We start from the raw sequence: 230686 nt of genomic DNA on the forward strand, positions 1-230686 counted from the left end.
TTCTAACCATATGCATTATTGCATTAAGCACACAACAATACTTTCTCTCATTAATGTCACTTGGCGTAATGATTCTGAGTTTTGCTGTAGGTAATTTTTTTGTAAAACATATTCCACACACTCATCTCGGTGAATTTAAACATGCAGTTAATCATAACGAGTTATTAATGATGGTAGATGTACCAGATGAGAACGTCGGATTTATAGAAAACACAATTCACCGCCACCATCCTGCAGCTATAGAAGGCGGAAGCTCCTGGACCTTAAAAGGAATAGACATTTAAAAAAGGGGACGGCGGGATTAAATATACATCGTCATCATCCTGCAGCAATTGAGGGCGGTAGCTTCTGTACTTTAAAAAATTGATATCTAGAGAAAAATCGTTTTTTAAAACCCCCAAACCAGGCCAGTCAGTAATTCTATTCCACGATTGTCTGTACCTTCGATCAACGAATTACTTGTACTGGGCGTCTGATATTCTTCATTAAGCAGATTTTTTGCCTGTAAAAAAACATATAAATCATGTGTGATATTGTAGTTAATTTTAGCATCTAAAAGCCAATAATCATTAATTGCTAAAGGCGTGTTATTACTATCACCTCCGGTAAGCGTTGTACGATTATCCAGATAACTACTTATTAAATTGATATTATATTTTCCTTTCTGATAATTTAACATTAATGCCCCCATCTGGTTTGCTTCACGGAATGACAAATCTGGAATATCATTTAAATAAGTATAGTTAGCCCGTAATAACCAGTTGCGATTAAACTCATGAGATATTTCAAACTCAACCCCCCTGGAAGGATCCTGATCGGTATTTTCAAATTGAAAAACACCACCAAGATCAACTTGAACTATTGAATCTTTAAAATTATTTTGAAAATACCCTAATGAAAAACTTGTATAATCCCACTGTCCCATCCAGATAAGATCAAAACTTTTAACCGATTCAGACTTAAGATCAGGGTTACCTATTAAAACAGGATTATTTAATAAATTTAATTCATTTTCACTAGGCGCACGAAATGCCTCACCGTAAAGTGCTTTTAGACTATGGTGACGATTAATCGTATGAACAAAAGCAATACGAGGACTAAACTCACTATCAAGATGTGAAAACTCATCATAGCGCAAGCCCAACGTAAGCCGCGTATTATCAAAAATGCGTTGCTGATATTGCACATACATACCTAAAATATCACGACTGGATTTTGCCTGTACCGGAGTTGTCGCAAGAAGCTCACCATAATAACGAATAGGCAGGTTTCCATTACTAAAATCAGCCAAATCATAATTATTACTGACTATTGTTTCGGGTATATCAAAATGGCGTAAATCAATCCCATACTGTAAACTACTATCTGTATTGATCTGCCAGTCACTATGCCAAAGCAAACTGCTTTCGCTTACATCATCAAACTCCCCAATTGCAAGCAAAGCATCACTACTCGCACCGCCACTTAAAAATAAAGGGACACTCCCCTCTGGAGTTAACTGTCCAGCTGTCAACCATCTGGAAGCGCTATAACTAAGCCTCACATAAGATTCAACTGATCGATAATTAAACTCATGTTTTAAAGCAATAGAGCTAACTTCAGCTTCGTGACCGTTAAAACCATTAGAAATATTATTCTGCTCATAAAAATCTTTAGATTTACTCTGATTATGTAGAATCTGTAACTGCGTAGACTGCCAGTTAAGTTTAATATCAAGATCAGCAAGTTCTCGCTGATCCTGAGTTTCAACCAGGTTAGCACTAAATGTATCCTGAAGGAGATAATCATCTCCTTTATCTTCATCAAAATGAACAAATACATCTACACTAAAATCTTGCGTTTTTTGTGTAGCCAGTAAATACACTTTCTTACGATTAAAACTACCATAAGCAACACTCACTTCATTTACATTACTACGGGTAATTATATTAATGACACCCACCATAGCATTTGAACCATAAATAGCCGAACCAGGGCCACGAATAAACTCTATCCGTTCTATATTTACTAGTGAAATCTTAGGAATCGAATCTGATGCACCACCCGATCGTGGCTCATTAACTCTTTGCCCATCGACCAACACCAATATTTCATTTATTACAGACCCCATACTACTGCCTCTTACAGGAGTAGGATAATTCAAAGGGTGAGCTGTCATTCTAAATGACTGGTAACCTGGAACTAGAGCAACTAACTCATCCAGACTATCAAGCCCCATACGACTTATCTGCCGATGAGTAAAAACTGTAACCGCGGAAGGAACGTCAACTAGTTTCTCTGCTGTAAGTGTTGAGCCTGTAATATCTACCTGTAAAAGCTCTGTTAACGACATAGAAAGAAGATCTTCTAACTGATAGTCAGCTAAAAGCGTAGAACTAGTGAATACAGAAATCCCGATCAGGATAGACCTCATAAAGAAATCACATATTATTTTGAATTAAAAAGAAACTATAGCAGTTAATCTGCGTTTTTTACTAATTTCAGATACAAGGTCATTTTTGAGCTATTTTATAATTAAAATAATTATGCACAGACTTAATAATAAACAAGGACAAACTATGTTAATAAAATAACTAATAGCGTTAATGCTAAAATCATTATTATTCATACTTAACAATTACACTTATAAATTAATCTGACTGATTCTGTAGAAAAAGCTCAGCCAGCTTAAGATCAAAAGCACGGGTAATTTTAATATTATCTTCGTGCGCCTCTACAAGTTGTGGGTGATATCCAGCGAGCTCCATTGCAGATGCATCATCTGTTACTGATAACTTTTTCTGCTGCGCACCTGTAAGTGCATTCATCAACAACTTAAGGTCAAACATTTGAGGCGTAAGAGCATGCCACAAACCTTCACGCTCTACTGTTACTTCAACCTGAGAACACTCATTATTTGAAGAACGTTTCATCGTATCTCGAACCGGCAAAGCAAGTAAGCCACCATCATCTTTTGAGCTGGCCGTTTCAATTAAATGCTGAATATCTTCAGGTCGAACACAGGGCCGAGCGGCATCGTGCACAAGCACCCAGATATTTTTAGTTAGATCTGTATTTGCGTTTAATAATGAAAGTGCATTTAAAACAGAGTCACAACGCTCTTTACCACCTCTGGCAATTAACAAAGGTTTGTCGGTTGTATACTCAAGCTCAGGCCAGTATTCATCACCTTCACTTATAGATAAAACAACACCCGTTATTTCATCAAGCGAAAGCAATCGATCAAGCGTATGCTCTATAACGGTTTTATTGTGTAAAGGTAAATACTGTTTTGGCCGATCGGCCTGCATGCGTTTGCCCACACCTGCTGCGGGAATAACTGCCCAGAACTGTTTATTTAACATTAGAGAATATTCTCATTCCGATGAATGAATAATTTGATAAAACGTTTCGTCTTTTCTTATCATACCCATTTCACTTCGGGCACGCTCTTCAATGGCATCCAGCCCTTTCTTTAAATCTTCAACTTCAGCAGCTAGCGAAGCATTGCGCTCTTCCAGCTTTTTTTTCTGTATCTGCTGTATCTCTACTTCTTTTTCAAGCCTTAATATTCCTGGAATGCCACCATCACCTACCCAGAGTTTATACTGCAGCAGCAGAAACAAAACTATAAGTAGTGAAAGCAACCATTTCAATAGAAATATCTCTTAAGCTATCATTCCCGTCACAAGCTTTCCGGGATGAAATAATAACTTAACTTAACTTAAGTGCTTAAATGCAGCCTTTCCAGCATACACCGCTTTATCACCCAGCATTTCTTCAATACGTAATAACTGGTTATATTTTGCTACGCGATCTGAACGAGAAAGTGAACCGGTTTTTATCTGGCCCGTACTGGTCGCTACACATAGATCAGCAATTGTTACATCTTCTGTTTCACCTGAACGATGTGAAATTACAGCAGTATATCCAGCATCATGCGCCATATTAATCGCATCAAGCGTTTCGCTTAAGGTACCAATCTGATTGAATTTGATCAAAATTGAGTTAGCAATGCCTTTATCAATACCTTCTTTAAAGATTTTAGTATTGGTAACGTACAGATCATCACCCACCAACTGAACTTTATCACCTAGACGTTCAGTTAATTTTGCCCAGCCTTCCCAGTCAGCTTCATCCAGACCATCTTCAATTGAGATAATGGGATATTTTTCTACCCAGTCAGCCAGGTAATCAACCATATCTTCAGCGCTTAATATGCGATTTTCAGAAGCCAGATTGTACTTACCGTCTTCATAGAATTCAGAGCTTGCTACATCAAGACCAAGATAAATATCTTTACCCGGTTCAAAACCAGCATTTTTAATCGCCTCTAAAATAACTTCAATCGCTTCTTCGTTAGAAGAGAGATTTGGCGCAAAACCACCTTCATCACCAACGGTTGTTGCCAGACCACGATCAGATAATACCTTTTTCAAAGAATGAAAGACTTCTGTACCGTAACGTAATGCCTCTTTAAAAGATGGCGCTCCAACAGGCAGAATCATAAACTCCTGTAAATCAACACTGTTATCAGCATGTGATCCACCATTGATGATATTCATCATTGGAACAGGTAGCTTATAAGTGCCGTTACCCAGGTACTCATATAGATCTTTATTTTCAAAGCTTGCAGCTGCTTGTGCCGCCGCTAAAGAAGCCGCTAAAAGTGCATTCGCACCTAAACGTTCTTTATTGTCTGTACCGTCTAATTTCAACATGATGTCATCGATAGTACGCTGTTCTCGACAATCTATACCAATCAGTGCTTTTTGAATCTCGCCATTTACATTAGCAACCGCTTTTAATACACCCTTACCCATGTAACGGCTCTTATCATCATCTCGTAGTTCGATTGCTTCACGAGCACCTGTAGATGCGCCTGATGGCACTGCAGCTCGACCGCGTACACCACTTTCTAGAATCACATCTGCTTCCAGTGTTGGGTTGCCTCGTGAATCGAGTATTTCGCGTGCGATTATTTGCTTAATTTTTGACATGTTTTCCTCAATACTTTCATGTATTTACGTTTACTTTCTAACTTAATTTCTTACAATTGTGTTTCTTCAAAAGGAGACGATTTAACTAACTCATCTATACCTTTCAAACGAGCCAGTAATGACTCCATTTCACCTAATGGCCACGCATTAGGACCATCACTCAATGCCTTTGAAGGATCGGGATGGGTTTCCATAAATAGTCCTGATACACCTGCAGCAACGGCAGCTCGTGCCAGAACTGGAACATGCTCACGCTGCCCACCTGATGTTGCACCCTGCCCGCCGGGTAATTGAACCGAATGAGTCGCATCAAAAACAACCGGGCATTCAGTTTCACGCATTACCGCAAGAGCACGCATATCAGACACAAGGTTGTTATAACCAAAGGATACACCTCGATCACAAACCATTATCTGTTCATTACCTGTTGTTCTGGCTTTATCTACCACGTTTTTCATATCCCAGGGCGCCATGAACTGTCCCTTTTTAATATTAATCGGGATACCAGCTGCTGCTGCTTTTAAAATGAAATTTGTCTGACGACACAAAAAAGCGGGTGTTTGAATCACATCAACCACATCAGCAACTTCATCCATAGGTGTATCTTCGTGTACATCGGTAATAACCGGAACACCTACTTCATCTTTAACTTTTTGCAGAATACGCAGACCTTCAGCCATACCTAAACCACGAAAACTATCAATTGACGAGCGATTCGCTTTATCAAATGATGATTTGTAAATAAACGGGATACCCAGTTTATCTGTAATTTGTTTCAATTCTGTTGCAGTACTCAATGCCATTGCTTCTGATTCAATAACACAGGGACCAGCCAGCAAAAAGAAAGGCTGATCAAGACCGACATTAAAGCCACATAAATCCATTATGAATTACCTCTGTCATCGCGATGTTTACACGCTGCTTTTATATAATCAGTAAATAGAGGGTGACCTTTACGCGGTGTAGAAGTGAACTCCGGATGGAACTGACAGGCAACAAACCAGGGGTGCTCTGGAATTTCTATTACTTCAACCAGATTACCATCGACAGAACGACCTGAGAATCTCAGGCCCTTCTCTTCAAGCGAGTCGATATATGTATTATTAAATTCGTAACGGTGGCGATGACGTTCTGAAATTTTGTCCGAACCATAAATGTCAGCAATTTTACTATTTTCCTGCAACATACATGGCTGCGCACCAAGACGCATTGTGCCCCCCAGATCAGAGTGCTCATCACGTTTTTCTGTTTCGCCTGATTCAGACATCCATTCAGTGATTAAGCCTATAACAGGGTGCTCTGTTGAACGATTAAACTCTGTGCTATGAGCATCATCCATATCTGCTTTATGGCGTGCGTATTCGATTACAGCAACCTGCATACCCAGACAGATACCAAGATAAGGCACGCCTTTTTCACGTGCATACTTAACCGCGGCAATTTTACCTTCTACACCGCGCTTACCAAAACCACCAGGAACAAGAATCGCATCAAGCCCATCAAGCTGGCTCATATCGCCACCTTCAAAGTCTTCAGAATCGATGTAAAGAATATTTACCTTAACCCTGTTTTGAATACCTGCGTGACTTAATGATTCATTTAGTGATTTATACGATTCGGTCAGATTGACATATTTACCAACCATACCAATCGTTACTTCGGAATCCGGGTTTTCCAGCGCATCTACAACTGCTTCCCAGTCAGACATATCCGCTTCTGGCAGATCAAGACGTAACTTGTCTGCAACAATATTATCCAGCCCCTGATCCTGCAGCCATTTAGGTATTTTATAGATATGATCAAGATCTTTAGCTGAAATAACGGCCTTTTCTTCAACATTGGTAAACAGTGAAATTTTACGACGTTCTTCAGCGTGCAAATATTCTTCAGAACGACAAAGCAATATATCGGGCTGTATACCAATGGAGCGTAATTCTTTTACAGAATGCTGCGTTGGTTTAGTTTTAACTTCACCTGCAGAGCGAATGTAAGGCACAAGCGTCAGATGCATAAACAGCGCTCTATCATGCCCAAGCTCTACACCCATCTGACGTATCGCTTCAAGGAATGGCAGGGATTCGATATCACCTACCGTTCCACCAATTTCAACCATCGCAACGTCTGCTCCAGCTGCACCCTTAATTACACTGCGTTTAATTTCATCAGTGATATGAGGTATAACCTGAACGGTTCCACCCAGGTATTCACCACGACGCTCTTTACGAATTACCGTTTCGTAGATACGACCCGATGTAAAGTTACTGGCCTGGGATGTACGAGAGTTTACGAATCTTTCATAATGCCCAAGATCCAGGTCAGTTTCTGCACCGTCGTCGGTTACAAATACCTCTCCATGCTGAAACGGACTCATTGTTCCGGGATCAACATTAATATAAGGGTCTAGCTTGAGCATTTTTACGGTAAGGCCACGAGCCTCGAGAATAGCACCGAGAGAAGCGGCAGCTATCCCTTTTCCAAGAGAAGAAACTACACCACCGGTGATAAATATATAGCGTGTCATCAGGTTAATTTTGGCCTTATGGATTGAATTTAGGAGCCACAGAAATCGGTGTGAATATTAGCAAAAAATTATTGAATTCTCAATGACTTGTAAGAGTAATTACGTAAACAGTCGATGAAAACTTCTAGCAACAGTTAGACACTGTCTATTTATACTACCATTTAATCTACTTCATTACGCTAACAGTCAATATTAAGAAGCGATCGCCTAAAAACATAAATATTATTAATGTTGTGAATTTATCCCCGCTATACGCCATAATCTAATCAATAATAATTTAAATTATAAACAGTTAGCACTTGTGAAACTAATAACACTTAACATTAACTTCATTACATAACTTATTGTATTATAACAGAAAGAACCCATAAAATAATTTTATGCCCATAATTGATGAATACAATAAACAGCTGCAACAGAAAAGCTATCAGCATGATCCTGAGCAATTAAAAGCGGTTGAACACCTTTCACAATTACAGCTTACGTTAATTAATCATCTACAGCGCAAACAAACCTTTACCCATAAAATTAAATCATTTTTAAAAATACCTACCGAGTCACTTCAGGGCTGTTATATCTGGGGCGATGTAGGGCGCGGTAAAACCTGGCTAATGGATATGTTCTTTGATAGTTTTGATATTCATAGTCCAATAGGCAAACGCAAAATCAGACTACACTTTCATCACTTTATGCAGGCTATTCATGACCAGTTAAGCCTTATTGGTGAGCAGAAACAACCCCTAAGATTTATTGCCAGATCATTCGCAAAACGGTACCAGTTACTTTGCCTTGATGAATTTCACGTATCCGACATTACTGACGCTATGCTGCTATATGGCTTACTTGAAAACCTTCTAGAAGAAGACGTGGTACTCGTCATTACATCCAATCAGATACCTGACAATTTATACAAAAACGGCCTGCAGAGAGAGCGTTTTTTACCCGCTATTGAGCTTATAAAAAACCATTGTCAGATTGTTGAACTGAATGGTGATACAGACCACCGCTTACGCCTACTGGAAAAAGCGGATACCTGGCAAATTTTAACCGAAAGTAGCGACCAGATTCTTGAATCACGCTTTCTGGAGCTCATTACCTGCCCTGCTCAACGAAATTATAAAATCCACATTAATTATCGAATCATAGAAAGCATCCTTTATACTGATAAAATAATATGGTTCGATTTTCATGTGTTATGCGGTAATAAACGAGGATCTGCTGATTACATAGAAATCGCCAGACAGTTTCATACCGTATTTGTTAGCAATATCCCCAGAATGAATGATAATCAAAATGATAAAGCAAAAAGGTTTATTAACATGATTGATGAATTCTACGATAGAAATGTCAATTTGCTAAGCAGCGCTGATGGCCGACCAGAGGACCTCTATAGCGGTAAGCAGCTTGCATTTGAATTCAAGCGTACAACCAGTCGTTTACAGGAAATGCGAAGTCATGAATACATGCAAAGACCTCACAAAATAAGCTAGAATGGTAGATAAACAGAGATATATTTTTAGTGTTGCTAAAATCCCTCTTAATGCGGACAAACTTAAAATCGACCTGACTTTTTACGGATATTAAAATCTTTGAATATTATGCGTGTATTTTTTATTTTATCATTGCTCCTGCTTATCAATAACACTGCTCTAGCCAACTCACAGGATACTGATGATGCACTGGTTTTTGATGATTTTCCACTTAAGGAAGACCTACACTTACCTGAATGGTTTAGCCTAAGCTTTCTCGATTTACAGGAAAGCCTCGATGACGCCCTGAAAGAAGGCAAAAAAGGCATCATTTTATATTTTGGTCGTAAAGACTGCGCTTATTGCGAATCCTTACTGGAGATAAACTGGGGCGACCCGGCCATTATCAAATTCACCCAACAGCATTATAATGTTATCGCAATTGATGTACGTGGCGATCGCACCGTTACAGACTTTAACGGAAAGACCTGGACAGAAAAAAACTTTGCAGCACATCGACGCACCAACTTCACCCCTTCTTTACTCTTTTATAACGCTAAAGCTCAGTTAGCTCTTAAACTACCGGGTTATAGACCTAAGTATCAATTCAGAGCGGCGTTAGAATATGTCGCTGACTCACATTACTTACGCGAATCCTTTCGTCAGTATTTAACTCGTGCAGAAGCTGCTTTAAGTTTTGGCTCTGAAGAACTAAATGAAAACGACACCTTCCAGACACCGCCATATAATTTAGACCGAAGAAAAAACACAAAACAAAGCTCTCAGGTAAATCCGCTTGTTGTTTTATTTGAACACGGGCGATGCCATGCCTGTGATGTCTTACACGGAGACACTTTAAGTAAGCCTGAAGTAACCAGTCAATTAGAGGAACTAGACGTCGTTCAATTAAATTCAATGGATGATACACCTGTCATTACACCTCAGGGCAAACATACCACCGCCAGAAAATGGGCTGATGATTTAAATTTAACCTTTGCACCCAGTCTGATATTTTTTGATGAAACTGGAAATGAAATATTAAGAGTGGAATCGGTTATTCGCTTTTATCGCTTAAATAATGTTTTACGTTATGTGATTGGTAAAGAATATAATAATTATCCGACTTTTCAGGCCTGGTTACATGAAATACGCAAAAATATAAAGAGCAGTAAACAATGAATCAGAAAAAGGTAATGCAGGCCATTGAAAGTATTTGTAGCACTGGCTGCTCATCCGTTAATGCAATTATAAAAACACTGGAGTCAGGTAAAACCGTTGTCGGCACAGAGGACTTTACTGAAGCTGAAATTAATGAATTAACAATTGAGCTTAAATCAATAATGGCCGTTTACGAAAATAAAAATTAAATAAGTTTTTTAGGGTATTCAAATGCAAGCAGGTCTCCACTTGCTACTTTTACATCCTTCCAGTTTGAGACATCAAACTGAACGATTGCCACACTGCAGGTAGGCATATCATCAACACTACCATCAACATAATAATCTACAATTTCAGACATTCCCGGGTTATGCCCCACTATCATCACTGTTGAGTTCTTTGCCGATATATTCTTTACCACATCAGCAATATCAAGATGTGAAGCAAGATAAAGTGAATGCTCGGTTAAAATATCGATTTGAGGAGTAAGATGATTTTTGTATTCAGTTGCTGTCGCCATGGCGCGCGCGGCATCACTGCTTAATATCTGATGAATAACATAACCACATTGCTCCAGATAAGAAGCCATGGCAGGTGCATCCACTTCACCCTGGCTATTTAACGGCCGTTCAAAATCGCTTATACCTTCCTGACCCCAGTTAGACTTGGCATGTCTGGCAAATAATACGGTTTTCATATTTCACCTATCTTTAGCCCCATTGTGAAGATATTTGACGCAGAGGCACAGAGTATTTAAATTAACAAAACAAACCCACTAATATATAAAGCTGATATTTCATAACATGCCGTATATATAACATATTACATTCTCTGCGCCTCAGCACCTCTGTGTCAATGCTTAAGGAAATTAAGATTTTTCATTTAACAAAGCCGTTAACTCAGGAATACATGATCCACAGTTGGTTCCTGCCTGTAGCGCTTTACCTATTGCATCAATTGAGTCTAACTTATCTTCTTTAATGGCTTTTAAAATAGTATTACGACCGACACCAAAACAGGCACAAACACTCGCTCCCGCATCATCGCCGGCCTCACCAGGACGTCCGGATAATAAAAATGCCTTTTCTTTATCGTTTAAGCTTTGTTTATCAAAAAGTGCCATTAACCAGTCACGATTTGGCAGGTGCTGATCAGGACTAATAAATATACAACTTTCTAATGACTCACCAACAATTCGTGCGGCACGATATCGTTTTGCTGATGGGTCAAAATACTCCATCCATGAAACATTTTCTTCATGCGCGCATAATAAATTACGTGCATTTTCTGCCCAGTTATCCGGCGTATCATTACCCGCTATTTCATAACGCCACAAATGATGTCCTTTATTTAAGTTCCAGTAATCCTGTGTTGAAAGATCAAGCTGACGACGACTTAATAAAAACCCATACCAGGATTTTTTAGCGGCTTTAATTGAAACAGGTGTATGTTTAAATTCAGGCTGACCGGAATACGGGTCACGATCCGGGTTAACTAATTTTCCTGTTACCGCATTTGATGCATACTGATCATTCCAGTGCATCGGCATAAACACCATGCCCTCAGGCACTTCATCACTGATGCAGGCCCTAACAGTAACTTCACCCCAGCGACTAGAAACATTTACCAAGTTCTCCGCAACTATATTATATTTACCCGCATCTTCAGGGTGTATTTGTATATATGCTTCAGAAATATGCGTAGACAGTTTTGGCGATTTTCCAGTCCGTGTCATGGTATGCCATTGATCACGAATTCTCCCGCTGTTTAATATTAACGGGTACTGCTCTGTCACCGGGTTAGCCGGACCTTGAGGAATCACCGGAATCATTCGTGCTTTACCTGAGTCCGTAAAAAAACGCCCATTCTCAAATAAACGTTTTGTACCATTTAACTGATTAAAAGTAACCGGCCATTGTGTTGGAATAAATTGCTCATAACCTTTTTCATCAAGATCTGAATATAAAGAGATATCGAAATCACGTGTCCCGTTATTTTCCTTACCACTTAATGCTGCAAATTCTTTAAAAATTTCGAGAGGTGATTCGTAGTTGAACTCAGATTCAAACCCCATTTTACCGGCTACCAGAGAAATCACTTTCCAGTCTGGTAATGCTTCACCGGGTGCATCCCTGAATGAACGTTGACGAGACAGTCGTCTTTCAGAATTGGTCACCATACCATCTCGCTCACCCCAGGTACTTGCGGGTAACAACACATGCCCTAAATCAGTCGTGTCTGTACTTTGCATACAATCCTGCACAACTAAAAATTCACAATGAGATAACGCCTCCCGCACCCGATTATTATCCGGCATGCTAACCGCTGGATTGGTACCTATTACCCATAGCGCTTTAATTTTGTCATCTAAAATTGCATCAAATAAATCGACGGCTTTATAACCTGCTTTATCTGCAATAAAGGGTGACTGCCAGTGTTGTTGAACTAACTCACGGTGAGAAGCATTTTCTAAATCCATGTGCGCAGTTAACTGATTACACAGCCCCCCTACTTCACGTCCACCCATTGCATTTGGTTGCCCTGTGAGAGAAAAGGCACCCATGCCCGGTCGTCCTATTCGTCCGGATAAAAGATGACAGTTTATAATGGCATTTATCTTATCGGTTCCGGAACTGCTCTGATTAATCCCCTGAGAAAATAATGTGACTACTTTTTCTTTACGAGCAAACAGCGCATAAAAATCTTCAATCTGCTCTTTACTTAAACCACAAATTTTTGCGACTTCATCTATATCGCCGGAAGACTCATACGCAGATTCAAGTGTTGACTCCAGACCATCGACGCAATTATCTGTAAATAATTTATTAATTTCACCCTGATCATTTAAATAACTTAATAAACCATTAAATAAAACCGGGTCTTTACCCGAATTAATAGCCAGATGAATATCAGCAATATCACAACTTGCCGTTTTACGCGGATCAATAATAACAACCTGTAAACCAGGGTTATCTTTTTTAGCCTGACGTATACGTTGAAAAATTACCGGGTGACACCAGGCTGTATTTGAACCCACAATAACAATTAGATTAGTTCGCTCAAGATCTTCATAACTACAGGGAACACTATCAGAACCATAAGCTCGTTTTTGAGCCGCAACAACTGACGACATACATAAACGTGAATTCGTATCAATATTCGCATTACCAATGAAGCCCTTCATTAACTTATTAGCAACGTAATAATCTTCAGTTAATAATTGCCCGGATACATACATTGCCACAGAGTCACGACCAAATTTGTCTATGCTATATTGAAAACGTTGAGCAATCAGTTCCAGCGCATCATCCCATGGCACTTCCATACCATTTATCTGAGGTTGCAGCATGCGCCCTTCATCATCAAGCGTATCGGCTAAAGCGGCACCTTTTGAACATATTCGGCCCAGGTTTGATGGATGATCAGGATTACCTCTGACTTTGTACTCATTCTGATCCTTACTCACCACAATGCCACAACCAACACCACAATACGGACAGGTTGTTTTTGTCAGCTCGACTTCATTCTCAACTTTAATGGACATTGGATTCTCAGATACCGTTCGTCTAAATTACGAAACACTAATATAGCAGTTAAACATAATATTATCTATTAACTATTTAGTGAGCATTTAATAATAGCATTCTAAAATAATGTGTGTATTCATAGGGTTAACTCATATAAGTAAACTACATTTCATCTCTTCCAGTTTTAAAAATTAGTTAATATTCGAGCAATTAAAAAATGTAATAAGCCGTATAAATAATTTGAATTATCAAACAAGCTGGGCTGGCCTTATATATTGATTATGAATTTTATAAAAGGAGCTAAATAACAAGTTTATACCTGCCCGCCTTACCAGTTAATAGAGTTTAATCTATAGCGGTATTCCGGCCATAGTCAACACTAACGGAGTTAATCTATGCCTAAAACCTGGGTTGTGGTTGCAGAAAGCAGCCGTGCAAAAATTTACGAAGTTGAAAAAAATGAATCAAATAAATCCCTTAAAGAAATCACTGGCTTTACTCATTCAATCAACAGAAGTCACTTCCAACACCTGAGCGGTAATCAGCAAAAAGAAAGCAGGCATTCGCAGTTATGCGGCTCACTCGATACCCATAAAGATCATGAACGCACAGAGTTTGCGCGCACCATCGGTGATCACTTAAATTCGGCTAGAAACAAAGGCCAGTTTAATAAACTTATATTAATGTCACCACCAAAATTTCTTGGTGACCTGAGAAAAAATCTGGGTAATGAAACAAATAAATTCGTAGTATCAGAAGTGGATAAAAACCTTGTTCGACACACCTTAAAAGATATTCAGGCACATATGCCTATAAGGTACTAGGGGTAGTCTTAAGTCAAAAACAAAAAAGCGATATCCCAAAGGGATATCGCTTTTGACTAAAGATGTATACCTTCCGACTTAAGGTTTTCTCATCAAGCCAGTTTATCATCAGCAACATGGTAGCTAGGATCTTCAAGCCTGTTTACCTCTACCAGATCACCTGCTTTATCCAGTAACTGCTTACACTCTTCTGATAAATGGCGTAAATGAAGTTTCTTGCCTGCTTTAATATAACGTTCTGCTAAGTTATCAATCGCTTCAATGGCTGAATGGTCAGACACACGTGAATTTTTAAATTCAATAATGACATCTTCAGGGTCATTTTCCGGCGCAAATAATTCACGGAAGTTTTTAACTGAACCAAAAAATAAAGGCCCGTTCAACTCATATACTTTCGAACCTTTATCATCAATATAATCTGTAACATTAATATGTTTTGCATGTTCCCATGCAAATACTAATGCCGATACAATGACACCAACAACAACCGCTATTGCGAGATCACTTGCAACGGTTACGCCTGAAACAAGCACAATAACAAATGCATCATGACGTGGAATTTTTCCGAAGATACGGAAACTTGACCATTCAAATGTACCTATTACTACAATAAACATAACACCCACTAATGCAGCCATGGGAATTTGCTCAATTAAACTGGATGCAAACAAAATAAATGCCAGTAAAAATAGCGCAGCGGAAACACCTGATAAACGTTGATGACCACCAGAATTAACATTAATCATACTCTGGCCAATCATGGCACAGCCACCCATACCACCAAAAAACCCGGTTGCAGTATTTGCTATACCCTGACCGATACATTCACGGTTTCCACGCCCCCGGGTATTGGTTATTTCATCTATTAATGTCAATGTTAATAAAGACTCAATTAAACCAATTGCCGCTAAAATAATGGCGTAGGGAAAAATAATTTTAAGTGTCTCTAAATCAAATGGAACAAGTGGAATATGGAACTGTGGCAATTCACCTTTAATGGATGCCAGATCACCAACGGTATTCGTATCTATATTCAAACCAATGACTAATAATGAAACAACCACAATAGCAGCAAGTGACGAGGGTACAGCGGTGGTAAGCTTTGGTAAGAAATGAATAATAGCCATGGTTAATACGATTAAACCGCCAAAGATCAATAATGGCGCACCTGTCATCCATTCTGATACTCCATTCACATCAACCTGAAAACTCTTCATTTGCGCAAGGAAAATAACAATTGCCAGACCATTTACAAAACCCAGCATTACCGGGTGTGGCACGATACGAATAAACTTACCTAACTTAAATACACCCGCAAGTATCTGTAATATCCCCGTTAACACAACAGCTGCAAACAGGTACTCAACCCCGTGATCCGCCACCAGAGCCACCATAACAACCGCCATAGCGCCCGTTGCACCCGATATCATTCCCGGGCGACCGCCAAAGATAGCCGCTAACAAACCCACCATAAATGCCGCATATAAACCAACCAGTGGTTCAACACCCGCAATAAAAGCAAAAGCTATCGCTTCTGGCACCAGCGCTAACGCAACTGTTAATCCTGAAAGGACTTCGTTTTGGACACATACACGATTTTCACATCCCAGACGGAACATAGGCTTAACTCTTTTAAGTTGATTTACGGGTTTTGAAGGGCGCGAATTATAGCAGGTTTGATTTTTTCTTGATATGGCTCAAATAGAGCAAGTGAATTCAGGACCGACCCCTGTCGTCATATAACCCCGAATTTAATCGCCTGATACTAAAAAGGCCAGCTCTCACTGAGTGAGGGCTGGCCTTTAAGTATGAATTCCCTTTATTAAAGGAAATTTATATACAGATCTTACTTATTAGCGTCTAAACGAGCAGTGATTGCATCGATTACAGATTGGCTAGTAGTCGCATCAACAGATACCAGATTACCTTCTTTTTCATAGAAGCCAACTAGTGGAGCTGTTTGCTCATTGAATACGTCAAGACGGTTACCGATAGCTTCTTCAGTTTCGTCATCACGCTGTACAACTGGACCACCACACTTGTCACACTTGCCTTCTTCTTTTGGTGGGTTAGATTTAACATTGTAAATTTCACCACAATCAGTACATGTACGACGAGTCGTTAAACGATCAAGGATAACATCACGTGCAACCTGAATATCTACAACCATATCCAGCTCTTCACCGATGTCTTTCATTAATACTTTAAGTGCTTCAGCTTGAGGAATAGTACGTGGGAAACCGTCTAACAGGTAACCAGCTTTGCAATCGTCTTCTTTTAAACGTTCGCCCATGATACCCATGATCAGATCGTCAGATACTAAATCACCCGCTTTCATTGCAGCTTCAGCTTGCTTACCAAGCTCTGTGCCAGCAGCAACTGCAGCACGCAGAATGTCACCAGTTGAAATTTGAACAGAGCCGTCCATTTTAGTCAGTAATTTAGCGACTGTGCCTTTACCAGCACCAGGTGCGCCTAACAGGATTAATTTCATGTTTCTTCCTCAGTATTATGTGTGTTTTTCTGACCTGATGAGTGTGTTTCAGCAGGTATCTTAATTTCTGCTGCGCATAATACACCAATTTGAGATAAATCTCGGTGTAGTTTCATTTATTGCGCCATAAAATGAATTTTGTATGATTTATCGCACTAAATCATCATCAGCCAAAGTTAACGCCTACAAACCATCTAATTCATTTCGCATAGAGTGAGCCAGATCAACCTTCTTTTTACGACTCAACTTACGTATCTCGTATTCCCTGCTTGCCGCATCAGAACGAGAGTCACACAAATCAAAATACACCATTTTTAATGGCCGTCTGGCTCTGGTGTACTTTGCCGCTTTATTATTATCTTCATTATGTTCATGTAGACGTCGTTTTGGATCAGTCGTAATCCCCGTGTAATAACTATCATCGGCACAGTGGAGTAAGTAAACGTACCAACTCATGCTCTGGACAGGTATTCCTGAGTTTCAGTATTAATTTTAATCGGCTGCCCGTTTGACAGGTATTCAGGTACCTGAACAACAAGCCCTGTTGAAAGTGTCGCCGGTTTTGTTCTTGCTGAAGACGATGCACCTTTAATACCGGGCGCGGTATCTTCTATCGTAAGCACAACGGAGGCTGGTAATTCTATACCCATAATCTGATCTTCAACAATCAGTGCATTAACCCCTTCCAGACCTTCCATCAGAAATGCCAGTTCATCCTGTATATCCTCATCTGCAAGGGTATATTGCTCATAAGACTCATTATCCATAAATACCCATGCATCCCCCTCCCTGTATAGAGGCTGCACCGCAGAGCGATTGACATCTATTACGTCAACATTTTCATCCCCAAGAAAACCATGTTCAAATTTTTTCTTGGTAACCAGAACCTGCCCTTTCATCTTATAAATGGTATTACCACTACGTGATGAGGCGGTTTGACAGAAAACACTCTTAATTACAATATTCTGACCATCATGATGTATAAAGGAGCCGCGTTTAATTTCATTCGCTTTCATAATTTATTTCTAATAATTGATTTTAATTGTCACGTATAATAACGCTTTTTTAACAGGAAATCCGGGTCTTAAATAACCATGTCAGAATTTGTAATAGACCAACGCTGGATAAATGATGCCGAATTAATGATGGGACTGGGCACGGTTCTATCTGTTGAGCACCGTACGGTTAGCATATTATTTCATGCAACTGGAGAGACGCGTACATATGCAAAGGAATCAGCTCCACTAACACGTATACGCTTTAATACCGGTGATGAAATTACTGATATTCATAAGCGGAAATTACAGGTTGAAGATGTTTTCGAAGAAGACTCTCTGCTCATCTATCAGGTTAAAACAGAAAACGGTGAATTAGAATTACTTGAAGAACGCGATCTGGACACGTCAATTCAGTTAAACAAGCCTCTCGAAAGACTAATTAGTGGCCAGGTAGATAAAAACAAATGGTTCGACCTGCGTTACCAGACATGGCTAAACCTGCAAAAAAACTATAGCAGCGGCATTAGTGGACTCACAGGCGCACGAACCAGCCTGATACCACATCAATTATATATAGCCAATGAAATTGCCAGCCGTTATGCACCACGCGTTTTACTTGCGGATGAAGTTGGTCTGGGCAAAACGATTGAGGCCTGTTTGATTTTGCATCAACAGATGAATAGAGGCCGGGCCAATCGAGTGCTAATTATTGTACCGGATGCATTAATTCACCAATGGTTAGTAGAACTATTAAGACGTTTTAATTTATATTTTAGTATTTTTGATGAAGAACGTTGTCTCGCTATCACCGAGAGCACAGATTTTGAAAATCCATTTCATGCAGAACAACAGATACTTTGCAGCCTCGATTTATTTACTAATAACCCAGACCGATTCGAACAGGTTCTTAATTCTGACTGGGATTTATTAATTATTGATGAAGCCCATCACCTTGCATGGAGTAATGAGCATGTTAGTGAAGAATATAAATTAGTAGAAAAACTGGCTGCTATTACCAAAGGTTTATTATTACTGACTGCAACACCTGAACAGTTTGGCAAGGAGAGTCACTTTGCCAGATTACGCCTGCTAGACCCGGATCGGTTTAATGATTATGAAAGTTTTGTTCAACAGGAAAATCAGTATCAGATAATTGCTGATTTAATAGAAGGCATTAGTAATAATGACCAACTGTCCGATTCATTATTAAATCATCTGATGTCACTGGAAAGTAATGTTGATATTGAATTAGTTAAAAACGGACAATTAACAGAACAGAATAAATCAGATGTAATTCACCATTTATTAGACTGTCACGGAACAGGTCGAGTGTTATTTAGAAATACGCGTGCGGCTATTCAGGGTTTCCCTGAAAGGCAGGTTATTTCATACCCGTTAACATTGCCTGAACAGTACAAAACAGCCATTGCTTCAGGCTCGACAGATCTGCTTCATCCTGAACGAACAAAAAACGATTCAAGTGAATGGACACTTTTTGATCCCAGAGTTAACTGGTTAGTTGAGTTACTGAACAAACATAAAACTGAAAAAATACTTTTAATTACACATTACGCTGATACAGCAATTGAGTTATCTAATGCACTTAAAACACAATTTGCAATAGCTTCGTCTGTTTTTCACGAAAACTTAAGTATTGTTGATCGTGATAAACGCGCTGCAGACTTTGCTGATAATGAAACCGGTGTGCAAATTTTAATGTGTTCAGAAATTGGTAGTGAAGGTCGAAATTTTCAGTTTTCACACCATCTTGTGCTTTTCGATTTACCACTTAACCCTGACCTGCTAGAACAACGAATAGGTCGTCTTGACCGTATTGGGCAAACACAAACAATAAATATTCATGTACCTTATTTTGAACACTCAGCTCAGCAGCGTCTTTATAACTGGTACGACAATGCATTAAATGCTTTTAATAGTACCTGCCCTGCCGGTGCTGAAATATTCAGTAAATATAAAGAACAACTGATTGAGTCATTATCATCTTCACAGACATCTGATGACGAATATGATGACTTTGTTAATTTATGCAAACAGGATTACATCGACCTTAACCAGGTAATGCATGAAGGTCGTGATCGCTTGCTTGAATACAGTTCATGCCGTAAAGACATAGCAAATAAAATACAGTCAAAAATTGAAAACTTTGAACAGAACTCACAATTAAAACTATACATGAATGATCTGTTTGACTGTTACGGTGTAAATATAGAAGAACATAAATCCGGCAGTTATATCATTAGCCCCGCGGAGCATATGGTTGGTCAGTTTCCAGGACTACATGATGATGGCATGACAGTTACTTTTGACCGCAATGTTGCATTAAGCCACGATGATATGCATTTTCTGAGCTGGGACCATCCAATGGTTCTTAATGGCATTGATATGTTATTAGGTAATGAGATGGGTAACACGTCTGTGTGTAGCATTAAGTCAAATGACTTTCAACCAGGTCAGTTATTAATACAAACTGTACATGTTTTAAATATTGAAATTCCGCATGAGCATCAGCAGGAGATTACAAGCGAACAATTACAGGCTTTACCTGTTTTAAGCACATACACTGAAAGCTGTGAAGATATTAGCCCTGAGTTTAAAACTTATAAATTTAAATCCGTTGCAAAAGCGATTGCGAAACAGATAGTTCAACTTAAAGAAAGTGACATTAAAAACATTTTGTCCCGCATTTCTGATGATATTTCAACTCATGCATCTGAATATCTTCAGTCACATTATTCAACAAATTTATTAATCCTGGAAAATGAAATTGACAGATTAACAGCCTTAAAAGCAGTTAACCCTCAAGTTAGAGATGAGGAAATCGAGTTTTTTAAATCACAACTAAATGGCTTTAGAGCTGCACTGGACAATCCCGTTAATCGACTGGATTCTATCAGGCTAATTATTACAACATGATCAGATATTTCTACTACTTAATCTTAAAGGCAAGCGGCACTTTCTGCATTTGTATATAGCCTTCTTCTTTTGAACTTTATTATGCCGTGTCGTAGATAACTGATGCATCATACAACCACAGCTATAGTCATGTTGTGTTTGCCGATGCAATGGCAAACCACTAACATCATATTGACTGGTAACGTCAGGTTTAACATCAAACATAAGCATAACCTGCTGCCACTCTTTGCCATGAGGTTTAACTTTTTTAACTCCCCATATTGTGTGCACAACATAATGCGCAACCTCATGTGCAACTGTATTTATCAGTGAATCCTCAAAATAATGAGAGAAAATTATTTCATTATAACGAATACTGGTTAAACCATTACGCACCATAAACATGCCGGATGTGCGTCCCTTAAGATCAAATTTAACCTTAATTTCCGTAAGATTTAAGTTATGTTGCTGGTTAGCGAGCTCAATATAATGCCTGGTTTGATGAATAACCTGATTTTTTTGAGCTTTAGTGAGTAAAAACTGATTCATTAAGTGCGTTTTGTCGTGTCAGATTAAATAAAAATAGGCTATATTTAAATTTAGGATATTAACAGGATATTTATGGATCACCTATTTATTGCACGTCAACCCATCTACAACCGTGATCAGGGTGTTATGGCTTATGAGCTTCTGTATCGCAACAACGATATCAATATGGCAAACTTTAGCGATGGAGATCAAGCTTCCTGTGAAACTATCCTCAATACTTTTATGCATATAGGTATAGACAATATAGCTGGTAGTGCACTTGCTTTTATTAATCTTCCTCGTGAATTCATTATCAATGAAGAGCTCACTCCTATGTTTAATGAGCAGGCCGTGCTTGAAGTTCTGGAAGATATTAAACCTGATAAAGATGTAATTGAAGGCATTAAACGACTTAAAGCTGAGGGATACAGAATTGCTCTTGATGACTTTATTTTTCAGGAAGAACTTATACCCTTTATTGAGCTAGCAGATTTTATCAAAATTGATATACATGCCCTTAATAAAGATCAGATCAAACAACAACTCTTATTACTTAAACCCTATCCGGTTCAGTTTATTGCCGAAAAAATTGAAACACATGAAATGTATCGTTTCTGCTACGAACTCGATTTTGATTTTTTTCAGGGTTATTTTTTTAGCTATCCAGAAATGCTTAAGAAAAGATCTCTACCCAGCAACAAGCTTGTAATATTAAATTTAATACAAAAACTACAGAACCCCGACATCGACTCCGATGAACTTGAAAAAATTCTGATTCAGGATATAACCCTCTCGTACAAGCTACTAAGATATATAAATAGCGCATCATTTGGCTTAAGAACAGAAGTAAATTCCATCAAGGATGCGATAGTTTTATTAGGTATAAGCAAACTGAAAAACTGGATTTCTTTGATTATGATGTCAAAGATCATTGATTCAAAACCGACGGAAGTTATCGTAACAGGAATGATACGAGGAAAAATGTGTGAATTACTGGCTGAAAAATATCATCCTGATATAAAACACCAGATGTTTGTAATTGGTTTATTTTCTGTACTTGATGCACTGATGGATCAACCAATGATTGATCTTTTAGACACGGTGATTCTGAGCACTGAAATAAAACTTGCCCTGCTAGACCATAAAGGCCCACAGGGTGAAATATATAACTACGTATTACAGTACGAAAAAAGCAACTGGAATGAGCTAAATAACTCAGATATCAACTCTGAACAATTTATACAGTCATATCTAACCGCAGTACATTGGGCAGATGAGAACATGTTGTCATTACTTAAAAATTAAACTAAAAATCGCCCACCTGCTGCAATCACAATAACGGCAAGCCCAAGTAATATATTCACACCAACAAAAAAACGTATTTTGGCTAATGCCTGAGCACCTACAGGCCATTGCTGATTGATCACGGCCATTCTCAAATTTTTATAAGGTAAAAAGAAGATATAAAGATAGATAATAATCATAATCATGCCAATACCATTCATAGCATGCACATATAGGGGAGTAACAGACATACTTCCCCAGACACTAAATATCATAAAGTAACCCGTGACAGGCAATAGTATTACGCAAAGCCACACCACTAAAAAAAAACGTTTAAATACACTAACCCAGAGTGTTAGACGTGCCGGGGGTTCTAAGGTTTCAACTATAGCCGGGCGTAGAAATGTATGAGCAAAGACCATACCCCCTACCCAGATAACAGCAGCAATAACATGTAACAAACTAAGTATGCTTAACATAATAATATAGTTCTCTTAAAGTAATTTAAATTATAATAACTAGGGGTTAATATCAATATCGTTAAATTGATAAACATCCATATGTGAATGCAGTAACTGTTGACCAACTAGTGTCAGCTCACCATTATAACGATGATATTCACTATTGGTGAATTCAAACTTGTATTTACGTAAAAGCTTTATCTGGCCATAGCTATTTTTACCAAATTTCATTGACGATAGATGGACAGTATCATCTAAAAACTGTACATTATTTTTTTTACATAACTTTGCCCCAAATAATCGGGCTTTTTCATTAATTTTCATAGATTCAAGCCAGAACCATATAACTAATGTCAATCCTATTATTAATATTAAATCAGTTACATTCATTTACACAAAACCTACATGAAACAATTAGATAAGACAGCAAATACCTATACTCCTCTATTCTGTGAGGAGAATATCTGGAAATTAATTAACACATTATATACGAATCAGATCGCTAAACCCATAGACGTATTATTCATTCTAAACCAGACCAGTTCTGTCGCCCTTTTTGGACAAAATAAGGCTGATACATACAAACCCGTTATATGGGATTATCATGTTATTCTAACTGCTGAGCTTAGTGGAAATATCGTTGTTTTTGATTTCGATAGCCGATGTGGATTTCCTGTCAGACTTATCGATTATTTTAATGAAACATTCCCTCAAACGATTAAACTTAATGAATCCTTTCAACCTTTAATAAAGTCTATAAAGCCAAACTATTACCTTAAACACTTCTACTCAGATCGTTCACATATGAAAAATGTTATTGATGATACTGAGTTTCCTGGTTACAAAATCATCGAACCAGATGACGACGAGGAAAAGCTAACACTCAACAAGTGTAGAAATTTAGAAGATAACATCCCAAACTGTAAAATTGAGTTACCCGAAAAATACTTAGAAAGATTAATTAAAACTAAGACACAAACTCCTGAATAATTTCTTCAACTGATAATACTGAATCAATCGTATCAACACTTTTTCCAGCCTGCCAGTAATCAACATCACCCGATTCATCCAGTAATGATTTTTTCAGTGAATGCAGCGATTTAAGAGCCAGTACCGTACGCATCAAATATTTAAACTTGGGACTATTTAACATCCAACGCTCTAGAACATTTGGCTTGAGTCCTTTTTTCTGTATATAGGGAGTATTGATTACTGAAACAGGCACACCTGTAATACGCTCACTTAAAACGATATCTTTTTCTTTTGAGTTTATAATCGCCTGTTTATACGCTTCATTCGCACTGCATTCTTTTGAGGCTATGAAGCGAGTACCCATTTGCACAGCCTGATATCCTTTAGCTAAAGCCTGATGGTAAGATTCAGCATTTCCAATACCACCTGCACAAACTATGGGTAAATCATAAGACTTTAATTGCGATAATAACTCATCATAATATTTTGTACCTGCATGGCCTCCTGCCCTGTTATTTACTGCGATTAAGCCATCTACACCTACATCAACTGCTTTCTCAGCCCACTTAGCTTCTGTCACATCATGGTAGACAATAGCACCCGCTTTATGAGCAGCCTCTACCACCCAGTCTGGCTTACCTAAAGACGTTATAAAAAAATTAACACCCTCATCAAGAGCACTATCTAACCAATATTGCATGCGTTGATGATATTTTTTAGATCCTTTTTCTATCAGAAGATTCATCCCCAGAGGTTTATCTGTTAATGATTTTATATACTTTAGTCCTTCAATAAACTCATAACCATGAACATACGTTAGAGAAATAGGCTGTATAATGCCAATTCCACCAGCATTCGAAGCTGCTGCAACTAATTCAGGGTTACTACAAGGATACATTGGTCCACATATAATCGGGTGCTGTATGCCGGTGTGTTTAAGAAATAAATTATTTTCAGTCATATTAATCCTGTTTGAGCCCTAATTTCCACACTACCTGGACTTGGGCGACCTCATCTTTTTCCTCATCTTTTATAATTGCAATAACCGTATGCTCAACTGAATCCGAGAAATCAGGCAGCTCTGTTGAACATTCCGCAGTTAATGTCCCTCTAGCTTTTTTTATAAAATTGATTTTAATCTCCACAGGAATTCCACGTGTATTATCTTTAAATAATGAAATAAGAGCCAGTCCACTGGTAAATTCGCCAAGATTAGTCAGGGCAATAGCATGTATTGAGTTTAAATGGTTACGAACGCCTCTGCGATCATTTAACTCCATCTTTGCATAGCCTTTTTGTAAATCAATCACATTTGCCTTTAATGCACCGGTGTATGGATTAATTAATGGTATTAAGTGATTAAACAACCATCTACCTGCAGCATTATTTCCAAGTTTTTGCCAGTATCGATAAATATCTGTAATTTGCATATTTTGTCACTTATGGATTGGATGAAGTCGAGGAATTCAAAAATAATATAGATGCCAATTTATGAATCTATATTGATATAATAGCAGTTCATTCCAACAACCGTACTTATATGACAACTGAAAATATACCTGCTTTTGATGCAGGGCTTGCACATGAAGATATTATTAAACTCGCTTCATATCGCATGCCATTTGGTAAGCATGCAGGACAATTACTAATAGATCTTCCTGAACCTTATGTTGTCTGGTTTCATGGCAAGGGTTTCCCTGAGGGTGAATTAGGACGTATGTTAGGTATAACATATGAAATTAAAGTAAATGGCCTTGAACCTCTATTTAAACCCCTTTTAAATAAATAAGCTGTTTATATATCATGTTACGACCTGTAATTTATAACCCACCAACTCACCTTAAACTTGATATTCTTTATCAGGATAATGACCTGATTGCACTAAACAAACCCAGTGGGCTTCTATCTGTACCCGGTCGAGGAGATGATAAACAGGACTGCATGCATTCACGACTACAATTAGAGCACCCCCGGGCACTCGTTATTCATCGTCTAGACATGCCAACATCTGGCCTGATTTTATTTGCACTAAATAAAGAAATGCAAAAGAGGATGAGCATGCTTTTTGAAAAAAAGCAGATTAATAAACAATATATAGCCAAAGTACATGGCGTACTTAAAGATAAAAAAGGCACTATCGACCAGCCCCTTATAACAGACTGGATAAATCGTCCAAGACAAAAGATTGACTATAAAAATGGCAAACAATCTAAAACAAAATATACATTAATAAGTTCTGATAATAACAATACCAGTATAGTTATGCTTGAGCCTGTTACCGGGCGCAGCCATCAACTTCGGGTACATATGTCTTCACTTGGTCATGCAATATTAGGCGATGATATCTACGGAACATATCAGAGTCGTAATGCAAGTTCTAGATTGTTATTACATGCAGAAAAAATAAACTTCATTCATCCGTTAACAAACAAAGAAATAAATATTAGCTGTAATGTTGACTTTTATGAACTCTAACATCACTTTAATTTATGTACACGATCCTATGTGTAGCTGGTGTTATGGATTTAAACCTGCATTAAGTTTATTAATTGAAAAACTAAAGCATAAAGTAACAATACAATATTTACTTGGAGGGTTAGCGACTGACACAGACGAACCAATGCCAGAAGCTATGCAGAAACAAATTAAGTTAAACTGGAAAAGAATTGAAGAAACAATTCCTGGTTGTATTTTTAACTATGAATTCTGGACATCCAACATACCAAAACGCTCTACCTACCCTGCCTGCAGAGCAGTGCTTGCTGCAAAAAACCAATCTGTAAGAGCTGAAGGTAAAATGAATTCTGCTATACAGAAAGCTTATTATTTAACAGCACAAAACCCATCGGACTATTCAGTACTTTACAATATAGCAAAAGAAATTAATCTGGATGTAGATCAATTTAAATTTGATATCCACTCTGATAAAATAAATATAGACTTACAACGACAAATTACTCTAAGCAGAAAAATTGGAGCAGATAGCTTTCCTTCATTATTTATTAAAGTTGATGAAATTTATCACCCAATAGTACTCGATTACAATAATGTCGATATAATTATCGAACATATAAATGATTATTTATAATTATGACTATTAAAGACCAATGGAACACATCAATCTTTCACAGCTCACCTATTATTCGACAGCTTCAATCACTGACGAATAATTTCGGTCAATTTAATGACTGGCCGACCATCAATGAATATTCTGAATTATTTAATAAAAAAGATGTAGGCATTAAACCTGTTCCACAATCGACAAGTATAAATAGCTTTGAAGATCAATATGAACCACGAGTTTATTTAAAAAACGAATTACAGACCAGAACATATAACTGGCATGATTTTTTTAATGCTCTCATCTGGCTTAAGTTTCCAAAAACAAAAAAAACATTGAATAAAATTCATTACAAACAGGCCATTAAAAGACCAGTAGGAAGCAATCGTTCAACTCTCGAAAATAGAATTACACAGTTTGATGAATGCGGTGCCATCATAATCACAAATAACAGAAAGATGCTTGATCTTATAAAAAACCATCAATGGCATGAACTGTTTATTAGCAATCAGAATGAATTTGAAAATAATCTACGCTGCGTTATATTTGGACATGCTATGTTTGAAAAAGCTATAAACCCTTATATCGGTATGACCTGTCATTGCATCCTGCTTGAAGATCAGTTGTTATTAGATGATATAAACAACGATAATTACAAAGATCTGGATGAAAAACTGGCAAATATCTGGGAAAATCAGATATCCAGTAACCCTCAGAAATTTAATGCCTTACCTCTACTTGGAATCCCCGGTTACTGGCCAGTACAGAATGAAGACTTTTACACAAATACAAATTATTTTAGATAATTCGTTAAATATCAATAAGTTAGCTACCGCGCCTCAACTCTAATAATTAACTCTTTAATCTAAAAAGTCGATAGATAACCGCTAATAAACCAGATAAAGATTGTTTTATTCAAGAAACCCCCTATAGTTAAGTTTACCGTAATACCTAACTTCGTGAAGTTGATCACAATATTAACCCTTTTAGGGGATTAGTATTACAAGCGTGGTGTTGCGGCAAGGCCTAAATGCAATCCATCAAATGTTAAAAGCACCAGCAAAACGTATGTTTTGCATAAAAGAATGTGCACTAACAACATCTATACCTCATATTCGGGTGTGGTGGATTCGACAATCCTCATATGCAATGTTATGTGTACTTTTGTACTTTTACAGAATTGCTACGCTAACAGGAAGTGTACATGAGCCCTTTTGATAACACGGTAAAGATTTCGGCTATTAATCTTGATGATAAAGAGTATCTCTCTAAAATCATCAATGGTTATGTAAAAGACTCGGCAGGCGATAACACTGCCCTGCGTAATTCTGCATCTGGTAAAAACTTCTTTAACCGCGATGATGTTTTAAAAGCATTAACAAATATACAGCTGACATATAAATCAAAATATATTGCGGGTCAGCAGGTCAACATTAATACCGATAAATTTCAAACTGCCTTACTCAACAGCATGGCAAAAATGAGTAATGTGACCGTTCCAAAAACAATGAACCAGATAGATGGGCGCACGATTGATTTTGTTGAGATGATTTTTGGCGCATTTTTACGTGATCAGAACATTTCAGGTGCCATTAAAACCCTGTTATTAAGATTGCAAATACCCGTTATTAAAACTTCACTTATTGATCATAATTTTTTCTACGACAACAAACATCCTGCAAGAACTTTACTTGATACTGTAGCGCATCTGGGAATCGGCATTGACGATGAAGACAACACCGTTTATCAGACTATAAATTTAATACTTGATCAGCTTTTACGTAGCTTTGATAAAAACACTGTTAGCTTTAGAACTGCACTGACTTCTTTACAACGCTTAAAGACAATTGAGCAAAAGAATTTAAAACAAAATGAAGATGTAACTCGTGCTCAAATCGTAAAGGAACATGCTAGACAAATTGTGTTGTCTGAATTGCAGTACCACACAATGAATATCAAACTACCAAAACCTATACAACCATTACTTCTTAATAACTGGTCAACGTATATGTTTGGTAGCTATTTAAAATTTGGAAAGAGTAGTTATGAGTGGCAGGAATCTATAGATATACTTAAAATCGTCACTAAATCATTATCTACAATAAACAATCGTAAAGAATGGCTTTCTTTAAACAATAACTATGAAGAAATAGTAACCACTATAAGAGCTAAACTTGCAACAACAAAACAGAATAAAGAAAAGTCGCACATAGCGACTGAAAATCTGAAACGACATTACGAAAAAACAATACACAATTCTGAATACTTTGAAGAGAAAGCATTAACTGAAGAAAATGATATTTCATTAAAAGACTCAGTATACGCTGACAATAGTCAGGATGAGCCAAGTCCAAGTGAAAAAACACAACAGACATCTATAGATATTATTTCAGAATTACCTGAGTACGTTAGACCTGGCGTCTGGTTTAAAATCTATACTGGTGAAGACACACCACCACGCAGACTTAAGCTTTCTATCATTACCGAGGAAGATGCACGTATGATTTTCGTTGACCGAAAAGGCACTATGGTTATAGAAAAAAATGCATCAAAATTTAATATAGAACTACTGAATGATCAATCTCATTTACTTGAAGATCACTCTGTATTTGATCATGCCTTGAGTCAGGTTATTGCAAATATCTCTAATAATGGAAAATAAATTAATATCTAAAATATAATAATAATCTAGCATCAGCATATTAAGCACCCAAATGGGTGCTTTGTTTTTTATAAATGTCCTGAATTAAGCTTTCCAGTGATCAGTAGCAATCCCCTGCCCAAGGTCAGCTTCAATCAATCGACTTCTCACATCCAGTAATTTTTCAATTAATGCAGGCTCCTGTTTTTCATAAGCATCCGCATCAGGAACACGCTTAACAACAACACCTAACAATTCAGTAATCGCATTACCAATAGAGTTTTGACTAATCGTAACAATTAAATCACCCTGATCATTACGATAAATAAGCTGTTTAAATGCTGGTTGCCAACGAATCGAATTAGAATACTTAGGATCCTGAATACATTGTTCACGAACTTTTTTAGCGGCTCCAAGAAAATCATTATTAAATAAGAGCGTAGATTTCACATGTTCCGGGTAATAAGCATCTTTCGGCACAGGGGAGTTTCGTGAAGAAACCTGTGAAAAGAAAGCGCGATAAAAATCAATAAATCCTTTTAGAATCTCATCATATTCCTGCCAGAATCGAATATCTTTTAGAGCTTCAACACCACCCTGTATTTTCCAGCTTGGTAAACCCTGAGGATAACCCGTTAATTGAAACATTGATTCATTACTATGAACCGGGGTTAAGATTTCAAGATCCAGTACGGATAAAAAATCTCTATATACATCCCTCATATAAGACTGAAACAAGCTATGTTGCCCGCCATCAGTCAGGTTTGCATTGCCTGGGTCCGCCAATTCTGCATTTGTAAGTTCTTTTTTGTCAAAAACAATAAAATGATTATGTAACATGCGGATACTTGGCACACCTGGTGAAGTAAGTGGCCATGTTGCATCTAAACTGGCCTCACCTGCTAATACCAGATGATCATCTGGATCAGGAAACTTCTCGAGCATATACTCGATTACTATCTGATTCATTCTATTCCAGTCATTTTTAACCCGGTCAGGCACCTGAGTTCTTCGTACAGGCCTGCCTAAAGGGTTTAAAACTGATTTAGACGTGTTATAGATGATGGATGTATCAAATACATTTGAGTGGCCTAATGCCTTTCTATAAAGCAATAAACCCTCAGGGTTTTCTAATAAGCCATTATTATTAGTTAAGTCATTAAGATTTTCAGTACTATTAAAAAATTCGTTCGCCGCCATACCTTCAGGCACATCGAGTGGTATAGGACGAAATGGAGTAACAATTTGACGAGGGCCGACTTGCATAGCGTTATCCTGAATAATTAGCAGAATTTAATATAGCATGCTGGAATTAGATACCAATTCAGTATTTTTGATATCCATATAATATATATTTTCTAAATACTCACTGTTTAATTCAAGTAAATATCATTTAAAACTCACTATATAAATATTAAAAAAGCATTTATTAGAATTCCAGTTTTATCTGGAAAGCCTGCTCTCACAACGCTCATATGACTTAAATACTCTTTTCTTTACTATACCAGAAAAGGGTTATTCACACGTTCCTCACCTATAGTAGACTCGGGGCCGTGCCCGGGTATAAACCGAAAATGATCGTCTAAAGAAAGCAGCTTTGTTTTGATCGAGGTCAATAATTGCTGATGATCGCCTCGTGGAAAATCGGTTCGACCAATTGAGTGTTTAAAAATTACATCACCCACCCAAAGCAACTGTTGTTTATCATGTTTTAAAACAACGTGCCCTGGCGTATGCCCTGGTAAATACATTACTGAAAATTTTTCCTCGCCCAGAGTAAGTTTTTCACCCTCTATAAGCCATTTATCAGGCATAAAATTTTCAACCAGTGCGAAACCAAACATTTCACATTGTTTAGGTAGAGCATTAATTAAGAACTCATCCTCTTTATGGGGGCCTATCACAGGAATAGCTAATCGTTTCTTTAACTCTGCTGTAGCACCTACATGATCAAGATGCCCATGAGTCAACCAGATAGCCGTTAGATTCACTTCATTTTCAGCAATTGCCTTTTGAAGTTTATCAACCTCACCTCCCGGATCTATTAATACTGCATCTCGTGTTTTATCACACCACACTAAAGAACAATTTTGCTGAAAACTGGTAACAGGAATAATTTGATACTGAAGCATAAACTACATTCCATTTCCAAATTTATCTGTATCTGTTGCTCCACTATCTCTCACCTGCTTTAATGCAATAACATATTCTTTAAGTATATTTAATGACCACTCTATTCTTTCCCTAAAATATGAATCAGCAGATTCATCATTATCCTCTGCTTTGTCATTAAGTACTTTTTCAACATTACGAATAATCATTTGTTCCGGGATGTAACATAAACGACTATTTTTATAACTACTCATACGTAACTCAGCAATCGGATACGCTCCACCATCTGCAGAGGAAATAGAAACTATTTTAGCCGGTTTATTACCCAGCTCATTTCGTCCAAATATCAGAAAAAAATTCTTCAATCCTGCAGGAACCTGACCGTGCCATTCAGGTGTAATGACAACAAAACCATCACTACTTGATAACTGTTCACGGTATGGCGCAAGTAATGAAGTCCATTTTTCTTCACCATCCCAGATACCTTCATCCCAGAGAGGTAGTGGGTTACTGGCCAGGTCAATAATTGGCGCTTCATCACATATGTTGTTAAGCATTACTTTCTGATAATGTTTAGCAACTTTAGTGCTTTGTGAATTTTCTCTATGGCTACCACTTATGATTGTTATTTTCATACTTTACTCATATTAGTTTCAAATTAATAATTTCATCAGACAAAACGATACGAATCTCATTTAGTTCAGGTTTTCTACTCATCAAATACGCTGACAAAACCTCTAGTATATTTGAATCATTATTTTCAATAGCATCGAACAACTTCAAAGAAACAAACTGCAATTTTTGAAAATCCGTTGGTGCTGCAACTTTTTGTTCACCAAGCTGTATACCTCGAGCCATGTCTTCTTCAATTTCATCCAGAAAACGCCTGACTCGTGCAGGTACAGGTTTAACCGAATAGTTGTAAATTATCTGCTTATTCCGGGTGACATTAAAGCTGTTTTTCATAGGGTTATTATTAGAACATTAATAGTTAATCAATACAAAAAGAGCCGATGATAACATCGGCTCTTTTTAATGTTTTTACTGATACTGAAGCTTAATCAACCGAGTTTGTTTCATGCACCCAGTCTCTTATACCGCCTTCAAGACTAACCACATCGTACTGATTTTGCGCAAGCACTAATGTAGCAACGGAACTACGACTTCCAGCATGACAATAAACAACATAACGCTTTGTTTTATCAAGCTCATCAATTCTATTCCTTAATTCAAAAAGAGGCATGAGTATGGCCCCTGGAATATGTGAATCATCAAATTCTTCTGCATACCTGACATCAATTGGCACATAATCAGTATCTAACATTGATTTGGCAATTGTTTGATTAACCGTTTTGATAAGCGGGTTTTTAATAATTTCTTCGAAGTCAGACTTATCGAGAACCGATAATGTACTGTCCTCTTTCATTATAACTGTTTCGGATCGTACCCCGCCGGAAATCAGCGCCTCACATCCAAACGCATCACCTTCCGTTAGTTCAGCAATTTTCTGCGGCTCATCATCATATAATGTAACGGAATATACTTCAGCTGAACCTTCGGTGATTATATAATACGAATCACCTTCCCCTCCCTGTTCTACAGCTGCTTCTCCTTTGGCAACTTTTATAGTACGCATTTTAGTAAATGCTAATTCAACCATTTCTGACGGCAGACGACGAAACACTAATGAATTTCTTATTTTATCGAGTTGCCCCGCCAGTTCCTCATTCGTATCCTCCATCATATGAACAATCTCATCCCAGGAGATCAATTCATCCAGCATTTCTCTATCAGCATGGCAAATAATGCAATTAGAACGTGCAACAACTGTACTGGTTGATGGTTTAGAATTTAAAATAATTGGTGATTTACGGGTTTCTTCAGGTCCATCAATACAACGAACTTCGCCATCAGTAATAACATTAAGTGCCCCTTCAATTACAAACAGGTAATCTTTACCGGCACCACCCGTTATTTGAAAAATTTCGCCTTCCCGCATCTCTATAAAACGAACTATATTAACAACTTCTGACATACGCTCCTGTGAGAGTAAGGTAAACGGCATGTAGTTTTTTGTAAGAGTATCTAATACCCGCTCCATCTTAACGCTTATCATATTTAACACCTGTTCAAAAATTAAAAAGCACTACATCTTCTTTTAGTTCATGAATGAGCAAACAGCAAGCGCTGCATAAGTATGTTCCGGGCGTTTATTCACATATTAATAACGTTATTTTTTCAACTATCATTTTATTGAGTTATTTTATAAATACACTCTATTAGACTGGTTAACCCTCTCTCTTTAAATTTCTGATGTCCATCAAGCACATCACTCTCATGCAACAGTTCCACTTTAAATTCAGGCTGAAATAAACGATTAATTTCATCACGTTTAACTGAAAATGGAGGACCAGACATTTGAGACTGATTGTATTCAAGTGTTATAAGAAATATTTGCGTTTCATCAGGTAAAGTATTTTTTAATAATTCGACATACTCACGTCGCATAACCTCAGGTAAGGCGATTAATGATGCACGATCATAAACTATTGATACATCCTCAAGAATTTCTTTATCAAGCTTAAAAAAATCACCCTGCAACAAATTAATATTTGAATTATGATATACGTTAAATTGCTTAAACTGATTTTTCTGTATTTTCAGTTTCTGCTCCTGAAAGAAATCATTAATTGCTTTTTCACTGCATTCGACCCCAAGAACAGAAAATTCCTTAGAAGCAAACCAGGCGATATCCAGGGTTTTACCACAAAGGGGTATGAATATTAGCGAGTGCGGCTTAGCATCAAAACTGTGCCAAAATTTATCAATATATGGATTCACTTCTGGCAGATGAAATGCAATCTGATTTTGTTCCCAGCGTTGTTTCCAAAAATCAAGCTCCATAATCTTACCCTTATAGAAAAATCTATGAACAGTTTACACCTGTCAATAATGATTAAAATAGTTTTAGACATACACAAAAATACCCCGGAATATAATTCACGGGGTATTTTTTACTGAAAAATATAATGAAATTATAAGCTTATATTTTCTTTATTTTTCTCAATCGTTTTTGAACTGATACCTTTTACATTTTGCAGATCATCGACAGACGCAAAAGGACCATTTTGTTTGCGATAATCAACTATTGCCTGTGCTTTCTTATCACCTATACCCGTTAACTCTGTTGATAAGGTTGATACATCTGCACTATTTATATTTACCTGCCCCGCCCATACTGCACCTGAATAGAGAGGTGCTACAAAAAACATCATCACGCTTAAAACAACTGCTTTCATTATTTTCATTACGCTGACTCCTTGTTTAAATCCATTATTGGATTGGAGCGAACACACTAAACGATGATAGAGATAAAAGGCAACTAAGAAATTTCTGAATTGATTGTACGTAAAACACCCAGTGGGTCGTCAGACTGAGTAATAGGTCGACCAATAACCAGATAATTAGATCCCGCTTTTAATGCATCTACCGGTGTCATTATGCGACGTTGATCATCAGCTTTACTACCTGCGGGTCGAATACCCGGGGATACCAGCAAGAAGTCATCTTTAAAATGTTGACGCATTACAGGAGCCTCCTGAGCTGAGCAGACTATTCCATCTAAACCCGAAGATTGTGCTAAGCCAGCAAGTTTAAGCGCCTGCTCAGCTGGTGTTACATTTATACCCAGCTCAGACAGGTCCTGTTGTGACATACTGGTTAAAATGGTCACTGCTATTAGATAAGGTTTATTCTGATGATTAGCAACTGCATTTGCAGCGGCCTCCATCATTCTGCTACCACCACTAGCATGAACATTTAACATCCACACACCCAGACTTGCAGCTGCCTCACAAGCCTTAGCGACAGTATTGGGTATATCGTGGTATTTTAAATCCAGAAATACATCAAAGCCTCTGGTCTGTATTTTTTCGACAAAATCAGGACCTAGATGAGTAAACATCTCTTTACCTACTTTCAATCTACATAAATCAGCATCTAATTTATCTATTAATTGAAACGCTTCTGATTCTGATGGGTAATCAAGAGCTACTATAATTTTAGAATCAGACATTATTTACCTGTTTATTCTTATAAATGTTAATCAATTTTCGGAGCCATACTACTCCAGCCATGACACGAAGGGCATAACCAGACATGAGTATTTGCAGTATAACCACAACGCTTACATTGATAATCATGATGTTTATCTGTTATTGCATCAACAACTGCAGGAACCAGATTTTTCTGACAATCAACATCAGGACCATGCAGTTGCAATAAAGAACTTAATGTACTTAAAGAGGGTTTTCTGAGAACCGCTTCAGATAAATATTGTAATGCATCTTCTTCACCAAATATTTCTTCAATCAGTCTGGTAAGATCAGGCACAAGTGAGATTTCCGGGTGCTTCTGATCAAGCATACGTAAATAACTTAATGCTTTATTTAAGTTTGATGTATTTCGATAACATAATATGAGTTTTTCAACTACAAGTGGAAATAGCTGGATATTCTGCATTTCTACCTGACGTAAAAATCGAATCGCCTTTTGATAACGCCCTCTTGTAATTGCAAGATCTGCTAACAACACTGATGCCCGAACACAATTTTTATCTATAGTTAGTGCCTGTGTAGCTAACGCTTCAGCCTCTTTTAAATCATTTTGTTTTAAAACCTTCTGACTTAATTCACAATAATATTGTGCTGTTGTTGCAGCTATTTTATTATCACCCCTGCTCTGAAAACGCCGGGCAATATTAATTGCATTTTCCCACTCGTGCTCCTGCTCATAAATACTCATTAAGCAACGTTGAGCTTCCTGAGTAAACTCCGCATCACCAACAACCTCATTAAAAAGGCCTTCAGCCCTGTCTAACCAGCCTGCCTGCAAATAATCTTTAGCAAGTGATAATAAAACCGTACCTTTGTATTGCTGTGGCAGTGAGGGGCGTGCTAATAAATTCTGATGCAATTTTATGGCTTTATCTATTTCTCCATTACGACGAAATATTGCACCCAGGGCAAGACTGGTATCAATAGTTTCCCAGTCTGTTTCAACCAGTTGAACAAATATGTCGAGCGCTTTATCCTGCTCATCATTTAATAAATAATTAAGGCCCACAAAGTAATCATTAGAAAAACGTAATTGTTTTCTCTGTTTTCTTATGCGACGACGTGCTAGAAGTATACCCAGTATAAAACCCAGAAAAGGTAACAGGTAAATAGTCCATTGTTGTGAAATAATATATTGCAGATGTTCAATCATTTATCATTTGTCTGATTGTTTTAAAACCTCTGATAATCCATTCAGGGTTTCTTTTTTATGCTTTAGACGTAAATATTTTTTCTTCTGATTAAGAAGTGTCATCAAATTAAATATAAATCCGATAATTACGCCCACTAGTAAAGTCATTAGCAAGACCATCGCCATAGGTAAATCGACTTGCATTATAAATAGGTCAATAGAAACCAATTGTGCATTTTTATAGGTAAATGCTGCAACTAGAATAATAAGGGGTATAGATATAAGCAGACTTATAAATCTTATCATCTTTTAAATCGGCTATTGTTTAATTCGATATTTGAATTCTGTTCAATTAATAATTAGTGGTTTAAAACCAGCTATTCTATTAACTGTTTTTTAATGTTTCGTTAACACGCTCACGAAGCTCTTTACCAGGCTTAAAGTGAGGTACATACTTTCCGGGTAATGAAACTGCATCACCGGTTTTAGGATTACGTCCAGCCCTTGGTGGCCTGAAGTGTAAGCTAAAGCTGCCGAAACCACGAATTTCTATTCGATCACCGGTAGCCAGTGCTTCTGACATTTGTTCTAATAAACTTTTTACTGCTAATTCTACATCTTTATAAGCTAGGTGATTTTGCTTACGCGCCATCAGCTCAATTAGCTCGGATTTCATCATTGATCTTGATACAACTTCGCCCGACATAGGATTTTCCCCGTGTAAAACAATAGTGGTCATCCCTGACCCTACTGCTATTTATTGTATTAACTTAGTAAATTTTATTGAAGTATAGTGCATCCAACTGATTTTACTAGGTTTTATACAATTATTTACTATTTATTAGCATCCATTTGCTCTTTTAGTAAATCACCAAGGGTTGTAGATGTTGTTGCAGAGCCAGAATCAGAGTCTGAAGAGTACTCCTTAATTGCTGCTGCTTCCTCATCTGCATCCATCGCTTTGATAGATAAAGTGATAGTGCGAGTCTTACGATCAACACCCAGGAACTTAGCTTCAATATCTTCACCAGCCTTAAGAACCGTACGTGCATCTTCAACACGATCACGAGATAACTCAGAAGCACGTAAAGTACCTTCAATGCCGTCACCCAGGTCAACGATAGCTGCTTTAGCATCAACTTCAGTGATAGTACCCTTCACTAATGCGCCTTTGCTGTTTGCTGCAACGAAGTTAGAGAACGGGTCCTGTTCCATCTGCTTAACACCAAGAGAGATACGCTCACGCTCAGGATCAATAGATAATACAACCGCTTCAAGCTCATCGCCTTTGCTGTAGTTCTGAACAAGGTCTTCACCAGTAGAATCCCAGGAAAGGTCAGATAGGTGAACCAGGCCATCAATGCCGCCGTCAAGGCCAACGAAGATACCGAAATCAGTGATAGATTTGATCTTACCTGAAACTTTATCACCCTTGTTACGAGTTGCACCGAACTCATCCCATGGATTAGCAATACATTGCTTCATACCAAGAGAAATACGACGACGTTCTTCGTCGATATCAAGGATCATAACTTCACATTCATCACCTAAAGACACAACTTTAGCTGGGTTAACGTTCTTGTTAGTCCAGTCCATTTCAGATACGTGTACAAGACCTTCAACACCATCTTCAACTTCAACGAAACAACCGTAATCAGTGATGTTGCTTACTTTACCCATCATGCGTGAACCTTCAGGGTAACGGTTTGCAATAGCTGCCCATGGATCTTCGCCTAGCTGCTTAAGACCAAGAGAAACACGGTTACGTTCTTTATCAAACTTAAGAACCACAACTTCGATTTCACTACCCACTTCAACAACTTCAGATGGGTGCTTAACACGTTTCCAGGCCATATCAGTAATATGAAGAAGACCATCAATGCCGCCAAGATCAAGGAATGCGCCGTAATCAGTAAGGTTCTTAACGATACCTTTAACAGTTTTACCTTCTTCCAGACTGTTTAGAAGCTCTTCACGCTCTGCAGAGTACTCAGACTCAACAACTGCACGACGAGATACAACAACGTTATTACGCTTCTGGTCTAACTTGATAACTTTAAATTCTAACTCTTTACCTTCCAGGTAAGATGTATCACGTACTGGACGTACATCTACTAATGAACCCGGCAGGAATGCACGGATATCACCAAGCTCAACAGTGAAACCACCCTTAACCTTACCAGTGATAATACCTGTGATGATTTCTTCTGCATCATGTGCAGCTTCAAGAACAATCCATGCTTTAGCACGTTTCGCTTTATCGCGAGATAAACGTGTTTCGCCCCAGCCGTCTTCTACAGCTTCAAGGACAACTTCAACTTCGTCGCCGATTTTAACTTCAACTTCGCCGTTGCTTAAAAATTGTGATTCAGGGATAACGCCTTCAGATTTAAGGCCCGCTGCTACGGTTACATAACCGTTAGAAATATCAACAATAGTACCCATTACGATGGTACCTGCATTCATTTCGGTTTCTTGCAAGCTTTGTTCAAATAGTTCTGCAAATGATTCAGACATAATACTTTCCAATATATAACTGTAAACTGGTGGATTGCCCTTTCAACATTACTGACGTTAAGCACGTAGTAGCGTGGGCGCAGATTACAGGGTTAGAGTTAAATTAAGCTTAAGAACCTAAGTGGTCTTAAACACGTTTTTATAGGTGCGAATAAATTCACACCTCATAGAGCTTTACGCTAATCGCTGTTTCGCTAAATCTAAAACCTTTTGCGTCACTTCCTCAATACTCATTTCTGTCGTATCCAGTAAGATCGCATCTTCAGCCGGCTTAAGTGGCGATACAGCGCGATTTGCATCTTGCTCGTCCCGTGACTTCAAGTCTTTCACGAGGGCGGCGATATTAGCATTAATCCCCTTTTCTTTCAACTGCTTATAGCGCCGTTCGGCGCGTTCTTCAGCCGAAGCGGTCATAAATATTTTAACCGGAGCATCAGAAAACACTGTTGTCCCCATATCACGGCCATCAGCAACCAGGCCAGGCTCCTCTGAAAAGCTGCGCTGACGCTCTAAAAGAGATTTACGCACCTTTGGTAATGCGGCAATTTTTGAAGCTCGCATACCGATTTCTTCTTTACGAATCGCTTCGGTAACATCCTCGTCTCTTAATAGAATTTGCAGACCCGTGTCAGTTGGAATGAATTCAACGGGTAAATTGAGAGCTAATTCTGCTATTGCGGACTCATCTGACAAATCAATTTCATCATCTTGGGAAGCAAGCGCTGTTAAACGATAAAGTGATCCACTGTCAAGAATATGAAAGCTCAGCGCAGTTGCTACGTTCTGGGCTATTGTGCCTTTACCTGCACCGCTTGGGCCATCTATTGTAATAACTGGGATAGTTTTAGAAGTCATATAAGTTATCCATTAGCTAAACTTAACTCGGTGTCAGATCCGATTCTTTTCCGGCTCTGACACCTGTTGTGATGCCATCAAGAGTTGTACGAAGTTTATTTCCTACAATATCAGCTCTTGGTGGTATGGATTAAGGGGACAGAGCGCCAAAAAGCGGCGTTCTATCCCCGATGGAGATGAGCCATAACAGGCAAATCCTACCGTTTTATTTATTCAATACCATCAAGAACAAACAGAGACAGCAATACCCGCTTTATTAGCAATACCAATAAAATCAGGAAAAGAAGTATTCACATTCTCACAATCTTCAATAATTATATCTGATTCTGACCTTAAACCTGCCATCGTAAATGCCATGGCAATTCGATGATCGTCTCGACTATGCACTTTACCACCCTTAACAGGCCCACCATTTATAATCATGCCATCTGGCGTAGCTTCAGCATCAACACCAATTGCCTGCAGGCCATCAGCCATTACCTGAATTCGGTCAGACTCTTTAACTCTAAGCTCTTCAGCACCCGTTATAACTGTTTGGCCTTCAGCACAGGCTGCGGCAACAAATAATACGGGGAATTCATCAATTGCCAGTGGCACCAGGCTTTCAGGTACATTAATACCTTTTAGTTTAGCGCTTTGAATTCGAATATCAGCAACAGGCTCTCCTCCTACAATACGTTCATTTAGCAGCTCTATATTGGCACCCATTAATTTCAAAATATCAATTACACCCGTACGGGTCGGGTTAACTCCAACGTGCTGAAGTGTAATATCTGAGTTTTCTGCAATACTGCCTCCAACCATATAAAACGCAGCCGAAGATATATCTGAAGGCACATCAATATCACAGGCAGTCAAACGTGCTCCACCTTCTATGCACATTTTATTACCCGTGGTTTCAACCGGGTAACCAAAAGCATTTAACATACGTTCCGTATGATCACGTGTTGTGGCAGGTTCCGTTACACAGGTTTTACCTTCCGCATACATACCCGCAAGCAATACACAGCTCTTAACCTGTGCACTTGCCATAGGCATAACGTAATCGATGCCTTTTATTGTAGAGCCGCCATTAATTCTTAATGGCGGACGCCCGCCTTCATCTGTATCAACTATTGCTCCCATTAATGCAAGTGGATCGGTAACCCGCTTCATAGGGCGTTTAGATAATGAACGATCGCCACTTAGTACGACATCAAATGTCTGACCTGATAACAAACCTGACATTAAGCGAATAGATGTACCTGAATTACCAAGATCAATATCTTTAGAAGGTTTTTTCAAGCCATCAATACCGACACCATGAATAGTCACTTCACCTTTATCATTCGGCCCTTCAATCTCAACACCCATAGCACGAAAGGCTCTAAGTGTATTTAAGCTATCCTCACCCTGCAAAAAGCCGGTAACGTGTGTCGTTCCGTCGGCAATTGCACCGAACATGATAGAACGATGAGATATTGATTTATCACCTGGAACACGAAATTCGCCAGTTAACTGGCCTCCAGGCTTTACTAAGTAGTCAATTTGAGACATAAAGATCTGCTATTAGAAATAATTAGCGCGTGATTATATAAGAATTTAAGATTAGCGGATATTAGTTATTGCGAAGTATCTATAAACTTAAACGCTACACTAATCCGTTTATTTTTAATCAAACAAAAAAGGGCGGCTATTTGCCGCCCTCTTATCAACAATAAATTAAGACTTATAATTGATTCAGGTACTTGTCAACAACCTTAGCAGGTAGAGGAATATAACCATCTTTAATAACCACTTCCTGACCCTGCTTAGATAAAATTAACTTCATAAACTCTTTCTGTAAAGGAGCTAATTCTTTATTTGGGTGCTTGTTTACGTAAACATACAGAAAACGTGATAAAGGATATGCTCCTGATACTGCATTTGCAGATGAAGCATCAACAAATTTACCAGATGCCTTCTTGCGTAATGGAACAGCTCTTACACCAGAAGTTTTATAACCAATACCTGAGTAACCAATGCCGTTTACAGAACTACTTACTGACTGTACAACTGAAGCTGAACCTGGCTGCTCATTTACATTGTTTTTGTAATCGCCCTTACAAAGTGCTTTTTTCTTGAAATAACCATATGTACCAGATACTGAGTTACGACCATACATTTGAATATCACGGTTCTTCCAGTTACCTGTCATACCCAGATCGCCCCATTTAGTGATATCGTCATCAGAACCACATTTTCTTGTAGATGAGAACACAGCATCAACATCAGCAATCGTCATGCCTTTAACAGGGTTATCTTTGTTCACATATACCGCTAGAGCATCAATCGCAACCGGGATTGCTGCTGGCTTATAACCATAACGGTCTTCAAATGCTGCAATCTCTTTTGATTTCATCTTACGACTCATTGGGCCGAAATTTGAAGTCGCCTCTGTTAGAGCCGGTGGAGCAGTTGATGAACCAGCAGCCTGAATTTGAATATTTACATTAGGGTAAGAACGTTTAAAAGATTCAGCCCATAATGTCATTAAATTAGCCAGCGTATCAGAACCCACACTTGATAAATTTCCCGAAATACCACTAACAGATTTATATTCAGGAACACCTTCATCAACAGAGACAGCTGATGCAACACCTGTAGACATTAAACCAACACAAATTGCTGCTGTAGCAAATGCTGTTGTGATTTTGTTTTGTTTCATTATTTAAAACTCCGAATTAAGTAAGTATGGCTATTTTGTTTGAATAATGTGAATGCAAAATGACAGAGATATTACAGTTTTGTTAAATTAGGACTATTTATCAAAATGACTAGGTAAAGGGAAAATAACAGCTAAATACCGTTCCTTTATTAATTTCGCTTTCTATCTGTAAAACAGCACCATGACGATCCAGTATCTGCTTAACAATAGCAAGCCCCAGACCTGTCCCTCCTTTCTCTCTTGAACGACCTTCATCTACCCGGTAAAAACGCTCTGTTAATCTAGAGATATGCTCATAGCCTATGCCATCTCCATTATCTTCTACATGTATATAACTACCTGTAGAGTCTGTAGAAGTCGTAAGTTTTATAAATCCATTATCAGGTGTATAACGAACTGCATTTGTTAATAAATTTGATATAGCAGTTCGAATTTCTTCATAACTTCCATTTATTTTTATCGGCTCAATTTCAATAGTAATATCATGCGAACCCTGATCAAGTGAAACAGCTTCATTATAGACTTCATTTAATAATGCTATTGTATCAATCTGGACATTAGTACCGATAAAAGAAGATGTTTCAAGTTTAGCTAGTTCAATTAATTCAGCTATTATTTTTTCCATTCGAATCGTTTGTTGATATATTTTATCTACTGGATATTTATTTATTTCATCACAATTATTCTGTAATGTTTCTATGTATCCAGACATAACAGTTATAGGTGTACGTAACTCATGAGAAGCATTAGATATAAAATCCCTTCGCATTTCGTCTAATTTTATACGTTGAGTTATATCTCTGGCACTTAACAGGTACTGCCCCTGACCATAACTTGTTACATTAAGTAATAATTTCTGGTTCTGATTATCAAACTCAAGTGGCTTTTTAAAATTATTTCCATTTAGGTATTTTATAAATTCAGGTTGTCTAATTAGATTATCAATACGCTGACCGACATCAAGGCCTGAGCGTAAACCGAATAAAATTTTAGAAGCTGGATTAAACCATTCAATTTCATTATTTGAATTTAAAACAATTGTAGCGTATGGCAAAGCTTTAGTTGATTTCTGAAACTGCTTGAGAATTTTTGTTAATCTTTTACGAGATCCTCTTTGACGTTTATACTGATTATGTAATTGAAAAAAAGCATCATCCCAGATACCAGTAGCTTCAGGCGTGTTATTAGAAGGCTTATTTAACCAGTTAACAAGTCTATTAAGATTATATAAATGCCAGACAACATAACCCAGTAAACCCACAAATACTGCCGTCATGGCAATGCCGAAAAACGAACCAATGACCAGCATGAATATCAACCATAAAGTTAATAAAGATAATTCATGCTGTAAACTGCTAGAGAATGTCATTATCAGGACTGTTTTGAAAACCTGTAGCCACTTCCATGCACTGTTTGTAATAGCTTATCCATTTTAAATGACTGCAACTGTTTTCTTAATCGTCTAATGTGCACATCAACAGTACGCTCTTCAACATACACCTGTTCTCCCCATACCTGATCTAATAATTGAGACCTTGAAAACACTCTATCAGTATGCCCCATAAAATAATGCAATAAACGAAATTCAGTTGGTGATAAATCAAGTTGTGTTTCACCTATTTTCACACGATGACTAACAGGATCCAGATATAACTCACCTATCTGAATAGGCTGCTCATCAGGCATCGCTCTGCGTAAAATAGCCTGGATTCTAGAGTTTAACTCTCTCACTGAAAAAGGTTTTGTCACATAATCATCAGCCCCAACATCTAAACCCAGAATTCGATCTTCCTCTTCTGTTTTTGCTGTAACCATAATAACTGGAAGTTTAGAGTGATATTTACGAATACGATGCAATAGATCAATTCCACTATTATCAGGTAACATCCAGTCCAGTAAAACCAGATCTATCGCTTTGTTTTCTATAAGCTCCCAACCTTCTTTTACCGTATAAGCAGAATGAATTGAATAACCTTCCTGAGATAAAGAAAAATTAAGCATTTCCTGAATACCAATATCGTCTTCTACTATAAGTAATGATGCATGTTTCATAATATTATTTAATTAGATAAGTGAAAGTGAGTTATTAATGAGTATCAAGAAAGTATATCTTTTTCTACTTCATCAAGATCAAGATGGCGTATATCTTTACCTTTAACCAGATAAATTACATATTCACCAATATTTTTTGCATGATCACCTATTCTCTCAAGTGCTCTTGCTGCCCAGACAACATCCAGAACTTCAGAAATTCTTCTGGGATCTTCCATCATAAATGTAATAAGTAAACGCATAAGATTCTGATACTCTTCATCAGCTTTATCATCAGATCGTACAACTTTAATTGCAGCATCAACGTCCTGTCGTGCATACGCATCTAATACATCATGTACCATTTGTCGTACATGATCACCAAGATGGGTTATCCCTGAGTAACGACTACTAAATCCAGCATCATCTTCTGCAAGATTTAATGCCATTTTAGCAATTTTTTCAGCTTCATCGCCAATTCTTTCTAAATCTGTTATGGTTTTAATGACAGCAACCACCATCCTTAAATCAGATGCCGCTGGTTGACGCCTTGCCAATATCTGAGTGCAGGATTCATCTATTGTGACTTCTAACGCATTAACCTTATGGTCACGTAAAATTATTTCTTCAGCACCTGCCGCATTAACACTCTGTAATGATTCAATAGCACCCGCAATCTGTTGTTCAACCAGCCCACCCATTTTTAAAACCTGATTTCGAAGACTTTCCATCTCCTGATCAAACTTATGTGAGATATGTTGACTATTATTACTATTTTCCATGATTTAACCTCTAACCGTAACGGCCAGTTATATAGTCTTCTGTTTGTTTTTTAGCCGGGTTTGTAAAAATAGTATTTGTATTACCAAATTCGACCATTTCACCCATATACATAAAAGCTGTTTCATCAGAAACCCTGGCAGCCTGCTGCATATTATGAGTAACTATCAGAATAGTATATTGTGATTTTAATTCGTAAATTAGCTCTTCTATTTTTAATGTTGAAATAGGATCAAGTGCTGATGCCGGTTCATCAAGCAGGATTATTTCAGGTTCGATTGCAATAGCACGAGCAATAACGAGACGTTGTTGCTGTCCACCAGACATACCCAATGCACTTTCATCAAGTCTGTCTTTAACTTCTTCCCATAAGGCTGCACCTTTAAGCGCCCATTCAACTTTTTCTTCAAGTACTCTTCGTTTTTTTAACCCCTGAAGTCTTAATCCATAAGCAACATTCTCAAAGATACTCATAGGAAATGGATTTGGTTTTTGAAATACCATGCCGACACGTTGACGTAATGAGGTAACATCAACATCAGGCGCATAGATATTCTGATTATCAAGAATAATTTCACCCTCCACTCGCACACTATCAACAAGATCGTTCATTCGATTAAAACAGCGTAGCAATGTAGATTTTCCACATCCACTCGGACCAATGAATGCTGTAACCTTATTTTTCTTCAATTTAAAACTAATATCTTTTAATGCCTGTGATTCACCATAAAAAAGATTAAGATTTTTTACGTCCATACAAACTTCATTATTATCTGATTTATCACCAGACAATAATGCACTATCAATTTTGGTTGTTATAACTTCACTCATATCTTTATTTCCAACTGATTCACTGTCTTTGACAGAAAGTCATATGATTAAGGTATCCTAGTTATCTAAAGCGCGATATTTTTCACGCAATTTATTTCTTAAATTAATTGCGGTTAAATTCAAACCCACAATAACCACTACTAATAAAAATGAAGTGGCATAAACTAATGGTCTCGCTGCTTCAACATTTGGGCTTTGAAAACCCACATCATAAATATGAAACCCTAAATGCATAAACTTACGATCAAGATGTAAAAATGGAAAATTACCATCAAGAGGTAAACTCGGCGCTAGTTTAACAACACCGACCAACATCAATGGAGCCACCTCACCAGCAGCTCGTGCAACTGCTAAAATTAATCCGGTCATAATTGCCGGGCTGGCCATAGGCAAAACAACACGCCATAAAGTTTCTGCTTTAGTCGCCCCAAGACCAAGACTTCCTTCACGTAAACTTATAGGAATTCGTGATAAGCCTTCTTCCGTAGCAACAATAACAACAGGTAGCGTTAATAGAGCCAAAGTTAAAGATGACCATAATAAACCGGGGGTACCAAAAGTAGGAGATGGTTGAGCTTCAGGATAAAACAGACTATCTATACTTCCACCCAGAAAATACACAAAAAAACCTAATCCAAAAACACCATAAACAATAGAAGGTACACCAGCAAGATTATTAACAGCAATTCTTATAACTCTAATAAGTGCACCCTGCCTGGCATATTCACGTAAATATACAGCCGCAATTACACCAAATGGAGTTACCAGTATAGCCATCAGGATAACCATTAATACTGTACCGAATATTGCCGGAAAGATACCACCTTCTGTATTTGCCTCTCTGGGATCTTCAGAAACAAAATTCCATAAAGAGCCGACATAAAACCCTAACTTTTCTAACGTAGAAAAACTATTTGGCTGCCAGGCTTTAACAATTTTTTCTAACGGGATTTTAACTATTTTCCCATCCATTACAGTAGCACTAATTGAATCTCTGTTTATATCCGCATACAGAGATTGCGTCTGCTTTAATAAAGCAGCATACTCTGAATTCAATGAATCACGTTTATTGGTTAGCTTCTCTAACGCCTCTTCTGTTAATTCATTATCTATTATTAATCGTTTCTCTTTAAGACGTAAACGCTCGAGTTGATAGTTTATAGCACCAATTTCACCTTGCTCTAGATCTAATATCTGCTCTCGAATAGTGACGGTACGTTCAAGTCTTTGCTCAAACTCTGACCATATATTGTTTTCATCAGATACTTTTACACCGTTCTCATAAACTGAATTTAAATAACCGTAAAAATTACCCCATTCAATTCGTTCTAAAACCATAATATGGTCAGGTTGTTCTCGCTTTATAAGATCTATATCATAAAGCCATCTAAAGTCACTACCCAGAAGATCACGATTACCTGTTTTAACCAGATAACGGGTGATATTACCTTCTTTTACATCAATTCCATGTACCGTATCAGCAGGGACTGTTTCTGACTCAATAACCTCGGCAATAACTGTCAACGAATTATTAGCATTCTGATAATAAAATGCTTCTACATTAGCAGGCCAGAAATGACTCATACCACGTACTAATATCAGGAACAACAAACCAAAGACGGCCACAAGTGCAACAGAAATTGCACCTGCGTTTAACCAGATCCACGGTGTTCCGCTTTTAAACCAATTTCTCATTATAGTCCGCTATACTTTTTGCGCAGACGATGACGTATCATTTCTGCGAATGTGTTAAATACAAAGGTAAACATAAATAAAATAAATGCTGCCAGGAATAATATTCGATAGTGAGTACTTGCTACTTCGGCTTCCGGCACTTCGACGGCAATATTTGCAGCCAGTGTACGCATACCCTGAAATATACTCATATCCATTAGCGGAGTATTACCCGTCGCCATAAGTACAATCATAGTCTCACCAACTGCTCTACCAAACCCCATCATTACAGCAGAAAATATTGCAGGACTTGCTGCTGGCATTACAACACTTGTCATGGTTTGCCAACGACTAGCACCTAATGCCAGGGAACCTCTAATCAAATGTTGAGGCACACTAAAAATCGCGTCTTCTGCAATTGAAAATATTGTGGGTATTATGGCAAAACCCATAATCAGTCCAACAACTAATGCATTTCTCTGGTCATAATTAAAGCCCCATACATCGCTCATATAGGTACGCATATCACCATCAAAGAAAACATTTTCAACGGGTCCACTCAGGCTCATAGATAGCCAGATCATAAACAGAACAACCGGTATTAATAATGCCGCTTCCCAACCATCAAAAATAGATTTATTTGAAACAAAGCCGAAAAGCCATGCACTTAAGATAAAACCAAAAGGTAAGATTAAAAGTAGAGTAAAAATACCTGCTAGATGTGTTTCAACATAAGGGGCCAACCATAAACCTGCGAGGAAACCTAAAATAACTGTAGGTAAGGCTTCCATTATTTCAATTGAAGGTTTAACAACCTGACGCATACGTGGCGCCATAAACTGAGCAGTAAACATAGCGCCTAAAATAGCAATGGGTACAGCAAATAACATAGCGTAGAATGCAGCTTTGATGGTACCAAATGTTAATGGCATCAAGCTGAATTTAGGCTCAAACTCATTAGTAGAAGCAGATGACTGCCAGATATAATCTGACTCATCATATCCTTCATACCAGATTTTTCCCCATAAGACATCCCATGATACTTCCGGGTACTCGTTATCAACATCATAAAGATATAATTTACCTTCATTATCAACAGCAAGTAAATTTTGTGCTCTCGAAGACCAGGCTAAATTTGTAATTGTCTGGTTAGCTGTATTTAAACTAACAAGAGTACGTTGTGATGTTGAATAATAAAGTGTAATAGCACCTTTAACATCAGCAACAGCAAAGCTTTTTCTCTGCTGCTCTATTGATATTTCAGAAATGGCCAGACTGGTTTCATGAAAGTTACGAATGAACGTTAGAACCCTTCCGTATTCATTACGTACGGACATCCACTGTTGTACCTCACCATTATCAAGACCAATTAATAATGAGTTACCGCCCAACAGTAACTGTAACTGAGTTATTCTATGTTTAATTTTATAATCATTATGATTACCATCAAAACCTTCTTCATCTAGTGAATAATCACGAAGCACTCCACCCTCAAGTGCAACATACAAATGATCTAACGCAGGGGTTAGTACAATTGCGTGGATATCAGTATCAAATGTTTGTTCAGATCTAGATTCAAGCTCAGTTGTAATTTCTTCAGTAATAAAAGACTCTTCCTGGATATAACGTGCATAAACCAGTCTTTTATCCTGTGTTTTAGCAACAATGCCGAAAGCTTCTTCATTTATCTGAAAGTCTATAGAATTTAATGGATTTTCTGAATCATCGAGCAAAATAACATCATCACCAAAAGGAAATTCAAGCGCTGGTGTTAGTGTACGAACATCATTCGGATAACTTAAATCAAAAATATAACGAACAATTTTTACATGTCCATTTTCTAAACCCAGTATGACTCGATCAATATTAAACGCTAAGCTTGTAATTTTTGCAGGCAGGTTAAGATTTTCTTTTCTAATTGTTTCACCTGTATCAGACTTAAAAAAGACAACATCACCGTTATCCATAAACCTGACACCCATGGTGCCCTGCTCTTCGAGTCCTAGATGTAATATTTTAGATTCATCAGAAATACTATATGAATGACTCTCTGACATCTCCGCTGATTCAAACATCGGAATCACTACCTGCAATAGATAGAAGAAAATCAGTAAAATTGCGATAATGACACTAATTCCACCAACGGCTACGCCATAGCGTGTTATACGGTCTTTAAAAGCTCGTTGGTTGTATTTTTGCTGTAACATTTGATCTTTCATGACAGGTAGGATACTCGCTGCTTATTACAGGAATGTTACAAGATGTGACAATTTTATTGCATTTTACTAAATCCCCGGTAGCAATGGCTTTACAGCCAGTATCATAGATGTCTTTATTTAAAAAATATGATTAACCGAGATGATTTAGATCATGTTCAATACTACCCGACAATAACATGTTCAGGTATATTGAGTTTATCTGGTATTGTAATTATTAGTTTTATAGCAAATCAAATTATTATACATATATGTAATTTACAGGATCTTGATTCAATGACCGATACGTCTGCACAGTTTATGCGAAAAGCAAGCAATTATGGTTTACAGGAATACCTGGAAATCATGGGTGAACTATCTCAGATTAGCACTAAAAAAGGCCTGTTATCCCGCTTACAAAAAGAATTAATTACTTATGGTTTAGCTTTATATAAAAACTGTCAACGGTGCATTTCTATACACGAGAGAGAAGCTGACAATTTAAAAGCGACTGATTTTGAGTTTAACCAGGTCAAAAAGATAATCCTTTTTATGAATGCATCTCCTCATGGAGACAGTGTGCTCTGGGATAACTGGGAATATAACTGGCGAGATTACAGCCATTCTAAAATTAAAGAAAGGCAACAATTACGCGAAATGGTCGCATTGGCTGTTGCAATTGTAATGCAGCATGAAAGGCAAATTTATCTCCACTTAACCACTGCTCTTGATTCAGGTATCACAATAGAAGAAATTTTTGAGATTGTCCCTCTCGCAATGTTAATGGATGGAGCCCCTACTCTTTCTCAAATCCCAACATTATTGACATACTATGATGAATACCAAAAGAACAATGCCAATGTATAAAATATTATCTTAAAAAACATTTGGAATAAAATAATTAACAGATACGAGGCAAAGGATCATCTTCAAGTTCTTCCAGTATACGTTCACCACCAAACTCGGTCATTAATACTACTCTTGTAATATTCTCATCTAATTCGCCAAAAATAATTGCATCCTGACCATCGGGTAAAGCCTTCCATCTGGATAAAGCTTCTTCAGCACAAACCTCATTAACTACAGCGACAACCCTGCCTTCACAAGCGAGAAACAAAGGGTCATAACCGAGCATTTCACAGACAGATTGAACTGGGTCTTTAACAGGAATTTTATCCTGTTGTAATCTGATACCCATTTTAGTAAATCGACTAATTTCATGACAAACGGTCGCAAGGCCGCCTCGAGTTGGATCGCGCATAAAATGTACACCTTCCAAGCCCGATAACGCCTGAGTATATGCAAGCACACTCGCAGAGTCTGAAACAACCTTACCACTTAAACCAAACTGTTCTCTGGCAAGCATGACAGAAATACCGTGATCGCCAACCGAACCACTCAGCAGCATTACATCCTTATTTTTAATATTAGCAAGGCTCAGATTTAAATCATTATCACGTATACCAATACCTGTTGTTGCAAGGTATAACCCTCCTCCCTGACCTCTTGGTAAAACTTTTGTATCACCGGCAACAATTTTGACACCAACTTCATTTGCTGATCTTGCAAGACTTTTAACAATACGTTCCAACTGTTTAACTTCCATACCTTCTTCTATAAAGGCATTTAGGCTTAGATATTTTGGAATTGCACCACTAACTGCAAGATCATTCGTTGTACCATGGACAGCGAGAGAGCCTATATTTCCACCAGGAAACTCAAGCGGCTGCACTGTAAATCCATCCGTAGTAAACATTATGTCTGTCTTTTCTATTTTTAATGACGCTGCATCAGCTTGAACATCAAGATCATCATTACTTAAATATTTTGAAAATATTTCATCAATTAGTTCACGCATAAAACGCCCGCCATTTCCATGGGCAAGTGAAATATGTGTATCAAGTTTTACATCGTTATTCATAATTTAATTATGCCTGAAGCCATATTCTATTATTTGACCACAACTGATACCAGCATCATTTACCGGTATGCTATGAGGAAGAATTACCTGAAACTTATTATCAATAAGTAATTTATATACAAGATTAATCAGAATTTCATTTTGAAATACACCACCAGATAAACCGATAACATTCACACCCGATTCTTTTCTAATATTTAAGGCCTGATTCAATAAACTAGTTGCCATCGAGCTATGAAAACAGGCTGCACGTTGTGATTTTGTTTTTGTTGTATCTTTTAACATTGGAACAACATTACTCCAGTTAACCACATGCATTCCATTTACTTTCTTTATTTCCATATCAACAGGATTTTCAAATTCAGTAACTAGTGATTCAAGCATCATAGGCCCCTGCCCCTCATAACTCACTTCATTACAAATACCGATTAGAGAAGCGGCAGCATCGAAAAGCCTACCAACAGATGTTGTTGATGGAGAGTTTTTTCCCTGTTGCCAGAAATTAAACACCAGAGATGTCTGGTCATCAGTCAATGGCGAATTAAACTCTTCATTTGTTTCCCAGCATAATGCTGCAGCACTACGCCAGGGTTGACGAGAAGCAAGTTCTCCACCGGGCAGTTTAAATTCTCTAAAATGTGAAACCCGTTGCCAGTTACCGGGGCACCCCAGTAATGCTTCTCCCCCCCACAATGTGCCATCTGGTCCTAAACCAACCCCATCCCATGTAAAAACCAGCATAGTTTTTAAATCATCTACTTCTTTACAGGCATCATACCAGCATGAAGATGCGTGGGCATAATGATGAAAAACCAAACTCAAACTCAGAACCTGTTTTTTCGCCCAGCGGCTTGATGTATACCCGGTATGAGCATCACACACAATATGTTCAGCTTTTACCTGATAAATAGACTGTAAATCATTAATACATTTTTCAAAAGTCTGAATACTGCGAGGATTATCCATTTCTCCTATATGGGGAGAAATAACTAACCGGTTCTTCCATCCTAGCGTTACTGTATTTTTCATATGGCAACCAACCGCCAGTACAGGTTTATCTAACTCAAATGGTAAATCAATTTCAAGTGGTGATACTCCCCGCCCTATTCGAACAGGGCGTGCTTTATTCTGTATTAGCTGATAAACCGAATCATCAACAGGCCGCACAATACCGCGATTATGATGAAGATACGCATCTGCAACATGCTGAAGTCTTTGTTCAACTTCTTTGTTATCAGTTAAAACGGGTTCACCGCTGATATTTGCTGAGGTAAAAACAAGCGGTAAAGATAAACCATTTAGAATTAAATGATGTAATGGGCTATAAGCTAACATCACTCCTATTTTAGAAATCCCGGGTGCAATGTATTTAGATAAATTATTTATGCGTTTTTTTATTAGCACAATAGGTCGTGAAGATGATTTCAATAACTTTAATTCTTCAATTGATAAATTAACATACTGACTTAAATCATTGTCAGTTAGCATAATTGCTAGTGGTTTATCAAGTCTTGGTTTAGTTTTACGTAACTTTAAAACAGCTGCATCATTCGTAGCGTCACAAACAAGGTGGTATCCACCTATACCCTTAATTGCAACTATCTTTCCATTTTTCAAATCAGTTATACAGGCCTGTAATGATCGATTATTACCTTCTACAATCCTTTCATTATTAACATATTTAAGTGTTGGACCACAGTTTTCACAGGCGACAGGTTCCGCATGAAAACGACGACTCTTAACATCCAGATATTCTCTTTTACACTCTGGACAAAATTCAAACACAGACATGCTGGTTTTATTTCGGTCATAAGGAAGTGATTTTATAATCGAATAACGAGGGCCACATTGCGTACAATTGATAAATGGATAATGATAACGCCGATTATCTGGATCATTTAATTCATCAATGCATTTAACACAGGTGTTTAAATCTTCTGGTAAGTGAATATCAATATCACTATCAGCTAAACTATTTAAAATAAGGAATTCACTAGTATCAAATAGCGGTATTACTTCAACTCCCTCTATACAGGGGCTTGATATTAATGGAGATTCATTAATTAAATTATCGACAAAAGATTGAATATTTTTTAACTCTCCCTGCACAAGAATTTCAACACGACCAGATGTATTACGAACCCAACCGGTTAAGTGATATTTAGTTGCATGTTGAAATATAAAGGGTCTGAAACCGACACCCTGGACCTTACCGCTTAATATGATTCTTTTTGCACAGTTATTAATTAATGATTGCTTTTCAACTTTCTGGATAGTCGAAAAAGCCATTAACTCACATCCCTTAAACCACCTGACCACCAGATTCGACATGCACCCTCATCTGAAACCATACAAGGACCAATTGGACTCCTCGGCAAACATGTTTTACCAAATAATTTACATTCACTGGGATAAATCTTTCCTAAAACGACCTGGGCACAATCACATCCAGCCGGCATTTTACCTGCCCTTTTACGAGCGTCATCTGCATAGTCAGGAAACTGTTTTCTTGTATCATATTTTTCATATTGAAGATTTAACTTAAAACCAGAATCTGGAATTACGCCTACGCCACGCCAGTTTGCATCATAAATACTCAAAGCTGTATTTAAATGTTTTTGAGCTGATGCATTACCACCTGGTTTAACAAGACTTGAATAACAGTTATCAAGAAAATATCGTTTTTCATTTAACTGACGCAACACTGAATACATTGCCGCTAATAAGCTCACCGGTTCAAAACCGGAAACCGCAGCAGGAATATGATGTTTAGCTACAACAAAACCCCATTCTTCAGGACCCATTATTGTTGCAACATGTCCTGGAGCGATAAGCGCATCAAAACCCGGAGCGCCTGATTCTAATAACATAGATACAGCAGGCCAGGTTAATCTTCCCGATAATAAAACAGACAAATTATCAGGTATACCCTGCACCAACATTGCAGCTACCGGTGCTGTCGTTGTTTCAAAACCAGCTGCAAAAAAGACAACCGGTTTCTGAGGATTTTCTTTAGCAATAATTACAGCTTCAATAGGTGATGCTATAGGGCGAATATCAGCGCCCTGCGCTTTTGCCTGCTCTAGTGTTCTGATCTGTATTTTTTTTACATTAACCGGTACACGTAACATATCTCCAAATGCAACAAGAATAATATCTTCGTGTAGTGCAAGTTGAATAGCTTCAAAAACATCTTCTTCCGGACAGATGCAAACTGGACAGCCAGGCCCCGGAACAAGCTCGATATATTCAGGCAAAGCCTGACGTAAACCAGCCATTGTAATTGAACGCTCATGACCACCACAAACGTTCATAATTTTAACTCGCCCTTGATGGGGTAAATTATGAATTTTTTCCAGCCATTGTTTCGCTGTTATTTCCATTTTATAGACGACTATAAATTCATCTTATAAACTAACATGACTATGTTCATGTTGATGAGTACTCAACGGGTGTTCTTTTAAATACAATTGACGATTTTCAATTTGTTTTTCTATCCAGTCAAACCACTCTGTCATCCCTGTTCCATCTTTAGATGAAATTTCAAGCACAGGTGCCTGACTGGCAATATCATGCATATAACGTTTTGCATTTTCAGGTTTGAAGTCATCAAGCACAGGCAACAAATCGACCTTACTAATAAGTACCAGATCTGATGTGCGGAACATCACAGGATATTTAGCTGGTTTATCATCACCCTCAGGAACAGATAACAAAGTAACATTTTTATGTTGCCCCAGATCGAAACTGGCAGGACAAACCAGATTACCCACATTTTCGATAAAAATAATATCAAACTCAGAAAGATCTAGATTATGTAACGCCTGATGAATCATATGAGCATCAAGATGGCATGCACTTCCTGTAGTAATTTGAATGGCTTTAACACCATGCTGTCTAATGCGTTCAGCATCGTTTTCTGTTTCCAGATCACCTTCTATTACAGCAATACGTAAATTACTATTTAGTTGTTTTATTGTGGTTTCTAATAAAGCCGTTTTACCCGCGCCTGGAGATGACATTAAATTGATGGCTAATACATTGTGTTGATCAAAGTGCTGACGATTATGATGCGCTGTGTGATCATTTTCATGTAACAGACTGTGTAAAACTGTTATTGCCTCTTTGCCATTCTGTGTTTTATGAAGTTTACCTCCTGGTTTTATTAGATTCTTATTACCGTGAGTTATATTACATCCGCAGCTATCACACATATAAAATCTCCTTCATCATTTAAAATAATAACTTAATATCAATATAAACTTTATTAATTTACTGTTCTATTCTTTTGTTCTGAGTGTCTATCTAACTCAACACTCATAAGCATTAATTCATCACCACTGATAACAGTTGTTTTCCAGTCACCACATTGTTTACATAGCAGTTTATTAGCTAATACCTCAGACTCAGTATTACAGGCATTACATTTAACAATAAGTGGTAATAAATTAATAATAAGCTCTGCATTTTCAGCAATGCTGCCTACACTGGCAACAGGATAAGCATTTTTTAACAATTGTTCTTCAACTCCAGATAATGGCCCCATGCCAAGTGTAATAGAAAACACGCTCTGTGCATTATTTTCATGGGCTATTTTTTCAACCTGCTCCATTAAAGACTGACAAATTGCGAGCTCATGCATTTTAAACTTCGTCTTCTAGCATTTGATCGTATAACTCCCAGGCGGTTTGCGCTTCCTGAGCCGTTATTTTCTGAATGGCATAACCCACGTGAACAACTATAAAATCATCTACTTCAAGTTTATCTTCCTGCATCATAAATAAACTCACATCACGCTCTACCCCCTTCGCTTCACAACGGGCGGTAAAGCCATCTATGGATTTTATTTTCATGGGTATTCCAAGACACATATCATTGACTCTATTGTCATTTATAATTTTATATTACATGATTAATCTATACTTAGATTACAAGTATGTGCAACATATATATAATAGACCAACAAATTGATATAGAACAACAAGTAACCTAAGATACCTGTTAAAAATGGTGTACATTATTCTGGTAATTTAAATGATTCAAAATGAAACGTTAATACTTGGAATTGGTAATACACTACTTTCAGATGAAGGTGCGGGTATTCATGCTCTTAATATTCTTCAATCACGATATTCTAATATTCCTGAATTAAATTTTCTTGATGGTGGTACACTTAGTTTTACACTGGCCGTATGGATCGAAGACTGCACTAATCTTATTGTGCTTGATTCTACAGAACTAAAGTCCCCTGCTGGTACGGTTAAAACATTTATTAATCAGGATATGGATCACTTTTTAGGTAATGCAAAACGTAGCGCACATGAAGTTGGTTTACTCGATTTAATGGATATTGCTCGTATTACAGATAACCTGCCAGAAAAACGCGCTTTAATTGGTATTCAACCTGATAAAATAGGCTGGGGAATGCAACCAACAAATGTCGTTCAACATGCCCTGGAAAATGCCGTTAATGAGGCGGCTAAACTCATAACGTTATGGAATAATATTAATATAAATCAACCGCAATCTCTTATAACAGAGTAACTTAAGTAATATAAGAAAAAGAAGTATCTTGTAAGCCCGTTGTATTGAATAACAATAAATTAGGCACTGATATAAATGACAAATTCAACCTCTAACGCGACTGTTTTTAATATACAGAATGCAGATCAACTAACATGGAATGTAATGCCTCTATTACATGAAGTGAAGCACGCATTACACAATCTTATTAAGAACAATCAAACTGCTATTATAGATTTACGAAGCATTCCTCTCGCTCCCGGCGAAGAAGAAAAAATTATTAAAATTTTAGGCCGCGGTGAGATAGAAGCACAACTTCATGCTCTGGGTTCTAGTGAAATAATTGAAAGCCAATATTCTGGTGTCTGGATCATAACCCATTACAATCAGGATAAAGACATAATCAGTCGTTTCATTGAGATCACCTTATTACCAGATATTCTCTCTTCACAAAAAGAAGATATGCAGGAAGCATACAATAACCTTTCTGCAACACTAAATGAAAACAAGCCTGTAAACCCATCACCGGTGGAGATATAAGTATGTCAGACTTTTCAAATGGTAAAGATAAAACACTCGGTGAGGTTTTAAGAAGTCAGGGAATATCACGCAGGAGTTTTCTAAAATTCTGTGCTGCAACCGCATCAATGATGGCAATATCTCCCGCATTAATTCCTAAAATTGCACAAGCATTAGAAAAAGCACGTCGTCCTTCTGTCATCTGGTTATCATTTCAGGAGTGCACAGGCTGCACAGAGTCTCTTACCCGTGCTCACACCACAACGGTAGAAAGCCTCATTTTTGATAGTATTTCACTGGATTACCATCACACATTACAAGCTGCTTCAGGTGAAGCCGCAGAAGCTGCACGTGAAGCCGCTATGCAAGAAAACTATGGAAAATACTTACTTATTGTTGATGGATCCATTCCGTTAGGTAATCCCGGATACTCTACAATAGCGGGTATTAGTAACTACGACATGTTAATTGAAACAGCAAAAGGTGCAGCTGCAATCGTTGCTGTCGGCACCTGTGCTACTTATGGTGGTTTACCACATGCAAGCCCTAACCCGACAGGTGCTGTTTCTTTAAGTGAAATAATCAAAGACAAACCCATTATAAATGTACCTGGCTGCCCACCTATTCCTGTAGTTATAACTGGAGTACTAGCTCATTATCTAACATTTGGCACTATTCCAGAACTGGATCATCTGGCTCGACCTAAAGCATTTTATGGCAATAGCATTCATGACCGTTGTTATCGTCGACCTTATTACGATAAAGGTCTATTTGCCGAAACGTTTGATGATGAAGGTGCCAAGAAAGGATGGTGTTTATACAAGCTTGGCTGCAAAGGACCAACTACATACAATGCCTGTGCTACAACTAAATGGAATGATGGCACCAGCTTTCCCATTGAAGCAGGTCACCCCTGCCTGGGGTGCTCTGAACCTGATTTCTGGGATGGCGGTGGATTTTATAAAGCTTTATCTATGCCAACTGAAAACATATCTAAAACAGCAATATACACAGCTACAGGTGCACTCGCAGTTGGTGTTGCGATAGGTACGATGAATCGGAATAAAAAAAATATAACGGATGCATCACATAGTGAAACAACCATTAATGATCTGGAAAAATAGTTTAAGCGGTAAATTAATAATATAGCTTTTTATTTTGTTAATATCAGGATGGAATAAATGACCGAAATAGAATTTTTAAACTGGGTTCGTGGAACAGGCTTCCAGATAGCCATTATTATATTTGTTGCTGGCGTTATTATTCGTATTATAGAAATTATGATGCTTGGTCGTAAACCCAATCTGGCCGAAGCTAAAGGCTCCGAAATGCGCAGTGGTTTACACACCATTGTGTCTAGAAGCATACCAGATAAAAGCACATTTCAACGCTCCACTTTTACTATTGTGTCAGGTTATGTTTTTCATATTGGCCTTTTCATGTGTATCTTTTTTTTCGCACCACACATTCTTGTGTTTAAAGATGTAACGGGGTTAAGCTGGCCGTCTCTACCCACACCTGTTATTGATGCAATTACTGTTGTGACAATTATATCACTGGCTGCAATACTACTTCATCGTTATCGTAACTGTGTTTTAAAGTATCTTACTAATGCAGAAGATATATTAGTCTGGATAGTTACAATTTTACCGTTAATAACGGGATACATTGCTTTCCATCGAATTGGAACTACGGCACCATTTTTAATTGCCTTACATATACTCAGTGTTGAATTACTTCTGATTGTATTCCCATTCACAAAACTAATGCACGCTTTTACACTGTTTCTTGCTCGATGGTACAACGGAGCAATATCCGGATTCAGAGGAGTTGAATCATGAGTGCCACACTTGAAAAAGGTATTAATGCTTTAAAAAAAGAAGTCGACTCAACTGTAGCAGCATTTTTTAGTAGTTGTGTACACTGCGGTATGTGCGCAGATGCCTGTCTTTTTTATACGGAAACAGGATGCCCGACCAGAGCACCTATTCATAAAACCGAGCCACTACGTCGTATCTGGAAATCCGAATTCACTTTGATGGGACGTATTGGGAAAATATTTGGTCTAACCAAAACCGTTGATGATAAATTATTAAAAGACTGGGAAAAACTGGTTTACGACAGTTGTACATTGTGTGGACGCTGCTCAATGGTCTGCCCTGTAGGTAATGATATTGCTTTAATGATTCGTAAAACCAGAGAGGGCCTTGCTGCAGCAGGACATGCACCGGAAGGATTAATTGGCGCAACTAAACGTTCTGTTGAAACAGGTGGACCAATGGGATTAAAACTACAGGCCCTGCTTGCACAGATAAGTCACATTGAAAAAGACACAGGATTAAAAATCCCTCTGGATACTGTTGGTGCAGATTACATGTTATTGCTTTCATCAATGGAGATTATAAATTTTCCAGAATTTATTGAAGCCATTGCTAAAATATTTAATAAAGCCAGTGTTAGCTGGACCATATCAACAGAATGTTATGAAGCAACCAATAGTGGAATACAAATCGGTGTATCTGATATAGCAGCGGAACTGGTTCAACGCATAGTTGATGCCGCTGAAAAATTAAAAGTTAAAACTGTCATAAGCCCCGAATGTGGGCACGCTTACATGGCAATTCGATGGGATGGCCCAAACCTTATTGGCAAAGCATTTAATTTTAAGGTGCGACATATTCTTGAAGTCCTGGACGAATTACGTATTAGTGGTCGCTTAAAAATAACAGGTAAAGAAACGCAGAAATTAACTTACCACGATCCCTGCCAGATATCGCGTCGCGGTGGTGTAATTAAGCAGCCTCGAAATCTAATAAATTTATTTGCAGAAAATTTTGTAGAAATGCCTGATGCAGGAAAAATGAACTGGTGTTGCGGTGCAGGTGGTGGTGTAAGTGCAAATGAAAGAGCAGATGATATTCGGTTAAAAGTTTTTAAACGTAAGAAAGATCAGCTGGATAAAGTAAAACCTGATGCAATTATCAGCGCCTGTTCAAACTGTCGCATCAACCTTGAAGATGGCCTTGAAGAATACAATATGGATATTCCTTTAATGAGTCTGACTGAAACATTAGCAGAACATCTAGACGATCAACATAATAGTTAAGGAAAAATAATGAGTGAGCGCATTGTAGTAGATCCAATTACCCGCATTGAAGGCCACCTTCGTATTGAAGTACAAATGGATGGCAATAAAATTGATAGCGCTTATTCATCAGGCACAATGGTACGGGGAATTGAAAACATACTTAAAGGTCGTGACCCACGAGATGCCTGGGCTTTTGCTCAACGTATATGCGGTGTGTGTACATTGGTACACGGTCTGGCATCAATACGTTCAGTAGAAAATGCACTTAATTACACAGTACCTAAAAATGCAGATCTAATCCGTAACTTAATGAGTGGAGCTCAGTACATTCATGACCATGTTATGCATTTTTACCATTTGCATGCACTTGACTGGGTTGATGTGGTTTCAGCATTAAGTGCAGACCCTAAAGCAACTTCAGAACTGGCACAATCATTGAGTAGTTATCCAAAATCATCTCCGGGTTATTTTTCTGATATGCAGAAAAAACTCAAAGGTTTTGTAGAAGCTGGTCAACTTGGTATTTTTGCTAAAGCATACTGGGGACATCCTGCCTATAAGTTACCACCTGAAGCCAACCTGATGGCTGTATCACATTATCTTGAAGCACTTTCATGGCAACGGGATGTCGCAAGATTACATACAATTTTTGGTGGCAAAAGCCCACACCCTAATTTCGTTGTCGGTGGTGTTCCCTGCCCCATTGATTTAAATTCAGATTCTGCACTAAATATGAAAAAGCTATCTCAGGTACAGGACATTATTAACCAGATGAGAAGTTTTGTTGAGCAGGTTTATGTGCCCGATACCCTGGCAATTGCCAGTTATTATAAAGACTGGGGTAGTCGTGGAGAAGGTCTTGGAAACTTTTTAACCTATGGCGACTTCCCCTCTAATGGTATGAATGATGTATCCGGTTTCATGATTCCACCCGGTGCAATACTAAATAGAGATCTAAGCACTATTCATGATGTTGATATGAATGCAGCCGATGAAATAAAAGAATACGTATCACATTCATGGTATGACTATGAAAATGGAAAAGATGCAGGGCTTCATCCTTACGACGGTGAAACGAACCTGAATTATACTGGCCCTACACCTCCGTATAAACATCTGGATGTTGAACAGTCTTACTCCTGGTTAAAGTCTCCTCGCTGGAAAGGCAATGCAATGGAAGTTGGACCATTAGCTCGTGTATTAATGTTATATGCAACCGGTCATGATCAAACGAAAGAACTTGTAAATATGACATTAAATAAGCTGGATGTCCCGGTAGAAGCTTTATTTTCTACACTAGGGCGTACAGCAGCACGGACATTAGAAACACAGATCTTTGCGGATGCTATGCAGGGATGGTTTGATGATTTAATTATTAATATTAAAGCTGGTGAAACTAAAACCTTTAATGAAAAATTATGGGAACCTTCAACATGGCCAAAACAGGCTCAGGGTGTTGGTTTTATGGAAGCACCTCGTGGTGGTTTAGCTCACTGGATTGTAATAGAAGACGAAATTATAAAGAATTATCAGGCTGTTGTACCCAGCACCTGGAATGCAGGACCGCGTGATGCTGAAGGACAACCTGGCGCATATGAAGCTGCACTCGCAGATAATCATACACTACACGACCCTAAACAACCCGTTGAAATACTACGCACAATTCACAGCTTTGACCCCTGTCTGGCATGCGCAGTGCACTTAACTGATCCTGACGGAAACGAACTGATAAACGTAAAGGTAAAATGATGAAATATATACTTATGCTGGCATTACCATTAATTTCTAATGTAACATTTGCACATTCAGGTCATCAGACAGATGAATCGATACACAACCTGTTTCATATCGAACATATAATTATGCTCACTGTAATTGCTGGCATTGCTTATATAATTAAAAAGAAAACAAATTCATAATTATAAGTTTCCAAAACTAAAAAACGTTTTGTAAATATACAAAACGTAAAGGCAGATGACCATTTCTGCAGGAGTCTATTTTTATAGTTATTCCAGATTAGTCGCTTCAAAACAGAAGCGACTAACAGGTGTAGGTTAGATTAGAACTTCGCAATTACACCTAACGCTATAGCAGAACCATCACCAGCAAGTTTAGTAGCATCATTCAGACCACCATCAGCACCATCAGTCCATAGTGCATAAACAGATACTTTCTTACCCATTTTATGATCGTATGCTAAAGCAGTCATCGTTGCATCATCGGTGTTACCCTGATCTTTTGTGCCATATACAAATTTAATCGCATTTTTCTTGTCGATATTATGCTTAATACTAAACAGCATATTTGTATCATCTAATGCACTATCGTCTTCAACAGTTTCACCGATAAGACCTAATTTAGTATTACCTAACTTATATCCTATAACCAGTTTAGTACCCGTCTCGTCATTAGTAGGTGATTTTTCAATAGTCTGATATGCAACTGCAAAACCAATTGCACCCATTTTCATATCATATGCAAAGTTATAAGACTGACCTGCATTTTCTGCAGCTGGATCATCATCACCTGCAGCGTATTGTAAGCCTAATTTACCAGGACCAACCTTTACCAGATAACCTAAAGAATTATCATTACGAGTATCCTGACCTTTATCAATAATATTATTGTAATCAGCATATGTATCACTTAAATGCTCAACATTTTTCTTACCCGCTTTCTTATATGGTGAATCATCACGACCTAAACGAATCTGACCCCAATCACCTTTAAGTCCTACATACTGTTCACGAGATTTAATATGGTCAGCTGATGATTTCGCATCATCAGTCATATCTATTTGCCATACAAAGCGATAGATAACTGAAGTATCAGAGTCTGTATCAACAGAACCTTTAACACCAACTCTTGATGCGTGACTCGATACAGCTGTAGATGAAGTTTCAGTAACACCATCATCTTCAGATACTGTACCGAATGACAAATGTGCTTTACCAAACAATTGAGCTTCAGCTGAAGCTATACCTGGCATTGAAATAGCCGTTATAATAGCAAGTGTTGCAGTTTTTTTCGTAAAAGATTTCATAGATCTATTTCCTAAAGTTAACAAATAATTTCGTGTGAATTTATTGTTAAGATATTAAGGAAGACTTATTACAGACTTATGAGTGCTTTATTACATTTGTGTTACAAGATCGAAAATCAGGGAACTTTTCTGAGAATGAATACATTGTTAAAAAGAATAGCCTTACTGTACAATTATAAAACATACTTCATATGCAATACTCTCTAGCAAAGGAATAGGCATGTATTCATGTACTTTTATTAAATATCTCTGGAAAGATTCAGATACAAAAAGACTATATAGAACCCTTGAAAAGCAGATAAGCTTGCCTTTCACTCCTGTTATCGGGCAAGAAATTGGTGAAGGCGACTGGTTTTCCGGGAAAATTGAACGTGTTGTCTGGGATAATATTGATAATATTTTTACTGTTAAAGTATCAGATATCACACCTAAAGAAGGAATTTCAGCTGAACTATTATTAGATATAGCAATAAAACAGGGCTGGAATGCTCAGGATAAATAAAAATCTATTATTTTTTATACAGAGGCACAAATGAAAAAATTAAAAAATGAAAAAGAACTTTTAAAAAAAGCCATTATTGAAGGTGTCAAATACGGTGAGGCCAGAGGTGTTGTAGAATTTGAGCCCACTGATTCAGCTAATGAAAAAACCGAATATATTTATCGACTACTGGTACATGACAAGGTAATACAACCAATACCTGAAGATCAGATATCTATTAAATCTATGAAACATAAAATTGCTATCTGGGCTTCAAAACTTAAATAAAGCATATTAAATAAATTAAAAAAGCACGAAGCTTACATACAAAAGGTATCTCGTGCTTTTTTAGCATTACTAAATATCTTTAATAACTCATCTGAATCAGAATTTTGAATTGCTTTTTTAAGATTATCAATATCCTGCTGATAATTTTGCATCATAGCCAGAATAGCTTCTGAATTGTTGACACAGATATCTCGCCACATAACCGGATCACTTGATGCTATACGCGTAAAGTCGCGAAATCCACCTGCAGCATATTTAAAAATTTCATCCACATCATCTACATTATTCAGGCAATCAACTAATGCAAATGCAAGCACATGGGGAAGATGGCTTGTACCAGCAAGAACCAGATCGTGATGGCGTGCTCCCATCTCATCAACTTCAGCTCCTGCTTTTTCCCACATTTTTCGAACTTTTTTAACATCTTCTAATGAATTTTCTTCAAGTGGAGTCAATATTACTCTACGATCAGAATATAATGAATCAAACGCCGCTTCGGCTCCAGATTTTTCAGTGCCTGCAATAGGATGCCCTGGAATAAACTGATTTACCTTTACCCCTAATTCTTCAGATGCAGCATCGATAATCGTATGTTTTGCACTACCGCCATCAGTAACGATTGTGTGTTTTCGCAAATGGGGTTCAATTTTTTTAAAAACAGCTGGCATAGCACCAATTGGTACCGCAACAAAAACCATATCAGCCTGCGATATGGCTTTCGCATAATCCGTTTCGTACTGATCAATAACACCCAGTTCTTCTGCTTTTTGCAAATTTTCAAGACTACGCCCCATACCGGTAACCTGCTTAACATAGCCAGACTTTTTAAGGGCAAGTGCTAATGAACCACCGATTAAACCAACACCTATTACACATAGATGATTAATCATATACGTGAACTCCTACAAAACTTTTTTTAACGCGGTTAACACACGATCATTCTGTTGCTGGTTACCAACAGTAATTCTTAAAAAACGTGGCATTTTATAACTGGCAACAGGACGTACAATAACCCCTTCTCTTAATAAAGCATCGTAAACTGGCATGGCATCTTTATTAACATTCACAGCAATAAAATTAGCAATACTGGGGATATACTTTAGACCCATACTTTTAAATGCTGCATTATATTGCTTTAAACCCAGCATATTTAATGAGGCACTATTTTCAACATGATTTTGATCTTCAATAGCCGCTAATGCAGCTGCCTGTGCAGGCATATTCGTATTAAATGGCTGACGAACCCTGTTTAATATATCTGCCACATCAGGATGAGATATAGAATAACCAATACGCAAACCGGCTAACCCATAGATTTTAGAAAATGTACGGGTAATGATTAAGTTTTTATACTGATTTAATAATACATTCGTATCTGGTTTTAAGTGATCTGGCATATATTCAAAATAAGCCTCATCCAGAACAATTAAAACATCTTCATCAACTTTTGATAAAAACAAATCAAGTTCTTCTAATTCAAACCAGGTGCCAGTTGGATTATTCGGATTGGCTAAAAAAACTACTCGAGTTGTATTAGTAATTGAGTCATATATAGCGTTTAAATCATGACCATAAGGCATAACATCGTGATCAGAAGGGAAAGCTTTTGCAACACGCGCTTCAGCACCAACAGCCTGCACTACTAGAGGATAGACGGCAAATGAATACTCTGAGTAAACAGCTGAGTTACAGGGCGCCAGGAATGCACGGCCAATTAATTCAAGAATATCATTAGAACCATTACCTAACGTTATACATGCTCTATCAACACCGTGTTTATCAGCAAGTGCAACACTTAACTTATGACCAGCACCATCCGGATAATAGTTTACGTCGCCTATTACGGCCCGTGCAGCTTCTACAGCTTTAACACTGGGGCCTAGTGGATTTTCATTAGACGCAAGTTTAATTGCATTGGTAATACCAAGCTCACGCTCTAGCTCTTCAACGGGCTTGCCTGGCTCATACGGGCTTATCTGTTGTACACCGGGCACTGCATTTTTTAAAAAATTGTTCATAAATTCAGGTTTAATCTAACTGTAACTTTGATAAATCATAACGAAAAAAATTCGTAATGAATTCGTTGATAGTAAAAATGTATCGACTACTTTAAAACCGCTTTAGGGTATGAGCCTAAAATACGAACCATCGCTGATTCATGCTCAATCTCAGATAACGCTTCAGCTAATGGCTCATCATCCTTATGACCTTCTATATCAATAAAGAAAACATATTCCCATACACCCTGACGAGAAGGACGAGATTCAATTTTACTCATACCAATACCTCTATTTGCAAGAGGCTTTAACAGGTGATGTAATGCACCTGCTTTATTATTAGTAGTGACTAACAATGATGTTCTATCATTACCACTGGATGGAACCTCGTTCTTACCAACAACAATAAAGCGCGTTGTATTATTAGGTTCATCTTCAATTTCTGTACATAAAATGGGAACTTCATATAACTCAGATGCCATAACACCCGCTATGGCTGCTGCGCCTTTTTCATTCTTCGCAATACGCACTGCTTCAGCATTACTACGAACAGCATAATGTTCTGCATTAGGTAAATTTGCATCCAGCCAACGCCTGCATTGAGCAAGTGACTGCTGATGAGAATATACTTTGGTAATATTATTTATATCGACTTCTGTACTAATTAAATTATGCTGTATACGTAAATCAACCTCTCCACATATTTTTAATGAAGAATTGATCAGCAAATCCAGCGTATGCGCAATTACACCTTCTGTAGAATTTTCGATTGGAGCAACACCAAAATGCGACTCGCCTGTTTCTACAGCACGAAAAATCTCTTCGATATTATCAACTGGATATTGATCTATTGATGCACCAAAATGCTTGCTGGATGCCGCATGATTATAAGTACCCGCTGGTCCCAGAAAGGCAACTTTAATAGGCTTCTCTAATGCAAGACAAGATGACATGATTTCACGAAATAAATGCGCCATTGCATTAGAGCCCAATGGTCCTTTATTTCGTTTTTTAATTTCTGTCAGCACCTGTGCTTCACGCTCAGGGCGATAAAAATGCTCCGTTTCACCGGCATTAATTTTTATTTCAGCAACTTCCTGAGCACATTCTGCCCGCTGATTAATTAACGTTTGTATTTGCTTATCAATCGCATCGATTCTATCTCTTATGCCTGATAATTTTTCTTGTTCATTCATTCGGTATGCCAGTTAATGTGACAGAGGCTCAGAATCTACAGAGGCTATCCTCCATGATCTCTGGTCTCTATTACAAATATTTTAAATCAATCTAACAGACAAAACACCATCAATAGCTGCGATCTTATCGATAGTTGTGTCATCCGGTTTACTCTCTACATCAATCAATGTGTACGCAAGTTCATTACGTGACTCATTTGCCATGTGTAATATATTCACACCAGATTCACCTAATTGGTGTGAAATCTTACCTAACATATCAGGGCTATTAGAATTAGATATTGCAAGCCTGTTTTCACCCTGTCTTCCCAGTTTAATATTTGGGAAATTTACGGAATTTTTAATATTACCGTTATTTAAAAAATCTTTTAACTGATCTGCAATCATTACAGCGCAGTTATCTTCTGCTTCACCTGTTGATGCACCTAAATGCGGTAAAGTAAATACACCTTCATGACCTTTAACTTCGTTAGAAGGAAAATCATTTACATAAGCATGTATTTTTCCAGCCTTAATAGCTGCTAGTACTGCGCTATCATCAACAATACCTTCTCGAGCAAAGTTAAGTATTACAGAACCATCTTTCATTGTAGCCAGGCTTTCCGTATTTAGGAGATTACGAGTTGCATCAATTAGTGGCACATGAAAACTTACAAAGTCAGCTTCACGAAATAATTCATCTGCACTATCCATCTGTTTAACATTGGACGATAACTGCCAGGCTGACTGAACTGTAATGCCGGGGTCAAACCCAATTACATTCATACCTAATGAATCAGCCGCATTTGCAACCTGTGCACCAATTGCACCCAGCCCAATAACGCCTAAAGTTTTTCCTGGAAGCTCAAAACCTGCAAATTTTTTCTTCCCTGCTTCTACCGCTTTTGTAACGTCTTCATCTGAACCACTCAGCTCAGTTGTGTAACTCCAGGCCGGAATCAGGTTACGACAAGCCATTAACATACCCGCAATAACTAATTCTTTTACTGCATTTGCATTTGCTCCGGGTGCATTAAAAACTACAACACCGCGCTCAGACATCGCATCAACAGGAATATTATTTACACCAGCACCAGCACGACCAATTGCCTTAACTGAACTCGCAACAGGAACATCATGCATTTTAAATGAACGCAACATGATTGCATCGGGTTCATTTACTTCTTCACCCACCTGATATCCTTCAGCTGTTAGTTTATCCAAACCAAGGGGGGAGATTGCATTGTAGGTTTTGACATTAAACATTTTAGATCCTATATGTAAATTACGGTTTATCTTCATTTCTAGTAGTTGTTCAGATTGCCCTTGCATGATTTCATATCAAGGTGATAAATGTGGGTTTACAAATGTAAATGTCCATTTATCAACGAAGATATGGAACCATGCAAGAATAAGCGGGTTAGCTACGTTTAAGCGTTATTTTTTTCAAAGTCCTTCATGAACTCTACCAGAGCATCAACACCTGCTTCTGGCATAGCGTTATAAATACTTGCACGCATACCGCCAACTGATCGATGTCCTTTTAATGTGGTTAATCCGACTTTTTCTGCACCTTCAAGGAAAGCACCATCGAGAGCCGAGTCACCTAGAATAAAAGGTACATTCATCAATGAACGACAGTCCACATCAACTGGATTTGAATAAAAACTAGACTCATCAATTGCAGAATATAATTTACCTGCTTTACGACGATTGGTTTCTTCAAGAACTTTAATTCCACCGTTTTCTTTAATGCGATTAAAGACTAAACCGGCAATATACCAACTGTAAGTCGCAGGGGTGTTATACATAGAATCATTATCCGCCATGATTTTATAATCTAACATTGCAGGCATGCCATCTATGCAATTACCAATTAAATCATCACGCACGATAACAATGGTTAAACCTGCACAACCGATATTCTTCTGAGCGCCCGCATAGATAATACCGAACTTACTTACATCAATTTCCTTAGACATAATAGTTGATGACATATCGGCAACTAATGGCACATCAGTTTCTGGAAGAAATGGAAACTCAACACCAACAATTGTCTCGTTTGGAGTGTAATGCAGATAAGCTGCATCTTTACTTAAGTTCCATTCTGATTGCTCCGGTACTGTTGTAAATTTTGAATCTTCTGAAGATGCTGCAACATTAATGTCACCATAACGCTTAGCTTCAGCAATGGCTTTCTTAGACCACTGCCCCGTTAAAATATAATCTGCTTTACGGTTTGAACCCATTAAATTAATAGGTACTGCTGCAAACTGTGTGCTTGCTCCACCCTGCATAAACAACACTTTATAGTTTGCTGGAATGTTCATTATTTCACGCAAATCCGCTTCCGCTTTTTCTGCGATCGACATATAAGCTTTACCTCGGTGAGACATTTCCATAACCGACATGCCTGTACCCTGCCAGTCCAGCATTTCTTCCTGTGCCTGTTTTAATACTTCATCTGCAATACATGCAGGACCTGCGCTAAAATTATAAACTCGGCTCATTGCCTTTCTCACCTTAACTATTTTAAATTTGTTGAATTACGCATTTCTAAACTAACTTTTCAGGAAGTCATTTATACATAATGAGTATGCCTGCACCCCAATCGCGACCTAAAGATCACTCCTATTGAAAATTATTCATAACAACAGGAACAAAATCTTTAACTCGACACTGAGTTATTCGGCTGTTTCTTCATCTACTACAAGGGGAGTTTCTTCATCTGGTAAAACTTCAATACGCTCTAACTCTACTAATTTTTCATTTTCAGAAAGTCGTATTAAACGCACACCCTGAGTATTTCTACCCATAATCCTGACTTCATTAACACTGGTTCTTATTAATGTTCCCCCATCAGAGATCATCATAAACTCATCAGTTTCACTTACCTGAACAGCACCAACAACATGACCATTTCGATCTGAAGTTTGAATTGAGATAACACCCTGACCACCACGCCCCTTACAGGAATACTCAGTAGTCACTGTGCGTTTACCATAACCTTTTTCTGTCGCTGTCAATATAGACGCTTCTTCATCAACAACAATTAAACTAATTAACTTCTCACCGTCTTTCATTCGTATACCACGAACACCGGCAGCTGTTCTGCCCATAGCACGAACATTTGTTTCATTGAAACGAATAGCTTTACCCGAACTTGCCATTAACATGATGTCTTTTGTGCCATCGGTTAACGCTACATCTACGAGTAAATTATCTTCACGCAAATCAAGTGCAATAATGCCACCAGCACGCTGATTCGAAAATGCAGTTAATGGTGTTTTCTTAACAGTACCTGAGCTGGTTGCCATGAAGATAAAGTGATCTTCATCATATTCACGAATAGGTAATACAGCATTAATACGCTCACCTTCTTCAAGTGGCAACAAATTCACTAACGGTTTACCACGTGAACCTCGACTTGCCTGCGGGAGTTCATAAACCTTAATCCAGTAAACTTTACCGCGACTAGAGAAACATAATAATGTGTCATGGGTATTTGCGATAAACAGTTTATCAATGAAGTCTTCTGTCTTCATTTTAGTGGCTGATTTACCTTTTCCACCGCGTTTTTGAGCCGTATATTCAGAAAGTATCTGCGCCTTGGCATAACCTTCATGGGAGAAGGTAACCAGCACATCTTCTTCCGTTATAAGATCTTCAAGACTCAGATCTAACTGGCTTTCCAGTATTTCAGATCTACGTTCATCACCAAAATCTTCTTTAACCTGTTCAAGCTCTTCACGAATAACTTCAAGTAAACGATCAGGGTTCGCCAGTATCTCAATTAAAGCTTTAATAATATCAAGTATCTCACTGAATTCATTGATTATTTTATCTTGCTCTAAACCGGTTAAACGATGTAACCTTAATTCAAGAATTGCCTGTGCCTGGGTTTCAGAAAGGTAATAACTCCCGTCACGCATGCCAAACTCATCCCGTAAAAATTCAGGACGTGAAGCTTCAGCACCAGATCGACTTAACATATCTGATACCATACCTAATTTCCACGCACGGGAAATTAAACCGGCTTTCGCTTCAGCTGAATTTTTAGATGCCTTAATTAGCTCGATGACTTCATCTATATTAGCCAGTGCAACAGCAAGGCCTTCTAATACATGTGCCCTGTCTCGTGCTTTTCGTAACTCATAAATCGTTCTACGGGTAACTACTTCACGGCGATGACGAACAAACGCCTCAATAATTTCTTTAAGATTCAGGAGTTTTGGCTGACCATCGACAAGGGCAACCATATTGATACCAAATACGGTTTGCATGGATGTCTGTTTATATAAATTATTAAGCAGCACTTCCGCAACATCGCCACGACGCACTTCAATTACAATGCGAATGATATTGGTGGATTCATCACGTATTTCAGTAATGCCTTCAATCTTTTTGTCTTTAACCAGTTCAGCAATACGTTCAATTAAACGCGCTTTATTAACCTGATATGGCAGCTCATGCACGATAATACTTTGCTTACCGTTATCAGCCGTTTCGATGGAAGTACGCGATCGCATAAACATACGTCCACGACCTGTTCGATACGCTTCTCGAATACCCTTGGTGCCATTGATAAAAGCCGAAGTAGGCAAATCAGGCGCAGGGATATAATCCATCAAACCTTCGATATCGATTGACGGGTTATTTATTAGCGCAATACAGGCATCAATAACTTCATTCAGGTTATGCGGAGGGATATTTGTTGCCATACCCACAGCGATACCAGCAGAACCATTTACCAGTAATGCAGGAATACGCGTTGGCATAACCGTCGGTTCACTTTCTGAACCGTCATAGTTTTCTGCGAAATCAACAGTTTCTTTGTCCAGATCTGCAAGTATCTGATGAGATATCTTATCCATGCGCACTTCGGTATAACGCATAGCAGCAGGTGAATCACCATCAACCGAGCCAAAGTTACCCTGACCATCAACCAGCATATAACGCATGGAAAATGGCTGAGCCATCCGTACGATCGTGTCATATACCGCTGTATCACCATGTGGATGATATTTACCTATAACATCACCGACTACACGGGCTGACTTTTTATAAGGCTTGTTCCAGTCATTACCCAGAACGTTCATCGCGTATAGCACACGGCGGTGAACGGGTTTCAGACCATCTCGAACATCAGGTAAGGCCCTTCCTACAATTACACTCATCGCGTAATCAAGATAGGACTGGCGCATTTCATCTTCTAAATTAACGGGTACTACTTCTTTGGCAAATTCAGCCATAAGGTGCTTCTTTTCCGTAGTTTATCGGGCTATTTTTAATGCCCTAGTAAATGACATGGTTAATGGCTTGGCAAGCATAGCCATAAAGCCAGAAATATTACCATAAATCAGTGACTAACGGTAATTTGAAGTGAACAGATTTATACCGGTATAAATACTTGAAATGAGGCTCTTAATGGTTAAAAAATGAGCAGTTGAAAGTTGAATATTATGCGATAGAAATATCAGCAACTGTATCTGTTATTTGCAAAAAAACATGCTTCTGCCGAAGACAGTATTTTAGCCACTTGCTTAAAAAGCGATTAAGCTGCCACTTTTCACGCAAAGCATCAGCTGGCAGGTGATCTAACACAAGCCGACCATGATGCAACTTACCCGACATAACTTCTGCCAGACCTGCATCTTGATAAATACGAATTTTTAAATTTGGCTCTAAACGTGTTTCACCATTATCTGCAAAACAATAACTCAGCCTTAACGTTGTAGTAAATTTACTACGCTCTACAATGTTTAAATGTAAATTAAGATGTCCTTGCGATTCAGAAATAGCTGACTCTTTAATTTGCTGCAAACCGGGTATAAGCTTACGAATTTTAATGTAATTATCCTCATACATATCCATTAAACTTACAAAATCAACTGGCTGTACATCTTCACAACCATATTGACTGGTTTTTTGTTTACAGTTTTCGATTACCTGATTTTTTAAAATTTTACTCATCCGCCAAGTGTATCACGTTCTTTTTTAGTTTGAAGACCTTCAACTTTTATTCTCACACGAAACTGCCTGAATTTTTCAACATCAACACTGTCCTTAAATAAAATAACGATAAATTTTTTATTATTTTCCAGCTTAAACTTAAGCAATGAAAAAACTGGAGTAACTACACTACCCGTTTGCAATTCTGCTTTTGCAACTTCCTTATTCACCCTTATCAACCAGTCTCCATCAGGCTGCCATTGCAACTCACACATTACATTTCTTTTAACTGAATCGACAACAAGAAACATAAGAAAAACAAATAATAAAACACTTAATATAATATTATTTTGAGAAACCAGAAAAACTGAGAGCAGAGATATCAAAACACAAATAAATATAATGTTCTGATATATTTTTGAAACTTGAACTTCAAACAGAAGCTGACTGGCGTATTGTCTGGACAAGATCTGAGACACTATTATCAGAAGATTCCATATGACCGAGAAAAAGATCAAATAAAAGCTGATCCGGATAATCTAAAATCTGGTCAAAGATATTTTTTTGTTCACTATTTAAATGAGTATATTGTTTGTCAATAAAACCATTCAATAAAATATCAAGCTCGAGCATTCCCCGTCGGCAACGCCAACGTAATTCTGAGGTAACCTGATCAGGCATTTTGTTAAGCACATTCATAAAAGACAACCTTTAATTTCTAAGTCCAGTTTTAAACATACTAATTATTTTATATAAGCACATATCAATGTGCTCCTGGGTACGACCAAAAATCACATGGATTTTTTAACCATCATCTTTTTAATATCACCTATTGCTTTCGTTGGATTTAAACCTTTAGGACAAACCTGCACACAATTCATAATTGTATGGCATCTGAATAATTTAAACGGATCATCCAGAGACTGCAACCTTTCCTCTGTTGCCTGATCTCGTGAATCGCCAATAAAACGCGCGGCCTGAAGCAATGCCGCAGGGCCTAAAAACTTATCTGGATTCCACCAGAAAGAAGGACATGACGTTGTGCAACAACCACAAAGTATACATTCATATAAGCCGTCAAGTTTATCTCTCTCTTCAGGAGTCTGTTTAAGCTCAACTTCAGGCAAGGGATCTTTTACATCAAGAAATGGTTTTACATCACGATACTGTTTATAAAACTGATCCATATCGACAATTAAATCTCGAATAACCGGTAATCGTGGCATAGGGCGAAGCTCAATAGGCTCCTTTAAACACGTAATAGGTGTGATACAGGCAAGACCATTTGTTCCATTAATATTCATCCCGTCAGAACCACAGACACCTTCTCTGCATGACCGTCTGAAACCTAAAGTAGGATCCTGTTCTTTCAATAACAAAAGCACATCTAACAGCATCATATCCGATGAAACATTATCTATTTGATAATCTTGCATATAAGGTTTTTTATTTTTTTCCGGGTTGTATCTGTAAATGCGAAAACGCATATATATACCTTTTTATTTAATATTTTTCCACAGAGAACAATGTACTATCAGCTACAGCACCTATGGCGCATAAACTGTTATTTTTCACTTTGTGCTCTATGTATCTCTGCGAAAAACATCTTTTTAATAAACTCTCGGCTTAGGAGGAAAACTCGCCACCGACATAGGTTTAGTTCTTACCGGTTTATAATCCAGTTTACGATCTTCACTACTATAAAGCGTATGTCTCATCCAGCTTTTATCATCTCGTTCAGCATAATCAACTCGAGAATGTGCACCTCGACTTTCTGTACGCGCAGATGCAGAATAAACTGTAGCTAAAGCCACATCCATTAAGTTTTCCAGTTCGAGCGCTTCTACTCTTGCGGTATTAAATAACTCTGACTGATCCGTAATGCTTGCACTCTTTAAACGTTCTGCCAGTTTAGAAACTTCTTCTACGCCTTTATCCAGAACATCCTGAGTTCTGAAAACACCACAGTTATCTTCCATTGCTTTTTGCAGGTCACGTCGAATATCATCAACTGACTCACCACCTGTATTATTATCCCATCTATGCAAACGGTCATAAGCCTGTTTAATTACACTTTCATCAAGTGCTTTATGGAATCTGTTTTCTTTAAGATACTGAATAATATGGTTCGCAGCAGAACGGCCAAACACCAGAATATCCAGTAATGAATTACCACCTAAACGGTTAGCACCATGCACAGAAACACAGGCACACTCACCAGCAGCATATAAACCGGTAACCGGCTCTTCGGGTGTATCTTTTACTGGAACAACAACCTGCCCCTGACGATTTGTTGGTATCCCACCCATCGTATAATGCGCAGTAGGATAAACAGGTATGGGATGATCTGCGGGATCAATACCCAGAAATGTTATACAGGTTTGCCTGATTCCCGGTAACCTTGATTGCAAAACATCTTCCGGTAAATGATCGAGCTTTAACATCACATGATCTTTATTCGGACCACAGCCTCTACCTTCTTTCACTTCTGTGAAAATAGACCGACTCACCACATCGCGCGAAGCTAAATCTTTTGCAGTAGGCGCATAACGCTCCATGAAACGTTCACCTTCCGCATTAACCAGATAACCACCCTCACCTCTGGCACCCTCAGTTATTAACATACCTCGACCTGCAATGCCGGTTGGGTGAAACTGAAAAAATTCCATATCCTGTAACGGAACACCTGCACGTAATGCCATTCCCATACCATCACCGGTATTAATTAATGCATTTGTCGTGGTTCTAAATAGCTGACCTGCACCACCCGTCGCAAGCAATGTGGTTTTAGCTTCAATGATAAGCTCTTCACCGCTATGTATATCAAAAACATAAGCACCCAACACATTACCCTGTTCATCTTTTAATAAATCAACGGCAAAGTATTCATCAAAAAAATGTGTTTTAGCGCGGATATTTTGCTGATATAAACTGTGTAAAATTGCATGCCCGGTTCTGTCTGCAGCCGCACAGGTTCTGGCCGCCTGTTCTCCACCAAAATTCTGTGACTGTCCACCGAAAGGTCGTTGATATATTTTTCCATTATCTAACCGAGAAAATGGCACACCAAAATGCTCCATTTCATAAACAGCTTTAGGTGCAGCCCGACACATATATTCTATGGCATCCTGATCACCTAAATAATCACTACCTTTAACCGTATCAAACATATGCCAGTGCCAGTTATCAGGCAATACATTAGCCAGTGCCGCATTCATACCACCCTGTGCAGCTACGGTATGAGAACGTGTTGGAAAAACTTTGGATACAACCGCAACTGAGGCATCAGCTTCAGCTAACTGTAATGCTGCTCTTAAGCCACCGCCACCTGCACCAATGATTAATGCATCAAATCGTCTTCTTGGTATGTCTTCAATATTCATTTAATAAAAACCATAAACAGTGCTTTAAACCCCCATAATCCACTGCCGATTAATGTACTCCCAACCAGAGTTAACACCAGCAGTCGACCAACCACATTTGGAACATAATCCAGAACAATATCTCTGACACCGATCCAGGCATGCCAGAGAACAGCAATGAGAAACAGACCTATAAAGATATTGTTATGAGGAATAGCCACCCAAACTGCCCAGTCATTAGTATTTAGTGGATTATTTATCATTACTATAAAAAAAACATAAAGAATAAATACAGCAATAAAAACTGCACTGATTCTTTGTATTATCCACGGCCTTAAACCCTGTAAACCCGGTGAACTCATAAAAAGATCCCCAAGATTAGTAAAGCCAGAACAACTGCTTCGATCACGAACACTAACCATGCCAGCTGTGTCGCCCGTTGTTTCTCCAGACCAATGTCAAAATCTGTTAATAAAAATCGAATACCCGCTATAAAATGATGAATAATTGACCAGAGCAGCACCAGAGAAACCAGCTGAAAAAATGGCATATTGAGAATATCAACTGCTTTATTGAAACCGTCGATACCCTGCAGGGAAATATCCAGTAGATATACAGAAAATGGTATTGCGAGAAACAACAATAAACCACTAATACGGTGAAAAATTGAAACAAATCCCGTGACTGGTAATCGAATTATTACCAGATTGAGAAAGAAGGGTCGGTTATCGGATACCGCCATTTTTCATTTTCCCTTTTAACTTAATTGTCTATTATTATTCTTATGTATGATTGTAGTGGAATTTTTTTAATAATCCATACTAACTGTATGCTGACACTACACTATAAAATGATTACTATCTAAACTTAAAGTCCAATAAAAAAGGTACGGTGTTCACATGAAACCAGCATGGTTAGACTTTCTCAAGGATGCAGGCGCTGAAATTGAGAATAATAAAGTAGTAAGTTTTGGAAATTTAGAACGTGAACACCGTATGGTTCACACTGGTCTGGTGATATGCGACTTAAGCCATCATGGTCTTATTTCTATTGATGGTGAAGATACTGCTGACTTTTTACAGGGCCAGTTAACCAACGATGTGCGAGATGTTAGCCTTCAACACAGCCAGTTAAGCGCTTACTGCACACATAAAGGTCGCATGCTGGCAAACTTCAGGGTATTTAAACGTGACGACAGTTATTTTCTGAGTCTGCCACAATCACTCCTTGAATCAATATTAAAACGTATTAGCATGTTTATTCTAATGGCAAAAGTCACTATTAAAGACAATAACGATGCGTTGATTAAAATCGGCCTTTCAGGCCCAAAAGCTGACGAACAACTTTCTAACATCATATCAGACCTGCCAACAGAAACGGATGATGTAACCCAGTCTAATGGTTATACCATTATAAAATGTGCCGGCACTCTTCCCAGATATGAAATTATGGGCGAACTTGAAGCTATAAAGAAAATATGGGGACAACTTGATGTTAATGCTGCTCCGGCTGGAGCAGATGCGTGGGAAACACTGGACATTATGGCCGGCATTCCAACCATTACACCTGAAACATCTGAAGCTTTTGTACCACAAATGACCAATATGCACGTAATAAATGGTGTTAATTTCCAGAAAGGCTGTTACACAGGTCAGGAAGTAGTGGCTCGAATGCAATATCTGGGAAAATTAAAACGACGCATGTTCAGAATAAATATTGAAAGTGACAATGCAGTAATTGCCGGAGATAAACTGTTTGCTAAAGATTCAACATCTGGTCAGGGCACAGGCCAGATTGTCAACTCACAGGTAGATCCTGACGGCGGTCATATTGCATTAGCCGTAATTGATATCGCAGATGCTGAAGCTGGTTCATTACAGTTGCATGATGAAAATGGCCCCGCTATAACGGTGCACTCATTACCTTATTCAGTTGAATAAAAGGTTTCACTCAACCTGCATCCTGCATCCTGCAGGGTAATGTGATAGTAAAATTACTTCATTAAAAATGAAACATTTTTAAGTACTTTATCTACTGAAGCAGTTACTATCATATTACTCAGGATGTCGGTTTTGACTTACCGCTCATAACAGTCTTATCAAATTTCTTGGATTTTTAATAAATCCCAAACTACAATTTAACCATATGAATGAACAAAGCCAACATGTGCTTCAACAACTGTTCAAAGCCGTTGAAACTGATCAAATCAAACTACCTACACTACCGGAAGTCGCTTTAAAAATTCGAGAAGCTGTAGAAAAAGATAGTCAGTCAGCAGCAGATATTGCCATGTTGTTAGCGCAGGACACATCTTTATCTGCGCGCCTGTTACAACTTGCAAACAGCCCTATATATAGAGCTCGAACAGAAATTGATAGCTTACAAATGGCCGTTACCCGGCTAGGTGTACGTATTGTTAAAGACCTGGTTGTTATGTTAGCTATAAAACAGGCTTTTAAGGCTCGTGATCATGCCATTGAAAAGCAGTTCAAGGAAATCTGGCAAACCAGCGTTGATGTGGCAGCAGTCTGTAGGGTGCTGGCTAAAACTCAGAATAATCTGGATATAGAACATGCCATGCTTGCAGGCCTCATACATAATATTGGCTCATTACCCATAATAGAACTAGCAGACAGACAACCCTCTTTATTTGGCAATAACCGGAACATTAAAGAAATTACAGCTGAAATTCAGGGTGAACTTGGTCAGAAAATACTCAGTTTCTGGAACTTTCCACAATCATTAATTGATGTCGCGGGAAACTGGAATGATTTTAGCCGAACTCATGACTCAAAAGCAGATTATGTAGATTTAGTACAGGCAGGGATTTTACATACTCAACATACACCGGCAAACGCACCCGATAACTGGTCAGATATACCTGCCATTAAAGCATTAGGTCTGGATCCTTCAATTAGAAGCCTTGATGAATCCGTTCAGGTAGAACTCGAGCAAACGCGTAATAGCTTGATGCAGGTATAAGGGATCAATATGGTATCAATGCAGCATAAAACTGAAAATTTTCTGGAAGAAGTAAAAGATGCGGTCACCACTGAAAGATTACTTCTACCCTCCTTGCCTGATGTCGCACTTAAAATTAAAGCTGAGTGTGAGAAAGAAGAATCATCTGCTCAAAAAATTGCTGAAGTTATTAGCCGGGACCCAGCCTTAACCGTACGCTTACTTCAAATAGCGAATAGCTCACTTTATCGCACCAGAATTAGCACCGATAATATTCAAATGGCAATAACCAAACTGGGACTGAAACTGGTTAGAGATCTGATTATTAGCCTTTCAATGAAACAGTTATACAATGCTGAAAATGATGTTATTGCAGAACGCTTCAATGAACTCTGGCTCGCCAGCACAAAAACAGCCGCAATTGCACATTTACTTGCATCTCAACACGAACACCTTGACGCAGAAAAAGCGATGTTAGCCGGCCTGACACATAACATTGGTGCGCTACCGATTATACTAATGGCTGAAGATGATGATGAACTATTCGATCAACCCGGCACACTTTATAAAATACTACACAAATTACAGGGAGAAGTCGGTGCCTTTATATTTCAAAAATGGCACTTCCCATCTTATATGGTAGATGTGGCAAATGAGTGTTATCACTTTCGACGCAACCATGACGGACCAGCAGATTACGTTGATGTTGTTCAGGTAGCTCTAATTCAAGGTAGCATCTACACGGGCTTAGACTGCCCTGAAGACTGGTCAACTGTTTCAGCTTTTGCTCGAATGAACATAAATACAGATTCCCATGTTCTGGATATTGAAGAAAATAAGCTTGTCTTTGATGAGACCACCACTTTGTTTAAATAGCCTATACTCCATTCATAATTATAATTTTTTACGGGAAAAACATGTCAGAAAAAGCGGACCAATTCTATAATGAACTTAAAACAGCAGTTGAATCAGATCAGTTAGTTTTACCAACATTACCTGAAGTTGCATTAAAAATTCGCGATGCAGTTGAAAGTGAAAATACATCGGCTCAGCAAATTGCTGAAACTCTGACTCAGGACGCCTCTTTATCAGCCCGTTTAATTCAGGTATCAAACAGCCCGCTATACAGAAGCCGTACACCTATTGAAGACCTACAGATGGCTGTAACGAGACTAGGCATTCGCATGGTAAGAGACCTGGTTATCAGCCTCGCCATGAAACAGATTTATCAGGCAACGTCTGATGTTCTAGATGAGCATTTCCGTAAGAGCTGGAACACAGCTGTCGAAGTTGCTGCAATTTGCCGCATGCTCGCTACAACAGTACCTGGCATTAACCCTGAACAGGCTTTACTTGCCGGCTTAATTCATAATATTGGCTCACTGCCTATACTGGTTATGGCAGAAGATGATGATGACCTGTTCAATGACAGTGAAGCACTTGGTAACGTTATAGACGAACTGACCTCTCCAGTGGGTGAACTGATTTTGAAAACCTGGAACTTTGGTGATTCAATGACAAATGTTGTTAAACACGCTCATAACTTTAGTTACGACCATGAAGGCGGTGCTGATATGGTTGATCTAGTTCAGATTGCTTTATTGCAGGGCGGCCATGAACCACAGGAGATTGACTGGTCATCCGTTCCCGCATTTGCCAAACTGGGTATGGATACCGATGTTAATGTAGTAGAAATCGAAGAAAATCAGGAAATAATAGAAAGCACCAAACAATCACTTATGGTCTAAATACAGTCTAACTAACCGGTAAAGAAAGGCCCCCGCCAGACTTTACCGGTTTAATATCGGTATGCCATTAAGCCGTTCAAAGATAAAAACCAACCTGTTTCCCCTTTCACAATCATATCCACTTATGTTATTTTTATTAAAAATAACAAGGAATATGGACATGAAAAAACTTAGCCTGCTCAGCGCACTCCTGATATCAGTATTTATTAACAATACAATACAGGCAGCCGTTGCAATTCAAACACGTGATTCTCAACATCAGGTCTCCACTATATACATTGATGGTAATAAAGCACGAATAGAAATGCCTCAAAATGAAGGTTACGTAGTAATGGATCTGGCCAGTAAAACAATGAATGTAGTCATTCACCGGCATCGAACTGTAATGGACATGAGTGAATTTTTACTCGATAACGGTAGAAATTCAGCGCCAACAAAATACGTAGACACCTACACAAAAACCATGGGTCTTGGCCCCACTATTGCTGGTTATGAAACTGAAGAATATGCTTTATACGCAAATGACAACTATTGCGGAAGCCTGTATGTCTCAGTTGAAGCAATGCGTGATATGGGTGTTAAAAAATTCGCATATGCTTTTGCAAACATGGAAAAAAACATGGATGCAAAACTGGCAGGTATGACAGGTATGGGTATAGATGCTTTCACTGAACCCTGCGATGAAGCCGATCGTAAAATGAGCTTGAGATTAAGAGAAATAGGCTTTCCACTAAAGAGTATCGATCAAAATAAAAGACTGGAATCCGTTGTAACAAGAATCAATAAAAAGGCTCGTCTTCCTGTAAACGCTTTTAAAATCCCTGCTGATTATAAATTAACAAACACCTCAGAAATGATAAATGATGCCATGAAGCAGATGCAGAAAATGCAGCCTCAGATGCAGGAAATGATGAAAAACATGACACCGGAACAGCGTCAGATGATGCAGCAGTATACGAGATAATGTCGTAAGTCGTAAGTCGTAAGTCGTAAGTCTACAAAATTTATCATGCCATTTTTTAAGGCAAGTAAAGATTTTGACTTACGGCTTATAACAACTCTTAAAACTATTTTTTTGTTTCTGTTACACGAAGCTCTTTGGCAAGCTTATCCAGAATACTATTTACAAACGCATGACTCTTATCTGAACCAAACATTTTTGCCAGCGTTATCGCTTCACTGATAACAACTTTATAAGGTACATCTATCGAATTTTTTAACTCGTAACTCGATAACCTCAAAATAGACTGTTCAATAAGATCCAGCTCACTTTCTTTGCGATCGCTGTATTTTTCAATTAACTTATCCAGTGCTGATACGTCTGTTGGCACTTCATGTAACAGTTTATGAAAATAATCAGTATCGACTTTTTCCATATTCTGCTCTTCATGAAACTGTGCCTCTATATCAACCAGATCATTACCAGACATTTGCCATTGATATAAAGCCTGAGTCGCTTTTTTACGAGCATTACTTCGACCTTTTGCAAGGGATACTGACATTAAGCAATCTTCTTTAAAAGGTTAACCATTTCAAGCGCACTTATTGCCGCTTCAGCACCTTTATTACCTGCTTTAGTGCCGGCACGTTCGATAGCCTGTTCAATAGTATTTGTCGTTAATACACCGTTAATAACCGGAATATTGTTATCCAGAGAAACATTTGCCATGCCTTTAGACGCTTCACCTGCAACAAAATCAAAATGAGGAGTTGAGCCACGAATAACCGCACCCAGACCTATAATTGCATCGTATTTACCTGTTTGTGCTAAAGCCTGAATAGCCAATGGCATTTCATATGCACCTGGTACTTTAACAACAGTGATATTTGATTCCGAAACACCATGACGCTTTAGTGCATCAATCGCTCCGCCTTCCAGACTATCTACGATAAAACTGTTAAAACGTGCACTTACGATTACAAAGCTACCTTCTGAGTATTGCAGCTCGCCTTCTACTGTTTTTATATCTGACATTGTTTTCTCTTTTTATTCTTTAATTTAATAAAATTTTGTGGATTATAACTTATTCATCACCCGTTATATAATCAACCACTTCAAGACCAAATCCGGCAAGACCATGAATTCGCTTTGGTGCTGATAACAGACGCATTTTATGAACATTTAGATCCATTAAAATCTGTGCACCAATACCGTGAGTCCTTAACTCTTCAGGTGAACCACCGGTATCTTTATTTTCTTCTTTATGATCTAACATCCACTGTACTATCTGACGCGCAGATTCAGGCTCGCGCAATATAACGATAACACCGGGTTCATCTGCACCAGATATCGACTTCATTGCTTCACGCAGTGGCCAGCCACATTTTTTAGTCGAAGCGAGCACATCACACATGGTATTTTCCATATGCACTCGTACACGCACTGGTTTATCAGGATCAATTTCACCCTTAACCAGTGCAAGATGCAGATCATTACCAATCGCATCCTGATACGCATATAAACGGAAATGCCCGAATTCATTAGGGAAGTCACTCTCGGCAACTCGCTCAACAGTCTTTTCATTTTGTATACGGTAACGAATTAAATCTTCGATAGTACCGATTTTAAGATCATGTTCTTTTGCAAATGTTTCAAGATCCGGGCGTCGCGCCATGGTGCCATCATCATTCAAAATTTCAACAATAACAGCAGCTGGTTCAAAACCTGCGAGACGTGCCAGATCACAACCCGCTTCGGTGTGACCGGCTCTATTTAAAACACCACCTGGCTGAGCTTTAAGTGGAAAGACATGCCCTGGTTGAACAATATCCTGTGATGTAGCACCTTCAGCAACTGCAGCCTGAACTGTGATCGCTCTATCAGCAGCTGAAATACCTGTAGTAACACCTTCCGCTGCTTCAATACTGACAGTAAAGTTAGTACCGTGCATATCATCTGTATTATCAACCATCTGAGGCAAACGCAACTGACGACAACGCTCTTCATTTAAAGTCAGGCAGATAAGACCACGACCATAACGGGCCATGAAATTAATATCGTCAGCAGTACAGGCTGAAGCCGCCATTAACAGGTCGCCCTCATTTTCACGATCTTCGTCATCCATAATAACGACCATCTTTCCCTGCTTTATATCTTCAATGATTTCTTCTATATTATTCAATTGCATACGTAATATTCTTAATGTAGTTTCACTTTAAAAAACCATTCTCTGCGAGAAAGGTTGTGGTAATTTCTGATTCAGAATCTGTTTTAGCCGCCCCATCACCCAACACCAGGCGTTCGAGGTAACGCGCAACCAGATCAACTTCCAGATTCACTTCTGAACCTGACTGATAACTGCCCATTATAGTTTCCTGCAGCGTATGAGGCACTATATTTAATTCAAACTGACAACCATCTACTTTATTAACGGTCAGACTGACACCGTCCACTGTAATTGAGCCTTTCATAGCAACATATTTTGCCAGTGATTTTGGAGTCTCTATTATAAAACGTACAGAACGACCATCATCATATCGATCGATAACCGTACCCAGCCCATCAACATGACCGCTAACCATATGACCACCTAAACGAGTTTGCAATGTTAAGGCTTTTTCAAGATTAACAGTGCTGCCCTCTTTTAACTGCTTTAGAGAGGTCAGTGTCAATGTTTCTCCGGAAACATCTGCACAATACGCATTATCACGTAATTCAATTGCTGTTAGACACACACCGTTCATAGCAATGCTATCACCTAGCTGAACGTCAGACATATCCATTTTACCGGTCTGTATCCAGAAGCGAGCGTCACCGCCCTTATCTTCAATACTTTCGATTATTCCTAACGATTCTATAATGCCAGTAAACATTACTCTTCCAGCTCCATCGTCTGAATACTTATGGGTAAATCTGATGAGGTATTAAACTCACAACCGGCTTCAACAGCAGCTCGGGCAATATCCTCTGCTGAATCTAACCTCTCGTAAAGAGCATGCATTGCACCTAACGCAAACTCTGATCCAGAGCCAATCGCCCAGAACTTATGATATTCACTCACTTCACGTAGTGAATAAACACCAAAAATACCTTTTTTATTACAAATTAACGCATCAATATGCGTTGCCTCATAAGGATCATCTTCTTCATCTTTTGAATTTAAAAAGTAGTTTTCTTTTAATACCGGATGTAATGCGCGAAAAGTTTCAAATATACCCAGTCGTGAATTGAAATCAATTTCAATTTTATCATCCGCCAGTACAGATTCCATCACTAATGCATGGGCTGCACTTCCTACAATGCCAAAATAACCGTCTTTATATGCCTGGATCTTGTTATAGTCGCGATCATATGACGCGCCCATTCTAAGGTCACCGAAGGTGGTTAAACTGTCAGCAGCAATGCAAACTTTACCATTTTTTCTGACCACGGCTATTGTGGACATATACTTCTCTCTTTATTCATAATCTATACAGTAACTATTGAGGTACAGCTGTAATACGCCAGTCTTTACCTATTGGGCGTATTTCTTTAATTTCAAGGTCTATACGTTCGGACATTTTCTGCAGACCCGGCATATGAAACAGACCTTTAGCTGAATCACCCATAATATGCGGCGCTATATATACCACAATTTCATCTACCAGGTGTTGTTCTAACAGAGCACCGCACAACTCATTACCCGCTTCTACATGCACTTCGTTCGCCTGATGCTCGTCTGCCAGATATTTTAAAGCCGCCTGTAAGTCAACTTTTCCACCTCTGGACGGCATAGTAATGGCATGATCAGCGACCTGCGTACTAAATACCAGTGTCTGGCCACTTTGTTTAAATATCTTACTTTCTAACGGCACACTTAACTGACTATCTATTATGGCGCGCAAAGGCTGATGTAAATCAACGTGGGCATTTAACTCGGCAGATGTTACCCGTACATTCATTGATGGATCATCTGCCAGCACAGTACCACTTCCGGTTAAAACTACTGAACTTCTGGCACGTAATTTTTGTACATCTGCCCGGGCATATTCACCGGTTATCCATTTGCTTTCACCAGATGCCATTGCTGTTCGACCATCCAGACTCATGGCTAATTTAACACGCACAAAAGGCAAGCCTGTTTTCATTCGCTTAATAAAACCCGGGTTTATCGCTTCTGCCTCAGACTGCATTAAACCACTACGTGTACTAATACCTGCTTTTTCTAATTTTTCCAGCCCTTTGCCAGCCACTAACGGATTCGGATCCTGCATCGCACACACAACCCGGCTCACACCCGCAGCAATTAAGGCATCAGCACAGGGAGGTGTTTTTCCCTGATGACTGCAGGGTTCAAGGCTAACGTAAGCCGTTGCACCTTTCGCTTTATCACCCGCCTGATTTAATGCATGAATCTCCGCATGCGGTTCGCCTGCCTGCTGGTGATACCCCTCTCCGATAATGTCATTATTTAACACAATAACACAGCCGACACGAGGATTAGGCTGCGTGGTATACAGCCCCTTTTTAGCTAGTTGAATAGCTTTTGAAATATATAAATTATCGAGTGAGGACTGACTCATGAGTATTATATTGATTGCAATGTTTAATAAACCTGTCGCGCATCTGAGTCGTGCTTACTAGTTCATAACTTGTAGCGGCAACCAGCCTAAGCCAACGATAGTTTATGAAAATTGAACTAACCTATTGTTGTTCCAGTTTTTCTATTGTCTTTCTAAATGCATCTACATCTTCAAAACTTAAATACACAGACGCAAAGCGGATATAAGCCACATGATCAAGTAACTGTAACTCTTCCATCACCCAGTCACCCAATGTTCGCGCATTTACCTCACGCTCACCCTGTGAAAGTAACTTGTGTTTTATATGACTAATGCTTTCTTCGATTTTTTCATCACTGACCGGACGTTTCTCTAATGCCTTGGTAAAACCGGAACGTAATTTTGCCTCATCATAAGTCTGGCGCGTGCCATCCTGCTTTACAATTCGAGGTAAATTCAGCTCAGCTGTTTCGTAAGTTGTGAAACGTTCATTACACTCAACGCATTCACGGCGACGACGCACCTGATCACCATCACCTCCCAGTCGGGAGTCAACAACGCGAGTATCCGGTGTTTTACAAAACGGGCAGTGCATAAGTCTGTCGTAAGTCGTTAATCATTAATCTTAAGTCCAAAGAAGACAGGGCTTCGCCCTGTCACTTCTTTATTTATATACGGGTAGTCTGGCACATATTTCTGAAACTTTATCCTGTATGCCCTGAATAAGTGCGTCATCATCCATATTGGAGATAACATCACACATCCAGCCTGCAAGCTCAGCAGACTGCTCTTCGTTAAACCCACGGGTTGTTAATGCTGGTGTACCAACACGTATACCTGATGTAACAAAAGGCGACTGAGGGTCATTTGGAACCGAGTTTTTATTCACTGTTATATGAGCTTTTCCTAACGCATTCTCAACATCTTTACCTGTTAAACCTGCCTTAATAAAACTCACAAGAAACAGGTGATTTTCAGTGCCGTTAGATACCACATCATATCCACGATCCATAAATACTTTAGCCATCGCCTGTGCATTCACAACAACCTGCTTCTGATATTCTACATACTCAGGTTCCATTGCTTCTTTAAATGCAACCGCTTTAGCAGCGATGACATGCATAAGCGGGCCACCCTGCGAACCCGGGAAAATAGCCGAGTTGAATTTCTTGGTGATTTCTTCATTCTCTTTCGCAAGAATCAAACCACCACGTGGACCACGTAATGTTTTATGTGTTGTTGAAGTAACCACATCCGCAATCGGTACAGGATTCGGGTAAATACCCGCTGCAACCAGACCTGCAACGTGCGCCATATCAACAAAAAGATAAGCACCTACTTCATCAGCAATATCACGAAACTTCTGCCAGTCCATAATTTTTGAATAAGCCGAAAAGCCAGCAATAATCATTTTAGGTTTATGTTCACGGGCAAGTTCTGCTACCTGCTCGTAGTCAACTTCACCGGTTTCTTCTTTTAAACCGTATTGAACTGCGTTGTACATTTTTCCAGAAAAACTCACTTTAGAACCATGAGTTAAGTGACCACCATGAGCCAGACTCATACCTAAAACCGTATCACCTGGCTGGCATAATGCCATATAAACCGCTGCATTAGCCTGTGACCCTGAGTGAGGCTGAACATTTGCATAATCAGCACCAAATAATTTTTTTGCGCGGTCTATCGCCAGTTGCTCGGCTTTATCAACATATTCACAACCACCGTAATAACGTTTTGCCGGGTAACCTTCAGCATATTTATTAGTAAGCGCTGAACCCTGAGCCTGCATTACACGGGGGCTGGTATAATTTTCAGAAGCAATTAATTCAATGTGGTCTTCCTGACGCTGGGTCTCCTCATTGATAGAGTCCATCAATTCATCGTCATATCCCTGAATAGTCATATCTGCAGAAAACATAGTTTAAAATCTCCGATTGTGCCGAAAACAGGCTAAATTAGGCCAAGTGCCCTGAAAGCCACATAGCATAGCCTATATGGTAGTTTGAGGCTAGTAGAGATACTACATATAGCCACTATATCGGAATGGGTATTAATAATTTATCGATTAAGATAGAAAAAACGAAATCTTGATCTGTAAAGACAATCGAGCCCTCGATATATCTCCACTAGACACTTTCATTTATTTATAAAGCTAAAATCGCTTAATAATAAAGAAGCATCAAACCTGATGCTATTCCGTTGTCTCAGATGCGGGCATAGAAATCACGCCCTGACTTGGCACGGAGATATAACCCGCGTTTATCTTTTTATTTTTAGATGGATCACCTACTACGACAGGAATGGAAAATGAACGTGCCTGAGACACGCCATTTGTGATAAGAGCAGCACTGATATCAATATAGTATTGCCCATCATGCAATGTAGTTACGGGGATTGTTATTTTATTTTTTTTGTTTTTAAATGCTGCAAACTGATAATCAAATTGTGACACCCCCAACTGCAACCCGTCATCATGTTTAATATTAATCTGTAATGTATCAGCTGATACCCGGGTTTTAAAATTGAGCACTAAATCATAAGAATCCCCAACCTGTAATTTTTTAGGGCGATTATAATTTAACTCAATACCTGCATGAGGTTTTGTCGTTACCTGCTCATGTTTTGTTGAATGCAAATTCGTTTTTTTCTGTAACTGATTATCAACCGGCGATGACATGCCATAACTAATTAAAACGGTTGTAACAATGGCTGTTAATGTTAGTAATTTATTCATAATTAAATATTCTATTTTATTCACTAGGTTCGCGTGATTGAAAAACAGGTTGTATCAGAAGCACTACCGGTTGGTGTGTAAATAGACAGAGGATTACCATAAGTATCAAACTCACTTAACTCAAGAACATACTCAACACCAGACAACAGAACTGCTGAAAAAGTTTCTCTATTATCAGCTTCACTTTCACCAAGACCAATTATTTGCCCTTTAAAACGTATAATCATATCCGGGTCTGTAACAGCAAGACCACCCGTTAGCTTTACTGCTGTAAATGTATAACTTCTAGAGTCAGGTACTGTGAATTTTACAAAACGAGTTACACCTAAACCATTATATCCACCGTTTTCACCTGTAACACATAATGATGTAACTGGAAAAGTTGTCGCATATATGGGCAACTGATTCGTATCACCCGGATTTAATAACTGCCCCGTTCCTTCATCATCAGTAATAATGTTAATTGAATGATTATTTAATAATAACGAATCAATATTAGCAGCACTACCTGCATTTAATACTTTATACTGCGTTATAAAACTAAACAAACTGGTTACCGCATCCGTATCAGGTATATTCGCTGTCATTACGGCATGAATACCCGAAAACCCAAGACTTAGAACATCTACACCCTCATTAGTATCGTCATAAAAATCATATAAAGCAGACTGAACAGAACACTCACTAAACCAGCCACTTTCATCTACGCCATTATCTATGCCGTTGCTATCACGTATAATAAAGTTACAGACATTTGATTCTATGTTAATCGTAAAACCATTATTTAAACCCGATGAATCCTTATAAATAACATCATCAGTTACCATGGCTGAAAAAGCATTACCGAAGCCTTCACTAAAAGCGACGCGAATATCCAGGATATCACCTGTTGAATGACTTCCACCTATAGAGTCATCTCTTGAAAATGCATCCTGATAATAATGTCCCCATTCATGGGCAATTACATGCTCATCAAATTCGTCTGTATCGGTTACTCTGCCCAGTACGCTTATGGTATTACTGGTATAGAAAGTACCAGTTGTGCTATTTGAACTCCACTTAACATCAAGTGCTGGAAATTGCGCCGTTGTATTTTCAACAAGTACTAACTGCATTGCATCATAAATTGTATCTAAAATAGCAAAAGGTGCGGCAACACGTACCGAACTGTAATTCGAGCCATCCCAACCGGAATCCGCGTGTAGATTTCTAGTTAAATCTAAAGCACCAGCATCAAACACACTACCATCCATTGCAAAAATCAGTTTAACAACGGGCTGAGCTTCATCACTTACCGAAACATTCCAGGAAGGCGATCCTGTTTTAAGCATTTGAGCTTTAACACGAATAAATACACCACTGGTATTGCCTGGAATTAACAAACTGTAATGACCACTTTCATCTGTATTTGTAGTGACCAACGTACCATTACAGATCGCTTCTACTACAGCACCTCTTACTGGCTCCTGTTTCAGTATATTATCAAAATCAAGCTGCCCAGTTGAAAGTAGTGGCACTCGGTCAAACGTAACATTACCACTCACCGCCACATTAGCTCCATTACCAAGCGTACAACCGGTTGAAGTACTAGTATCACTGCTACCTCCACCACTACAGGCTTGAAGCCCCAGAAGACATAACGATGCAGCTAAATTCGACAAATAGTTAATTTTCAAAATTCCCAACTTAAAACCCATAATATTTTAATTATAGCCCACAACTAACAACCGTTTATACAGTATAATTTATCTACATTAATTAATCTGACCGTTTAAATACAAAAAATCCTATGGCACAGTATATATACACAATGAATGGTGTGGGCAAAATTGTCCCTCCCAAAAAAGAACTTCTAAAAGACATTTACCTTAACTTTTTCCCCGGCGCCAAAATTGGTGTTCTCGGTTATAACGGAGCAGGTAAGTCTACCCTGCTTCGCATTATGGCCGGACTTGATACAGATATTATTGGTGAAGCACGTCCTCAACCGGGCATTAATATCGGTTTCTTACAACAGGAGCCGGAACTTGATGAAACTAAGGATGTTCGAGGTAATGTTGAAGAAGGACTAAAAGTTGTTAAAGAAGCGCAGATTAAACTTGAAGAAGTGTATGCTGCATATGCTGAACCAGATGCAGATTTCGATGCACTGGCAACCGAGCAGGCTAAACTGGAGAATATTATCCAGGCAGCCGATGCACATAACCTCGAGCATAAACTGGAAATCGCTGCAGATGCACTACGTCTTCCTCCCTGGGATGCCGATGTAAGTAAACTCTCCGGTGGTGAGCGCCGACGTGTCGCATTATGCCGATTATTATTATCGGCCCCTGACATGCTCATCCTTGACGAACCAACCAACCATCTTGATGCTGAATCAGTTGCCTGGTTAGAGCGTTTTCTTGCTGAGTTTACAGGCACTGTCGTGGCGGTAACCCATGACCGTTACTTCCTTGATAATGTAGCTGGCTGGATACTGGAACTGGATCGTGGTCACGGCATCCCATATGAAGGCAATTACTCCTCATGGCTTGAACAAAAAGAAGCCCGACTTGAAAGTGAAGAGAAAAAAGAAGCCGGTCGTCAAAAAGCAATAAAATCCGAACTTGAGTGGGTTCGCTCAAACGCAAAAGGCCGACACGCAAAAAGCAAATCACGCCTTTCCCGCTTTGAAGAATTACAAAGTGACGACTTTCAAAAACGCAGTGAAACCCAGTCACTCTATATCCCGCCCGGCCCCAGACTTGGGGATCTGGTTGTAGAAGCGGTAAATATCAGCAAAAGTTTTGGCGATCGACTGTTATATGAAAATGTAAATTTCAATTTACCAAAAGGTGGAATTGTCGGAATCATAGGTCCAAATGGCGCAGGTAAGTCTACCCTGTTTAATATGATTGCCGGCTCAGAGAAACCAGATTCAGGTGAATTCCGCATAGGTGATTCAGTTGAAATTGCTTATGTAGATCAGAGCCGTGATTCACTCAATGATAAAAACACGGTCTGGCAGGAAATTTCAGATAGTCTTGATAATATAGAAGTGGGTCGATACACCACCTCTTCTCGCGCTTATGTGAGTCATTTTAATTTCAAAGGTGATTCTCAACAGAAAAACATTGGTGACTTATCGGGTGGTGAACGCAACCGTGTACATCTGGCCAAGTTAATGAAAAAAGGCGGTAATCTATTATTGCTGGATGAACCGACTAACGACCTTGATGTTGAGACTTTGCGGGCATTGGAAGAAGCCATACTTAACTTCCCTGGCTGTGCCGTGGTTATATCGCACGACCGCTGGTTTCTGGATCGTATTGCTACTCATATTCTGGCATTTGAAGGCGATTCACAGGTAACCTGGTTTGAAGGCAATTACTCAGACTACGAAGAAGACCGTAAACGTCGCCTTGGTGATGACGCTATAAACCCTCATCGAATTAAATACAAAGCATTAAAATAGCTTATTCTTGTAGGCACGCTCTTAGTTTCGCTTTTGTCATCGGGTATTTTGTCACTCAACACTCAAGTGAAGGCGTGTCTACTTATATTTCAATCTAACCCTCAGTAACTTGCGTTTTACGCATGCCCGTCTATTCTTTTAAAAACACCTTAAAAAAGAATGGCATGGCACAACTCAATTCAGTACTTCCCGATTACATCGGTCGTTTTAAAATAATCAAGGAACTGGGCAAAGGCTCTCAGGGAATTGTCTATCTCGCTTCCGACAGCCAGCTTGAGCGCAATGTCGCAATTAAAACGATACAGCTTGAAAGAATCACACCTAAAATAAAGCAACAGTTATTAAAAGAAGCTCGCACCATTGCAAAATTACAGCATCCAAATATCATTACCTTATATGAAATGGATGAACACCTGGGCACCCCTTACCTTGTATTTGAATATGTGGATGGACAGTCTTTAAAAGACTTTCTAATCAAAAAGGGAAAACTCAGCACAAAAGAAACAATTAACATAATAAACCCTCTGTTAAATGCGATTGCTTATGCACATAAACGCGGTGTAATTCACCGCGATTTAAATCCAACAAACATATTAATTACACCGCAGGACAAACCTCGTCTGATGGATTTTGGTATAGCAACTTTATTAGGCCAGAGAACTAAGGATGAAGCTAGTCATGAAATCTGGGGGACATTTAAATACATGTCACCTGAACAATGTGAAAATGAAAACATAACAGCTGCATCTGATTTGTTTTCACTCGGATTAATTTTATATGAAATGGTTTGCGGAAAACAGGCTATAAATGCTGATAACAAATTCGCCATAATTAACAAAATTGTCAATGAAAAAATAGATTACCCTGACAGTATTGAACCCGCTATAAAAGAGATCATAGAAAAAGCTTTATTAAAAAACCCGGAAGGAAGATATGCTGACGGTCTGGATATGCGTCAGGATTTAATTACGCATATGGAACGTATTTCTCCAGATGCTTCAGGCGCTTCTTCTGATATTAAAAACCCGGGTGAGACAAATAGTACATTACAGTTTTTACTGCGTCGCATGGAGCATAAAAAAGACTTTCCAACCATGTCTCATCAGGTTGTTGAAATCAGTCAGAAAGCAAAAGCAGCCGGCGACACCTCTGCAAATATTTTATCGAATGCAATCTTAAAAGATTATTCACTTTCCAGTAAATTATTACGTCTGGTAAATTCACCATTATATGGTCAATACGGTGGACGTATAAGCACGGTCTCAAGAGCCGTTGTTATTCTTGGTTTTGAAGAAGTTAGAAATGCAGCATTAGGCTTAATGTTGCTGGATCACCTCAAAGACAAAAATCAGGCAAGCTGTTTAAAAGAGGCCTGCATTAGCTCGATGATTAGTGGCAGCCTGGCTAATGGCGTCGCCGATAAAATGAACATCAAGGATAAAGAGGAGGCTTATGTTTGTTCTATGTTTCACCGATTAGGAAAATTACTCTCCATCTATTATTTTCCTGAAGAAGCAGAAATTATATTTGATATGGTAAAACAGAAGAATATGAAGGAACAAGCCGCTGCAGAATCTGTATTAGGCGTTAGTTTCGAAGAAATAGGAATAGCCGTTGGTGAATCATGGCAACTCCCGGCTGAACTGATTGACAGCATGCACTCCCTACCACCGGGTGAATTAAAAAAACCATTAAGTCAAAGTGATTTATTAAAACATGTTTCCGGTTTTTCAAATGAATACTGTGAATTAATAGGTAACTCAAGCGTACAGGAACGACAGCAAAATTTTGAAAACCTGGCTTCACGATACAGTAACAGCATGAGTATTTCCAGATCTCAGATGGAAGAAATTTTATCAAGTGCACTTGATGAAATGGAAAAATATGCCAAGTTAGTCAATCTGGATTTGGGTAAAAGCGAAATATTCAATAAAGCAAATAAATGGACCCCATCAGAATCAGGAGACAAGGATAACAGCGAAGAAGATATAACATCATCTGGATCTCAACTACCTGACCAAAGCAATAATATTATTGATGCCATACAGGAGATCACAGATGCCATTCTGGAAGGTGCACCACTGAATGATATTCTGGTTATGGTTATGGAAACGATATTTACCAGCTTTAACTTTCATCGAATCATGTTTTGTTTTATAAACAAAGGCCGCACATCAATAAATGCACGTTTTGGTTTCGGACCGAATGTTGAAGAAATTATAAACCGTTTCAGCATCCCTAATGGCGGAAACGATATTTTCAATATGTCTTTAAAGCAGTCAAAAGATCTTATCATAGAAGATACATCTTCTTCGGAAGCAGTTAATTTATTACCTGAATGGTATCGTAAAAAATTTGCAAAAAAATCTCTGCTTGTTTACCCAATAGTAGTTAAAAACATTCCAGTAGGTTTGTTATATATTGATTCAATGGCTCCTGTTTCAGTAGCAGATGAAAGCAGACTAGGGCCCGTAAAAACATTACGTAACCAGATAGTCCTGGCTATTCGCCAGTCTTAGGAGCACCTAATTAAAATCAACACCTGTACCACCTAGACCACAATATCCATCAGGATTTTTAGCCAGGTATTGTTGATGGTAATCTTCAGCATAATAGAACTGAGGCATATCAATAACTTCAGTCGTAATATCACCTAAATTTTCTACAGACAACAAAGCCTGATACTCTGATTTAACACGATTAGCTATTTGTTTCTGTTGAGGTGAGTATGTGTAAATACCTGAGCGATATTGAGTCCCTTTATCATTGCCCTGACGCATTCCCTGAGTAGGATTATGACTTTTAAAAAATAGTTTAACCAATTCTTCAAAACTACAGATAGCTTCATCAAATACAACAAGTACAACTTCGTTATGCCCCGTCATACCTGAACACACTTCCTGATAAGTCGGGTTTTTAGTGCTCCCTGCTGCATAACCTACAGCTGTTGAATATACCCCCTGTAATTGCCAGAACTTACGCTCTGCACCCCAGAAACACCCTAAACCAAAAACCGCTTTAGACAGATGATCAGGAAACGGCTCAGTTAATGAATTTCCGTTTACATAATGAATATCAGGAACATGCATTGATTCTTCTCGACCGGGTAAAGTATGTTCTGCATCAGGAATGATTAATGGTTTATCTATATAAGACATAGAATTTATCTCTTTATAATTTTTAGCTATTTGGAAATTAATGGATCCACTATATATGGCGTTTTACCCTGGCTAATACGATTTTTGTCTAACGAGCTTCTAAATAAACGAATCATATTGCTAACCGGGCATACTCGCTCAAATGCCAGTAATATCATCTGCGAGCGATTAGTAACTTCAAATTTCTTGAATATGCGCCCCAGATGTAATTTCACAGATTGTTCGGAGAGATGTAATTCATGTGCAATTTCTCTAGTCGCAAGGCCATTTAACACTAATTGAAGCACCTGAGTCTCACGCGCCGTCAATGTCTCACCTAAATGTTCAATTTTAGACTTAATTATATCTTCAATTAATGACTCTAATTCAATAGCATTATGAGCAAATGATTCAAGTATATGCCTTTCTGCCCAGACCCTTCCCTGCATTACATGCTTGATGGCATCAATCAGGTGACTCCCCTTCATATGCTCATTAATGTAACCGTGGACACCGTAACGCAACATATTATAAAGAAAATCATCTGGCATATTCTGACCAAAAATGAGTATTTTTGCTTCTCTGGAAGCAGCCTGAAGTGATTTAATATAAGCACTAGCCTGCCCACTGATTGCAGACTGATGCATCAGTATCAGGTTAACATTATGCTTTTTGAGTAATTCACAACAACGCGAACCTGAAGACTCATCAGGAGAGGCAATTTTGATAACTTCAAAGTTTTCCCCCGAATTACCGATAATACTGACCATGCCATCAACCGCATAATCGGGTTCCGCAATAATGTAAATTCTTACAGTCGATTTTTGAGACATTTGCAAATCAGACTGATCATTTAAATCAACTGGTGTGAAATCATCATTCATTCTTATCCACCATACTGTTATTTTAAGTTAGGCACACGAGAATAGTTACATTCTTTTAACATTTCCCCTACAGATAACATGTTTTTATAAACCAAATTATCTAAATTCAAATATACTCCCTATAAATACAAAAATAAACCTATAACAAAATTAGAAAATAAGTGTACTCTTAATTTATTAAAAACATCACCTGTTTGAAGTATTTATCAATAATTAAGATACGTTTATACTCTAATAACATAATTAAATAATTGAAATAGTTGAAATAATCTAATTATTTATAGGCATTAAATGTGTAGTTATCACAAATTTATGTTTTAATAGATAACGATAAATAAGGGCAATTTTTATAACATTCGTTAAGAACTAAATAATAATTGCGAATAAAATGATTTAAAACCAATAACCCATGCAAGAGGTTTCGCATGAATGATTCTGTAGACATACAACCAGCTGCTGATCGCCGAGCGCGAACACGCAAAGAAATTAAACAGCTAATAACAGAGCGCAATGAAGTTCTCACACTATATTGCAGCCTCGCTGGATGCGATGGCACTAAAATCACTACAGCAGAAGATATTGATATTGAGACACTGCAGGAGTTTTGCCAGTTACTCATTGATTACATTGCCACAGGCCACTTTGAACTCTACAGCAGAATCACCGAAGGCAAAGAAAGACGTAATGAAATTATAAAACTGACTAAAACAATATATCCACGAATAGAAAAAACGACTACTTTAGCCGTTGAATTTAATGACACGTATGACAGTTTAAATAAGTTCACAGACGATCTAAAAAACAAGTTACCACAACAATTATCATTATTGGGCGAAGAACTTGCTACTCGCATCGAGCTTGAAGACCAACTCATCAACACATTATTAACACCGGCTTCAGAAGCTGCTGCCATGTTGCAATAATTACAGGCATTTACTGTAAGGAATTATTTTAAAACAATCCTTGCAGTAAATTCTCTTATGGTTTAATTATAAAACAGTGATGTATTTTAGGATTACGCTTAAAATCTTCAGGAATAGTTGAAGCCGTTATATTTTCAACACAATATTTTTCCTGTAACTTTTTATCCAGCTTGAACTTCTTAAAATTATTTGAAAAAATAATTTCACCACCGACATCTAGCAGCCCCATTGCCAATTCAATCAATGACTCATGATCTTTCTGCACATCAAACAAATCTTCCATTGATTTAGAATTTGAAAAAGTCGGCGGATCAATAAATATCCATTTAAATTTTTCATTATTTCGATTAGCGATGACTAACCATTGCATACAATCAGCTTTTATAAAATGATGTTTATCACTTAGTAAATCATTACTTGAAAAATTTCGTTCAGACCATTTTATATATGTATTCGACATATCCACACTGGTTGTATCGGCACCAGCCGCGGCTGCATAAACAGAAAATGCAGAGGTATAAGAAAAAAGATTTAAAAACTTTCCTGCAGATGGAGATTTAACTATTTTGTCATACACATACTTTCTGGTATCACGATGATCGAGAAACAGACCTGTATCGAGATAATCATTTAAATTCACATGAAACTTGAAGCCATTTTCTTCAACAATAAATTCGTGATGAGCATTGGCCTGCTTTTCATACTGAGACAGTCCTTTTTGCTGGCGACGTGTTTTTACAACAATCCTGCTTTTATCTATATTTAACACTTCAGGAATGACATCAACTAAAATTTCGAAACGCTGTCTGGCTTTGTTTATATCTATACTGGAAGGAGCCTGATACTCCTGAACATGAACCCAGTCACCATAAATATCAATTGCTGCAGAATATTCGGGTAAGTCTGCCGAATAAAGACGATACGCCTGAACTTTGTTCTTTCTTGCCCAGCGCCCGATATGTTTAAAATTTTTCTTTAGACGATTAAGTATAGATGAACGCTGTTCTGTATATTTTTCTACTTTTTCACGCTTTTTTTCTTCAGATAAAGCGGGACGTATCTGATATTGTAATAATTTACATTTAATAGCACCGTTAAAAAAACTGTTTGTTCTGTGTGCACGCAGACCTACGTGTTTTATAAGCTCATCATTCGCAGTAAACAGTGCTATTTTCCAGTCTGGAAAATTATCACGCCAACACGCGCCCATCTCTGCATATAAGTGTGCAAGCTCCTGCTTTTCGCCTAAACGCTCACCATAAGGCGGGTTAACAACAACCATACCCGGTCTTATAGAACCCGCATGTTCCGCCATATGAGCACAACTTTCAGAAAGATCTTTATGCTCAAGCGTAATAAGATCCTGTAACCCTGCAGAGTGTATATTCTGTCTGGCTGGCGCTATAGAGTATTTATTAGCATCATAACCGGTAAATGTATTATTTATTTCTGAAATAGATTTAACTGATTTTTTAGCTTCATCTAATAATTTTTTCCAGCTGTCTGCATCATGCCCTTTCCAGTTTAAGAAACCAAAAAATTTGCGTTTTAATCCAGGCGCTATGTTTAAACTCATCATAGCCGCCTCTATTAAAAACGTAGCCGAACCACACATTGGGTCTAGCAGATCTAACGTTTGATCATCTTTACCTGAAGACCAGCCACTTCGAATTAATATCGCTGCAGCCAGATTTTCTTTTAATGGCGCCTGAACACTGGCTAACCTGTAACCTCGTTTATGTAATGGTTCACCTGACAGATCAATACTTACGTCAACCTGATCATGATCGATATGTACATTAATACGAACATCAGGTTGCTCCCTGTCAACTGAAGGACGGGTTTCATATAATTCATTAAACTGATCAACAACGGCATCTTTAGTTCTCAAAGATGCATAATGTGAATTGGTTATTTCAGATCGATTAATCGTACAGTTCACTGCCAGTGTTCCGTCCATATCAATATGTTGTGGCCAGTTTATTGTTTGTACACCGTTATATAACTGCTCATCATCTAACGCTTCAAATGTAGTTAATTTTAAAAAAACACGACTCGCTAAACGAGACCACAAACAGGATTTGTATGCCTGCTCAAGTGAACCAGTAAAACTAACACCTGAGTACTCCTGTTTAGCAGTATCAATACCCAGATCATTAAGTTCAGTTACAAGTAAATCTTCAAAACCTTTAGAACAGGTTGCAAAAAAAGTAAGGTTATTTTTCATTAGTTTAATGATGCCAGTAAAGTGTGGATTTTATCTAAATCTTCAGGTGTATCTATTCCAGGACCTGGCAACTTCACAGCCTCCTGTATATGAATTTTATACCCATGATACATTGCACGTAATTGCTCCAGTTTCTCTATCGATTCCAGCTCACATTGTGGCATCTGACTATAGTCATTCAAAAAACCTGCCCGATATGCATAAATACCTAAATGGCGCTGATAATGACTGGTATTCATATTCTCACCAGCATCTCTCTGGAACGGTATTGAAGCCCGACTAAAATAAAGTGCATAACCATTAATATCTGCGACGACTTTAACTATATTCGGATCGTTTATTTCTTCAACCGCTGTTAAAGGTGTACTTAAAGTAGCAATGGATGCCTGTTTATTTAGGTGTATATTTTCAGCCACCTGATGAAGTAACTCAGGCGGTGTCAATGGTTCATCACCCTGAAGGTTAACAACTATTTCATCTTCCGCCCAGCCATTCATCTGGCAAACCTCAGCCAGCCTGTCAGTACCGGACTGATGTTGATCAGAAGTCATTAAAACCTGATCGCAAAATTTTTCTGCCGCTTCAACAATACGTGCATCATCAGTAGCAATAACAATACTACTGGCAGATGATTTCTTTGCTACACGATAAACATGCTCAAGCATCGTTTTGCCATTAATTTGCTTCAGTGGTTTACCCGGAAATCGACTAGACGCATATCTAGCTGGAATTACAATATGGTATGCAGTCATGACTTCAGTTAATCTTTATCTAATTGTCGAGCTTCATCAATTAACATAACTGGAATACCATCTTTTACGGGAAAAGCGACTTTACAGTTATCACATATCAGTTCTTTTTTATTTTTATCATAATCAAGTTTGCCATTACATTCAGGACAAACCATCATCTGTATTTGTTTTTTATCCATTTTCTACTCGTTTTATTTTGCAAGTGAATCAAAAATTTGATTCATCTGTAACTGTGCAGTTTCAGATAGTTTTATCTCAATTGGCACAGACCAGTGATTTGATAATTCAAAGTTAATACATTTTATCGCATCTTTTTCAGTCATTAACACGGGGCAGTCATCATTAAAATTTAGATCTGTCTGTTTATACATATAATGATCTTCAAATGAATGGGGAATAACATTAATGTTATATGCCTTTAACATCTGAAAAAAACGATCCGGATTTCCGATACCCGCTATTGCATGTACAGTTTTATCCGATAAATTACTAAGACTCAGTTGATCAGCTTCCCTTTTACCCACTGAGACACATTCATTCGGTAGCATAACAAATGATACTTCCTTATCACTACCACCATTTAGTAACACCATATCGAGCTGTTTAAGACGCGAAACATTTTCTCTCAACGGTCCTGAGGGCAGACAAAATCCATTTCCAAACTGTCTCTGCGCATCAACAACTGAAATTTCAATGTCACGTTGTAGTGCGTAATGCTGTAATCCGTCATCTGATAAAACAACATCACAATCAAATTGTTTAATCAAAAGCTCTATATCTTCTTTTCTATTCGGCCCCACGACAACCGGGCATCCGGTATTCTGAAAGATCAATTGCGGCTCATCACCGACTGTTTCTGCAAAAGATTTATCATTAACTATTTGCGGCCAGATCGAAGCATTACCTCCGTAACCTCGACTAATAACACAGGGTTTTCTGCCCCGTGACTGTAATTGTTTTACAAGTTCAATTATTAAAGGCGTTTTACCCGTACCACCAACAGTAATATTACCGACAATAATAACGGGAAGTGGCGCTTTATAAGATTTTAAAACACCTGATTTATATAATTTTTTTCTGAGTGTACTTACAAAACAATAAAAACCGGCCAAAGGTAGTAACATCATTGATACAAAATTAATGCTACTCCAGTAATAATCAAGACGTTTCATTTATATTCTAAGAATCAGACTTATCAGTCGATTCAGAAAACTGTATGCTATGAAGCGCGCTATAAGCAGCACCCTTTTGCAACAGTTCTGCATGAGTACCTACTTCTACAATATTACCTTTTTCCATCACCACAATTTTATCTGCATTTTCAATAGTAGATAATCGATGCGCAATAACCAGTGTTGTACGATTTTTTGTCAGCGCTTCCAGTGCACTTTGAATAATTCTTTCCGATTCAGTATCCAGAGCTGATGTTGCTTCATCCATAATTAACACCGGAGCATTTTTAAACAGAGCACGTGCAATAACCAGACGTTGTCGTTGCCCACCAGATAATAAAACACCCTTTTCACCGGTAAGTGAATACATGCCCTGTTCCTGTCGCTCAATAAACTCCATTGCATGTGCAGCAATAGCTGCTTCATTCAACTTATTTTCATCTATATCATCAAAGCCATAAGTAATATTATGTGCAATTGTGTCATTAAATAAAACAACTTCCTGCCCAACATACGCGATATGATCGCGTAAATTCTCTATTTTATAATCTTCAAGATTGACACCATCAAGCAGAATTTTTCCATTGTAACCAGAATATAAGCGAGGTATTAAATTAACCAGTGTAGATTTTCCACTTCCTGACTGTCCAACAAAAGCAATAGTTTCACCTGGTTTGATATGTAAATTTATATTATTTAAAACCGCTTTATCCGGATGACCTTCATACGCAAAATTCAAATCTTCAAATACTATTTCACCCTTAACTCTGTCAACATTATAGGTGCCTTTATCTGATTCTTGTTCAATATCTAAAAACTCAAATACACTTTCCGCAGCAGCTACCCCTTTTTGTATAACCGCATTTATATTAGTTAAACGTTTTAGCGGTGCAAATAACATCGTTGCAGCCGTTATATAGGCTGTAAATGTACCAGCAGTTAAATTATCTTTAAGGCCTTCCTGAATTGCTACATAAATAATACCCGCCAGAGCAAACGCAACAATAATTTGCAAAATAGCTGTACTTAACGAAGTACTTACCATTAACTTCATATTTTGCTGGCGATTATGATTATTATTTTTATAAAAACGATCTAACTCATATTTTTGACCACCGAATATTTTAACAACTCGCTGCCCCTGTACCGACTCTTCTAGTACATGAGATATCGTACCCATAGATGACTGTATTCGTTTCGAAATGTCCCTGAATCGGCGTGAAACAATCGTTACAATTAGAGCCATCACCGGTGCCAAAACCAGGAAAACACCAGCTAACATCGGGCTTAAATAAAACATCCAACCAATCAGGCTTACCAGCATTAATGAATCTTTTATTAAAATGGTTACTGCAGTAGTTGATGCTGTTGCCAGTTGCTCTACATCATAAATAAAACGTGAGATCGTTTCGCCAGTAGAAGTATTATCATAATAATTATTTGGCAACATTATCAGACGTTCAAACATTTGTGCTCGAAGTGTCTGTATAACTTTTCGACCAATCCAGGTCATGCTGTAGTCTGAGGCAAACCCTGCTATAGCACGTACAATAAAGACGGATATAAACGCATAAGGTAACCATTGAATAATCTCGGGATCTTTATTGATGAACCCACCATCCAGCATGGGTTCCATTAAAGCTGCGAATGCAGGTTGAGACAGTGCAACCAGAACCATACTGGCTACAGCAAATGCAAATACACCTTTATTTTGAAAAGTATAAGAGAGTAAACGACCGTATGTGACTTTAACATTAACTGGTTTAGCATTCTCAGAATCAGAATTCACAGACATAAATTATTTAGATCCACTAGTTTCAAGTGTTGAAATAGATAAACGAGTTAAACCCACCTGCGAAGCTGCATCCATAGCTCTCACTACTGACTGGTGTGGTGTTTTTGCATCCGCACGTAAAACGATAGGTATTTCCTTGTTATCACCGGCTATTTTTAGCAATGCCAGTTTTAAAGTTTTTAATTGTGTATTAACTAACTGACGTTCATTAATGTAATAACGCCCCTTCATATCAATACCAATCACAATTTTTTTATCAACCTGCTGAGTAGCTTGAACAGATGCTTCAGGCAAGTCTATTTTTAGCTTTGAAGTTTTTTCAAATGTGGTAGAGACCATAAAAAATATTAACAATAAAAACACCACATCTATTAGTGGTGTTAAATTTAAATCAATATCTTCTCTACGTTCAGGCTTGAGATTCAAGCTGCTTTCCCCGTTGGCTTTTTATCTTCGCTAACAGAGGAAATGCTTCGATTATTATGTAATACATCGACCATTTTTATCGCTTCTTCTTCCATTTTCACAACCAGCTCATCAATCCTGCCACGAAAATATCGGTAAAAAATAAGTGCGATAATAGCGACAGTTAAACCTGCTGCTGTCGTTACAAGTGCCTGCGAGATACCACCAGCAAGTGGAGCAGCATTACCTACACCACCAGAACTGGTTATTGCGGTAAAGACCTTAATCATACCCACAACGGTACCCAGTAGACCTAATAATGGAGAAATTGAAGCGATAGTTCCTAAAGTATTTAAGAATCGTTCCATTTCATGAACTACCTGTCGACCCGCTTCTTCTATAGACTCTTTTATGCGGTCACGTTCAAGATGACGATTATTTAAACCTGTTGCGAGGATTTTGCCAAGAGCTGACTGTTTGCTGATTTCTTCAATTTTTGAACGTTCCAGCTGCCCTTCTTTTATCCAGTGCCAGATACTTGCGACTAGATGATCAGGTATGACTTTTTTCTTCTGCAGGGCCCAGAATCGCTCAAGAATAATAGCAAAGGCTATAATTGAGCCTGCTATGATGGGAAACATTAACCAGCCTCCGGCTTTGACCATTTCAAACACGTATGTCGCCTCGTATAGATATAATTATAATGGGCACATAATACGTTATCAGAAGCGATGATTCCAATAATGAGTACTAACTTTTCTCTGTTGACTGACTAGCTCAAGCACATCACCTGAAGTATCCGGTAACTTCAACTGAATCATCCCGCTATTAGCCGTATTTAACACATGACTACCCTGTTTTTGATAACGTTTCAGCACTTTTTGTGTAGGATGACCAAATCGATTATTAAAACCGGCAGATGAAATTGCCAGACGGGGATTAATTTCATCAAGCCAGCGCTGGGTTGATGAGGTATTACTGCCATGATGCGGCATTATCAATATATCTGCTTTTAATTTTTTAATATTATGACTGAGCATTTTAAGCTCGATTTTACGCTCTATATCGCCAGGTATCAGCAAACTGTAGTGCTGGTTCCAGACTTTTAACACGCAACTACGATTATTTGGTTTCTTATAAGCCTGGTCAGGGTGTAAAACTTCAAAGCTCACCTCATTCCACACCCAGCTTTGGCCTGACACACAGACTTTATCTGAATAACTTATACGCGATTTCTGGTTAATTACATTTTCTGCGGCTAAAAGCCGCTTAACATTCATCATTCTTAATACCGAATCAGCCCCACCTGCATGATCATTATCACCGTGACTTACCATCAGTAAATCTAACGTCTGAATATCGACATAATTTAAATAAGGCACAATAACACGCTCACCAAGATCGAATCTTTCTCCAAGTTTTGCCCCGGTATCATATAACAGTGTTTTATCTCTGGTTTGAACGACAACAGACAGGCCCTGCCCGACATCAAGTACTGAAACCCAGAACGCACCCTGATCTGGTCGGGGATATTGATATAACAGCATTGGCAATATCATAATTAAACCGGAATAACGTAATGGAAATCCGCCTGGTAGTAGTAATAAAACAACACCTGACAATGCCAGAGCACTATGAAACAGAGGAATTGAAGAAAGCGGCACACTGGAAACACGCATATCAGCAAACCATTCGGTCAAATGCCAGATTACAGAAAATAACTCACTCGTCTGGGTAAATAACCATAAACTCAGATCTGCTGACAGTAGACTAATTAAACTGGCCAATAGTGACAGTGGCACAATCACCATGCCTACCAACGGTATAATGAACATATTAACCAGTGGAGAAATTAATGAACCCTGCTGAAATAACAGTAAACTCAGGGGTAACATCGCTAAAGCTATTAACCATTGAATTTTAACACCCTGTAACCAGACTTTAATTCTGCAATGCTGATCAACTACACGTGAGCTTGAAACCAGAGTAATTACCAGAACAGCCAGAAATGATAACCAGAACCCCACCGACAATACAGATGAAGGATCAATCAACAAAACACTAATAAGCGCAAGAGATAACGTATTTAAACTAAAAGCGGGACGTTTTATTACAAGCGCCAGCATTATTACCAGCAACATAATAAATGCACGTTGTGTCGGTACGGAAAAACCTGCAAGCAACGCATAATAACCCGCAAAAATTAAACTAATCAATGCCGCCACCTGTGGCGCACTACTATATTTACATATAATAGCTGGTACAAAACGTCGAACAGTGAAAAAGACCAACCCCGCAACCAGACCAATATGCAGGCCAGAAATTGCCATCAAATGACTTGTCCCTGTTTTTCTTAGAACATCCCACTGCTGATGGCTAATTTCAGACTTATGACCAATCGTTAACGCCTGTAATAACCCCTGATATTCTGTGTCTGGTAGTCTGGATAATATAGATGATAAATTCTCTCTAACACTATCAATACTTACTCTACTCTTCTTTAAGCGTTTATTTAAACTGCTTTTTCTAATATAACCTGTCGCCTGTATACCCTGTTGATACAGCCATTTTTCATAATCAAAACCACCCAGATTCTGCATACCATGAGGTGCTTTCAATCGAACCTGTATTTGCCAGTATTCTCCTGTTTTAATTTGACCTTTATGGTAATACCAGCTTAATCGCAGCCGGGACGGCAATGCAGATAATAAGTCAGGTTTTTTATTGCCCCCATTGGTCGCATTTAATAATGTGAATTTAGTAACATTAAAGTTAAATCGTACAGAACGACCTGTATGATCGGGCAACCCAACAACAACACCTTCAATTAACACATCCTGACCTGATAAATCATCAGGTAATAGCTGATATAAATAAATATGAGCGAATAGCAAGGCCCATAAATATCCTGTTTGAAATGCCAGAACGTGACGCGATTCAGGCAGGCGATAAAATAGCCACAAAGAGAGAGGTAAAAAGATGAGCATTACACTATCAGTCCAGAAAGGACCGTAAAGATCAGGCTGTATTTGCAGAAAACAAACACCCGCCAAAAGAGAAATAGCCACCAGGGGTAGCGATGGCATCTTTTGAGTCATCCTTGAATCAGACACAACTAAAATCCTTATCATTTGTTCTGTCTGTTATAATTTATACCTAATTAATAAACTTGCCAACCAGACTATAAATATTAAATAACCATGCCAAAAAAGTTTTTACGTAAATGTCTGCCAGATCCGCATAAAATCACCCAGTCCAAGTCTCTGCGAATTTTTGGTAATTTCATACATGAGCCTAACCTCTGGCACATGAATCGCAAATCAGTCTCTATGGCATTTATGGTCGGCATGTTTTTTATGTGGGTCCCCCTGCCATCACAGATGATACTTGCAGCAGGTGCTGCCATACTACTGCGTTGCAATCTTCCCTTATCGGTAGCGCTGGTATGGATCACCAACCCGATCACCATGGCGCCCATGTTTTATTCCGCGTATATACTGGGGAACTGGATGCTTGGTTCACCTCCAAGCAATATTGAATTTGAAGCTTCTTTTGAATGGATTTCCCAGCAAATGGATGTCATCTGGAAGCCCTTTTTACTTGGCTGTTTTACACTGGGCGTAAGCAGTTCAATTATTGGTTTTGTTGGAATACGCATGTTATGGCGTTTACATATTGTTAATTACCTGAAAAACAAAAAACAACGTTTCGTTGATAAACACAAAAAACAAAAATAGACATGACTGATATCTGGAAACCCCATGCTACTGTTGCAGCAATTATTGAGAGAGACAATCAATTTTTAATGGTTGAAGAAATAGCCGGTGGACAAACTGTTTACAATCAACCTGCAGGCCATCTTGATCCAAATGAAAGTCTGGTTGAGGCTGCTGTAAGAGAAACCCGCGAAGAAACAGCCTGGCACTTTATTCCTGAATATATCAGCGGCATATATCGCTGGGATCAAAGCAGCACAAATCGGTGTTTTTTACGTGTTGCTTTTGTAGGCAGTTGCGATGATTACAAAAAAGAACAGCCACTGGATGATGGTATCATTAGAGCCCTGTGGTTAACGCGAGAAGAACTCGCAGCTCAAACGGAAAAATTACGCAGCCCAATGGTATTACGCTGCATCGATGATTACCTGAGTGGTATAAAATACCCTCTGGATCTACTGACAGATATTCAATAATGTTATTACAATTACAAACTCTGATATTTACTTTTATACTACTGCTATTTATTAGCACTAAAAGCCTGGCTGCCCCGCAGGTTAAACTCTGCCTGGATGAGAGTTGTAAAAGCCCACTTAAAATTGAAATAACCGAAGCTTGCTGGTCTGACGTGAAAGAAATATTTTCTCCACCCTTTCCAACCGACAAAGACGAACAGGATAATATTGTTAATTCTATAGCATTAATTCAAACAGATATTTTTAATTCAGTATTTAAACACAACCCTGATGGCAATAGCGCCAGTGATTTATACACCGGTAATAGCCGAAAAAACAATTATAAAAACATAAAAAGCATCCTTGGAATATTACTCGACAATTACCTGATCAATCGACATTTTTTACGTAAATCAATTACAAAACGCAGCTGGAATGGCTTTGAAAGTGAAATTCTATTATTACAATCATTAACTGACTCAAAACTTTACACACTTGAAACAAATAATAATGAACTGGGTGCTTCAGCGATAATACAGACATATAACAAGAAATCTTCTGGTATTGAAATCAAAAACACGACCATTAAAGAAGACAGCAACCAGATAGATAACGATTTTGAATAACACAACCAACAAAACACAACGAGTCATTGTAGGTATGTCAGGTGGTGTAGATTCATCTGTCGCAGCCCAACGCCTGATCGAAGATGGCTATCAGGTTGAAGGTCTGTTCATGAAAAACTGGGAACAGGATGACGACAAAGACTATTGTGCAGCAGCTGACGACTTAAAAGATGCGCAGCAGGTTTGTGATAAATTAGGTATAAAATTACACAGTGTTAACTTTGCAGATCAGTACTGGGATCGTGTATTCAAAAACTTTCTTGATGAATACGGCGCGGGAAGAACTCCAAACCCGGATATTTTATGTAATAAGGAAATTAAATTTAAGGCATTTCTAGATTACGCTCTTCAATTAGGGGCAGACTTTATTGCTACAGGTCATTACGTACAACGTGGTGAAAGTAAAAACAGTTACCAGTTATTAAAAGGTCTGGACGACAATAAAGACCAGAGTTATTTTTTATACACGCTTACTCAACAGCAATTAAAACATAGCCTTTTTCCAGTAGGTGATATAGAAAAACCTGAAGTACGCAAACTTGCTGAAAAATCTGATTTTATTACTCATAATAAAAAAGACAGTACGGGCATCTGTTTTATAGGCGAAAGAAAATTCAAAGATTTTCTGCAACGTTTTATACCGGCTCAACCCGGTGAAATTAAAACATTAGAAGGTCAAACCGTCGGCAAACATCATGGTCTGATGTACTATACACTTGGTCAACGAAAAGGGCTTGGTATTGGTGGTGTCAAAAATGCGACTGAAGAACCCTGGTTTAGTGTAAAAAAAGATCTGGAAAAAAATATTTTATATGTGGCACAGGGTGACGATTCAGCTTTGTATCACACCCATTTAGATGCTTCACAACTGTGCTGGGTTAGTGGTATAACACCTGAGTTACCTTATTCCTGCAAAGCAAAAGTACGTTACAGGCAGGATGACCAACCGTGTATTATTCAAAGTTTTGAAAATAATTCAATTACAGTCAGCTTTGAAAAAGCACAACGTGCAATCACCCCTGGACAATCTGTCGTTTTTTATCAGGGTAATATTTGTTTAGGTGGCGGTGTCATTGATAACATGTACAACAACATCAAAGATTAATTAGAAAGCTATATATGGAATATAATCAACAAGATCGCACTCTTGCACTCGCAGGCATATATCAGTCTGTTATTCTGGTAAAAGAAGTTGCCAATACAGGCAATGTTGCAGATGCTCAATTAACATCAATACTGGAAACATTATTTCGTTTTGATGCAAACAATGTAATGGATGTATATGGAGATACCTCTACAATAAAAAAAGGCTTAACAGCTTTACATGATCAGCTATCCGGTAATCAGAATAAAGATGATATAGATATCACCCGCTACGTCATACAACTACTACATCTTGAAAAAACACTAAAAAAATCACCTTCAATGATGGATAAACTGGCTAGTGAACTTGAAAACACCCGCAGCAAAATGGATTACTTTCATGTTAGCCATGAAAACATAATCGCGAGTCTGGCTGATATTTATCAGCAGCATATCAGTCCTATCGGACCAAAAATCATGGTTCAGGGTGAACACACCTATTTATCACAATCAAGAAATGCGAATAAAATACGTGCACTATTATTTGCAGGTATTCGCTCTGCTGTTCTCTGGAGACAGTGTGGTGGGAGTCGCTGGCAGTTATTACTTTCAAGAAAAAAATACATTGATAGTGCGAAAGCACTACTAAAATAATACCTATAAAATATTAAGAGTAACTCTCATTTTTTGAATATAGATAATACCCTGTCTTTATAAAACCGTTTTATTCTCTTACTAAAAACTTCAATACCGGTTTTACGATAATACTCTTTATCTTCATCACTCAATAAAGCCATATTCTTATGATATTTATGACGTGCCCAGGCATTGAAATCAAACTGCTGAGCTAATTTATACAAATATTGATTAAGCCAGTGCAAACCTTCCTTTCTGGCTATAGAAACACCAAAATCGATAAGTTTAGGTTCATCATCTAATGTAATCAGTAAGTTCTCTGAGCGTTTTAAATCAAAATGCGCAACTTTACGATTGTGCATTTCTTTAACGGCTGCCAGGAGTTTTACAAAATATTGCGAGTCTGTATCAGGGCGTCTTTCACGAATAGTCTGACCTTCAATAAATTCAATAACCATAAATTCATTATTAGCCATTCCATAACAAACAGGAACTGCACTCATTCCCTGTAGTTTCTGGTAAATTCGATATTCATGTCTTAATAGAGCAAGATTTATGGGGCGAGTTAGAAAATTGCCCAGGGGTGCTTTGATAACGAGTTTGTGACCAGATTCATTAAACAGCAGAGTCTTTCCCTGATATCCTGCCGCTAATGAATTTACATCTGAATTAAGGTGCTCTTTAATCCAGTTGACCAAATCACTTTCTGAAATAAAATCCAGATTCTGTAACATTTAGTTAACTGGTATAAAGCAGATATAGACAACCAATAAGATACACTACAATGACAGGTTCTGCATTTTGCATCAGGCTCTTTTTGAAAGACCAGGAGCTTTTCACGCTGCCTGCTTTAGAGCCAAAGGTAGGTATCAGGGCATTAATATTTTTAGACCATTCAATCCATTCATCTCCAAAAATATCACGAAGTTTGTTGTCCTCGTATGAGATTGTTGGTGGATAATAAAAGGCCAGCAAAGCGATCATAAGTACAAATGACCACCATTGGGTAGATGCGATTGAAAAACCGATCAATAACAGAATATTACCGACATAAAGAGGATGCCGAACATAGGCATATGGGCCGGTAGTTGCCAGCTCTTTATTCTTCATAACGTAACCTGAAGCCCACATACGAATCAGTTCACCAAAGACTGCGATTGCTCCACCCACAATAAATAACATAGGCTCATACGAGCCAAGTAAACTCACTAGCAATACAAATATGACCGCGAACCACTGACGTGATTGTTCATGGTAACGAAGTGTTAATATCAGTTTTTCCAGACCTGTAGCGTCTGAGACCTTATCGGCACGTGACATGGCTTACCTTTATCCAGTATTAATTTCGAGCGTATTTTATAGCAAACTAATATTGATTGATATGCCCTGAGCTTAACAGGCATGAAATGATTATCGATTGGCGGATCTGGAGCACATATATTCAGCTCATTTATACTAACAAGTCTGTCATACTGGCGTGTTAGTAACATTTTAATAATTTAACTCACATATCCTAATTATCGACATTGCAGTGTTTCTTTTTCATTTTCATTTGTTTTTTCCAGAAAATCGACTTCTGACCCCTCTGAAATATCATCAAGAATGGTTAAAAAAGTATCCTGTACTGTGCTTACTTCTGCAATCAACGTATTCACATCTGAGATAGAAGTCGTTTGCACAGAAGAAGCTGTTGAATCCAGCTGGATGACACTATCACCCGCAACCGTTTGTTTAAACGCGATCTCAGAGGGTAAATTAGTTGTAGTAAATGAGCCGGTTATATTACTAACCTGAGACTGAATAACATCAAACTGATCACCCGTGCTTGCGGTAAAACCGCCAGTATAAATAACATCTAGAACACCATCAAGTGTTACATTACCCGAAGCATTTAAACTATCGTAACTTACACCCTGCACCAATCCACCCAGTTTTATTTCCAATGCGCCACTGGCACCCTGTGTGTAATCGCCAATTACATTAATTGACCCTGTAGCACTACCTACACCAATTAAACCCGCATTATTCGTTAAATTAGCACTGATCGTACCAGCCCCTGTCAACAACCCTCCTGATAAAACGATATCTTCAACATTCTGAATCGCAGTAACAGCAAGATCCAGCGTGCCTGTTTGCAGCTCAACTGTATCAACCCCTGCATTCGCATTTATCGTACCTGCAATGCTACCGCCTGTTATGGTATAGGTATCTACACCTGCATTACCCGTCAGATTGTTAATATTAGAATAAAGGCCACCATTCAAATCACCACTATTTAATCCAGTAATAGACCATGCATTAGCCTGATTATCTCCAAGTAAAGTATTATTACCGGCGGCTCCATCAATTGTTCCACTGATCGTGCCACCTGCCAGTGTAAATGTATCGGTATTGGCATTACCTGTTAAATCAGAAATACCTATAAATACAATACTGTTCAAAATACCACTATCGGCACCATTTATAAGCCAAGTATTTGCAATGTTATCTGCAGCCAGTGAGTTAGTACCCCCTGCGCCATTAATGAAACCAGTCAAACTACCGCCACCACCCGTCAGATTAAATATATCTGAAGCTGCGTTACCCGTTAGATTTGCCATATTTGAAAAAGCACTGCCGTTTAGAGTGCCGGCATTGATACTGGTGATTAACCAGGTGTTCGCTATGTTATCTGCGATTAATGTATTGTTACCACCCGCACCATCAATCGTTCCCGTTAAACTTCCACCTGAAAGTGTAAATACATCATCTGCAGCATTACCTGTTAAATTAGAAAAGTTAGTGAATATTGATGAGTTTAATGCTCCACTGTTAACAGACGTAACCGCCCATGAATTAACCTGATTATTGGCTAACAAACTATCATTATTATCTGTGCCGCCATCAAGAGTAAATATATTTGCCGTAATATTCGACAAATCCAGACTTTCTATCGAGTCATTATTCCCATCAACACGAATATTTAAATTTAAGTTAACAGCTGAGCCTAAATTAGTTGCAACAGCAAAACTTCCACCGGTTATAAACGACATATTCAGCTGATTAGAAGCAACATAAGCATCAACCTGAATATCACCTGATACCGTATTACCAATTGATAAAGTACCGTCTGTTGTTCCGCTTAAATTTAAAGTCTCAAGTTCATTAGCCGTTAAATTTAAAACACCTGCTCCGCCACCAAGGCCTATTGTTGTTGCGGTAGTAAATGGTTCAATAAAAATATCACCTCCATCACCAAGTAAGGCACTATTCATATGAGTAAAACCAGTTCCCTGAAGATCAAGAGTATCGAGAATAAGTCTGATAAAATTATTATTATTTAATAAAACACCGGGCCCTGTTCCAGAAGCCATAACCAGACCCTGACCTGCATTACGATTTTCAACGGTAATAGAACCTGCTCCTGCATTAACACCCGCACCGTCTGCACCAATGGTAATATCACCCGCAATATTATTTGTTAGTCCAAGCCCATCATCTATTCGTAAAACAACATTTCCGCCCGCAGTAGTCACCGTACTATTATCGGCAAACTGAATAACAGCTGCACCCGCATCTCGATCAGCATCAATCACACCGTCAGCGGCTCTTGAATTCGCAACTGCAGTGAAAGCACCACCATCCGTATTAATATCAGCATTAAGAATAATGCTACGACCTGCCTGTAATGTTATATCACCACCCAGGCCACTTGCGACAGTATTAATATCTGCACCAGCATTTTGAGTAATGTCATTACTGGCCTGAAGAATAACCGCTGTTCCGGAATCGGTTATAGCGGTTATGGTATCAACTGTCAGAGTTAAATCTGTTCCAGGGTTAGTCGCAAAAACGCCATCACCAACTGAACCAGAAGTATTAGTAAATATCTGGAAGAAATTAACAGAACCTGTATTAGAAGCTGAATTCAAAATACCATCATCAGCAAAAGAACCCACAGCCAACTGATCACCTACACCATTAATGGCAACACCAATACCAAACTGATCTGAGTCATCAAGGGTTAACGAAATATCCAGATCATTAACACCGACATAGCCTTCTCCAATCGTACCTCTGAGACTGACGCCATTTAAATCTGCATCGATAAAGTCAAAAAGGTGAGCAGCACCTGTTGCATTACCGGTATTCGCAAAACCATCATCACTAATTGCACCAACTACTAAACGATTACCTGCAGTATTTAATGCAACACTGAAACCAAAGTTATCATTTGCATCGAGTGTTGTAGAAAGGTCAAGATCGTTGACTCCGACATAACCCGCACCAATTGTTCCAACCAGGGCGCCACCCGCAAAATTCACATCAGTAAATGTAAATAAACGAACCGCTCCACTATTTGCGCTTACATTAGCAAAACCACCATCCTGATATGCACCTACAACCAGGCGATCACCCAACCCGTTAAGCGCAACACTCTGACCAAAGAAATCATTATTCTCCAGCTCGGCAGAAAGGTCTATATTATTACCCCCGGTATACCCTTCTCCGATGATACCCGCTAGTGATGGAGCGGTAAAATTTGCATCCGCAAAAGTAAACATAAAGACAGCACCATTGCCGTTACCGGTACGTCCAACACCAGGATCACCAGAACCTGCAACCAGACGATCACCCGCGCTATTTAAACCAACACTGGTTCCAAAGAAGTCATTGTCACCGAGATTAGCGGAAATATCTAAATCATTAGTCGTTAGATAACCTTCACCAATTGTTCCAGACAATATCGCACCCGTAAAATTAGTATCTTCAAACATAAACAGGTGAACAGCACCTAAAGAAACACCGGAATTTCCAAAACCATCGTCTTCATCCGCACCTACCGCCAATCGATCACCTGCCGCATTAAAAGCGACACTTTGACCAAAACCATCTGCATCTAAAACAGCAGATATATCCAGATTATTACCACCGGTATAACCCTCACCAATTATTCCTGATAGTGCGCCACCAGAGAAGATCCCATCTGTAAACGTAAATAAATGTACTGCTCCATTTGCATTATCTATATTATTTAATCCATCATCACCATCTGCACCTACAGCCAGCCGATCACCCGCATCATTTAAAGCAACACTGGTACCAAAGAAATCATTTGTTTCTAGAGCTGAAACAGTTCTTTGCATTGAAAAACCACTCTCATAACCAAGACCAATTGTTCCGGCAAACTCACCCCCACTATAGTTAGCATCAGTAAAAGTGAACATATGAACTGCACCCACTCGATCGCCACTATTATCTATACCACGATCCTGTGATGCTCCAGAAACAAGACGATCTCCGACTCCGTTAAACGCAACACTGGTACCAAAAAGGTCACTGTTATCTAAAGCAGCTGAAATATCTATGTCATTGACACCAACATAACCTTCGCCAATTGTTCCGAATAATGATGCACCATTAAAATTACTATCCAAAAATGTAAATAACTTTATTGCACCAAGACTGGCACCCAGCCCATCAAAACCATTATCACCACTATCACCAACTGCTAAACGATCACCTACTGAATTTAAAGCTAAAGAGCTAACTGAGATTCCTGTGGCACCTAAATCCACACTAGTACCACCGACATAACCTGAGCCAAGTGTTCCACTTATTGCTGCTCCGTTAAAATCACCATCAGCAAAAGTTATCAGATGTATTGCGCCTGCCTGAGAGGTTAAATTATTAAAACCATCGTCACCACCTGCATAAACTATAAGTCGGTCACCTGCTTCATTTAAGGCTAAACTGGAACCGAAGCCATCCGTATCATCAAGAGTGGAAGAAATGTCAAAACTGGAACCACCGGTATAACCTTCACCAATAGATCCTGCATGCACACCACCGGTAAAATTAGTATCTGCAAAAGTAAATAAATGAACCGCTCCTGTAGCGTTACCTATATTTAATGCTCCATCATCAGACGTAGAACCAACAAAAAGACGATCACCCAATCCGTTTAACGCAAGACTTATTCCAAAGCTATCACCGCCATCAATGGTTGATGCGACATCTATATCATTCACACCTACATAATTACGACCTATTCTGCCAGCGAGTGCCGGACTTGAGAAACTGGTATCGGTAAAAGTAATCAGATAAACACCACCTGTAAAAGAACCCTGATCATTTATTGCTCCAACAGCAAGACGATCACCAGCACTATTTAAAGAAACACTGGTAGCAAAGAAATCGGTATCATCTAAATTTGCTGCAAGATTAAGATTATTACCACCGGTATAACCCTCCCCAATCGTACCCACATATGCACCACCAGAGAAATCACCATCAGTAAACGTAAATAACTGCACTGCTCCAATATTATTACCCGCCTCAACAAAACCATTATCATCTGCCGCACCCACAGCAAGACGATCACCTGCCGTATTTAAAGCAACACTGCGACCAAAGAAATCAACATTATTTAAAATACTTTCTGAAAAAAATAAAGGAATATCACCAGCACCTGTATAACCATCACCAATAGTTCCGGAAATTGCACCTCCATTAAAATCGCCATCAGCAAAAGTAAAAAGGCTTACCGCACCTGCAAAAAAGCCAGCATCACCGGCAAAACCTGTATCACCACTTGCGCCTATAGCCAGGCGGTCACCTGCTGAATTAAAAGAAAGACCTGAACCTAAAAAATCACCAACATTATACGTACCTGAGGTATCAAAATTATTCCCCCCTGTATAACCGTTACCAATGATTCCTGTAAGTGCAGGTGTATTAAAATCAACATCTGCAAAACTAATCATATATACGGCACCATGAGCGTTAGACCCATTTGCGACACCATCATCTCTAAATGACCCAATCACAAGGCGATCACCAGTACCATTTAATGACACAGCTGAGCCAAAATTATCATTAGCATCTAATGAGCCAGTTAAATCGAAATCATTCCCTACCACATAACCCGTACCAATTGTTCCCGCTAAAGCTGCACCTGCAAAATTATTATCCGTAAACGTAATAAAATATGCAGCACCTTCATTAGCCAGACTACTTATACCAAAACCATCATCATTTAAGGCACCAACAACCAGTCGATTACCAGCATCATTAAGCCCAACGCTTGATCCAAAATTATCATCTGGATCTAACGAGTTAGTTAAATCCAGATTATTAACCGCACTAAATCCTTGTCCAATAGATCCAACTAATGCTGCTCCGGTAAAATTGGCATCCGCAAATGTAAACAGATGAACCGCACCTTCATTCGTTGTGCCAAATACACCCGAACCATCATCATTAATGGCTCCAACGGCCAATCGATCACCCGCGCTATTTAAGGCTACAGACGATCCAAAATTATCATCCTGGTCGAGTAAATTTGTCAGATCAAGATCATTAGCTCCGACATATGCTTCACCCATCGTTCCGGTTAATACACCACCGGAGAATTCATCATCCGTAAATGTAATTAAGTAAACAGCACCATTTGCACTATCAAGATCACCAAAGCCTGAATCGCCTTTACCACCTACCGCTAACCTGTCACCGACACCATTAAAAGCAACGCTACTTCCAAAGTTATCGTTCAAACTAAGTGTCGAACCTAAATCCAGGTTTTTACCACCGGTAAAACCGTTACCAATTGTTGCTGATAACGCACCACCTGAAAAATTAGTGTCAGTAAAACTAAATAAATATACCGCACCAGAATTTAAATTTGCAAAAATAGCAGGGTTTGTACTGTCATCCCCTGGTGATCCAATGGCAAGTCGATTACCTGCATCATTTAACGCAACACTTTGACCAAAATTATCACTCCCACCAAGAGAGTCCCTGATAAATAAAGGCGAAAAACTTGTAGTACCGGTATAACTCTGCCCGATTATTCCAGCAAGCTGGCCACCATTAAAACTGGTATCTGTGAATGTAAATAGATTTGTTGCACCAATATTACTACCGACATTAAGTAAACCCGCATCTCTAAATGAACCAACTGCAAGTCTGTCTCCGGCATCATTTAAAGCGAGACCTGCTCCAAAACCATCAAAATCATCCAGAGTAAAAGACAGGTCAATATCACCGACAGCAACATAACTTTCACCGATGGTGCCAGTTAATGAAGCAGCAGAAAAATTTGCATCCGTAAAAGTAATTAAATAAGCAGCACCATTATTAGTTCCACTATTACCAAAACCATCATCAAACATCGCGCCTACAATTAAACCATCTCCTGTTGTATTAAATGCCAGGCTTGACCCAAAAGAATCAGCATCATCAAGGTTGAGAGATAAATTCAGATCATTAACCCCTACGTATCCCTCACCTATTATTCCTGTAAGTGAACCGCTAGTGAAATTAACATCTGCAAAAGAAATTAAATAAGCTGCACCAATACTCGAACCACTATTACCAAAACCCGAATCACGTTGTGCGCCTATAACTAAACGATTACCTGTTCCATTTAGTGCAACGCTCTGACCAAACTGATCACTGTTATCCAGATTTGCAACCAGGTTTACATCATTTACCCCTGCATATCCGGAACCGATTGTCCCTGTAAGCAAACCTGTAGAAAAATTACCGTCTGCAAAACTAATTAAGTGAACGGCTCCACTATTAAAGTTACTACCTCCAAAACCATCATCTATAACAGCACCAACCGCAAGTCGATCACCTGCTGCGTTTAATGAGACACTTGTACCAAACTGATCAAAATCATCAAGCGTCAAAGCAAGATCTAAATCTGTCGCACCTGCATAACCTTCACCGATGGTGCCGGTTAAACTACCACCAGAAAAGTTGCCATCAATAAATGAAAACATATACACAGCGCCATTGCCTGAACCAACATTTGCCAGCCCCGAGTCTTCAGGTGCTCCAACGACAAGACGATCACCCAGCGCATTAAGCGCTACACTAGCCCCAAAACTATCAAAATCTTCAAGACTGGCAGATATATCAAGATTATTACCACCTGTATAACCGGATCCAATCGAGCCAACTAACGCACCACCGGAAAAATTAGTATCCGTAAAGCTGAAGAGATGTACGGCACCTACACTTGAACCGGTATTATCAAATCCGGCATCACCCGTTGCGCCAACAGCTAATCGAGTTCCAGCATCATTAAGAGCAACACTCGCCCCGAACTGGTCGCTATCGTCCAGAACATTACCGCTGACATCCAGAATATTATTGTAATTAAAACCCAGAATAAGCGCGTATTGCGTACTGCTACTATTGGTCGTATCTATATTTATATTTTTTGGATCTAGCAATACAGTCGCTCCGGAACCTTTAGGACCAGCAGCTGCCTGACCCGCAAAAGCTAAAGTATCGCCAGAGGATATTTCTATGAAACCACCGGCTCCGCCTTCACCGGGTACTGCACTGATATCAGCATAAACAGCCGTTTTCTGATCAGACCAGAGAATAATATTACCGCCACTGGAACCATCATCAATTCCATCTGCCCGAATTACCGAGCCATCATTAATAGCGAGTATTTGCGCATTGGCTAATTCATCTTCTTGAAGGTTTTTACCCCCCTGGAATTCACCACCTACCCGTATACGACCACCCGAACTTGTACCTGAAACATCTAACGTTGCTGAAAGTAATTTTGTCGCAGGTGCACTTATATCGATTGAACCGCCTGAGCCTGCAGACCCTGTTGCTATATAATGCCCGGAACTACTGATCTGCTCTCCAGCAGTATGCGTAATGTCACCACCCTGCGCACCGGAAACATCGATTACCGATCCATTAATTTCCTGATTCTGACCTGCACCATAAATATTAACGCTTCCTCCTTTACCTGTTGTTCCACGTGCACTAATCTTTTCAGCCAGTGAAACGACTCCCGCATTAATGTTAATTCCACCGCCACTAGCACCATCAGCATGAATATTTCCACCTAAAGCAACGAAACCATCAGACTGAATAGAAATATTTCCACCTTCATTAATGCCATCAGCATCAATTTCTCCAATTAAAGTTAACTGTTTGGCTTCTATATTTATATCTCCACCTTTTACACCGTTTGCACTGATCAATGAACTTTCATCAAGCTCAATTTTATCACTTGCAAAAAGTACAACACGGCCCTGACTATCAAGTGAGAGACCATCTACATTTATATTTCCAGAATTTTTTATACTTCCAGCAAAAATACTTGCACTACCACCATTAGTTAATAGTTCACCTATATTTATTACCTGGTTTTCTGGAGCCTGAATTTCAAAACTGATATTAGGATCACTAAGTGCTGACAATGTAATACTTTGACCTGCTGCGAGAGTAATATCCCCGCCTTCAGTCTGTAAAATATTTTCATTTTTCACATTAGGTGCAATTAGTACAATTTCACCTGTACCCGTAGTATGAATAAAACCCTGATTAATTATTTCAGATAAATTTCCAGCATCTTCAAAGTGAAAATTACCTTTTAAAAAATCCTGATCTGTAATATTTAAAGTTGATGCGATGAAACCAGCCGTATCAATAGTAGCACCAGCGCCTACTAGTATTCCATTAGGGTTAATAACAAAAACCTGGCCGTTAGAGCTTAATGTGCCATATATATCACTTGGGTCTGCACCTCTAACTCTATTTAAAACTGAACTGGCACTGTTAACCTGAGAAAAGTGGGTAGTTTGACCAGCATCAATATTAAACTGATTCCAGTTAATAACTGTATTGGGAGAATTTGTGATATTGAGATTACTGGTTCCAAGACCATTAAAACTAGCAGCACCTTCTACAACAACCGGTAATTGTGGATTAGCGATTAGAGCTGGAATTTGAAATGTAACTGCCACTATAAAAGCAAGTTTTAATTTATTATATTGACTAGTATTTTTAATTTGATGTTTATCCATAATATATCACTTCATCATTTATTTTCACCGTTAGAACTGAATAAAACTTAACTAACGCCTACATTTAAAAATTATCTAACTTCACATTTTTCAAACTCTTTAAATCCATCATCCTGATTTATAAAGTCAAGAAAATTAACAAATTTATCATCAAACTTATCTGGTGCGGGTATAACATCATTGGTATGGAAAGAAGGTTGATTTGAAAGACGCTTAATGCCATCTTTTGTTGTTACTTTAATTGCTTCACCAGCACCGATAACTTTTATATTCCCCTTATTATCAGCCACCTCTAAAAAACCATCATATAAACTGACGTATAAACCCGGAACATGTGTTTCGACTTCATAAACATCTGATCCAAATAATTCATCATGATCAATTTTTATTTCATCAGGTCTTGGTGCTTTTATTTTATCTGCTTTGGAAGGCAATAATTTAGCAGCTGATTGTTTACTGGCTATATAGAACTGTTGGCCTTCTTTAATAAGTTTCTCTCCTCTGTCCAGATCAAGTGCAACTTTTCCTTTCCAGACATTAACTTTCATACCACCTTTACCATTTACTGCATTACGACATAAACCATCACACATCATGTCAAATCCAGTACCACGAATACCGATGGTCACTGTCATGGCAGAATATTTAACTTTGCTGCGGTTAGATTTAGCAATTAAACCGGTTAAAGCTCTTAATCCACCACGTACAAGCTCTATAACTGACTTATTAACAACTGGTTTTTCCGCCTGATAATTAAATTCACGTATATAAAATTCACTATTTCGTGTAAGTGTAATTCGAGATTTATCGGAAAACGCCAGAACAGCATAACCATTTACACTTGATACTATACGATCACTTTCATAAAGAGGTGAACCGGAACTGAGTGATCTGCTTTTATCCTTCTTATACTGAGCAGTTAAACTACCCCTGATAAATGCGACTCGACCAACAAGTTTTTTATCTGTTAAAGAGGCTGATGCCTGTTGAGCATTGGAAGAATCAACACACCGCCCTTCACATAAACGCGCATCAAATTCAGTACCTCTTATCCCAATAGTCGCAACAGTTGTTCTAATCTTATAACTTTTATTCGTTAATTTTCCAATAGCACCGGTTACTGACCTTAAACCACCTTTTAATAAATGTAGCAGTACATTTGCAGAACCACTATTCTGACTAACATTTGTTGTTTTCTGATTTATCTGTTTCTTCGGGGTATACTCATATTTATCAAGTTTTAAACGAGTATTAGGACGTAACGTCATCTTAGTGCCATCAATCATTTCAATCATGGCAAAACTTTTTTTATTAATATTAATAACATCACTCTGATATAAATTTGCATTACGAGCAAGGATACGTACCTTATCTGTTTGATCCTGTAATGTTGCCTGCGCGGCTGTAGCAACACCTCGCACATACACAACTTTTCCCACACTATCACCAGCCGCCTTTAGTTCAGATGACAAAAGAAGCAAAGGTGCAAACACTACAAGTAGTATTATCAGATTAAATAAATTGATTTTAAAATATTCCATAATTAAATATTAATCCTGATCAATTACAACCATCACAAAAACTCTCAGGCAGCTTTTCGACACATTGCTATTTTATTGAGAAAATCCATTGCACTGTCAGATTCTTCCAGATGCGTTATCTCTGTTACTACTTGCATATGATCATCATACTCATGAACGAGTTTATTCATATTATTTCTAACTTTAGACTCGACTTCTTTCGCCTGTTTAGAATCAGTTTTAACCGTCGCCATAATATAGTTATTATTTCCCCAGTGACCTGCCATATCACTACGTCGGATATTACTTTTAACAATTTCAGATATATCATGTTTTAGTTTTTCAATATCAGATTCAGGCTGATTCTGTAAAAACGCACTAAAACCTTCTATTTCTAAGAAGACGACTGATAATTCAGTTTTAAAGCGCTGAAACTGATTAACTTCATGCTCAAGAAATTTAATTGCTGCTGCCTGAGTATATAAACCTGTTTCTTCATCTATTACAGTTGAAGTTTTAAGCGCATACTCTGCATCTTCACGTTGAACTTTTTCAATTTTCAAAAGATCTTCTATATACTCAGATTTATACTGGTACAAACCAATAAGATAGGCTGATATTGTTGTTATAAAAACAATTGCCAAACGATAATAAAGATCACTCATATGCGGCATAAAAAGACTGGTAATATAATCATTATAAAAAAGCAAATAATCATATACAGATGCAATCACCCAGAAAGTCAGACCGACCACCAGACCAATTAATGTAATTTTTATATTGAATAATTTTCTTTTTTCATTTTTCATAACTAAAACCTGTATAAAAAGCTGACATGAGCTTTAATATCTCCTTTCTCAATTTCAGACGTTGTACCTAAGAGGGCATCTTCCAGTGCATAACCCGCATCCAGTTTTAATGACATCATTCTTTCATTGTTCCAGCGTAAACCAAAACCCACACTCGAAATATCAGTTGAATCTTCGCCACCAGCTTGAACATCATTTAGTTCTACTTTTGCATAATCTGTAAACGCCAGTAACTTAATATGATAATCAGTTAGTGGTTGAGATATAAATTCCAGACTAATTTCATTTCCCGTATCACCAAGAACGCTTCGCTCTTCATAAGCACGTACCGAATTTGACCCGCCTACTCCAAACTGTTCTCCAGATATAAGAACATCAGATGTTTGCTGCCCTTTAAACTTTGTAATAAATAAACTGCTATTAGAAAAACGACGTGAATAATTCATTGCATAATGAAGTGCTGACCAGTCTGAGGTAGCTCCCGTACGAACTGCAGCATAATCAGAATCTTCATTGTTACTACCGACAGAAACATTCGATTCATAATCAATGTGAAATCCAAAGCCATCGACTGGATACGTGAAAGCCGCATCATAAGCCAGCTTAACGGGTGACGAAGTAACATCAGTTCCGATAGGTGAACCAGCCTGAGTAATTTCATTATCATATAGTTTATGATTTAAACTAAAATCAATACTGTGACGATAATTTTCACTCCTGGGTAATGGGCGTGAATAAGATAACGCTATAACATTACCGCTACCCTTTACCTCTATATTATTTGCAACTGATCCAGATTCAACTGATGACGCCGATAAGAAAAGGCCCAGAGATGCACCATGGCCATACACTGGTAACTGGTAATTAAGACCAAACTGGTTAATATCACTTGGTTCTTCTGGTGAAGTTGTGTAAGTCACAGTCATGCTGTGATCCTTATCAAATAGATTATTATTCTGATAACCTAGTGACAGTCGCGACAATGCAGTTTCCTGTGTTCCCGCGTTACTTAGCAAAACAAAATAACTCTGAGGATTCACATCTCTTACATTTAATACAGCTGTCAGGGTTTCAGGTTTTTCACCAGCTTTAAACGAGAGTGTAGTTTCTTTAGCCGGGTTAGAATTAGCAAGCACCAGACTGGAAGAGAGAGCATTTAACTCTGGTACACTACCAGGTAAAAGCGATGGTAAGCTAGTTCGAATATTTTCATCTGAAAAAAACTTATTTCCTTCTACAATAGCTTCAGTCACTTTAAATGCACTGAATTTAAGTTTGATTATTCCATTTTCTAAAGTCTGCGCAGGTAAAGTAACTCTATAAAAAGTATAGCCCTGTTGTATTAGTTTATCTTCCAGTGTTTTCCTGGCTTCATATAATCCTTCCAGGCCACTATGCTTACCTATAAAAGGCTCTAATACCTTAATAGCCTCATCACCTAGAGGGTTATCACCTTCAATAGAAAAACCACTAACAGAAAATGTCAGCACATCCTCAGCGAGCGCTGAAGTTAGAAAGGCATAAAACAATGTAACAGCAAAAAACGCTGATATTAGAAAATTATTATATAAAAAATCAGGGCGTACAAATCTTTTACAGCTTATATTATGCAGTACCACATAAAATCCTTTTATTACTTTTTTATCATTTATCCTACATTAGTAACCCTATTCCTTATATAGGTCAATAATTTTATAAAAAACTTGATAAATGGTGAAAATCTGAGACTTACATTTTCTAGTTAATTAAAATATTAGTTATATAAAATCAACAAGATAGAAAGCTATTTAAAATTTAATTTTAACTAGTTATTATTCTTAGGCTGTTTAAAAAAATAAATGTAATAACTGATAAATAATACTATTCCAGCCAGTTTACTTTAGGATATTTTTTAATATTGAATGAATCTTAAGCATTCCTTTATCTACAATCTCCAACATTTCTTTATGGTCAATTTTTTTTGTACCCGCGCATCCTGCAGCCCAGTTAACTGATAATGCACAACAGGCATATTCCAGCTCTATCTCCCTCGCAAGAGAAGCCTCTGGCATACCTGTCATACCAACTATATCTGAACCATCAATCCTGAGTTTATTTATCTCTGCAGCTGTTTCAAGCCTTGGCCCCTGAGTTGCTGCATATGTACCGCCATCTATCGCATTATCAGATGCCAATAACAAACGACTACGAAGATCTTCTGTATAGGGCTCAGTAAAATCAATATGGGTTACCTGATCAAGCTCATCTTCAAAATAAGTATGTTTACGACTATAGGTATAATCAATAATCTGATCTGGAATCACGATAGTTTCAGGAGACATTTTTTCTGTAATCCCACCTACAGCAGCGACACCAATAACTTGTTTAACCCCACATTCTTTTAGTGCCCATAAATTTGCTCTGTAATTAACTTTATGTGGCGGTATATTATGCTGTAAACCATGGCGGGCTAAAAATATAAGCGTTTTATTTTTATATCGGCTTAGTATTAACTCAGATGATGGATCACCCCATCTGGTAACAAGTTTTCTACGTTCAAGCTCTTCAAAATCATCCAACTGATACAAACCTGTACCACCTATAATTGCTATGTCTGCTTCAAAGTTATTTTTCATCATTACTCACTGCATAGATGGCATTTAAATTTCGATGATAACCTTTATAATCCATACCAAAGCCAAAGACATATCGATCCTCTACTCTCATCCCGATAAAATCACTTTTAATCAAAGATTTTGGACGCGGATGATTTTTTTCAACAAGAACAGCAGAATATACATGATCTGCATTTTCAGACTTACAAAACTCAACAACAGCCTGAAGAGTATGACCTTCATCAAAAATATCATCGATAACTAACAGGGTTCTATTTTTTAATTCAAGCTGAGGCTTTACTTTCCACTGTAAATCACTACCTGTTGTTTTATCCCGATAACGGGTTGCATGTAAATAATCTAATTCAACAGGAAAATTTAATCGTGTTATTAACTGACCGCTTAAGATAAGACCGCCATTCATAATAGGTAACACGATAACCGGTTGGGGTGTATTTATAAGACTGGTATTAATTTTCTGCGCGAGTTCATCAATCGATTGCTGTATTTGATCAGCAGTATATATTAATTCTGCACTTTCTAAAATCTGTTTAGCTTTGCCATAATTTTTCATATCAATACGTAAATGTAACGACACTGTCATCCATTGATTCATTAATAATATAAGCACCACCTACCGTTTCATCAATTTCAGGAATAATATCATCACCCCAGAATTTCAATGCCGGTGTACAGACTTTAAATACAACGCCTGCCGATTTTGCCTGTTTAATATGATCATAAACACTTTTGCTATCTTCTTCTTTTAACACCAGCCTTTCTGCTTCACCAATCATTGCCAGTTGGCCTGCCTGTCCAGTAAACAAAACTTCAACATCATATTCCATTGCTGCAGCAACTGTCGCCTGCAGTAAAGGTGGCAAAATTTCTGCCGGTCGTGTTGTATCGACATTAGCAATAACGACAAGTAATTTATCGGCCATTTTCAGGCGCTCCTATTGGTTGCATGGTTTGTAAATGCAAGGTAGATGTTGGGAATGCAAACTCGGCACCATTTTTTTCTATAATCTCAACAATTTTTAATAATACGTCCTGTTTAATTTCATGAAACTGAATCCAGTCAGTTGTTTTAGTAAAAGTATATATAAAGAAATCTAGCGATGAAGCTGCAAAACTATTGAAATTTACAATCAAAGTCTGCTCATTATCAATATCAGGATGATTTTTTAACATGGTTTTTACCTGTTCAATTATAACAGCCATCTTACTAACATCATCATAACGAATACCCATTGTCTCTTTTATTCGTCGATTGGTCATTCGTGACGGGTTTTCTACTGAAATATTATTAAAAATAGAGTTCGGCACATAAAGTGGGCGTTTATCAAATGTACGAATACGCGTTAAACGCCAACCGATATTTTCAACGGTACCTTCTATTGATTTATCATCTGACCTAATCCAGTCACCAACCTTAAACGGGCGATCCAGATAGATCATTAAACCGCCAAAGAAATTTGCCAGTAAATCTTTCGCGGCAAAACCGATGGCTATACCACCGACACCACCAAAAGCTAGAATACCGGAAATACTATAACCGAGTGTTTGCAGCATAATCAGGCCACCGGTTATAAAAACTGATATTCGAACCAGTTTACCTATAGCCTGAACCGTATGTGTATCAAAATCATGCTCACCACTTTTCTGCTGATTCTGAATTAATATAGCTTCTGTGCCTTTTATAATTTGCAGTATAAAAAACACCAGAATAGACACAACACCAACGTCTCTAATGGGATCTATTGCACTAAAAATTAATGCATCATTCTGATTTTTGACAATTTCTGCTGCAAATAAAATACCTAACAACCAGATAAGATAACTTAGTGGGCGCCCTGCCGCACCGATCAACAAATCATCCCATGGATTTTTAGTTGAAGTTAATTTATTATGCAGCTGATTAAAAATACGTTTTTGAAAAAAGCTAATAATTAGTGTGACAAATACGATAATGAAAACCTGACTTATCCAGATCGAGTCTTTATCTATATTTAACTGACTTAATAATTGTTGTATATATTCCATAACTACCGATTTAATATTTCACTTTCTAAATTTGTGTATTAAAGCAACTAAACATCTAACTCAAGATTAGGTCCGTCGCCAAGTTGTTTTATTTTTTCAACCACTGTTTTCCATTGTGTTGAAGCCATTAATTCCTTTCTGCTTATATCTCCCCTGCCGTGCATTCTAATTAAACGCATTTGAGAAGCAGGATTAGAGTAATTTTCAAGCGACTCTAACACCTGTTGCGCTGCTTCGGAATGATTACAGACCAGAACCATATCGCAGCCAGCGTTTAATGCTCTGTCTGCACGTGCGGCGAAATCACCGACTACACCCGCGGCTTCCATGCTCAGGTCATCACTAAAAATAACACCTTGAAAATTTAATCTCTGACGTAGAATTTCCTGTAACCAGATATGTGAATAACCAGCCGGTTTATCATCAATAGCCGGGTAAACAACATGAGCCGGCATAACGGCTGCCAGCCCATAATTAATCATTCTTTCAAAAGGAATGACGTCTTCCATCATAATATCATTCAAAGATCGCTTATCAACAGGATGCGCCGTGTGTGAATCTTCTTTAACTGAACCATGCCCGGGAAAATGTTTACCTGTCGCTTCCATACCGGCCTTATGCATACCCTGCATATATTCATGTGCTAATTCAGCAATAATTTCAGGCCTGGAATGATACGCCCGATCACCAATAACACCACTTAAACCAATACCAATATCCAGTACCGGTGCGAAACTCATATCTATACCCACTGCACGACATTCTGCAGCCATTAACCAGCCGCAGTCACGAGCCAGTTGTTTTGCCTGTTTTTTATCATCCGCATACTGCTTACCATAAACAGCTGCTGGCGGGATATGCGTAAAGCCTTCACGAAAGCGTTGCACACGACCACCTTCATGATCTACGGCAACCAGTAAATGAGGCGTGCGTAATGCATGAATTTCCTGCACCAGGGCAGCAATCTGTTCAGGTGTTTCATAATTACGGGTAAACAGAATAACACCACCGGTTTGCGGGTGGAGCATCATCTCACGTTCTTCCGGGGTAATGAATGTTCCGACAAGGTCAAGCATGACCGGGCCAAGTGACATTTAGATTTCCTTAAACATTATTTTTATGGGTTAAATTATACAGCAATGATAGAAGACCGGCTTCAGGAATAGGCTTTTAAACAGTTAATACCACAAAAAGCCAGAACGGTTTCAAGGTGGCGATCAAATTCAATAAACTCATGCCCTCCGCCCTCTTCAACAATTGAGGGTACTGCAGCATATTTCTCCAGCGCCTGATTGTAATCCAGCACTTCATCGCCTGTTTGAACCATCAGTAAGTAACGGTCAGGCTTGGTTATTTCCTTAACTCTATATTTTTTAAGCTGTTCAACGTGCTCCATCGTCAGCATATATTCTTCACCAGTATAGATATTACGATTAAAACCCAGGTAATCCTCAAATAATTCGTAAGGTTTCACGGCAGGGTTAATCAGTACAACTCTGCTATCAAATTTTTCAGCCAGCCAGGTTGCATAATACCCACCCAGAGAACTGCCGATAAAACATAGTGGACGCATAGCATTATGTTGCTGATATTTTTGAACAATCTTAAGTAACTGATCAGTGGCAACAGCCGGATCAAATGACAACGCCGGAATTTCCAGTATATCGGGCATATTTATTTTATCCGCGCAGGATTTAAGCAGACTTGCTTTATAAGACTCTGGAGAACTATTAAATCCGTGAATATAGATCAGCATAACTACTTCTGTATTAATAAGTCATTTACTACGGCCCTTTTCCCTATGAATTTAAAACCATAGGTTAACTTCGAGTATATAAGATAATTTTTAATTGTCTGTAGTAACGCACTGATTTTTTACTATTAAATGTGAATAAAGTGAAAATTAAGCGTTTTTTTCGATTAAACAAACTGAATGCACTGCAATACCTTCTTCTTTGCCAATAAAACCCAGTTTTTCCGTTGTCGTTGCTTTTACATTAACCTGAGATATATCAGCTTCAAGGTCCGTCGCCAAATTTGCTCTCATTGTTTCAATGAAGGGTGAAATTTTAGGTGCCTGAGCAATAATAGTTACATCAATATTAGATAAATTAAAGCCATCTTTAATTACAAGTTCATACACCTTCTTTAGTAAATCACGACTATTAACACCTTTATAGGCACTATCTGTATCTGGGAAATGATGCCCTATATCTCCCTGAGCTATCGCCCCAAGTAATGCATCACAAACAGCGTGAATAAGCACATCACCATCAGAGTGAGCTTTAAACTGTTTCTGGTAAGGTATTTTTACCCCCGCGAGAATAACAAACTCTCCGGGCTCAAATGCATGCACATCATATCCGTGACCGATTCTTATCATAATGACCTCATCTACTCGGTGTGAGCTCCATAAAGCTGCTTATACACACCATCACGCTGTACCATTTCTTCATGAATACCCTCATCAATAACCTGGCCATCTTCAAAAACATAAACTCTGTCTGCCTGTTTAACTGCACTTAAACGATGTGCAATAATCAGTGTAGTACGATTTTTTAAAAATTCGTGCATTGCCGTATGCAATTTAGATTCGGTTTCTGTATCCAGAGCTGAAGTCGCTTCATCTAAAATCACAATCTTAGGCTGAGATAAAACCAGACGTGCAACTGCAATACGTTGACGCTGCCCACCGGATAACCTCACACCATTTCGACCCACAATCGTATCTAGTTTATCAGGCAAATCCTCAATGGTTTTTCTTAACTGAGCCACATCAAGCGCATCCCATAAATCTTCATCTTTATATTCCCTACCCAGACTTATGTTATTACGAACTGTTTCATTAAATAATGCAGGATGCTGTAATACAGTTGCTACATTTTCACGTACTACATCTAATCCTATTTCAGTAACATCAACACCACCAAAATATAACTGGCCTTCAGAGGGTGTATACATTCCCAGCAGTATCTGTACAAGCGTCGACTTGCCTCCACCACTGGCGCCGACTATAGCCACCTTTTCACCTGCTTTAATATCTAAGGACAAACCATTTAATATCGGTTCACCCTGCGTATAACTAAAATGAAGATTTTCAACATGTAAACCAGTGCTTTCATTATTTTCAAATGGATTACTTACATGTTTGTACTGAGGTTCAGTATTAAGATCTAATAAATTATTTAACCGTCCTATCGCTGCATTAGCTGAATAGTAGCTATATTGCATACTTAGAATTTCCTGAACGGGTGCCATCATAAACCACAGATATGCATATACAGCAAACATCTGACCAATAGAGAGATCAGAAAAAATAACCATCAACATGCTAACTGCACGAAACACTTCAAAGCCCATCAGAAAAATAAAAAATGAAACTCTATTTGCCGCATCACTTTTCCAGCTAAAAGAAGATGAATGGGTTTTAATGCCACGGGCTTTATCAACTACCCGCTGAATGTAATGTCGCTCTCTATTAGCCGCCCTGATCTGATGGATACCATCTAGTGTTTCACTCAATGACTGCTGAAACAGTTCAAAAGCTGAATTTTCACGGCGCTTTAAATGTTTTACCTTGCGGCCTAAGACAGTTGTAAAATAAATAACGACCGGATTCATAATCAAAATAAACAATGCCAGCTGCCAGTGAATCCATAAAAGGATTACCGCGACACCGACAATTGACAATGCCGCCACTACAAACTTGCTCAACGCACTACCAATAAAATTATCAATAGCCTCAACATCAGTTACCAGATGGGAGGCAACCGTGCCACTGCCCAGGGCTTCATACTCAGACATAGAAACAAACTGAAGTTTTGTTAATAATTTAAGTCTGATTTGATAGGTAATTTCTTTAGCAATCTGGGTAAACTTGAAAGTCTGCCACACCGCTAGCATCATTGCTGATAAACGTAGCGTAATAGTCAGAAACATAATCATGACGATATAAAAAGCCGGACCCCACCAGTTTTCAGGAAATAACGCATTCATACCCGCTATCAGGAAACCCGGCTTTTCTAATAAGACTTCATCAACAAGAAGTGGCATTAACATGGGTACAGGCGCACTTAAAACCGCTGCAAAGATGGCGATTAGATTTGCCTGCCACAAGCTGCGTTTATTTGATTTTGCTACTTTTAATATTTGAGACCAGCTAATACGGTCTGTTAGACTTTGTTCACTCATAAATGAATATTACAGCATCGTTCTATAGTAAGTATGATTTTTATCAATTCACAGAATTGAGCAGCGAAACAGCCAAATTAGCAAACGAAGACATGAATATATTTAAGTCAAACATAACTAACGACAGTGAAACACACATATTTGTTATAAAAAACACTCATATCTGACCTGAAGACTTCAGATCCAGATAAGTATTAGTTAACGACAGGGCCAGGTCCTGTGGCAAGACATCAAGCGTATTGATACCACTGTTTCTTAACTGCTTTACCAGTAAGTTACGCTTAGACTGATATGCATGAGTTGACGCTACAGTCAGTGCATCCTGCAAATTAACAACCGGTTGCTCCAGTCGATCTACTACTGCCTGCTCCTGTAAACTGGCCACAACGACTTTATGATATTTTTTAAGTAAATGCACAGCTGCTTTTAAATCATCACAGTCGTCATCACGCAAATTCGTAAGAATTAATACCAGAGAGCGCTTGCGTTGTCGCATAATTAAATCACGCGCACCTGATGAATAATCCGGCGCGGCAGAACCGGGCTGTAAGTCAAAAACACCATTTAGTAGCGAATTAATGTTTGCCACACCTTTAACTGGTTTAACCCAGCGATGCTCATCATGACTAAAAGTAGATACACCTATTGAATCTCCCTGCCTTAATGCAACATAAGACAACAATAAGAGAGCATTCAAACTATAATCAAAATGCGATAGATCCCCATCCTGAGCCAGCATACGATGTCCACAGTCCATCATAACGATTATTTGCTGATCCCTTTCATCCTGATACTCCCGGGCAATCATTTTTCTCATGCGGGAAGATGCCTTCCAGTCTACTTGTTTTATGCTATCACCATCTCTAAATTCACGAAGCTGATGAAAATCCATACCCTGCCCACGTCGCCGATGTTTTAAGATACCCATCATGCTCAAATGGTTTTCAGTTGCCAGCAACGCATATTCAATTACCGGTGCATAGTTTGGATATACACGTACGTCGTTACTCACTGGTAATGGGTGTTTATATTGCCAAAGCGAAAATGGTGACAGAATAAGACACTCTATCTGAGTAAATTTAAACAAACCCCGTTTTAACGGTTTTAAATAATAGGTTAACTGCGCAACTTCATTTACATCCAGAAGCAGACGTCGAGGCAGGCCTTTGACCTCAGATTGCTCGGGAAAATGATCATAAACATCAATAATTATATTTCTGTTAGCAGAATTTTTTACATTCAGCCTTACCTCTTTCATTACCCCTACTGGCAGTGAATTTGATATCGTTCTTTCTATTATTGGTGCAGGTATTTTATAAACCTGAAACAAATCAAATATAGAAAACAAAAGTAAACCCATAACAGAAATAAACCAGAACATTTCAATTTCTGGCCAGATACTTGAAATTAACCCAAGTAACGCTAAAGCAACAGCTAATTGCATAAGACGAAGGGCTGGTTTGAATTTAATTTTTTTCATGTATGACAAATAAAGTGTATTAGCATTACTTACGTGGTGCAGAAACTTTTTCTAACAATGCAGTAATCACTCTATCGGAATCCATTCCTTCAAGTTCCATCTCAGGAGACAAAATCACACGATGTCTTAGTACCGGTAAAGCAACATGTTTTACATCATCCGGAGTAACAAAATCACGACCCTGCATTAATGCATAAGCGCGTGCACAACGCACAATAGCAATTCCTCCTCTGGGCCCGGCTCCATTTGATATACCTGGCCAGTCACGGGTTTTTCTTGTAATTTCTACAGCATAATTTGAAACTGCTTCATCAACTGATACATCCGATGCCTGCCTCTGTAAACGAACAATATCTTCAGGGTTAAACTGTTGTGCAACATCATTAATTGAAAACTGATCTCCTACCTGATTGGTTGTTACTGCTTTTACCATTCGATGCTCTTCATCCGAATCAGAGTAATCGATTTTTATTTTTATAATAAAACGGTCAAGCTGTGCTTCCGGTAATGGATAAGTTCCTTCCTGTTCAATTGGGTTCTGAGTTGCCATTACCATATAAGGCTCCGGCACCGGCATCGCTTTACCTTCAAGCGTTACCTGATGTTCCTGCATCACTTCTAATAAGGCAGACTGGGTCTTAGCCGGTGCGCGATTTATTTCATCCGCAAGTAACAGATTAGTAAAAACAGGACCTCGACGCACTCGAAACTTGTTTGCTTCATTATCAAACATAATATGCCCTGTAATGTCACTGGGCATTAGGTCAGGTGTAAACTGTATTCGAGAGAATTGACCATTAATCGATTTTGCTAACAACCTGACCAGTAGTGTTTTCCCTAAGCCGGGAACGCCTTCAACTAATACGTGACCTGCAGCAATCAATGCTATCATCACCTGATCAACAACATCCTCCTGACCTATAAACACATTGTTAATCTGCTGCTTTAATTGTTGAATAAGCTGCGAATCAGCTGAAGAAGCATTATTTAATGGCTCTAATTCATTCTGTTTATTTTCAGGGTTATCGTCCAGACTCATAAACTTTTCCTCAATTTTTCAAGTATCTTAATCTTATTTATAAAATCATTAACTGTTTCAATTTCAGTATCAAACAACGCTTTTTCAATTGACGCTGATTCTAGTTTGCTAATTTCAGTAAAATGTAAAACCTGACTCTGTTTACTTAAATCAGACCATTCAGGATATTTAAGCTTTACCTGAAGACTCAACTGTTTGCGAACCTCTGATATAAGCTGATAATAGTGCCCTTCACGCCAGTGATAATTACCAGAAGCGGTAAGATGATTTAAAAACTGCCTTCTAACAGGCTGATGTATATTTATTAATGGCCCAAAACGTGGAATCAACATCCATAAAACAATAACACCAAGTGCAAAAAGAGATAATACTAATGGTTTCGCATTTTCCCACAACCATTGCATAAGTGACATCTGGTCCTCATAAAGCGAATAATAAAAAATTCCCGCCTCACCTGAGAACAACTGATCATTGGTTAATGAAAATAAAAATGCTGCATGATCATATTCGACAATATACTCATTTCTAAATATTCTCATATCAGACAGTAATGTAAGCCTGCCATTACCTACTTTGACCTGTATAGCATGTACCCTGTCCTCATCTTCAATAGACCAGATAATTTCAGAATCAAATTCCGATGTACTGGATACAACCAGATAATCGTCAAAATCTATATGCCAGAAATCATCTTCATCACTTATTGCTATATCAACCGGCTCATCGTCCTGTGTGGAATCTTCATTGAGAGATTGACGTTCTAAATATAAGCCCAGTTTTTCCAGGATATGATCACGTCGACTCGATTCATTTTCCGTATCCGGTTGTCCTGTAATAATTAAATGCCCGCCTCTTTCAACCCATTCGAGCATTTCTTCGGATCGACGGGTATCAAATGCAAGACGCACACTGGGTATAAGCAATGTATCATTGATATTTAACCGGGTTTGTTTGCTGCTGAATAATTTAATTTTTTCAGCTTTCTGCCCCATACGTAAAAGAAAAAACTCTGCCGCCAGGTAAGCGTTTGTTTTTGCTTCTCCCTGATAACCCTTATCTTCTTCTACAATACGATACTCAAGTTTTGTATAGAGCCATCCCGCAATACCTATAACCAATAATGTTAAAACCACATATAACAACGTATCTGAAGTATTTTTATTTGATGTTAAGGCCATTAACTGACCTCCTTATTAACGGAAAAATACTGATTCCAGTCATTGCATATTTCTGAAAAAACATGGTCATGCGGAAAACGATGAGCATAAGCGATACTGACCCACTCGTTAGTTAGCCTTGTGAATCTTTCTATACGTTCTTCAACAAAAGCAGAATCAGTCGCATGAATTTCAACTTCAGCACCTGACCGACTATTTAGCTGTAACTGACGAATACAATCCTGTTCAGTTGCTCCGGGTGGTAATTCAAATCGGTATTGTTTAAATAACACAGATAATGAACCGCGATACAATAAACTGACTGCTTCACGATACTTATTTTGCTGCCACAACTGCTGCGCTACTTTTTCAATGTCATCAGGTAAGCTTTCTTTTCTTATATCCAGACCAAATAACGTTTCAGGTAACACCTGCTCATCTTTCTGCAAACCATTACCCTGTATCAAGTTCAACCAGTACTCTCGATATCGATAAAGATAAAAAATAATTAATACAGGCACCAACCAGAGAGCGGCCTCAATAATCATACTGATAAAACGCACAGCATCACTTAACCAGCCAAGATCAGGGTCAACATCAATATCCTCTTGCTTTTCAGTCTCTTCAAAACTCCATATTTTTTCTTCTTTAATATCAGTAAAAGGCTCATTGGAAATTATATCGTTTATAATTGATTTAGATTCTTCAATTTCTTTTCGCTCACTGAAAACGGCAGGTCGCTTGTCGACTTTATCAGTTGAATCAACTTCATCTGCTAACGCGTGATTCAGCATGAACACACACATTAGAACAAATAAGTTCAGCCCCTTAGTCACGCGCATTACCCGTATCAATTACTTGCTGATCAATTTCATTTCTATCCCTGCCTTTATAAGACTGAAAATGAGGATCATTGAGACGTTGAGCAAGTTTTTTAAAGTCCAGCTCTATATCCCACCCTTCTAGTTGCGTTCTTCGATTAAGATAAAGCATAAAACCTGAAGCCACATAAAAGGGCTCCAGTATAAAAAGCGTAATCGCATATAAAATTGAACCAATCACAAACCAGAGAGTTTGATCATTTGAATCTTCAACTATTGAATTGAAATATTCTACGGTTGTATCGGGTGCAATAAAAAACAAAAGAACATAAAGTGTCATTAAAACAACATATTCAAAATGCACACCAATAATCGTCAACCCCATTGAATGAGACCCTGCAACTCGATGTAAAGACTCAAGTCGTTTTTTTCGTTTACTACCTGTCAAACCTTCAAGTAAATTAACCGGCATATTAAAGGATCTGGATGGGGATAAACGCCAGAAAAAAAATGTCGTCCGTAAACCGGTTTTTAACCACTCCCCCATTGATGAATACACATCAGATGCGCTCAGGTATTCACCAAAAATACCACGACTTATAATATGTAAAATCATACTTTCATAAACCGGTTTAATTAACCAGAGAAAGATACTGCCAAAATACCAGTAACCCTGATATTCAGCAAAAATGACGAAGCATAAAACACCGGACATTAATATTAGCCATGGAAACAAAATAACCGGCCACAATTTACGCATGACCATAACACCCAGATCCATGGCTTCCCACGGTGAACGCTGCCTTAATGTTATAATTATTTTATCTAATTGCACGCTGACGTCCCACAAAGATAAAATACACAAAAAGTAACAACCAGTTTATAACACCTACCACATACTTGAGCATTGACGGAAGATCAGACATAGATGACCAGTACGCTTCTATAAAGGCTGCGATAATAAACATACTCGCTACACCGTACATCATAAACACCGCTTCACGTGCATTATCAATTAATGATCGTATACGACTTTTTCTACCTGGACTTATTATTGAAAATCCCAGCTTAAACCCGGCTGCACCGGATAAAACAATAGCCGACAATTCCATTGCACTATGACCTGAAACAAATGGCCAGAAAGTCGAACCATATCCAATAAAGGTCAGGTAACCCGCAACGCCGCCAATTGTCAGCCCATTAAAGACAAGTGTAATAATTGAACCTATGCCAAACAGTAACCCACTTGCAAAGGTTCTCAGTCCGATTCCTGTATTATTAAAAATATAAAAACCAAACATTTCAAAATCCGTTCCCGAATCTCTATTACGTCCAATCTTATCCTGTGATGGATCATACATCGATTCCATCTGCGCCAGCTGTTCTCCTGAAATAACGGTATAAACCATATCAGGATAATACTGCAAGGTAATCAGCATACCGAAGAAAGTACCAAAGAATAAAATAGATGATATCAAAACCCAGTGCCACTCTTTTCTAACTGACTGTGCAAAACCTGAGGTAAAATAAATTAATATAGATGTTAATAAATGAGTTTTGCGTTTGTAGTAAATTTGATGCGCATTAATGACCAGCTTTTCTAAACGGTCAACTAATAACGGACTGTAATGACGTGAACGAGATAAAGACAGGTGGTGACATAATAAACGATAGTTTTCAGGAAAGTCCTCACCTAAATCAGACTCTGCTTTAAGTCTGTTTTTAAACTTCTGGATTTTTTGTTTAGTTTCACTGTTAACAGGTGTTGATTCAGTATTTATTAGAAGTTTTTCTTCTAAACCAAGCCAGAAAGACTCATATTTTTTTTCAAATTCAGTCTGTTTCATTTTCTGCCTATTAAGCCATTCGCTATAGCCAGTAACTTATCTTTTGTCATTCTATTATCAGGAATATCCAGCGGGTTTAAAATTTCAGCCAGTTCATGCATACGCTCTTCTGATAACTGTCCAGATCGCTCTGCATAATGAATAATAGCCTGCTGCTCCTTAAGATTTAAATTAAAAGCCGGTTTGGCAGCTGACTGCTCGGGGATGTTCTGCAAACTAGTAGAGTTATTGTAATAAACGACAATTGTATCCGCTGCCAGATCGCCAAGGCGTTGAAATCGATCATTCATTAACATTGAAGTAAAACCAAGACCATAAAAGAACGGTAAAAAATCTACTGTACGTAAAATGTTGCGCAACATAGAAGGAGACCAGCCAACAGGTGTACCGTCACTATTAAGCACCTGAATATTTAGATACTTCTTACCCGGCGTCATGCCTTTAAACAGAACTTCAAATAGAACTGGATAAAACCATTCAATAAAAAAGAATGATATCAACATCAGCCCAGAACCAAAATCCCCCAGTAAACCAGTAAGAACACCTAAAAAGCCATACAATAAACCGCGAATGAATAAATCAATGATCCAGGCAACACTGCGTGGCCATACACCTGCAATTCTTAGATGGATATCAACCCCTTCAGGCGTTTGAATGGTATTTACTGAATCAAGTAATTTAGATTCCATTTAAAATTATTGCCCCCTTAAACTGCTGCCCCATTAATATGTCATTTCTCTCAGACATGAAACATGGGATCGATTTTTTAATTTATTATCAAGGTAAATCGGCTGAATTCCTGTGGTCGGCACAGATACTAGCATCATAGTAAGTATTATTACGATATATAACCCGGGCGTAATTACCTTTAAAATTGAATCAGATTTTTAATCTATGCTTATGTTTAAAATCGTAATGGTTTTTTTCTTAATGCCGCCCTTCTTAGAATATCCTTTTTTTCACTAATTGAGGAAGCCTGCCACTGCATAATTTCTTCAAGTGTACGACCACAACCTATACATATATCCTTTTTATCCAGACAACAATTACGCACACAAGGTGATTTTATTATTTGGGACATAAGATATTCTAACACCCTCAAAACTACAATTTCGAAATAATATTAGTATTTTCAGTCAATTAGCTACTAATCAGCCGATAATTAAGCCTAAAGCTCTTAATATATGTCAATTACATATATTAGTATTTAATAATATACTTCTTAACATGCTAAATTATAGATAGGAATGATTATGTGTATCAAGATGAAAGATATGAATGAGCTGGGAACCGTTAAAGCACTAATGTCTATGAGCCTGTATTCTATTATAGAGGATATATTTGATATTGATCAGAGTGATATTAAACTGAGTTTTGATTTACGTTCTGACCTGAATATGAGTAATTCTCAGGAAGCGTTACTGGCAGATGCAATAGCTGATTATTTTGACGGCATACAGCCTGATCTTAAAGAAATTCAAACACTGGACAACCTGTTTGATATGGTCGTTGAAAAAGAATTTAGTCATATACCTGATGAAGCATTTTTAATGTAATAAATTGAAGCAGAGTTACAGATCCCGATTATAACCTGGCCTGTAACTCGCCCTTGTATTTTTAGGTGATACTAATGCACTGGCATCGAAGAATGTAATACCTTAAGAAACACTTCTGGACTAAGAAATGCCTCTCCCCATGCTTTATCCAGGTCTGCATTTGGTTTTAAAGCAACAATCTGTTCCAGAGTTTTTCCTTCATCCATCAGTTTCTGCATCCTGTCTCGTACTGTAATCAACATATCACGAAATACTTTTAAAGATTTTTTATCTGCCAGAGGCCCATGACCAGGTATTATTTTAGTTTTATCATCTGCAATTCCCAACACAAGATCAGCTGCTTTAATCATACCATGCACACTTCCTTCACTTGATGCATCTATAAATGGATATAAGCCATTAAAGAAGGTATCACCCATATGTATCACATTGGCATTTTTAAAAAATACCATACTGTCTCCATCAGTATGTGCATGACTATGATGTCTTACATCAATTTCAAGCCCGTTCAAATGAAACGTGACCGCGTCATTAAATGTAATAACCGGTAGTGCGACTTTTGGTGCAGCAGGTACCTTTTTATTAAATGCCTTAATAAAGCCATCTTTACTCATACGCTCACGAACATTGTCATGAGCAACTATAACAACGCCATCATTACCCAGGTTTTCATTTCCACCGGTATGATCATAATGCCAGTGTGTGTTGATCATAAAACGTACAGGTTTATCTGATATTTCAGCAATGGCCGCTTTAATCTTTGCTGTTAATGGCGCGAACTGGTCATCAATTAGAAAAATCCCATCGTCTCCAACTGAAACACCAATATTTCCCCCCATTCCCATCAGCATATAAATACCATGGCCCAGACCTATCGTTTTAATTTCCACCTTACTGAATTCATCACCCGCTTCTTCCGCAGACACTGTAAATAAGGGGGAAAAAAGCACCAGAAAGAACGTGATTGTTAAAATATTAAATTTTCTCATTTTAATTATCCTTTAGATAAAGCTTATATAAATATAAGCATGGAGGGGTTATTAAGCTTACACCACCAGTAAGAAGAATTACTATCTGAATATATTAAAAATATTGACTAAGCTATAGAGTATAAAATATTCTGTAACCTGACTAAATCTAAAGAGAGAAAACCATGGTATTAGGCTTACTACTCATCACCAACGGTTATAAAGAAGATGTAATCGGGCTTATTAAAGCCGGACTTAATAAGGGCCACACCGTAAATGTATTCATGATGGATGAAGGTGTGTTTTATTGCCAGGATAAAGATATTGTCGCGCTCAATGACTCAGACAAAATAAGCATGAGCCTATGTGACCGTAGCTGCCACTTAAGAGGCATAACCGCTGAAATGATTCCACAAAGCATCACTGAAGGCAGTCAGTTACAAAACGCCATGATGCACAATGCTGCTGACCGCATTATTAATATCTAACAGGGTAAACCCGGGATAACCTATGAGTAAAATTGCTGTTTTAATAAATGAACGACAGAGTGAAGCTATTCGCATGAGTTCTGGCATTACCCTGATGGACGATGAAGTTGATCTATTTTTCATCGATTCAAAACTTGATGATTCTGAAGAAGTGGAAATGATGATGGAGATAGCAGGTGAAATGGAGTTACCCATGTACAGTAATGTAACGACAAACGAACAGATGACTCAGCTATCAACTAGCGATATTCACACCAAACTTCTAGATTATGATCATATCATTGCCTATTAATTAACGGATAAAATAATGAAATTACTCTACATTCTTAAAAAAGAACCTTCATCGAGCTTTAAAGACATAATAGAAAGCCACAAAGAAAAAGCTGATGTCACGATTATTGATATGCGTGAAAATAAAAACTACGATGAAATAATAGATCTGGTTTTCTCAAACGACAAAATCATTACCTGTTAATTTTTAATCTCTGCTAATAAAACTAAACTGTTATCCTGTTTAAAACCGGGCTATTATTTTGTACATGGAAATGCCTGCATTAAAGCTGGTACAACCGTTTTTTTAGCCGCTTCACTCAATTGATTCTGGTGCGCCTGTGAATAAGCAAGAAATGATCGTTTAAGCACCCGGGTTATAACCCCTTTACTCATATTTTCTGGTAGACATACGGTATAACCATTTAAATTATCAGCCACTCCTTTTAAATAACCGAGACACAAGCCATAACGTACACTGTTAACAGGATCACCCATCATCGCTTTATGTTCACTTAAACAGGTATCAAGTATTTCAACACCTGTCTCTTCACCAGCAAGCACTGTTGAACTGAAGCATAATACAATATAGCATTTTTTATAAAATTGTATTTTCATATGAATCATTCAATCTGGTTAAGGCATTTTAATACCATTTGTCATGTAAATTATGCAAGACCTTGAAATTAGAATAATATATTAACTTACATATAGATTTTATTATATTAATATCCGAACGGCTTCAGTCTGAAATGATAATAAAGCTTCATTTACTCTTTCTAATCATACTGTTATTGAATAGCTTAACTCAAACTATTCATGCTACATCCAGTGACCCTGAAATACTTCCGGGCGCAATCAGTTTCAAAGCCTCGCTTGTAGAAAAAATAAAGAATTTAAAAATACAAAGGGGCGACAATTACAAACCAAGAACAAAACACTTAACACTTACAGGTAAAGCCAAATACACAAATCGACTCTTTCTCGAATCCAGCCCCTATCTTTTACAACACGCTCACAATCCGGTGAACTGGTATCCCTGGGGTGATGAAGCCTTTGCTGTTGCTGCGAAGCTAAAACGTCCCGTATTACTCAGCGTGGGTTACTCTACCTGTCACTGGTGCCACGTTATGGAAGAAGAATCTTTTGAAGACATAGAAATTGCAACCTATATAAATGAAAACTTTATTGCCATAAAAGTAGATAGAGAAGAACGCCCTGACATAGATGCTATTTATATGGCCGCACTTTACGCTCTGGGACAAAATGGTGGCTGGCCCATGAATGTGTGGTTAACACCGGATAGAAAACCATTTTATGGTGGCACCTACTTCCCTGCCAGAGATGGTGACCGGGGTAATTCAACAGGGTTATTAACTGTACTTAAAATACTTAAACACACTTACCAGACAAGAGCAGAAGAAATCATCGATAGAAGTGAGTATCTTGCTAATACAATTAAAAGAAATTTACAACCAGATTCAGAATCTACAATTCCTAAAATTGATGTTTTAAAATTAGCAGCAGAATACTATAAAAATAACTTTGATGCTTTTTATGGAGGCACAGGTAATGCACCAAAGTTCCCTAGCTCAACAGCTATTCAGTTTCTTCTGCGATACCATAATCGAACTGGAGATAAAAAATCGCTAGAAATTGTAGAGCTCACTTTAACAAAAATGGCAGCGGGTGGAATATACGATCAGATTGGTGGCGGTTTTCATCGTTACTCTATTGATAATGAATGGCTGGTTCCTCATTTCGAAAAAATGCTTTACGACAATGCATTACTTACCGTTGACTATCTTGAAGCATATCAGGTTACAAAAAATAAAAATTTTCAACGCATTGCAAATGAAATACTGCATTATATAAAAAGAGACATGACATCTGCCGAAGGTGCATTTTATTCCGCAACAGATGCTGATAGCCCCACCCCGAAAGGTGACAATGAAGAGGGATATTTTTTCACATGGAGTACTGAAGAACTAGTTAAAACATTAGGTAAAAAAAATTCAGATATAGTTATAAGGTATTATTCTGCATCAAAAGATGGAAACTTTGAAGGTAGAAACATACTTAACACACCTGTTAGCCTGGATTCATTTTCCAGAGAAAATTCTATAAATAAAGATAATCTGGTAGAAATTATTCGAGAATCAAATCAGATCTTATACCAGCAACGTAAAACAAGATTACCCCCTATTAGAGATGAAAAAATATTAGTAGCCTGGAATGGCCTGATGATATCTGCATTTGCAAAAGCGGGGCTTATTTTAAATAATCAGGGTTATATACAACAGGCAATTAATTCTGCACAGTTCATTCTAGACAACCTGTACATTAATGGACGTTTATTCAGAAGTTATAAGGACGGGGCTGCTAAACATAATGCATATCTTAGTGATTATGCTTTTTTAATTGCCAGTTTTCTTGACCTGTATGAAGCAACCTATGATATTAACTGGTTATATCAGGCCATAGATCTTGATAAAACACTTGAAAATCACTATGGAGATTCTAAAAATGGCGGTTTCTATATGACTAGTAATGACCATGAAAAACTGATTGCAAGAGAAAAACCCGGCTATGACGGTGCTGAGCCTACCGGAAATTCGATACATGCTTTAAATTTATTTCGATTAGGTGAATTTACTGCGAATACTAAATACACTAATCGCGCAGTAAAAACTATAAAGTCATTTTCATCCACACTAGAAAAAAGCCCAATGGCACTTTCAAAAATGCTATTAGCTGTAGATTTCTATTACGATAAAGCAAAAGAAATAATCATTGTTACACCTGATAAAAAAATACATGAAAGTGAAAAATTTATAAACGAGTTTAGAAAACAGTTTATTCCCAATCGAATATTATCTGTATTAAGTGAAGGGGAAAGCATTAAAACTGCGACAAAATTAATTTCTATAGCTGATGGTAAGGTGGCGATTAACAATAAAACAACCGCTTATGTCTGTACATTAGGTAGCTGTGAACTACCAACGAATAATATTAATATATTTTCTCAACAGATAAGTAAAACAGAATATCCTGATAAGTAACACCTAATGGTAAGCTTTCAATACAGCAGACTCACTGAAACTTATGAAAAACTATTTACGGCCAGTTTTTCACTCTTTCATCGACTATAATCGTATTTATCTAAACGTAGCTGGTACACGTACAAATGAAAATGCTTAATACAAATACTAAAAACACACCTGATAAGCAGGATAACCGTACCTGTGAACGTCTCAATTTAGAAAAAGACCTGAAGTTGTACCTGCTGAATGACAAAATACTTGAATGTAAAAGCACTGACATCAGTTTGGGTGGTATAAATCTAGCTGTCAAAAACCACCTTAATTCCGACTACCTTGGCTCTGATGCAACCATCACTTTTGATACAACCGATAGAGAATTCAACTGTAAAATTGTGCGCATCGATGAAGATCAACTAGCTGTTGAAATAAATAAAAAACAGGCAGCCAGTTTTGGTATGACGCTAACACAGAATATGTTTAGACGATAACCCCCCATTACATCAGGAGTTTAATAAGTGTGTATAAAGTATGGTGATAATGAACTTGATACAGTTAAAGCATTAATGACTATGAGCCTTAATTCAATTATTGCAGATATATTTAATCTTGAACTTGACGAAATAAGACCTGAGCTCAAATTTTACGATGATTTATCAATGAGTCCTGTACAGGAAAGAGACTTAATTAATACCATTGCTGAATATTTTGATGAATTAAAAGTTGATATTCGTAGAACGGATAATCTAAACAATTTATTTGAAGTTGTTGTTCTATCAGAATTTAGAAATCTGAATTAAATAAAAAGGGGGGCAACACTGCCCCCCCTTTTGTATTTATAAAGCATCTTAACTGAATTAAACAGGGTTAACCGCCGGAACGCCATCAATTAGTATATTCACGTAGCATTTTTCTGGTATTTTATCTTTAATAGTTTCATGTAATGCTGGCAGCTTAGACCAGTGAGCACCCGGCTTATGGTGATGAGCTGTGTGGTAACCAAGATTACCTGTGAAAACATTAAACCACTTACCCTCATTATTATAAGAGCCTTCAAATTCATTTGATGTATCCAGTCCCGCATGATGCCCATACGTTACCCAACATGTAAAAAACAAACTTAAAATCATGGGAATTATAAAGATGAATAACCCCTGCATAGGCTTATACCAGGTTAACAGGCCTACAATTAAAAATGTTAAGAACGTAAATATCAGATAATTCTTCTGTATTTTTGGAAAACGCTTGCCTACTTTAAATGCACGATAATGGGCCGTTGAAAAAATATTAAATGAATACTCAAGGTGCCCCATTGTTGAACCATCTTTTCTTTTCCAGCCGCTCTCATCTTTACTCTGATCGAGGAAATTAACATGATGACCTATATTATGATGAAGACACCACATATTCGTCGTTACACCGGTGTGTAAGGCATAAAAGAACTCTAGCACACGATTTAAAGCATTAGACCTGAATGTAGGGGTATGCTGGTGATGATGGTTCCATGCAGATATGTTTATTTTAACAATGAATAAAACTAACGGGTAAAAAGCCAGTAACCATATATTTTGAAGAAGAAAAAAAGCGGCAAAATCGAGTATTGAGAAAGCCAGTATAATTGCTACAGGCCATTTATCTTCTTTATATCTGAACATAGTTATCACTTATATATGAAATCGCACAGAAAGATAATCTTTTTTACGAGTGAGATCAACATATTCAGCTTGTTTTATGTCAACAGAAATACAATAGAAATAGAATAGAAACACACCATTTAACATCAATTACCTATGAAACCTTATTGTGTGGAACTATCAGCCTATTTACACACTATTAGTAATGTTAATCACACACACAATTACGTCCATTCTGCTTAGCTTTATATAAAGCTTTATCTGCTTTCTTTAACAGATCCCATGCTGAAACACCGTGTGCGGACGTATTTTCGGATGAATCCGCAACACCGATAGATACCGTTACCCTGACAGATTTATTTTTAGCCGTTTTAGCCCTTCTATCATTTTTTCTTCTGCTTGCACGATTAATCACAAAAGGTGTAGTGGCAATTTTTTCACGTAGCGCTTCCAGATGCTTAATAGATGATTCACTATCTTTGCCATTGAATACTATCGTAAATTCCTCACCACCATAGCGATACGACGTCCCCCCTCCACTCACTTTATTCATTTTCGTTGCAATCATACGTAACACTGCATCCCCCGTATCATGCCCATAGGTATCGTTGAACTTCTTAAAGTGATCTACATCTAGCATAGCTACCGTATATAACCCGCCCAGAGTCTGAAATTTCTCACGCAGCGCCCTTCTGGTAGGCAATTCAGTTAATTCATCCAGGTAAGCCATACGCCATGATTCGTGAATCACAGAATAAATACACATAATTAAAGCGATGACACTAAATACATTTAAGCTATCTTCCTTACTACCAAAGTGTAACTGTGCAATCAACATAACCAACACACCCAGTCCGGTAGCCATTTGCGATGTGGGTTTAAGAAAATAAAGAATTAGCATGTAAATAAAGACAAAAACCGAGATCATCACAACGCTTTGAGACTGTTGTGTCCAGTCAAAATAATGGACGGGTAACCAGTCTGTTAGAACAATCTGCAAGCCCCAGGTCGGTGTAGTTGTCGTTACAAACAAGGAAAAGAGAAGAGCCAGTAACAATAAGATATACGCTGGAATAGCCCTTACACTGATAATGCCGCGTTCGGGTAAAAGCGTTATGCCCAACAATAGTAACGGAAGAAAACCGGACAACAAACCATAACTCAGATTAGTTAGCGCAAGATGCAGACCATGAAAAATATTTGCAACAATAATTAGAAGCACATAAAAAAACACCTGGCTTCTATTAAAGTGGAAAGTAAAACCAAGCGCCAATATAGCCAGCATTATAGGAAGAAAAACCGTACCGGTTAAAATGGCTTCAGGTATTTTATAAAAATTATTATATCCATAGAATGCAGAAACAATTAGCAGAATTATAGGGATAATATTTTTAACAGGATTCATTTTTTATCAACATCATTTATCATTTAGTTTTTTCTTTTTAGCAGCATTGGTATTTTTATCTTTATCACTAAAAATAAATCGTCCTGCTAGTACACACCCTTTCATTCCCGGGTTACATGTTCTGTTTTCTACTCGCTGACACTTACCATCTGCTTCGTGCGGACAACCCCAACCACTCATACTCTTACTTCTCCCGATTATGTAATTATTTAAACCTGCTTCATGACGGGCTTAAAAGCTGACTGCCTGCCACTGAATAGATAAGTAGCTGCAGTTAATAAGCTTATTAAAATAAACACACTGATAATATTAATAATCCATGTAATTTCTTCGGCTGTATATAATAAAAATATATTGGTCGATATAACGACAAGTAAAAACATAAAAATATAATTATATCTTGAAGCAAGACTAAAACTGACCCTTGCAGACCACATATAACTACGTAAAATCATTTTTATTTCAAGTAACCACGAAATCACAAGCAGTAAACCACCAAAGACAAAAAACAGTTCATTTAATACCAGGCCCAGCTCCATAAGTGATACTGAAATAAACATAAGATAAGAAGCTGCGCCATACTGATCATAATCAATTTTAGTTGAATGATACCAGTCAGGTAAAAAATTTATTAACAGGCTTAATATAAATGGAGCGATAATCGCGACACTCATAATAAAAACGACCATCTCATCACGTACTGTTAAAACAACGGAATGATATAGCACCGCCATAACCACAACATGAAATAAAGACAGAGAAAGTGACAGCTTATATGGCACTGAAGCAACTTGCCACCACAACCGTCCTAACTTACTACGTTGATGGTTATTAATAACACCGACAGCCATACACATTATTTCTGCACTCAATTAATTAAAGATGCGTTTAACACACATGAGTGATTATACGCTTAATCAAGCTACATTAATAACGACTAATATCATTCGGATTATATTCCCTTTATATTTTAGTCTCATATCAAGAAAAAACAGGTTTTAGCTTGTTTTTCATCAAAAATATGCTTTGTATATAGTAGGGATAATAAAAACTGGAAATAAAAAATGATTAAAACAAACAATGAGCCCAGCTTTCGTAAAAGTGTAGACCTGATGGTCGATAAAGCAATAACAGCAATGAACCTTGATATGGGAACGGCTCAGGCAATTAAAACCTGCAATGCTGTCTTACAGGTAAAATTTCCAGTAAAAATCAGGGGCAAGATCGAAGTTTTCACCGGCTGGCGAGCCACTCATAGCACGCATCGTCTACCGTCTAAAGGTGGCATTCGATTTGCACCTTACGCTGATCAGGATGAGGTAGAAGCACTTGCCGCATTAATGACCTATAAATGCGCCATTGTTGATGTACCCTTTGGTGGCTCCAAAGGCGCGTTATTAATTGACCCTTCATTGTATGACAGGGATGAACTGGAAATGATAACCCGTCGCTTTACGCTTGAGCTAGTGCGCAAAGGTTTTCTTAGCCCTGCAACCAACGTACCGGCACCCGATATGGGCACAGGTCAGCGTGAAATGGCCTGGATTGCAGACACCTATAAACACCTGCACCCGGAAGATATTAACTACGTTGCCTGCGTAACTGGAAAACCGGTTCATCACGGCGGCATTCAGGGTCGCGTGGAAGCAACCGGACGTGGCGTCCAATATGCTATACGTGAATTTTTCCGCCATTCTGAAGATATCAAAAGTGCAAATTTTACGGGTACCCTTGAGGGTAAAACCTGTGTTATTCAGGGACTGGGGAATGTGGGTTACCATGCAGCCAAATTCTTAACTGAAGAAGATGGTGTAATAATTACAGCCGTAATAGAACGAGATGGCGCATTAATTTCTGATCAGGGCATTAATATAGAAGATCTGTTTCAGCATATCAGTGAACATGGAACGATTAAAAATTTCCCAAGCGCATCTTTCGAAGAAGACGGACTCAAGGTATTAGAAAAAGAATGTGATATTTTAATTCCTGCAGCACTGGAGAGTCAGATTACGCTCGAAAATGCAGATCGAATCAATGCTAAATTGATTGTTGAAGCAGCAAACGGTCCAATTACCTACGGTGCAGATGAAACTCTAAATAAAAAAGGTACCATTATAATTCCCGATGCCTATGCAAATGCTGGTGGTGTGACGGTTTCATATTTTGAATGGATACGAAATATTTCCCATATGAGGTTTGGCCGCATGCAGAAAAGGCATGATGAATTACGCGGCCATCAATTTGCATCCATGCTAGAGGAAGCAACGGGTAAAAGCGTTTCTAATAATTTACGCAGTTCTATCACCAAAGGCGCTGATGAGCTTGATCTGGTACGCTCCGGTTTAGACGATACAATGCGTTTAGCTTATCAACAGATACGTGACACACTTGATAACAATGAAAATGTACATGACTTACGTACAGCATGTTATGTCGCATCAATAACTAAAATTGCTCGTTCTTATATTGATATTGGTGTTTTCTAATGCATTTATTAAATTAAAGAACATGAAACAACATTAAAAATCATAAATTAACATTTAAAAGTTTTTTATCTTTTATAAGGGCTTTTACTTTCTCCGGCACTTTAGTTTCCCAGTTATTGTGTCCGTTTTTAATTTCTTCAAGTACTTCATGTGAGTGTATGCAAAGAAAATCTCTATTAACCGTATTAAGAGGTGAAATAAATTTATTATCCACGAGATAATGGTATAAATGTTTTAAATTTTCTTCCGGCTCAAAATTATCAGTGGTTGTTAAATCGTTAATATCGTTATTTTTACAGCAGGGAGATACATAAAGGCGCAACTCATACTTAAACAGACGACCAAATGCCTCGAGGATTCCACCGGGTAAATTTTCATAATAGTGCTCATTAAAAATATCTTTCAAGGTTGGAATACCAAGTGCAATAGCCATCGGCCTGGTGGTACATCTAAACAGGTAATCGGCCAGCTTATAATACTCACCCATATTTGATATAAGAACGTTTTTTCCTAATGCACAAAGTATATCAGCCCTTTGTAAAAAATCTTCTACATCTATATCACTACCATCTTTTAAATTGTGTACAGTCATTTCTGATATCACCATTAACTCATCATCTGATAAATCATGATCATCTAGAAAAATTTCCTGCGCACAATCCAGCATATCCATATTTAGCAATGTAGGCGGATTGAAACGGCTACGTTCAATTAAAACCGCTTTTTTATACAATACATCAGCTGGCAGAACAATTTCACCCTCGGAGTTAAACATAGCACCCGGAGTCATCCCAAGCTCAACCAGTCTCAATGCCATTAACCGATTATCAACTGATTCAAAAGCCGGGCCGGAGAAATCTATCATATCAATTTCAAGCAACTCAAAAGACAGATCATCCATTAATGACTTTAGTAAGTACTGCGGATCCTGGTGAAAATATAATGCTGCATAAATCAGGTTCACACCCAGAATACCAAGCGTTTCCTGATCCTGAATACTTTTTTTGCCCTGGAGATGAACATGCAAATCTATCTGTGATGGTTCACTACAGGGTGAACTTTGAAATTTAACTCCGATCCAGCCCTGACCGTCAACATCTCTTGAAAAACTACGTGAGGCAACCGTATTTGCAAAAGAGAAAAATGTACTTTCATCCCCTCGCTTATTACCCAATCGCTCAATAATAAGCTGGTACTCCAGATCAAGCATAGAGCTTAACCGATCGCGACTAACATAACGGGGTGACTCTCCATAAATAGAATCACTAAACTGCATATCATAAGCTGAGATTGCTTTGGCAATTGTGCCAGCTGCTCCGCCAACCCGAAAAAACCATCGAGCGGTTTCCTGCCCTGCTCCTATCTCGGCAATCGTGCCATACTGCCCTTTATCCAGATTAATTGAGAGTGCTTTTTGATGAATATCTGTAGTGGGGTCCACGAATGCTGTTCCTGATTAATTAGATGTTATTCAGGAGTATAGTCAGTTTTAAATTAAAGAATGTTTTTAAAGTGCATATATAAACAGAAGATTTAAGTTTTCTAAACAGACTGCTTTTTAAACTTTAAATTATTATTTGTATCACGATTTTCTAAAATAAGCTGATGATTATCAAAACACTGATCTGATTTTGTTAGCCTGTCATAAAGCAAAACATTAACAGTCGCTGCAAGATTCATACAACCCACCGTGGGCACATATACAACCGCATCTGCGCGATCTATGATTTTCTGACTGATATTCCCATCTTCAGGTCCGAATATATACAGAGCTCTCTCAGGGTGCTGATAGCTGGGTAAAGGCGTGGCACCTTCAGCAAACTCAACACAAACCACCTGCATACCCTCAGACACCTGATCAATCAGGTCTTCAACACCCTTAACAGGAATATTGAGGCTAACAGATCGATTTATATTAGGCGTATCAGGATTTTTTCTTAACGCACGTAAATAACGTGACCCAGTATGGAAAATAGCATCAACCCGATAATTGCCTGCTGCCCGCCTTACTGAATTTACATTATCAGGACTTTTAGGATTACATAAACCAATGCAAACCTGTAATTTTTCTTTTAACATTAGTTGAGAACTCTAATTGAAATATCATTATACCAGTCTGGCCATCTTGGAATATCCACTTCAAAAATAACCGACCATTTTATATCGTTATCAGATGCTTCAAATGATGCGGGTGCATTTTCAGGTATCATAAACTGGCACTTACGGTTTACAGGAAAATTTTTAGACAACTCACCCTTTTGAAGTAATTCCATTGTTTCTTCAAAGAACCTATGTCTATGGGTTGTTTTATTCGTTCCCGAGCCACTGACTGAAATTTCTTCACCTGATAATTTTGCAGTAATTGTATGAATATTTATTTTATCTCTGGGAGTAAATTTAATCGTGGCATTAAAGTAATCACCCGGAAAATAATCTTCCTTATCCACGGTACAGGTCACCTCTCCTAGTTTTCTTTCAGCAAGAGAGCTTTGTATCATTTTATAAAATATAATTGAGCCTACTATAGAAAAAATAGTACCTATAAAAAAACTCTCTCCCGTATAAACAAATGTAATACCGATTATAACAAATATTAATGGAAATAACTTCCACCACCCCTTGTCATTAATTGAGACCTGTTTTTTATCTAAGCTATTTCTATATAAATAATCTCGCTCATCTGAATCAACTTCATCGTTTTTTTCCAGTATAAAGTCAACTTCCCCGCTTGGGTCTAAACTCCACGGTATATCGGCCTTTGCCTTTAAATACCAGTCGATATTAAGTATGTGACCATGATAACTTAAGGGGCCTTCTTCCAGTTTAAATGAAAATGGATATGCGTAAGCACCCGGTTGCCATACACCGGAAAACAGAGTTTCAGTATCATGGCAACCACGACTACGATTACCTTTACCATGTGTCTGCCAGTATTTTTCTATTGTAAGACCATCGCACTTACACTCTTTATCAATCTGTACTTTTACTTCACCAGTTACCGTATCACCTATTTTATAATGAGTTTTTTCAGCTGTTACAGTGATATCACACTTTGACATTTTCTATCCTTTCCATTTGCTGAAACAGCTCATATAAATGACCTTCCATTGAGCGTATATCATCACCATAAAGGGTTTTAAGTTTTTTAATTGCAAACTGATCAACAACGGGTATTGCGCCATCATTTCTTTGCGCAAATTTAATACGCTGTGTGAAAATATCCCTTAATGTCAGCTCATTTTCCATACATACTTTTATAGTGGTGACACTAAAGCCCGCTTTATGAAGTTCTTTAGAAAGATCAGCGTGGCTAGTAAAAGCAATTGAACTGGTTTTTTTATATAACTCTAGTCTTGATTTTTTAGTTAGATTTTCAACACTATCGACAAACCGAATAAACTGTTCTGTAAAGTCAGGTTTATCACCCTGATAAATTTTTATATATTCTGTTTTAGAATAATAATCATGCAGTGATAAAAGATGGGTGGTTTTACCTCGACCATGATCTGCTAAAAACTGTATAGCAGTAGCTTCTTTATTAAGACTCTTCGTTAAGGATTCAATATCAACAAATGCGACTTGTTTACGTTGATCTGAAGTCAACTCGCCAAAAGGGTTAAAACGTAAATTAAGATGATCAAATGGTAAATTCATAACTGACAAAAGCAATCATTGTAATTTAAACAACAGGCACTTCATCATTCATTCGTAACAGACGAGCCTGCTCTTCTTCCCAGGCAGCTTTTATTTCATTTAGAACAGTATCCACGTCAGCTTCTTCTTCCGTTTCTTCAAATAAACCGGTTAATTCTGAATCGGGGTGTAACTGCCCATTTTCATATAGGTCCCAAATTTCCCGGGCATATTGTGTGCCTTGTAATTCAGGTGCAAATAGCGCGTAATAACTGGTTATTTTATTCACATCGCGAGCTAACATACGCTCAGCATGATTATTAGCAGACGCGTCAACAGCCTGAGGCAAGTCAATTACCACAGGGCCATCACCATCCACAAGTACATTAAACTCTGATAAATCACCATGAACCAGCCCGGCACATAACATACGAGTAACATATGCCATCATCACTGCATGATCTTCCAGCGCTATTTCAGCTGACATTTCTACATCACCCAGACGAGGCGCTACTTCTCCCTCTTCATTGGTAATTAATTCCATCAGAAGAACGCCATCCACACAACCATAAGGTTCAGGCACGCGAACCCCTGCGTTGTTCAAACGATATAATGCATCAACTTCTGCCGTTTGCCAGGTTTGTTCCTGCTCATTACGGCCAAACCTGGAGCCCTTACTCATTGCGCGAGCACGGCGGCTATTCCTAACCTTACGTCCTTCCTGGTATTGAGAAGCCTTTTTAAAGCTACGTTGGTTCGCTTCTTTATATACTTTGGCACAACGAATCTCACCGCAACTACGAACGACATAAACGGTGGCTTCTTTGCCACTCATCAGCTGATAAAGAACTTCATCTATAAGGCCGTCTTCAAGAAGGGGCTGGAGTCGTTTTGGTGTTTTCATGGCGCTTTTATACCCTACTTACAGGCAGGATGAAATAACATGAGGCTAAGAATGTGATAAATAAGGTGATTTTTAATGAAATTAAGGTGTTTTTGCGATTTAAGTTAGAAAATACTGGCTCGTTTAGAGTGATTTTAAATATTTTAAATAACAGATTATTAGTTAGAAAAAACAATTTAAAAGACTATTTCACACACCAGCCCTGACGTTTACCACCGTTATAAGGTCGTCCGTGTTTAGCCATAATCAGTGCTTTTGCCAGATTCTGGTCATCTACGAACACATCTGCCAGTATTCTGAAGTATTTACCGCGTTTAATATTCCGAAGCTCAATATAACTACCTGAGCGTAAAAATTGCACTGTAAACTGTTTTGCCAGACGAGCGGCTGTTTTTTCTGACGTACATTTACCCCTGATCTCAGGTGCATCTACACCAAGAACCCGTACAGATATACGTTTACCAATAACATCCGGCCAGCCTTTGATATTAACCTTGAACGTATCCGCATCATAGATACTGGTGACTTCTGAAACAACCACATCACCAAAATGCTTATCCGCTGCTAATGCAGCCGAAGAAACCAGCATAAACAAAACAACTAAAAACTTCATTACAACACAACTTGAAAAAATCTACTGCTACATTAGATATCACCCTGCCTGAGAAAGTAGACATCACAGTAAATTACACACCAGACAGTGTGTTCATTATTACATAAATTTCAAATCAGTCGATATTTCCTACTATTTATTCGTCAGGCACATAAAACTCTGTTTGAGTCCCTATACCTGCTTTTGCATCAAATATTTTAAATTCATGAGTACCTATACGAATCTGGTCATTATGCTTAAGTCTTATATTTGATATTTTATCACTGTTTACATAAGTCCCGTTCGTGCTGCCCAGGTCATCCAGTGTTATATCAAATATAGAGTCCATATAGGGACTACGCTCAATATTAAATCGTGCGTGCTGACTACTGACAGCTCCATCATCCAGTTGTAAACTATTACCCTTTGCTCGGCCAATCGTATACTCACCTATTTGCATATCAATTTCGGATACCACAACGCCATTAACTATATGTTTTAATTTAATCACTCTATTAACCTTTTAAGGTATATACCTAAATATACGACTACTCACTTTTGAAATTATAACGCCTGATGTCATCAGTTTAAATGATTTGAACTGAACTCTGGGACATATTTCAAATTAACCTGAAACACCCGCGTTACAGGACAAGGACTTTACTTTTGACCTTTACCGTTGCCCTTGTTCTTATTCTTGCTATTACCCTTACCACTTTTATTTTTCTTATTTTTAGCGCTCTTTCCATGCATGTCATCACCCTTTTTCAATGCATGAAACTCTTGTGAACCAGGCTTGATACCCAGATTTTTAGCCATATTACCCCAGCCTTTATGTTTACTTCTCTGGTATTCGTTAAGAACCTGATCAGTTGAACGGCCAGACAACTCACCCAGACGTAACACCATATATGCATCAGAGTAGTTGTCGACAGAGCGAATTACCGTGTTAACTTCGGTACTGCCAATATGGAAACGCGTACCCAGCTGGATTCGATAACCTGAAGAATCTGCTTCCGCTTTAATATCAAAATTTTCGAGCCATTCAAAGTCACCTGCATAAGATGTAGAAACAAAAATAATTTGAATAATCAATGCAAATACAGGTTTTAATAGTTTGTTCACTGTTTTTCTCCCCGGAATAATAATTATATGGTATGAGAATAGTATAAATATAATGATTTATAAATTCTGTTAAATGGTTCTTTAATTGAAAAGTTTTCAGAGCATTCTGAAAAATGCCTTATAGCAAGATATACATGCAAAATTATCAGCAAAAAGATATTGTGTCGTGGTTATTATTAAGACCATCATTAAATTAATATAATAGATATCAACAACTGTAACTATGAATAAGCCAGATCGCGTTTTTTCATAGAACAAAACAAACTCTCAGCTAAAGAAATATACAGCATGGATTACAGGAGAATTGGATAGAAGCTTAAATTAATGCATTGATCGTCGCTAATTGACCTGATAGAAGACACGATCGTTTGTTGACGGGAATGTTCAGAGAGTTTCTTTCGGTAAATGATTCTTGCACTTTCTATGCTTAACTATTTAAAAAAATTGTGCTGATAAACCGACCATGATGAGTAAAGCTATGTCAGTAAACGCTGAAGGCAGACTTACCGCCGGCCTCCAGCTATACAGTATAGAGATCTAATCTCTCACGTTATATATGACTTCGTCAGATCTTATCTAAAGAACAATAAAATCATAAATCATTGCAGTCAACGGTGCCAAGATGGTCTTTAAACACCGCTGCCTCTTCGCTTTCCCAGAATTTCTTGTAGGTTTCCAGCGCAAGTGGCATCACTGCCTGGTTATCAGCTTTTTCGCGTATTTTTGGGTCATCACTTAAACCGCACTCAACATTTAACACCAGTTCTTTGTGAGCATCCTCAAACACCATAAACCCTTCATAAGTTGCAAAATCAAGTGCCCGTTCCTGCTGAACATGGCAGGCACGACATCCGGGCGCTACAGACTTAAGATATAATTCATCAACACCTACAGGTGCAGCAGGTGGTAACCATCCAGGGGGGACGAAATCACCATTGAAGATGTTACCAGGCATTCCAGGGCCACCATACCAGCCTTCTATTAATTCATGACCTCCTGGAAGCCGTGAACCGCCAGCAACCTCATCCTCATCTTTTGTGCCACGATGCGTAATCAGAGCGACCTGATTCATTTTTTTGTATGCAGTTTGTTGATCTGCTTTAGTGAGTCCACGCGCCAGGTTTGGGTCAAATGCAAAATTATTTAAGTCCATAGGGAGGAAAAGTGCGCCGGTGTTTCCACTGTTAGCATAACTACCATCTTTTTTGAGCTTTTCTGGTGTTCCGCCATGGCATGTATTACACAGCCCGGGGATCGGTTTTTCTCCACGACCATCAAGATCAGGCTGGAAAGGAATACTCTCACCCGCTGAATTAAGCTGATTGCGTGAATCTGCCCCGGTATAAGCATAAAATGTAATAATTTTATTTGACGGTGAACTGCCATCTGCTGCAGATACCCTTTCCATTGTAACGGATGCTAATCTGTTTGTTCTGTTTGCAGCATCATCAAAAGTTGGGTAGTTTTCAATAACTGAATAGATATTAGGGTTGGGGTCAGTGCAACTCGGTTCACAGCGAGCCGTTACCCGCCGAATAAAGCCAAGGTCTGCTATATTTTGGTGAACCACTGTTGTTGAATCAGGATTAACATCAAAAGGACCTGTGGTGCTGTAATCACCTCGGTTGTTAATGAATCCCGTTTCAACTAACCAGTCGGCATAAGTTGTCTTTTTACCATCAGGGTCCACAGCTGCGTAATATGCAGTAGCCGAGACCGCATCTTCCGGTACATGTCTTTCAAGAAAGGTTAAAAAAGTGTCTGGATCAGGTGGGATAACACCTGTCGCCTGTGCATTAAATGCAACGGACACCAGCATGGATGCTGAACAAATTGCTACTGAAGATAATTTCTGTGTTAACTTAATACTCATGATTTTCTCTCCTGTCATTTAATTTATCATTTAACTTACAAAAAACTGTATACATAGTTTTGATAATCCTCACGGCGTTAAAACGTGTGAATTGTTTTTGCGACAATATACCTCCCGGATTTTTATGGTTTTGAATAAAACGTTATTGTGGTTGATGACGCAATAGAAATACATCATCACGAATGAATAGCTACGATTACTGTGAGAATTTACTTAAACTGAAATGATTGATGCGTTTACAGATACATTCCATTAGTAATCAAGTCCTGTGAGCAATGCGCATAAAGAAGACGTAAGGGTACTATCAAAATTACCCGTTAGTATATAATGTAAACACTGTATTTTTTACCTACAGTAAATCCAGAGAAGATAGATATGTTTTAAAAAATATAAACCCTACTTTTTATGAGTTATATTTATTTAAATAGCTGTTTTTAATATATTAAATTGAGTTTTACGTTGAGGATATAACAAACCTGGACTTATATATCTAATCTTAGTCTTCTACCCTGCTCTTTCAATTCAGAAAAAGCACAAACAAATACTACCGACCATCTAATTTAGCTTCGACCGGTGCATGGTCTGTAAATTTAAAGGTTTCATGATAGATAGAAAATAAACTCAGGTATATTTGTAATCCAGGTAGATTAATTTTTAATAATTAATTCTAACCTATAACATGGGCATACTTTTTTTATCCATCAGATTCAGGACGCCTCGGATAATACGGTAGATAACCCATAATCCTGTTAGCACAATCATAAGAAATGCAATCGGGATTCCAAAGAAGGTAAGTGCAATTAATATGGATACAATTAACCAGAGCAATGCATACCAGAATGTTTGAATAAGCCATTCAAAATGTGATTGCAAATAAGTATCAACAGCTTCACCTCTTTTAGCATAACTAATTATCACCGCAATAATAGACGGCCATCCCGTTAAAAAAGCGGTTAAGATAAACGCAGAAGATAATACGCCATTTAGTGCACTAAAAAAATGCAAGCCATATATAATATAAACAAGTGTGATCAGTCCGGCAACAGGTTCTTTATTAAACTTAAGATCAAATTCATTTAATTCACCGAACTGTTTGTATTCTTTATTACTGATACATTCACCTTTAAATATCTTATTAAAATTATGCAGATTTTTTATTTTTAAATAACATATTCATTACCATTGATGCCTGCTGATCAACTTCCTGTTTAAGTGCTGGCATATCCTCAATAGATAAACCGGTTAACTGCCAGCAAACCGGATTAACCGCCAATGTTTCCGGGCTTATAGTTTTTTCAGCCAGTGCGTTTTCTGTTATTACTGATGCAATATGAATAATTGCCGTTTCCAGTCTGTAGTCCGGTGCTTTCACAGGTTCTATATGGAACTGCGTAATATCCTGCAAACTTTTAGGTAATTGCCACTCGCGCATTAATTCAGCACCAACCTGTGCATAATCAAAACCCAGCACTTCGCGTTCAGCCAGATAAAGATCTATATTTTTCTGTGTGGATAGTTCGATTGCCTTTTTAGATTCTTCCGGCATTTTCTGAAACGTCACCAGATGACCGATACCATGTAATAGTCCGGCAATAAAAGGCCTTTCTGTATCAATATCGCCACAATGATAAGCCAGTAATCGTGCCGTCACCGCACAGTAAACACCGTTAAACCAGAAATCATAAATATTAAAAGAATCGTTTGTGAAACCGGAAAAACTATCTACAACTACAGTCGCTAGAACCAGATCATGCACCTGCTGAGTTCCAAGCAGGTTGATAGCATGCGTCATGGTATCGACTTTTGTTCTCAGTCCAAAAAATGAACTGTTCACTAATTTTAAGAGGCGCGCAGTGATTGCTGGATCATGTACAATAATTTGTGCAACATCCGACATTGATGAATTGGGTGAATTAATAACACTTCTTAAGCGAATATATACATCAGGCAAAGAGATTAATTCGATAGATTCTTTAACCAGAGATTCAGCAGTTTGCATAATTTTTTTCTTTATCTTTTATTAATGTTCATTATAGAAACAGAACTTTTTTTACAACTCACCTTCCCATCCTGATTCCACGGTAAAACCTGACGCTTTAACATGTCCACCACCACCATACTGTCTTGCAATTTCACTCACATCAATACCCTTTTCACTAGAGCGTAAACTAAATGATCGGCCACCAGCATGATCCCAGTAACAGGCTGCGAATGGCTCATCCAGTGCCATAATATTACCCGCATCAGATATATAAGTGGTAGAAACATTTAAAACAGGCACATTATAACCACCTATCATCATTCGTCTGACCCCGGAAGCAATTAAATCCTGTATATCTTTTTGCAATTTACGCTCTATTGCAGCACCATCACTTCGAAGAGCATCAAGTTCACCTGATTCGTTCGCCATCATTTTATCCCACAGATCAAAATCATAAGGATAAGATGAAAGCCCGGTCGTGACTTCTCGCGTACCATCAATTTTAAACTGCCACAGATCACGATCCTGAATATGCTCTATTAACTTCGGTGCAGGTGTTTGTGGATGAAACCATTCCCATGCCAGCATAGCGCCAGACTTATTCATATCAAACTGACCTTTTACCTCTCCACTGCTTAATAAACCAGCCAGCTCTTTTTCAGCGGATATATGATGATCCAGAATAGTAATACTTGCGGCTGTTGTTAACATATCAACCAGCACATCCTTTTTATATGAAAAATCGACTATAAATACATCTCGCCCATTCACATCTGGTGGTGTCTGCTGATGAACTCCTTTATAAAAATCAACACTATCACCTAATGCATGACGTACAGCCCATGCTGCTCCAAATCCATCCGGGCAATTGCCATGAAAAATGCATAATTTATTATTGTTATTATTTTTTCTCATTTTTATAAATCACTTATCGTTATAATTATTATTTGTGGATAAATATCCCTACTTAATAAAACATAGTCAAATGTATAATAAATCTATGTTTTTATTGGCTTTATTTAACCTATAGATTGTTTACGTGTCAATCAATTCCCTCGATAGATCTAAATATTAAAATAGTTTAAAAAAGAAGATAAATTAAATCATGATGTACGCCAGACACACTCAGAATCGTATAAACAGATATTTAGCCTTACTTATAAACCTCGCTCATCGATTTGAACTGTTTGATAAGGCTATCGCACTTCGGTTTTGATGCTTCACAGAGTGTCGTAATTTCTGTTTCAATGCCCTTACTTTTCACTCGAATTGTCTTTTTTATTAATGCCGGATACGCGGTATGATCAAGCGGAGCAAAAAACCAGATAACATGATTACCATTTTCAATCAGAGAAACGATTTCCCATCCACCTTGCTTACTTACATTAACAGATGGCTGTTTTTTTAAACTTTCAAGAATAGTTGATACGGAACTAAAATCGACAGGATTTTTATTCTCAGCAAATATAGTTGATGAAAAACTGATCATTAGAGCCGTAACGAGAACACATGTTTTCATTCGTTTATCCATTTAAAGCTGCCGGTAGTATGTGCGTTAAGTTTTACATAAACCATTAGAAGAACACAAATTTATACAGATAATTTAATACACTAGATAACTACATCCGTTCAGCTTCCGTTCAGCTTCCGTTCAGCTTCCGTTCAGCCAGCTTAAGTTACCTTGTAGTCATCGGGTATGACCTGATTTATTTATTCACTCGGGAGAATCAAGATGAACATTATTACAACTATCAAAACACTGCCTCTACTTGGTGCATTTGCTATTGGGCTGGCCATAACACCCACACTGTCAGTCGCAGACGGTAATGACCGTGGACGGCACAGTGCCCATCATTCTGAACAAAATGGGCACAATAGCCACTTACAGCACCGAGGAAATAGTCGTAATCATTCTAATCATGGATATCAGAGTCGCCATGGACACCATCAAAGAGCCAAACACCGTCACGGACACAAACATCATAAGGTAGTGCATAATTACAGCAGACATGATCGTAACAGACATGAACACACCTATCCCCGGCATAATTACCGATTTTACCAACCGCGTCATTTTTTAAACCTGTCTAACCTGGGTCTTACTTTCGGTGTGCATACTGATAATGTTGATATTATTTATCGTGACTAAAACATAACCATGCACCCTGATCAGGTCGCATTATGTGGTAGCCGAAAGCACTGCAGTGTAAACTGCAACCTGATCAACCATTGCGACCGGGCTTATGAGAACACTTACTACCTATATTCTATTATTGACGCTTTTACTGGTAACGCCTGTATTTGCAAAAGCCGATGGTAATTTAAGCAAACAACAGGCAATGAGCATCGCTCAACAGAATAACCCGGGACGGGTACTCGCAGTGAAACAGAGCGGTGGCGTTTACCGGGTAAAAATACTCAATACTAATGGTGAGGTTCGTGTTATTTCAGTTGATGTAAACAGTGGGAAAGTGATTAACCGGTAATCTCTATGCGCATTTTAATTATTGAAGATGAGCTGGAATTACTAACCGATATTGAAACCAGACTACAGTCTGAAGGTTATATTGTTGACACCAGCAGTGATGGAAATGATGGTTATTTCATTGCTACGGAATACCCGCTGGATGCGGCTATTATTGACATCGGCCTACCGGGCATATCGGGTATTGAAGTAATAAAAAAACTACGTCAACAGGGACATACTCTTCCCGTACTCATATTAACGGCACGCAGTCGCTGGCAGGAAAAAGTAGAAGGTCTGGAGGCCGGTGCCGATGATTATCTGGTAAAGCCTTTTCAGATGGAGGAATTACTCGCAAGGGTTAAAGCATTATTACGTCGAGCCAGCGGATCAGCTTCAAACGATCTCAGCTGTGGCTGCATTACATTAAAAGTCGATACACAACAGGTTTTACGTGATAATAACATTATCGAAGTAACCGCATTTGAATACCGACTGCTTGAATATCTTATGCGTCATTCAAGTGAAGCCATATCAAAATCCCGCCTGGCAGATTACCTCTACCCGCACGATGATGATCGTGACAGCAATGTTATTGAAGTACTAATAGGTCGCCTGCGCAAAAAACTCGATCCTGATGGCTCAATCAACCTTATCGAAACACTGCGTAATCGGGGTTATCGCTTCACCTTATGTGATGGTGAATAATTAATGTCTCTTAATCTACGCATCATATTAAGCGCAACCACTGTACTGATAATATTCATAACCCTCACAGCCGCTGCATTGAACCGCGCATTTGTAGAGAGCACTGAAAGTGCACTGCGTGATAACTTAACGAGTCAGTTATATGCCCTGCTTGCTGCCGCAGAAATAGTTGATAATGAAATTTTAATGCCGTCCAATGAACTTGATGCCCTTTTAGGTTTACCCAGCTCAGGTGTATACGCCACTATAACAAAGCAGACAGGTCAGGTTTTATGGCAATCCTCATCAGCACTCGGAACAATACTTCCTCCAGTAGAAGTATTACAAAGTGGTAATAAACGTTTTAATAAACGTAGTGTAGATACACAAAATTACTATAGTTTTTCCTATGGCATAAACTGGATAACTGACTCAAGCACCCTTGCGCTTACATTTACTATTACAACCGATCTGGTGTCGTTTAATAAACAAATCACAGAATACAGAACCACCTTATGGGGCGGGCTATTAGCGATGGCCTTTTTATTAGTTATTAGTCAGGCCGCTATACTACGCTGGGGCTTAACACCACTGCGCCAGGTTGGCATTGAATTAAGCAATATAGAACATGGCAGACAGCAACAAATAGACCAACACTACCCACAGGAAATTGAACAGTTCACCAATAATATCAACAAGTTGTTACAACAGGAACGCGACCAGAAAACACGCTATCGTAATGCCCTGGGAGATCTGGCTCATAGCCTTAAAACACCTCTGGCAGTTATACAGAGCGGTCTGAACTCAAACAGTGAAACAGATGCATCAGCACAGGAACAGATCACGCGGATGAATTCAATTGTTGAATATCAGTTACAGCGTGCCGCAACGGCAGGTACATCCAGTAGCGCTGCATCACTAAATGTGAAAGCCATAATAGACAGAATGCTTGAATCACTAAAGAAGGTTTATCGTGACAAGATAATTACCCTGAATATAGAGGCGGATGAAAACCTTAGCTTTAAAGGTGATGAAGGTGATCTTATGGAGTTATTAGGCAACCTGTTTGATAACGCATATAAATGGGCAAATACCCAGATTACTGTTATAGCCGAAAAGAAAGGTAAAAAGTTATCACTACGTGTAATAGATGATGGTCCGGGTATGAAACCTGAACAGGTAGAAACATTATTACAACGAGGTAAACGAGCCGATCAGAATATTGCTGGACACGGCATCGGGTTATCGATTGTTGGCAATATAGTAGACGCTTATCAGGGAGAGTTATTTATCAGGGAAAGTGCTTCAGGTGGAGCTGAAATTGAAATCATTCTATAGCTAACTGATATCAGATGCCTGTAGTCAAATATTGTTAAAACCACTAAACACCTCCTCCACAGTAAAGACCATATGCCTTCTGTACTTAACATGTCCACACATTAAGCATCAACAACATTAACAACCCGTTCAGCTACCATTCAGCTGATTCGTGATGAAATGAAACCGTAAATTAAATAAAGCGGGAGAATTTTCATGTTAAAGCAGATAAAAACGATAAGCCTTAAAACATCAGCAATACTGATTGGGTTAATAAGCCTGCCCACATTAGCAATAGCAACTGATGATACGACCAGCACACGATCTATCAGTTACAGTACTAATACAGAAACAGGCGAATCAGAAAAGGATGCTTTACTTAAACAATCTAAAATTAAACTTATCACTCCTATGCTTAAACAGGGGTATCGCACAGAATCTGGAAAAACGACTGACACTATAAAAAGCTCTGTTTCAAATTATGCAGGTGACTTTTCAATTTATAACGTATCAACTAATCTGATAAGCGACTTTGATTACGATAACTTTTATCACCGTTTTAGCATTACTATCGATGCAGATACGGTTTATGAGAGTGCAGCAGTTTATGCAAAACTTTATCTTAGTTACGAAGGTGGCCCATGGAACTATTATACAAGCAGTGATACTTACCATATATATGCAGAGAGCGGACTGGATGCATTTGTAATCGAGACTGAACTAGCCGATGGTTTTTCAGCCGGTTATTATGATGTTCGCATTGAATTATATGATGCAGATTATAATCAGTGGTTATTAAGTTATGGTCCATACGATGATAGTTCTATCAACTCACTACCACTAGAAGACAGTTTTAAAGATAGTCATTTTATAGATACAACGTACCCTGTAGAAACTGAAGTTGTTTTTGCAGGCAGCGGTTCAATGAGTTTCTGGTTATTAGCTATAGCAACTCTACTATTAATAACAGTACGATTTAAAGCAACGTCAGAAAAATCATAAAACAATGAAAATCACAACGCAGGAGTTAACTTTAGTTAACTCCTGCAAAAATGGCATGCAATAGTTAAACAGAGTAAAATATTCTTCTCCTCTTCTTTACATATATGCATTATGGCAACACACAAATATCTGGCCAACTACCCGCCTGAACTTATATCTCAGGTAGAATCATTAATAGAAAACCATCGTCTGGCTTCATATCTTCTAGATCGTTATCCTCAGCCACATAATATCGCTAACGACAATGACTTACGTGAATATGTAATTTCACTTAAGAATCAGCATATGAAAAAATCACAGCCTTTAAGCAAAATAAAATACGACAATAAAATTCACGTGGTTAATAATGCGTTAGGCTTACACAGTTATGTTGCTCGTATACAGGGAGGGAAATTAAAAACTAAAAATGAACTACGAGTCAGCTCGGTCTTTAAAAAAACACCGGAAGACTTTTTAAATATGATAGTCGTACATGAACTGGCTCATTTAAAAGAAAAGGAGCACAATAAGGCATTTTATCGATTATGTAATCACATGCTGGGTAATTATCATCAACTGGAGTTTGATATGCGTTTATATCTTATTCAACTGGAAACACACGGCTCACTCTATGACAAATAACGCGTCTTCAAAACTTATTAATATCAACATAGTCAAACCAGTGTTGTTTAAGTTCTTCCAGACTTGTTATGTTTTTCTTAAGCCTGATTTCACCTGTAGCGCCACCACTAATAATGTAACACTCCCCTTCAGACATTACATTCATAATAATGTCATTTTCTATATCTCTATACAAAAACATAGAACAGATATTATACTTCTGTTTTGAGTTAAACATTAAGTCCCTCCCTGATCATATCCAATAAATATTGTGTATTAATTTTGAAATCTAAAGATACAATATCAAGGAAGGTCATACCTGTCTAAGCATGACAATAACTATTCTTTTGACGCCATAAAAAGAAATTTCATGACCGCTAACAACTTTAATTAATAACAGGCACTGTGCATATTTTATAACGTTACTCAAACATAGTTTAAAATTTCTTCAACAATTCGATAACTTCTACTATTGACTGAAAGCGATCTTGAGGTTTTTTCTCCAGCATTTTATGAACCATCTCATTAAGACCTGCCGGTATTTTTTTACATTTCACACTCAGATCAGGAGGTATTTTTGTAAGATGCTGAGCAATAATCGACTGAGCATCACCCTGAAAAGGACGTTCGCCACAAATCATCTGATAAAAAACAATGCCAAGAGAATATATATCGGTACGCTCATCCGTATCATCACCATTTGCCTGTTCCGGGCTCATATAGGCTGGAGATCCCATTACAGTATTAACCTGAGTCAGTACACTTGATTGAACAAGTTTAGAAATACCAAAATCAGTAATTTTTGCATCGCCCTTATTAGAGAGCAATATATTCGCAGGTTTTAAATCTCGATGAATAACACCATGTTCATGTGCATAAGCCAGTGCTTCTGACATTTGCAACATTAATTTAATTACCTTATCTAACGCAAGAGGTAGAGTTGCACTTAACTTCTCTTCAAGATCACCTCCATCTACAAGCTCAATTGCAATTAAAAAAAGATTATTCCACTCGATAAAGTCATAAACCTGAACAATATTCGGATGACTAAAACGTGCCAGCGCAAGAGCCTCCTGGCGAAAACGAGCCAGTTGTTGTTTGTCTGCAGATAACAATGGTGAAAGTTGTTTAAGTGCCACCTGTCGATTAAGGCGAGTATCGTCTGCAAGATAAACAGTTCCCATTGCACCGGCACCTAACTCTTTAATTACCTGATAACGATCAGCTATAAGGGCTTTTTCAGTTTCTGCAATATTTTCCGTTAATACAATTGTTGCCGCTGCATCAGGTGAAAGTTCAGAACTGGCTTCATCAGAACTAAACTGTCTCATTTTCATATTGAGACTATCAATCTTGGTTGTCAGAGCCGATTCAGCCCGTATATCAACAACCCATTCCTGGGCCGCATCATAAAGTAAAACGCTTTGAGAAGGATTCGTACTTATAAGGTTATCAGCCTGCCGCTCTTTATCACTGGCGATTTCATGTGCCTGTTCAAGAGCAACTGGAATATAACGAAGATACAGATAAATAGCCGCTGAAACAGCAACAACCCAGATGACCCAGTGACTAAATATTAATGCACCTGACAGGTAAGGACTTTCTTCTTCGCTGCTAAATAAACCAAATAATACGTCTTGTGTAACTGGTGAAAAAACTTGTGATAAAAGTAAGTCCATTAACGGTAAAATCGCAAAAGGAATTAAAATGAATAGAGCAACAATAAAAATTTGAGGTTTATGTGAAGCTAGTAACCAGTGACGAAAAACTTTAGGCTTGCGCGTAACGACAGGCACAAGTCTGATACTTTCCTGAGTCCGGGTAATAATCTGCTGTTTAATCTGAATAATGCTATCAAGAAACATATAAAAAAAGGAACTACAAAGTTATTATTTTATTGAACAACCAAAATCACATACTACCGAACGCCTCACCAATAGTATTAGCAATATTTTTAATAAAATCAATAAAGTAATCAACGCCTGCCTGATTTTTATCACGTCGACATTCATTCATTGCAGAAATAGCAAGATTAATGGCTGCATGATAATTACCCTTATCAACAAAACTTTGAATTCGTACTGTTTCTGATTCTATATTCATATTTATGACCAGATACCAATATATCAGTAAAAATCGAGATGCAAGGTAGTATTATCGCGCCTCTATACCATTTATTTTACTTCACCTTAGCAAACGATACACGTTAAATTGAATAACAGGCATTATCAGTATCCGACAGTTGTCGATATGACATTATTAAAAAGACTTTAAGAAGTGCAATAAATAGAAAAATAATAAAGATTTAGTCACTCCAGCACAGTCATATATAGGTACAGACTGTAATGACTAAATTTAATTAGAAGCTGAAAAGTTGTACGTCTAATTTCTTCGGGTATAAGTATTCATTAAATACAACGTTTCAGACCGAATAACACTCAGTGGTATTGGTGTTTCAAGCTGTAACCCGGCATAACCATGGTCAACTCGGATAACCTGCCCACTTAAATCAAATTCCCTGCCATCAGGAAAGGCGATAATAGCGATAACACTGTCATCGACCAGAAAAGCGGGATCATCATCTATTTTAACTTTCATCCCGTATTCTGAGACATCTGCTATTTCATAATTATCGATATCAATTACTAATGAGGGACGGTGAACCTGTGGATATGCTAGCCGAAAGTATTCTCGTTGCTTATTATCTTTCATTTGCAGCCTTGACGCGTGTATTTTCATTTATTGTTTTAATATCATATATTCGCAAGCCAATATTAAGCAGCCGAATATGTATTGTATTATCAATAGATTATGTGCTATTTACTATCGCCCAAACGGGTGATTTTTAAGGTAATTTTAATAACCTAGGATTAGTAGCGGCAAAAACAGAACAAGCTTTAATTAAAAAAAGCACTAGAAAAAACAGCATTAAACATCAATACTTTATAACATAATAAAATATTGATGCTTTATGCTTGTAGATTAAAGCTATCTAATTTCAATATTGACTGTAGTTTTTCCTTCTCTGATTCCTCGCCTCAATTGAAAACTGAGTTCGATAGAAAGCCAGGGCGCTCTGACCATTAGAAGACACGTCAAAAACCTTCCAGCCCTGATTGCTTTTATACATTCTGAAACTGAGGCGCTGTGGATACGGGCTGCCCTTCTGATAAGCCAGTAATCGTAAGGTAAGTTCACCAGTACGAGCATTACCTGTTGGCCTTAAATACTTCACACGACTGAGTCGATACTCTGATAATTTATCAACCATTGCAGCCAGAAAAAGGCGACGAAGTTTTTGCTGCATGGCCGTTGCCTGCTGCGGGCTCATGTATTGTGCCTGACGACCAGCTGTCCACTTTGTCATATAAGCAAAGTCAAAAAATGGAGCAATGGTTTTCTCTACAAAAACCTCAAGTGGCACCGCATTTTTTCCACCTCTATTTGCAAGGTACTTCGTAAATTGCACTATACCCTGCTTTAATACATCAGCAGGTGATTGTTGTACAGCTTGAGGTGGAGGTGATGCGGAGTAACGTTGATAAGGGTTTGCAAAAGACGGCGATAAGAGTAAACACAGAGTTAAAGCGGTAAGAACACGACACAATTTCATTCATTTCTCCTGTCATTTATATCAGTACACATTCAGAACAGTTACCTGAGTATGATAAAAACACAGTTTTCATATAATTAACAGGCAAATCTACACAAAGACAAAAAGCAATCATATTGATCATATTATCGAAAAAATTACCTGCCTAATTTTTAAGCCCAAACAAGCTTGATTGTGTTGAAATACAAAAATACCAGACGCCATGTACGAATGGATGCTGCTTGAATCATATTAGCGCAGAGTATAAACTTCATCCGGATGAAAACGTTATACAACAATAAAGTTGCTCAATATGTGCTGATTATCTGCCTGTCAGCTGCAATATTGTTTGTGCAATCTTTCAAGTTACACATGCACATACAGCATGATGACGCCCCCTTATCTTATGTAGCTGAAGGCCATCTCGTCGGTCTGCATGTAGCATTTCCACCGCACAAAACAACTTATATTAATCATCATCAGGTAACTACTCAGGATCATCATCACCCTGTAGAAATTGACGTCAGCTCCAGTACTTTTGTAAAAAAGATGGGGTTATTAAATCCGTTCATATTACTATTTTTTATTATAAGCATTCTTATATGCGTGACACACACATGTCGCATTCTTAGAAAGCACGATTCTAATGCTGAACGTCCTGCAAACTATTATTTAATCCAGCCTCCTCTACGCGCACCTCCCTGCTAAATACCACTACCTGTAATTCACACGGGTACATCTACTGTAATTAATAATTTTTTCTACAATGAATCTATCGTAGATATCTGCGGATAATAGTTTTTAATTACAAAACTTATCTTGAAAATATTTAATTAAATACCGTCAACCATGCACTATGACTGCACAAAAAACTGACGTTTTAAGAATTAACCGACAAAGGAAATAACATCAACATGTTATCCAGATCAGCTAATATTTTATTCAGCTGTACGCTGTTGTTTTTTAACACCGCGTTACAAGCTGACTCAGGCCTGAAATCACATGAGCATAAGAATGCAAATACTCATAGCATTAATTTACACGATGCAATAAATAAAACATTTGAACATAATCCGACACTACATGCTTTTAACTATGCACTTAAAGCACAAACCGGCAGACAGTTAGAGGCTAGTCTGGCACCTGGCACTAATGTAAGTTTCGACATAGAAGATGCGCTTGGGTCAGGAGACTTTAAAGGCACTGATAATGCACAGGCGACACTGAGTATTGCCTGGGTATTAGAAGGTAAAATACGACAGGGCTATATTGATGTAGCTCGCGCAGGAACATCTTCACTTTCCACTCAGACGAAGATCAAACGCCTTGATGCAGCCGCTGAAACAGCTCGTTTATATATTATCAGTCTGGCTAATCAGGCTCGATTGAACAATGCAGTTAAAACCTTAAACCTGGCAAAAGAGACTGTGGCTGCGGTAAAAAAACGCGTAACTGCAGGAAAAACACCAGAAGCTGAACTGGCAAGAGCCCGCGCAGAGTTTGCTCGCCGTCAACTTGGGTATGAGGATATTGAACATGAACTGAGTTCTGCCATACGCTTATTAGCTGCGCAATGGGGTGAGACATACCCTGTCTTTACGCAGGTTGAAGGAAATATTTTCACCCTGCCTGCAATCATGCCTTTTGAAACACTTAAAACACAGATTAAACAGAGTCCGGATTTAACTCGCCTGATGTCAGATAAACGATTAAAACAAGCACAGTTAAAACTGGCTGAGTCACAAAGTAATTCTGAATGGCGTGTGAATCTGGGCATACGTCATTATGAAACAACAAATGATCAGGCTCTGGTTGCCGGCATTAGCATTCCTTTTGGTGAACGCAGTAGAAATAAGGGGCGCATAATTGAGGCACGAGAAAATTTGTCTCAGACACTGGCTGAAGCAGACGCATTAAAAGTTCATATTGAAACTACTCTTTACGTGTTATCTGAGGAACTGCAACACAGCTTGCATCAAGTTGATACCTATAGCAAAGATATTATTCCGCAACTTGAAAAAGCGCTAAAAGAAACACAAAGAGCATATAACTTAGGTCGCTATAGTTACCTTGAATGGAGCAGTGTACAGGCTGAATTACTGGATGCACGTAGCGCATTAGTTGAAGCAAGTATCGATGCTCACTTGAAAGTCATTGAAATTGAACGTTTAACCGGCATGCCAATGGCACAACTAAAAATGCAACCGGTTAACAAATCATGAGAATAATTATGAATACTTTTTTAAAACGACCAGTAATAAAAAATTCTGGAATCCAGTTATTAACAATCCTTTTGATGAGCATCCTTCTGGCCGCATGTGACAACACAAATTCCGAGCAACACAGTTCAAAACATAATACGCACGGTACAACATCAGAAGTTGAAGTTGTGAAGGGTCCTCATGGTGGCCGTCTGTTAACCAGTGGAGACTTTACCCTTGAGTTATCTATTTTTGAAACCGGTGTGCCACCAGAATTTCGTGCATGGGCAAGCCTGAAAGATAAACTTCTAACACCAGACGAAATTGATCTTAATATTACTTTAACTCGCCTGAGTAACAACGAAGAAGGCAAGATTGATGAAATAAAATTCATAACTCATGGCGATGCTCTGCGCGGTGACAGTGTTATTTATGAGCCCCATTCATTTATTGTCACCATCAATGCTACACATAACGGAATCAGACATAACTGGCAATATGATAATTTTGAAGGCCGCACAAAAATTGAAACTGCGGTTGCCAAAGCACTCGAGATAAAAACAGATATTGCCGGACCCGTATTATTGCAGGAAACAATTAATGTATTCGGACAAATTAACGCAAATACTGAACGTGTTAGTCAACTGGGAGCACGTTTTGCAGGTATTATTAAGTCGGTTTCAGCGTCAATGGGCGACACGGTTCGTAAAGGACAAACACTAGCGACTATTGAGAGTAACGAAAGCCTTAATTTATATACGATTAAAGCGCCTATCAGTGGTGTCATTACATCACGTAACGCCAACCCTGGTGAACGAACTAACGATCAGGTGTTATTTACCATTACAGACACTTCATCGGTATGGGTTGATTTGGCCATTTTTCCAGGTGATGTAAGTCGCGTAAAAATGGGTGCAACTGTTAGCTTTAAACTTGCAAACAATACCCAGACAGCTCAAGGAAAAATTACATTTATCAATGTAATTACGCAAACTAATCAATCCGTAACTGCTCGTATGGTTATCGATAATAAAGATGGAAAGTTTTTACCTGGCAGTTATGTTAAAGCAAAAATTAAAGTGGGCGAACACGCAGTGCCATTAGCAGTCAAACGTTCCGGATTACAGGCCTTTAGAGATTTTACCGTTGTTTATGCCAAAGTTGGTGAAGAGTATGAAGTGCGTATGTTAGAACTTGGTCGACAGGACGATGAATGGATAGAAGTGCTGGGCGGATTACATGCCGGCACTCATTACGTCAGTGAAAACAGTTATGTCATCAAGGCCGATATTGAAAAATCCGGCGCATCACACGACCACTAAGGACCAATCATGCTTGAATTTATTATAAAATTTTCGCTGGCCCGACGTTGGCTGGTAATTGCACTTGTATTTATGACTATGCTCCTGGGCACATGGAAATTCACCCAGTTACCCATTGATGCCGTACCTGATATTACCAATGTACAGGTTGTCATTAATACAGCCGCTGCGGGTTATACGCCACTGGAAGTAGAACAGCGTGTCAGTTACCCGATTGAAACCGCTATGGCTGGCCTGCCAAAATTATCCTACACACGCTCTTTATCACGTTATGGGCTATCTCAGGTAACCATCGTTTTTGAAGAAGGCACAGATATTTATTTTGCCAGACAACTCGTCGGCGAACGACTCAGTAGCGCGAAATCAAACTTACCTGCCAGTCTTGAGCCAGAACTTGGCCCTATCTCTACTGGTCTGGGTGAAATTTTCATGTTCACTGTTGATGCTGAAAATGGAGCAACTAACGCCGATGGTAGCCCGGTTACTTCTACTGATTTACGCTCAGTGCACGACTGGATTATTCGTCCACAATTAATGCGTGTATCAGGTGTGGTTGAAATCAACCCCATCGGCGGATACAAAAAACAAATTCTGGTTGCACCAGAACCAGAAAAACTTCTGGCTTATAGAATTAGTTACGCCGATGTTGTTAACGCACTGGAACAAAACAATACTAATCGAGGTGTCGGTTTTATTGAACGCAATGGCGCACAATTGTTAATGCGAGTTCCTGGGCAGGCCAGCAACCTGGCCGAATTAGAAAATATTCTTATTCTTCAACAACAGGGTATTCCTGTTCGCATAAAAGATGTCGCAAAGGTTAGCCTTGGAAAAGAATTACGTTCAGGTGCGGCCACTCAAAATGGCCATGAAGTTGTTTTAAGCACGGTATTTATGTTGACCGGTGAAAACAGCCGCGCTGTTGCAAACGATGTAGCCATAAAACTGGAAGAAATTAAAAGTAGTTTACCTACAGGAATAACGGCAACAGCCGTTTATGATCGTACCAGTCTGGTTGATAAAACATTAGCGACTGTGCAGAAAAATTTACTCGAAGGCGCACTACTCGTTATTTTTGTGCTTTTTTTATTACTGGGTAATATGCGAGCCGCATTTTTAACTGCAGCGATCATTCCAATTGCTATGTTGATGACAATTACAGGAATGGTGCAAAGCAAAGTCAGTGCTAACTTAATGAGTCTTGGTGCACTTGATTTTGGTCTCATCATTGATGGTGCAGTTATCATAGTTGAAAACTGTTTACGCCGACTGAGTGAATCCGGGCGCAATAAAACACTGGAATTAAAAGAACGCCTGGCACTGGTTTTTGATGCGACGCAGGAAGTCATTCGCCCTGCACTGTTTGGCGTTTTTATTATTACTGCCGTTTATATTCCAATTTTTGCTTTAACCGGTGTTGAAGGAAAAATGTTTCACCCTATGGCGCTCACCGTTATTATTGCACTGGTTAGCGCAATGATTCTTTCCATCACGTTTGTTCCTGCAGCTATTGCTTTGATATTTCGTAAACCAATAAAAGAGAAAGAAGGAAAAGTCATTAAAACTGCATGCTCAGTGTATAAACCTGTATTAATGTTATCACTGAAATTTCGCTGGAGTGTGCTTGCAGCAGCGATGATTTTAATTATTGTTTCCGCAGCCCTTACCCCGAAACTGGGTTCTGAATTTATGCCCAATTTAGATGAAGGCGATATCGCAATGCACGCACTGCGCATACCTGGAACCTCACTAGATCAGGCAATACATTTACAGAAAAACTTAGAAGCTGAAATTAAAAAACTCGCCGAAGTTGAAACGGTATTTACAAAAATCGGTACAGCTGAAGTGGCGACTGACCCCATGCCACCCAGTGTGGCGGATAATTTTATTATTCTTAAATCCCGTGAAAACTGGCCTGACCCGGAAAAACCAAAATCTCAGGTAGTAGCTGAGCTTGAAGCACTGGTCACACCTGTTCCGGGAAATCGTTATGAATTTTTACAACCCATTCAAATGCGTTTTAACGAATTACTTGCTGGCGTTCGCGCAGAACTCGCTGTAAAAGTTTTTGGTGATGATTTCGATCAACTCATAAAGCTAGGTGAAGAAATTGAATCGGCTGTTAAAACTGTTTCAGGTGCAGCGGATGTCTCAGCTGAACAGGCCACGGGTTTACCAGTAATGACAATACAACCTGATCGTGAAGCCATGTCTCGTTATGGTCTGAGCATAATAGAACTACAGGATGTACTGGCGACAGCATTAGGGGGTAGTGTTGCCAGTCAGTTTTATGAAGGTGATCGTCACTCAGATATAGTTGTTCGTTTAGATGAAAAATTACGGTCGGACACGGATAGCCTGATCAGGCTGCCGGTAATGCTGGCTAACGGTGATTACATCCCATTAGGTGAAGTCGCCAAACTTAATATACTTAACGGTTATAACCAGATTTACAGGGAAAACAGTAAACGTCGTATTGTTGTCACCGCAAATGTTCGTGGTCGTGACCTTGGATCATTTGTGAAAGATGTACAAAAAGCGATTGAAGACCGTGTTGAGATACCGGCTGGGTACTGGGTAGAATATGGTGGCACCTACGAGAAACTACAATCAGCTACTCAACGTCTATCTATTGTAGTGCCATTAACATTAGCGTTAGTTATTGGTTTGCTTATTATGGCACTGGGCTCAATTAAAGATGCAGCCATCATTTTTTCAGGTGTGCCATTGGCTCTAACCGGTGGAATACTAGCTCTATTGTTACGCGACATTCCATTTTCAATTTCAGCTGCAGTCGGGTTTATTGCCCTGTCAGGTATTGCTGTTCTCAATGGCCTCGTCATGGTTGCATTTATTCGTGATTTACGCATGCATGGACAACGCTTAAATGATGCTATAGTTGACGGCGCACTTACCCGGTTACGTCCCGTATTAATGACAGCTCTGGTAGCCGCACTTGGCTTTATTCCAATGGCTCTTAATACAGGTATTGGCTCGGAAGTTCAGAGACCACTTGCAACTGTTGTTATTGGTGGAATTATTTCATCAACCCTGTTAACGCTTGTGGTATTACCTGCATTGTATAAATTAGTACATGCACGAGAAGATAAATAGTGAATATTATTAGATTAAAAAATAAACTATTAACCCAATAATTTAATACAACATCGGATATTCACGCCTGATTTTTTCAATTCCAGTGTAAACCTCGTCAGGTAATTTGAGTGATATAGAGTCAATGTTACTTTTTAACTGCTGCATTGTTGTCGCACCAATCAGCGTTGAATTAACAAATCTTTGATCATTAACAAAAGCTAATGACATCTGACAGACATCTAAATCATATTGTTTAGCCAGCTTTATGTATTGTTTAATTGCTGCATCAGTATGATTAGAACTTCGAAAATCAGGCCGTGAATCCAGCGACAGACGCGAACCTTCAGGGCGCGCTCCGTTCAGATATTTGCCACTTAACATACCTCTTGATAAAGGTGACCAGGCAAGTAACCCACAGTCCTCATGAGTTGCTATTTCACTCAGGTCCGGCTCAAAATGGCGACATAATAAAGAGTATTCGTTTTGAATAGATGCCATACGGGGCATATTGTTTGATTCGGCTAATTGCAGCCATTTAGTCATACCCCATGCCGTTTCATTTGATAAACCAATATGCCGAATTTTTCCTGCCTGAATCAGTTCATTCATTACCTGTAATACTTCGAGAAAGTTTTCTTCTTCAGCCTGCATATCAAAATCTGGCTTAAAGCCCCACACCTGACCAAAATGATATGAGCCCCGATTAGGCCAGTGCAATTGGTAGAGATCTATATAATCAGTTTGTAATCGGCTCAGGCTACCTTCTACAGCCTGCATTATATTTTTTCTATCTATATAACTCTTCCCCTCCCTTATCCATGATAAACCCGGACCGGTTATTTTTGATGCAAGAATAACCCTGTCACGATTTTTTCTTTCAGCAAACCAGTTACCTATAATCGTTTCAGTCGTTCCAAAACTTTCTTTTGTGGGAGGTATTGCATACATTTCGGCAGTGTCAAAAAAATTAATACCTTTCTCAAGGGCATAATCCATTTGCTCAAAACCCTGATCCTGCGTATTTTGGCATCCCCAGGTCATGGTACCCAGCCCAATAACACTTATATCTAGTTCGGTTCGTCCCAGCTTTCTGTATTCCATTTTTTACCTTTTGTATTTAACACTTTTTGATTATGTATATTTATTTAACTATAGGGTTTCAACAATGATTCAATTATACCAACCTCAACTCGATAAATATAAATAACCACCATTATTTAGACATAATATTGCAAAAGAAACTAATACACTGATTTCTTCTTTAATAAATGATAATTTATTAAAAATTGACATGTATCCTTACCTTATAAGCTTTCCTGTTGATAATAACACCTGTGAATCCAGATTTTTAATCTAAAAATGCGCTATCAAATCAGGATTAATTGCATTTTAACAACTATAAATTATTCTACTCCTAAAACATTACATATTATGAGAGTATTAACCAGTATCGGGTTATAAATACCAATAATCTAAAACACTAACATAGAGTCTATATATGAAAACAATGAAAGCATTAGTAAAAAAGGAAGCTAAAGAAGGCATCTGGATGGAGGATGTAGCCATTCCAGAGGTAGGAAACAATGATGTTTTAATTAAAATCCATAAAACGGCTATCTGCGGAACCGATATACATATATACAACTGGGATGATTGGGCACAGAAAACCATTCCAGTACCAATGACGATTGGTCATGAGTTTGCCGGAGAAATTACCGAAATGGGCTCAAATGTTGGTGGGCTTAAAATAGGTGATATCGTTTCTGGCGAAGGACACATAGTTTGTGAACGTTGCCGCAACTGTCTGGCTGGACGACGCCACCTCTGCCCTAATACAATTGGTGTGGGTGTTAATCGTACCGGTGCATTTGCAGAATACATATCCATACCTGCTAAGAACGTTTATAAACCTGGCAAGGCAATTTCGACAGAACTTCTAGCCTGTTTTGATCCATTTGGAAATGCAGTACATACCGCTTTATCATTTAATATGGTTGGTGAGGATGTATTAATAACCGGTGCCGGCCCAATCGGAATTATGGCAGCTATGGTAGCCGCACATTGTGGTGCACGTAATATTGTAATTACTGATTTAAATCAGTATCGACTGGATTTATGTAAAAAAATTGTACCTAGAGCCATCCCATTAAATGTAAATGATGGCCCTATCAGTAAAGACATGATGCATGAGTTGGGTATATTTGAAGGTTTTGATGTTGGACTGGAAATGTCCGGTTCACCAGATGCATTTAAAACAATGCTCAGTTTAATGATTAATGGCGGTAGTATTGCCATGTTAGCAATTATGCCAGACGGTACCGGTATCGACTGGAATCAGGTAGTTTTTAAAGGTCTGTTTATTAAAGGCATATATGGCCGAGAAATTTTTGAAACCTGGTACAAAGGTACAATGATGGTTCAAAGTGGTATTCCACTCGATAAAATCATTACCCATCGTTTTCACTATACTGATTTTCAAAAAGGTTTTGATGTGATGCGTTCAGGTGAGTCTGGTAAGGTTATTCTTAACTGGCAGGACGATTAAAAATATTAATATTCTGAATAATTTATTATTATGCGACTCAAATTCATGACTAATACTAATCGCATGAATTCGTAACCATTTACAGAAAAAAGAGATAACCATGAGTTTTAAAAGCACCAAAGTAAGTTTAACGAAAGATCTAGCCGAAATTAAAGAAGCTGGTTTATGGAAAACTGAACGCATTATCGCTTCACAACAAAAAAATGATATAACCCTTGCCGATGGCAGTGAAGTTATTAATATGTGCGCAAATAATTATCTGGGTCTGGCAAACAGTCCACAGGTTATACAAGCTGCTAAAGACAGTTATGATAAATGGGGGTTTGGTTTATCATCGGTACGTTTTATCTGTGGTACACAAACCATTCATAAAACGCTTGAAGACAAAGTATCAGAATTTTTAGGTATGGAAAATACCATTCTTTACGCTGCCTGCTTTGATGCCAACACAGGACTTTTTGAAACGATACTAAATAATGAAGATGCTATTATTTCTGATGAGCTGAATCATGCCTCAATTATTGATGGTGTACGATTATGTAAAGCAGCACGATATCGTTATAAAAATAACGACATGTTAGATCTCGAAGAAAAACTAAAAGAAGCCAAACAAACTGGTGCACGTCGCATTTTAATCACTACGGATGGTGTGTTCTCTATGGATGGCACTATTGCTCAACTAGATAAAATTTGTGACCTGGCAGATAAGTATGATGCAATGGTTCACCACGATGATTGTCATGCGGTTGGCTTTATGGGAAAAAATGGCCGTGGTATACATGAATACTGCGGTGTAATGGATCGTGTTGATATTATTACCGGCACCTTTGGTAAAGCATTAGGTGGCGCATCCGGTGGTTACACATCTGGACGTAAGGAAATTATCGACATGTTACGCCAACGCTCTCGCCCTTATTTATTTTCAAACACAGTAGCACCGGCAATATGTGCAGCAACACTTAAAGTTCTGGAGATGTTATCAACATCTACGGCTTTGCGTGATCAACTACAGAAGAATACACACTACTTTAGAAAAGGTATGCGAGATGCGGGGTTCGATGTTGATGAAGGTGACCACCCTATTGTTCCTGTTATGTTAGGTGATGCAGTGTTAGCACAAAAAATGTCACAAAGATTACTTGAGCAAGGTGTATATGCAGTCGGTTTCTTTTTCCCGGTAGTTGCTAAAGGAAAGGCACGTATACGCACTCAAATTTCAGCTGCTCATACAAAAGAGGACCTGGATACGGCTATTAGTGCTTTCAGAAAGACGTACAATGAATTAACTAATGCGCATTAAAATCCTGGAACACTCAGGCCAATATAGCCTGATACAGTAAATACAGCCTTCTATAGCAACTTTTGAAAGTAGTTACAGCTGTAAATCTGAACTATATCTCACATTTACCTGCTGAACACCGTATAATATGCTGAAAAAAGAATCAGATAATAATAGATTCTCTAATAAATGTTAAAACTAAACGATTAAATTTGATACGGATATGACTATAAAAACACCTACCCCTGCTCGTGCAGCACATGAGATGCTTGAAGTTAAGAAATTATTAACATCTAAAGAAGTCAACTCACATATAAAACTTGGCTGGAAACTAATAGGTACTTTCAATTCATCCTGCGAAAAAGATGAAAAAACTCTCAATTACTGCATTGGATGGCCTAAATCAGCAGGAAAAATACAAAGCCCTGTAAAATCTTTCAATCAGAAAAACAAAGCAAGTAAAAACAAAAATAAATTTATTTACAGCATAAATTAATTTATTCATATTCTACAAATATTTTTAACACTACATCTTATAATATTGTGTAGAAATCATGCGTTTGCCTATAATATTTTAAACTTTTCTTTTTTATTCACTAATTTTAAAAAAAAAGAGCTGGAAAACCAGCTCTAAATTCGATCAATATAAATATCAGGTATTAGCTAGCTGATTTTTTATCTTCTGCGTTAACCACTGTTTTTTCTTCTTCTGTTGTTTTACCGGCTTCTTTTGTTACTTCTTTAGTCTCAGCAGCAATATTTTTATTAAAAATTACATTTACCGAACCAGTTGCATTATTAACAGGTTTTACAATTACGTCTGTTGATTCCTGATTTGACTCAACATCAGTAGGAGTTGCTACTTCATTATTAATTGTTTCACCTGTTTCTGTCGTTTCAACTTCGGTAGCAGGCGTTTCAACAATTGCCTCTTCAGTTTGAGAGTCTACACTTGCTGATTTTTCATTACACGCTGAGATCACAAACAAACCACTCATAACTAATACTGCTAATAAGATACTATTTTTCATATATAATCCTCTGTTAAATTTAATTTAAAACATTTTTTAAAGCTTGAGACGTGACGATATCATCAAGCAACAGAGTTTAAATATTTAATTACTATTATTATAAAACACTTCACAAAAGTAATTCATAAATACAGTATTTAATAAATTATTTAATTAATATGAATTACTTCAAGTTTTTAAATTGCATACTATGAGTTAGATTAAAAATAGAACTACTTTAAACTATTTTCAAGTTCAACCAGTTCACGGTCTCGAATACCCAACAAATATAAAATTGCATCAAGACCTAAATTAGTTATAGAGTGTTTAGCCTGTTCTTTTACTAAAGGCTTTGCATGAAAAGCAATTCCTAAACCAGCTATAGCTAACATAGGTAAATCATTCGCTCCATCACCTACCGCAATGACCTGTTCTGTGCTTATCCCTTCCTGCTGAGCTATTTGAGTTAATAATTTAGCTTTCATCTGCCCATCAACAATCTCACCTTTCACTTTGCCAGTTAATTTACCATTTTCAAAATCAAGCTGATTGGCATAAACATAATCGACACCCAGCTTTTCTTTTAAATATTCTGCAAAATAGGTAAAACCACCTGAGAGAATAGCCACTTTATAACCAAAATGACGAAGATGTCTAATCAAACGAGCAGCACCTTCAGTAATAGGTAGACTTTCAGCTATTTCTTTCAATACCGATTCATCCATTCCTTTCAACAAAGCCATGCGTTGACGGAAGCTTTCAGAAAAATCGATTTCACCGCGCATTGCAGATTCAGTAATTTTCGCTACCTGATCACCTACTCCAGCAGCTTTAGCCAGTTCATCAATAACTTCAACCTGTATTAAAGTTGAATCCATATCAAAACAAACCAGTCTGCGGCTGCGCCGATAAAGATTATCTTCCTGAACAGCGATATCGAGATCTAACTCCTGTGATATATGCAAAAAGGATGCATGCATAGCTGCTATATCCTGCACATCACCCGTTAAAGACAACTGAACCGATGCCCCTCTAGAAGATGAATTGCCCTGCTGACTTAACGACAAACGACCAGACAAACGACTAATCTGATCAATATTGAACCCCTGGTCTTTAACTACTTCGGTAACCCTGCTCAGATGTTTAGCCGTAATTTGCCTGCCTAGTAAGGTTACGATATGTTTTGCCTGACCCTGCGCGTTTACCCAATGCTCATATTCTGCTTTTGTAATGGGCGTAAAACGGGCATTCAAATTTAATTCATGCGCTTTAAACAAAATATCCTTAAATACAGAACAGCTTTTAGCATCTTCAGGCGATTCAATTAAAAAGCCCAGAGATAGACTTTCATGAATAACTGACTGACCGATATCGAGTATATTGATATCATAACTTGATAAAATTGACATTAATGCAGAAGTTAAACCTGCTCGATCCTGACCTGAGATAGTAATTAATACAACCTCTGACATTTATCACCCACCTGACTCATCTAATTAAACAAACACCATTTTATCAGAATCAGGGAGGTTATGTACTTCGCTCTCATAAATACACATATACATTAAAGCATTTTTATAATGTCTATCTAAGAGCCAGGCCAGACATTACTAACAGCTAGCACTCTATATAATTAATACACATATTTATTAGTGTAATTATAATTCGTTGACGAATGCCTTTGGGCTCTCCTTTCCTGCTCTACCTGTTTAAAAATTAACTGCATTGCCCGTAAATAGGGTACAACACCATTTTTAATCATTATCTTTCGCCCCTCTTTACTATGTGCAAAAGCTATAAATGCTTTTATCTCTTTAAGCCGCGGGCTATCTTTTCTGTAAGTTAAATACAGGGGTCTATACAATAGATATCCGCCCTTCTTTATTGACTCTGTATCAGGTGAAACACCATTAAGGTTAAGTATTTTTAAATCACGTAATCGTGCACTACTAATACCTGATATACCTAAAGCATATATATTTTGCTGTATGGATTTTTCCAATGGGCCACTGGATTTAAACTCCTGTGATGAATCGAACTCGACATACGGACTGTAAAAAAGTAACTTTCTGATCATAAATCCAACACCCGATATTTTACCCTGACGAGTAAAGAGTTCAATTTTATGATCCGGGCCACCTAGCTCCTTCCAGCTTGTTAGTTCACCCATGTATATAGATTTCAACTGCTCAAGTGTTATATTTTTCACCGGATTATTCTTGTGTACAATTACGGCTAGAGCATCCCATGCAAGTGGCTCAAAAGATACCGAACTCTCTAAATCATTTCCTGGTAAATATAAACGACAGGAACCACCTAAATCAGCACTTTTATCAGATACTTTTCTAATACCTTTGGTTGCTCCTCCTCCCTGTATATTTATATCTATTCCAGTTTTCTTCTTAAATGATTTAGACATCTCATTCATATAAGCTTTTTTGCTTATTCCGCAACCGACCCAGTTGATAGTATCGGAATAAGCGATTGAACTAAAAAAATACAAAACAAATAATTTTGCTAATAACACTAAATTAATACTTTTCATAACGGACTACTCATTTCAATCATAAATAATAAAATCAGAATAACAAATACTAATAGTTATACTTTGTCATATTTTCTAAAGTTATCTGTTAATAGATTCATATCGACCAATGAACACAGTAAGGCATCGATTAAAGTTGAGTCTTCATACATAATCCTGTAACTAGTCACTTTTATAGTAAGAGCTGAACCGGTAATAATCGAACCTAATACCAGTAACGAACCTAATGACAAAGTAGAAACACCCGTTATACCCTGACCAATCGTGCAACCCATCCCTAGCACTCCACCTGTACCCATTAAAACAGCACCCGATATATGTTTAATTGCATCTTCTATATTATAAAACCAGATAAATCTAAACTGTTTTGAAAAGATAGAAGCTATAAAAGAACCGGATATCACACCAAAGATAGCAACAACACCAAATGTAATTAAAGAAAAATCAAATGGACTAGCTGCATAATTTAACATTTCACCCATTGGGTTTATAAATGTATAAGATTGCACACCGACACCCACAGGAACCACATCCATCCACTCTGCAGCTTCAATGGCTTGTTGACCTAGAGAACCTCCAGATATAAACCAACCAGCTACAACCATTAGACCGATGATAATACCGCCCAATATATTATGTTTTGTATTAAGTAAGTCTTTTGACTTCAAAGCTATAAATAAAAATATGAAAGCTACTGATAGACCAGTAATTAATCGAATTATATCCACATCATTAAAATTAAAAAATGATAAAATAATTGAATCTAATGATTGATTTTTAATCTGATATAAAGACAGGTCAATTGCGGTCGAGTTAATCCAGCTATGAAAAATAATTTCATACAACTCTGTTTTAGTTAGAAGATATGCTGTTGCCCCAGTTATTAATAAAACCATTAATGACTTTAAGTTCCCTCCACCAATATTAACCATCGTTTTATTACCACAACCACTAGCTAATGTCATACCAACACCGAATAGTAGCCCACCTAATACATAACGTAACCATGCAAAATTTGCCGTTTTATATGGCGGCAGGGTTGAATCAAAAGAGATACCGTAAAAATATTGCATTAACACCACTCCAGCTATAGCAACTGAAATTGCCAGCATCCAGGCGCCAATACGACCGGTATCTCCCATATTAATCCAGTCTGAAACTGCACCCATAGTGCAGAAATTTGTTTTATTCGCAGCAAACCCCATAATAAGAGCAGCAGAAAATGATAAAAGAAGAACGATAATTGTAGCATCGATTTCCATTAGATTAACCTCAAAAATTAGTTAAATGAAAACCCTTTATTAGATAAAATATTTAATTCAGGGGGGGGGGGATATATAAAATATCATTGAGAATATGAATCAAAAATAATACACAGGTGTATAAAGTAGAAAACAGTAGGCACTTCATCAATCTCAGTCATGCAAAATTTAAATGTATAATTAATACAATTATGAGAAACACCAGATTTTGATAACAGGTTAACCCAATATTCAGTCCATTTATTACGGTCTGACTTAAGGCCCCACTTATCATTAAACTCTTCATACATATTATCTACAATTTCGTTTACTTTATTCATATAAGTAGAATCATGATAAAGATCGAATTCAATCACTGTGCACATTCACATTTCCTGATTATTTATAAAGTATATTGTCAAAATCCATTACAAACTGATTTATTAATATTGAGAAGAACGATATGACGTAAATTACGTATTGTTAATTCAATAAAAGAAAAATATGCATCCCTGCAAAATTTACTTAACTTAAGCTTCACTTCCATTTAAATACTTAGGTAAGAAGATAAGAGCAATCTATATGCCAACAACAGATAAAAACTAAATTTTGACTAACAACCAATGAAATTCTTCATATACAGCAACACATTGAGGATAATTAGAAGATAGTAATATAGACATTATTGAAAGCATAAATTTCAAAAATGAAACATAGCTGTTTCAATTTAAAACAGCTATGTTTCATATTGAAACACTTCATGTAAGTAATAATTAATATTAATTTAGATATGATTAAAACATTAAAGACACTGTATTATTAGATTAAGATTGTTTATATGAAACAAGCGACTATCATATATAGATATGATAATAAACAGTTTAGATATACCATATCTATAAAGTGACAACTTTCTATATTTTTTATAACCGATACTATATAAGCACCACACAAGACAAGCGGATATTAAAATAACATAAAATACATTTTTGTATAAGCACTATGATAATAACATCACTTAAGTCTCATTATATAATCGCTGTTGTCGTTTTATTTAGCGCAATAATTATTACACTCGTTTATACATCTATAAATGTAAATCAGAGCAGCGAAAAAAGCCTTAATATAGTTGATGATCGTAGAATAATTCAACAAGCAAGCGCTCAATTAAGAGATAGCATTTGGGAAACAGACTTCGCATTAAACTCTTACATCCATACCTCTTCAGAAATAAACAAAAGCAATTTATTGCTCAATCTTGATATTTTATTAAACAGCATAAACAATCTGATTCTTAACAGCGAAAGAAACATTGGTGACCATCAACCGTTATTAAATCAGATAATGTCCATGAAAAAGCTCATTAACACCGTTATCAGCTTTAGAGAAGATCGAAGCAAACGCTTCCCTACTCTTTCAATACTTGAAGAAACACTGTATCCGATTAATCTTGAATTTGTGACTATTAACTCATTGGCCATTGGTGATATTCCATTAGTATCGATGTCAACAGATAATGCTGAATTGTTTGATCTCTTCTCTGATACCCTTAGACTATGGCATCGTATGATTTCCTCATTCAGGTTATTCGTTGCTTATCGAACTGAAACCATCAATAACCCTGAAGCAGGTATGAAAAATGAATTAAATGATATAGATACTTTATTTTCAGGAGTGAGAGCAACTTTACAAAAAATTAAAAAATCAGAAACAAGAAACAAAGCATCACTTGAAAACTCAGCTATCACTACTAATCTGATTGATCTATCGGAAGAATGGTATAAAAGCTTTAAAGTAGTAAGTAAAATACATACTTCAGCAGAATGGCGGCAGGATGATATTATCATTAGCCAACAAATTCGTCCCTTATCAAAAAAAATCAAACAGTTACTCTATGATATTGATGAAGAAACAAACAACTCTATCCAGAATGAAATCACATCTTTAACTGGACTATCATCAAATACCATTTTAAACATCTGGATTCTAGGAACGTTAATTCTCGTTTTTCTCAGTACGGGCTATTATTACATACAGAAATACGTACTTGACCCTATTTCTAATGTCGCAAATGGACTCATATTACAGAAAGAAGAAAATATTAATATGAAATTGCCTGATACCAGTACATTAGAAGTTAACGCTCTTGTTAATGCATTTAACGATTTATCTAACTCCTTAAGCAGTGCACAGGAAGTAGTTAGACTGACTGACAAAATGGCTACTGTCGGTGAACTTGCATCCTGCGTTGCTCACGAAATAAATAATCCGTTAAATAATATGTCTTTAATTATTCAATTTGCTCGTGAAGAAGTAAACTCTAAGCTGCCAGATGGAGACTTGAGCAAAGATATTATTGTACTTCAACATGAAATACAACGTTGCGCATCCATTGTTAAAAATTTACTGGATTTTGGTAGATTAAAAGAACCATCTGTAGAGCAATCGTCTTTATCAGATATTTTAGATGAAAGCATACAACTCTTAAACCACAAAGCTTCTTTAAAAAAAATAACCATTTCAAAAGAAATTCCTGCCAACCTGCCTTATATAAAGATTGATCCATCACAGATACATCAGGTATTTGTAAACCTTATTATAAATGCTATTGATTTCAGCCCAGAGAATAAAACCATAAATATACTAATTGAAAAACAGAAAAATACGGACAATGGACTCGAGGCTATCATCTGTAAAATCACTGATCATGGTTGTGGCGTTGATGAACAAACACTAGAGAAACTATTTAATCCATTTTACACCACACGTAAAGGACATGAAGGCATGGGATTGGGTTTATCTGTCTGTTATGGAATCATCCAACAACATAAGGGTAATATAGGTGCTTATAATGAAAAAGGCAATGGATTAACAATATGGTTTACACTACCCTTAAACATTACTGAAGATAATAATATATGAAAAAGTTAGTCTATTTTGTTGATGATGACCACATTGCAAATAAATTGTTCTTAAGAGTTAGTGAGAAAATATCAATCAACTGCGAGGTTTTTACTTCTGCTATTGACTGTATTGAGCGTTTAAAAAATAAGCTACCTGATATAGTACTTACTGATCTGAACATGCCTCAAACAGACGGATTTGAATTAATCAATATTATCCATGACAAATGGCCCAACCTGCCCGTTATTGCAGTAACCGGTCAGAGTTCAGTTGATCGAGCAGTTAAGGCCATGCGAACTGGTGCCTGTGATTTCATTAAAAAACCATATGAAATAGACGAATTAAGAAGCACTATAGAACGCAATATAATCTACTCAGAAATAGCCAAAAACAAATCCGACTCAGTTAACACAAATTATAATATGATTGGTGACTCACCAGAGATACACCGCGTATTTAAAATGATAGATAAATTAAGCAATATAGACTGCTCTGTTGTTATTTCTGGTGAATCAGGTACAGGCAAGGAACTTGCTGCTAAAGCCATACACACTTGTGGCATAAGAAGTGATGCACCGTTTATAGCAATAGATTGTGGTGCACTTCCCGATAATTTATTAGAAAGTGAGTTATTTGGGCATAAAAAAGGCTCATTTACTGGCGCGACAAGTGATCGAACCGGTCTGTTTGAAGCCGCTGATCAAGGCACTATTTTCCTGGATGAAATTGGCAATATTTCTGACTCAATGCAAATAAAACTACTTCGTGTTTGTCAGGAAAACGTAGTAACTCCCGTAGGTTCTAATAAGAGCATACCTATTAATGCCAGAATACTCTGCGCATCAAATAGAAATCTTTCAAAAATGGTTTCCGATGGTGAATTTCGCCATGATTTATATCATCGTATCAGCATTATTACCTTACCTATGCCCAGCCTTATTGAACGAAAATCTGATATCCCGCTATTAATTGACTTCTTTGTAAATAAATTTACTAAAAAATACGATTTACCTACTAGAACTTTCACAAAATCCTGGATTAAAAAACTACAAAATAGCCCGTGGATTGGAAATATAAGAGAACTAAATAATTATATCGAACGTTGTATTATTCTAGCTGAAGGAGACACTCTAGACGGTACTCCCCCACCAGACTCTGATCAGCTAAACAGCTTAAGACAGGACAATTTTGTTAGCCTCAAAAAAATTGAACAGGAGCACATCCAGCATGTTCTTAAAGGTGTTAATGGAAATCAGATTAAAGCTGCAAAAATACTAGGTATAAGTCGTTCAACTCTATGGAGAAAATTAAATGACAAGACATAAACATGATACTTAAATTAATTTCTCAACAATACGCTCAACTTCATCAGGTCTGCCTTAAAATCTCCTTCAGCAATCATTAATAACTCTTTCATTCTAACTTTAGCCTGTTCCTTCATATTTAAATTTTGTACCAATAACTCAAGTTCCACTAAAGCTGTTGACTCCAGATCTATATACTCACCATAGCGCTCATAAAGATTTCGAACCAAAAGATAAGCGACTTTATATTGTCTATTTTCACGAGCTGTATTTGCTAAAAACAACACATTATCTGGGTCAGCCAGTACAAATTCATACGTTACCTCCTGACACATCTCAACATACAACAAAGCCCTGGCATACTTTCTTTTCTCTATTAGCAGATTTATAAGTAAACGCCCCAGACAAAGCAAGGTTCTTGAATCACCCCAGCTTTTAATTCTTTCAAATAACTCTTCAAATATTTCAACACTGGCTGATTGAACTTCATAATCTTTAATAATTAAATTAATGGCCTTACTGTCCTGTCTCCCTCGTACGTAACGATGTATTTCAGATATATGTTGTTCATAATTTTTTTCCAGTTGCATTTGTTGCTGTCTATTTTTTAACTCATTTTGACTCATTTTATCAAGCGTACCAAATGAACCCGATTGATGACTTCTATTTACATCTTTAATTTCATCCCCAAGATCGTCTATTATTTCACGTTGTTCCTTAAAAAATATATAACCTAAAATGTAACCTCCAAAACCTCCACTGACATGTGCGATAAGGTTTATTCCACCATAATCATCACTAAAGAGCATATCAAGCGTATCCATACCTATATACCAGAGAGCTAAAATCCAGGCGGGAATAAAAAATATTTTTATAATTGTAAAAAACCAGAAAAATACTCGGATACGTGCATGGGGCATGAGATAAGCAAACACCCCTATCATCCCCATAACAACACCTGACAAACCAAGTGAAGGTACAGGCTCATTACCATTAATTAATACTGCCAATGAGTAACTGATGCTTGTAACAAAAGAAAGAGCAACTAATAAACCTAAATATTTCAGTCTGTTACTAATAAGCACTTCAATTGCTGGAGCAAATGCAATAAAGAAAATTAGATTAAATATTACATGACTCCAGCTTGCATGAGCAACCGCTGATGTCAGCATTGGAAGAGGATTAATTTCATCCGGAAAATGCATTAATGAACCATCAAGACTAGAAGGAGTTAGTTTCTCAAAAGCATATAAATGCTTTTCTAAATTTTCATCTATTTTATGAGTAATATCTATTGTGAAATACTCACTTGTATCTCTACTTACTAACTTAATGAGGGAACGATCATCAATATGATCACTTCTCTCATGTAATAAACCAAGCATCTGGACGCAACCTGATTTATTCTGTGTTAATAAATCATAAGATGTTTCATCATAATTATCTACGTATATGGATTTACAGTAGGTGTGCAGAGAATTATTAATCTCAATATTATTATTATATTGAGCATAGAAAACAAGCAGACATAATATCGAGATAATGTAAGTAACATATGGCGGTTTACATAGTGATAGCGCAGTACTGTATGGAAGAAATAGCAAAAACGAGCACCCTGTTGTTTAGTTTTTATATTTATTAAGCCAAAATCATCACATAGAGTCAAATTTAACTATAAAACCTCATCAATAGCAGAATAAATATTTATTTTACTATCTGCCTGAACTTATCCCTATTTGTCATTTTTTTCATATAAGTATATGTATTTATAAAAGGTCTTACTTTTTTTGGTAACCAGCTTAACAGAGTTGTTAACATTATATCTGCCGTTGTAAACCTGTTACCGATTAAAAAATCTTTACCCTCTAGTTCCCTTTCAATAATTTCGAGTGTTTTAATATAATTTTTTTCTGCCGTTATTACAACTTCTGGTAATCTTTCTTCCACGGGTAAGATAAATTTATTTAATACAATACTCCACGCAAATGGCTCCATTGTAGCAATAACAAAATAATACCATTGTTTGTATTTTATACGCTCTATTGAGTCTATTGCTGGTGCAAGCTGTTTATCTGCATGTAAATCTGTCAGCCAGTCGCAGATAGCCCCACTTTCAAACATCAACTCACCATCTACATCCAGCACTGGCACACACCCAAGAGGATGTATCATTTTGTACTTATCAGTTTGCCCTTCACCATCGAACAGATTGATATTAATCAGTTCATAATCAAGCTCTAATTCATCCAGTAACCATCGAACACGTTCAGCACGTGTTCGTGGCGTAAAATAGAGTTTTATACGCATTATCTAATCACCTTATTTGATTTTTACATAAGCATCATTCGCATGATTATTACGTAATTGTAAAAATATAATGATATGCGTCAGGCTAAGTATCTGAACAAGAAAACCGGGAATAATCACCATTGGAAATGCCATCATTAATTCACCGTTTAATCCATTTGACTCTGCCAGTAATGCATCCGTTCTGGTTAACAGGCCAAGTGATACCGCTATAATAAAATCCAACAGACCAAACGTATTCCAACGTAATATTGCACTTTTACGCACACCCTTTTCTTGTTTCATTAAATTAAATGCAAGAAAAACAGCCGCTACTGCCGTTAAAGCATCACCTATACCGGCTACATAAGAAAATGATGTAGGTAGATGACCAAACATATTCAGCATAATGAAACCAATACCGATCATCCTCCAGCTACTCAGCATAATTAAAAAACGCATATCTATACCCAGAAGATACTCTCGAACAGCTGGAATACTTATGTAACTTACTGAAAATACTATAAAAGTTATTATAAATGATGTAATTAATGTTACCGGTACCTCGTTAACCGCTACAGAATATGAACCATTCAACCCTAATAACACGATTAACGTTAACCAGCTAACAACAATACTACCTGCTATAAAGTGCCTTTTATCTGTAGTGCCCACACTCTCTGTTACAACTGTATTCATACGTATCTCCTGTAAAAAACATACATTATATAGTAACTTGCATTATGCAAGTTACTATATAATGACTTAGTTACTTTTAAATTGCAAGTAACAGTGTGTTAAACTACAGATATGAACAAAAGCACTACAAAAACAGACAAAACAGACTTCCTAAAACGATCTGAATGCCCAATAACAAATTCACTGGATATTATTGGTGATAAATGGACATTGTTGATAATTAGAGACCTGTTTATAGGTAAGAAAACCTATAGTGAATTTCAGCAATCTCCAGAAGGCATACCAACTAATATTCTTTCAGACAGGCTTAAACGCTTACAGGTTTACGGTATTATTGATAAAAGCCCTTATCAGGAAAGGCCTGTACGATATGAATACCTACTTACAAAACAGGGTAAAGCGTTAGGCGAGATACTAACCTCTATTAAAGACTGGGGACTTGAGTTTATACCGGGAACTAACACTAGACTGGTTGACGAATACCTAAAAAAACAGCAGCAAGATAATGAGATATAAATGAATAAAGTAACAAATCAGGACCCATTACACGGTGTAACGTTAAAGATGATTGTAACGCGTCTGCAAGAAAAATATGGCTGGAATGAACTGGGGGGACGTATCAACATTAAATGCTTTACTAAAGATCCCAGTGTTTCATCAAGTTTGAAATTCTTACGAAAAACACCCTGGGCACGTGAGAAAGTTGAGGCGTTATATCTTCGCAGTGAATGGAAGGATGATTAATATCAGGAAATCACACATAATAAATTAACTGGATTGTAATTTTTTTAATCTTCGAATATTCTCACTATCACTCTGTAATTCATATATCTCAAGCAACTTATTAATGATAATATTTTCTTCAAACTTAACTGATGCACTTTTTGCAACTTTATATGCTGTCTCATAACGCTTTGCCGCCGCATTTAATTGATTCATGCCTCTTAATGTTTCACCCCACTCCTTCAAAGTTGACAGTACAGATTTTGAGTTTGCCTGTTCACGATAAATTTCCATTGCACCTGAGAATAGTTGATTGACAACATTCAGATCATTTTTAATTCCAGCCATCTGAGCATTAAATCTTAATAATCTTGCATTATTTTTGTCAGTTTTACTGGCATATATTTTTACCCAATATTCACTATCATAATTAGATTTAACGGCAAGACGTACACGATTGGTTAATAATGCAATGTATAAATTTTTCTGAATACTCTGAATATTCCCTCCCAGACTATCGATATATTTATTCAAAATATTTTCTGCTTTATTTAATTCAATTTTATTTATAGATATAGAGGATCGTATAATATCTACATGTATAGATATTATATTAAAATCATACTCTTCAATTAAAACATCAAGTTCTTTAAGGTGTATTTCTGCTTCAGTTACATTATGTCGTGCAATCTCAGCTTTGCTTAGATTTAATAGTGAATTAGAAATCCCTTTTACATAATCAAAACGTTGATACGCGTTATATGCACGAGAAAATGAAACCACCGACTCTTTATACAATTGCTGCTCATACAACAAAACACCATTAGCAGCATAATCGTTTGCTTTTTCCATCCAGAATGGTTGAATTTTATCAGGCTTAGACGCACATGCAGAAAGCATGTTAAATAATATAAAAATGATAACTAATTTTAACTTCATTTCAATCATTAGCCGGCTGCGGATTTACAAGAACATTGTTTTTACTGTTTTTATCTGGCATTGCTGTTGAAATTGGCCAAACCCTCTGCGTCGCTTCTATCGTTTTTTCTGTTTCTTTGATAATTGAATTTATATTACTTAACACTTCAGGCACCTGATCTGCATCAGCAGATAACATTGTAACCAGCTTTTTAAGAGATTCTGTCGTTTCTTTTAAATTCGTTACACTTTCTGATATATCATTTTTTATATCATTATCATAAATAAGTGTACCTACTGCACCCTGCCCCGAATTTATATGCTGAGACAATAAATTAAGATTTGTTGTTAACTGATTAAACGATTCTATTGCTGATGATATTTTATCAACATCAACCGTATTCACGACTTTAGATACATCCTGTATTAATACATTAACATCATCCAGCATAGCCGTAGCTTCACCGATGATATCTTCTACCGAATTTGACTCTCGAATATTAAAAATGGTCCCTTCAGGAATCAGGTCTTTATCAGCAGAACCTGCAGTAATAACAATCATGGACTTTCCGAGCATGGCCACATTCAGACTACTCACTTTAACTTCTGAGTCACTACGTAATAACTTGTGAAAACGTGTAAAAATACGCATTGTTAACTGTATATGATTGTCATCAGTTATATCAATAGCTGAAACTTTCCCTACTTCTATACCTGAAATTTCTACAATTGTTTCGGCATTCAAACCTTCAGCTGACTTAATCCTGCCATAAATAGTGAACTGATCTTCAAAAATATTCTGACTTTTTATTGTCGTAAACAATAAAAACACCAATAGCACTATCGCAGATAGTACAAACACACCCACAATTCTTTCCTGAGCTGTGTAACTAATCCTATGAATATAATGAGTTTCATGATGTTTTTTCTGGTTATCCATATTAATTAATGAAACCCCGCACGTGATACATATTCCTTAACACAGGGAACATCAGATTCTATTAACTCCTGTTTATTTCTATATACACAAGTTACTTTATCCGATAAAAAGACAAAACAACTGGAATCATTAATTATATATTCCAGATGCGATGTTGTTAAAATTATTGATGTCTCTGTTTTTTTTATATACTTATTTAAAAAAAGCCTGGTGTTATGCATTCTTCCCGGACTTAATTCAGCATATACATCCGCTATAAATAATAATTTTGGTTTAACAATTAATGCACGGGCTAATTTTGTATACATTATTAATAATGGTGTAACAAATGCTGGCAACTCATTAAGCTCGCCCCTGTCATCAAAACCAAGTTCATTAAATAGATTATAAACCTGTGCTGTAAGCTCTTCCCTGCCTCCTATCTTATGATATAAAGCAGGCAAAAGAATATTTTCCATTAATGTGTAAGCCGACAACAACGCAGAATCTTTTCCTACATAGGAAATATCTTTCTGCAAATCCAGCCAGTCAGTACGACTAAGCTGCCTGACATCATGATCCAGTAATGTTAGATCCCCCTGCGCCATTGCATTAAAACCCATGAGTGTATTTAACCATGTCGTTTTTGATGATGACTGAGGCCCTACCAAACTAATTATTGACGATTCACTTACCTGAAGATTTAACGCAGCACAGGCAAAAGTGTGCTCAGCCTGTGGAATAATATTTTTAGCCGTAAGGAGTTCGTTCATCATCTTTGTTCTCAGATCATTAACAGGGCAAAAACACCGTCAATAATAAACAACATCAGTAAGCTATTTACTATTGATTTCTGTGTTTGTTGTGGAACTTCTGTAGCTGACTGAGTAACTTTTAATCCATGATAACAGGCAATTGAACCTATAAATAAGCCAAACAACAGGTTCTTAATTATAAAGACGATTAGTACTACAGGGCTTAAACCTGTTATGACATCGGCAAAATATTTAAAAAATGTAGGTGATATTAATAATGCACTTAACAATATACCTACACTTAATGTTACAACAGTAAACACAATAGAAATACTTAACTGCGAAAGCGTTACACCTAATATTCTAGGGGCTACAAGAAAATTATTAATATCTATACCCATTAACTCAAGCGCATCTATCTCTTTATGCAGTTTCATATTGGCCAGATCAACAGTAATAGCAGACCCGGTTCTACTTATTAGTATAATTCCTGCAATCATGGGTCCCATTTCCATGACAACAAAATAATTTAAAATACTAACGGTATCCGCTATTGAGTCAAAAATAGAGATCATTCTGAAGGTGAATACAAAACCGGTCACCATTGCCAGAAATATGATAGTAGGTAACGCATCAATGCCGGTGAATATAATTTGTGATACGAGGGAACGATAACTGTATCGATTGAACAGGCTCATTGCTTTAAACCAGTCCCTTAAAGCAAATGAACTAAATGTCGTTAGATTAACCAGATAGGATAGTCTGCGTAATATAAACGCACCTGACCAGCCGGATATCTGATTAGCAGCATTGAGCATTTTAATGCTTTCCTTATTACATTACATGTCTGGTATCGCTGTGATGGACAATAAGAAAGGTGTAAATGTCACACAAGAACCACTGTCATTGGAATTTTCTCTGATAACTATAGTAATAGCCTATTTAAAGTAATATTTCTAGGTCATTTCTGAGCATATCAGGATTACATCTATCTCTATATTACCTGCCAGGATATATGACTAGGAAACATGACAAAGCTCCATGTCATCACTATCTAAAACACTTGCCTTGTTAGCACTGTTAATAATACTTTGATTTTTAACATTAATTTCAATCCAGTTAAATATTGATTGCCAGTGCTTTCTATCTATTGCTGTTGCCTGATGATTCAATTCATGAACCCCAAGGCCTAATTGAGTAAAACGATTGTAATTTTGCGTATCTCTTAGCTGTGCTAGAACAGGTATATTTAATTTACACAGGAAGTTTTCAAGATCTTTAAATGCTGTGGTATTTCTACGCGCCTTATTTGTAATAATCGCCAGTCTGGCTTTTCCGTTTTGCACTTTTAAATTAATAATAAGCTCACGAAGAAAATCACCAGTAGCACAAATATCGAGCCATGCTGGTAATACTGGAATCAGAATATAATCGGCACCTTTTAATTGTTCCACCAATTCAGGACCTTTTAATCCGGGTGGTGTATCGACAACCATACGAGAAGTTTCAGGAGGAATTCGCATATGCCAGCTGCGCGTTACACCTCTGGCCGCTGTTTTACACGCATTAACGCCATGTATGCTGGCAACGGTATCGGGGCGAGCATCAAGCCAGCGCATGCTGGAGCCCTGCTCATCATAATCATACAACGACGTCTGGAAACCCTTACTAGCATAGAAACTGGCAAGGTTAGTAGAAATTGTGCTTTTGCCACAACCGCCTTTAGCGTTTATAACAACGATGCGAATCATTTATAACCGACTTGCAAAAATGGATATATAAAACTCATACTTTACATCCTATACACAGAATTTTTATCATTTAAGCTATTATATACTCCCTGAGTATTAGCTAATCACACATCCTGTGTCAATATACAGTATTGATAGTATCACAGTTACTATGAAATACTACCGCAGCTTAATTGATTAACTGTTTATATAAATATATGCCACTTCAATCTTATGACCATACCCTGTTTTTAGACAATAGAAACTGTTTAATCGCCTGCCAGTAACTTTCACTATCGTTATACTTTTCCCACAAAGCTCTTGAGCCATGTCGACCTTCAGTAGCCGGAATAAAACTATTTTTATCCTTTGACGGTATAACGTCAAAAATGCTTTGCCAGCTTTCTTTTTCTTTTTTAGATGAAGTTATGAATACAGGGATGTTAATAGCTTTTGCTGAATCTCGAATCCATGTTTTGCTTTTACCCTGATGTGAAAAATATTCACCTGGAGAAAAAGCCAGTACGCCATCAATCAGTTCAGCGTGATCACCCGCCACTTTTAATACCAGTGCCGCAGAATATGAACTTCCCCAGGCGAGTATTTTACTGTCAGGATAATTTTTCTGTGTATATTCTAATGCACTGATTATATCTGGAAGAGCATCAGAATATGAAGTCGATAAACCAGCATTACTCGCACGCATGGCAGTCTGATTATCTTTACCTCTTGAGAATTCGCCTGATCGAAGATCAACTGCCAGACAGTTAAAACCAAGCTTATTTAAACGTGGAGCTATTTCATTATACTCACCTCTGCTTGATCCAGCCTGGTGATACAGAACAATCATAGGAGCTGATGATTTATGTGGACTATAAACATCTGCACTTATTAATATATTATCTGAAGAATTGAAAGTAACTATTTTACTGTCTGCCGCTATACTAGAGGTCGAGGCCAGCAAAAAAATACAATAACTTATCGTCGTAAATAAGCGCATAAAATTATTCCTGAGAATTTAAGTATTGTGCTTACTTTACCTCATTGTGAAGCAGGTTTTTATCTAATTAGATATTGTTAGTCTGGTAGCCCAGATCATTATTTATTATCAGTTCTTCCAGATGGTAGATATATCTTCCATGATATAAACTGATGATAATGTTTCATGAACAACAACATACTTTCCAGTACTCTGTTCAACCAGTTTTCTCAGGTTTGTAATGCCCCCTACATGTTTAATAATTGCACTGTAGAGCTTAGAGTCATGCCCCGGAATAAACTCTCCTCCACGCGTCATTTTGTTACATCCACAGGCACATAATCTGGGTATTATTTTTCTTGGCATTGAAATGTTCCATTGATTTTTTTCACCTGCACTAAAGTACACCCAGGGAATGCCCGTGGCTCGGCATTAAATGCCTCACACCAATCAATACGCGCCAGAATGAAGCTTCATTGATAAATCTAGGTGCAGATTATATCAAACATGAATACACCAGATATATTTGCACAAACTATCTTTATATATAAATCGCCTATATGAAGGCTTCTTAGGAGAATTTAAGGCGTTTTCTTTAGATCCTGATTGATGCAGAAACAGTTATTAAGCATTTCCAACTTGATTTGTTAATTATTATATTCTAATATGCTGCGCATTAATTAAGGCTCTCCCCCAGGATAGTCATTAATTCATTGATATCTGGAACAGACATATTTAGCTCTGATACCTGTCAAAAATGATAAACGTCTACAGCTGCAAGCTGTCAAAGCGCTTTTCATATCTAATTAAAAGCCAGTAAATAATAAAAGCAAAAACTTAAAATCTCATAATTAGAGGACATAGCATGACTTTTTTACGTATTTCACTCATTATTAGCGCTTTATTAGCAAGTTTCAGCATTAATGCTGAAAATAGAAACATCGGTTTAACAGACGTTCAACAACAAAAGATTGCCGATGAATTTAAAAACCACTTTAAAAGCACAGATAGTGGTTCAATGCAGACGCTAAATAAAAATCCATGGGCAGGAAAACGCGCTAGACAAAGCCAGCGTACCAATAAAATACTACAGGTCAGTGCTTCTTTAGATAGTTGTAAGCAATATTCGCTAAAACAGCGTAGACAGTGCTTAGTAAAAAGTAATAACCAGTCATCATGTGAACTATTCTATAAAGCTCGAATAGATCATTGCAGTAAATACTTCTAAATAATTAGTCAATATGCTCAGCTTCAATCCACATTATCAATAGATTGATAATGTGGATTGCAGATTAAACCCTAAAGCCATAATTTAGAGTTTTACACGAAAGCAGATTAGACAAAACCATAACAAGTATCGTCAATCCGCCATATTGTTGATCAAATTTCAGTGACTTTTTATAAATAAGTTGCTGAGTCCCAGTTTGAAACATGCTGGGATAACAAAGCTTGAACTATTGATTATAAATTTCTTTCATGAAAACCGCGTAACTTATTTATTCATATTCTTTTTGGTTTTGTTAGTCGCCTGCGCAGTAAACGGGTCATCTGGCCAGTAATGTCTTTTATACTTGCCCCTTAACTCTTTTTTTACATCGTGATACGTTGTCTGCCAGAAGCTTTTCAAATCCTGCGTTACCTGCATGGGTCTACGAGCAGGTGACAATAAATGCATCATTAACTTGCAGCGACCTTGTAATAACAAAGGTGTTTCATATAAACCAAACACCTCCTGTAATCGAACGGCAAGTACAGGCTGATTCAAATCACTATAATCAATTGCAACATTAGACCCACTAGGTACTTTGATTTTTTCCGGTGCCAGTTTATTAACAAGCTGTTGTTGATCCCAGTTTAGCTGGCTTTGTAGAATTTCATATAAATTAAGTTTCTTAATCTGTTTAAAACTATTTTCATTTGTTAAATGCGGTAACAGCCATATATTCAATTCATTAATTAATTTTTCGTCCGAAAAGTCAGGCAACATATTAATATCGTGTTGCTCTCTTAAATCAGTATCATTTTTAACAAACTGTTTAATAAACTGAATACGTTGCTTCAGATTACTAGCCTGTGACGACCAGTTTAAGGAATCAAGCCCGGCAACCTTAACCGCATTTAACAGACACAATAATATAGACTGTTTATCTTCAGATACTATCTGTTTTTCCTGAATAATTAACTTACCCAGAAACTGAGATTGTTTTGTTTCTACACGTTGATTTGTATCACTCCATTGAACCGTATCTTTATATTCAATAAGATCTGTAAAATACTCATCTAACTGTTGCTCTGATATTTCAGCAGCCAGATATATATTAGCTTCACCCTGTTTCTCTCTTCCCGACATTGCATCCAGATTTGGAATAACCAGAAACTGATAGAGATGATGCTGCAAATATTCAGGAATTACTGCACCCTTTCCATTACTAAGTAAATAATGTGCTTCATCAGGTCTGCGTTGTTTCGCTATTCTATCGGGATAAGCATAAGCCAGAAGAACCCCGCTTAGATTAATATCAACTTCACCCCTACCCTGTATATTCGTAATACGTTTAAGGCGACTAAAAAAATCATCTGCCGTTTGTATAATTCGTTTACATTGTTGTTTATCAACATCATGATGGAATTCGCTTGAGGACTTAATCTGTTTAAGAACATTAATCCTGTCATGAATATCAATACTTTTATCCGTACCGGTTTTAAATAAGTCTTTTTCCGTCAGTAAACCTGCAATCAAACAGGCATGATAAACCTGTAATAAATCAACAGAAGATAACATCATATGCGCTAATCGCGGATGCGTTCCCAGTTTTAACATATCACTTCCGTGAGCAGTTATCTGTCCCTGACTGTCAATTGCCTTAAGTAGATGCAATAATTCTTTAGCCGGCTCAATTGCACTTACAGGTGGAACATCCAGCCATTCTAGTTCACCCACCTCTTTAACACCCCAGTTTGCCAGCTCTAATACAAGTGAGGACAAATCACTGTGAAGCACTTCAGCCTGTGAGTGTTTAAGTAATCTTTTCTGTTGTTGCAGTGTCCAGATTCGGTAACAGACTCCTTCAGACAAACGACCAGCTCGACCGCATCTTTGGGTAGCCGAATCTTCTGAAATAAAATGTGTTTTCAAACCATTCATAGCCGATGAAGGAATGTATTCGAGTATACGTTGCAAACCTGAATCTACTACGCAGTTAATACCCTCTATAGTTAAGCTGGTCTCTGCAATATTCGTTGCTAACACGATTTTTCTAAAGCCGTTTTTCGGAACTGAAATAGCCTGATCCTGCTGTTGTTTGCTTAAACTCCCGTGCAAAGGTGCAACAATAATATTATCGATTTTTTCTTCCTGAATAAACTGTTTAATTTGCCTTGTTAGCTGATTAATTTCTTTTACACCTGGCAGAAAAACCAGACAACTTCCGCGTTGCTCAAAAATAACCTGTTTAATGGTTTTAATTAGTTGTAAAATTAATTTCTGATTTCTTGTGTATGCATTACCTGCTGTACTTAAAGGTTTGTCGAGGTATTTTATATCAACCGGATAACTACGGCCTTCGCTCTGTATGATCGGCGCATTATCAAGCAAGATTGATATAGCCGTCGTATTAAGGGTTGCGGACATAATCAGAATTTTTAAATCTTCATTCAATATCTGCTGACTCTGCAAACTTAGCGCTAAAGACAAATCAGCATGCAAACTTCGTTCATGAAATTCATCAAAAATAATCAGGGCTGTATTTTCCTGTTCAGGATCAGCCTGTAACTTACGCGTTAATATACCCTCTGTTACTACCAGTATTTTTGTTCTTTCACTAAAGCAATTATCCTGACGTATCTGATAACCCACTGTCTGCCCCACACTTTCATTTAATAAAAATGCCATACGCGCAGCAGCATTACGTGCAGCGAGTCGTCTGGGTTCTAATACTATGATTTGTTTATTTTCTAACCAGGCCTGATCAAGTAATGCGACAGGAACAACGGTAGTTTTACCTGCTCCGGGTGGCGCTTGCAATACAACACGATTATGCGTATTCAGGGTATTTTTTATATCATCTAAAACGTCATTGATAGGTAAAGATTGCATCAGTTTTTTCTAAGCACCTCAGATCGTAATCTAAAGGTAATTTTTATAAAAAGTTAAACTTCTTTATTCGCTTTTACGCAAAACATAATAAACAATGAATTCCAGTTATCATAACCTTTAACATCATCAATATGTTTTAAATCAGATTGATTCTTTAAATAATCGACTGATTTAGCTATCTGATCATCATTAAGTCCGTTTAATTTAACCAGATCAATAGCCGCTTTTGAAGGAGACCATTCACTTAATAATTTGCACATTTTATTGTCTTACCTGTCGTTCACTATCATTTTTATCAAAAACAATGAAAAGAAATTTTTACTTTTTATTTTTACCGCGTTTAATTTTAGTCTGTGTCGCTTTATTTGTACGCCCCGGACGTACATTTTTTGATATATTCTTCAACAACGAATCACGGCTGCCAACATCAAAACCTGGCATTGTTAATCGTTTTATACGATAACCAATTAACCGTTCAATATTATTTAATGCCCGCTCTTCCTCACGGCTAACGAATGAAATTGCGTGACCTGCTTCTCCCGCACGTCCCGTTCGACCAATTCGATGCACATAATCTTCAGCCAGATAAGGCAGGTTATAATTAACAACGTACTCAAGTCCCTGTATATCTAATCCACGGGCAGCAACTTCAGTTGCAATTAACACCTGAACTTTATCAGATTTAAAGTCTGCGATTGCACGGCGACGTGCTCCCTGACTTTTATCACCGTGGCATAAAGCCGAAGTGATTTTTGCATGCTTCAGCTGCCTTTTAAGTTCATCTGCCTGTGCTTTTGTACTGGTAAAAACAAGAACTTTGAACCAGTTTTCCTGCTCAATTAACTCAAGAAACAGATCGGCTTTACGGTGCTCTTCAATCGCATAAACCACATGCTCTACTGTAACGGCTGTTTCGTTCTTTTTAGCCGCACTCACGACTTTATGTTTTGTCAGTAAGGAGCTCGCCATCATATCAACCTGTTTAGACATGGTGGCAGAAAATAGCAGTGTCTGACGTTTATCTGGTGTCTGTTTTAATAATGTCTGAACATCAGAGATAAAGCCCATATCGAGCATACGGTCTGCCTCATCAAGCACAACAAACTCAACCTGTGACAGATGCACATTACATTGCACCAGATGCTCTAATAAACGCCCCGGTGTAGATACCAGTATATCAATACCCGCATGCAGCTTTTTCTGTTGTCCGGATAGTTTAACGCCACCATACATAGCCATTACTGAGAGGGACGTAAACTGCGCATAGCTCTTAATCGTTTCAGCCAGTTGCTCTGCTAGCTCACGGGTTGGGGTTAATATAAGCGTGCGAGGATATTCTGAAACCGTTTCTTTAGGGCGATCCAGCATCTGCTGAAGAATCGGTATCGCAAAAGCCGCGGTTTTACCCGTACCAGTCTGGGCATTGGCAAGCAAATCCATTCCACGGCGAGCTGGTACTATTGCCTGCTTTTGTATATCTGTCATCTGTCGATAACCACAGGCATCCACGGCTTTCTGAATCTCAGGCGCAAGATCTAGGGATGAAAAGTTCATAGTGAATCCTCTGGTACTACGATAAAAGCCAAAAATGGAGGGTGATTATAGAGGATTTATGACTTTATAGTGCGATTATTACACTAACGTTAAACATATCTATTGCACCAGTGAATTAGGCGTTATGTTTAACATGGTAAAAGAGGGATTAGGTATTACTCAACTCCCCTGAGCACTATATGATTCTGACCCAGACCTTTTTCGCATACCTGAAAAACATATTGAACCCGACTGGGGTTTATGAGTGATGTGCTCTAACCAGCTGAGCTATGTAGCCTTGATCTTTTTTTGCGCTGAGTGTTCGGGTCAAATTAGTCCATTTTTTTGACTTAATGAAAAGAGATTCTCAATCTTTCTTCTCTCTTCATTTTGACTACGACCCATTCCTTATGAGTGTTATCTCATGTTGATATACGCACCACTGCACGAGTACGAATTTTTAAAGATTTTCTGGTAAATGAACTTGAAAAAAATATAGATACTATCGAGGGTAAACTTAAAACAAATAATCAGGCATAACCACAAATTAACTTAGTGCCTTTTACCCAGTCTTGCTGAAATTCCATTATAGAATCAATAAAATCATCATCCGTTATCTCAGTGTTAGTTGTGCAAACGATAGAGATCTTATCTTGAGTTCTTGTTACGCAGAGAGCCAGTTCATTTGGACACGTAGGAAAATAAAAACGAACACCATTTTTTATCTCTTCCCTGTTAATTCTATGCTGACCCCATACACAATAAATCACACCTTTGTCTTTTTCATCAGAAATAACTGTATCTATAGAGTTACATAACCTGGGTAAATGATTAATGGTTAAAACATTAACCAGATCATTGTGACTTATATTAATATTGAATATTTCATCTAATAACTCCATGACTTACTTCTCTTCCCTGAATTTCGCTTAATTTATTCTAGTTAAGATTTTTTATTAATCAAATTAACTATTAAACCTGAATGTATATTTAGGACATTAACTGGACAAATACTTATAATATTAATTATATAAATGATCAAATTTTAAAATACTCAGATTTACGGACACCCTATGTCCGTAAAAATAAATAAAAAATATTTAAATACCACATCAACTTCGTGACCTATACTGAGACATAGTATGTTTTTATTACTATAAATTGTGTTAATAATGAAAAATGAAATCATTCTTAAATCAACAATAACCTGCCCTGCATGTGGTCATAAAGAAATTGAAACAATGCCAGTAGATGCCTGCCAGTGGTTTTATAAATGCAAGAATTGCCAGTCTTTGCTTAAGCCTGAAAAAGGCGATTGCTGTGTTTTCTGCTCTTATGGTAATGTTCCCTGCCCACCCATTCAAAAAGCGTCAGGGTCGTGTTGTTCACCTTAGAGACTCAAACCTGAAATAATAAGGCGATCTGGAGTTACATGTTTTTTTAGTCCTGTGCTGAATCCACTAACAACGCCATTACTTTTCGCCAACCTGCTTCTGCATCAGGGCCAGCCTGTTCAAACACTTTTTCAAAGCGTTCACGTTGATCACCAGATAACTCAGTTTCTAATAACGCCCCCTTTTGGCTTAAACTGACCCGTTTTACACGCTTGTCTTCCGTATCTACATTAACAATAACGTAATCATCTTCTGTTAATTTCCTTAAAGGGCGGTTTAAATACTGCTTACTCACGCCCATAACATTCAATAGTTCATTGATACTGCATTGCGGATATCGTGCAATAAAATACAGAATACGATGATGTACACGTGAATAGGCTATTTCTGCCAGCCTCTCATCAGGTTTGGCTATTAACGCCCTGAATCCAAAATGTAGCGCTTCCAGTGCAAGATTAAGCTCTTTAGTACGTTCATTATTATTTTGGTCAATCATATTGACATAATAACATGCCGCATGCAGAATAATAGGTCAATATAATTGACTAATAATTTAAGGAGTTAACATATCAACTGAAGGTATTTGCTGGATCAATAACGAAATAGTTGCACTTGAAGATGCAAAAATATCAGTTATGGATCATGGCCTTCTTTACGGAGATGGTATTTTTGAAGGTATTCGTTTTTACAACAAGAAAGCGTATTTACTCGAGCCTCACCTAAAGAGACTAACCGCTTCAGCTAAAGCGCTTGCACTTGATTTACCAAAAAGCATCTGTGATTTAACTTCAACCCTACAAAATGTAATCGATGCTTATAAAGAACATCAGGGTTACATACGTTTAATTGTTATCCGGGGAAAAGGTCCGCTCGGTATCAACCCTGCCCTGTGCAAAAAGCCGGAGTTAATTATTATTGCCAGCCCTTTGAATATGTCAGATGAAAAAGCACAACAAAATGGCATACGCACTATTATTTCAGCTACTCGACGCATACCTGCAGATTGTCTGGACCCCCGCATTAAAAGCCTTAATTATCTGAATGCCATACTCGCCAGGATTGAGGCCAATAACGCAGGGGTTGAGGAAGCGCTTATGTTAAATCAGCAGGGCTTTATAACCGAAGGAACGGTTGATAATATTTTTATAATAATGGATGGTGAGCTTTGCACGACTCCTTCCATAGATGGATCATTAGCCGGTATTACCCGTGACCTGATTTTAAAACTTGCAACTGAAAGTGGAATAAAAACAAATATAAAATCACTCGCAGCTTATGATATTTATGCAGCTGATGAATGTTTCTTAACTGGAACCGGTGCAGAGTTAATACCGGTAAGTGAAGTTGATGGGCGTGAATACGATGCATCTCCAGGCCCTGTGTTTAAGCAGTTAAAAGAACTCTACCAGATGAGTTTAATGCAATAACATTATCAGTACCATTACAAAGGTGTATTCACCATTGAAAAAGTATTAATCAACCCCATCTACTAAATAATACAAAGGTTAAGCGATGTTATAAATTCTATAACATCTTTTATTGAACTTAATTATTAATTAAACACTTTATATACAGTGTTTCGCGTATAAACTTGAACAATATGGGGATGATATGCAATTTAAAGATTATTACGAAATCATCGGTGTTCAACGCGATGCGAATCAACAGGAAATAAAACGTGCTTATAAAAAACTGGCGCGTAAATATCACCCGGATGTAAGCAAAGAAACCGATGCTGAATTAAAGTTCAAGGAGCTGGGTGAAGCATATGAAGTTTTAAAAGATCCTGAAAAACGCATTGCATATGATCAGTTCGGCGCCAACTATAAATCCGGACAGGACTTCAATCCTCCGCCAAACTGGGATGAGGGTTTTGAATTTAATGGCGCAAGCCATTCAGCATCGTTTAGTGATTTTTTTGAATCACTTTTTGGTCAACAATTTAATAGTGCTTATGAAGGCGCTAACAGACAGCAGGCGCATGGTGAAGATCATCATGCAAAAATTTTTATTGATATTGATGATGCATTTAACGGTGCGACACGCTCTATCAGCTTACAGGCCCCCACCGTCAATAGTCAGGGACAGGTGGTTACGAGTACACGAACACTGAATGTCAACATTCCCAAAGGTGTTAAACAGGGACAGCTCATCAGATTAGCCGGACAAGGCACAGCAGGTTTAAGCAATGGAAAACCGGGGGACTTATATCTTGAAGTCAATTTCAAAACACATGACTTCTATCGTGTTGAAGGTAAGGACATTTATCTGGATTTGCCAGTCGCTCCCTGGGAAGCCGTACTGGGAACGACTGTTAAAACCCCAACCCCTGATGGTAAGGTAAACTTAAAAATTCCAGCAGGCGCGGTTTCAGGGCATAAGATGCGTCTCAAGGGCCGTGGTATTCCAGCAAAAATCCCCGGTGATTTATACGTTATTATAAATCTGGTTTTACCTCCTGCTGATAATCAGAAAGCTGAAGATTTTTATCGCAAGATGGAAAAAGAACTAAACTTTGAGCCACGAGCAGCACTGAAAGTCTAATTAGTTTTAAGTGTTAATTTATAAGAGGAAGTATTTATGAGTGAAGCATGTCATATAGTGTGCCCAGCATGCTCAGCGATTAATCGCATACCAACATCACGCCTTCGTGAAACCCCTAAATGTGGAAAATGCCACAAACCACTATTCAGTGCTCATCCGGTAGAGTTAACTACAGCAAGTTTTAACAGGCATGTTAGTCGAAATGATATTCCTGTACTGGTTGATTTCTGGGCTCCCTGGTGTGGTCCATGTAAAATGATGGCCCCGGCTTTTCAACAGGCGGCTGCTGAATTAGAACCGCTAGTACGTCTGGCTAAACTAAATACTGAGAACGAGCAACAAATTGGGGCACAATTTAACATTCGCAGCATTCCCACTCTGGCATTATTTAAAAATGGAAAAGAAATAGCCCGTCAACCCGGTGCAATGAGCAAGGAAGATATTGTACGCTGGGTACAGACGCATATATAACATCATCACATACAGGGTGCTTAGATATTACCTGAGCACCTTTACCTCATGTACTCTCTCCACTCTCTTAAGCCCCACAAGCTGACACTTTATATTCTATAATCATAGATAGGCCGTTAAACAATATTTAATACCCCCCGTTCCAGACTTTAACGTGCTGAATCAGGTAATAACTATGAATGACAACACTAGCTGTCAACTGACAGATAGACAGCTTGAAAATATAATCAGCGAACTTGAAATAGCAGACATAAACCATCTTGAGTGGCTTAAATGCGTACACAGCAGCATTATTTGCAATCATGAATTTGAAAAGGATGCTATATCAGATGATTCCCATAAACTCTGTCGTTTTGGTCACTGGTATTACAACGATGCACCTGAATTGTTACAAAGTCGGCCTGATTTTTTAGCGATTGATGAGTTACACAAAGTGATGCACGATGCAGCTCGCCAGCTTGCAGAACTGCATAATAATAAGGCATCAATAAGTAAAACAGAATATGAAGAGTTCATACTCAAGCAACGTGCCTTTTCTAAAAAATTACTTAGATTACGTGACAGCTTAAGAGATAACCTACTTTCATTTGATCCCCTTACCGGCCTGATGACACGTGGACCATTTACTCATATTATTAGCACCGAATTAGCACGTGTAGAAAGAGCTAATTCTTCCAGCTGCCTGGCAATGATTGATATCGACTATTTTAAAAAGATAAACGATACTTATGGTCACCTGACTGGTGATCGAGTGCTCAGTAGTATTTCACAGTTTCTATTACATCATATACGTAGTTATGACTCAATTTGCCGCTATGGAGGAGAAGAGTTTCTTGTTTGCCTGCCAATGACAAATTCAATTCAGGCATTAGAAGTAATGCAGCGCATTTGTTTTGAACTGGAAGAACATCAGATTGAGCATGATGACGATATCTCACTTAAGACCACCATTTCAATCGGAATAGCCGAATTCAAAGCCGGTGAAAATTATGAGAGCTGCCTGAAACGTGCTGACGATATGCTTTATAAAGCAAAACACGAAGGCCGTAATCGCGTATGTGTTTAGTACAACAGTTTTTCCTGCTAAAGCAGGAATATAACTAATTCACATATACGTGTATAACCTGATTATTTAGGCGGATAACTTTCAAACATTTTATAAACAAGCTGGCCTATTCGTTTTGTAGATTCATCAGGTGTAGCTTCTCTCCCGTGTATTTTTTTAACTGTAGTAGATCGCCAGATAAGCTCCTTCTTACCTGTTGATACCATATCAATAACCAGAGTACCCTGAAGACTGGTTCTTAACTGGTTTCCGCTGCTTAAATTAATATGACCACGGCCGGATTTACCAACACTCATACCAATTCCTGCAGACAAGGCGCTAGAGCTTAATTTTTTCTCAACACTAATATGATAACTGAGAGTTACATCAGCAGAATCAGATTTAGTAAACCCCTTTCTACTCATATTGTCATCCATTGCCTGAATAACCCGTTTACTTAATAAAGGATCCTGTTTGGCAAACGCAGAAGATGGCTGCATATCCCACTGATATGTTTTAATCTGACTGAAATCAACACTACTATCAAAATCAAATGATGTTTTAGTACCACTACATGAATAAAGAAAAAAAATGCTAGACAGACCAAGTAACAACTTCATTAATTTTTTAACCATTTAAAATCCCTTCACAACACCATTTATTTGAGACCGATAGCTTAACATAAACGCATATAACATGAACATCAGGCAATCCATGTATTCCATCGTCTAAAGATGCGACCATTCCTGCTCATTAACACACCTCCACAGTTTCCGGGTATACACCAGTCAAAAAACTGATCATCGGATTTACATAAAAAACGCAATACATTCCATTCACTATCATCTGCCAATTCTTTATCGAGCCGGTCTTTTAATATACTTTCATCGATATCGATACACGAGCTTACCTCTTCTCCTTCATCTGTACCTTCAAACCGGTCCAGTTCATATATAAGTTCACGTAAATGTGTCGTATCAGCTTCTAATGAACTACGTAGAGACAAAGAAAATGCATCTAAAGCTTTATCAATATAATTTAAATACACTTTATTATTAAAATCACCTCCTGATATTAAAATATCCGTATTATTTAAAGTAGCAACAAGTTCCAACTTATCTTCATGAGATGGAAGTAATACATCAGGAATATCGGTATAACTCAATACCGTGTTTAGTTTTTTTTGATATTCAAAATCCTTATAATAGAACATGGTATAAACGGTTTCATTAAAAGTAACATAATCAATAGCCCTTCCATATTTACAATTGCTACCTGCTTTAGACACTCTGATATATTCTTTAAAGAATAATGCGCGACCATAGGAAAACTGATCTTCTGTCATTTCCAGTTCATCCAGATATACCGCTCCATCCAAGCTTCTTACACAGCCTTTCTCTGGATAATATTCCTGAAAAATATAAGTATAATTATCATCATTTACCTTAAAGTCTGACATAAAATAATCTAAATTATCATTAATGTTAGACCTTAGATCACTAACTTTATATACCAATGAATTAGACGTATCTTCATCTTGCATATATTCAATTACTTTATACTTTTCATCAATTATCGAACCAACTGGTAACCTAACCCGATTGTCAGACATGTATTTTACCTTATGCTTTATTACAATAATCGTTATTCTTATTTATAAACTTTTTCAATTATTAATATGTTATTTATTAAAACGTAAATACTTTAAGGCAATCTATAGAAAACATTCCCCATGATAAATACAGATTACAACTATCCCGATATTGGAACACCTCATGAGTATCTTCTTTGTTTTGATAAATTCCCGCTGTTCGATAATTGAAAAACTCAACACACTGATTCGAGCTAGAATAAAAATTATCTAATTGATAAGAACACTCTTCTCGTACTATAGACAGCGTATCTTCAATATCAGGTGAATATGATGTACCAACATAATCCATATAATCGAGGCATGACTCATTAAAACCATAAGAATTAATTGAATTTTCGCAAGTTGACTTTGCTTGCTCGACAATATCTATTGCTTTAATACTATATGTTGTTGTATTAAGTAAACGCGCCACTAACGTAACATCATTAAATTCAATCACATATGACCTGGTACTGGTTGTGTCCGGTAGAATATCAAAAACCACTTCCGTTGACGCATCTGTGGAAATTAGTCTAAGTGATGTTGTTAACTGAGCAGGTATACGAATAATACCTTCACTGGCACTAAGTAGAGTCGAACACAAATTGCAGTTTTCATTATACAAAGGTTCATCGGTAATAATATTAGATAAATTGAAATGTAGCCCTGTATTGTTAATCAACCGAAGATAAACTGTTTCTTCAATTGCCACTGGTTCACCTACTGTAACGCGAGTGATGCTATTCTTTGATACGCCCACCTGCTCCATATCAATTAGCGTTCCTGAATCCACATCATAAAAATATAAATCCAGTAATCCATTCGCACTAATATACATCTGTGCATTGAGCTGTTTTCTATCGATATAACCAATAATTCTATTAAAATCACCACCTTCAGTAACATACAATACGAAGTCTGTATTATTATTCACAAGCACCATACCCTGATCAAGTTGAGCCAATTCATTATCAGTATATGGGTTCCAGCTGCCTCCTGATTGCGTTGTGTATGCCAGTGAACCCTTCACAAACTCAGATATATCATTATTAATATTATTATTTAAGTCCGACTCTTTAATAGCAAAAAAGTGTACTACCCCCTCACTATTACTTAATGACCTCATATCCACCTGAACATGTAAGTCTGTAATTTTAAAATATTTAGCATCTGGTTGACTAAAAGCTCTGTCAGTAGAAACAATGTAAGTTTCTCCTGAAGTATTAATAAAGGTAAAGTTACCAAACTGATTACTAAAGGTAGGTTGTAAATCGTCTATCAGATACTTAAAGTGTTGTTCCTGATCAGATACAACTGAAGTTGATTTGTCTGATTCACATGCTGAAATCAGCAATAGAATAGTTAAAAATAGAAAACCCAGTTTATTATTCATCTTTATCACCCTGATAAGTCAATATTAACGTTCTTATTTATAAAGACAGGTAATATTGAATTTCATCAGGGTAAATAGAGAATTTTTATAATTTTATTATTGTTGAGCCAGGCTATAGACTTAATTCAATATTGGCCGGTTTCAACATGCTTAACATCTGCTGGAATGTACGTGTAATGGTGAGTGCTAATGAATGACCTTTCCCCTCTGTATCAACACTTTCTATTTCACCATTCTGATCATAAACAACAATTAAGGCGCCCTTGCCTTCAACTTCAATTCGTACAGGTTTATGGAAGTCGTTATAGGTAAAAAATATTGTAGTTTCACTGGTTCTCATATTAACGATATGATGTCTATCATCATACTGAAGTAATAAATGCAATCCATCACTGTTTTCAGCTTCAACTAAGTCTTCATTTTCATTATAAGAAAAATGTATCCATTTTTTACTTTCCTGCCCATGTTTAGAGGTACTCTGAAAATATGCTAATTTATTTATATCATTATAAATATACTCTAGAATCGAGTTTTCAGACTCTTTGTATACAATACGATCATATTCATCATATGCGAATTTAGTAGTTCTTCCATATCGCATTATTGATATGGGTGAACAGCGACTCATATGTCTATATTCTGATATTAATTCACCCTGTTTATATTTTTTTAAATGCCTTGTATATGCATATTCATCATCAATATAAATATCCTCATACTCAACTCTATAATGCAGCGTATCTTCACCTTCGGACAAGGTGTAATCTACAGAAAAAGATTTAACACCTTCACTTTCAGAAATCATCTCATATTTATACGATTCTTTACTGTCACCCTGTATATACTTTTCTACCCGTAACAAACCATCAAATTCCTGATAGCTTATTTCCATTGTTTCATCATCGGAGTATTCAATACGACTAAGAAAACCATCATCAACATATCTATAATGCACACCACTAAAACCATTAGTAACAGATTTTAATAATCCGTTGTTATAGGTGTAATCAATATCATCAGCATCAGACGCATCACGGTTAACAAAGCGTTGAACACGCCCAGAATCATCTGTTATTACCTGATAGTCATCTTCTTCATTACTTACAAATCGTGTAAGAAATCCATTTTTATCATACTCAAGTAAATATCGGTTATCATCACTAATATACTCAGCTACCAACCCCTGATTATTAAATACGAATATCTTGTTTTCATAAGACCAGATATAACGATTATCAGTCTCAACTATCTCACCTGTTTTACCCTCCCACTCTCCATCTTCGTTACGCATGAAATTATGAAATGTTCGACTAGTAGCACTGAATACATTTAAGTATTCATCTGAGATATCAATACGACTGTCATAAACTGATACCCAACCAAAACCAAATAGACCACTATCTGCATTATCACTACTGTATACGCGCTCCATGCCATAAAAATCAGAATTTTCAAGAGTAAAAACACCGGTTCTACGGTCAACATCTGCTGAAACAGTAAAACTGGCGGTTATTAGAGTCAGCAGTGATATACCGATCAATATAAGTGAACGAATTGAATTTTGAGTCATGTGTGCCTCTTTAAACTGTAATTTATGGAAAGTTACAGTTAGAGACATCACTTTAAGAAAAGTATCAGGCTAAATAGAACACTTATTTAAAAGAATAATATATGAAACAGGATTACTACCTGTAAAGAAGCTAAACAGAAGATATATGTCGTACTACAAATAAGCCTGAAATTATGACAATAAAATTCGCAATTAGTAGCGTTATTGTACATATGTACAACATCAAAGTCTGGATAGTTGCATCGACTGTTGCATTCCATGCAATAGCGGACGTTCGACAAACATAAAAAAGGCGACTAAAAAGTCGCCTTTAAGCTACAGCAAATATTGTTAGGTTTTATGCTTTCTTACGTCGAGCAAAACCTACTAAACCAATCAAACCAGAACCAAATAACCAAACGGCTGCCGGTACAGGAACAGCTGAAGGTCTCACTAGCGCACTACCCATATCAAATGCAGGTGTATAATCATCATATGAGCTGATACCAAATGATATCAAATCACTGTTACATGTTCCGCTATCATCACAACCTATAATAATTCCACGATCATGCGAGTAAGGGTCATATGTGGATGACCCCATTTGAAAGATGGTATAAGCACCTATACCTGAGGTATCCCCCCATAAATTAACAAGATTTGTCGAGTCATTACTATAATTTAGTAGTGCATAGTAATCAGGTGCAGCAGGATCATATGATCCTGTTAGCCCTGAATTATTAAAAAAAGTGGAGACCATACTATCGGTTGCATATGACCAGCCTTCAAATTGCCCACCAATACCGAATTGTGATGATACATAACTATAAGATAGACCCGTAGACTCAGTTAAATCTAACCAATCAAGCCCACTGACATCATCTGTTGTATATGTACCGTTATCTATTAAAGCAGCATTCACACTAGTTGATAAAACTAAAGCTATAGCTGTTGAAGCTAATTTCCAAAATTTCATTCGTCATTTTCCTTTACATTTTTATTAATTTTTATTAATCCAGATAATAAATATGCAATATTTATACCTTACCTATAAGCCGCTGTTTTAAATGGACTTATTAAAAAGTGAAATGATTTGTGATTGATGACTGTAAAGAGCAATGACATTTAAGCTTGTATTTTTGAGTGGCTGCTTTGGAAGATTCTGAATAGTGGTTATGAATAATCGAAGTACTGTTTATGGTTATGAGCAGAACATCAGCACCAGGTCAGCCATATGCTGCTTACACCCTAAAGCAGAACTACAAGATTATTTAATTTAGTTCTGAGTACGTCCAGAAGCAGACGTTCGAGACAAATAAAAAGACGACTAAAAAGCTGCCTTTCTATAATCAAAACTGATTTAGTTTTATGTTTTCCTACGTCTAGAAAAAACCACTAAACTAATTAAATCCGAGCCAAATAACCATACTGCTGCTGGCACTGGTACTGCACTAACATCACCCGAGTGTGCAGCTCAGGCATATGTTTCTTCTAATCTTGAATAAATGATGACCGGGGTAATTAAAGTCAATTATCCCGATCATCAATAGTACTTGTAATGTTATCGCCTAGATACTTTAAGCATTATTTCTTATATTTTCCAGTGGGTGGATGAATTTGAACATTACCACCATCAAGAGTTGCGCTGGCCTCAAACACGATTTCCAGTGTTCCTGGGTCTCGAACTGTAATAGAGAAAAAATCCTGATCGTTACCTTTTTTACCATGTGGTTCTCCGGCATCCTGAACGTAACCAGTAAAGATATAACCATCTTTATGATTTAAGCGACCGACGCCTTCAAATGAAGCCTGATTGATTTTAAAACCTTTTTTACCGCCAGGTTGGCCTGGACCAGTAAGGTTGATTACATCACAGCTTACAATATGAACCTCATTAGAATGGAAGTTGTCTCCAGTGTTGTGGTCCACGACTTCCCATGAGCCACGAGGTGGTGGACCCACATTGCCTCCAAATGTATAGTCTTTTGTTCCAGAAGATTTCCCTGCATTTTGAAAGCCACCTGTTGTGATCCAGCAACTATCAGGCGAGGGTGTCTCCACTGAAAACCCAGACGCCATCCACACCAAGGAGGCAGGAAGATTTCCAGGTGCGAAAATGCCATCATCACGTGAAAATATCTGGGCACTGAGACTGGTTGCGCCTGCAGGTATAGTGACTACTAGATTGACTGTATCCCAGAATTTACCATCATTGCTGTTCAATTGATCAGAAAATACAGCCGTGGTACCACCCGTAGTAATTTCAAAAGAACTTGGACGAAAATACGAGGAATACACGCTGCCTACAAACAGTTCTACGCTGCCAATGCGATCAGCATTAGATGCAGTAAAGTTAAATGTTTGTAGCTCGGTAGCATCAAGAGGTATTGGCCAGTCGATCATTGCAAAATCATTACCATCTCTTATATCCACTTGAGATTCGGCCGAGCCATCGTCGTATATTACTAAGACACCTGCACCGTAGGTCTCATCAGGGAAGTAGACACCATTGACAGTAAAAGAACTAGTCCCGCTAGTGACAAGTCCCAGAGAGGTAATGTCGGCTCGATAAGATACGGTGATTTTGCCATTAGCATACCATGTATCTCCACCAATAAAGTTTCCCGTGACATCAGCGCCTTCAACATTAATGGTATCGGTTAGAGTGAGCTGTGAATGATCATGGTTATTACCTCCCCAGTAGAGAATCACTTGTTCAACCGTTACAGCATCTGGAATGGTAATAGTGATTGTGCCCGACAGATGGTTTTCAAGACCAATGCCTGCTGCCCTGATGCCCGTGCCAGCAGCAATAGGGATACTTGGGGAACCAAGTGATTCAGTGCCATCTGCATGGGCAGACTTAGAAAGACATAAAATAGAGCTCGTCGCCAGAATGAAAAATGTGCCTATTAATAATGATGCTATGGGTAGCTTTGCTTTTATCATTTGTTTTACTCCATTCAAAATGTATTGTTTTTAAAATACTCATGAGAGGAAATCATTAATGCTTTGAATTATAAGTTTAAGAAAAAGCCAACGGACAGTATTGAGATACATCAAACAGGACTCACATACTTTATTATGGTGATTCTCAATGTCCGCTTTGGGTGGCGGTCTCAACCGGTCGACGCAACACTTTATACCAAAGTGACCGTATATGATTGTTTTATAATAATTGTTGAATAGTTTTCATCAGTTTTTTAATCAATATGGGCTTTTCCACTACGGCGTTCATTCCAGCTTTAAGATAAAGGTCTTTTTCATCTTTCATTACACTAGCTGTTAGCCCTATAATCGGGACATGTTTTGATTTTGCACTGCCTTCTCGAATGACTCGAGTTGCCGAAACGCCATCCATTACGGGCATGTGTACATCCATTAATATTACATCAAAAAGTTGTGATTTTATTTTTTCAATAGCAACTTGTCCATTTTCTGCTTCTACTATCTTCTGGCCCGCCTGTTCTAGTAATGTGCGCGCAGCAAAACGGTTAATTGAGTCATCATCAACCAGTAATATGGAAAGACTTCGATTAATTTTAAGCTTTTCCTCAGTCTCTTCTAAAAGGAAGCTTTCTCTGGGTATTGATAGTCTTACAGAAAAAGTAAAACAACTGCCTTTACCTGGCTTAGAAGTAACCCGAAGGCTTCCGTCCATAATATCGGTTAGACGTTTACAAATGGCGAGCCCCAGGCCGACACCATTATTTATAGTGCGATCTGATTCTAGCTGATGAAAAGCTTCAAAAATAAGCTTCAATTTATCATCTGCTATACCGATCCCTGTATCTTTAATAGTGATATGTAAGTTAAATTGATTATCTGTAATTAATTGGCCACCAATAGCTAATTTAACCTCACCATCTTGTGTGCATTTAACTGCGTTACTAAGCAGGTTAACAATTATCTGAAGAAGCCGTGCTGCATCACCTTCTAGATATGCAGGCAGGTTGTCACTCACCTTAGTAATAAATATAGTTTTTTTATTTTCAACAAGTGGTTCAATTAAATTTTGTATATCTGTTATCCAGGCAAAAGTTTCAAAAGGCTCAATATCCAGAACCAGTTTTCCTGATTCGATTTTAGATAAATCAAGTAAATCATCAATAAGTAACAACAGGATATTACTAGAGCTGCCGAGAGTTTCTACATAGAGTTGTTGTTCTGCGTTGAGAGCCGTGCCACGCAAAACCTGGATCATCCCCAGCACACCATTCATTGGAGTACGGATTTCATGGCTCACATTTGCCAGGAATAGACTCTTGGCATTGTTGGCATGTTGCGTTTGTTCTAGTGCGATATCCAGTTCATATACCTTTTGTTTAAGTTTGTTAGCGATTTGTAATCGCTTTACTTCATTTTTGTGATAAAGCTGTGCATAAAATATCAACACAGAAAACAAAACTATTCCCACCAGTAAGGTGAAGGTTAATTGATACCAGCTCAGCGAATTCCATCCCAACTGATATTCGTTAATCAGTACAAAAGGCTGGTTTTTGCTTTCCAGTATTTTACGGTTTGAGTAATGCGGAAATATCAGCTTTTCTAGCCAGCTACGGACACTCCCTTGGTCTAAATGCAGATGTCCTTTATTATCTGTAGCGGCAAAATCTTGATGATGCAGAAGCTCAGTCATGCCAGGCACTTTCTTGTGTTCATGATTTAATAATGTATCGGCTCTGATTACCAGCATAGCTGCTCGTTTAATCACGCCATGAGTGTTACTTATTTTTTTTAGTGATACAGGTTTGTATATCAAATAAGCCAAATCACCTTCAACTAATTTAAACGGCTCAGTAATGACAGAACGTTTATTCTGTGAATATTTTTTCAATGATCTTCTGAAAAAAGTATGTGAAAACAGGTCCACACCAAGCACTTCACGTGACTCTGGAGGAAAAGGTTCCATAAACACAATCGGAAAGTATATATCCTGTTTTTTTATAGGCTCCATTTTACGATCAGTTTCATAACCAAAAGATTTTATTCTAAAATCAGAATTAACAATTGTTTGATAATGTTTTGTGAAAGCATCTAATTTCTCGTAAGGTACAGCCTCAATGATTTCAAACATAAATATATGTGGATACTGTTTAAGCATTTCCTGTGCATAATTTCTTACATGCGGCTGATCCAATTCTTGCATGCTATTGACTAGAGCTGCAAAACCTTCAAAGACAGCTTCATTAGTGCGAACGCGATCATTAGCCTGTTGATAATGCGAATTAATGCTTTCAACAAATAGTTGCTTTGCAGAATTTATATCTGACAGAACAATACCTGCCATAACAGTAATAAGAAGAGATAGCCATAATAATACAGCTAAATATAAGAAACGCGATCGTCTAAAGCTTTGTTCTATCAATAGTGCCCCCCTATCAGCTTCGTACAATAAATATTACTTAGATGTATCATACATTACATTTCTCTTTAATGACTGCTTCTGGCTGATTAGAGAATATGGTCTGCAAATACAGCTTTAGAAATTGCAAACAACTGCTTACACCCTGAAACATAAGTTAACATGCAATAAAAAGGCGACTAAAAAGCCGCCTTTCCACAATGCAATATTGATTTAACTTTTATGCTTTCTTACGTCTAGCAAAACCAGCCAAACCAATTAAGCCAGAACCAAAAAGCCAAACTGCTGCCGGTACAGGCACTGCAGATGGAGCTGTGGCTGTTTGATAAAACCAACCAGCTCCTGTAATGCTAGATGAAGTCAAAACACCAGTAGTACTAATAGTATCAGTATGATTGTATGGTCCGTATTCGTCCGTTAATCCAGCAGTTCCAAAGTCAGAAGTAAACCCACCAATCCACTGACCAAAACTATTTACACCTGTGCGGTTGAATCCTACCGTAGAAAACATACCAGGCGCCCAAGCGGAATTGGCTTCAGTATAAGTTGAGATGCCACCCGTGTGAGGTGATATCGCTGAAAATAGGAAATCTCCTACTTGATTAGCAGATGCCCAGGAATAGCCATCAAGGTCCCAACCATTAAGGCTACTACCAACACCACATACGCCAGCTGGGCATTGTGTATTCATTTGATCCCATGATAAATTAGTAAATAAAGATGTCTGAGCCCAAGTAATTCCATCAACTGACACAGTGTCAGTAATAGGGGCGGCATGTGACGATATTGTAGTGAAACTTAAAACTGCAGCGCATGATGCGCCAATAAGGAGTGCTTTCTTCATTTGTATTCCTTGTATTTTTGTTGTTGATTCGTGATTGGAATCAGATTTGTTACGCAATATGAGACTTAGAAATAAATACTTAAAGGAATAATGGCGAGATGGTAAATGACTCATCTGTGCTAAAAAATCAATATATACCGCTTTTATCATTTAATTATTTTTTTTATAAGAACCCATTTATATTCAAGCAATGATTATACCGCTATTGATATATATCAATACTTACAGAGCGCTTATAGATATATAAGTATTTTATTGTTTTGTAACGTGTAAAGAAAAGCAAAATTTAGACTGTTATTTACATTCAAAAAAAGAATCACTTTACAGTTTTTTAGAGTCTGCTTTAGGTCGCATGCAGAAGTCAGGCTAATAATTTTGCAGTTCTGCGTCTGACTACTTCCTGCTATCCAAAAGAATATTTTTAAATTCTGCTATCGATTCATAAACATAAAATTTGTTGAATTATTCTTAGCGGACACCAATCGCCCCCGACTTAATAAAAAACCGCAAAAATGTCCGGGCCATGCCCGTCAACTTATTAACTGACAAAGAATAATATTTCTTTCTTAAAACTGAACGAGTGCTTTCATTCTAATTCAGAACTTCAAACAAACAGGTTTGAAAGTAGACATTTTAGTTATACCATGACCACAAACACCAACATTAGCTATCTAATAACTTGAAACTAGATTCAAACGTTGTTGCAACTTCATGAGCAACTTTATCCCCTTCCAGAATATCCATTTGTAAATGATATTGTTTATTATTATCAAACAACCAAACCTGTCGAATATATAAAGGATTATTTTTTATCTTTCTGGTCACTGAAAACCCCTTTAAACCATTGAGTTCAAAGTCAGGTACAGATGAAACGGGCTCCATTAACACTTTCGCCGACGTGCTATCCATTACTTCTTCATACGTACTACCGTGAGCGGGCCTTTGTCCAACAGTCAACGCTAACCCTAATATACCAGGGGCTTTTGCCCTGAACAGAGACCAGTTATCATCATCATTTAATGGTTCCCAGTTTCTTGCTGCCTGAATAAAACCGCCTTTAAATGGATCTTCAACTTTACAGACTTCTGCATCCAAATTGTCCGGCACCTGAAAACGAATACCCAGCTGATTGTTTTCAATAATTTTATTAGTGCCACTATAAACCCATTTTTCTTCTTCAGTCTTCCTTATATGTTTTTCTTTATTTCTAGCAAGCTGATTTTCAACATCATCAACAAAGACATCTTCAATACCTAGAAAATTTTCTATTTCCTGTTCCATAAATAATATTTGTGTAGCAGATGACTGAACAGTTAATAACTTCTGAATTGCATCATTATTCATTTTTACATTAAGATAGAACTTAACTTTTCTCCCGGCAGAATCGGACATTGAAGAAGACTCTTCTCGTGTACAGAATATTTGAGAGATATTTTCTGAAAGGATATTCATACTTCCCGGAAAGGGTATAGGAAAATGCTTTATGGATAACTCATAAGGTGTAATACGAATACTCGTTTTATTTAACAGACTAACTAGCAATGCATAATGAAGACCGCCTATGGCAATGACAGGAATCAACATATACCATTGGAATTGATGTTGGAAATTAGAAATAAGTAAAGGCACATCAGCTTTTTGATAAATCATCACATCAAAATAACCAGTAATAGCAGCCAAAATAATTACTGAGCTTATAGTAAACCAGGTTCTGGTTATAATTAACTCCTCTGCTTTACGATTTAACTTAATCCCTTTGGGTTGCTCTAACTGCGATTCATTCTCTTTCATATTGTTTTTATACCAACAAAGATATCGGAAGTTTACACATCAAAACCTGATAACTATATATGGTTATCAGGTTTTTAATCAATGTATTATTTTTATATCAACACTTAAAATATAATATTCCACCAGAAACTAATAATTTATATTTTGTAACTCACTACTGTTTTGAAATAGTATAACCACCACTGATATTTATGCTTTGATTATCCATATTTTCTTCCGGGTTAGCGCCAATACCAAACATTAACGATGAATTAAACCCAATAAAATAAGTTTTATTTTCTGGTGGTGCCAGTAAAGTCATCTGCTTATTAAGTTGTAGTAATGAACCAGTAGAGTCATTACATCCACGAGGGGCTACAAACTCTGACATATCAGCGATTGATGCTATATCCAGAAGATCAGTAACAGGCACATCATTATCATTCTCATCTCGGATAAAAATAATTTGTCTCCAGTTAGCAAGTGCACCTCCTGATAAATTATAGTTCCAGTCTACAAGGTTACAACTAAGATCAATAGATAAATTATAAGTCGTTTCCTGAGTATGATTAAAATAATGTGTCGCACTTAAAAGTAATAATGACTCACCTGTTTTACATTCTGGGGGACGATCAATGATTCCCGTTTCTGCACAACTACCTTCTACATACCCCGTTGCATTGATTAAAATTTCACCGCTGTTAGCAGAATGTCCAACACTCCCATTCAACGAAGCGCTTTGATAATTGTTATATGTATTACAGCCGTCACCGTGTGAGGTTACTGTTTCTGCAAGTGCATGAGAAAAATTCAGCGTAACACCATTAGTTACATCTAATGGGTGAATCAAACTAACTCCTGGGTCAATCATTTCACCATAAACTGATGTATCCTCTGTCACATATTCAGGAGGCTGGTTAGGACAAGTACCAAGTGTTTCCGGGCCTTCAAATTTACTTGCGGTTTCCAGGTAAGTAAACACACGCGCATCACATTTTTGTACCCGCAGGCTGTATTCAGTAACCACATCCGGATCTTCATTACTTCTTGCGCTAATAACAATATTACCTTCTTGAGCCGGTGTTATTCGAGCAAGGTTATTACCTCCATCAACTAATGTTGCACCGGAAAGCGGTAACCAGGTAACCGTTTCATCATTTGCCCCGGTTACCGTTGCTAATAATGAAACTTCATCTCCAATTTCCACACAGCTGAGTGCATCCTGACGATCAAGTTTCACGTCTACGTTCAAATAAGCCTCAGCACTTCCTTCTGTAGGTGAATAGACCTCAAGCTCCATAGACAAACTAGTCAGCTTAACCGTAACAGGAAAGAGATCTTTGTTATCTGGTGTTTTAATTGTGAATCTAACCTGATTGCCTATTACCGCTTCACTAACTAACGTTGCTGGTGATACCTCAAGCATATATGATTCTGGCACTTTAGAATTTTCAATAACAGCAGTAAACTCTACCTCGGCACCTGGGCTATCGGCTTTAACTCGAGATTGAGTGTAGGTAACACGCTTAGGGTTATTACCAATAGTAATATCCTTTTCCGTATCTCCCAATGTGCCAGAAACCACTGGAAACAATTCTTTATTTAACTTAACAGTTAAAATACTATCACCTTCCGTAACCGGTTTAAGTTTACGGTGATTCTCCAGTATAAAACTACTGCCATCTATTTCAGCCGTAATCCATGCGTCACCAGAAACATCTAAATTCGGCCATGAATAAGAAGGCACACTAAGGCAATCCACACCATTTCTGTCATCGAAATTACGATTCGCCGCCTCAGAAAAAGGCAATAAAGTACTCGAACTGATTGATGATATTGGCGCAACATTACTTGCTGTCAGTGCAGAATCCAGCATTGTTTTGGTCAGGTTCATGCCCTCACTTGTAGCCGTAGCAGATGCACGCCAAATTGGCGCAGCATTGCCTGACCATTCCATATAATCCTCTTCAATATATGCAGAAGGTGTTACCTCCAGTTTTATATTAATTTTAGTCGGCAGTAGCCTTGCCAGTTTTTTATTTGAAAAATCCATTATGAGCAGGCTAGCGCCACCAATAACAGCGACTGTTGTACCGGCAGGTCCCGCAAAACCAGCCATATTAAGCATGGTGCCTACATTGGTGGCATTAAATTCCGGATTATCAATGCGGTCCTGAGCTTTTTTGGCTTCAAGCATCGCATTACTCAAACCCTCTGCCGTTGTAATAACTTCCTTACTTACCTGAGCATCTATAAAATCAGGTGCACAGGTGTCTGTAGCGAGCAAAGGTCTTACAGATAAATCTGTAACCTTTTGTAAAATTAATTGTGACTTTGGAAAATTAACATCAATGTTATTATCAGTCTGGGTAGTTGTTTTTAAGACTACAGGCGCTACCACAGCATGTGCATCAGCTATCTTGATCATCTCAAGATCGAGATTAAGTTTACCGATGAGACTATCAAGCAACAAACGATCTTCATCACTCAAGCTGGCAAAGCTTTGACGCATAGCGTCTAGCGAAGCCTCTCCATTTCCATATAAAACATCATTTAATATACCTAACTGAAAATGAACTGGATTTGTAGTCGTTGCGGGGTTATGGGTAGTGGCATCAAACCCATAGGATAAAAACAGGTTTTGCATTGTCGTATCTAAAGCATCAATTGTTTTAGATGTTGTGTTTTCTCGAACTGTAACGGGTAAAGCATCAATAGTGAACATCCCTAGATCACAGCTTTTTTCTCCCTGACTAACATAAAGTTTCGCTTCTCCTCCTTCCATGCCAAATTCAGGCAATACTGGAATCGTAAAGAAATATCCCTCACCAGAAACCACACCGGGGAAAAATTCATAACTCGCTATTGTATCAATACCTACTACATCAAAACGAATTTTTTCGATTTGCTCACTGGTAATAATATTAACGACATCACCTGACTCACCCTGTAAAACTGATGGCGTCATCAAAGCACAATAATCTGCAGTTAGGGATTCACTATTTGATGCACCATCACTGCTACCTCCACCACAGGCTGTTAGCAATGAGAGTAATAAAACTAAAAAAGGAAATTTAAAGTTAAGACTAGAAATTGAATTATTCATTTACCGCTCCTTGAACATTCCATATGCTCATACTCAAGGGCGTGATCTTACGTGTTATAACAACTTCATAAAGTAACTTTTGTCACATAGAAACTATTAATCACACACCCTTTGATATATCTCATTATCAGGTATGTAATACACTTCTATAACCATTAGTTTGATATTCGCTTAATCAGTTGAGGTCACCCATGAAAGCAGACCTTTAAATGATTTTGTTTGAATAGCTGTTAACACCCTACAGCAGCACTACAAGACTATTTAGTTTAGCTCTGAGTACGACCAAAAGTTGATGGCATTGATCAACCGCATAAAAAGCATTGATTTAGAATTGATAAATCAATGATATTTTAAAATCGTCATTTGAGGTTTTGCTTCTTGGTTCATTAATTAGAAGTTGACCAAACTGTGAATCAACTTGAACCGTTTCACTTTTATTAGAAGACCATTGTTGGTGTTGGTACTGCATGGAAAACTGCCATTTTTTATTAATGCCATATATATAGCTGATATATCCTTGCCAGCCAGTTGCATTTTTTAAGGGTATTGCTGTTGGATTAATACCATTAAAATCAATTTTCATTTCACTATTAGCGTGCTGCAGATATTTTATACCCGAAATAAATAGATGGGAATTTGTGCGAAAATGATTCTCATACCCCAGTTTTATTGTTGACCAGCGATAAGTTTCATATAGTGCCTGCACCCCATTATTAGGTAATATGTCGCGAAGCCATAAATTGGCACTGTAACCGGCTGTTATAAAATGCTGTTTAGGGATAAGTTGAAGCTGCATTGATAGCCCCACATTACTTATTACCGTATCTGTTTTTGTTGTGTGTGGAGTGCCTGTTTGAGTTTGACCTTTATAGTCAACTAATCCCGCGAATACATCTGCATTAATTGCAAATTTAATAGAGGGTAGAGAGTGATTAATTTTTATTCCTAGCCCGGGTAATTTGCCAGACTCACGAACGATGACACTATTATCATCGGCGTATTCGGTATAGTTTAATTTTTTTACCTGAGTAGTAATATCAATAGAATTTTCCGCTGCGAACAGCTGCTGGAACGATGCTAACATTAATAGATTAGGTATTATAATTGTGAAATTAATTTTCAATAATGAACTCAATATACGCTCTTTATGGACTATATTAGACAGCAAAATCTTAAAAAAGATTAAATTTTACATGCAATAAACAAATGTCACGACAAAGCCGTGACATTTATTGTAATGAGATGAGTTAGATGTCTAGCATTGGTTTAGGTATGGGCTTTAAAGGAAGCGCAATCGGGCATGATTCTAGATAGATGGTTTCATCCGAGCCTTCTATTTGTATTCCATTCGCATCCAATAAGTATGTATATTTCTTAAATAAATCTTCATCAGGGTAATTAAAATAATTACGAAAGTATATACATTCAAAGACAACTTTTATGTTTCCATTTATTGTTGTTTCTCTTACCGTTTCATGGGTGCTTCCAAGGTCATACCAAATAATTTGATGAGAGTCACCGGCAGCCAATCCAAATGTATTCATTTGATAATTATTATCGAACAAGTCCCACTTTTCTACATTATATTTAGTCCAGCCTGATGCAATTGCCCAACTTGAATCTCGACTAATAGAGCTAATTAACTGAGATTCTTTGGCTTCATTAAATGATATTGGGGTATTGTCGCATCCCTCAAGACAGGTAATGACTTTATACCTATCGGTTGGTCCATATATGGATTCGCTATCATAAAAGTAGTGTAAATTATTTGAACAGATCCCACCATAATCTTGGCCATTATCGCCAGAAGCGAGAGGTGATAGCATGCACCCCCATGGCGATAGTGGTTGATATACCGCAGAGAATATCGTTTCATTCCCATTTTCATCTGACAACTTTAATTTAAAATTTGCACCAATATCTTCGAAACCATCGAATATTGCCAGCCCAGAATATGAACTCGCAAGAATATCCAGTGTATCTGCACCATTTAATACCGCTTCCGTATTTGTAATTTGGGCAAATATATCATCAGTTGTTAGTGTTGAGACGGTATACCCTGTCAAATCTGTAACAGCCATCACCTTCGTTTCATCTGATACCAGCACATCATTTGCAGATGATAGTGTATTGATTGTTGTGGTGATGGATGAGGATAAAAATTCAAGATTTTGCATAACAGATATGAGGCCTGTGATGGCTGATTTCACTTCGTCAATGATATTTTTGTCATCAGTGGTAATTCGGCTTGTTTCATTTATGCGTATGGTCGTAGTTTGGCCTTCTGCAAATATTAAGTCAGTTGTTACCGTTATATCACCTGATGTTATGGTGACACCTGTGGGGATAGGTTCGATAGAATCGTCTAATTCAAAAGAAATATCAGAATACAATGAATCAACAGACTGTGAGTATTCATCTACAAATTCGAGTAAATTGTAAGTTAATAGACCCAAACCAATTAATGCTGCAGGTTGAGCACCAGGTGTTGTTGCTGCCACAGCCCAAAGCGCTGCTGATGCGACTATTTTAATTTTTCGACTAGTCGTTAACACACCTGCCACAGGCAAAGAGGCTAATGGATCGTTATTTAGTATTAAATTGGCATTATTAGCAGTTATAGCAGAGTCTTGAGTAGATATATTATCGATTTCTGCCAGTAATAATGCTTTGTTTTCGAGCAGCATATCTATCAAAGGCTGGTCAGTTGCCGTTAACAGCATTTCATCAATTAGCGCTATAACTTCATTTGCCTTTGTTTCAAGATATACTTCCGGATTAGCAACCGTTAATCCTTGTTGCATAACAAAGTCTAATGCGAATGGGATAACTGAGTTGTTACTATCAGTTGTACAAGTATCGAATACGTCTACATTTAATGTGTATTGGCCTGGTTCAATAACTTGAGGTATTTCAAGGAGAACGCTGTTATCGCCATATTCAATCGTGTTAATAATATTATCTTCATTACCATGTATTGAAACTTTGGTGATAGCATTACAAGCATCATTGGTTTCAAGCTGAATGACTTCATACTGTTTGAACTCAGCTGTTGACTTAGAAAAATCCACCATAACGGGAATTCTCTGAATAGTATTTATTCCATCAGAATCACCGCCACCACACGCAGTAAGTCCTAAAGAGAATATTACTAATAGAGGAGAAACAAGGTGATAAATAGTTAAGCTAGAGTTTAATCGATTCATTCTAAAATTCTTCAAAGTCATATGTTGATTTCCCTTA

218 protein-coding genes and 3 pseudogenes (1 of these 221 cut by a window edge) are annotated in these 230686 nt (G+C 37.7%); 65 read left to right on the plus strand and 156 right to left on the minus strand.

Features of this window, described 5'->3' with window-relative positions:
- Positions 1 to 284: the 3' portion of a hypothetical protein gene (locus DIZ80_07020; protein ID RDH83880.1), read on the plus strand. The gene continues 223 nt to the left of window position 1, outside the view; only the last 284 of its 507 coding nucleotides appear in the window; the start codon falls outside the window, past its left edge; the stop codon is at positions 282 to 284.
- A 104-nt stretch (positions 285 to 388) separates the two neighbouring features.
- Here DIZ80_07020 and DIZ80_07025 read toward each other — a convergent pair whose 3' ends face one another.
- From DIZ80_07025 to pyrG, 6 genes are all read right to left on the minus strand, one after another.
- Positions 389 to 2413 (minus strand): hypothetical protein, encoded by a 2025-nt coding sequence (locus tag DIZ80_07025; GenBank protein ID RDH83881.1) that lies wholly within the window; start codon positions 2411 to 2413, stop codon positions 389 to 391.
- A 217-nt stretch (positions 2414 to 2630) separates the two neighbouring features.
- Positions 2631 to 3344 (minus strand): 2-C-methyl-D-erythritol 4-phosphate cytidylyltransferase, encoded by a 714-nt coding sequence (locus DIZ80_07030; protein RDH83882.1) that lies wholly within the window; start codon positions 3342 to 3344, stop codon positions 2631 to 2633.
- Positions 3345 to 3356: 12 nt separating this feature from the next.
- Positions 3357 to 3635 (minus strand): cell division protein FtsB, encoded by a 279-nt coding sequence (locus DIZ80_07035; GenBank protein RDH83883.1) that lies wholly within the window; start codon positions 3633 to 3635, stop codon positions 3357 to 3359.
- Positions 3636 to 3698: 63 nt separating this feature from the next.
- Positions 3699 to 4979, minus strand: a complete 1281-nt coding sequence (locus tag DIZ80_07040; GenBank protein ID RDH83884.1) for a phosphopyruvate hydratase — start codon at positions 4977 to 4979, stop codon at positions 3699 to 3701.
- Positions 4980 to 5029: 50 nt separating this feature from the next.
- Positions 5030 to 5863, minus strand: coding sequence for a 3-deoxy-8-phosphooctulonate synthase (locus DIZ80_07045; protein RDH83885.1), 834 nt, complete (start codon positions 5861 to 5863; stop codon positions 5030 to 5032).
- Positions 5863 to 7500, minus strand: a complete 1638-nt coding sequence (gene pyrG, locus DIZ80_07050; protein ID RDH83886.1) for a CTP synthetase — start codon at positions 7498 to 7500, stop codon at positions 5863 to 5865. The genes DIZ80_07045 and pyrG overlap by 1 nt, the downstream gene beginning before the upstream one ends.
- Before the next feature lie 380 nt (positions 7501 to 7880).
- Between pyrG and DIZ80_07055 the strand changes: the two genes are divergently transcribed.
- The 3 genes from DIZ80_07055 (at position 7881) to DIZ80_07065 (ending at position 10336) form a co-directional block, all read left to right on the plus strand.
- Positions 7881 to 8990, plus strand: coding sequence for a cell division protein ZapE (locus DIZ80_07055; protein RDH83887.1), 1110 nt, complete (start codon positions 7881 to 7883; stop codon positions 8988 to 8990).
- A gap of 108 nt (positions 8991 to 9098) precedes the next feature.
- Positions 9099 to 10148, plus strand: coding sequence for a thioredoxin (locus tag DIZ80_07060; protein RDH83888.1), 1050 nt, complete (start codon positions 9099 to 9101; stop codon positions 10146 to 10148).
- Positions 10145 to 10336 carry a hypothetical protein gene (locus tag DIZ80_07065; GenBank protein ID RDH83889.1) on the plus strand — a complete coding sequence of 64 codons (192 nt, stop codon included), beginning with the start codon at positions 10145 to 10147 and terminating at the stop codon, positions 10334 to 10336. Before DIZ80_07060 ends, DIZ80_07065 begins: the two co-directional genes overlap by 4 nt.
- Here the strand turns inward: DIZ80_07065 and DIZ80_07070 are convergent.
- Both DIZ80_07070 and DIZ80_07075 read right to left on the minus strand, forming a co-directional pair.
- On the minus strand, positions 10333 to 10824 hold the full coding sequence (locus DIZ80_07070; GenBank protein RDH83890.1) for a hypothetical protein: 492 nt from the start codon (positions 10822 to 10824) through the stop codon (positions 10333 to 10335). The two genes, DIZ80_07065 and DIZ80_07070, sit on opposite strands and share 4 nt — an antisense overlap.
- Before the next feature lie 171 nt (positions 10825 to 10995).
- The gene (locus DIZ80_07075) at positions 10996 to 13671 is read right to left on the minus strand and encodes a nitrate reductase (protein ID RDH83891.1); all 2676 of its coding nucleotides are present in this window, start codon (positions 13669 to 13671) and stop codon (positions 10996 to 10998) included.
- A 378-nt stretch (positions 13672 to 14049) separates the two neighbouring features.
- On the opposite strand from DIZ80_07075, the gene DIZ80_07080 reads away from it, so the two are divergent.
- A complete protein-coding gene (locus DIZ80_07080; protein RDH83892.1) occupies positions 14050 to 14478 on the plus strand; it encodes a hypothetical protein in 429 nt (142 codons plus the stop codon).
- Positions 14479 to 14570: 92 nt separating this feature from the next.
- On the opposite strand, the gene DIZ80_07085 is transcribed toward DIZ80_07080, so the two are convergent.
- The 4 genes from DIZ80_07085 to DIZ80_07100 form a co-directional block, all read right to left on the minus strand.
- Complete coding sequence (locus tag DIZ80_07085) at positions 14571 to 16097, minus strand: sodium-independent anion transporter (protein RDH83893.1); 1527 nt, start codon at positions 16095 to 16097, stop codon at positions 14571 to 14573.
- Positions 16098 to 16324: 227 nt separating this feature from the next.
- A complete protein-coding gene (locus DIZ80_07090) occupies positions 16325 to 16972 on the minus strand; it encodes an adenylate kinase (protein ID RDH83894.1) in 648 nt (215 codons plus the stop codon).
- Positions 16973 to 17155: 183 nt separating this feature from the next.
- On the minus strand, positions 17156 to 17428 hold the full coding sequence (locus DIZ80_07095; protein ID RDH83895.1) for an endonuclease: 273 nt from the start codon (positions 17426 to 17428) through the stop codon (positions 17156 to 17158).
- Positions 17425 to 17988 (minus strand): elongation factor P-like protein YeiP, encoded by a 564-nt coding sequence (locus tag DIZ80_07100; GenBank protein RDH83896.1) that lies wholly within the window; start codon positions 17986 to 17988, stop codon positions 17425 to 17427. The genes DIZ80_07095 and DIZ80_07100 overlap by 4 nt, the downstream gene beginning before the upstream one ends.
- Positions 17989 to 18066: 78 nt before the next feature.
- On the opposite strand from DIZ80_07100, the gene DIZ80_07105 reads away from it, so the two are divergent.
- Positions 18067 to 20904: an RNA polymerase-associated protein RapA gene (locus tag DIZ80_07105; protein RDH83897.1), complete on the plus strand. Its 2838-nt coding sequence runs from the start codon at positions 18067 to 18069 to the stop codon at positions 20902 to 20904.
- Here DIZ80_07105 and DIZ80_07110 read toward each other — a convergent pair whose 3' ends face one another.
- The gene (locus DIZ80_07110; GenBank protein ID RDH83898.1) at positions 20905 to 21432 is read right to left on the minus strand and encodes a metallopeptidase (SprT family); all 528 of its coding nucleotides are present in this window, start codon (positions 21430 to 21432) and stop codon (positions 20905 to 20907) included.
- 72 nt (positions 21433 to 21504) lie between these two features.
- Between DIZ80_07110 and DIZ80_07115 the strand changes: the two genes are divergently transcribed.
- A complete protein-coding gene (locus DIZ80_07115; protein ID RDH83899.1) occupies positions 21505 to 22716 on the plus strand; it encodes a hypothetical protein in 1212 nt (403 codons plus the stop codon).
- Here DIZ80_07115 and DIZ80_07120 read toward each other — a convergent pair.
- Entirely contained in the window at positions 22713 to 23174 is a 462-nt protein-coding gene (locus DIZ80_07120; GenBank protein ID RDH83900.1) for a hypothetical protein, read from the minus strand. The genes DIZ80_07115 and DIZ80_07120 overlap by 4 nt on opposite strands.
- A gap of 39 nt (positions 23175 to 23213) precedes the next feature.
- Positions 23214 to 23546 (minus strand): DUF3301 domain-containing protein, encoded by a 333-nt coding sequence (locus tag DIZ80_07125; GenBank protein ID RDH83901.1) that lies wholly within the window; start codon positions 23544 to 23546, stop codon positions 23214 to 23216.
- 15 nt (positions 23547 to 23561) lie between these two features.
- Between DIZ80_07125 and DIZ80_07130 the strand changes: the two genes are divergently transcribed.
- Positions 23562 to 24146 carry a hypothetical protein gene (locus DIZ80_07130; protein ID RDH83902.1) on the plus strand — a complete coding sequence of 195 codons (585 nt, stop codon included), beginning with the start codon at positions 23562 to 23564 and terminating at the stop codon, positions 24144 to 24146.
- On the opposite strand, the gene DIZ80_07135 is transcribed toward DIZ80_07130, so the two are convergent.
- Both DIZ80_07135 and DIZ80_07140 read right to left on the minus strand, forming a co-directional pair.
- On the minus strand, positions 24124 to 25089 hold the full coding sequence (locus DIZ80_07135) for a 2-nitropropane dioxygenase (protein RDH83903.1): 966 nt from the start codon (positions 25087 to 25089) through the stop codon (positions 24124 to 24126). The genes DIZ80_07130 and DIZ80_07135 overlap by 23 nt on opposite strands.
- Before the next feature lies 1 nt (position 25090).
- Positions 25091 to 25558, minus strand: a complete 468-nt coding sequence (locus DIZ80_07140; GenBank protein RDH83904.1) for a DUF4442 domain-containing protein — start codon at positions 25556 to 25558, stop codon at positions 25091 to 25093.
- 110 nt (positions 25559 to 25668) lie between these two features.
- Between DIZ80_07140 and DIZ80_07145 the strand changes: the two genes are divergently transcribed.
- The 5 genes from DIZ80_07145 (at position 25669) to DIZ80_07165 (ending at position 29851) form a co-directional block, all read left to right on the plus strand.
- Positions 25669 to 25917 (plus strand): hypothetical protein, encoded by a 249-nt coding sequence (locus tag DIZ80_07145; GenBank protein ID RDH83905.1) that lies wholly within the window; start codon positions 25669 to 25671, stop codon positions 25915 to 25917.
- 14 nt (positions 25918 to 25931) lie between these two features.
- Entirely contained in the window at positions 25932 to 26603 is a 672-nt protein-coding gene (locus tag DIZ80_07150) for an RNA pseudouridine synthase (protein ID RDH83906.1), read from the plus strand.
- Positions 26593 to 27216 (plus strand): DsbA family protein, encoded by a 624-nt coding sequence (locus DIZ80_07155; GenBank protein ID RDH83907.1) that lies wholly within the window; start codon positions 26593 to 26595, stop codon positions 27214 to 27216. The genes DIZ80_07150 and DIZ80_07155 overlap by 11 nt, the downstream gene beginning before the upstream one ends.
- 2 nt (positions 27217 to 27218) lie before the next feature.
- The gene (locus tag DIZ80_07160) at positions 27219 to 27995 is read left to right on the plus strand and encodes a hypothetical protein (GenBank protein ID RDH83908.1); all 777 of its coding nucleotides are present in this window, start codon (positions 27219 to 27221) and stop codon (positions 27993 to 27995) included.
- 398 nt (positions 27996 to 28393) lie between these two features.
- Positions 28394 to 29851 carry a hypothetical protein gene (locus DIZ80_07165; protein ID RDH83909.1) on the plus strand — a complete coding sequence of 486 codons (1458 nt, stop codon included), beginning with the start codon at positions 28394 to 28396 and terminating at the stop codon, positions 29849 to 29851.
- An 84-nt stretch (positions 29852 to 29935) separates the two neighbouring features.
- Here the strand turns inward: DIZ80_07165 and DIZ80_07170 are convergent, their stop codons facing one another.
- From DIZ80_07170 to DIZ80_07270, 21 genes are all read right to left on the minus strand, one after another.
- On the minus strand, positions 29936 to 31096 hold the full coding sequence (locus DIZ80_07170; protein ID RDH83910.1) for a hypothetical protein: 1161 nt from the start codon (positions 31094 to 31096) through the stop codon (positions 29936 to 29938).
- A gap of 233 nt (positions 31097 to 31329) precedes the next feature.
- Complete coding sequence (locus DIZ80_07175) at positions 31330 to 31962, minus strand: hypothetical protein (protein ID RDH83911.1); 633 nt, start codon at positions 31960 to 31962, stop codon at positions 31330 to 31332.
- Positions 31963 to 31965: 3 nt separating this feature from the next.
- Entirely contained in the window at positions 31966 to 32577 is a 612-nt protein-coding gene (locus DIZ80_07180; GenBank protein ID RDH83912.1) for an NADPH-dependent oxidoreductase, read from the minus strand.
- A 7-nt stretch (positions 32578 to 32584) separates the two neighbouring features.
- A complete protein-coding gene (locus DIZ80_07185; GenBank protein ID RDH83913.1) occupies positions 32585 to 32908 on the minus strand; it encodes a hypothetical protein in 324 nt (107 codons plus the stop codon).
- 91 nt (positions 32909 to 32999) lie between these two features.
- The gene (locus DIZ80_07190; protein RDH83914.1) at positions 33000 to 34058 is read right to left on the minus strand and encodes a hypothetical protein; all 1059 of its coding nucleotides are present in this window, start codon (positions 34056 to 34058) and stop codon (positions 33000 to 33002) included.
- A 134-nt stretch (positions 34059 to 34192) separates the two neighbouring features.
- Positions 34193 to 34846 (minus strand): thiopurine S-methyltransferase, encoded by a 654-nt coding sequence (locus DIZ80_07195; GenBank protein RDH83915.1) that lies wholly within the window; start codon positions 34844 to 34846, stop codon positions 34193 to 34195.
- A gap of 131 nt (positions 34847 to 34977) precedes the next feature.
- On the minus strand, positions 34978 to 35217 hold the full coding sequence (locus tag DIZ80_07200; GenBank protein ID RDH84123.1) for a competence protein ComEA: 240 nt from the start codon (positions 35215 to 35217) through the stop codon (positions 34978 to 34980).
- 107 nt (positions 35218 to 35324) lie between these two features.
- Positions 35325 to 36017, minus strand: coding sequence for an orotidine-5'-phosphate decarboxylase (locus DIZ80_07205; protein RDH83916.1), 693 nt, complete (start codon positions 36015 to 36017; stop codon positions 35325 to 35327).
- A gap of 26 nt (positions 36018 to 36043) precedes the next feature.
- The gene (locus DIZ80_07210; GenBank protein RDH83917.1) at positions 36044 to 37210 is read right to left on the minus strand and encodes a lipopolysaccharide assembly protein LapB; all 1167 of its coding nucleotides are present in this window, start codon (positions 37208 to 37210) and stop codon (positions 36044 to 36046) included.
- A gap of 3 nt (positions 37211 to 37213) precedes the next feature.
- A complete protein-coding gene (locus tag DIZ80_07215; protein RDH83918.1) occupies positions 37214 to 37495 on the minus strand; it encodes a hypothetical protein in 282 nt (93 codons plus the stop codon).
- 79 nt (positions 37496 to 37574) lie between these two features.
- Complete coding sequence (locus DIZ80_07220) at positions 37575 to 37868, minus strand: integration host factor subunit beta (GenBank protein ID RDH84124.1); 294 nt, start codon at positions 37866 to 37868, stop codon at positions 37575 to 37577.
- A gap of 155 nt (positions 37869 to 38023) precedes the next feature.
- Complete coding sequence (locus tag DIZ80_07225) at positions 38024 to 39706, minus strand: 30S ribosomal protein S1 (GenBank protein RDH83919.1); 1683 nt, start codon at positions 39704 to 39706, stop codon at positions 38024 to 38026.
- Between the two features lie 174 nt (positions 39707 to 39880).
- Complete coding sequence (locus DIZ80_07230; GenBank protein RDH83920.1) at positions 39881 to 40561, minus strand: (d)CMP kinase; 681 nt, start codon at positions 40559 to 40561, stop codon at positions 39881 to 39883.
- A gap of 222 nt (positions 40562 to 40783) precedes the next feature.
- The gene (gene aroA, locus DIZ80_07235; protein ID RDH83921.1) at positions 40784 to 42097 is read right to left on the minus strand and encodes a 3-phosphoshikimate 1-carboxyvinyltransferase; all 1314 of its coding nucleotides are present in this window, start codon (positions 42095 to 42097) and stop codon (positions 40784 to 40786) included.
- Positions 42098 to 42269: 172 nt separating this feature from the next.
- Positions 42270 to 43247, minus strand: coding sequence for a phosphate-binding protein (locus DIZ80_07240; protein RDH83922.1), 978 nt, complete (start codon positions 43245 to 43247; stop codon positions 42270 to 42272).
- A 109-nt stretch (positions 43248 to 43356) separates the two neighbouring features.
- Positions 43357 to 44616, minus strand: a complete 1260-nt coding sequence (gene phoR / locus DIZ80_07245) for a phosphate regulon sensor histidine kinase PhoR (protein RDH83923.1) — start codon at positions 44614 to 44616, stop codon at positions 43357 to 43359.
- A 2-nt stretch (positions 44617 to 44618) separates the two neighbouring features.
- A complete protein-coding gene (gene phoB / locus DIZ80_07250) occupies positions 44619 to 45299 on the minus strand; it encodes a phosphate regulon transcriptional regulatory protein PhoB (protein RDH83924.1) in 681 nt (226 codons plus the stop codon).
- Between the two features lie 44 nt (positions 45300 to 45343).
- A complete protein-coding gene (phoU, locus tag DIZ80_07255; protein RDH83925.1) occupies positions 45344 to 46063 on the minus strand; it encodes a phosphate transport system regulatory protein PhoU in 720 nt (239 codons plus the stop codon).
- Positions 46064 to 46070: 7 nt separating this feature from the next.
- Positions 46071 to 46889: a phosphate ABC transporter ATP-binding protein gene (locus DIZ80_07260; protein RDH83926.1), complete on the minus strand. Its 819-nt coding sequence runs from the start codon at positions 46887 to 46889 to the stop codon at positions 46071 to 46073.
- Between the two features lie 57 nt (positions 46890 to 46946).
- Positions 46947 to 48584 carry a phosphate ABC transporter permease PtsA gene (gene pstA, locus DIZ80_07265; protein ID RDH83927.1) on the minus strand — a complete coding sequence of 546 codons (1638 nt, stop codon included), beginning with the start codon at positions 48582 to 48584 and terminating at the stop codon, positions 46947 to 46949.
- Positions 48584 to 50770: a phosphate ABC transporter permease gene (locus DIZ80_07270; protein RDH84125.1), complete on the minus strand. Its 2187-nt coding sequence runs from the start codon at positions 50768 to 50770 to the stop codon at positions 48584 to 48586. The genes pstA and DIZ80_07270 overlap by 1 nt, the downstream gene beginning before the upstream one ends.
- Before the next feature lie 285 nt (positions 50771 to 51055).
- On the opposite strand from DIZ80_07270, the gene DIZ80_07275 reads away from it, so the two are divergent.
- The gene (locus DIZ80_07275) at positions 51056 to 51625 is read left to right on the plus strand and encodes an alkylhydroperoxidase (protein ID RDH84126.1); all 570 of its coding nucleotides are present in this window, start codon (positions 51056 to 51058) and stop codon (positions 51623 to 51625) included.
- 34 nt (positions 51626 to 51659) lie between these two features.
- On the opposite strand, the gene hypE is transcribed toward DIZ80_07275, so the two are convergent.
- From hypE to DIZ80_07305, 6 genes are read right to left on the minus strand one after another with little or no spacing between them, the layout of a single operon-like run.
- Positions 51660 to 52679 (minus strand): hydrogenase expression/formation protein HypE, encoded by a 1020-nt coding sequence (gene hypE, locus DIZ80_07280; protein ID RDH83928.1) that lies wholly within the window; start codon positions 52677 to 52679, stop codon positions 51660 to 51662.
- Between the two features lie 3 nt (positions 52680 to 52682).
- Entirely contained in the window at positions 52683 to 55010 is a 2328-nt protein-coding gene (gene hypF, locus DIZ80_07285) for a carbamoyltransferase HypF (protein RDH83929.1), read from the minus strand.
- Entirely contained in the window at positions 54968 to 56062 is a 1095-nt protein-coding gene (locus DIZ80_07290; protein ID RDH83930.1) for a hydrogenase formation protein HypD, read from the minus strand. The genes hypF and DIZ80_07290 overlap by 43 nt, the downstream gene beginning before the upstream one ends.
- Before the next feature lie 24 nt (positions 56063 to 56086).
- A complete protein-coding gene (hypB, locus tag DIZ80_07295) occupies positions 56087 to 56893 on the minus strand; it encodes a hydrogenase accessory protein HypB (protein RDH83931.1) in 807 nt (268 codons plus the stop codon).
- Between the two features lie 53 nt (positions 56894 to 56946).
- The gene (locus DIZ80_07300) at positions 56947 to 57321 is read right to left on the minus strand and encodes a hydrogenase nickel incorporation protein HypA (GenBank protein ID RDH83932.1); all 375 of its coding nucleotides are present in this window, start codon (positions 57319 to 57321) and stop codon (positions 56947 to 56949) included.
- Between the two features lies 1 nt (position 57322).
- Positions 57323 to 57550, minus strand: coding sequence for a HypC/HybG/HupF family hydrogenase formation chaperone (locus DIZ80_07305; protein RDH83933.1), 228 nt, complete (start codon positions 57548 to 57550; stop codon positions 57323 to 57325).
- Between the two features lie 163 nt (positions 57551 to 57713).
- On the opposite strand from DIZ80_07305, the gene DIZ80_07310 reads away from it, so the two are divergent.
- The 6 genes from DIZ80_07310 (at position 57714) to DIZ80_07335 (ending at position 63558) form a co-directional block, all read left to right on the plus strand.
- Positions 57714 to 58223, plus strand: coding sequence for a peptidase M52 (locus tag DIZ80_07310; GenBank protein RDH83934.1), 510 nt, complete (start codon positions 57714 to 57716; stop codon positions 58221 to 58223).
- A gap of 75 nt (positions 58224 to 58298) precedes the next feature.
- On the plus strand, positions 58299 to 58742 hold the full coding sequence (locus DIZ80_07315; protein RDH83935.1) for a hypothetical protein: 444 nt from the start codon (positions 58299 to 58301) through the stop codon (positions 58740 to 58742).
- 2 nt (positions 58743 to 58744) lie between these two features.
- Positions 58745 to 59845 carry a Ni/Fe hydrogenase gene (locus DIZ80_07320; GenBank protein RDH83936.1) on the plus strand — a complete coding sequence of 367 codons (1101 nt, stop codon included), beginning with the start codon at positions 58745 to 58747 and terminating at the stop codon, positions 59843 to 59845.
- A gap of 57 nt (positions 59846 to 59902) precedes the next feature.
- Positions 59903 to 60562, plus strand: coding sequence for a hypothetical protein (locus tag DIZ80_07325; protein RDH83937.1), 660 nt, complete (start codon positions 59903 to 59905; stop codon positions 60560 to 60562).
- Positions 60556 to 61827 carry a heterodisulfide reductase gene (locus tag DIZ80_07330; protein RDH83938.1) on the plus strand — a complete coding sequence of 424 codons (1272 nt, stop codon included), beginning with the start codon at positions 60556 to 60558 and terminating at the stop codon, positions 61825 to 61827. The genes DIZ80_07325 and DIZ80_07330 overlap by 7 nt, the downstream gene beginning before the upstream one ends.
- A gap of 9 nt (positions 61828 to 61836) precedes the next feature.
- Positions 61837 to 63558 carry a hydrogenase 1 large subunit gene (locus tag DIZ80_07335; GenBank protein RDH83939.1) on the plus strand — a complete coding sequence of 574 codons (1722 nt, stop codon included), beginning with the start codon at positions 61837 to 61839 and terminating at the stop codon, positions 63556 to 63558.
- A gap of 310 nt (positions 63559 to 63868) precedes the next feature.
- On the opposite strand, the gene DIZ80_07340 is transcribed toward DIZ80_07335, so the two are convergent.
- Entirely contained in the window at positions 63869 to 64852 is a 984-nt protein-coding gene (locus tag DIZ80_07340; GenBank protein RDH83940.1) for a hypothetical protein, read from the minus strand.
- A 220-nt stretch (positions 64853 to 65072) separates the two neighbouring features.
- Between DIZ80_07340 and DIZ80_07345 the strand changes: the two genes are divergently transcribed.
- Together DIZ80_07345 and DIZ80_07350 are read left to right on the plus strand one after the other, a co-directional pair.
- Positions 65073 to 65354, plus strand: a complete 282-nt coding sequence (locus DIZ80_07345) for a hypothetical protein (GenBank protein ID RDH83941.1) — start codon at positions 65073 to 65075, stop codon at positions 65352 to 65354.
- A 30-nt stretch (positions 65355 to 65384) separates the two neighbouring features.
- Positions 65385 to 65621 carry a DUF5062 domain-containing protein gene (locus DIZ80_07350; protein ID RDH83942.1) on the plus strand — a complete coding sequence of 79 codons (237 nt, stop codon included), beginning with the start codon at positions 65385 to 65387 and terminating at the stop codon, positions 65619 to 65621.
- A gap of 32 nt (positions 65622 to 65653) precedes the next feature.
- Here the strand turns inward: DIZ80_07350 and DIZ80_07355 are convergent, their stop codons facing one another.
- The 13 genes from DIZ80_07355 to sdhC all read right to left on the minus strand — a co-directional run bounded on the left by DIZ80_07355 (position 65654) and on the right by sdhC (position 78849).
- Positions 65654 to 66511, minus strand: coding sequence for a prephenate dehydrogenase/arogenate dehydrogenase family protein (locus tag DIZ80_07355; protein RDH83943.1), 858 nt, complete (start codon positions 66509 to 66511; stop codon positions 65654 to 65656).
- A 12-nt stretch (positions 66512 to 66523) separates the two neighbouring features.
- Positions 66524 to 67639: a histidinol-phosphate transaminase gene (locus DIZ80_07360; protein RDH83944.1), complete on the minus strand. Its 1116-nt coding sequence runs from the start codon at positions 67637 to 67639 to the stop codon at positions 66524 to 66526.
- Between the two features lie 86 nt (positions 67640 to 67725).
- On the minus strand, positions 67726 to 68826 hold the full coding sequence (locus DIZ80_07365) for a prephenate dehydratase (protein ID RDH83945.1): 1101 nt from the start codon (positions 68824 to 68826) through the stop codon (positions 67726 to 67728).
- A 69-nt stretch (positions 68827 to 68895) separates the two neighbouring features.
- The gene (locus DIZ80_07370) at positions 68896 to 70059 is read right to left on the minus strand and encodes a 3-phosphoglycerate dehydrogenase (protein ID RDH83946.1); all 1164 of its coding nucleotides are present in this window, start codon (positions 70057 to 70059) and stop codon (positions 68896 to 68898) included.
- A 164-nt stretch (positions 70060 to 70223) separates the two neighbouring features.
- Positions 70224 to 71303 carry a 3-phosphoserine/phosphohydroxythreonine transaminase gene (locus tag DIZ80_07375; protein RDH83947.1) on the minus strand — a complete coding sequence of 360 codons (1080 nt, stop codon included), beginning with the start codon at positions 71301 to 71303 and terminating at the stop codon, positions 70224 to 70226.
- Positions 71304 to 71477: 174 nt separating this feature from the next.
- The gene (locus DIZ80_07380; GenBank protein ID RDH83948.1) at positions 71478 to 74045 is read right to left on the minus strand and encodes a DNA gyrase subunit A; all 2568 of its coding nucleotides are present in this window, start codon (positions 74043 to 74045) and stop codon (positions 71478 to 71480) included.
- Positions 74046 to 74253: 208 nt separating this feature from the next.
- Positions 74254 to 74766, minus strand: a complete 513-nt coding sequence (locus DIZ80_07385) for a DUF1249 domain-containing protein (GenBank protein ID RDH83949.1) — start codon at positions 74764 to 74766, stop codon at positions 74254 to 74256.
- On the minus strand, positions 74763 to 75131 hold the full coding sequence (locus tag DIZ80_07390; protein RDH83950.1) for a hypothetical protein: 369 nt from the start codon (positions 75129 to 75131) through the stop codon (positions 74763 to 74765). Before DIZ80_07390 ends, DIZ80_07385 begins: the two co-directional genes overlap by 4 nt.
- A 46-nt stretch (positions 75132 to 75177) precedes the next feature.
- Positions 75178 to 75426, minus strand: a complete 249-nt coding sequence (locus DIZ80_07395; protein ID RDH84127.1) for a hypothetical protein — start codon at positions 75424 to 75426, stop codon at positions 75178 to 75180.
- Positions 75427 to 75536: 110 nt separating this feature from the next.
- Positions 75537 to 76232, minus strand: coding sequence for a succinate dehydrogenase iron-sulfur subunit (sdhB, locus tag DIZ80_07400; protein ID RDH83951.1), 696 nt, complete (start codon positions 76230 to 76232; stop codon positions 75537 to 75539).
- Positions 76233 to 76355: 123 nt separating this feature from the next.
- Positions 76356 to 78128, minus strand: a complete 1773-nt coding sequence (gene sdhA, locus DIZ80_07405) for a succinate dehydrogenase flavoprotein subunit (protein ID RDH83952.1) — start codon at positions 78126 to 78128, stop codon at positions 76356 to 76358.
- Entirely contained in the window at positions 78125 to 78529 is a 405-nt protein-coding gene (sdhD, locus tag DIZ80_07410; GenBank protein ID RDH83953.1) for a succinate dehydrogenase, hydrophobic membrane anchor protein, read from the minus strand. Before sdhD ends, sdhA begins: the two co-directional genes overlap by 4 nt.
- Positions 78466 to 78849 carry a succinate dehydrogenase, cytochrome b556 subunit gene (gene sdhC / locus DIZ80_07415; protein RDH83954.1) on the minus strand — a complete coding sequence of 128 codons (384 nt, stop codon included), beginning with the start codon at positions 78847 to 78849 and terminating at the stop codon, positions 78466 to 78468. Before sdhC ends, sdhD begins: the two co-directional genes overlap by 64 nt.
- A 157-nt stretch (positions 78850 to 79006) precedes the next feature.
- On the opposite strand from sdhC, the gene DIZ80_07420 reads away from it, so the two are divergent.
- The 5 genes from DIZ80_07420 to DIZ80_07440 all read left to right on the plus strand — a co-directional run bounded on the left by DIZ80_07420 (position 79007) and on the right by DIZ80_07440 (position 83780).
- Complete coding sequence (locus DIZ80_07420; GenBank protein ID RDH83955.1) at positions 79007 to 80047, plus strand: folate-binding protein; 1041 nt, start codon at positions 79007 to 79009, stop codon at positions 80045 to 80047.
- Positions 80048 to 80252: 205 nt separating this feature from the next.
- The gene (locus tag DIZ80_07425) at positions 80253 to 81089 is read left to right on the plus strand and encodes a histidine kinase (GenBank protein RDH83956.1); all 837 of its coding nucleotides are present in this window, start codon (positions 80253 to 80255) and stop codon (positions 81087 to 81089) included.
- Between the two features lie 9 nt (positions 81090 to 81098).
- The gene (locus DIZ80_07430; GenBank protein ID RDH83957.1) at positions 81099 to 81944 is read left to right on the plus strand and encodes a histidine kinase; all 846 of its coding nucleotides are present in this window, start codon (positions 81099 to 81101) and stop codon (positions 81942 to 81944) included.
- A 41-nt stretch (positions 81945 to 81985) separates the two neighbouring features.
- Positions 81986 to 82816, plus strand: a complete 831-nt coding sequence (locus tag DIZ80_07435) for a histidine kinase (GenBank protein RDH83958.1) — start codon at positions 81986 to 81988, stop codon at positions 82814 to 82816.
- Between the two features lie 160 nt (positions 82817 to 82976).
- On the plus strand, positions 82977 to 83780 hold the full coding sequence (locus DIZ80_07440) for a hypothetical protein (GenBank protein ID RDH83959.1): 804 nt from the start codon (positions 82977 to 82979) through the stop codon (positions 83778 to 83780).
- Between the two features lie 103 nt (positions 83781 to 83883).
- On the opposite strand, the gene DIZ80_07445 is transcribed toward DIZ80_07440, so the two are convergent.
- The 10 genes from DIZ80_07445 to DIZ80_07490 form a co-directional block, all read right to left on the minus strand.
- A complete protein-coding gene (locus DIZ80_07445) occupies positions 83884 to 84318 on the minus strand; it encodes a transcription antitermination factor NusB (GenBank protein ID RDH83960.1) in 435 nt (144 codons plus the stop codon).
- Entirely contained in the window at positions 84318 to 84791 is a 474-nt protein-coding gene (locus DIZ80_07450) for a 6,7-dimethyl-8-ribityllumazine synthase (GenBank protein ID RDH83961.1), read from the minus strand. The genes DIZ80_07445 and DIZ80_07450 overlap by 1 nt, the downstream gene beginning before the upstream one ends.
- Before the next feature lie 49 nt (positions 84792 to 84840).
- Positions 84841 to 85944 (minus strand): 3,4-dihydroxy-2-butanone-4-phosphate synthase, encoded by a 1104-nt coding sequence (gene ribB, locus DIZ80_07455; protein ID RDH83962.1) that lies wholly within the window; start codon positions 85942 to 85944, stop codon positions 84841 to 84843.
- Between the two features lie 22 nt (positions 85945 to 85966).
- Positions 85967 to 86629: a riboflavin synthase gene (locus DIZ80_07460; GenBank protein RDH83963.1), complete on the minus strand. Its 663-nt coding sequence runs from the start codon at positions 86627 to 86629 to the stop codon at positions 85967 to 85969.
- Entirely contained in the window at positions 86629 to 87201 is a 573-nt protein-coding gene (locus DIZ80_07465) for an MFS transporter (protein ID RDH83964.1), read from the minus strand. The genes DIZ80_07460 and DIZ80_07465 overlap by 1 nt, the downstream gene beginning before the upstream one ends.
- 34 nt (positions 87202 to 87235) lie before the next feature.
- On the minus strand, positions 87236 to 88318 hold the full coding sequence (gene ribD / locus DIZ80_07470; GenBank protein RDH83965.1) for a bifunctional diaminohydroxyphosphoribosylaminopyrimidine deaminase/5-amino-6-(5-phosphoribosylamino)uracil reductase RibD: 1083 nt from the start codon (positions 88316 to 88318) through the stop codon (positions 87236 to 87238).
- Between the two features lie 121 nt (positions 88319 to 88439).
- Positions 88440 to 88892, minus strand: coding sequence for a transcriptional regulator NrdR (locus DIZ80_07475; protein RDH83966.1), 453 nt, complete (start codon positions 88890 to 88892; stop codon positions 88440 to 88442).
- Positions 88893 to 88961: 69 nt separating this feature from the next.
- The gene (gene glyA, locus DIZ80_07480) at positions 88962 to 90215 is read right to left on the minus strand and encodes a serine hydroxymethyltransferase (GenBank protein ID RDH83967.1); all 1254 of its coding nucleotides are present in this window, start codon (positions 90213 to 90215) and stop codon (positions 88962 to 88964) included.
- A 273-nt stretch (positions 90216 to 90488) separates the two neighbouring features.
- Positions 90489 to 91055: a hypothetical protein gene (locus tag DIZ80_07485; protein ID RDH83968.1), complete on the minus strand. Its 567-nt coding sequence runs from the start codon at positions 91053 to 91055 to the stop codon at positions 90489 to 90491.
- Positions 91055 to 92728: a hypothetical protein gene (locus DIZ80_07490; protein RDH83969.1), complete on the minus strand. Its 1674-nt coding sequence runs from the start codon at positions 92726 to 92728 to the stop codon at positions 91055 to 91057. Before DIZ80_07490 ends, DIZ80_07485 begins: the two co-directional genes overlap by 1 nt.
- Before the next feature lie 92 nt (positions 92729 to 92820).
- Between DIZ80_07490 and DIZ80_07495 the strand changes: the two genes are divergently transcribed.
- Complete coding sequence (locus DIZ80_07495) at positions 92821 to 94485, plus strand: energy-dependent translational throttle protein EttA (GenBank protein ID RDH83970.1); 1665 nt, start codon at positions 92821 to 92823, stop codon at positions 94483 to 94485.
- Between the two features lie 122 nt (positions 94486 to 94607).
- Complete coding sequence (locus DIZ80_07500; GenBank protein ID RDH83971.1) at positions 94608 to 97004, plus strand: hypothetical protein; 2397 nt, start codon at positions 94608 to 94610, stop codon at positions 97002 to 97004.
- Positions 97005 to 97010: 6 nt separating this feature from the next.
- On the opposite strand, the gene DIZ80_07505 is transcribed toward DIZ80_07500, so the two are convergent.
- Positions 97011 to 97643 (minus strand): peptide-methionine (S)-S-oxide reductase, encoded by a 633-nt coding sequence (locus DIZ80_07505; protein ID RDH83972.1) that lies wholly within the window; start codon positions 97641 to 97643, stop codon positions 97011 to 97013.
- Between the two features lie 26 nt (positions 97644 to 97669).
- A complete protein-coding gene (locus DIZ80_07510; protein RDH83973.1) occupies positions 97670 to 98506 on the minus strand; it encodes a hypothetical protein in 837 nt (278 codons plus the stop codon).
- 425 nt (positions 98507 to 98931) lie between these two features.
- Between DIZ80_07510 and DIZ80_07515 the strand changes: the two genes are divergently transcribed.
- Positions 98932 to 99429: an Rsd/AlgQ family anti-sigma factor gene (locus DIZ80_07515; protein RDH83974.1), complete on the plus strand. Its 498-nt coding sequence runs from the start codon at positions 98932 to 98934 to the stop codon at positions 99427 to 99429.
- Between the two features lie 55 nt (positions 99430 to 99484).
- Here the strand turns inward: DIZ80_07515 and DIZ80_07520 are convergent, their stop codons facing one another.
- Genes DIZ80_07520 through DIZ80_07555 form a run of 8 tightly spaced genes read right to left on the minus strand, consistent with a single transcriptional unit; the run spans position 99485 to position 108911 of the window.
- Positions 99485 to 101656, minus strand: coding sequence for a bifunctional 23S rRNA (guanine(2069)-N(7))-methyltransferase RlmK/23S rRNA (guanine(2445)-N(2))-methyltransferase RlmL (locus tag DIZ80_07520; GenBank protein RDH83975.1), 2172 nt, complete (start codon positions 101654 to 101656; stop codon positions 99485 to 99487).
- Complete coding sequence (locus DIZ80_07525; protein RDH83976.1) at positions 101656 to 102408, minus strand: 3-deoxy-manno-octulosonate cytidylyltransferase; 753 nt, start codon at positions 102406 to 102408, stop codon at positions 101656 to 101658. Before DIZ80_07525 ends, DIZ80_07520 begins: the two co-directional genes overlap by 1 nt.
- Before the next feature lie 8 nt (positions 102409 to 102416).
- Complete coding sequence (locus DIZ80_07530) at positions 102417 to 102587, minus strand: tetraacyldisaccharide 4'-kinase (protein RDH83977.1); 171 nt, start codon at positions 102585 to 102587, stop codon at positions 102417 to 102419.
- 12 nt (positions 102588 to 102599) lie between these two features.
- Positions 102600 to 103580 (minus strand): tetraacyldisaccharide 4'-kinase, encoded by a 981-nt coding sequence (locus tag DIZ80_07535; protein RDH83978.1) that lies wholly within the window; start codon positions 103578 to 103580, stop codon positions 102600 to 102602.
- Between the two features lie 7 nt (positions 103581 to 103587).
- Positions 103588 to 105375, minus strand: coding sequence for a lipid A export permease/ATP-binding protein MsbA (msbA, locus tag DIZ80_07540; GenBank protein RDH83979.1), 1788 nt, complete (start codon positions 105373 to 105375; stop codon positions 103588 to 103590).
- A gap of 3 nt (positions 105376 to 105378) precedes the next feature.
- A complete protein-coding gene (locus tag DIZ80_07545) occupies positions 105379 to 105801 on the minus strand; it encodes a biopolymer transporter ExbD (GenBank protein ID RDH83980.1) in 423 nt (140 codons plus the stop codon).
- Positions 105798 to 106445 (minus strand): biopolymer transporter ExbB, encoded by a 648-nt coding sequence (locus DIZ80_07550; GenBank protein RDH84128.1) that lies wholly within the window; start codon positions 106443 to 106445, stop codon positions 105798 to 105800. The genes DIZ80_07545 and DIZ80_07550 overlap by 4 nt, the downstream gene beginning before the upstream one ends.
- 57 nt (positions 106446 to 106502) lie before the next feature.
- A complete protein-coding gene (locus tag DIZ80_07555) occupies positions 106503 to 108911 on the minus strand; it encodes a DNA internalization-related competence protein ComEC/Rec2 (protein ID RDH83981.1) in 2409 nt (802 codons plus the stop codon).
- Between the two features lie 69 nt (positions 108912 to 108980).
- Here DIZ80_07555 and DIZ80_07560 point away from each other — a divergent pair, with 69 nt between their 5' ends.
- From DIZ80_07560 to DIZ80_07580, 5 genes are read left to right on the plus strand one after another with little or no spacing between them, the layout of a single operon-like run.
- A complete protein-coding gene (locus DIZ80_07560) occupies positions 108981 to 109517 on the plus strand; it encodes a DUF2062 domain-containing protein (protein ID RDH83982.1) in 537 nt (178 codons plus the stop codon).
- Between the two features lie 2 nt (positions 109518 to 109519).
- Positions 109520 to 109972 (plus strand): NUDIX hydrolase, encoded by a 453-nt coding sequence (locus DIZ80_07565; protein RDH83983.1) that lies wholly within the window; start codon positions 109520 to 109522, stop codon positions 109970 to 109972.
- On the plus strand, positions 109972 to 110577 hold the full coding sequence (locus DIZ80_07570; GenBank protein RDH83984.1) for a hypothetical protein: 606 nt from the start codon (positions 109972 to 109974) through the stop codon (positions 110575 to 110577). The genes DIZ80_07565 and DIZ80_07570 overlap by 1 nt, the downstream gene beginning before the upstream one ends.
- Positions 110561 to 111682, plus strand: coding sequence for a tRNA 2-thiouridine(34) synthase MnmA (locus DIZ80_07575; protein ID RDH83985.1), 1122 nt, complete (start codon positions 110561 to 110563; stop codon positions 111680 to 111682). Before DIZ80_07570 ends, DIZ80_07575 begins: the two co-directional genes overlap by 17 nt.
- Positions 111683 to 111696: 14 nt before the next feature.
- Entirely contained in the window at positions 111697 to 112314 is a 618-nt protein-coding gene (locus DIZ80_07580) for a lysogenization regulator HflD (protein ID RDH83986.1), read from the plus strand.
- Between the two features lie 26 nt (positions 112315 to 112340).
- Here the strand turns inward: DIZ80_07580 and DIZ80_07585 are convergent, their stop codons facing one another.
- From DIZ80_07585 to DIZ80_07690, 22 genes are all read right to left on the minus strand, one after another.
- The gene (locus DIZ80_07585) at positions 112341 to 113030 is read right to left on the minus strand and encodes a hypothetical protein (GenBank protein RDH83987.1); all 690 of its coding nucleotides are present in this window, start codon (positions 113028 to 113030) and stop codon (positions 112341 to 112343) included.
- Positions 113031 to 113034: 4 nt separating this feature from the next.
- The gene (locus tag DIZ80_07590) at positions 113035 to 113616 is read right to left on the minus strand and encodes an isoprenylcysteine carboxylmethyltransferase family protein (GenBank protein RDH83988.1); all 582 of its coding nucleotides are present in this window, start codon (positions 113614 to 113616) and stop codon (positions 113035 to 113037) included.
- A 197-nt stretch (positions 113617 to 113813) separates the two neighbouring features.
- Positions 113814 to 123122: a hypothetical protein gene (locus tag DIZ80_07595; GenBank protein ID RDH83989.1), complete on the minus strand. Its 9309-nt coding sequence runs from the start codon at positions 123120 to 123122 to the stop codon at positions 113814 to 113816.
- Positions 123123 to 123193: 71 nt separating this feature from the next.
- Positions 123194 to 124663, minus strand: coding sequence for a hypothetical protein (locus tag DIZ80_07600; GenBank protein ID RDH83990.1), 1470 nt, complete (start codon positions 124661 to 124663; stop codon positions 123194 to 123196).
- A 44-nt stretch (positions 124664 to 124707) separates the two neighbouring features.
- A complete protein-coding gene (locus DIZ80_07605) occupies positions 124708 to 125451 on the minus strand; it encodes a hypothetical protein (GenBank protein RDH83991.1) in 744 nt (247 codons plus the stop codon).
- Positions 125452 to 125453: 2 nt separating this feature from the next.
- Positions 125454 to 127070 carry a hypothetical protein gene (locus tag DIZ80_07610; GenBank protein RDH83992.1) on the minus strand — a complete coding sequence of 539 codons (1617 nt, stop codon included), beginning with the start codon at positions 127068 to 127070 and terminating at the stop codon, positions 125454 to 125456.
- A 255-nt stretch (positions 127071 to 127325) separates the two neighbouring features.
- Entirely contained in the window at positions 127326 to 128066 is a 741-nt protein-coding gene (locus DIZ80_07615; protein RDH83993.1) for an S-methyl-5'-thioinosine phosphorylase, read from the minus strand.
- Positions 128056 to 128661, minus strand: a complete 606-nt coding sequence (locus DIZ80_07620; GenBank protein RDH83994.1) for a hypoxanthine-guanine phosphoribosyltransferase — start codon at positions 128659 to 128661, stop codon at positions 128056 to 128058. The genes DIZ80_07615 and DIZ80_07620 overlap by 11 nt, the downstream gene beginning before the upstream one ends.
- On the minus strand, positions 128621 to 128989 hold the full coding sequence (locus tag DIZ80_07625) for a peroxiredoxin (protein ID RDH83995.1): 369 nt from the start codon (positions 128987 to 128989) through the stop codon (positions 128621 to 128623). Before DIZ80_07625 ends, DIZ80_07620 begins: the two co-directional genes overlap by 41 nt.
- Entirely contained in the window at positions 128979 to 130091 is a 1113-nt protein-coding gene (locus tag DIZ80_07630) for a mechanosensitive ion channel protein MscS (GenBank protein RDH83996.1), read from the minus strand. Before DIZ80_07630 ends, DIZ80_07625 begins: the two co-directional genes overlap by 11 nt.
- Before the next feature lie 47 nt (positions 130092 to 130138).
- A complete protein-coding gene (locus tag DIZ80_07635; GenBank protein RDH83997.1) occupies positions 130139 to 131185 on the minus strand; it encodes a beta-N-acetylhexosaminidase in 1047 nt (348 codons plus the stop codon).
- A 62-nt stretch (positions 131186 to 131247) separates the two neighbouring features.
- The gene (locus DIZ80_07640; protein RDH83998.1) at positions 131248 to 131847 is read right to left on the minus strand and encodes an esterase YqiA; all 600 of its coding nucleotides are present in this window, start codon (positions 131845 to 131847) and stop codon (positions 131248 to 131250) included.
- Between the two features lie 147 nt (positions 131848 to 131994).
- Positions 131995 to 132474 (minus strand): 2-C-methyl-D-erythritol 2,4-cyclodiphosphate synthase, encoded by a 480-nt coding sequence (locus DIZ80_07645; protein ID RDH83999.1) that lies wholly within the window; start codon positions 132472 to 132474, stop codon positions 131995 to 131997.
- Positions 132475 to 132485: 11 nt separating this feature from the next.
- A complete protein-coding gene (locus DIZ80_07650; protein RDH84000.1) occupies positions 132486 to 134282 on the minus strand; it encodes an ABC transporter ATP-binding protein in 1797 nt (598 codons plus the stop codon).
- A 157-nt stretch (positions 134283 to 134439) separates the two neighbouring features.
- Positions 134440 to 135762 (minus strand): DUF58 domain-containing protein, encoded by a 1323-nt coding sequence (locus DIZ80_07655; GenBank protein RDH84001.1) that lies wholly within the window; start codon positions 135760 to 135762, stop codon positions 134440 to 134442.
- A 25-nt stretch (positions 135763 to 135787) separates the two neighbouring features.
- On the minus strand, positions 135788 to 136801 hold the full coding sequence (locus DIZ80_07660; protein RDH84002.1) for an AAA family ATPase: 1014 nt from the start codon (positions 136799 to 136801) through the stop codon (positions 135788 to 135790).
- A complete protein-coding gene (locus DIZ80_07665; protein ID RDH84003.1) occupies positions 136798 to 137979 on the minus strand; it encodes a hypothetical protein in 1182 nt (393 codons plus the stop codon). The genes DIZ80_07660 and DIZ80_07665 overlap by 4 nt, the downstream gene beginning before the upstream one ends.
- Complete coding sequence (locus DIZ80_07670; GenBank protein ID RDH84004.1) at positions 137979 to 138752, minus strand: hypothetical protein; 774 nt, start codon at positions 138750 to 138752, stop codon at positions 137979 to 137981. Before DIZ80_07670 ends, DIZ80_07665 begins: the two co-directional genes overlap by 1 nt.
- A gap of 34 nt (positions 138753 to 138786) precedes the next feature.
- A complete protein-coding gene (locus DIZ80_07675) occupies positions 138787 to 139614 on the minus strand; it encodes a hypothetical protein (GenBank protein ID RDH84005.1) in 828 nt (275 codons plus the stop codon).
- On the minus strand, positions 139601 to 140626 hold the full coding sequence (locus DIZ80_07680) for a hypothetical protein (protein ID RDH84006.1): 1026 nt from the start codon (positions 140624 to 140626) through the stop codon (positions 139601 to 139603). The genes DIZ80_07675 and DIZ80_07680 overlap by 14 nt, the downstream gene beginning before the upstream one ends.
- Positions 140623 to 141315: a hypothetical protein gene (locus DIZ80_07685; protein ID RDH84007.1), complete on the minus strand. Its 693-nt coding sequence runs from the start codon at positions 141313 to 141315 to the stop codon at positions 140623 to 140625. The genes DIZ80_07680 and DIZ80_07685 overlap by 4 nt, the downstream gene beginning before the upstream one ends.
- A 215-nt stretch (positions 141316 to 141530) precedes the next feature.
- Positions 141531 to 141707: a DUF1289 domain-containing protein gene (locus tag DIZ80_07690; GenBank protein RDH84008.1), complete on the minus strand. Its 177-nt coding sequence runs from the start codon at positions 141705 to 141707 to the stop codon at positions 141531 to 141533.
- A gap of 184 nt (positions 141708 to 141891) precedes the next feature.
- Between DIZ80_07690 and DIZ80_07695 the strand changes: the two genes are divergently transcribed.
- The gene (locus tag DIZ80_07695; GenBank protein RDH84009.1) at positions 141892 to 142182 is read left to right on the plus strand and encodes a hypothetical protein; all 291 of its coding nucleotides are present in this window, start codon (positions 141892 to 141894) and stop codon (positions 142180 to 142182) included.
- 71 nt (positions 142183 to 142253) lie between these two features.
- Here the strand turns inward: DIZ80_07695 and DIZ80_07700 are convergent, their stop codons facing one another.
- Positions 142254 to 143171, minus strand: a complete 918-nt coding sequence (locus DIZ80_07700; protein RDH84010.1) for an MBL fold metallo-hydrolase — start codon at positions 143169 to 143171, stop codon at positions 142254 to 142256.
- Positions 143172 to 143335: 164 nt separating this feature from the next.
- On the opposite strand from DIZ80_07700, the gene DIZ80_07705 reads away from it, so the two are divergent.
- Together DIZ80_07705 and DIZ80_07710 are read left to right on the plus strand one after the other, a co-directional pair.
- On the plus strand, positions 143336 to 143638 hold the full coding sequence (locus tag DIZ80_07705; GenBank protein ID RDH84011.1) for a hypothetical protein: 303 nt from the start codon (positions 143336 to 143338) through the stop codon (positions 143636 to 143638).
- 22 nt (positions 143639 to 143660) lie between these two features.
- Positions 143661 to 143930 (plus strand): hypothetical protein, encoded by a 270-nt coding sequence (locus DIZ80_07710; GenBank protein ID RDH84012.1) that lies wholly within the window; start codon positions 143661 to 143663, stop codon positions 143928 to 143930.
- A gap of 236 nt (positions 143931 to 144166) precedes the next feature.
- Here DIZ80_07710 and DIZ80_07715 read toward each other — a convergent pair whose 3' ends face one another.
- Positions 144167 to 144535 carry a hypothetical protein gene (locus tag DIZ80_07715; GenBank protein ID RDH84013.1) on the minus strand — a complete coding sequence of 123 codons (369 nt, stop codon included), beginning with the start codon at positions 144533 to 144535 and terminating at the stop codon, positions 144167 to 144169.
- Positions 144536 to 144660: 125 nt separating this feature from the next.
- Between DIZ80_07715 and DIZ80_07720 the strand changes: the two genes are divergently transcribed.
- From DIZ80_07720 to DIZ80_07730, 3 genes are all read left to right on the plus strand, one after another.
- Positions 144661 to 146970 carry a thioredoxin domain-containing protein gene (locus tag DIZ80_07720; GenBank protein ID RDH84014.1) on the plus strand — a complete coding sequence of 770 codons (2310 nt, stop codon included), beginning with the start codon at positions 144661 to 144663 and terminating at the stop codon, positions 146968 to 146970.
- Positions 146971 to 147095: 125 nt separating this feature from the next.
- Positions 147096 to 147440 (plus strand): hypothetical protein, encoded by a 345-nt coding sequence (locus DIZ80_07725; protein RDH84015.1) that lies wholly within the window; start codon positions 147096 to 147098, stop codon positions 147438 to 147440.
- A 27-nt stretch (positions 147441 to 147467) separates the two neighbouring features.
- Positions 147468 to 147749 (plus strand): hypothetical protein, encoded by a 282-nt coding sequence (locus DIZ80_07730; GenBank protein RDH84016.1) that lies wholly within the window; start codon positions 147468 to 147470, stop codon positions 147747 to 147749.
- Positions 147750 to 147806: 57 nt separating this feature from the next.
- Here the strand turns inward: DIZ80_07730 and DIZ80_07735 are convergent, their stop codons facing one another.
- From DIZ80_07735 to DIZ80_07745, 3 genes are all read right to left on the minus strand, one after another.
- Positions 147807 to 148604 (minus strand): fatty acid desaturase, encoded by a 798-nt coding sequence (locus DIZ80_07735; protein ID RDH84017.1) that lies wholly within the window; start codon positions 148602 to 148604, stop codon positions 147807 to 147809.
- A gap of 187 nt (positions 148605 to 148791) precedes the next feature.
- Positions 148792 to 149988 (minus strand): hypothetical protein, encoded by a 1197-nt coding sequence (locus DIZ80_07740; GenBank protein RDH84018.1) that lies wholly within the window; start codon positions 149986 to 149988, stop codon positions 148792 to 148794.
- A gap of 209 nt (positions 149989 to 150197) precedes the next feature.
- Positions 150198 to 150839 (minus strand): hypothetical protein, encoded by a 642-nt coding sequence (locus DIZ80_07745; protein RDH84019.1) that lies wholly within the window; start codon positions 150837 to 150839, stop codon positions 150198 to 150200.
- Between the two features lie 216 nt (positions 150840 to 151055).
- Between DIZ80_07745 and DIZ80_07750 the strand changes: the two genes are divergently transcribed.
- Positions 151056 to 152474 (plus strand): glutamate dehydrogenase, encoded by a 1419-nt coding sequence (locus tag DIZ80_07750; GenBank protein RDH84129.1) that lies wholly within the window; start codon positions 151056 to 151058, stop codon positions 152472 to 152474.
- 40 nt (positions 152475 to 152514) lie between these two features.
- Here the strand turns inward: DIZ80_07750 and DIZ80_07755 are convergent, their stop codons facing one another.
- The 13 genes and pseudogenes from DIZ80_07755 to DIZ80_07815 all read right to left on the minus strand — a co-directional run bounded on the left by DIZ80_07755 (position 152515) and on the right by DIZ80_07815 (position 164113).
- Positions 152515 to 153915: a nicotinate-nucleotide adenylyltransferase gene (locus DIZ80_07755; protein ID RDH84020.1), complete on the minus strand. Its 1401-nt coding sequence runs from the start codon at positions 153913 to 153915 to the stop codon at positions 152515 to 152517.
- Between the two features lie 101 nt (positions 153916 to 154016).
- Positions 154017 to 154553 (minus strand): 23S rRNA methyltransferase, encoded by a 537-nt coding sequence (locus DIZ80_07760; GenBank protein ID RDH84021.1) that lies wholly within the window; start codon positions 154551 to 154553, stop codon positions 154017 to 154019.
- Positions 154553 to 155533: a hypothetical protein gene (locus tag DIZ80_07765; protein RDH84022.1), complete on the minus strand. Its 981-nt coding sequence runs from the start codon at positions 155531 to 155533 to the stop codon at positions 154553 to 154555. Before DIZ80_07765 ends, DIZ80_07760 begins: the two co-directional genes overlap by 1 nt.
- Entirely contained in the window at positions 155520 to 156128 is a 609-nt protein-coding gene (locus tag DIZ80_07770; protein RDH84023.1) for a hypothetical protein, read from the minus strand. The genes DIZ80_07765 and DIZ80_07770 overlap by 14 nt, the downstream gene beginning before the upstream one ends.
- 25 nt (positions 156129 to 156153) lie before the next feature.
- A complete protein-coding gene (locus DIZ80_07775) occupies positions 156154 to 157011 on the minus strand; it encodes a serine protein kinase RIO (GenBank protein ID RDH84024.1) in 858 nt (285 codons plus the stop codon).
- Between the two features lie 184 nt (positions 157012 to 157195).
- The gene (locus DIZ80_07780) at positions 157196 to 157624 is read right to left on the minus strand and encodes a nuclease (protein ID RDH84025.1); all 429 of its coding nucleotides are present in this window, start codon (positions 157622 to 157624) and stop codon (positions 157196 to 157198) included.
- 136 nt (positions 157625 to 157760) lie between these two features.
- Positions 157761 to 158114, minus strand: coding sequence for an FHA domain-containing protein (locus tag DIZ80_07785; GenBank protein ID RDH84026.1), 354 nt, complete (start codon positions 158112 to 158114; stop codon positions 157761 to 157763).
- Between the two features lie 236 nt (positions 158115 to 158350).
- Positions 158351 to 158728: pseudogene (locus DIZ80_07790) on the minus strand (hypothetical protein).
- A gap of 592 nt (positions 158729 to 159320) precedes the next feature.
- Complete coding sequence (locus DIZ80_07795) at positions 159321 to 160601, minus strand: hypothetical protein (GenBank protein RDH84027.1); 1281 nt, start codon at positions 160599 to 160601, stop codon at positions 159321 to 159323.
- Between the two features lie 672 nt (positions 160602 to 161273).
- A complete protein-coding gene (locus tag DIZ80_07800; GenBank protein RDH84028.1) occupies positions 161274 to 161636 on the minus strand; it encodes a hypothetical protein in 363 nt (120 codons plus the stop codon).
- 106 nt (positions 161637 to 161742) lie between these two features.
- Positions 161743 to 162600: a hypothetical protein gene (locus tag DIZ80_07805; protein ID RDH84029.1), complete on the minus strand. Its 858-nt coding sequence runs from the start codon at positions 162598 to 162600 to the stop codon at positions 161743 to 161745.
- Positions 162601 to 162651: 51 nt separating this feature from the next.
- Positions 162652 to 163497 (minus strand): phosphohydrolase, encoded by an 846-nt coding sequence (locus tag DIZ80_07810; GenBank protein RDH84030.1) that lies wholly within the window; start codon positions 163495 to 163497, stop codon positions 162652 to 162654.
- A 238-nt stretch (positions 163498 to 163735) separates the two neighbouring features.
- A complete protein-coding gene (locus DIZ80_07815) occupies positions 163736 to 164113 on the minus strand; it encodes a hypothetical protein (protein ID RDH84031.1) in 378 nt (125 codons plus the stop codon).
- A gap of 201 nt (positions 164114 to 164314) precedes the next feature.
- Here DIZ80_07815 and DIZ80_07820 point away from each other — a divergent pair, with 201 nt between their 5' ends.
- The 6 genes from DIZ80_07820 (at position 164315) to DIZ80_07845 (ending at position 168673) form a co-directional block, all read left to right on the plus strand.
- Positions 164315 to 164731: a hypothetical protein gene (locus tag DIZ80_07820; GenBank protein RDH84032.1), complete on the plus strand. Its 417-nt coding sequence runs from the start codon at positions 164315 to 164317 to the stop codon at positions 164729 to 164731.
- A 94-nt stretch (positions 164732 to 164825) separates the two neighbouring features.
- Positions 164826 to 165068, plus strand: coding sequence for a peptidase (locus DIZ80_07825; GenBank protein RDH84033.1), 243 nt, complete (start codon positions 164826 to 164828; stop codon positions 165066 to 165068).
- Between the two features lie 5 nt (positions 165069 to 165073).
- A complete protein-coding gene (locus DIZ80_07830) occupies positions 165074 to 165754 on the plus strand; it encodes a DNA-binding response regulator (GenBank protein RDH84034.1) in 681 nt (226 codons plus the stop codon).
- A gap of 3 nt (positions 165755 to 165757) precedes the next feature.
- The gene (locus DIZ80_07835; GenBank protein ID RDH84035.1) at positions 165758 to 167071 is read left to right on the plus strand and encodes a two-component sensor histidine kinase; all 1314 of its coding nucleotides are present in this window, start codon (positions 165758 to 165760) and stop codon (positions 167069 to 167071) included.
- Positions 167072 to 167266: 195 nt separating this feature from the next.
- Positions 167267 to 168052 carry a hypothetical protein gene (locus DIZ80_07840; GenBank protein RDH84036.1) on the plus strand — a complete coding sequence of 262 codons (786 nt, stop codon included), beginning with the start codon at positions 167267 to 167269 and terminating at the stop codon, positions 168050 to 168052.
- 111 nt (positions 168053 to 168163) lie between these two features.
- Entirely contained in the window at positions 168164 to 168673 is a 510-nt protein-coding gene (locus tag DIZ80_07845; GenBank protein ID RDH84037.1) for a metal-dependent hydrolase, read from the plus strand.
- Between the two features lie 7 nt (positions 168674 to 168680).
- Here DIZ80_07845 and DIZ80_07850 read toward each other — a convergent pair whose 3' ends face one another.
- The 5 genes from DIZ80_07850 to DIZ80_07870 form a co-directional block, all read right to left on the minus strand.
- A complete protein-coding gene (locus tag DIZ80_07850) occupies positions 168681 to 168890 on the minus strand; it encodes a hypothetical protein (GenBank protein RDH84038.1) in 210 nt (69 codons plus the stop codon).
- Positions 168891 to 169089: 199 nt separating this feature from the next.
- Complete coding sequence (locus DIZ80_07855) at positions 169090 to 170517, minus strand: hypothetical protein (protein ID RDH84039.1); 1428 nt, start codon at positions 170515 to 170517, stop codon at positions 169090 to 169092.
- Between the two features lie 46 nt (positions 170518 to 170563).
- A complete protein-coding gene (locus DIZ80_07860; GenBank protein RDH84040.1) occupies positions 170564 to 170755 on the minus strand; it encodes a hypothetical protein in 192 nt (63 codons plus the stop codon).
- Between the two features lie 279 nt (positions 170756 to 171034).
- A complete protein-coding gene (locus tag DIZ80_07865) occupies positions 171035 to 171391 on the minus strand; it encodes a hypothetical protein (protein ID RDH84041.1) in 357 nt (118 codons plus the stop codon).
- 259 nt (positions 171392 to 171650) lie between these two features.
- Positions 171651 to 172265 (minus strand): hypothetical protein, encoded by a 615-nt coding sequence (locus DIZ80_07870; protein RDH84042.1) that lies wholly within the window; start codon positions 172263 to 172265, stop codon positions 171651 to 171653.
- A 258-nt stretch (positions 172266 to 172523) separates the two neighbouring features.
- Here DIZ80_07870 and DIZ80_07875 point away from each other — a divergent pair, with 258 nt between their 5' ends.
- The 4 genes from DIZ80_07875 (at position 172524) to DIZ80_07890 (ending at position 178881) form a co-directional block, all read left to right on the plus strand.
- Positions 172524 to 172952: a hypothetical protein gene (locus DIZ80_07875; GenBank protein ID RDH84043.1), complete on the plus strand. Its 429-nt coding sequence runs from the start codon at positions 172524 to 172526 to the stop codon at positions 172950 to 172952.
- 206 nt (positions 172953 to 173158) lie between these two features.
- Positions 173159 to 174466, plus strand: coding sequence for a TolC family protein (locus tag DIZ80_07880; GenBank protein ID RDH84044.1), 1308 nt, complete (start codon positions 173159 to 173161; stop codon positions 174464 to 174466).
- A gap of 8 nt (positions 174467 to 174474) precedes the next feature.
- Positions 174475 to 175767, plus strand: a complete 1293-nt coding sequence (locus tag DIZ80_07885) for a secretion protein HlyD (GenBank protein ID RDH84130.1) — start codon at positions 174475 to 174477, stop codon at positions 175765 to 175767.
- 9 nt (positions 175768 to 175776) lie between these two features.
- Positions 175777 to 178881: a CusA/CzcA family heavy metal efflux RND transporter gene (locus DIZ80_07890; GenBank protein ID RDH84045.1), complete on the plus strand. Its 3105-nt coding sequence runs from the start codon at positions 175777 to 175779 to the stop codon at positions 178879 to 178881.
- A gap of 42 nt (positions 178882 to 178923) precedes the next feature.
- Here DIZ80_07890 and DIZ80_07895 read toward each other — a convergent pair whose 3' ends face one another.
- Positions 178924 to 179964: an aldo/keto reductase gene (locus DIZ80_07895; GenBank protein RDH84046.1), complete on the minus strand. Its 1041-nt coding sequence runs from the start codon at positions 179962 to 179964 to the stop codon at positions 178924 to 178926.
- A 406-nt stretch (positions 179965 to 180370) separates the two neighbouring features.
- Between DIZ80_07895 and DIZ80_07900 the strand changes: the two genes are divergently transcribed.
- The 3 genes from DIZ80_07900 (at position 180371) to DIZ80_07910 (ending at position 183183) form a co-directional block, all read left to right on the plus strand.
- Positions 180371 to 181408: an L-threonine 3-dehydrogenase gene (locus DIZ80_07900; protein RDH84131.1), complete on the plus strand. Its 1038-nt coding sequence runs from the start codon at positions 180371 to 180373 to the stop codon at positions 181406 to 181408.
- Positions 181409 to 181508: 100 nt separating this feature from the next.
- Positions 181509 to 182708, plus strand: a complete 1200-nt coding sequence (locus DIZ80_07905; protein ID RDH84047.1) for a glycine C-acetyltransferase — start codon at positions 181509 to 181511, stop codon at positions 182706 to 182708.
- 202 nt (positions 182709 to 182910) lie between these two features.
- The gene (locus tag DIZ80_07910; protein RDH84048.1) at positions 182911 to 183183 is read left to right on the plus strand and encodes a hypothetical protein; all 273 of its coding nucleotides are present in this window, start codon (positions 182911 to 182913) and stop codon (positions 183181 to 183183) included.
- A gap of 163 nt (positions 183184 to 183346) precedes the next feature.
- On the opposite strand, the gene DIZ80_07915 is transcribed toward DIZ80_07910, so the two are convergent.
- The 5 genes from DIZ80_07915 to DIZ80_07935 all read right to left on the minus strand — a co-directional run bounded on the left by DIZ80_07915 (position 183347) and on the right by DIZ80_07935 (position 187869).
- On the minus strand, positions 183347 to 183718 hold the full coding sequence (locus tag DIZ80_07915) for a hypothetical protein (protein ID RDH84049.1): 372 nt from the start codon (positions 183716 to 183718) through the stop codon (positions 183347 to 183349).
- Between the two features lie 212 nt (positions 183719 to 183930).
- A complete protein-coding gene (gene serB, locus DIZ80_07920; protein RDH84050.1) occupies positions 183931 to 185169 on the minus strand; it encodes a phosphoserine phosphatase SerB in 1239 nt (412 codons plus the stop codon).
- Positions 185170 to 185330: 161 nt separating this feature from the next.
- A complete protein-coding gene (locus tag DIZ80_07925) occupies positions 185331 to 186242 on the minus strand; it encodes a phosphate ABC transporter substrate-binding protein (protein RDH84051.1) in 912 nt (303 codons plus the stop codon).
- A gap of 56 nt (positions 186243 to 186298) precedes the next feature.
- On the minus strand, positions 186299 to 187504 hold the full coding sequence (locus DIZ80_07930; GenBank protein ID RDH84052.1) for a hypothetical protein: 1206 nt from the start codon (positions 187502 to 187504) through the stop codon (positions 186299 to 186301).
- A gap of 83 nt (positions 187505 to 187587) precedes the next feature.
- A complete protein-coding gene (locus tag DIZ80_07935; protein ID RDH84053.1) occupies positions 187588 to 187869 on the minus strand; it encodes a hypothetical protein in 282 nt (93 codons plus the stop codon).
- 616 nt (positions 187870 to 188485) lie between these two features.
- Here DIZ80_07935 and DIZ80_07940 point away from each other — a divergent pair.
- Positions 188486 to 190405 (plus strand): hypothetical protein, encoded by a 1920-nt coding sequence (locus tag DIZ80_07940; GenBank protein RDH84054.1) that lies wholly within the window; start codon positions 188486 to 188488, stop codon positions 190403 to 190405.
- Positions 190402 to 191712 carry a sigma-54-dependent Fis family transcriptional regulator gene (locus DIZ80_07945; protein ID RDH84055.1) on the plus strand — a complete coding sequence of 437 codons (1311 nt, stop codon included), beginning with the start codon at positions 190402 to 190404 and terminating at the stop codon, positions 191710 to 191712. Before DIZ80_07940 ends, DIZ80_07945 begins: the two co-directional genes overlap by 4 nt.
- Before the next feature lie 14 nt (positions 191713 to 191726).
- Here the strand turns inward: DIZ80_07945 and DIZ80_07950 are convergent, their stop codons facing one another.
- The 3 genes from DIZ80_07950 to DIZ80_07960 all read right to left on the minus strand — a co-directional run bounded on the left by DIZ80_07950 (position 191727) and on the right by DIZ80_07960 (position 194676).
- On the minus strand, positions 191727 to 193076 hold the full coding sequence (locus tag DIZ80_07950) for a rhomboid family intramembrane serine protease (GenBank protein ID RDH84056.1): 1350 nt from the start codon (positions 193074 to 193076) through the stop codon (positions 191727 to 191729).
- Between the two features lie 319 nt (positions 193077 to 193395).
- A complete protein-coding gene (locus DIZ80_07955) occupies positions 193396 to 193998 on the minus strand; it encodes a glutathione S-transferase (protein ID RDH84057.1) in 603 nt (200 codons plus the stop codon).
- Between the two features lie 12 nt (positions 193999 to 194010).
- Complete coding sequence (locus DIZ80_07960; protein ID RDH84058.1) at positions 194011 to 194676, minus strand: hypothetical protein; 666 nt, start codon at positions 194674 to 194676, stop codon at positions 194011 to 194013.
- Between the two features lie 111 nt (positions 194677 to 194787).
- On the opposite strand from DIZ80_07960, the gene DIZ80_07965 reads away from it, so the two are divergent.
- On the plus strand, positions 194788 to 195192 hold the full coding sequence (locus DIZ80_07965; GenBank protein RDH84059.1) for a transcriptional regulator: 405 nt from the start codon (positions 194788 to 194790) through the stop codon (positions 195190 to 195192).
- On the plus strand, positions 195193 to 195420 hold the full coding sequence (locus DIZ80_07970) for a transporter (protein ID RDH84060.1): 228 nt from the start codon (positions 195193 to 195195) through the stop codon (positions 195418 to 195420).
- Positions 195421 to 195444: 24 nt separating this feature from the next.
- On the opposite strand, the gene DIZ80_07975 is transcribed toward DIZ80_07970, so the two are convergent.
- The 7 genes from DIZ80_07975 to DIZ80_08005 all read right to left on the minus strand — a co-directional run bounded on the left by DIZ80_07975 (position 195445) and on the right by DIZ80_08005 (position 201018).
- Positions 195445 to 196347 (minus strand): hypothetical protein, encoded by a 903-nt coding sequence (locus DIZ80_07975; protein RDH84061.1) that lies wholly within the window; start codon positions 196345 to 196347, stop codon positions 195445 to 195447.
- The gene (locus tag DIZ80_07980; protein ID RDH84062.1) at positions 196340 to 197257 is read right to left on the minus strand and encodes a hypothetical protein; all 918 of its coding nucleotides are present in this window, start codon (positions 197255 to 197257) and stop codon (positions 196340 to 196342) included. Before DIZ80_07980 ends, DIZ80_07975 begins: the two co-directional genes overlap by 8 nt.
- A 5-nt stretch (positions 197258 to 197262) precedes the next feature.
- On the minus strand, positions 197263 to 198012 hold the full coding sequence (locus DIZ80_07985; GenBank protein ID RDH84063.1) for a hypothetical protein: 750 nt from the start codon (positions 198010 to 198012) through the stop codon (positions 197263 to 197265).
- An 8-nt stretch (positions 198013 to 198020) separates the two neighbouring features.
- The gene (locus DIZ80_07990) at positions 198021 to 198809 is read right to left on the minus strand and encodes an ABC transporter permease (protein RDH84064.1); all 789 of its coding nucleotides are present in this window, start codon (positions 198807 to 198809) and stop codon (positions 198021 to 198023) included.
- 201 nt (positions 198810 to 199010) lie between these two features.
- Entirely contained in the window at positions 199011 to 199742 is a 732-nt protein-coding gene (locus tag DIZ80_07995; protein RDH84065.1) for a hypothetical protein, read from the minus strand.
- Positions 199743 to 199953: 211 nt separating this feature from the next.
- Entirely contained in the window at positions 199954 to 200721 is a 768-nt protein-coding gene (locus DIZ80_08000; GenBank protein ID RDH84066.1) for an alpha/beta hydrolase, read from the minus strand.
- Between the two features lie 108 nt (positions 200722 to 200829).
- Positions 200830 to 201018 carry a hypothetical protein gene (locus tag DIZ80_08005; protein ID RDH84067.1) on the minus strand — a complete coding sequence of 63 codons (189 nt, stop codon included), beginning with the start codon at positions 201016 to 201018 and terminating at the stop codon, positions 200830 to 200832.
- A 547-nt stretch (positions 201019 to 201565) separates the two neighbouring features.
- Between DIZ80_08005 and DIZ80_08010 the strand changes: the two genes are divergently transcribed.
- The gene (locus DIZ80_08010) at positions 201566 to 201928 is read left to right on the plus strand and encodes a hypothetical protein (protein RDH84068.1); all 363 of its coding nucleotides are present in this window, start codon (positions 201566 to 201568) and stop codon (positions 201926 to 201928) included.
- 264 nt (positions 201929 to 202192) lie between these two features.
- Here the strand turns inward: DIZ80_08010 and hrpB are convergent, their stop codons facing one another.
- The 4 genes from hrpB to DIZ80_08030 all read right to left on the minus strand — a co-directional run bounded on the left by hrpB (position 202193) and on the right by DIZ80_08030 (position 207231).
- Positions 202193 to 204796 carry an ATP-dependent helicase HrpB gene (gene hrpB, locus DIZ80_08015; protein RDH84069.1) on the minus strand — a complete coding sequence of 868 codons (2604 nt, stop codon included), beginning with the start codon at positions 204794 to 204796 and terminating at the stop codon, positions 202193 to 202195.
- A gap of 53 nt (positions 204797 to 204849) precedes the next feature.
- Complete coding sequence (locus DIZ80_08020; protein ID RDH84070.1) at positions 204850 to 205056, minus strand: hypothetical protein; 207 nt, start codon at positions 205054 to 205056, stop codon at positions 204850 to 204852.
- 58 nt (positions 205057 to 205114) lie between these two features.
- The gene (locus DIZ80_08025) at positions 205115 to 206350 is read right to left on the minus strand and encodes an RNA helicase (GenBank protein RDH84071.1); all 1236 of its coding nucleotides are present in this window, start codon (positions 206348 to 206350) and stop codon (positions 205115 to 205117) included.
- A 509-nt stretch (positions 206351 to 206859) separates the two neighbouring features.
- Complete coding sequence (locus DIZ80_08030) at positions 206860 to 207231, minus strand: hypothetical protein (protein ID RDH84072.1); 372 nt, start codon at positions 207229 to 207231, stop codon at positions 206860 to 206862.
- A gap of 270 nt (positions 207232 to 207501) precedes the next feature.
- On the opposite strand from DIZ80_08030, the gene DIZ80_08035 reads away from it, so the two are divergent.
- Positions 207502 to 207723, plus strand: a complete 222-nt coding sequence (locus DIZ80_08035) for a hypothetical protein (protein RDH84073.1) — start codon at positions 207502 to 207504, stop codon at positions 207721 to 207723.
- Positions 207724 to 207769: 46 nt separating this feature from the next.
- Here DIZ80_08035 and DIZ80_08040 read toward each other — a convergent pair whose 3' ends face one another.
- Positions 207770 to 208219: a MarR family transcriptional regulator gene (locus DIZ80_08040; GenBank protein ID RDH84074.1), complete on the minus strand. Its 450-nt coding sequence runs from the start codon at positions 208217 to 208219 to the stop codon at positions 207770 to 207772.
- 94 nt (positions 208220 to 208313) lie between these two features.
- On the opposite strand from DIZ80_08040, the gene ilvE reads away from it, so the two are divergent.
- The 4 genes from ilvE to DIZ80_08060 all read left to right on the plus strand — a co-directional run bounded on the left by ilvE (position 208314) and on the right by DIZ80_08060 (position 211804).
- Positions 208314 to 209150 carry a branched-chain-amino-acid transaminase gene (ilvE, locus tag DIZ80_08045; protein RDH84075.1) on the plus strand — a complete coding sequence of 279 codons (837 nt, stop codon included), beginning with the start codon at positions 208314 to 208316 and terminating at the stop codon, positions 209148 to 209150.
- A 184-nt stretch (positions 209151 to 209334) separates the two neighbouring features.
- Positions 209335 to 210267, plus strand: a complete 933-nt coding sequence (locus tag DIZ80_08050) for a cytochrome C biogenesis protein (GenBank protein ID RDH84076.1) — start codon at positions 209335 to 209337, stop codon at positions 210265 to 210267.
- Positions 210268 to 210303: 36 nt separating this feature from the next.
- Entirely contained in the window at positions 210304 to 210738 is a 435-nt protein-coding gene (locus DIZ80_08055) for a thiol reductase thioredoxin (protein ID RDH84077.1), read from the plus strand.
- A gap of 175 nt (positions 210739 to 210913) precedes the next feature.
- Entirely contained in the window at positions 210914 to 211804 is an 891-nt protein-coding gene (locus tag DIZ80_08060; GenBank protein ID RDH84078.1) for a hypothetical protein, read from the plus strand.
- Between the two features lie 62 nt (positions 211805 to 211866).
- On the opposite strand, the gene DIZ80_08065 is transcribed toward DIZ80_08060, so the two are convergent.
- The 12 genes and pseudogenes from DIZ80_08065 to DIZ80_08120 form a co-directional block, all read right to left on the minus strand.
- On the minus strand, positions 211867 to 212418 hold the full coding sequence (locus DIZ80_08065; GenBank protein ID RDH84079.1) for a hypothetical protein: 552 nt from the start codon (positions 212416 to 212418) through the stop codon (positions 211867 to 211869).
- Between the two features lie 68 nt (positions 212419 to 212486).
- On the minus strand, positions 212487 to 213395 hold the full coding sequence (locus DIZ80_08070; GenBank protein RDH84080.1) for a hypothetical protein: 909 nt from the start codon (positions 213393 to 213395) through the stop codon (positions 212487 to 212489).
- Between the two features lie 76 nt (positions 213396 to 213471).
- Complete coding sequence (locus tag DIZ80_08075) at positions 213472 to 214809, minus strand: hypothetical protein (protein RDH84081.1); 1338 nt, start codon at positions 214807 to 214809, stop codon at positions 213472 to 213474.
- A 112-nt stretch (positions 214810 to 214921) separates the two neighbouring features.
- Positions 214922 to 216379: a hypothetical protein gene (locus DIZ80_08080; GenBank protein RDH84082.1), complete on the minus strand. Its 1458-nt coding sequence runs from the start codon at positions 216377 to 216379 to the stop codon at positions 214922 to 214924.
- A gap of 337 nt (positions 216380 to 216716) precedes the next feature.
- A pseudogene (locus tag DIZ80_08085) lies at positions 216717 to 216806 on the minus strand (hypothetical protein).
- A 1136-nt stretch (positions 216807 to 217942) separates the two neighbouring features.
- Positions 217943 to 219307 (minus strand): hypothetical protein, encoded by a 1365-nt coding sequence (locus tag DIZ80_08090; GenBank protein RDH84083.1) that lies wholly within the window; start codon positions 219305 to 219307, stop codon positions 217943 to 217945.
- Positions 219308 to 219527: 220 nt separating this feature from the next.
- The gene (locus DIZ80_08095; GenBank protein ID RDH84084.1) at positions 219528 to 221648 is read right to left on the minus strand and encodes a hypothetical protein; all 2121 of its coding nucleotides are present in this window, start codon (positions 221646 to 221648) and stop codon (positions 219528 to 219530) included.
- A 295-nt stretch (positions 221649 to 221943) separates the two neighbouring features.
- Positions 221944 to 222039: pseudogene (locus tag DIZ80_08100) on the minus strand (hypothetical protein).
- Positions 222040 to 223230: 1191 nt separating this feature from the next.
- Positions 223231 to 224358 carry a hypothetical protein gene (locus tag DIZ80_08105; protein RDH84085.1) on the minus strand — a complete coding sequence of 376 codons (1128 nt, stop codon included), beginning with the start codon at positions 224356 to 224358 and terminating at the stop codon, positions 223231 to 223233.
- Positions 224359 to 224512: 154 nt separating this feature from the next.
- Complete coding sequence (locus DIZ80_08110; protein RDH84086.1) at positions 224513 to 227443, minus strand: hypothetical protein; 2931 nt, start codon at positions 227441 to 227443, stop codon at positions 224513 to 224515.
- 325 nt (positions 227444 to 227768) lie between these two features.
- The gene (locus DIZ80_08115; protein ID RDH84087.1) at positions 227769 to 228527 is read right to left on the minus strand and encodes a hypothetical protein; all 759 of its coding nucleotides are present in this window, start codon (positions 228525 to 228527) and stop codon (positions 227769 to 227771) included.
- Positions 228528 to 228690: 163 nt separating this feature from the next.
- A complete protein-coding gene (locus DIZ80_08120) occupies positions 228691 to 230649 on the minus strand; it encodes a hypothetical protein (protein ID RDH84088.1) in 1959 nt (652 codons plus the stop codon).
- Between the last annotated feature and the right edge of the window lie 37 nt (positions 230650 to 230686).

Origin of the sequence: endosymbiont of Galathealinum brachiosum, from assembly GCA_003349885.1 — a bacterium.
Taxonomy (GTDB): Bacteria; Pseudomonadota; Gammaproteobacteria; order SZUA-229; family SZUA-229; genus SZUA-229.

What these genes read in the sequence shown, in the direction of transcription:
- DIZ80_07765 (RDH84022.1), bottom strand. Translation starts at nt 155,533, where the DNA reads ATGTCAAAGTGTGATATCACTGTAACAGCTGAAAAAACTCATTATAAA.
- DIZ80_07100 (RDH83896.1), bottom strand. Translation starts at nt 17,988, where the DNA reads ATGAAAGCGAATGAAATTAAACGCGGCTCCTTTATACATCATGATGGT.
- DIZ80_07425 (RDH83956.1), top strand. Translation starts at nt 80,253, where the DNA reads ATGAATGAACAAAGCCAACATGTGCTTCAACAACTGTTCAAAGCCGTT.
- hypB (RDH83931.1), bottom strand. Translation starts at nt 56,893, where the DNA reads ATGTGTGATAGCTGCGGATGTAATATAACTCACGGTAATAAGAATCTA.
- DIZ80_07915 (RDH84049.1), bottom strand. Translation starts at nt 183,718, where the DNA reads ATGAAAAATAGTATCTTATTAGCAGTATTAGTTATGAGTGGTTTGTTT.
- DIZ80_07420 (RDH83955.1), top strand. Translation starts at nt 79,007, where the DNA reads ATGAAACCAGCATGGTTAGACTTTCTCAAGGATGCAGGCGCTGAAATT.
- DIZ80_07510 (RDH83973.1), bottom strand. Translation starts at nt 98,506, where the DNA reads ATGAATGATGATTTCACACCAGTTGATTTAAATGATCAGTCTGATTTG.
- phoB (RDH83924.1), bottom strand. Translation starts at nt 45,299, where the DNA reads ATGAAACATGCATCATTACTTATAGTAGAAGACGATATTGGTATTCAG.
- DIZ80_07600 (RDH83990.1), bottom strand. Translation starts at nt 124,663, where the DNA reads ATGGAATATTTTAAAATCAATTTATTTAATCTGATAATACTACTTGTA.
- DIZ80_07555 (RDH83981.1), bottom strand. Translation starts at nt 108,911, where the DNA reads ATGATAAGGATTTTAGTTGTGTCTGATTCAAGGATGACTCAAAAGATG.
- DIZ80_07495 (RDH83970.1), top strand. Translation starts at nt 92,821, where the DNA reads ATGGCACAGTATATATACACAATGAATGGTGTGGGCAAAATTGTCCCT.
- DIZ80_07140 (RDH83904.1), bottom strand. Translation starts at nt 25,558, where the DNA reads ATGCAAATTACAGATATTTATCGATACTGGCAAAAACTTGGAAATAAT.
- DIZ80_07150 (RDH83906.1), top strand. Translation starts at nt 25,932, where the DNA reads ATGTTACGACCTGTAATTTATAACCCACCAACTCACCTTAAACTTGAT.
- serB (RDH84050.1), bottom strand. Translation starts at nt 185,169, where the DNA reads ATGTCAGAGGTTGTATTAATTACTATCTCAGGTCAGGATCGAGCAGGT.
- DIZ80_07845 (RDH84037.1), top strand. Translation starts at nt 168,164, where the DNA reads ATGGCAACACACAAATATCTGGCCAACTACCCGCCTGAACTTATATCT.
- DIZ80_07085 (RDH83893.1), bottom strand. Translation starts at nt 16,097, where the DNA reads ATGTTCCGTCTGGGATGTGAAAATCGTGTATGTGTCCAAAACGAAGTC.
- DIZ80_07060 (RDH83888.1), top strand. Translation starts at nt 9,099, where the DNA reads ATGCGTGTATTTTTTATTTTATCATTGCTCCTGCTTATCAATAACACT.
- DIZ80_07075 (RDH83891.1), bottom strand. Translation starts at nt 13,671, where the DNA reads ATGTCCATTAAAGTTGAGAATGAAGTCGAGCTGACAAAAACAACCTGT.
- DIZ80_07145 (RDH83905.1), top strand. Translation starts at nt 25,669, where the DNA reads ATGACAACTGAAAATATACCTGCTTTTGATGCAGGGCTTGCACATGAA.
- DIZ80_07270 (RDH84125.1), bottom strand. Translation starts at nt 50,770, where the DNA reads ATGTTACAGCAAAAATACAACCAACGAGCTTTTAAAGACCGTATAACA.
- DIZ80_07440 (RDH83959.1), top strand. Translation starts at nt 82,977, where the DNA reads ATGAAAAAACTTAGCCTGCTCAGCGCACTCCTGATATCAGTATTTATT.
- DIZ80_07170 (RDH83910.1), bottom strand. Translation starts at nt 31,096, where the DNA reads ATGCAAGTCGGCCCTCGTCAAATTGTTACTCCATTTCGTCCTATACCA.
- DIZ80_07465 (RDH83964.1), bottom strand. Translation starts at nt 87,201, where the DNA reads ATGTCCACAATAGCCGTGGTCAGAAAAAATGGTAAAGTTTGCATTGCT.
- sdhC (RDH83954.1), bottom strand. Translation starts at nt 78,849, where the DNA reads ATGGCGGTATCCGATAACCGACCCTTCTTTCTCAATCTGGTAATAATT.
- DIZ80_07460 (RDH83963.1), bottom strand. Translation starts at nt 86,629, where the DNA reads ATGTTTACTGGCATTATAGAATCGTTAGGAATAATCGAAAGTATTGAA.
- DIZ80_08060 (RDH84078.1), top strand. Translation starts at nt 210,914, where the DNA reads ATGAATGACAACACTAGCTGTCAACTGACAGATAGACAGCTTGAAAAT.
- DIZ80_07560 (RDH83982.1), top strand. Translation starts at nt 108,981, where the DNA reads ATGCCAAAAAAGTTTTTACGTAAATGTCTGCCAGATCCGCATAAAATC.
- DIZ80_07885 (RDH84130.1), top strand. Translation starts at nt 174,475, where the DNA reads ATGAATACTTTTTTAAAACGACCAGTAATAAAAAATTCTGGAATCCAG.
- DIZ80_07065 (RDH83889.1), top strand. Translation starts at nt 10,145, where the DNA reads ATGAATCAGAAAAAGGTAATGCAGGCCATTGAAAGTATTTGTAGCACT.
- DIZ80_08055 (RDH84077.1), top strand. Translation starts at nt 210,304, where the DNA reads ATGAGTGAAGCATGTCATATAGTGTGCCCAGCATGCTCAGCGATTAAT.
- DIZ80_07795 (RDH84027.1), bottom strand. Translation starts at nt 160,601, where the DNA reads ATGAGTATTAAGTTAACACAGAAATTATCTTCAGTAGCAATTTGTTCA.
- DIZ80_07500 (RDH83971.1), top strand. Translation starts at nt 94,608, where the DNA reads ATGCCCGTCTATTCTTTTAAAAACACCTTAAAAAAGAATGGCATGGCA.
- DIZ80_07135 (RDH83903.1), bottom strand. Translation starts at nt 25,089, where the DNA reads ATGACTGAAAATAATTTATTTCTTAAACACACCGGCATACAGCACCCG.
- DIZ80_07650 (RDH84000.1), bottom strand. Translation starts at nt 134,282, where the DNA reads ATGAGTGAACAAAGTCTAACAGACCGTATTAGCTGGTCTCAAATATTA.
- DIZ80_07165 (RDH83909.1), top strand. Translation starts at nt 28,394, where the DNA reads ATGAGCCCTTTTGATAACACGGTAAAGATTTCGGCTATTAATCTTGAT.
- DIZ80_07570 (RDH83984.1), top strand. Translation starts at nt 109,972, where the DNA reads ATGTTATTACAATTACAAACTCTGATATTTACTTTTATACTACTGCTA.
- DIZ80_07030 (RDH83882.1), bottom strand. Translation starts at nt 3,344, where the DNA reads ATGTTAAATAAACAGTTCTGGGCAGTTATTCCCGCAGCAGGTGTGGGC.
- DIZ80_07310 (RDH83934.1), top strand. Translation starts at nt 57,714, where the DNA reads ATGATTCAAAATGAAACGTTAATACTTGGAATTGGTAATACACTACTT.
- DIZ80_07980 (RDH84062.1), bottom strand. Translation starts at nt 197,257, where the DNA reads ATGGATAACCAGAAAAAACATCATGAAACTCATTATATTCATAGGATT.
- DIZ80_07240 (RDH83922.1), bottom strand. Translation starts at nt 43,247, where the DNA reads ATGAAACAAAACAAAATCACAACAGCATTTGCTACAGCAGCAATTTGT.
- DIZ80_07380 (RDH83948.1), bottom strand. Translation starts at nt 74,045, where the DNA reads ATGGCTGAATTTGCCAAAGAAGTAGTACCCGTTAATTTAGAAGATGAA.
- DIZ80_07070 (RDH83890.1), bottom strand. Translation starts at nt 10,824, where the DNA reads ATGAAAACCGTATTATTTGCCAGACATGCCAAGTCTAACTGGGGTCAG.
- DIZ80_07990 (RDH84064.1), bottom strand. Translation starts at nt 198,809, where the DNA reads ATGCTCAATGCTGCTAATCAGATATCCGGCTGGTCAGGTGCGTTTATA.
- DIZ80_07305 (RDH83933.1), bottom strand. Translation starts at nt 57,550, where the DNA reads ATGTGTCTTGGAATACCCATGAAAATAAAATCCATAGATGGCTTTACC.
- DIZ80_07335 (RDH83939.1), top strand. Translation starts at nt 61,837, where the DNA reads ATGAGTGAGCGCATTGTAGTAGATCCAATTACCCGCATTGAAGGCCAC.
- DIZ80_08095 (RDH84084.1), bottom strand. Translation starts at nt 221,648, where the DNA reads ATGGCAGGTATTGTTCTGTCAGATATAAATTCTGCAAAGCAACTATTT.
- DIZ80_08090 (RDH84083.1), bottom strand. Translation starts at nt 219,307, where the DNA reads ATGATAAAAGCAAAGCTACCCATAGCATCATTATTAATAGGCACATTT.
- DIZ80_07700 (RDH84010.1), bottom strand. Translation starts at nt 143,171, where the DNA reads ATGAGAAAATTTAATATTTTAACAATCACGTTCTTTCTGGTGCTTTTT.
- DIZ80_07905 (RDH84047.1), top strand. Translation starts at nt 181,509, where the DNA reads ATGAGTTTTAAAAGCACCAAAGTAAGTTTAACGAAAGATCTAGCCGAA.
- DIZ80_07640 (RDH83998.1), bottom strand. Translation starts at nt 131,847, where the DNA reads ATGCTGATCTATATTCACGGATTTAATAGTTCTCCAGAGTCTTATAAA.
- DIZ80_07910 (RDH84048.1), top strand. Translation starts at nt 182,911, where the DNA reads ATGACTATAAAAACACCTACCCCTGCTCGTGCAGCACATGAGATGCTT.
- DIZ80_07950 (RDH84056.1), bottom strand. Translation starts at nt 193,076, where the DNA reads ATGCTTGGTTTATTACATGAGAGAAGTGATCATATTGATGATCGTTCC.
- DIZ80_07450 (RDH83961.1), bottom strand. Translation starts at nt 84,791, where the DNA reads ATGTCAGATATAAAAACAGTAGAAGGCGAGCTGCAATACTCAGAAGGT.
- DIZ80_07855 (RDH84039.1), bottom strand. Translation starts at nt 170,517, where the DNA reads ATGTTTCTTGATAGCATTATTCAGATTAAACAGCAGATTATTACCCGG.
- DIZ80_07965 (RDH84059.1), top strand. Translation starts at nt 194,788, where the DNA reads ATGAACAAAAGCACTACAAAAACAGACAAAACAGACTTCCTAAAACGA.
- DIZ80_07350 (RDH83942.1), top strand. Translation starts at nt 65,385, where the DNA reads ATGAAAAAATTAAAAAATGAAAAAGAACTTTTAAAAAAAGCCATTATT.
- DIZ80_07955 (RDH84057.1), bottom strand. Translation starts at nt 193,998, where the DNA reads ATGCGTATAAAACTCTATTTTACGCCACGAACACGTGCTGAACGTGTT.
- DIZ80_07385 (RDH83949.1), bottom strand. Translation starts at nt 74,766, where the DNA reads ATGAGTAAAATTTTAAAAAATCAGGTAATCGAAAACTGTAAACAAAAA.
- DIZ80_07490 (RDH83969.1), bottom strand. Translation starts at nt 92,728, where the DNA reads ATGGGTTTTAAGTTGGGAATTTTGAAAATTAACTATTTGTCGAATTTA.
- DIZ80_07220 (RDH84124.1), bottom strand. Translation starts at nt 37,868, where the DNA reads ATGATGAAATCCGAGCTAATTGAGCTGATGGCGCGTAAGCAAAATCAC.
- DIZ80_07825 (RDH84033.1), top strand. Translation starts at nt 164,826, where the DNA reads ATGAGAACACTTACTACCTATATTCTATTATTGACGCTTTTACTGGTA.
- hypE (RDH83928.1), bottom strand. Translation starts at nt 52,679, where the DNA reads ATGAATAACGATGTAAAACTTGATACACATATTTCACTTGCCCATGGA.
- DIZ80_07040 (RDH83884.1), bottom strand. Translation starts at nt 4,979, where the DNA reads ATGTCAAAAATTAAGCAAATAATCGCACGCGAAATACTCGATTCACGA.
- DIZ80_07550 (RDH84128.1), bottom strand. Translation starts at nt 106,445, where the DNA reads ATGGTCAAAGCCGGAGGCTGGTTAATGTTTCCCATCATAGCAGGCTCA.
- DIZ80_07620 (RDH83994.1), bottom strand. Translation starts at nt 128,661, where the DNA reads ATGAATCAATGGATGACAGTGTCGTTACATTTACGTATTGATATGAAA.
- DIZ80_08030 (RDH84072.1), bottom strand. Translation starts at nt 207,231, where the DNA reads ATGGAGTTATTAGATGAAATATTCAATATTAATATAAGTCACAATGAT.
- DIZ80_07120 (RDH83900.1), bottom strand. Translation starts at nt 23,174, where the DNA reads ATGTTAAGCATACTTAGTTTGTTACATGTTATTGCTGCTGTTATCTGG.
- DIZ80_07995 (RDH84065.1), bottom strand. Translation starts at nt 199,742, where the DNA reads ATGATTCGCATCGTTGTTATAAACGCTAAAGGCGGTTGTGGCAAAAGC.
- DIZ80_07195 (RDH83915.1), bottom strand. Translation starts at nt 34,846, where the DNA reads ATGGAGCTTGATTTTTGGAAACAACGCTGGGAACAAAATCAGATTGCA.
- DIZ80_07890 (RDH84045.1), top strand. Translation starts at nt 175,777, where the DNA reads ATGCTTGAATTTATTATAAAATTTTCGCTGGCCCGACGTTGGCTGGTA.
- DIZ80_07530 (RDH83977.1), bottom strand. Translation starts at nt 102,587, where the DNA reads ATGGATAAAAAACAAATACAGATGATGGTTTGTCCTGAATGTAATGGC.
- DIZ80_07760 (RDH84021.1), bottom strand. Translation starts at nt 154,553, where the DNA reads ATGTTAAAAGAAAAATTACAGGTTTGCATTGGTTTATGTAATCCTAAA.
- DIZ80_08080 (RDH84082.1), bottom strand. Translation starts at nt 216,379, where the DNA reads ATGACTCAAAATTCAATTCGTTCACTTATATTGATCGGTATATCACTG.
- DIZ80_07670 (RDH84004.1), bottom strand. Translation starts at nt 138,752, where the DNA reads ATGCTGAATCACGCGTTAGCAGATGAAGTTGATTCAACTGATAAAGTC.
- DIZ80_07230 (RDH83920.1), bottom strand. Translation starts at nt 40,561, where the DNA reads ATGACTTCTAAAACTATCCCAGTTATTACAATAGATGGCCCAAGCGGT.
- DIZ80_07595 (RDH83989.1), bottom strand. Translation starts at nt 123,122, where the DNA reads ATGGATAAACATCAAATTAAAAATACTAGTCAATATAATAAATTAAAA.
- DIZ80_07055 (RDH83887.1), top strand. Translation starts at nt 7,881, where the DNA reads ATGCCCATAATTGATGAATACAATAAACAGCTGCAACAGAAAAGCTAT.
- DIZ80_07585 (RDH83987.1), bottom strand. Translation starts at nt 113,030, where the DNA reads ATGTTACAGAATCTGGATTTTATTTCAGAAAGTGATTTGGTCAACTGG.
- DIZ80_07645 (RDH83999.1), bottom strand. Translation starts at nt 132,474, where the DNA reads ATGATAAGAATCGGTCACGGATATGATGTGCATGCATTTGAGCCCGGA.
- DIZ80_07160 (RDH83908.1), top strand. Translation starts at nt 27,219, where the DNA reads ATGACTATTAAAGACCAATGGAACACATCAATCTTTCACAGCTCACCT.
- DIZ80_07830 (RDH84034.1), top strand. Translation starts at nt 165,074, where the DNA reads ATGCGCATTTTAATTATTGAAGATGAGCTGGAATTACTAACCGATATT.
- DIZ80_07850 (RDH84038.1), bottom strand. Translation starts at nt 168,890, where the DNA reads ATGTTTAACTCAAAACAGAAGTATAATATCTGTTCTATGTTTTTGTAT.
- DIZ80_08115 (RDH84087.1), bottom strand. Translation starts at nt 228,527, where the DNA reads ATGTTAGCATCGTTCCAGCAGCTGTTCGCAGCGGAAAATTCTATTGAT.
- DIZ80_07615 (RDH83993.1), bottom strand. Translation starts at nt 128,066, where the DNA reads ATGAAAAATAACTTTGAAGCAGACATAGCAATTATAGGTGGTACAGGT.
- DIZ80_07190 (RDH83914.1), bottom strand. Translation starts at nt 34,058, where the DNA reads ATGATAAGCGTTAAGATGGAGCGGGTATTAGATACTCTTACAAAAAAC.
- DIZ80_07300 (RDH83932.1), bottom strand. Translation starts at nt 57,321, where the DNA reads ATGCATGAGCTCGCAATTTGTCAGTCTTTAATGGAGCAGGTTGAAAAA.
- DIZ80_07325 (RDH83937.1), top strand. Translation starts at nt 59,903, where the DNA reads ATGACCGAAATAGAATTTTTAAACTGGGTTCGTGGAACAGGCTTCCAG.
- DIZ80_08105 (RDH84085.1), bottom strand. Translation starts at nt 224,358, where the DNA reads ATGAAAGAGAATGAATCGCAGTTAGAGCAACCCAAAGGGATTAAGTTA.
- DIZ80_07375 (RDH83947.1), bottom strand. Translation starts at nt 71,303, where the DNA reads ATGAGCCGAGTTTATAATTTTAGCGCAGGTCCTGCATGTATTGCAGAT.
- DIZ80_07815 (RDH84031.1), bottom strand. Translation starts at nt 164,113, where the DNA reads ATGGATAAACGAATGAAAACATGTGTTCTCGTTACGGCTCTAATGATC.
- DIZ80_07275 (RDH84126.1), top strand. Translation starts at nt 51,056, where the DNA reads ATGACCGATACGTCTGCACAGTTTATGCGAAAAGCAAGCAATTATGGT.
- DIZ80_07535 (RDH83978.1), bottom strand. Translation starts at nt 103,580, where the DNA reads ATGAAACGTCTTGATTATTACTGGAGTAGCATTAATTTTGTATCAATG.
- DIZ80_07080 (RDH83892.1), top strand. Translation starts at nt 14,050, where the DNA reads ATGCCTAAAACCTGGGTTGTGGTTGCAGAAAGCAGCCGTGCAAAAATT.
- DIZ80_08035 (RDH84073.1), top strand. Translation starts at nt 207,502, where the DNA reads ATGAAAAATGAAATCATTCTTAAATCAACAATAACCTGCCCTGCATGT.
- DIZ80_07900 (RDH84131.1), top strand. Translation starts at nt 180,371, where the DNA reads ATGAAAGCATTAGTAAAAAAGGAAGCTAAAGAAGGCATCTGGATGGAG.
- DIZ80_07660 (RDH84002.1), bottom strand. Translation starts at nt 136,801, where the DNA reads ATGAGTCTGGACGATAACCCTGAAAATAAACAGAATGAATTAGAGCCA.
- DIZ80_07695 (RDH84009.1), top strand. Translation starts at nt 141,892, where the DNA reads ATGAAAGATATGAATGAGCTGGGAACCGTTAAAGCACTAATGTCTATG.
- DIZ80_07590 (RDH83988.1), bottom strand. Translation starts at nt 113,616, where the DNA reads ATGTCACGTGCCGATAAGGTCTCAGACGCTACAGGTCTGGAAAAACTG.
- DIZ80_08110 (RDH84086.1), bottom strand. Translation starts at nt 227,443, where the DNA reads ATGAATAATTCAATTTCTAGTCTTAACTTTAAATTTCCTTTTTTAGTT.
- DIZ80_07115 (RDH83899.1), top strand. Translation starts at nt 21,505, where the DNA reads ATGGATCACCTATTTATTGCACGTCAACCCATCTACAACCGTGATCAG.
- DIZ80_07320 (RDH83936.1), top strand. Translation starts at nt 58,745, where the DNA reads ATGTCAGACTTTTCAAATGGTAAAGATAAAACACTCGGTGAGGTTTTA.
- DIZ80_07315 (RDH83935.1), top strand. Translation starts at nt 58,299, where the DNA reads ATGACAAATTCAACCTCTAACGCGACTGTTTTTAATATACAGAATGCA.
- DIZ80_07810 (RDH84030.1), bottom strand. Translation starts at nt 163,497, where the DNA reads ATGAGAAAAAATAATAACAATAATAAATTATGCATTTTTCATGGCAAT.
- DIZ80_07200 (RDH84123.1), bottom strand. Translation starts at nt 35,217, where the DNA reads ATGATGTTTTTTGTAGCACCTCTCTATTCAGGTGCAGTATGGGCGGGG.
- DIZ80_07505 (RDH83972.1), bottom strand. Translation starts at nt 97,643, where the DNA reads ATGTCTTATATAGATAAACCATTAATCATTCCTGATGCAGAACATACT.
- DIZ80_07445 (RDH83960.1), bottom strand. Translation starts at nt 84,318, where the DNA reads ATGTCAGTATCCCTTGCAAAAGGTCGAAGTAATGCTCGTAAAAAAGCG.
- DIZ80_07720 (RDH84014.1), top strand. Translation starts at nt 144,661, where the DNA reads ATGATAATAAAGCTTCATTTACTCTTTCTAATCATACTGTTATTGAAT.
- DIZ80_07805 (RDH84029.1), bottom strand. Translation starts at nt 162,600, where the DNA reads ATGCAAACTGCTGAATCTCTGGTTAAAGAATCTATCGAATTAATCTCT.
- DIZ80_07525 (RDH83976.1), bottom strand. Translation starts at nt 102,408, where the DNA reads ATGACTGCATACCATATTGTAATTCCAGCTAGATATGCGTCTAGTCGA.
- DIZ80_08050 (RDH84076.1), top strand. Translation starts at nt 209,335, where the DNA reads ATGCAATTTAAAGATTATTACGAAATCATCGGTGTTCAACGCGATGCG.
- DIZ80_07475 (RDH83966.1), bottom strand. Translation starts at nt 88,892, where the DNA reads ATGCACTGCCCGTTTTGTAAAACACCGGATACTCGCGTTGTTGACTCC.
- DIZ80_07185 (RDH83913.1), bottom strand. Translation starts at nt 32,908, where the DNA reads ATGAAAAACAGCTTTAATGTCACCCGGAATAAGCAGATAATTTACAAC.
- DIZ80_07175 (RDH83911.1), bottom strand. Translation starts at nt 31,962, where the DNA reads ATGCTTCAGTATCAAATTATTCCTGTTACCAGTTTTCAGCAAAATTGT.
- sdhA (RDH83952.1), bottom strand. Translation starts at nt 78,128, where the DNA reads ATGAATATTGAAGACATACCAAGAAGACGATTTGATGCATTAATCATT.
- DIZ80_07690 (RDH84008.1), bottom strand. Translation starts at nt 141,707, where the DNA reads ATGTCCCAAATAATAAAATCACCTTGTGTGCGTAATTGTTGTCTGGAT.
- DIZ80_07205 (RDH83916.1), bottom strand. Translation starts at nt 36,017, where the DNA reads ATGTCTGATTCTAAAATTATAGTAGCTCTTGATTACCCATCAGAATCA.
- DIZ80_07865 (RDH84041.1), bottom strand. Translation starts at nt 171,391, where the DNA reads ATGAAAATACACGCGTCAAGGCTGCAAATGAAAGATAATAAGCAACGA.
- DIZ80_08065 (RDH84079.1), bottom strand. Translation starts at nt 212,418, where the DNA reads ATGGTTAAAAAATTAATGAAGTTGTTACTTGGTCTGTCTAGCATTTTT.
- DIZ80_07125 (RDH83901.1), bottom strand. Translation starts at nt 23,546, where the DNA reads ATGAATGTAACTGATTTAATATTAATAATAGGATTGACATTAGTTATA.
- DIZ80_07355 (RDH83943.1), bottom strand. Translation starts at nt 66,511, where the DNA reads ATGATTAATCATCTATGTGTAATAGGTGTTGGTTTAATCGGTGGTTCA.
- DIZ80_07520 (RDH83975.1), bottom strand. Translation starts at nt 101,656, where the DNA reads ATGAAAAATAACCTTACTTTTTTTGCAACCTGTTCTAAAGGTTTTGAA.
- DIZ80_07225 (RDH83919.1), bottom strand. Translation starts at nt 39,706, where the DNA reads ATGTCTGAATCATTTGCAGAACTATTTGAACAAAGCTTGCAAGAAACC.
- DIZ80_07435 (RDH83958.1), top strand. Translation starts at nt 81,986, where the DNA reads ATGTCAGAAAAAGCGGACCAATTCTATAATGAACTTAAAACAGCAGTT.
- DIZ80_08070 (RDH84080.1), bottom strand. Translation starts at nt 213,395, where the DNA reads ATGTCTGACAATCGGGTTAGGTTACCAGTTGGTTCGATAATTGATGAA.
- DIZ80_07840 (RDH84036.1), top strand. Translation starts at nt 167,267, where the DNA reads ATGTTAAAGCAGATAAAAACGATAAGCCTTAAAACATCAGCAATACTG.
- DIZ80_07745 (RDH84019.1), bottom strand. Translation starts at nt 150,839, where the DNA reads ATGGCTGTCGGTGTTATTAATAACCATCAACGTAGTAAGTTAGGACGG.
- DIZ80_07820 (RDH84032.1), top strand. Translation starts at nt 164,315, where the DNA reads ATGAACATTATTACAACTATCAAAACACTGCCTCTACTTGGTGCATTT.
- DIZ80_07635 (RDH83997.1), bottom strand. Translation starts at nt 131,185, where the DNA reads ATGTCACTTGGCCCGGTCATGCTTGACCTTGTCGGAACATTCATTACC.
- DIZ80_07740 (RDH84018.1), bottom strand. Translation starts at nt 149,988, where the DNA reads ATGAATCCTGTTAAAAATATTATCCCTATAATTCTGCTAATTGTTTCT.
- DIZ80_07775 (RDH84024.1), bottom strand. Translation starts at nt 157,011, where the DNA reads ATGAAAACACCAAAACGACTCCAGCCCCTTCTTGAAGACGGCCTTATA.
- ribB (RDH83962.1), bottom strand. Translation starts at nt 85,944, where the DNA reads ATGCAATTGAATAATATAGAAGAAATCATTGAAGATATAAAGCAGGGA.
- DIZ80_07960 (RDH84058.1), bottom strand. Translation starts at nt 194,676, where the DNA reads ATGAATACAGTTGTAACAGAGAGTGTGGGCACTACAGATAAAAGGCAC.
- DIZ80_07835 (RDH84035.1), top strand. Translation starts at nt 165,758, where the DNA reads ATGTCTCTTAATCTACGCATCATATTAAGCGCAACCACTGTACTGATA.
- DIZ80_07705 (RDH84011.1), top strand. Translation starts at nt 143,336, where the DNA reads ATGGTATTAGGCTTACTACTCATCACCAACGGTTATAAAGAAGATGTA.
- DIZ80_07895 (RDH84046.1), bottom strand. Translation starts at nt 179,964, where the DNA reads ATGGAATACAGAAAGCTGGGACGAACCGAACTAGATATAAGTGTTATT.
- DIZ80_07395 (RDH84127.1), bottom strand. Translation starts at nt 75,426, where the DNA reads ATGCCTGATCAGGTTACCTCAGAATTACGTTGGCGTTGCCGACGGGGA.
- pyrG (RDH83886.1), bottom strand. Translation starts at nt 7,500, where the DNA reads ATGACACGCTATATATTTATCACCGGTGGTGTAGTTTCTTCTCTTGGA.
- DIZ80_08000 (RDH84066.1), bottom strand. Translation starts at nt 200,721, where the DNA reads ATGCGCTTATTTACGACGATAAGTTATTGTATTTTTTTGCTGGCCTCG.
- DIZ80_07090 (RDH83894.1), bottom strand. Translation starts at nt 16,972, where the DNA reads ATGAAATTAATCCTGTTAGGCGCACCTGGTGCTGGTAAAGGCACAGTC.
- DIZ80_07780 (RDH84025.1), bottom strand. Translation starts at nt 157,624, where the DNA reads ATGAAGTTTTTAGTTGTTTTGTTTATGCTGGTTTCTTCGGCTGCATTA.
- DIZ80_07605 (RDH83991.1), bottom strand. Translation starts at nt 125,451, where the DNA reads ATGAAAAATGAAAAAAGAAAATTATTCAATATAAAAATTACATTAATT.
- DIZ80_07880 (RDH84044.1), top strand. Translation starts at nt 173,159, where the DNA reads ATGTTATCCAGATCAGCTAATATTTTATTCAGCTGTACGCTGTTGTTT.
- DIZ80_08040 (RDH84074.1), bottom strand. Translation starts at nt 208,219, where the DNA reads ATGATTGACCAAAATAATAATGAACGTACTAAAGAGCTTAATCTTGCA.
- DIZ80_07680 (RDH84006.1), bottom strand. Translation starts at nt 140,626, where the DNA reads ATGAAACAGACTGAATTTGAAAAAAAATATGAGTCTTTCTGGCTTGGT.
- DIZ80_07875 (RDH84043.1), top strand. Translation starts at nt 172,524, where the DNA reads ATGAAAACGTTATACAACAATAAAGTTGCTCAATATGTGCTGATTATC.
- DIZ80_07630 (RDH83996.1), bottom strand. Translation starts at nt 130,091, where the DNA reads ATGGAATATATACAACAATTATTAAGTCAGTTAAATATAGATAAAGAC.
- DIZ80_07945 (RDH84055.1), top strand. Translation starts at nt 190,402, where the DNA reads ATGAAAAAGTTAGTCTATTTTGTTGATGATGACCACATTGCAAATAAA.
- DIZ80_07105 (RDH83897.1), top strand. Translation starts at nt 18,067, where the DNA reads ATGTCAGAATTTGTAATAGACCAACGCTGGATAAATGATGCCGAATTA.
- sdhB (RDH83951.1), bottom strand. Translation starts at nt 76,232, where the DNA reads ATGCGTTTTCGCATTTACAGATACAACCCGGAAAAAAATAAAAAACCT.
- DIZ80_07970 (RDH84060.1), top strand. Translation starts at nt 195,193, where the DNA reads ATGAATAAAGTAACAAATCAGGACCCATTACACGGTGTAACGTTAAAG.
- DIZ80_07940 (RDH84054.1), top strand. Translation starts at nt 188,486, where the DNA reads ATGATAATAACATCACTTAAGTCTCATTATATAATCGCTGTTGTCGTT.
- ribD (RDH83965.1), bottom strand. Translation starts at nt 88,318, where the DNA reads ATGAGTCAGTCCTCACTCGATAATTTATATATTTCAAAAGCTATTCAA.
- DIZ80_07180 (RDH83912.1), bottom strand. Translation starts at nt 32,577, where the DNA reads ATGAAAATAACAATCATAAGTGGTAGCCATAGAGAAAATTCACAAAGC.
- DIZ80_07345 (RDH83941.1), top strand. Translation starts at nt 65,073, where the DNA reads ATGTATTCATGTACTTTTATTAAATATCTCTGGAAAGATTCAGATACA.
- phoR (RDH83923.1), bottom strand. Translation starts at nt 44,616, where the DNA reads ATGACATTCTCTAGCAGTTTACAGCATGAATTATCTTTATTAACTTTA.
- DIZ80_07930 (RDH84052.1), bottom strand. Translation starts at nt 187,504, where the DNA reads ATGGAAATCGATGCTACAATTATCGTTCTTCTTTTATCATTTTCTGCT.
- DIZ80_07025 (RDH83881.1), bottom strand. Translation starts at nt 2,413, where the DNA reads ATGAGGTCTATCCTGATCGGGATTTCTGTATTCACTAGTTCTACGCTT.
- DIZ80_07710 (RDH84012.1), top strand. Translation starts at nt 143,661, where the DNA reads ATGAGTAAAATTGCTGTTTTAATAAATGAACGACAGAGTGAAGCTATT.
- DIZ80_07515 (RDH83974.1), top strand. Translation starts at nt 98,932, where the DNA reads ATGAATGATTCTGTAGACATACAACCAGCTGCTGATCGCCGAGCGCGA.
- DIZ80_07870 (RDH84042.1), bottom strand. Translation starts at nt 172,265, where the DNA reads ATGAAATTGTGTCGTGTTCTTACCGCTTTAACTCTGTGTTTACTCTTA.
- DIZ80_07430 (RDH83957.1), top strand. Translation starts at nt 81,099, where the DNA reads ATGGTATCAATGCAGCATAAAACTGAAAATTTTCTGGAAGAAGTAAAA.
- DIZ80_07735 (RDH84017.1), bottom strand. Translation starts at nt 148,604, where the DNA reads ATGTTCAGATATAAAGAAGATAAATGGCCTGTAGCAATTATACTGGCT.
- pstA (RDH83927.1), bottom strand. Translation starts at nt 48,584, where the DNA reads ATGAGAAATTGGTTTAAAAGCGGAACACCGTGGATCTGGTTAAACGCA.
- hypF (RDH83929.1), bottom strand. Translation starts at nt 55,010, where the DNA reads ATGTCGAATCTGGTGGTCAGGTGGTTTAAGGGATGTGAGTTAATGGCT.
- DIZ80_07155 (RDH83907.1), top strand. Translation starts at nt 26,593, where the DNA reads ATGAACTCTAACATCACTTTAATTTATGTACACGATCCTATGTGTAGC.
- DIZ80_08120 (RDH84088.1), bottom strand. Translation starts at nt 230,649, where the DNA reads ATGAATCGATTAAACTCTAGCTTAACTATTTATCACCTTGTTTCTCCT.
- DIZ80_07935 (RDH84053.1), bottom strand. Translation starts at nt 187,869, where the DNA reads ATGTGCACAGTGATTGAATTCGATCTTTATCATGATTCTACTTATATG.
- hrpB (RDH84069.1), bottom strand. Translation starts at nt 204,796, where the DNA reads ATGCAATCTTTACCTATCAATGACGTTTTAGATGATATAAAAAATACC.
- DIZ80_07370 (RDH83946.1), bottom strand. Translation starts at nt 70,059, where the DNA reads ATGTTTAATGTCAAAACCTACAATGCAATCTCCCCCCTTGGTTTGGAT.
- DIZ80_07565 (RDH83983.1), top strand. Translation starts at nt 109,520, where the DNA reads ATGACTGATATCTGGAAACCCCATGCTACTGTTGCAGCAATTATTGAG.
- DIZ80_08010 (RDH84068.1), top strand. Translation starts at nt 201,566, where the DNA reads ATGACTTTTTTACGTATTTCACTCATTATTAGCGCTTTATTAGCAAGT.
- DIZ80_07045 (RDH83885.1), bottom strand. Translation starts at nt 5,863, where the DNA reads ATGGATTTATGTGGCTTTAATGTCGGTCTTGATCAGCCTTTCTTTTTG.
- DIZ80_07095 (RDH83895.1), bottom strand. Translation starts at nt 17,428, where the DNA reads ATGAGTTGGTACGTTTACTTACTCCACTGTGCCGATGATAGTTATTAC.
- DIZ80_07985 (RDH84063.1), bottom strand. Translation starts at nt 198,012, where the DNA reads ATGATGAACGAACTCCTTACGGCTAAAAATATTATTCCACAGGCTGAG.
- msbA (RDH83979.1), bottom strand. Translation starts at nt 105,375, where the DNA reads ATGTCTGTGAATTCTGATTCTGAGAATGCTAAACCAGTTAATGTTAAA.
- DIZ80_07860 (RDH84040.1), bottom strand. Translation starts at nt 170,755, where the DNA reads ATGAATATAGAATCAGAAACAGTACGAATTCAAAGTTTTGTTGATAAG.
- DIZ80_07110 (RDH83898.1), bottom strand. Translation starts at nt 21,432, where the DNA reads ATGAATCAGTTTTTACTCACTAAAGCTCAAAAAAATCAGGTTATTCAT.
- DIZ80_07290 (RDH83930.1), bottom strand. Translation starts at nt 56,062, where the DNA reads ATGGAAATAACAGCGAAACAATGGCTGGAAAAAATTCATAATTTACCC.
- DIZ80_07665 (RDH84003.1), bottom strand. Translation starts at nt 137,979, where the DNA reads ATGGCCTTAACATCAAATAAAAATACTTCAGATACGTTGTTATATGTG.
- DIZ80_08075 (RDH84081.1), bottom strand. Translation starts at nt 214,809, where the DNA reads ATGAATAATAAACTGGGTTTTCTATTTTTAACTATTCTATTGCTGATT.
- DIZ80_07340 (RDH83940.1), bottom strand. Translation starts at nt 64,852, where the DNA reads ATGAAATCTTTTACGAAAAAAACTGCAACACTTGCTATTATAACGGCT.
- DIZ80_07725 (RDH84015.1), top strand. Translation starts at nt 147,096, where the DNA reads ATGAAAATGCTTAATACAAATACTAAAAACACACCTGATAAGCAGGAT.
- DIZ80_08005 (RDH84067.1), bottom strand. Translation starts at nt 201,018, where the DNA reads ATGACGCGTGGAGGAGAGTTTATTCCGGGGCATGACTCTAAGCTCTAC.
- DIZ80_07215 (RDH83918.1), bottom strand. Translation starts at nt 37,495, where the DNA reads ATGATAAGATTTATAAGTCTGCTTATATCTATACCCCTTATTATTCTA.
- DIZ80_07715 (RDH84013.1), bottom strand. Translation starts at nt 144,535, where the DNA reads ATGATTCATATGAAAATACAATTTTATAAAAAATGCTATATTGTATTA.
- DIZ80_07260 (RDH83926.1), bottom strand. Translation starts at nt 46,889, where the DNA reads ATGAGTGAAGTTATAACAACCAAAATTGATAGTGCATTATTGTCTGGT.
- DIZ80_08020 (RDH84070.1), bottom strand. Translation starts at nt 205,056, where the DNA reads ATGTGCAAATTATTAAGTGAATGGTCTCCTTCAAAAGCGGCTATTGAT.
- glyA (RDH83967.1), bottom strand. Translation starts at nt 90,215, where the DNA reads ATGTTTTCTGCAGATATGACTATTCAGGGATATGACGATGAATTGATG.
- DIZ80_07130 (RDH83902.1), top strand. Translation starts at nt 23,562, where the DNA reads ATGAAACAATTAGATAAGACAGCAAATACCTATACTCCTCTATTCTGT.
- DIZ80_07580 (RDH83986.1), top strand. Translation starts at nt 111,697, where the DNA reads ATGGAATATAATCAACAAGATCGCACTCTTGCACTCGCAGGCATATAT.
- aroA (RDH83921.1), bottom strand. Translation starts at nt 42,097, where the DNA reads ATGTCTCAAATTGACTACTTAGTAAAGCCTGGAGGCCAGTTAACTGGC.
- DIZ80_07925 (RDH84051.1), bottom strand. Translation starts at nt 186,242, where the DNA reads ATGAAAAGTATTAATTTAGTGTTATTAGCAAAATTATTTGTTTTGTAT.
- sdhD (RDH83953.1), bottom strand. Translation starts at nt 78,529, where the DNA reads ATGGTTAGTGTTCGTGATCGAAGCAGTTGTTCTGGCTTTACTAATCTT.
- DIZ80_07655 (RDH84001.1), bottom strand. Translation starts at nt 135,762, where the DNA reads ATGAAAAAAATTAAATTCAAACCAGCCCTTCGTCTTATGCAATTAGCT.
- DIZ80_07210 (RDH83917.1), bottom strand. Translation starts at nt 37,210, where the DNA reads ATGATTGAACATCTGCAATATATTATTTCACAACAATGGACTATTTAC.
- DIZ80_07975 (RDH84061.1), bottom strand. Translation starts at nt 196,347, where the DNA reads ATGATTGAAATGAAGTTAAAATTAGTTATCATTTTTATATTATTTAAC.
- DIZ80_07770 (RDH84023.1), bottom strand. Translation starts at nt 156,128, where the DNA reads ATGAATTTACCATTTGATCATCTTAATTTACGTTTTAACCCTTTTGGC.
- DIZ80_07685 (RDH84007.1), bottom strand. Translation starts at nt 141,315, where the DNA reads ATGGAATCTAAATTACTTGATTCAGTAAATACCATTCAAACGCCTGAA.
- DIZ80_07625 (RDH83995.1), bottom strand. Translation starts at nt 128,989, where the DNA reads ATGGCCGATAAATTACTTGTCGTTATTGCTAATGTCGATACAACACGA.
- DIZ80_07360 (RDH83944.1), bottom strand. Translation starts at nt 67,639, where the DNA reads ATGAACAATTTTTTAAAAAATGCAGTGCCCGGTGTACAACAGATAAGC.
- DIZ80_08025 (RDH84071.1), bottom strand. Translation starts at nt 206,350, where the DNA reads ATGAACTTTTCATCCCTAGATCTTGCGCCTGAGATTCAGAAAGCCGTG.